The following is a 230,686-nucleotide window of genomic DNA, read 5'->3' as shown; positions in this document are numbered from 1 at the left end:
CTTGATCGTAAAATGTTTTACCCTATCGCACGGTTTAAAATCATATTTTGTTCGGGATGCTTTTTCGAGTCGGAAAGCAAGTCAAAAAAAGGCTTATTTTCAGCCTTTGACAATTCTTGAAATTGAGGCCGTTCATAAAAACAAAGGCACTTTAGAAAATTTTAAAGAGATAAAAATCAGCTCAGCTTTTCATTCCATACACTCCGATATTTATAAGAGCACCATGGTGATGTTCATTTCAGAAATGCTCCACCATTCCATTCACGAAGAGGAAGAAAACGAGCCCCTTTTTACTTTCCTAGAAACCGCATTACACTGGTTAGACAACCACGATGAAATAGCTAATTTCCATCTAATTTTATTATTGGAAACCACCAAATATCTCGGTTTTTACCCTGATACTTCGGATATGGATATGGCTTTTTTTGAAATGACCGAAGGTATTTTCACACCTTTTCACGCCATTAGTTCCCTCACGGAACATGAAAGTAATTTGTTTAAAAAACTGATTGATTTAAAATTCGATAATAGTCAAAAAATCTTTCATGTCATAGAACGCCAAATCCTTCTAAAAATACTGATTGATTACTACAGTTTCCATTTAGACGGCTTTAAAAAACCAAAATCACTCGATGTTTTAAAAGAGGTTTTCTCCTAAAATCGTGGGCGTGCCCCTGCGTAAAAACTCCGGGTCAGGCTGTGCGCTGTATCTTTTATTCCGTAAACTCCATAAAAGGATGCCGCTTCCATCCTTCACGCAAAACACATGATAAACGATACAAAAACAAAAACCTTGTAGCTCATTTTGTACTATTTGTTTGTATATTAGCAATGAAATAATTCCGTTTGCAAGTTAAAGCAACTTGTTTTGGATTTAAAATATGAAGTAGAGTTGCGTGAATTAAAGAGTTTGGCGCAAGTTTACAATCAAAATATTGCAGAATTATCTAATCTTGAAAATCAGTACCGGTGAGGTAAAAAATAAGTATCCTTTTTATGAAATTATTTCTAAAATTTTTATTGTTCTCAACATTATTATTTTCAATAAATATTAATGCACAAAAAGAGCAAAAATATAATTGGGTAGGAACATTTTCAAAAGTTTATAATTTAAAAGATTCTGTTAAAACTGTATATTGTAAATTCAATAAGCCAAAAGAAACCTGGTCTAAGCGAGAGAGAGCAAATGTTATTATATCTAATGGTATAAGTGTTAGTTCTTTTGTAGAAGTAGATAAACACAATAGGCTGAAGGCAGAAATAACCAGTATCCCAGGTAATAATTATTTTACTCAAATTGATTATAGCAGAGCAGATGAGTATATATATAATGACAAGGACTGTGCTGAAAAAAGCAAATTTAAAACAGCATTAAAATGGTATTACCCTGTAGCTAATTATAATTTATTAATGAAATTGAATCAAATTGAAGTTTCACATAAAGATGAAGTCCTTGAAGAAGATGGAAAAATATGGAGTGATTATTGTGCGAATATATATACATATATATATGATAAACTTGGTAGAATAGTTGAAGAGAAACAATATAATGTTGTTAGATTGGGCAAAGAAACGCTTCATAAAAAATATAAGAAAGAAGATCTATTTACACGTAAATTATTTACATACAATGATAAAGACCAAGTAATCAATCAGAAAATCATAGCCGGATTATATGGAAAAAAAATAGGGGCATATACCGATATGGGAACAGAGTCTCCTTTTTGTGAGGACTTGCAATTACAGTATGAATATGATTCATTGGGGCGTATAACACAAGTCACTATGTATGGTTGTGGAAAAATAGTAGATAAAGAAGAATACAGCTACCACCCAACCCAAGATTATGTAGAAACAGTAAAATATTATATTACTGGACCAGGAACAATATCTAATCCCACTACAAAATATTTAAAAACCTTTAACGAGCAAGGTGATATGATTAAAAAGGAATTTATCCTAGATGACCCAGAACAAGAATTACCAGTAAAAGAATACTATTATAGTTACGAGTATGACAGCCATAACAACTGGATAAAATGCAATATCTATATGGAAGGTACTCAGGAAGGAATTCCATCGCTGGTTGCAGAGCGCAAAATAGAATACTATAATTAAAGAGTGCAAAGAAAAGTAAGTAGGATTACCAACATCCTCTGCCTCAAACACGCTATAAGCAATTTGGACGATATGCTTAATTAAATCCAAACCTTTTGTTCTGCAGTAACGTAGGCGTTAATACTAAAAAAAAAGACACAATAAAGACACAAATTAACTTTATGAATATTGAGCTATTAAAATACCCTATAGGTAAGTTTGAGAAACCTACATTAATAACGAAAGACATTTTAAAAAAATGGATTTCTGATATTTCTACCTTTCCAGAGAGACTGTCAAGTGAAGTCATAAATTTAACTGACGAGCAACTCGATACTCCATACAGGCCTGATGGTTGGACAATTAGGCAAGTAGTTCATCACTGTGCTGACAGTCATATGAACAGTTTAATTCGCTTAAAACTTGCATTGACAGAGGATAAACCAACAATAAAACCATATTATGAAGATCGTTGGGCAGAACTGTTTGATAGCAAAAAGATGCAAATAGAACCGTCATTAAAAATGATTGAAGGTATTCACGAAAGATGGACCGTTTTATTAAACAATTTAGCAGAAAGTGACTATTCAAAAATATTTATTCATCCCGAACACGGAAAAGAGTTCAGGATAGACGAGAATATTGGGGTTTATGCGTGGCATTGCAACCACCATCTTACTCATATAACTGAAACAAAGGCACGAAACAATTGGAAATGAGTATAAAAAACATTGGATAGAAAGAAACCCGAAATGCTGTAGCTCGAGAACTTGATCCTTCATTGCCTCTTTACGAAGAAAAATAAATCATAAAAAAAATTAATAGTACCAAAATTGACAAATTCCAGTAACATATTTTCTGAAATACAACTTTTAAATAATTCCATATTTAAAGTTTGCGGAATACAACTTGAAAACCTAGAAATTGAAAAAGAAAGTCAAGAGTATTTCGCTCATAATTTTGAACTGAACAAACAAAGAGTGAAATTCAGAATGGCGAAAATCACGCCAACCAAAGCAGGGCAATTTGTGTCAATCTGGAAACGAAATCAAAAGGGCATAACGGAACCGCATAGTGTTGACGATGAATTCGAATTTTACTTCATTGCTACACGTCAAGCAGAAAGGTTTGGAGTTTTTATTTTCAACAAAACAGTTTTGAGCGAAAATAGAATTTTGACAAGCCCAAAAGGGAAAGGAAAACGTGGAATTAGAGTTTACCCAAATTGGAGCGTAACAGAAAATAAACAAGCGCAAAAAACTCAAAATTGGCAAACAAAATATTTCGTAGAAATTGGAAACAGTAATGAAATTGACTTAAACAAGCTAAAAAAGTTACTGAAAATAGAGTTAGAAAAAAACTAATTCAAAAAAAGCAAGGAACAGCTAACAGCTACAATTTCATTGCGTTCCCAGCAACAAAAGAATACTAGAACGATACCCGATAGCTTGTATTTATAATCCCGTGCCCACAAGTTTTATCAAATTTATAAAATCGAGCGCACTCATGATTCCGTTTTAACTCTGAAATTATCAAAATTGTTTGGGAAACCAGTCAATGATTTTTTTGAATTAGAAGCAGATGAATAAAAGTGTTTTTATCTTTTTTGTCAAAATGCAAGTAAATCGATTTTGGCTTAAAGCGTAACTTTCGACCTACGACTTTCAACTTTCAACTTTAATTTACTACTTTCGCATTTCGATTAAAGAAAAGGATAAAATGAGCACAAAATTTACTGAATACAAAGGACTTGACTTGCCAACAGTGGCGTCAGAAGTACTTGCTTTTTGGAAGAAAGAAACTATATTTGAAAAGAGTGTAACCACTCGCGAAGGCAATCAACCGTTCGTATTTTTTGAAGGTCCGCCTTCAGCAAATGGATTACCAGGAATTCACCACGTGATGGCGCGTGCTATTAAAGATATTTTTTGCCGTTATAAAACTCAAAAAGGATTCCAAGTAAAGCGCAAAGCCGGTTGGGATACGCACGGTTTACCTGTAGAATTAGGCACCGAGAAAGAACTTGGAATTACCAAAGAAGATATTGGAAAAACCATTTCTATTGAAGAATACAACGAAGCGTGTAAAAGAACAGTTATGCGCTACACGGATGTATGGAATGATTTGACCGAAAAAATGGGATATTGGGTTGATATGGAAGATCCGTATGTGACCTACAAACCAAAATACATGGAAACCGTTTGGTGGATTTTAAAGCAAATCTACAACAAGGATTTGATGTACAAAGGCTACACCATTCAGCCGTATTCCCCAAAAGCAGGAACAGGATTGTCCTCTCACGAGGTCAATCAGCCAGGAAGTTACCGTGATGTAACGGATACTACAGTTGTGGCACAATTTAAAGTTCTTGAAGAAAGCCTATCAGACTTGCAACGCATTTTTGAAATAGGGCACCTTTTTGAAGATACTTTTTTCCTAGCTTGGACTACTACACCTTGGACTTTACCAAGTAACACCGCGCTTACTGTGGGCCCGAAAATTGACTATGTTGTAGTAAGTACCTACAATCAATATACGTTTAAACCTGTCAATGTTATTTTAGCAAAAGCATTGGTAAACAAACAATTTGCTGGAAAATATACAGAAGTACAAGAGGAAAGTGAATTGTTGAACTACAAAGAAGACGATAAAAAAATCCCTTTCTTTATAACTGCAACGTGTAAAGGAGCTGATTTAGTCAACATTCAATACGAACAATTAATGCCATTGGTATTGCCGTATCAAAATGCTGAAAACGCTTTTAGAGTGATTTTAGGAGATTTTGTTACTACCGAAGATGGTACTGGAATTGTTCATACTTCGCCAACTTTTGGTGCTGATGATGCCAAAGTGGCCAAAGAAGCTACACCAGAAGTGCCGCCATTATTAGTGCTTGACGAAAACGGAATTCCGGTTCCATTAGTAGACTTGCAAGGACGTTTTGTACAAGGACTTGGTAGTTACTCAGGCAAGTATGTGAAAAACGAATATTACAACGAAGGTGAAGCTCCAGAGCGTTCTGTTGATGTAGAAATTGCGATTCAATTAAAGGAAGAAAACAAAGCGTTTAAAGTAGAGAAATACGTGCACAGTTACCCACATTGCTGGAGAACAGACAAGCCTATTTTATACTATCCTTTAGATTCTTGGTTTATCAAAATATCAGAAGTTAAAGACAGAATGTTTGATCTAAACGAAACCATCAACTGGAAGCCAAAAGCAACTGGTGAAGGTCGTTTTGGAAACTGGTTGAAAAACGCTAACGACTGGAATTTATCCCGCTCTAGATATTGGGGAATCCCATTGCCAATTTGGAGAACTGAGGATAAACTAGAGGAAGTTTTAATCGGTTCTGTTGAAGAATTGTACAACGAAATAGAAAAATCTATCGCTGCTGGTTTTCAAAAAGAAAATCCTTTTAAAGGGTTTGAAATTGGAAACATGAGCGAGGAAAACTACGATTTGATTGATTTACATAAAAATGTAGTTGATGAAATTACTTTGGTGTCGGCATCGGGTAAACCAATGACACGCGAAACCGACTTAATTGATGTTTGGTTCGATTCAGGTTCTATGCCGTATGCACAATGGCATTATCCTTTTGAAAATAAAGAAAAAATAGATCAAAACCAAGATTTTCCAGCTGATTTTATTGCTGAAGGTGTGGATCAAACCCGTGGATGGTTTTATACCTTGCACGCTATTGGTACTTTGGTTTTTGATAAAGTGGCCTATAAAAATGTAGTTTCAAACGGATTGGTTTTAGACAAAAACGGACAAAAAATGTCTAAACGTTTGGGCAATGCTGCAGACCCTTTTGAAACTTTAAAAGAGTACGGACCGGATGCTACGCGCTGGTACATGATCTCAAATGCTAATCCTTGGGACAACTTGAAGTTTGACTTGGAAGGAATTGCTGAGGTGCGAAGAAAATTCTTTGGGACTTTATACAATACTTATTCCTTCTTTAGTTTATACGCTAATATTGATGGTTTTACATATGCTGAAGCGGAGATTCCTGTACAAGAGAGACCAGAAATTGATCAATGGATTATATCGGAACTGAATACTTTAATCAAGGAAGTGGATGGTTTTTATGCCGATTATGAGCCTACTAAAGCAGCGAGAGCCATATCTGAATTTGTTCAGGAAAACTTGAGTAACTGGTACGTTCGTTTGTGCAGAAGACGTTTCTGGAAAGGGGAATATGCGCAGGATAAAATTGCTGCTTATCAAACATTATACACGTGTTTGTTAACGGTAAGTAAACTAGGTGCGGCTATTGCTCCATTTTTCATGGATAAACTTTACAGAGATTTAACGCAGGCAACACAATCTGAAACTTTCGAGAGTGTACATTTGGCGGAGTTTCCAAAATACGTTGAAAACTTTGTTAATAAGTCGTTAGAGAGTAAAATGCAGAAGGCACAAACCATTTCATCCTTAGTTTTATCACTACGTAAAAAGGAAATGATTAAGGTACGTCAACCTTTGCAAAAGGTAATGATTCCAGTACTTGACGATAATCAAAGAGCAGAAATTGAGGCCGTATCTGACCTTATAAAAGCAGAGGTAAACGTGAAGGAAATAGTACTTCTTGACGATGCATCAGGAGTTTTGGTGAAGCAAATTAAACCAAATTTTAAGGCACTTGGGCCTCGTTTTGGTAAAGATATGGGATTGATTTCCAAAGAGATACAGGGTTTTTCTAAAGAGCAAATTGCCCAGTTAGATAAAGAAGGAAGCTTGGATATTGTAATTGCAGGAAATTCCGTAACTTTAACCTTAGAAGATGTGGAGATTACTTCGCAAGATATTGAGGGCTGGTTAGTAGCAAATTCAAATGGAATTACTGTTGCACTTGACATTACAATATCAGACGAATTAAGACAAGAGGGGATTGCTAGAGAATTAGTAAACAGAATTCAAAACATCCGTAAAGATTCAGGATTTGAAGTAACGGATACGATTAAAGTACAATTAAAGCGAAATGGAATTTTAGAAGAGGCTATCTTGAAAAATGAAGCATACATAAAATCAGAAACATTAACGCACGATTTAGTTTTTGTAGATGATTTAAAAGAAGGTACAGAAATAGAATTTGACGAGATAAAAACAATGATATTAATTTCAAAATAAAATACGATGGTAGATGAAGCTACACGATACTCTGATGCTGATTTAGCAGAGTTCAAAGAGTTAATACTCAATAAAATTCAAAAAGCACAAGCTGATTTAGATTTAATCAAAAGTGCTTACATGAATGATTTAAACAACGGAACAGATGATACTTCGCCTACATTCAAAGCTTTTGAAGAAGGAAGCGAAACTATGTCTAAAGAAGCAAATTCACAATTGGCAATTCGTCAGGAGAAATTTATCCGAGATTTAAAAAACGCACTTTTCCGTGTTGAAAATAAGACTTATGGAGTTTGTAAAGTAACTGGTAAATTAATCGGGAAAGAAAGATTGAAAATTGTTCCTCATGCAACAATGAGTATTGAAGCAAAGAACTTGCAACGATAAACCTCTTGGTGAACAAGATTTAACGCTCCATTGGGAGCGTTTTTTTTGATTAAATTGTTATTTTTGCGCCATTAAAATTTATAAAATGTCATTACGAAAAGCGTATCTTCTTATTTTTATCTTATTGATTGTTGATCAGGCTTCTAAAATCTACATTAAAACTAATTTTGTTTTAGGGGAAGAAGTAAAAGTGTTCAATTGGTTCAAAATTCTATTCATTGAAAATGAAGGGATGGCTTGGGGAGTTCAAATTCCAGGAGCGTATGGAAAATTGTTTTTAACTCTTTTTAGAATTGGTGCTGTTGGTGGTATAGGCTATTGGTTGTGGGATTCTGTAAAAAAGAAGAGTTCAAATTATTTGATTGTCGCTATTTCTTTAATTCTTGTTGGTGCTTTCGGTAACATTATTGATTCTGTTTTTTACGGTGTAATTTTCAATGACAGTCAACAACAATTAGCTACTATGTTTTCGGATCAACCTTATGGAACTTGGTTTCATGGAAAAGTAGTAGACATGCTTTATTTCCCTTTTTGGCACGGAAATTTGCCTGATTGGTTGCCAATTTGGGGCGGAAAAGAATTTACTTTTTTCAACGCTATATTCAATGTTGCTGATATGGCCATTTCAACCGGAGTTGGAATCTTGATTTTTTTCAACAAAAAAGCATTTCATAACAGCTAAAAAAGGACTGTCATTAAGTACAATGATCTTATTTTAGGCTGGTAGTTGGAATGAAAAAATAAACTTTTAAGACCTTTAAGAAAATTAAGTTTTGAAAACTCTTAATTTGCTTAAAGGTCTTAGTAGTTTAGATATATTTGTAATCAGTTGTGGGTGTCACCACGTAATTCAAAGCAATATCATCTTCAAAAACACCTTCAATTGCTTCTTCAGGTTCAAAAAAAGACAGTCCAATCTTGATTACATCTGGTTTGCATTCAGAGAGAAATTTATCATAAAATCCTTTACCGTAGCCCACGCGATGCCCGTTTTTATCAAAAGCTAATAGCGGTACAAAAACAACATCAATTTTAGTTGAGGGAACTTCAATTCCATCCACAGGTTCTGGAATGTTATATTCGTTTTTCTTAATTTTAGTGTTGTCTGTCAGTAAAAAATGCGTCATTTTTCGAGTTTCAAAATCAGCTTTGGACACAATAATTTCCTTGTCTTTTCCTGATAATAAATGAAGAATGAATTCGGTATTTACCTCTTTTAGTTCCGTTATGGGTAAAAAAATATGGAAGTAGTTTTTCTCCCAAATAGCAAGTTTGATTATTTTATTGGCAACAGCCAAACTCATTTCCTCTATTTCATTTTCAGATAAAGAATTTCGTAAGGCTTTGTATTTTTGTCGTAACTCTGTTTTATTCATTTTAATAATTTATTCTCCTTCTTCGCCTGATGCATTCGATAAGTGGTAAATAGCGTCACCTTCGTAAACAATCGGGGAATGATTGGCATTGATAATATAACCGTCGTTTGGGGCTTTTACTTTTCGTTCAAACTTTCCGTAGGGATCAGTTATGGAGGCAAGAATGGTTCCTTTTTTTACAAATTTACCTATTGAATTATAATCATGTAATAAACCAGAACATTTGGCACGTATCCAGCCTGATTTTTCAATATAAATGGTGTTGGATTGTTGTTGTTCTGCTGTATGTTTTAAATCGAGCATGTCAAGATGTTTAAGCAGTCTCTTAGCTCCATTTAAACCTTCTTTAGCGATATCTTTATTAATATCTAATGATTTTCCGCCTTCAAAAAGTAGCATTTTTACATTCATTTTTTCACTGGAACTCCTAAACGAACCAGCAATGTTTCTAGAATATAAAGTGAATGGGGCGTTAAAAACATCGGCAAGAATTTTTAAATCAGCATTATTGTGTGCTATTCTAATTTGTGGTGCGTTAAAACGACTCGCTCCGCCAGCATGAAAATCAACAGCGTATTGCACAACAGGCATGATTTCGGTTAGAATGTGATAGGCAAATCGGCTGGCCAAAGAACCCGTTTTACTTCCGGGAAAAACACGGTTTAAATCCCTGCCATCAGGGAATTCTCTGGATTTATTAACAAATCCGTACACGTTAATAATAGGAATACAAATTATAGTACCTCTTTTAGGTTTGTTTATTTTTTCATGAATAAGTTGCCGTACAATTTCTACACCATTTATTTCGTCTCCATGAATTCCAGCAGAGAATAACACTACAGGACCTTCTAGTTTTGAACGTTTTACAATAACGGGAATGTTTAATTTAGTAGTAGTGTGCAGTCGGGCAATTTCAACATTTATTGTTTTGCTTTCGCCAGGATATATGCTTTCGCCAAAAAGCACAATAGGAATAGTATTGCTTTTTATCATAAGTTCTTGAAAATATAAAAATAAGCATAATAACGAATTACAACCAAGAATTAGGCTAAATATTTTGCAAGAAACAATTCGCTAGCATTGATTTGTATTTCGTAATTTTAGAAGTTAACTTTGTTACATGAATCCAACAGCTCTAGCCCTACAAATACAAACCTTACCAGACAATCCCGGCGTATACCAATATTACGACAAAGAGGGAAAAATTTTGTATGTAGGTAAAGCTAAAAATCTAAAGAAAAGAGTTTCTTCCTATTTTAATAAAATTCACGATACTGCTAAAACAAATGTTTTGGTAAAGAAGATTGTGACCATAAAACATATTGTGGTTCCTACAGAGACTGATGCGCTTTTGTTAGAAAATAACTTGATTAAAACGCTACAGCCACGGTATAATGTATTGCTTCGCGATGATAAAAGTTATCCGTGGTTGTGTATCAAGAAAGAACCTTTCTCGCGCATATTTGCTACGCGTAGGATGGTTAAGGATGGATCGGAATATTTTGGACCGTATACCAGTTTCAAAACAGTAAGTACAATTTTAGAACTCATCAAAGAATTGTACCCGCTGCGTACTTGTAATTATGATTTAAGTAAGAATAATATAGAGAGCGGAAAGTTTAAGGTATGTCTTGAGTATCATATTGGCAACTGTATGGGGCCATGTGAAGGTCATGAAACTATTGAAAACTACCAGAAACAAGTTGATGCCATTCGTGAAATACTCAAAGGAAACTTTAAGGAGAGCATGAAAGATTTCAAGCGGGTCATGACAAACTTAGCTGCCGAAATGCATTTTGAGGAGGCGCAAAAAATCAAAGAAAAAATAGAGGTTTTAGAAAATTATCAATCCCGTTCTACGGTGGTAAATCCTAAAATTACTAACATTGATGTTTTTTCCATTGTGTCTGATGAGGCGGCTGCCTATGTCAACTTTTTACAAATTTCGCACGGTTCTATCATTCGCTCCCACACCATGGAAATCAAGAAAAAATTAGATGAACCTGACGAAGAATTACTAGAACTTGCAATTATTGAATTGCGGGAGCGTTTTCAGTTACTATCTCGTGAAATAATTGTTCCGTTTCCAGTAGATCTGGGTGAAAACATAAAAATAACCGTTCCACAACTGGGAGACAAAAAGCAAATTTTAGATTTATCCATTCGTAACGCTAAGTTTTATAGAATAGAACAACTCAAACAATTACAAATTGTAGATCCAGATAGACACACCAATAGGATTATGGCACAAATGCAAAAAGATTTGCGCTTGCCCGTAGAACCTAGGCATATTGAGTGTTTTGATAACTCAAATATTCAAGGTACAAATCCAGTCTCGGCTTGTGTTGTTTTCAAAGATGGTAAACCTAGCAAAAAAGATTATCGCCATTTTAACATCAAAACTGTAGAAGGTCCGGATGATTTTGCCTCCATGACAGAGGTAGTTTACAGGCGCTATAAACGCCTATTGGATGAAAACCAACCTTTACCTAATTTAATTATTATTGATGGGGGAAAAGGGCAGTTGTCATCGGCCTTAAAAAGTATTGATGAGTTGGGATTACGAGGTAAAATAGCCATTATTGGGATTGCCAAAAGGCTGGAAGAGTTGTTTTATCCTGGTGATTTTATTCCGTTATACTTAGACAAAAAATCCGAAACGCTAAAAGTGATACAACAACTGCGTAACGAAGCCCACCGTTTTGGAATTACGCATCATAGAGACAAACGCAGTAAAGCAGCACTCAATTCATCTATAGAATCCATACCAGGCATTGGCGAAAAAACGATGTTATCCTTAATTCAACATTTTAAAAGTGTTAAAAGATTAAAATTAGCCTCAGAAAAAGAAATTTCAGACGTTGTAGGTAGTTCAAAAGCCAAAAAAATTACCGAATTTTACAACAATAAATAGTGTTTTTCTATGAGCCAATTCCAGCTATCCGTTTCAAGCGCTCCGCAAAAAAGCTTTTTTTCTAATAAAAGCAAAGGAGCTCCTGCGGTCGCTCTTTCCTTTTATGAAAAAATAGCTTTTTTTGCCTCTCGGCTTTTCACTACTATCTGGGGCTTTAAGCAAAGACCTGCAGGAGTACTTCCGGCAATACTCTTTTTTATAACTTCTTTTTTATTAGGATTGCAAACTACCGTTGCACAAGAGCAAAAAAATCCTAAAATAGGTTTGGTTTTAAGTGGAGGCGGTGCTAAAGGTTTTGCTCATATTGGAGTTTTAAAAGTGCTTGAAGAAGCAGGGGTTAAAATTGATTACATAGGCGGAACGAGCATGGGAGCTGTAATAGGGGGACTTTATGCAACAGGATATAATGCAAAGCAAATAGACTCTATTTTTCACACTACAAATTTTAACGAGTTATTAAACGATTTTATTCCTAGATCTTCAAAAAACTTTTACGAACGTGGAAATGATGAGTCCTATGCGCTAGTACTACCTTTTAATAAAATGAAAATAGGCATCCCCGAAGCTTTATCAAAAGGGATGTACAACTATAATTTATTGAGTAGAATTACAAGAAATGTAAGTACTATTAAAGATTTTTCAAAACTACCCATACCTTTTTTATGCATAGGAACAAATATAGAAACTGGTGAGCAAGTGGTTTTGAATAAGGGCAATCTTGCACAAGCTATGATAGCAAGCTCGGCCTTTCCGTCCTTATTTGCACCCGTAGAAATTGATGGAAAAATACTGGTAGATGGAGGTGTGGTTAATAATTATCCTATTGAGGAAGTGCGTAAAATGGGCGCAGATATTATAATTGGTGTTGATGTGCAAGACGGACTTCTTGATCGTAGTCAATTAAAAGATGCAACAAAAATTTTGGTGCAAATTACAAGTCTACAATCTATTGACCGTATCAAAAAAAACATTTTAAATACGGATATTTATATCAAACCAGATATTTCACAATACGGAGTTGTATCATTTGATAAAGGAAAAGAAATCATAAAAAAAGGAGAAGAGGCGGCATCACTCGTTTTAGATAAAATTAATGCCACTGTTAATCCAGCAAAACGCTTCACCAAACCAAGTCTTAGAATAATATCTGATAGCCTAAACATCCGAAATATAAATGCAGGTAAACTAGATAATTATACAAAGGAATACATTATTGGAAAACTCAGGTTTAAACCTGGAACCAAAACTACATTTACAGATTTGCTTAGGGGTATAAATAATATTAATGCCACGCAAAACTTCAGCGCTATTACATATTCGCTCGAAAAGAATAAAAACGAACTGGATTTAAACTTAAATCTAACCGAAAATCCAACTAAAACCTATCTGAAATTTGGCCTGCATTATGATGATTTATTCAAAAGCGGTGTTTTGATCAATCTAACTCGAAAAAAAGCAATTTTTAAAAATGACGTAGCTTCTTTTGACCTAGTTTTAGGAGATAATGTGCGTTACAGCTTAGATTATTATGTTGAAAATGGTTTTAATTTAAGTTTTGGATTCAAGTCTTTTTACAATCAATTTAGTAGAAATGTGTCTAATGAAATAAGCCCAATTACATCAAGCAATCCTAGTATCAATTCTATCAATGTCGATTTTACAGACTTGACAAATCAAGTTTATTTTCAATCCCTATTTGTTCAAAAATTTTTGATAGGTGGCGGTGTTGAATTGAAATATTTAAAAATAAAATCAGAAACACTGGCTAACGTAGATCCTACAATAGATAATAGTAATTACGTAAGTCTCTTTGGGTACTTAAAAGCCGATTCTTTTGACAATAAATATTTTCCTAAAAAAGGCTGGTATTTCTCGGGTGATATTCAAACCTATGTTGCTTCGTCAAACTATACAGGTGGTTTTCAACCTTATTCTATTGCCAAAGGAGATTTTGGGGTAGCAGCTTCTTTATTTAAAAATGCTACAGTAAAGTTCCAGACAGATGCTGGTTTCTCTTTTGGTCAACAAAGCGTTACTTTTTTCAATTTTATTTTAGGTGGCTATGGTTTCAATATGATAAATAATTTTAAATATTTATATGGGTATGATCATTTGAGTGTTGCTGGAAATAGTTACATCAAATCTACAGCTACTATTGATTATGAGTTTTTGAAAAAAAATCACCTTAATTTTTCGGCAAATTTTGCTAATATTGGCGACAGAATTTTTGAAACTGTCAATTGGATTTCTATTCCTAAATATTCAGGATACGCCTTAGGATATGGCATGGAAACAATCATAGGTCCTGTGGAAATCAAGTATACATGGTCTCCTGAGCTCTCTAAAGGTTTTACCTGGTTTAGCATAGGCTTTTTATTTTAAACTTAAATTAATTCAAAAATAATTACGATATTTGTCATAATGAAAGCAAATTGGACAGGTTTATTAGCGCATTTACAATTCCTAATCAAGAGAAATCCGGAGTAGCGAATCAATTTTTGATTTAGAAAAAAACCAAGCGTTACCGCTGTAATTAATTACAACTTTTTTAAACAAAAAATTATGCCACTATATCATAAACTAGGGACTTTCCCGCAAAAAAGACACGTACAATTCGAAAAACCGAATGGAGGTTTTTACTACGAACAATTGTTTGGAACCGAAGGTTTTCATGGTCATGCTTCCTTATCATACCATGTGCATCGCCCAACACAAGTTAAAGAAATTCTCAAATCATATTCGGTTGAGCCAAAAATTGCCATTGGTAAAAATATCAAATCGTTATTGCTAAAAGGTTTTGAGCTAAAACCCGAAGACGATTTTCTAGACAGCCGCAAAGCGTTATTAGTCAATAAAGACTGTACCATCGGTCTGGCAGCGCCCAAAAAATCTTTAACATCATATTTCTATAAAAATGCCGATGCCGATGAAATGATTTTCATCCACAAAGGAAAAGGGAAATTGCGTACAATGTTAGGGAATATTCCTTTTGAGTACGGGGATTATCTTATTATTCCGCGCGGAATTATATACCAAATTGAATTTGACACTGAAGACAACCGTTTGTTTTACGTAGAATCATTTGCTCCATTTTATACTCCAAAACGCTATAAAAACGAATCGGGTCAGCACTTAGAGCATTCTCCTTTTTGTGAGCGTGATTTTATTTTGCCAAGCGAACTAGAAACGCATGACGAAAAAGGAGATTTCCTTATCAAAATCAAAAAAGAAGGCATGGTGCATGAAGTGGTTTATGCCACACATCCTTTTGATGTTATCGGTTGGGACGGTTATAATTTCCCATACGGTTTTAGCATTCACAATTTCGAGCCCATTACAGGACGAGTACACCAACCGCCACCAGTACATCAAACTTTTGAAACTGCCACTTTTGTAGTATGCTCATTTGTACCTAGATTATACGATTACCATCCAAAATCAATTCCGGCACCTTACAATCATAGTAATATTGACAGTGATGAGGTCTTGTACTACGTAGATGGTGATTTTATGAGCCGCAACAACATAGAGCAAGGACACATAACACTGCACCCAAAAGGCATTCCGCACGGTCCAGCACCGGGAGCTATGGAGCGCAGTATTGGTCACACTGGAACCGAAGAGTTAGCCGTAATGGTAGATACTTTCCGACCGTTGATGGTTACAGAGGAGGCCATGGGTCTAGACGACGGTCAATATTATAAATCTTGGGTTGAATAAATAAGTTTTCATCTTGGGTTTCAGGAGCTATTTCCTGCTGTACGCTATATCTTTTTCTGATCTCGTTAAAAAAAACGAGACCAGAAAAAGGATGCCGCTTCCATCAGGGCTAGGAGTTCAACATTCAAAACCATTTTAATAAAACAACAAATAGATTCTTTTATTTGATAACATCTAAAGAAGAATTCAAAAACAAATAAATACCATGTCAAAAGAAGTAAAATCAGTAGAATACGGACTAGAAAAAATATTTGAAGGAGCACAAGATTTCTTGCCGCTTTTAGGAACAGATTACGTAGAGTTTTATGTAGGTAATGCAAAACAATCTGCTCATTATTACAAAACAGCTTTTGGATATCAATCATTAGCTTACGCTGGTTTAGAAACGGGTGTAAAAGACAGAACATCTTATGTATTAAAACAAGATAAAATCCGAATTGTTTTAACTACGCCATTAACGCAAGATTCACCTTTACATGATCATTTAAAAAAACATGGTGATGGTGTAAAAGTAGCGGCCCTATGGGTTGAAGATGCTACAAGTGCTTACGAAGAAACCATGAAACGTGGTGCGCGCTCTTTTATGGAGCCAACTATCGAAGAAGATGAGTTTGGTCAAGTAGTTCGCTCAGGGATTTATACTTACGGCGAAACGGTTCACATATTTGTAGAAAGAAAAAATTACAACGGGATTTTCTTGCCAGGATACAAAGAATGGAAATCAGATTATAACCCAGAACCAACAGGTCTTAAATACATAGATCACATGGTAGGAAATGTGGGTTGGAACGAAATGAATACTTGGGTAAAATTCTACGAAGAGGTAATGGGATTTGTGAACTTTCTTTCATTTGATGACAAACAAATCAATACCGAATATTCAGCTTTGATGAGTAAGGTAATGTCAAATGGAAACGGAAGAATTAAATTCCCTATCAACGAGCCTGCCGAAGGGAAAAAGAAATCACAAATTGAGGAGTATTTAGATTTTTATGGTGGGCCAGGAATACAACACATTGCCATTGCAACAGATGATATTATTAAAACAGTAAGTCAATTAAAAGCAAGAGGTGTAGAGTTTTTATCAGCTCCGCCACATACTTATTATGAAGCAATTCCAGAGCGTTTAGGTGCGCACATGGGTATGATGAAAGAAGATATCAACGAAATTGAAAAACTAGCCATCATGGTCGATGCTGATGAAGATGGGTATTTGTTGCAAATTTTCACTAAACCTGTTCAAGATAGGCCAACTTTGTTTTTTGAGATTATTCAACGTATGGGAGCCAAAGGTTTTGGTGCTGGAAACTTTAAAGCCTTGTTTGAGTCAATTGAAAGAGAACAGCAATTACGAGGAACGTTATAAAAGTTAATTATTTTTACATATTGTGAAAAAATAACCATTCAACGACCTATTTTTTATTAAATGTTGTGTTAAACTTTATTTTTTGTAAATATAACTGGATTTGTTAGCTACCTTTGCACTCGCAAAAAGGGAAGGGGTGGTTTCCTTCCTGATTTCATATAAATTTCATAGTTTATAGTTTTTTGGTTAGTTAATAGCATAAAAACTCAGTCATTATTTGACTGAGTTTTTTTGTTTTAATATATTTGGAATAAAAATTGTAATACAGGTATAAATTTATAAACTAAGAAATGAAAAAATTACTTGTACTCTGTATCATTGGTATCACCTTTGGTTTTTCCTCACCCCAAGAGGATGCCTACGCAGTAGGAGAGTTTTTTAAATTCAGAATTCACTACGGCATTGTTAATGCGGGTTATGCTACTCTTGAAGTAAAAGATGCTAATCTAAACAATAAAAAAACGTTTCATATTGTTGGGAAAGGCTACACTACAGGTATGTCACGATTTTTCTTTAAAGTAGATGATTTATACGAAAGCTATATTGATAAAGAAACAAGAAATCCCTATCAGTTTGTGAGAAAAATTGACGAAGGAGGATACACAAAAAATCAAGAAGGTTTTTTCAATCAATCCTCAAATAAAGTAGTTGTAAAAGATTACAAACATAAAACAGAAAAGGCACTTTACATTCCGAAAAATACTCAGGATATATTATCAACATTTTACTACCTTAGGAATCATCCTAATATTGATAAGTTAAATGTTGGTGAATCTATAGCTGTAGACATGTTTTTTGATGATGAAACCACAAAATTCAAGCTTAAATTTATAGGTCGTGAAAATATATCCACTAAATTTGGCGTTGTTTCCACTATGATATTTCGTCCATTAGTACAATCAGGACGTGTGTTTAAGGAGCAAGAAAGTGTTACGGTCTGGATATCAGACGACAACAATAAAGTGCCATTACGCATAAAAGCTAGTTTAGCTGTAGGATCTATAAAAGCAGATCTAGATGCTTATAAAGGGTTAAAAAGCCCATTTAAATTAAAAAAATAATGAGTAATACAGAGGTTTCTGAAACTATTTTAAAAGAAATTGAGCAAAAATATCAGGCTATTAATCAAAAAGTAGAAACCCAACTTGAAGGTTTGCTTTGGTCTAAACCTATAACCTATTGGGATTATATTCAAACAGATGCTTTGCTGGGCCTGCAAACACAGCGCACCACCCTTCCTGATGAAATGGTATTTATCATGTACCACCAAGTCAATGAATTAATCTTTAAAATGATTCTTTGGGAAATCAAGCAAATTGCATATCACCCGGCAATTGAGGCTGAATTTTTTACTGAAAGAGTCATGAGAATTAGCAGGTATTTTGACATGCTTACAACTTCTTTTAGCATTATGGGTGACGGTATGGAGGTGGATCAATACATGAAATTTAGAAATACATTAACTCCTGCCAGTGGTTTTCAAAGTGCGCAATATAGATTAATTGAGTTTTCATCTACTGATTTAATTAACCTTATTGACAATAGATTTAGAGGATCAATAGATAGAGATACGCCTTATGAGCATGCACTAGAACATTTGTATTGGCAAGCAGCAGGCAAGGATTATTACACGGGCAAAAAAACCTATTTGCTAGATGAATTCGAAAAGAAATACAAGAAAGAATTTCTGGCCTACATGGAGGAATACAATACGATTAATATTTGGCAAAAATTCAAACAGTTGCCAGAGTTAGATCAGCAAAATCCAGAGTTGATCAAAGCTATGAGACACTATGATTATACGGTTAATATAACCTGGGTGATGCAGCATTTAAACACGGCTAAGAAATATATTGATCAAAGTGGTCAAGGAGATGGTGAAGCAACTGGCGGAAGCGACTGGAAGAAATACATGCATCCTAAATACCAAAAGAGAATTTTTTTCCCAGAATTATGGAGCAGTCAAGAATTAGAGAACTGGGGAGTTGAGGTGTAAGTTGAACGTAAACACATAATTTGAAAAAAATATTCACAATAATTGCTGTACTAATATTAATAGTGTCATGCAAACAAGAGGAACTTAAAGTTGATAGCGCTAAGGATAAAGTCAAACCTAAAAAAAGTGAGTTTGGTTTTGTTTATGCTGATTTTAATGTGGTACAAGATACCATAGGTAATGGCGATACCTTTGGCACGCTGCTGGAGAGTCAAAATATTGGTAATCGACAAGTTTATGATATTATAGCAAAAGTTAAAGATAGTTTTAATGTCAAAACAATTCGGCTAAACAAGCCTTATACCATTCTTAGATCTAAAAATAAAACTAATGATCTTCAGGTTTTTATTTATCAACCTGATAATTTGAGTTATTATGTTGTAGATTTTAGAGATACTGCAATTGCGGTGTATAAAAAAGTAAAACCTATAACTATTAAAAGACGAACAATAGGTGGCGTCTTGAAAGAATCTTTATCAGAAACGTTAGGGAATGCTAAAATAGAAGGTGCTTTGGCTAGTAAAATCACTAAGATTTATGCGTACTCTATAGATTTTATGAAATTGAAAAAAGGGGATCGTTTTGCATTAACATTTACGGAAAGGTATATCAATGATTCTGTTTATGATGGAGTGGAGGAACTTGAGGCTTCTTTTTTTGAATACAAAGGAAAGTTTATTTATGCATTTCCTTTTGCACAAAATCCAGAATCAGGTAAAGTAGATTATTATGACGAACAGGGTAAGACATTAAAAAATTTCTTTCTCAAATCTCCAATAAAGTTTAGTAGAATATCTTCTCGTTTTTCATCGAGTAGATTTCATCCCGTTCAGCATCGCTGGAAAGCACATAAAGGTACGGACTATGCTGCGCCAAGGGGAACACCTATTACAACTACAGCAGGAGGAGTGGTTGAGCAAAGTGGTTATTCTGCTGGAAACGGAAACTTTGTAAAAGTCAAACACAATGGAACGTTTTCTACTCAGTACTTACATATGTCTAAAATTCTTGTGAGACGCGGACAAAGAGTTACTCAAGGACAAGTTATTGGCTTAGTTGGTAGCACTGGTCTTGCAACTGGTCCTCACGTATGTTATCGTTTTTGGAAAAATGGTGTTCAAGTGGATGCTTTAAGACTTAAATTGCCAACTGGCGAGCCCATGACTGGTGCAAATAAAAATAGGTTCTTACAACAAATAACTCCTTTGAAACAAGAACTGGATAGTATTGCAAATTTATAAGCAAACAGTACTTTATTTTAATAGTAGATAGAGAGTATCTGCTTTTAAAAATGAAAATACTTTACACTTCTATTTGTGAAACAATCGGGTTTTTAATCATTAAACTAATTTGAGTATTTTTACCCAAATTACATTACAACTAAAAAAATACATTTTAAATGGCTTTAGATACAATTAATCCAACAAATTCTAATTCTTGGAAAAAACTGGAATTGCACTTTCAAACTATGCAAAAGGCAACAATTCAAGATTTTTTCGAGTCAGATCCAACAAGAACTACAAAACTTAACATTCAATGGAATGATTTTTTAATAGATTACTCAAAAAATATTATTGATGAGGAAACAGTTCGGTTGTTAGTTGAATTAGCAAATGAAGTTGGACTTAAAGCTGCTATTGCTGATTATTTTGGTGGTACACTGATTAATAAAACCGAGAGTAGAGCCGTGCTTCATACTGCTTTACGTGCTGTTGAATCTGCAGTGGTCAATGTAGATGGTGTAAATGTAATGCCTGAAGTATATGAGGTAAAAAATAAAATAAAAGGATTTACAAACGAAGTTGTTTCTGGTATACGAACTGGTTTTACAGGAAAACCTTTTACAGATATCGTAAATATAGGAATAGGAGGATCAGATTTGGGACCAGCAATGGTAGTCGAGGCGCTTCAGTTTTATAAAAACCATCTTAACGTTCATTTTGTTTCAAACGTGGATGGTGATCACGTTCAAGAGATCCTAAAAAAATTAAATCCTGAGACAACGCTTTTTGTGATTGTTTCAAAAACATTTACCACGCAGGAAACTCTAACGAATTCAGAAACGATTAAAGATTGGTTTCTAAAATTAGCAAAACAAGAAGATGTTGCCAAGCATTTTGTTGCAGTTTCAACTAACCTTGAGAAAGTAACTTCTTTTGGTATAGATGCCAATAACGTTTTTCCAATGTGGGATTGGGTTGGCGGTCGTTTCTCTTTGTGGAGTGCAGTAGGTCTTACTATCAGCTTATCAATAGGGTATGATAATTTTAACAGTTTGTTGAAAGGCGCTAATGAAATGGACGAGCATTTTAAGACAGCTGATTTTGATAAAAACATGCCAATTATATTGGCGATGTTGAGCGTTTGGTATAATAATTTCTTTGGTGCTGAAAGTGAAGCTTTAATTCCTTACACCCAGTACTTGCAAAAATTTGCACCTTACTTGCAGCAGGGTACCATGGAAAGTAATGGTAAAAGTGTTGGTCGAGATGGAAAGCTGGTTAATTATCAAACAGGTACAATTATTTGGGGTGAACCAGGCACTAATGCGCAACATGCTTTTTTTCAGTTGATACATCAAGGGACAAAATTAATTCCAGCTGATTTCATAGGATTTGTTACTCCTTTATATGGAGATGCCAATCATCATGATAAGTTAATGTCCAATTTCTTTGCACAGACAGAAGCGCTGATGCATGGTAAATCAGCAACACAAGTTCAAAAAGAATTTGATTTTCAAGGAATACCAGCTGAGAAAGCAGCATTTCTATTGCCTTATAAAATTTTCTCAGGTAACAAACCTACAAATACAATTTTGATTCAAAAATTAACTCCGCATACTTTGGGTTCATTGATAGCTTTATATGAACACAAGATTTTTGTTCAAGGTGTTGTTTGGAACATATTTAGTTTTGATCAATGGGGTGTTGAACTCGGTAAGCAATTGGCAAATTCTATTTTAGCGGAGATTACCACAAAAGAGATTCAGAGTCACGATAGTTCTACCGCTTTTTTATTGAATCATTTTTTAAAAAGTAAATAATCTAACTAACCTTTAGCGAAATTAATAATTTTCAAAAAACGTTAAATCTTATCTATATCAATCGTATTTCTAATGCGTTGAATAGTAAGTTTTAACGTTTTTTTTATTTTAAAAAAAATTAAAAGAATGTGTGTAAATATTTCTATTTCTAAAAGATGGTTTTTTTTGATGAATAATTATAAATTTAGCATAATTGTTCGGTTTAATTTGTAATTTATCCTTTTTTTATTGAATTTGTTGATTTTTATTAATTTCTTATTTTGGCAAGTAAGGATTCTTAACATTGTGTTAACTTACTTAACTAAATTTGTTATAATTTTGCCAAATATTAATAAACTAATCAATATGAAAAAATTATTAAAAGCGTTTTTTGTGTTATCCGTTTTGTTGTTTACAGCAGCAAACAGTTATGCACAAGGTAACACTAATTCTTCTATTAGTGGTAGTGTATATGATAAGGATAAGTTAACCCTACCGGGAGCTTCAATTCTTGCGGTACATACACCATCTGGTACTCGCTATTCAGCATCTACAGATTACACGGGTAATTTTAGAATCTCAAACATGAGAGTTGGTGGTCCGTACAAAATTACAATTTCATTTGTAGGTTTCGCTAACTTTGAAGACAGTGATGTTTACTTGCAGTTAGGAGAAAACAAAACTTTTAAAATTAATTTAGCTGAAGAGTCAAATCAATTAAAAGAAGTTATTGTAAGAGCTTCAAGAGATAATACTTTTAATTCTCAAAGAACAGGTGCACAAACGGTTATTAACTCTGATAAGATTAAAGCATTGCCATCTTTGTCAAGAAATATTTCTGACTTTGCTAGGTTGACGCCACAAGCGCAATTAAGAGGAGATGACGTTTTATCTATTGGTGGACAAAACAACAGATTCAATGCAATTTATATTGATGGAGCTGTTAGTAATGACGTTTTTGGTTTAGCTGCAAATGGTACTAATGGTGGTCAAACTGGAGTAAGTCCAATTTCTGTTGATGCTATTGAGCAATTTCAAGTGAGTGTTGCTCCTTATGATGTTAAATTATCAGGATTTGCTGGTGGTGCTATTAGTGCGATTACACGTTCTGGAACAAATAACTTTGAAGGATCTGCTTATTTCTTTAACCGTGATGAGTCCATTTCTGGAAAAACACCTCCTTCATTAGCGGGTACAGGCGGAAGACAAAAGCTAGGTGATTTCTCTGCTTTAACTTATGGAGTTCGTGCAGGTGGTGCAGTAATTAAAGATAAATTGTTTTACTTTATCAACTATGAAAGACAAGACAATGAAACTCCTCAGCCATTTGAGTTGTCTACTTATACAGGTTTGTCAGGAGCTAGATTAGGAGAGTTAAGAACCAAATTAGCTACTTATGGTTATGATCCAGGAAATTTCAATAATAATGTTCGTACTTTGGTTAGTGATAAGTTGATTGGAAAGATTGACTGGAATATCAATGATGATCACAAGTTGTCATTTAAACATAGTTATGTAAAGGCGAATCAGTATTCACCAAATCGTTCATCTGCTACAACGATAAGTTTTGATAACGGAAGTCAATTGTTCAATTCTGTTACTAATTCAAGTTCATTTGAATTAAATTCTAGATTTGGAAACAAGTTTTCTAATAACTTAGTAGTAGCGTATACTAACGTTGCTGACGATAGAGACGCCGCTGGAAATCCATTTCCATCTGTTCAAATTAATGATGGACCAAACAGAAATATTTTCTTTGGAGCAGAGGGTTTTTCAACTGCCAATTTATTAGATCAAAAGACATTGACTATTACAGATAATTTTGAAATTAATACAGGTATCAGTAAAATTACATTAGGTACTCATAATGAGTTTTCTCAATCAAAGAATGTATTTTTTGGTAACAACTTTGGATCATACAGATTTTCAACTTTAGATGATTTTTTATTAGACAGAAGACCAAATAGATTTCAATTAAATTATTCATTAATTGGTGGTGACGGTGACGAATCTTTAGGAGCTGCTGAATTTGGAACTAAACAATTCGGTTTCTATGCCCAAAACGAAATGAGATTATCTGATAATTTCAAATTATCTTATGGAGTAAGAGTTGATATCCCAGTTTGGGAAGATGGTTTAGGTAATGCTGACTTTAATAATAGAACAATACCGTTATTGCAAGCAGCTGGTAAAAATTTACAAGGTGCAGTTGTAGGTGAGCGTATCAATACAACAGCTCATATTGCTCCACGTCTTGGTTTTAACTATGATTTAAATGGTAAAAAATCTACTCAAATTCGTGGTGGTGCAGGTATCTTTACTTCAAGATTACCTCTAGTTTGGCCAGGTGGAACTTACAATAATAATGGTGTTACTCAAGGTGCTATATCTATTGAAAACACGCAAACGCAACCAAGACCTGCACCGGTATTTAATCCTAACCCTACAGTAGCTGCTCAAATTGCTGGTACTCCTACGTCTAACCCAAGACCTGGTACAGGAGGTAGAGGTGGTAACGTAGATTTATTTGCTAAAGATTTTAAATTACCGCAAGTATTCAAAGCAAGTTTTGCTGTAGATCAAAAATTACCTTTAGGTTTTGTTGTTACATCTGAAATTACATATAATGATAACATCAGTGCTGTTACCTACGAAAACTTAAATATTAGAGCTGCGTCTAGTAATTTAACAGGAGTTGACCAAAGACCTCGTTATAATGGAAGTTTGAATAGAGTTGATAATTCTTATTTAGGTATTTATTTAGGATCTAATACAAGTGAAGGTAAAGCATATAACATGTCTTTTACTTTAGCAAAAAATTTCAAATCTGATTTTATTGATGGTAATATCTCAGGTACATATTCTTACGGAAAATCTACTGTTATAATGGATGCTACATCATCTCAAAATAGTTCTCAGTGGAATAATACTGAAACAGTAAATGGTGCAAACTCATTGACATTGTCAAGATCTGATTTTGATCCAGGAAGAAGAATTGTATCTAATGGTAGTGCTACCTTAAAATGGAATAAGTTTACAAAAACAAGACTTAGTTTCTTCTATGAAGGTGCACAAGGAACTCCTATTAGTTATGTGTATTTTGACAATGGTCGTTTATTGCAAGATACTTTTTCTAACTCTGCATTAATTTACATACCTGCAAAGCAATCTGATATTGTTTTAGTTAGCACAACTGCAAACCCTTTAACGCCGCAGCAACAGTGGGAAGCTTTAAGTGCTTTTATTGAAGGAAATGAATATTTACGTGAGAGAAAAGGTCAATACGCAGAGCGTAATGGAGATCGTCTAAAAACGAGTCATGTAGTTGATTTCAAGTTTGCACAAGAGTTTACATTTAATGTAGGTAAAAAGAAACATACGATAGAATTAACAGCTGATATTTTTAACTTTACGAATTTATTGAATAAAAATTGGGGTAAAAGATACTTTGCAGCAAATGATCAGGTTCAATTGTTAACTCAAGTTGGATTTGGAACAGGTGCAAATGTAAATACACCAACATTTAACTATAATCCTGCTACAGGTAATTTAATTAACCAAGTTGATGACGTTGGTTTAAACTCATCAAGATGGCAAATGCAAACTGGTGTTCGTTACACGTTTAACTAGTTTACTTTTAAATAAATCAACCCTCATTTCTTATGAAATGGGGGTTTTTTTATGTCTTTTTTTATTATATTTGTTAAAACAAAAACAAAATTTATGTACAATTTTATTCAAAAATTTCATTCTGGTTGGGCGTATCTGGCACTTTTAATTCTAGTTGTTGCAGTTGTAAACGCTGCAATAGGATTCTTTTCTAAAAAAGAATTTACTGCAAAAGATCGTAAAATATCCTTATTTGCTTTAATTGCAATTCACATTCAATTACTAGTAGGTATTATTTTGTATTTCGTTTCGTCAAATGGAATACAAATGATAAAAGCAGTTGGAATGGGTGGCCTTACAACAGAAAGTAGATTATTAGCATTGGAGCACCCTTTGATCAATATTATTGCCATTGTTCTTATTACAATAGGTTGGTCTAAACATAAAAAATTAGTTTCAAGCGAGTCTAAATTTAAAACATTTTCTATTTTTTACGGTATTGGTTTACTTCTTATTTTAAGTAGAATACCATGGAAATTATGGTTGTAAAAACCTGTAAAAGCTCTAGAAATAGAGCTTTTTTTATCTAGGTATGGTTTTTGCAATTTTTGTTCAACTAATATACATTACATGAAAAAATCAATTACGCTATTTATATTTTTAGCAATAGTAAGTATTGCTGTCTGTCAAACTGCTGTTGTTTCTAAACAAAATGCAGCAGGTTCAAAAAGTGTTGCTGTTAAGACAGCAGCTAATAAGGGAATTACTGAAAAGGATACCATAAAAAAAGATAAGGTCATCACTGACGTACAAGAAAAAAAAGCAGATTCTTTAATTGCTATTTTGGGAACTTTTAAGGTATATAAAAAGGAGGCGCATGCTTCTTATTATGCTGATAAGTTTAATGGTAAGAAAACTTCTAGTGGTAGACGATTTGATAATGCTAAGCTTACTGCAGCTCATAAAAAATTACCTTTTGGCACTAAGGTTAGAGTAACCAATGAAAAAAACGGAAAATCTGTAATTGTTGAAGTTATAGACCGTGGTCCCTTTGTTAGATCACGAGAAATTGATTTAACCAAACGTGCTTTTATGGAAATCGCTTCTAATAAAGGTAGTGGTGGAATGCTTGTTACACTTGAAGTATTAAACAATTAATTACCATTCCTTAAAAGGTAAGATACTTAAGTTAGAGTTATAGTAGCGTTGTTCTCCTGTGACTTCATCTCCAAGCCAATTGGGTTTGTCAAATTTTTCGTTCTCAGAACTCAATTCGATTTCTGCAATGATAAGCCCTTCATTATCTCCATGAAATTCATCTACTTCATACGTGTGATTGCCGTATTTTATTTCATGTCGTGTTTTTTCGATAGCTCCTTTTTCACATAATTTAAATAATTCTACAGCTTCATTTAAAGGGATTTCTTTTTCCCATTCATATCTCGAAGTTCCAGATTCGTTAGAAATTCCTTTTATGGTAAGATATCCTTTTTCATTTTTCATTCTTACTCGTACCGTACGTTCAGGATTTGAACTTAAATATCCTTGAGATACAATGCTTTTCGTGTGAATTTCTTCTTTGAAGGATTGATTTTTTACAATAAATTTTCTTTCAATTTCAATCATAGCATTTTTGTTATTAGCAATTCAAATGTATCGTTTTTTATTTGAACTTCTTATTCTCGATATAGAATTGTACTTTTCTTTATTTCTAAATTAGTTTTTATCGGATGTGGTATTGATTTTTGTTATCAAAGAAATCCTCATTCTATTTTTTGAATTGTAAATTTACATAAATTCTTATTCATGAAATTTTTTTCAAAAACTAAAGGTAAGCCAACGTTCGAAACCACTTTCAGAAATTTTTTTGATAATGCCTCTAGCGGTTTTATTTCTAATGTTTCTTATGAACTCTTGGTGGGTTTGGTAAGTATCCTAAGGCCTTCAAGAAAAGACGTAAACAAAACAGTTGATTTGCAGGAATTGATTTCTTTTTTAGAACAAAATCAATCTCTTTGTGAACAATTCTCCTTGTATTTGAAATTAGTTTTAAAGGATTTAAAGTTCAATTCGGTACTTTCGGACGCAGCCATATTGCAAGATGTAGATTTTATTTTCGAATTAAAGAAACGTATTGTAGCTAAGTTTCTACCCTTTCAACCAGAAAAAGACAGTTTAGAGTTTGTCTTGAACCAAATATTTTATTTGCCAACAGATGGAGATTGGATTAGTACTATTCCGATCATTCAGTTAGAGTATTTATTCAATTTATTAGAATTAGAAACTATTTATGACTCAGGACCCGCTAATTTTGCCTTGTCTGAGGTGATGATGTCCATGCATGTCATAACCCAGCGGGTTAGCGGTCGTGCCATGGAAAGGGAAGTGATCAAGATGGTTCCTGAATATGAGCAATTACAAAGTCCTTTTTCTGCTTTTGAAAAAGAATTATTTTTGATTGAGGATCGAATATTAGAATTAAAAGAACATTTTATCACTCCTGATGATTTGTCTTATCAACAACTTTTAGTCTTGCATAAACAATGTTTGGATTTTGTCAATAAGGCGTTTCACAATAGTAGTAAGTTTGGGATATCGTTGCGGGTGAACCAAAATTTATTAAAAATAAAACAACAGTTAGAGCGTTTAGAATTTCTAATTTCCTTGATAGTTGTTTCGGATGTAAATGGAACTACAACAAACACAATACGACTTGGTATACAATTAATTCAGTTTAACTGTTATAAGAGTAATATCCGAAAATTTATTGCCGAGAGTACACAGCTTTTATCGTATGAAATCACTCAGCATACGGCTAAAACAGGTGAGCACTACATAACCGAAACCCGAAAAGAATATTTTAAGATGTTGCGGACTGCAATAGGAGGTGGTTTTATAGTAGGAATATTGTGTTTGATTAAAATTGCGCTTTCAAAAGTAGAAACTAGTCTTTTTGGTCATGCTTTTTTGTATAGTATGAATTATGCATTTGGATTTATCTTAATTTACGTTTTGGGATTTACATTAGCCACAAAGCAACCGGCAATGACAGCATCAGCATTAATAAAGGCTTTAGAGGATGGTGCTTCCAAAAAAGGAAAAGAAATAGAAAAATATACAGCTTTTTCCATTTTATTTGCTCGTGTTTTTCGTTCTCAATTTATAGCCTTTGTTGGAAACGTTCTTATGGCGTTTCCGGTTTCGTTATTTGGTATTTGGATCATAGATTATTATTTTAATTATAATATTGCTGGATCAAAATGGGAAAACTTAGTTCAAGATTTAAGTCCAATACATTCTTTAGCGATCCTGCATGCCGCTATAGCGGGTGTTTTCTTATTTTTATCGGGTATTATTACAGGTAGTGTTGCAAATAGGGACAAGCACAATCAGGTTTATTATAGAATTGCTGAGAATCCTTTTTTGAAACGTAATTTAGGGATCAAGAAGACTTTGGCATTATCAAAATTATATGAAAAACGCTGGGCTGGTATTATTTCAAATTTTTGGTTTGGTATTTTCATGGGTAGCACAGCTTCATTTGGTTTGTTTGTAGGGTTGAATTTAGATATTAGACACATTACCTTTGCTAGTGGGAATCTTGCTTTAGCGTTATATGGATCTAACTATCAAGTAAGTCAAAATATGCTATTTTGGGGTGTTTTTGGTATTGGAATTATAGGATTAATCAATTTCCTGGTCAGTTTTAGTCTTTCTTTAGGTCTTGCTTTTCGTTCTAGAGGAATGTCTTGGTTTGAATTGAGGCATATAGCAAACTCTATATGGAGGCATTTTAAAACTAAACCTTTGAGTTTCTTTTTCCCAACGGAGAGTAAAAATAAAACAGCCGTTATTGAAAACTATTTACAAATAGATAATGACAAGGATAATAGTCATAAAAAAGTTTAAGTAATTGAATAATCCACAACTTAGATGCAAGAAGAAGTGTCAAATAGAAAAATTATCCATGTAGATATGGATGCTTTTTATGCATCTGTAGAACAAATGGATAATCCTGCCTTAAGAGGAAAACCTATTGCTGTTGGTGGTTCTGAGGTGCGTGGTGTTGTATCCGCAGCAAGCTATGAAGCTAGGAAGTTTGGCGTTAAAAGTGCTATGAGTGGTATTGTAGCTAAGAAAAACTGTCCTGATCTTATATTTGTTAAACCACGTTTTGATCGGTACAAAGAGATTTCAAAACAAATCCAGAAAATCTTTTACGATTATACAGATCTTGTTGAGCCATTATCCCTAGATGAAGCCTACCTTGATGTAACCCAAAACAAAAAGGGAAATCCGAGTGCAACCTTATTAGCGCAAGAAATTAGAGCCCGAATTTATAATGAAGTAGGACTTACCGCTTCTGCAGGGATATCAATTAATAAATTTGTTGCAAAAGTTGCTAGTGATTATAACAAACCAAATGGCCAAAAAACAGTTAATCCTTATGAAGTAATTTCTTTTCTTGAGGCTTTACCTATTAGGAAATTTTATGGAGTTGGTAAGGTTACTACTGAGAAAATGTATCAACTAGGTATCTTTACTGGACTAGAGCTAAGAGACAAATCAGTAGCCTTTTTAGAAAAACATTTTGGTAAAATGGGTAGCTACTATCATGATGTAGTTAGAGGAATACATAATAGCACTGTAAAAAGTTCCCGAATAGCAAAGTCCGTGGCAGCAGAGCATACCTTTGATATCAATCTATCATCAGAAATTTTTATGATAGAAAAACTAGAAATGATTGCATCCTCATTAGAAAAAAGATTGAAAAGACACAACGTTTCTGGTAAAACGGTGACTTTAAAAATAAAGTACAGTGATTTTACACAACAAACAAGAAGCAAAACGTTACCTTATTTTATATCTGATAAATCTCTTATTTTAGAAATTGTTAAAGAGTTATTGTATCAAGAACGGCTTAAAGATTCGGTACGGCTATTGGGGATTTCAATCAATAACTTAAACACTGATGAGAAAAAGTTTGTTGTTGTTCAATTAAAATTTGAATTCTAGCCTCTTATTTGTAGTTGAACAATGGTTAAAGTTGGTAAAATAATATTTTTTTATTATAAATAAATATACTTTTGACCAATAATGTAAACACCATGAGTAATTTATCACAATACGACGCCGCATTTTCAAGATTTTACAACTGCATGCGAATCAAAACTTTGCCGCTGTATTCTTTTGATTTCCATCATGAATATACTAAGGTGCTGCAAAATACCTTTATAGATACCGCTAGAATAAAAGATTTAGCTACACGTAATAAATGGAAAGATACAAACTGGGATTTGCAATCTATTTTAAGGGATGATGTTGTTATTGTTACCGATGCTAATCTCAAAATTGTTTTTGCTTCACATAATCTTGTAAAAATGAATGGTTATGTTGAGGAGGAAGTCCTTGGTCAAAGCCCAAAAATGTTTCAAGGTGAAGTTACTAATAAAATTACATCAAGTAAAATTAAGAAAGCGATAGAGGCTAAAGAACCTTTTGAGAACGTAGTAATGAATTATAAAAAAAATGGGGAAGTATATGCCTGTTTAATTAAAGGATATCCCTTATTTAATAGCAAAGGAGAGTTAAGCCATTACATAGCCTTTGAAAGAGCAGCATAAAAAAAACCTTTCCAAGATAAAATGGAAAGGTTTTTTGTGGGAATTTTTATTTAGTCTCTACTGTTCAATTTACTGAGCAATCTAAGAAATTCAATATAGAGCCATACTAGGGTTACCATTAAACCCATTGCGCCGTACCATTCCATGTACTTTGGCATTCTCTCTTGAACTCCTTTTTCAATTCTATCAAAATCTAAAAATAAATTTAAGGCAGCTATTACTATTACAAATACGCTAATTCCTATACTAATCCAAGAATTACCATGGTGTACAGGAACAAAGCTAGTAAACATTGACAGTAACCAAGAAATTAAATAGTACGTTCCTATAGCTAGTGTTGCAGCAATAACTACAGATTTGAATTGTTCATTAACTTGTACAATTTTGTACTTATACAGACCCAGGCAAATCATAAATGTTACAAAAGTAGCACCAACAGCCTGAAGCACAATGCCAGGATACAAAGCTTCAAAAATTGCGGATACTGCACCAATAAATAAACCCTCAAAAATGGCATAACCAGGAGCAAGATAGGGAGAGTATTGAGGTTTGAAAGCGGCTATAAGCACAAGTACTAAGCCTACTACGGCTCCACCAATAGCTGGAACAAGTGGATTCATTCCGTTAAAAGTAAGCCACCAGATTACCGTAGCCGATCCGATTAGAATCATAAACAATAGTAAGCTCTTGTTTATTGTGCCAGAAATGGTCATTTCATCATTGTAGTCAATGATTGTTGCTTGATTTATCTCTTCACTTTTTGAAACAGCAGTTGAAAATCTTTTACTATTTAAAAACGGATTATTTGAATTCAAACTCATAATTTTTGTGTTTTATTTACCTTCAAATATAATTGTATTTCCTGTAAATTCATACTTATGATTTCGGTTTTTTAGCAAAAAAAACCATCCACATAAGATATGGGATGGTTTAGCTAGGCTGTAATTAGTGTTATTCTATTTCAGATACTCTCAGGGTGTTTACCATTCCTTTATCTTTGATAGGCATTGCTGCTAGATTGATAAGGAAATCTCCTTTTTGAACAAAGCCTTTTTGTTTCACAATCTCGTTTACATCTGTTACCGTATCATCGGTACTTACATCTTTAGTGTACATGAATGATTTTACACCCCACAATAAATTAAGCTGAGTAAGGATTCTTTCATTCGATGTAAAAACTAAAATGTGTGCATTAGGTCTCCAAGCCGAAATTTGAAAAGCAGTATAACCACTATTTGTCAACGTACAAATAGCTTTTGCTTTAATCACATTAGCCATGGTAGCAGCATGATGGCAAATAGTTTTTGTAATAAAACGTTTTGTTTTAATTTGAGGGGTATTTTGTGGAACTTGAATTAGCGGAGAATCTTCAACTGCTTCAATAATTTGAGTCATTTTTTGAATAACTTGAACAGGGTAGTTACCCGTTGCTGTTTCCCCAGAGAGCATTACCGCATCTGCGCCGTCCATTACAGAGTTTGCAACATCATTTACTTCTGCACGCGTAGGAGTCAAGCTAGTAATCATAGTCTCCATCATTTGGGTAGCTACAATTACTGGAATTCGAGCTGTTTTTGCTCTACGGATTAATTCTTTTTGAACTAAAGGTACTTCGTGAGCTGGTAATTCTACTCCTAAATCTCCACGAGCTACCATAAGTGCATCACAATAGGCTACAATTTTATCAATATTCTCTAGTGCTTCAGGCATTTCGATTTTTGCAACAATAGGAATTTTATAATCAGAGTGCTCTGCTATTAATTCTTGTAGATCTTGTAAATCTCGTGGTGTTTTTACAAACGATAATGCAATCCAATCTACATTTTGTCCGATGGCAAAAATAGCATCTTCAATATCTTTCTCAGTCATAGCTGGAAGAGAGATTTTTGTATTAGGTAAGTTTACCCCTTTTTTAGATTTAAGTTCCCCACCTTGTATAACTTTTGCAACTACTTCAGATATTTTGTCAGTCTCAACAATTTCAAAAATAAGTTTTCCATCATCAAGTAATATTCTTTCTCCAGGATTTACATCATTTGGAAAGTTTTTATACTTCATAAATACTTTTTTAGCCGTACCCAAGATGTCTTCGGCTGTAGTAAAAGTAATTAAGTCACCGTCATGAACAACTACGCCTTCTTCCATAACACCTACGCGCAATTTAGGACCTTGCAAATCACCAAGGATTGCTGTTGTATATCCAAACTCTTTGTTTAACCCGCGAATAATATTTATTTTTTGCTTTACATCTTCGTAGTCTGCATGCGAAAAATTTACTCGAAACACATTGACTCCTGCATCAATCATGTCCTTGATGGTTTCTCTTGTACTACATGCTGGCCCTAGTGTAGCTACAATTTTAGTTTTTTTGTTTGTAAGCATTTGTATTAAAAAATTAAATTGTTTTTAGATTTTATTTTAGTTGTCTCTACGCTGTACACCGCAGAAACGTTATTTATGGTATTTAATAGTGTTTTTATTTCGTTTAAATTCAAGGTGTCATCTGTATTTTCAATTTTAAAAAAGTAGTCTACTTTTTTAAACTCAGGTAATAAAAATACTTTTGTAGCTACATCCATCTTGATATCAGAAAATAAATTTTGAGAAAATTCTTTTTGTTTCTCTTGTAGCACTTCATTCTTATTTTGGATTAAATCCCAAGAAATTTCATTTTCAGGACCTTCATAGAAAAATCTTGAAAAATTTGTTTCTCCCTCTTTAATCTTAATTTGAATTTCATTGCTACATTTACTCAAATTGATTGGTAATTTTTGATTGATAAAATAAGCCAATCGATAATCTTCTAATGAGGTATGTATAGCAATAAGATGATAGTCTATTGCATCAAATTCACCTAAATTAAGTTTAAGATTTGCCATTTCATCAAAAAATAAGATGTAAATATAGCATTTCTATTGAAGTGTATAGTCTTCTAAATAAGATGTTTTTGTTAATTTATGAACGAAAACGATATAGTTTTATAGAAAATTGTATTATTTTCTGTCCATTTTTTCTTGAAATGCAAAATAAGCGCGTTGGGATGCTTTTTCTTCTGCTTTCTTTTTAGAGGTAGCCCTTGCTTTTGCAATGACTTTGTCGTCAATACTAAGTTTAACACCAAAAAAGCGTTGACCATCAATAGAGTTGTCATCAAAAATATCGTAATGAAATATTTTTTTCTCTTTTTGGCACCATTCAATTACTAAACTTTTATAACTGATAACTTTTCCTTCTAAGCGAGCAATATCTACATAAGGAGTGATTACTCTGTTTCTAATGAATTTTTCACAAAACTCGTAGCCTCTATCTAGGTAAATGGCACCTACTAGAGATTCAAAAATATTGCCATGAATATTTTCTCCAAAATGTTGAACAGGAACTTTACTTTCAATAAATTGAATTAAATTTAAGTCTTTGCCAAGCTCGTTTAAATGTTCCCTACTTACTATTTTAGATCGCATTTTGGTAAGGTATCCTTCGTCACCTGCTGGTGCTTCATTAAATAAATGAGCAGCAATAACCGCGCTTAACATAGCGTCTCCTAAAAATTCTAAGCGTTCATAATTGATGGGATTGCCAGATAAATCAAGTCTATTAGATGATCTATGAGTGAAAGCTTTGGTGTAAAATTCTAGATTTAAGGGAGGAAATCCTAGGATTTTCTGGATAGAATCAAAAAAAATCCCGTCAGTAGCCGAACGGGATTTTTTAAATATTTTTCTAATTATATTCATACAATTAGATATCTAATTTTTTTACCAAAACGCATGCATTGTGGCCTCCAAAACCAAATGTATTGCTCATCACTACATTCATATCTCTTTTTTGAGCTTTATTAAATGTAAAGTTCAATTTTGAATCAATGTTTTCATCATCTGTAAAATGATTGATAGTAGGAGGTACTAAGCCATGTTTTAATGAAAGTATAGCAGATATAGTTTCTACAGCACCAGCAGCACCCAGTAAGTGACCTGTCATTGATTTTGTAGAATTTAAATTCATGCTATACGCATGTTCTCCAAAAACATGAAGAATTGCTTTTGACTCTGCCATATCACCAAGTGGAGTAGATGTTCCGTGCATGTTTACACCATCTACATCGGTAGGTTTTAATCCAGCATCTCTAAGGCAGTTAAGCATTACATTTTTAGCACCAAGTCCTTCTGGATGTGGAGCTGTAATGTGGTAAGCATCTGCAGACATACCGCCGCCACCTATTTCGCAATAAATGGTTGCGCCACGAGCAACAGCATGTTCATATTCTTCAAGAACCAAGGCACCTGCTCCTTCTCCTAGAACAAAACCATCTCTGTCTTTGTCCATTGGTCTTGAGGCCGATTTTGGATCGTCATTTCTTGTTGATAGTGCGTGCATAGCATTAAAACCTCCCATACCAGCAATTGTTACCGCAGCTTCAGAGCCACCTGTAACCATAGCATCGGCATGGCCAAGTCTAATATAATTGAAAGCATCTATAATGGCATTTGTAGAAGAAGCACATGCAGAAACAGTTGTAAAGTTAGGTCCTCTAAAACCATATTTAATGGAGATATGTCCACCTGCAATATCAGCAATCATTTTTGGGATAAAGAAAGGATTAAATTTTGGCGTCCCGTCTCCTGAAGCATAATTAAGAACTTCAATTTGAAAAGTCTCTAATCCGCCAATTCCTGATCCCCAAATAACGCCCACGCGGTCTTTGTCAATTTTCTCCATATCAAAACCAGCGTCTAATACTGCTTCTTCAGATGCAACCATGGCATATTGAGCGTATCGATCCATTTTACGGGCTTCTTTACGGTCAATGAAATTTTCAACATTAAAGTTTTTAACCTCGCATGCAAAGTGAGTTCTAAATTTAGAGGCATCAAAGTAAGTGATAGGTGCAGCTCCGCTAACGCCATTAATCAAACCGTCCCAATACTCTTGTACAGTATTTCCAATAGGGGTAAGAGCGCCTAATCCTGTTACTACAACTCTTCTTAATTCCATAAATTCTTTGTTATGTTATCTTTAAACAAATAAAACCCACGCTGATACTGTATAAAATACTACAAAATAGCTATGGGTAATACAATAATATCTTTTGGATTGAAGTTCAATCTTAATTTTAATATTTAAAAAAATAATAACACCCGTTCACATGAATGCAAGCGGGTGTTTGATTTATTATTTTTTAGCTTCCTCGATGTAAGAGATTGCTTGACCTACAGTAGCGATGTTTTCTGCTTGATCGTCTGGAATTTGGATATCAAATTCTTTTTCGAATTCCATAATAAGCTCAACAGTGTCTAATGAGTCAGCTCCTAAATCATTAGTGAAGCTTGCTTCTGTTACAACTTCGTTTTCGTCAACGCCTAATTTGTCTACGATAATCGCTTTTACTCTTGATGCAATGTCTGACATAATCTTTAATTTTAGAATTTAATTTGTTGGCAAAAATAAAAAACTTTATTTTAAAACAACTATTTAGTTAATAAATGTGACATCTAATTTATGAAATATATTTTGACAAAGGTGTCACAATGTTATTTATTTTCAATTATTATGCTTTTTTTTGTGGCTTCAAATAGAATGTAATTATGAAAAAAATCGTGATTTTTGCCTCCGGATCGGGTACAAATGCTGAAAATATTATCCAATATTTCAAAAAAACAAGCTCAGCAGCTGTTGTTGCAGTTTTTACAAATAATCCTAAAGCAGGTGTGATTACGAGAGTTCAAAAATACAATTTACCAATAGAGATTTTTACCAAAACACAATTATTTGAAAACGAAGTACTACAAAAAGTTCAGGCTCTTCAACCAGATTTGATTGTTTTAGCTGGTTTTTTACTCCAATTCCCTTCAAATATTATTAATGTCTACCCTAATAAAATCATAAACATTCATCCTGCATTATTACCTAAATATGGTGGAAAAGGAATGTATGGGATGCATGTACATCAAGCAGTTCTTGATAATAAGGAATTAGAAACGGGAATCACGATACACTATGTGGATGAGAATTATGATGAAGGCGCTATAATTGCACAGCAAAGTGTTGCATTATCAGCAGTAGATACTGTTGCAACAATAGCCGAAAAGATACATGAACTAGAGCAAGAGTTTTTCCCAATTATTATAGAGCGTATTTTAAACCAAAGTATATAATTGTAATGGGACACGATGTACATATATATACAGATGGTGCTGCCAAGGGAAACCCAGGAAATGGAGGGTATGGTGTAGTCATGGAATGGGTAGGGAAACCATATAAAAGAGAATTTTATGAAGGGTTCCGTAGGACGACCAATAATAGAATGGAATTATTAGCAGTAATTGTTGGACTTGAGAAGTTAAAAAATCCTAATACCAAAGTTTTAGTAGTTTCGGATTCTAAATATGTAGTAGATTCTGTAGAAAAAAAATGGGTTTTAGGCTGGGAAAAAAAAGGTTTCGTTGACAGAAAAAATGCCGATTTGTGGAAACGGTTTTTACTAGTATACCGCAAACACAAAGTCGATTTTAAATGGATTAAAGGACATAATAATCATGTTCAAAATGAAAGGTGTGATGAATTAGCCGTTATGGCATCCATGCAAAAACAACTTTCTGTGGATGCTTTTTATGAAAAAGAAGAAGCTAAATTGTTGTAATTATTTAAAAGATTCTTTTCTTTTTCGAATGTAATTGATACCTAAATAACAATCTGAACTTAAATCATAGCCGTTTTTGAATAAAATGTATGCTATAGTTGAGTATTCTCCTTCTTTTATAATTTCGCGTTTGATAGCTAATCTTTTTGAAGCTGTTGTCTTTGAATACTTTCTTAAAAACATCTCAATACCTATGCGGTTGAAATCTTTTTCAATATTTGGGTTAACTTTAAAGCTTTCTAAATAAGTTCTTTTGTTATGTACTTTACTGTCTAAAACATAATCTTGATTCAATACAGCATTTAAAAATTTTGAAAAAGAATCAAATTTTAAATAGTAATGGTTTTTATAGAGAAATAATAATTCACTAACGCTGCTTAAAAGTATTTCTTTATCATTAGCCTTAACATATAGGTCAATTTGATATGTAATAGGCGGAGGTGCTTTTACAAGAGTGTCGTTAATCTCGCTAAGTTCACTAAAATTTCTAATAATTTCTTTAGAAAAGTTTGGCTTCTTGCTTTCACATGAGATCAGCAAACAAATTGAAACAAAGAAACTTAATTTTATTTTCATTTTATAAAATTATTGATAAACAAATCTAGTTAAAAAAGGAAGACAGATTTAGGACAATTTATCAAAATAAAAGTTTTAGATACTCCATTTACAAACCTTTTAAAAATAGAAATAAAGACAATATTTTAAGTAAACTTTGAGATTTAAAAGCTTTGCAACTTTACAACTTATAAACTATCTTTGCCCCTTAATTTGAAACGTATATAATGAATAAATTATTGATTGTTGGAACAGTAGCTTTTGACGCAATTGAAACTCCATTTGGGAAAACGGACAAAATTTTAGGTGGTGCAGGAACATATATTGGTTTGTCTGCTTCTTTTTTTAATGTGCAATCAGCCATTGTTTCTGTAGTTGGAGATGATTTTCCTCAAGAATATTTAGATTTATTAACTTCAAGAAATATTGATATCTCTGGACTAGAAGTAGTACAAGGTGGTAAAACATTCTTCTGGAGTGGTCGTTACCACAATGACTTAAACTCAAGAGATACACTAGATACGCAATTAAATGTTTTGGCTGATTTTCAACCAAAAGTACCACAAGATTATAAAAATGCTGAGATTGTAATGCTAGGGAACTTACATCCATTAGTACAAAGCAGTGTTTTAGATCAAATGGAAACTCAACCTAAATTAGTAGTGCTAGACACGATGAATTTTTGGATGGATTGTGCATTACCTGAATTGTTAGACGTAATCAAACGCGTTGATGTAATCACTATCAATGATGAAGAGGCTAGACAACTTTCTGGAGAATATTCTCTTGTTAAGGCTGCTGCCAAAATTCACACCATGGGTCCTAAATATGTGGTAATTAAAAAAGGAGAGCATGGCGCACTTCTTTTTCATGATAAGGAAGTTTTCTTTGCTCCAGCATTACCATTAGAAGAAGTGTTTGACCCAACAGGGGCAGGAGATACTTTTGCAGGAGGATTTGCAGGTTACTTGACTCAAAGCGAAAACATCTCTTTTGAGAATATGAAAAACGCTATCATTCAAGGTTCTAACTTAGCTTCTTTTTGTGTAGAAAAATTTGGTACCGAGAGAATGCTTACTTTAGAAAAAGCTGAAGTAGTGTCTCGATTAAAACAATTCAAATCGCTAACACAATTTGACATAGAATTATAATATCTTAAAACCTCGGAAACGGGGTTTTTTTGTTTAAAAACGGTAGTCTAAAATCTTAATTATTACCGTGTTAAAAGTAAAAATTACCTACTATTTTTTTTAGAAAAACACAACAACACAACAAATTACACTACAATGAGCGATGCTTTACAACATGAATGTGGAATAGCTTTAATACGATTATTAAAACCGCTTGAATATTACAAAGAGAAATATGGAACCGCATTTTACGGAATCCAAAAAATGTATCTTTTGATGGAAAAGCAACACAATCGCGGTCAAGATGGTGCTGGTTTTGCAAGTATTAAACTAGATGTAGAACCTGGTGAACGGTACATCAGTCGTGTACGATCAAATCATGCACAGCCTATACAAGATGTCTTTGCACAAATAAACGACAGAATAAACGAAGAAATGGCAGCACACCCTGAGTATGCTGATGATGTGGCTTTACAAAAACAAAAGTTACCGTACCTTGGTGAATTGTTCTTGGGACATGTGCGTTATGGAACTTTTGGTAAAAATAGTATCGAAAGTGTTCACCCATTTTTACGTCAGAATAACTGGATGCACCGTAACTTGATCTTAGCAGGAAACTTTAATATGACAAATGTTAAAGAGCTTTTTCAAAATTTAATAGATCTAGGACAGCATCCAAAAGAAATGGCTGATACTGTGACCGTAATGGAAAAAATAGGTCATTTTTTAGATAATGCAGTTACAGATTTGTACCAAGATTGCAAAAACGAAGGATTGAGTAAGAGAGAGGCATCACCTGTAATTGCGGAACGATTAGATGTAGCTAAGATTTTAGCACGCGCAGCTAAAAATCTAGATGGAGGATACGCCATGGCTGGACTTTTAGGTCACGGTGATTCTTTTGTATTTAGAGATCCTGCCGGTATTAGACCTGCATATTTTTATCAAGATGATGAAATTGTGGTAGTAGCATCAGAACGGCCAGTGATTCAGACCGTGTTTAATGTTCCTTTTGAATCGGTGCAAGAAATCGAGCCAGGAAATGCATTGATCATCAAAAAAAATGGTACTATTTCGATGAAAGAAATTTTACCGCCAACAGTTAAAAAAGCTTGTTCTTTTGAGCGTATTTATTTTTCAAGAGGTAGTGATGCCGAAATTTATCAAGAAAGAAAAACTCTAGGAAGATTAATCTTGCCAGCAGTTTTAAAATCTATAGATGAGGATACTGACAATACCGTTTTCTCTTATATACCTAATACTGCTGAAACCTCATTTTACGGATTAGTTGAGGCCGCTCAAGATTTCTTAAATCAAAGGAAAAATAATTTCATCCTAGAAAATAGAAATACCTTAACTAAGGAAACGCTACAGGAATTGCTTTCGGTTAAAATACGTACTGAGAAAGTAGCTATAAAGGATGCAAAATTAAGAACTTTTATTACTGAGGATAGCAGTAGGGATGACTTAGTTGCCCACGTTTATGATGTAACGTATGGTGTAATTAAGCCAACTGATAATTTAGTTATTATTGATGATAGTATTGTAAGAGGGACTACTCTTAAAATGAGTATTATCAAAATGATGGATCGTTTGAATCCAAAACGAATTGTAATTGTCTCATCGGCTCCGCAAATTCGTTATCCTGATTGTTACGGTATTGATATGGCAAAACTAGAGGGATTAGTGGCATTTAGAGCTGCTCTTGAATTGCTTAAAGAAAGAAATTTGTATCATATTGTAGATGAGGTCTATGCTAAATGTAAAGCGCAAGAAAATTATAAAGACAATGATGTTGTGAATTATGTAACGGCTGTTTATGCTCCTTTTGAAGCTCAAGAGATTTCAGATAAAATTGCTGAAATGTTAAGTTCACCGGAAATTAAAGCCGAAGTGAAAATTATTTTTCAAACCGTTGAAGATTTACATACTGCTTGTCCTAAAAATTTGGGGGATTGGTACTTTACTGGAGATTATCCAACTCCAGGAGGAAATAGGGTGGTGAACCGCGCTTTTATGAACTTTTATGAAGGTAAAGACGCACGAGCATATTAAAAACAAGACTAAAAGAGGTTTTAATCGATTTTATGAGTTGTTCGTCTAATTTATTTGACGAAATAATATAAAATATATATATTTATATCACCATAATATTAGTAGGTTAAATTTATGGTAGATTTGGGGCAAAAAGGGTGGAAGAAATTCCACCTTTTTTATTGGAATAAAGTCAGGAAAGAAGAAAGAGCAGAGAATATAGAGAAAAGACGAGCAAATTAGGTTATTTGGCTCGTCTTTTTCTGTTAGAATAAAATTTTGAAAATAGAAAGTTAATTTTGAGAATAAAAAAAATAGACAAACAACCTTTCAGTCATTTGTCTATTCTCTATGTTTTTTATTCTATTCTCTATGTTTTTTATTCTATTCTCTTAAAAGATTATTTCTCTAAAGCATATCTTCTTGAAACTTCAGTCCAGTTGATTACGTTGAAAAATGCTTCAATATAATCAGGTCTTCTGTTTTGGTAGTTTAAGTAGTAAGCATGCTCCCAAACGTCCATAGCCAAAATAGGTGTTCCGCCACAACCTACTCCTGGCATTAATGGATTATCTTGATTTGGCGTACCGCAAACCTCAAGTTTACCTCCTTTTTGTACACAAAGCCATGCCCATCCAGAACCAAATTGTGTAGCACCCGCTTTGCTAAAACTAGCTTTGAACTCTTCAAAAGTTCCAAAAGCACTTTCTATAGCAGCAAGTAAATCACCAGTAGGTAAACCGCCACCATTAGGCGTCATTACGGTCCAAAATAAGTTATGGTTGTAAAATCCACCACCGTTGTTGCGTACAGCAGCGTTTTTTAAATCTAGATTGATCAAGATATTTTCAATGGTTTTACCTTCCATATCAGTACCTGCAATAGCTGCATTTAGATTGGTTGTGTAAGCATTGTGGTGCTTAGAATGGTGGATTTCCATTGTACGAGCATCAATATGTGGTTCTAATGCATCGTATGCATAAGGTAATTGTGGTAATTCAAAAGCCATGATATAATTGTTTTATAAGTGAATTAATATATTATTCAAATTTAAACATTAAAGTTTGGAAACGGAAATTCTATTTCGTTATAATTTCATTAAATTATCCTATTGCTCGGGATATTGAGGTATAAGTAATTTGTATATCAACTGATTGCGTGCTTTGTCTTAGACGTAGCACTCCTAAATAAGCCAAAAATTTATACCAATTATATAACGCTCAGTAGTCTTATATATTCAATTTTGAAGTAGAAAAAGAGTGTCCAAGTATATTATTTTGTAGTTTTAAAGTTTTTAAACGTGATTTGTTGTGAAGAAAATCTTATTTGCTGTACTTGCTTTATGTTTTTTAGTTTCTTGTAATTCACACAAAGAACCTGAGATTGCATTTTATTATTGGAAAACAGTATTTAAATTATCTCCTGGAGAAAGGGAGGTTTTAAAAGAAAATGACGTTAAGAAAATCTATATTCGGTATTTTGATGTTGATATTGATAAAAATAACCAACCCTTTCCGCTTGCACCCATACATTTTAAAGAAAAAATAAATGCTTTATCTGTGGTACCTGTTGTTTACATTAAGAATAAGGTGATGCTTAATCAGTCCCTTGATGTAGCGCTTTTAGCAAGAAAAATTTTTGATTTTGTAAATAAAATTAATGCTACTAACCAAATTTCATGTCAAGAAATCCAAATTGATTGTGACTGGACTCTGGAGAGTAAAGATAAATACATGAAATTTATTGAAGTTTTTAAATCCATTTCTAGAAAAAAACTTTCGGCTACAATACGTCTCCACCAAATAAAGTATTTTAATAAAGCCAAGATTCCGGCTGTAGATTGTGGCGTTTTAATGTATTACAATATGGGTAAAATAGCCCCAGATTCCTTAAATTCTATTTATGATCGTAAAATAGCCAGCAAATATCTACCTAGTTTAGAAAAGTATCCATTAAAATTAAACCTTGCTTTGCCTATTTATTCTTGGGCTGTTCATATTAGAGATCAAAAAGTCATTGGCTTAAAGCCTAAAATAGATTACAAAAGCTTAGAAAAAGACACTAATTTTACTGCTAAAATGAATTTGTTTTTTGTGGCTAACAATTCAAATTATAAGGGAGGGACGTTTTATAAGCGCAATGATGTATTGAAAATAGAACGTGTCACCGCACAACAAATTAAAGACATGAGTGCTGATTTAGAATCACACATGAATACGTATCCCGAAGAAATAATTTTTTATGATCTTGACGAAATAAACCTATCTCATTATGAAAAAAACATTTTTAAACAAGCTGTGGCTCGTTTTTAGTGCCATTACATTATCCGTATATTCTATAATTTATGCTTGCGGAGGTGGTGATGATTGGGGCTGGTTTTTTGATTCTAATTTTGCTCCCGAAACATTTGTAGATGCTTCTTATACACCACTTTTTTTATCAACTGACGTTTTTTATGAACGTGGTTTTGATACAGAACATAGTATGCGGTTTAATGATGAAATTGTTTCAGACTGGAGTTTGTACCTCAAAGGGAGCGTAAATCCAGATCAGGTTAAATTTTTTCTCATAGATTCCAGTGCTGTTGATGTAAAAGAACTTTTTACTTTTTTTAGTTCTAAAAAAACAAATAAAAGTGTTCAAAAATGGTCAAGCAAACTTAAATTGAATGATCAAAAAACAAAAGACTTTATTACTTTTTTGCATTATGCTAAAGCTATTGAAGTTGCCTCTGTTACTTATGATTATTGGAGTTATGACAAGCTCAATACAGTTATTCCTATTGATGCCAAATGGGTCTTAGCATTAGAAAAAAAATACAATACAAGCACCGATTCATTCCTAAAAAACAGATATTGGTTTCAATTAATGAAAGCCTATTTTTATATTGACGATCAAAAAAGTGCATTTTCTTTTTTTGAGAAAACTAAAGATGTTGTGCCAAAAAATACGCTTTACTACAGATCACTTTCGTACCTAGCGGGCATGAATTATCGCAATAAAAATTATGCCGAATCTAATTATTTGTACAGTCAAGTTTTTGATCATTGTCCTCGTTTGCGTATTGTATCAGCATACTGTTTTCATCCTCAAGAGCAACTTGATTGGACCGAGTCTTTAAAAATGGCTAAAAATAATCAAGAGAAAGCAGCCCTTTGGGCTATTCAAGGCTACTATGGTGATGAAGAAAAAGCCATTGAGACCATTTATAATCTAAAGCCAGACAGTGAACATCTGGGTTTTTTATTAACTAGATTAATCAACAATCAAGAGAATAAAATTGATAAATCATTTAAAAATAGTACGGTAGCACAGTTTAAAAAAAGAACACAGGACAGTGTTTCTCCTAGCGCATTAAATCTAGTAGTAAAAATTGCTAAATCTGGTAAAACAAAACAGCCTCATTTGTGGCATTTAGCTGCAGGATATCTTGAAACTTTAAATGGAAACTTTAATAATGCATCATCAAATTTTGATAAGGCCGAAAAAACGATGCCCAAAACCAAATTAGCGGTAAGTCAACTCCGCCTGTTGCGTTTTGTTACTAATTTAAGCAAAATAGAGGTCATTACTGATAAAAATTACAACACCATTTTGAGTGATTTAAAGTGGTTGTATTTTGAATTGGATAAAGAAAAAATAGAATACTTGCGCTATCAAAATGCAAGAGAATGGAGTAAAAATTACTTATCAACAGTCTTTAAATCTCAAAAAAACGCTATAATGGCTGAATTGTTTTTAAAAAAGGATACGTTTTATGACTCTCCAGCAAACGTAACTGAAATGAAAACGTTTTTGCTTAAAAAAAATAAATCGCCTCTGGAAGAGGTAGCTGTAAAACATTATGATTACAACCTCATGGATATTAACGCTTATGAAGCAGTTGTGTGCACTTATGACGATAAGATTGTGCAAGCCTTAAATGTCATGAAACAATCTGGAGAGATACAAAACAGTGTATTGTTAGGAAATCCTTTTAATGGGTCTATCAAGGATTGTCATGATTGTGATCATGCAGCATATCAAAAAAAGAAATATACCTTACTAGATTTTCTAAACACTATGAAAATCATGCAAGACAACATCAACAGTAAGCAAGATGTTTATACTAATGCGTTATTAGTTGCAAATGGATTTTACAATATTACACACTATGGTAATGCGAGGTTGTTTTATGAAAGTGAAATTGTAGGATTTGGTTCTAGTCCTTATTTTTTTAGGGATAAAGTCAAAGCAATGATTACAAACTGTAATCAGGCAAAAAAGTATTATCAAATAGCATTTACAGCGGCTAAAACCCAAGAGCAAAAAGCAAAATGTCAATACATGCTGGCTAAATGTGAGCGAAACGAATTTTACAATCAAAAATACAATGCTAACTCAAACTGGTGGCAAGTAGAGAGCGATAACGTTAATTTTAAAGCATGGGATGGCTTTCAAAAATTAAAAAAGGAATACGCAAACACACAATATTACAAAGATGTAATTGCCGAATGTGGATTTTTTAATACCTATGTAAACCAATAATGTACCTTTTTAAGATTGTGCCATAGCCATACAAACAATACTTATCTTTGCTCCAGGGATTTTCAATAAAGCTCTAGAACATGCCTCAAGTGTGGCTCCAGTTGTAATTACATCATCTACAATAAGAAAATGTTTGTTGTGATCTTTTTCATCAAATACAACATCAAAAACGCTTTCTATTCCCTCAGTACGTCCTAGTAGATTTTTCTTTGATTGTGTTTTTGAGTATATATTTCTGTGTAAAATAGTATCGTTGTAACTAATTTTTAAGTTTGATGAAAGTGCTTTCCCAAAAGTAGTAACTTGATTATAACCTCTTTCTCGAAGCTTCTTTGGGTGTAAAGGAACCGGAATTATGGCATCTACATCTTGTAGAGCTTCAACTTTTTTTAATTCATGAGCATACCAATCCCCAATAAGTGTTCCTACTTTTTCATGACCCTTGTATTTCAAGTTGTGAATGACTTGCTGGACAATTCCTTTTTTTCTAAAATAAAATAAAGCTGATGCATGAATTACAGGAATTCGTCCATAGAATTTCTTGAACGCTTCATTGTTTTCCATCAAATGATGATTGGTCAAGGGAATGTTGTGTCTGCAAAGGGTACAAATCACTAATTCATTGGCAACCAAAAAAGAATTGCACCCTGAACAAACTTTTGGAAAAAAGAGATTTATAAAGCTTTCAAACATAGAATCAGGTATTTATTGATAAAAATAAACAAATCAATGCTCCATTGATACATAATTTTCTTTTTTTTATGTTCACTTTTTATATTTTTGCAATACTATGGCAAAACAAGAAGATTTATTTAAGAATGTAGTTTCGCATGCAAAAGAGTACGGATTTATTTTTCCGTCAAGCGAAATTTACGATGGTTTAAGTGCAGTCTATGATTATGCACAAAACGGAGTGGAATTAAAAAAGAACATTCGCGAGTACTGGTGGAAAGCAATGGTGCAAATGAACGAAAATATTGTAGGCCTTGATGCTGCAATATTGATGCATCCTACCACCTGGAAAGCCTCAGGTCACGTTGATGCCTTTAACGATCCTTTGATTGATAATAAAGATTCTAAACGTAGATACAGAGCCGATGTTTTAATAGAGGATTATGCCGAAAAATTAAATGTAAAGGCAAAAAAAGAAATCGAAAAAGCAAAAGTTCGTTTTGGAGATGCTTTCAATGAGCAAGAATTCATTACAACTAATGCGAGAGTGGTTGAATATCTAGCCAAAGAGAGAGAAATTCTAGAAAGAATGGGTCGCTCATTAGGCAATGGTGACCTTGAGGATGTAAAAGCTTTGATAGAAGAATTAGAAATTGCTTGTCCAGAATCTGGTTCGCGTAATTGGACCGAAGTGCGTCAATTCAACTTGATGTTTGGTACTAAATTAGGAGCCTCAGCAGATACGGCAATGGATTTATACTTGCGTCCAGAAACTGCTCAAGGTATTTTTGTAAACTTCTTAAATGTGCAAAAATCTGGACGAATGAAAGTTCCTTTTGGAATTGCACAAACCGGTAAAGCGTTTAGAAACGAAATCGTAGCGAGACAATTCATCTTTCGTATGCGTGAGTTTGAACAAATGGAGATGCAATTTTTTGTGCGTCCAGGCGAAGAAATGAAGCATTATGAGTTTTGGAAAGAAGCCCGACTAAAATGGCATTTATCTCTAGGTTTAGGGAAAGAAAGATACCGCTTTCACGATCACGAAAAACTAGCACATTACGCTAATGCTGCTGCTGATATAGAATTTGATTTCCCTTTTGGATTCAAAGAATTAGAAGGAATTCACTCTAGAACTGATTTCGATTTGAAAGCACACGAGCAATTTTCAGGTAGAAAATTACAGTATTTTGATGCTGAATTGAACCAGAATTATGTGCCTTATGTGGTAGAAACCTCAGTTGGTTTAGACAGAATGTTCTTGGCGGTTTTTGCTACTTCCTTAAAAGAAGAAACGCTTGAAGATGGATCTACTAGAACAGTGTTGAAATTACCTTCAGTACTTGCTCCAACTAAAGCAGCTATTTTACCATTAGTTAAAAAAGACGGATTGCCAGAAATCGCTAGGCAAATTATTGACGATTTGAAATGGGATTTCAGTGTATCGTATGATGAAAAAGATGCGGTAGGAAGACGTTATAGAAGGCAAGATGCCTTAGGAACGCCTTTCTGTATCACTGTAGATCATCAAACCATTGAAGATCAAACAGTAACCATACGTCATAGAGATACTATGAAACAAGATCGTGTGGCTATTGCGGATTTAAAAGCCATTATTGAAAATGAAGTTTCAATGAAAAACTGGTTGATGAAAATGTAATACAGATAGATAATTATAGTATAAAAAAAGCTTCTCAATTGAGAAGCTTTTTTGCTTAGAAACGGTAACCTAGTGTTATACCACCACGCGGAACAACCTCTGGGCTATTGGTACTTAGTAAATTTCGACCTATTCCCGCATTGATTTCAAAGACAAATCCACGTTTGTGCACCCACTTTGACCCAAGTCCAAAACCAAGAGCAAAATCAGTATAGCGATCTTCATCAATATTAGTTAAATTTCCATTATTGTCGTAATAGTACATTTTATTACTAATACCAGTACTTATCATACTAAAACCTTCTACAAAAAATCCAGCAGCTGGTTTTTTTCCAAAATAAGCACGGTAGTAAGGAGTGAAGATAAAATTGCTATCAAATTCATCTTCGGCAACAAAGAAAACGGTTGCTCCTACACCGCTATCCTCTGTAATAAGTCTCTCGTAAGTAATCTCTACGGCACCTAAAACTAGGAATAAGGCATTTCCTTTAATTTCATTTTTCTTGAAGGTTGGTACTTCTTTTTCTTGGCTAAACGCTATACAGCTGCAGAATACACATAGTAAAGTAGTTATTTTTCTCATGATTTTTTTTGATAAAAGTAAGATAAATTTTAATTAAAATCATTTTTACTACAAGAAATTTTTAATGCATTTGTGATCCTTTATTTAAAATATGAAATTGTTACTTGAACTTACATATTTAAAAACTGCCAAAAAAGTTATTAGGGTTTTTGGAGTTTAATTTGCTGTTTCTAACCAACATATTCATTCTGCAATTTAAGTACATTCAGTAGACAAGAAATGTATTGCCATAGTTTTTTAGATTCTAAAAGGGAATAATGTATATTTTTGTTGTTATTTTAATGGCCTAAAAACAGTGTTTTTTGTATTTGAAAAATGTGAAATAGTGAGGATTACAAAATTTAAGAACTACAATGCAATATAAATACATAATTATAGACGACGACCCAAAAAGTCTCTTGGAAACAAAAGCTGTTGCTGATGTTTTTCCAGTACTAAGTTTTGTAGGTTCCGCATGTAATGCCACAGATGGTCTGGATCTTATATTAGAGAATAAGCCGGATATTATTTTTATTGAGATAGATCCTGTAGATCGTACCTTAAATTTGGGTTTGCATTTTATAGACTGTCTTTATAAATATTTGAGTGTCATGCCCATTTTTGTAGTTACTACTCGTGATAAAAAACTAGCGTATGACTCTTTTCAATATGGTGTTAGGGAATATTTAATCAAACCAGTTGAGCCTTCTAATATTGTAAAATTTTTGTTGAGGTTGAACAAAAAAAATGAAAATGAAGGAATTATAAATGAGATTGCAACATTTCATCATCAACTGTTTCCTAAAGTAAGTTCAGTTCCTGAAGTTCAATCCTTGCGGTTGTGTATTAAATCCTATGGAGACTACCGTTACATTGATGCAAAAGACATCTGTTTCCTCAAAGCAGATAACAATTCTACAGACATTCATTTGAACAATGGGGAATTAATAACGGCTTTTAAAACTCTAAAATATTTTGAAACAGTTTTGTCTCAACCCTTCACGAGGATTCATAAAAGTTACATTGTAAACAGAAATTACATTTCTAGAATTCACAGTGGGAATGCTCTTTGCTACATAAAAAACTCCAACGCACGTATACCTTATTCTAAAATGTACAAAGCGAATGTTGACCAAATCATCACTGATTTTGCAAATGAGAATTATTTAGAAATATAAATTCCTAGACTTTACCCAAGTTTCATACCCGTACACTCGTACACAGACTTGTTCTACCATTAACCCATTTTTATTGATTGTTGTTTACTTTTTGTATAGTAGTTTTACCTCAAGATAAGCTGTTAATCAGCACTGTAAAGAGTTAAAATAATATAAACATAAAACCCCAAATCATGAAAAAATCAATTGCAACATTAGGATTATTCACGTTATTAATGGTACTAACTTCAGTAGAATTAAACGCACACATTACTCCATTAAGTAATAACAACGGACAAATTGAGATTTTGAATTTAAATACGATGAAGTTGGAACTTGGAGGAGAAGGTATGGTGGGTGGTAATAAAAAAGAGGATACTCCTCCTAAATCAGAACCTACTTTATTAGACAAAATATCTGATTGGTGGAATCGTCTATAATATTGTGAATTAGGTATCACTCTTGATAAAATAATATTTAAAATATGAAAAATACAATTATAACCGTTTTTTTAGTAGTCATAGTGATGGTGTTGACTTCCTTTACCTTTAAGGAAGAATCTGCTCCATTAATAGTAAAAGTATCTAAAGAGACTACTTTTAAAATTGAAAATGTAAATATGGATCTTATCGCAAATACTTCTGTAGGAGGGAATAAAAAGAATGATTAGTACTTTGTACTGTTAAAATCTATTAAAGCTGTCAAATTCATGACAGCTTTTTTTTTGACGATCATATAATTCCCTATTTTTGGTATTATAACTCATCGCCCATTGAAGCCTACTTTTTATATTATTCTTTTGTTTCTTATCTTGGGTGTGAGCTGCACTCAAAAAAAGACAGTTTCTAAAAATGAGGAGATACAAAAAGATAGTTTAGAGTTTTTTTTCTCGTTGGCTAATGATTTTGATTTATCTATAGATCAAAGACAGCAATACATACAAAAAGCCTCAACTATAGTTTACCTTCAAAATAATGATTCTGTTTACCGATCAAATTTATTTAAGATAGCAAATCGATATTATAACTTAGATCGTTTTGAGGACTATAAAAAAACAGTCAAACTCATTTTAAAAAAATCAAAACTGCAGCAGGATACTCGTAATGTTGCAAAAGGCAATGTCTATTTAGGGGATTATTACTTATTGAAAGAACGGGCTGATAGTGCCTTCTATTATTATAATGAAGCAGAAAACAAATATGTAGAATTAAACGATACCTATAATGTTGCGTTAACTATGCTTAATAAAGCCACTTTACAGTATACTGAGAGTGATTTTCTTGGAGCTGAAATGGCTATTTTTAAGGTTTTAAAAATTATAAAGAACAAGAATTTCAATGATATTTTATATAATTCATACAACCTTCTTGGACAAATTTATAACGAACTTGAGGATTATAATAATTCCATTGAATATCATAATAAGGCTTTGGGGAGTATAGATGATAATTTTATGAAATCATTTGCTCAACCCAAAGCAACCTCATTTAATAATATTGGAGCTGTCTATCAAAATAAAAAGGATTTTCGCAAATCTAAAAAGTATTTTGAAAAAGGTCTGTTAGAAAGAAATATAATAAAAGATAAGCCTGCATTATTTGCTATGCTGTTAAATAATTTAGCCTATACTAAATTTCAACTTAATGAGAAAGAGGGATTGCCTCAATTGTTTTTTCAATCTTTAAGGATAAGAGACAGTTTGCAAATTACTACAGGTATTATTGCAAGTAAAATTAATATTTCAGAGTATTTTTTGTCAAAAAAGGATACTCTAAAAGCTTTACAATTTGCTAAAGAAGCATTGTATTTATCTAAAAAAGCAAACAATTCTCGTAGTATATTAAATTCATTAAAGCAATTATCTTTAGTAGATCCTAAAAATACAGCATATTATAGTAAGGAATATATTGTAATTAGTGAAAGGAGACAAAAATCAGATCGAGCGATAGGGAATAAATTTTCAAGAATTGAATACGAAACGGAAGAAGTCATTGAAAAGAATGACTATTTAACCACTAAAAACAGGAATTTATTATACGGTTTGATTTCATTTGGAGTTGTTGCATTGTTGTTGTATCTTGTTTTAAATCAGAGAAATAGGAATAAGGTTTTACTCTACAAACAAAGGCAACAAAAAGCTAATGAAGATATTTACAATTTAATGATTTCGCAACAGAGTACCATAGACTTAGGTCGGGTTAAAGAAAAGAAAAGAGTAGCTCAAGAGTTGCACGATGGGGTTTTGGGTAGAATATTTGGTCTTAGGATAAACTTAGACACCTTGAACCAATTTGATGATTCAAATGCTATTAAAAAACGAAATGAATACTTAGTAGAACTGCGTAACATTGAGCAAGATTTGCGGGAAATATCACATGATTTAAGCAGAGAGAATAAAGAGTTGATCAATAATTTTGTAGTTATTTTACACAATCTTCTTGAAGAACAAAGAAAAACTTTTTCTACAAATTTACACGCAAGTATTGACAATGCTATTGATTGGGACGCTATAAGTAATTCTATCAAAATCAATATTTATAGAATTGTGCAAGAAAGTTTACAAAACATAAATAAATATGCACATGCTAATTCCATCCATGTGAAGTGTTTAAAAAATGAGGATCAACTAATTTTAGAAATTATTGATGATGGAATTGGTTTTAACACAATCAAAGCAAAAAAAGGAATAGGTTTGCAGAATATCAGGTCAAGAGCCTTAGATTGTAATGGGACAGCAATAATTAATTCTATAATTAGTAAAGGGACCCATATTATAATTACAATACATTTAGTATAAACATTCAATACTAGAAAAAATGACAATTGAAGCCCTAGCTAAAATTAAATTTAATAATAATATTTTAATCGTAGATGATCACCCTTTTATAATTGAAGGGTATAAGAATGCTATTACTCGTTACAAAACCGATGAATACACATTCATGATTGATCAAGCTAAAAACTGTGAAACAGCCTATGATATTATTACTAATCCAGAAACGGCTCCTTTTGATATTGCTTTCCTTGACATCAGTATGCCTCCTTTTGAAAGTAAAAATATTTTCTCAGGTGAGGATTTAGCTAAGTTACTCCAAACATACATGCCAAATTGTAAAATTATTTTACTAACTATGTATACTGAATTATTGAAAATCAAAACGATTGTTAAAACCATCAATCCAGCTGGTTTGATTGTAAAAAATGATCTTAATTTTGAAGTTTTGATTTTTGCAATTGACACGATTATCAACAATAAAAAATACTATAGTGATTCTATTATAAGTATGTTGGAATTAGTAGATGCAGATGCTGTTGAGATAGACGTTTTTGACAAACAAATATTATTTCATTTGTCTAAGGGAACAAAAAAAAGTGATTTTCCACAATACATCCCCTTATCAGCAGGTGCAATTGAGAGAAGAAAGAAAGATTTAATGTTACTCTTAAAAATTGAAAGCGGTTTAGATAAAGATTTGGTTCAAGAGGCTAAAGCCAAAGGTTTGTTATATTAATTATTTGGTGCCCATTTTATTTTGAATCAACATCAAAGGGCATTAGTATACAGCTATATAGAGATTCTTTTTATCAGATAAAAAATGCCCCAAAAAGTCTTGAACTTCTTGTGGCATTTTAAATAGGTTTTGTTTTTAAGACCAGTAGTTATTCACTTAAAGCATCCCATCCACGGGCTTTGAGTGTAATCTTGGTATTTGCACGGGTAATTAAATGAATGCCTTCACTTTCTTGAGTCATGTGACCAATAATTGTAAAGTTAGGATTGGCTTTTATTTTCTCAAAATCTTGAATCGAAATTGTAAATAACAATTCGTAATCTTCGCCGCCGTTAATGGCTACTGTTGTGCTATCAATATTAAATTCTTCGCAAACATTTATAAACTGTGGGTCAATAGGTAATTTATCTTCATATAAATTACAACCTACTTTTGATTGTTTGCAAATGTGCATGATCTCTGATGATAATCCATCTGATATATCAATCATTGCGGTAGGTTTTACTTCTAAGGCGTGCAATAAGGTGCGTACATCTTTTCGGGCTTCAGGCTTTAATTGACGTTCTATCAAATAAGTATAAGCGTCTAAGTCAGGTTGATTATTTGGATTCACTTGAAACACTTGTTTCTCTCTCTCTAGGACTTGTAAACCCATATAAGCAGCGCCAATATCACCTGTTACAACCAGTAAATCAGTTTCCTTAGCCCCATTTCTATATACGATTTCCTCTTCATTGGCTTCGCCAATAGCTGTAATACTTATGATCAATCCTTTTTGAGATGAGGTAGTATCTCCACCAATCACATCAACTTTGTATTCTGCAGCGGCATGTGTAATACCGTCAAATAATTCTTCAAGAGCTTCTAGTGGAAATCTGTTAGAAACCGCAACCGAAACGGTTATTTGAGTTGCCTTAGCATTCATGGCACAAATATCCGAAACATTGACTACAACAGCTTTATATCCTAAATGTTTTAAGGGCATGTAAGCCAAATCAAAATGCACTCCTTCAATTAACAAGTCAGTAGACACTACCACTTTTTTGTCCTTGAAGTCTAAAACAGCTGCGTCATCCCCAATTCCTTTTAGAGTAGAAGCTTGTGTAATTTCGAAGTTTTTTGTCAAGTGATCTATTAGTCCAAATTCTCCTAGTTGAGCAATGCTGGTGCGTTGTGGGTTTTTATCTTCTATCATGTAGCAAAGGTACAAAGGATTTTTGTTTGTCGCAAAGACTCAACGTTTCAAAGCATTTTTGAATTATCATAGATCAAAGGTTTTACAGTTTTTAAATTAGGTAAAAAGCTAAAAGGAACCCATTTTTTTTCCTTTATTATTGTGATGAGGTTCAGTAGTTTGCCATGTCGATAAGGATAAATTAGTAATAAAAATAAGAAATAATTGGTAACATTTTAGTAAATACGATACTAATCTGACTTAACTAAACCAATAAATCATGAAGTTAAAGATTAGTAACTTGAGCAAGACGTATAGCAATGGTGTAAAAGCATTGGATAATTTGAATTTAGAAATTGGAACAGGAATGTTCGGACTTTTGGGTCCTAATGGTGCGGGAAAATCTAGTTTAATGCGTACTATAGCTACTTTACAAAAACCGGATTCAGGTTCCATAGAATTTGATGGAATTAATGTTCTTGAAAATCAAATGGAATTGCGTAAAATTTTGGGATACTTACCTCAAGAATTTGGTGTTTATCCTAATATGTCTGCAGAAGATTTACTAGATTATTTTGCCCGATTAAAAGGAATTTCATCTCAAAAAGAGCGAACAGTAATTGTCAAACAAGTATTAGAAGTTACTAATTTGTATGACGTTAGAATGAAGAATGTAAATGGCTATTCAGGTGGTATGAAACAGCGTTTTGGTATTGCGCAATTGTTGTTAAATAATCCAAAGTTAATCATTGTTGATGAACCTACTGCTGGTTTAGATCCTGCGGAAAGACACCGTTTTTTAAACGTACTAAGAGAAATAGGTACAAATCATACCGTTATTTTTTCAACGCACATTGTTGATGATGTAAAAGAATTATGTAATGAAATGGCCATTCTAAATGGTGGAAAAATATTAAATCAAAGTACTCCTAAAGCTGCAACAGCTGAGCTTTCAGGTCAAATTTGGACCAAAATTATTGAAAGAGAAGCATTGGAACAAAACGAAAAAGACTTTAATGTAATTTCTTCTAATTACAACCAAGACAACACGCTAAACATTAGAGTGTATAGTCAGGAAAAGCCAAATGAAAGTTTTGTTCAGGCAGAACCACAATTAGAAGATGTATATTTTGTTGCACTAAAAAAAGACTTATAAAATGTTTGGAACCTTATTTACTTTTGAATTAAAAAGGTGGCTAAAAAATCCAACTTTTTATATATACGCCGGAATTTTCATGGCATTTTCTATGTTAATGATGGCTAGTAGTCTTGGAATTTTTGATAGTTTTAAAACTACTACGGCCTCTAACGCTATGGCAAATTCGCCTATAGCATTAAACAATATGTTAAACGCATTATCAGTTTTTATTTATTTTTTATTACCCTCCATTATAGGTGCGTCCGTTTATCGTGATTTTAAATATAACATGCATTCTATCTTGTTTTCGTATCCATTTAGCAAATGGGATTACTTAATGAGTAAGTTTTTCAGTTCCTTATTAGTTGTTATTTTAATCACGCTTTGCATTGGTTTAGGTGCTTTTTTAGCTTCATTTTTACCAGGAGTAAACCCACAGTTATTGGGTCCGCATAGTTTTATGGCCTATTTGCAAAGTTATTTGATATTTATAATCCCTAATTTAGCGTTTTTTGGTGTAATTGTTTTTTCAGTAGTAACAATTACCCGTAATATTTCGGTTGGTTTCATTACTGTTTTACTTCTTTTATTTGTGCAAGGTATTGTAAGTAGTTTTACAAAAGAAAATGAGAATCGATTTTTGGTTGCGCTTTTTGATCCTTTTGGTAGTGAAGCTTTAAGTTATTATACAAAGTATTGGACTGTTTACGAGAAAAACGAAAATTTACTGCCTTTTAAGGGAGCTATTATTTACAATAGGGCAATTTGGTTGACTGTTTCTATGGTAATTCTAGGTCTTATGTACCGCTATTTTTCATTTACTCAAACAGCATTAACACTAAGAAAAAGTAAAGATAATGAGCGTATTACGAAGAACAATTTTGGTGGAATTACTAAAGTCAACTTGCCTAAAGTAGGGTATGATTATTCAACCAAACAAAATTTGAAAACAGCTTGGAGTTTATCTCAAGTAGATTTTAAATTTATTGTGAAAAACTGGATATTTATCAGCATTGTGCTTGTAGGAATGCTTTTTATTTTAATTACAGCTTTGTCTTCGGGTGCATTTTTTGGAACAGAAACCTATCCGGTTACTTGGCAAATGCTCGAAATTCCGGGAAGTACTTTTGGGTTGTTTATCAATATTTTAACCTTTCTTTTTTCTGGGATTTTAATTCATCGTGCTACTACCACTAGAATGTTTCATTTAATAGATGTAACACCTACTCCTAACTGGGTTTTACTTTTGTCAAAGTTTATTGCCATTGTCAAAATGCAAATGGTATTACTTTTAGTAATTATGTTTTCGGGGATTTTGTTTCAGGTGTATAAAGGTTATTTTAATTTTGAAATAGGTCATTATCTATTTGAATTGTATGCCTTAAAATGGATCGAATATATAATTTGGGCATTAATGGCAGTTCTTATTCAAACATTAGTTAAAAACTATTTGTTAGGATTCTTTATCCTTTTACTTTTTTACATAGGATTAAGTTTTCTGCCAGCAATAGGGGTTGAACAACTAATTTATCAGTTTAATAGCGATACGGGTTATAGTTTTTCTGATATGAATGGTTACGGTCACAGATTGTCATCTTATTTTCTCTATAAAATATATTGGTTAGCACTTGGAATTATTTTCTTTGGTTTAGCATTACTTTTTTGGACTAGAGGTACGGTACAATCTTTTAAGGGTCGTTGGTCTGATTTTAAAATCAGATTTACAAAGCAAATTGCATTGCTACTGGTAGCGGCAACATTCGTTTTTTTAGGAATTGGTGGAGCGTTGTATTATCAAGATAATATTTTAAACGAAAATAAAAGCGGTAACGAACAGGAGCTAGAAATTGTAAATTGGGAAAAGAAATACAAAAAGTTCGAGAACAAAATTCAACCAAGAATTACAGATATTAAAATTGATATGGATTTGTTTCCAGAGGAACGCAATTTTGTTGCTAATGGGAAATACATTTTAAAAAATAAATCAACTCAAGTAATTGACTCTATTTTGGTGGATTATAAAGAAGGAACCCAAGTTAGTTTCAATGTCAAAAACAAGTTGGTTTCTAAGGATACACTTTATAATTTTAACATATATAAATTAGAGCAAGCACTGCAACCTGGTGACTCTATCCAAATGAGTTTTGTTGTAAAGAATAAGCCAAATACTTTCTTTAAAAATAACTCTCCTGTTTTATATAATGGAACGTTTATTAATAATGATATTTTTCCTTCTCTAGGATATTCAGCTTCAAGTGAATTGACAGATGATGATGTTCGAAAAAAATACGGGCTGAAACCAAAAGATAGAATGGCTAAACCAACAGATAGTATTGCTAGGAAAAACACTTATATCAGTTCTGATGCGGATTGGTTAACATTTGAAACCACAGTAAGTACCTCTGGAGATCAAACAGCTATAGCACCTGGTTATTTAAAAAAGAAATGGCAAAAAAACGGACGAAATTATTTCCATTATAAAATGGATAAAAAAATGCTTAATTTCTATGCTTTTAACTCTGCTCGATATGAGGTTAAACGAGACAAATGGAAAAATGTAAATATTGAAATATATTACCACAAAGGACACGAATACAACTTAAATCGAATGATTGCAGGTGTAAAGAAATCCCTAGAGTATTATACTAAAAATTTCAGTCCGTACCAGCACAAACAAGTTCGAATTATTGAATATCCTAAAACACAAGGTCAATTTGCACAATCATTTGCTAATACGATCCCTTACTCTGAAGCCATAGGTTTTATAGCTGATGTAAATGACGACAATCAAGACGCTGTTGATTATCCTTTTGCAGTTACATCACACGAGGTAGCACATCAGTGGTGGGCTCACCAAGTTATAGGTGGCAATGTTCAAGGGGCAACATTACTCTCTGAGAGTTTGTCAGAATACAGTTCATTAAAAGTTTTAGAACAAACATATGGAAAATCTAAAATGCGACGATTTTTAAAAGACGCACTAGATAAATATTTACAAGGACGAACTTTTGAAAGCAAAAAAGAACAACCTTTAATGTTTAACGAAAACCAACAATACATTCATTATGAGAAAGGATCATTGGTATTGTATGCCTTAAGTGATTATATTGGAGAACAGAAAATGAACAATACCTTAAAGAGTTATATAAGTAAGGTGGCTTTTCAAGACGCTCCCTATACCAACTCAATAGAATTAGTTAACGAATTGAAAAAAGCAACTCCAGATTCGTTACAATATGTTATTAATGATATGTTTGAGACAATAACTTTATACGATAACAGAATTAGTAATGTGACTTCTAAAAAAATGCCAAATGGCAAATTTCAAGTTACGATTCAGTTTGAAGTTTCAAAGTATAAAGCTGACAAGGAAGGAAAAAGAATCTTCACAGATCCTAAAGGAAAAACATTAAAGTTCACTAGGAAAGGCGACAAGTATCCTACAGAATCGTTTCCTTTACAAGACTATGTAGAAATTGGAATTTTTTCGGAGCAAACCATTAAAGGAAAAAAAACAGATAAAGAATTGTATCTAAAAAAATTAAAAATTAATACTATTGATAATACAGTGGTGTTGATGGTGAACGAAAAACCTACAGAAGTTGGCGTTGACCCTTATAATAAGTTGATCGATACAAATTCTGATGATAACAGAAGGAAATTGTAAAAAGAAAGCGAAGTCTATATAGATTTCGCTTTTTTTTGACTAAATTTATATTTCTTTCAACAATTTAATTACATGAAAACGAAACCCATTGTAACACTGACCATAAATCCTTCCTTAGATAAATCAACTCATTTTGCAGGACTTATCGCTGAGCAAAAAATTAGATGTGGAAAACCACGCTATGACGCTGGTGGTGGCGGAATCAATGTTTCGAAAGCCATTGCAAAACTTGGAGGTACGTCCAAATGCATTTTTACTTCTGGAGGTTCTTCTGGCGAATTGCTCGAAGAATTAATTACAAAAGAAGGTTTGCAATTTGAATTAATAAGAACTAAAAGCTGGACACGAGAAAATTTTATTGCTTTTGATTCAGAAACACAATCGCAATACCGTTTTGGTTTTCCAGGAAATGAGTTGTCTCCAGCTGAACAAGATGAAATTTTGCAAAAAGTAAAAACGTTGCAAACGGGTTACTTGGTAATAAGCGGAAGCTTAAATGAAGGATTAGCAACTGATTTTTACCAACAAATAGCCCAAATAGCTAAAGCCTCTAACATCAAAGTTATTGTAGATACATCTGGTGAACCACTGAAAAAAGTTTTAGAAACAGGAGTCTACTTGATAAAGCCCAACATTGGAGAATTAGCAAAGTTAATTGGTGTAGATCGATTAGAATTTCCAGAGGTTGAGAAAGCGGCCAAACAATTAATAGAAAATAAAAGTGCTGAAATTGTTGTAGTTTCACTAGGAGCTGATGGAGCCATTTTAGTAACTCAAGACGAAACTCATTTTGTTCAAGCACCAAAAGTAGAAAAGAAAAGTACCGTAGGAGCTGGTGACAGTATGGTGGGTGGTATGGTGTGGGCATTGTCTCAAAACAAAACTTTAAAAGAAGTGATACAAATGGGAGTTGCTTGTGGTTCTGCAGCAACTATGAACGAAGGAACTCAATTGTTTAAAACGGAAGATGTGATTCAATTGTTGGGTGAAATGTAAAAAAATAAAACCCAATAACTTTCGTTATTGGGTTTTATAAGAAATCAGTAGGATGGTGTTTTATAAATACTCCTTAATCTAATAGTACTAATTTATAGCTTACAAAAGTTGGTCGATTTTGCTCCATCATTTTTGTATAATAGGAATGTGAAATATAGATCTCTTATTTGATCAAAACACTACTTCTTTCAAAGTATACATTTATTTAAACAAACTAATGTTAGTGATGTAGGATATCCTAACGGTTGGATTACTTTCTTGTAACGTATTCGTATAATTCCAAATATTTTGATGGATGTAACTCAATTGAATTTGTTGGTTTTTATCAATATTATAGCCTAAACCTCCAATAATTCTATTTTGATTGAAGAAAGTTTTTCCAGCATTGGAACCCAAATTAAAAAAAGCTTCATCGCCCAGAATTCCGAACAATTTGACTTTATCTTCTTTTTTCGTTAAAGTATAATTCATCAAGAACATATATCGCAATCTGTTTCGGTAATCGTATTGATCAATTGAATAATCTGATCCGTTTTTAATTGGTATGCCTACAAATCTAAATTCATCTCTTAAACGATGTGTAAATTTGAATTTTCCTTTAGAATGCACAAACGTTCCTTGAATCCAAACATGATCTTCAGGAATGTCTGTTTTGTTTAAAGACGGACTTCCATATACATAGGTGTTGTAATGCGAATAACCAATACTACCATTGAATTTATTAGTAAACTGATAATCAAAAGAGGGTCTCACAAAATATTGTTGCTTTTCTGAAACCCCGTTGGCATATCGCATAGTGGCTTCTAGTGTAAACGATAACTTTTGGCTTAACATGTTTTTTCCAACATAATGAAACCAAACATCGTTATTACTTGTTTTTACTTGTGCGTTTGAACTATTTGGCAACAGAATTCCTAGTAGCCCAACGAGAGCTACTAAGAAATGTCTATATTTTTTCATTTGTTAATTTATAAAATTTAAATTTTTTCTAGACGATTTTGGATGAGCGGAGAAAGCAGTATGGTTTTCTAATCCTTTAATGGTTACTTTTCCTCCATTCGATTCATAATCATGAACAAAATGTTCTAAGTTTTCCATAACAGAATTGTCTACAAGCTTAGTGTTTTTCAAGTCGATAGTAACATTAAATCCGTATGGGATTTCTTCTAATTTTCTTTTAATTCCTAAAAAATTTGTAAAAATTGCAGCTTTACTAATCGTTACTAAATACTCATTTCCTTCGAAAGCGACTTCAGTTGGCGCTTTAAAAAATGATGAAATTGGAGTTCCGTGTAATAAGTGAATGATCATGTTTAAAACCATACCGGCAGCAATACCCACTAATAAATCTTCAAACAAAGTAAAGAAAATAGTCACTAAAAATATAGCTAATTGTTCTTTTCCTATTTCAAATGTATGAATGAATTCTTTTGGATGCGCTAATTTTATTCCAACCGTAACTAACATGGCTGCTAATGCGGCATTCGGAATCATTTCTAATAATGGGGAAGCGACTAATAAAAAGGCTAAAATGAAAAAACCATGGAAGAAATTCGCCCAACGTGTTTTTCCACCATTGTTCACATTTGAAGAACTACGTGCTACTTCAGCAATCATTGGTAAACCACCTAAAAAAGCAGCGAAAACATTTCCAATTCCAACCGCAATTAAATCTTTATTAGCGTTCGATTTTCTTTTGAAAGGATCAACTAAATCTATTGCTTTTACAGTTAATAAACTTTCTAAAGTTCCAACCAAAGCAAACATAATTACGAATTTGATAAAAGTTCCTGTTTGTGAAATTCCTTCAAAACTAGCATTGAAATTAATGTTATCTACTAAATTTCCAATTTTTACCAAAGAATAAGCCGGTTCTGTATGAGCGAAATCCATATATAATTCTGCAGGAATAGCGAATAATAAAACTACAAGTGGTGCTGGAAACATTTTGATATACTTGTTTTTGATATATGGCCAACCTAACATAATGGCTAAACTCACCACACCAATAATAGTAGCTTTATAGTCTAAATTCATAATGAAATTCGGAATGTTAGCTAATAATTCTAAAGGACCTTTTCCTTTTGCTAAGGTAGGATTGTCATTTAATAATACCGGAATTTGTTTCGCAATAATAATAATTCCAATGGCGGCTAACATACCATGAATGGCTGAAAGTGGAAAGAAATCGGCAAGTTTTCCTAGTTTTAAAACGCCAAATAAAATTTGAACAAAACCCGCAATTACCATGGCTCCTAAGGCTAATTTCCAACCTAAAATCGGGTCGCCTTTTCCAAATTCGGCAACTGCGCTAGCTACAATTACGATTAATCCAGCAGCTGGTCCTTTTATAGTTAATCGTGAACCTGAAATTAAACTGACTAATAAACCACCAATAATGGCAGTAATTAATCCCATAATTGGTGGAAATTCTGATGCTTTGGCAATTCCTAAACTTAAAGGAAGCGCTAATAAAAATACGATAAAACCAGATATGGCATCTGATGAGAAATTTTCTTTTAATCCCGCAATTCCGTCTGCAGGGATGAATTTTTTTATTTTTGAGTTCATAGAAATGAATGTGTTTTTATTTATAATTTAAATATTTACGAAAAGTCTATAATCTTTCGTCTGTAATCTTATTTCTTCTTATGATGATTTATAAGGTAATTCGTGATAGGTTTTGATGTGTGTTCCTAAGAAAAGTCTGGTGTAAATTCTAACGCCAGCAATTCCAGAAACCACAAAACTACTTGCCACTAAAAAAGCTAAAACTACTTGGTGACTTTCAATATGGCTAAACAATAAATCTTCGCCAATAAAAGTGGAAGTGATAGGAAAACCGGTAACGCCAAGTGCTGCTAATAAGAAAAAGAAAGCAAATTTTGGATGTTCATAAACGTGTCCAGAATGTTGACTTAATAAAATTCTTTTTTCCATTGTTTTTAATTTCAATAAAGCGATGTAACCAATAGTTCCCGCAATTACAATTCCTGTGATATAAAGGGATATTTCGTAATAGCTTACTTTTTCGTTAAACAAAATGGCTAACACAATCCAGAAATGATTAAAAACAATTAGTAGCCAAGCCACAAACGGACTTTTCCTTTCTGAAAAGGCTTTGAAAACGAATACCAATCCAATGGTAGCGAAAACTTCAGGTAAATAATTAGTCACGTAACTTGGAATGGAATTTTTGTAATACAAAGTGATGCTTCCTGCTAAATACGTGCTTAAAAACAAAAAGAATAATTTTCTTAGGTTTAAGAAATTTAATTTGTTACCAATTGTGTTTAATGGATTCCACAGGAAAATTCTAATGATTTTTTCCAAGTGAAATTCGTTTAAACTTAACACATATAAAGCATTTTCTATTTTTTTAGGAATGATACTTTTGCTTACTTGTTTAGGTACGAAATTGTAAAATTGTTCTCGGATTAAATAACTTACCACAGATGGTGAAACCAATAATTGATAGGTTCTTAAAAACGCATTTCCAGCTATATGAAATAAAGCTAATGTTTCGAATCCTAAAGCAATTTCAATAAATATCAATCCAATTTGAGAAATCGAACTATAAGCAATTTGACTTTTTACGGAGGATTGTACTCTAGCAATCAAAGTGGTAATGATACTTGTGGTAAATCCCATCACACCAATGGCAATTCGCATAGACGTTTGGTGTTCCCAAAAAGGCATGGTTCGTAACATTAAAAAAGCACCTAAATGCACCGAAAGTGAACCGTAAAAAATAGCACTTGATGGCGTAGGACCTTCCATAGCTCTTGGTAACCAAGAAGAAAAAGGTACTTGAGCAGATTTTACTGCTGCTGCACACGCCAAACATAAGGCAATAAATGAACCGATTAAGGTATGATTTTGCAAATGTTCGTTGACCAATTCGTAATTATGCAGTCGGATAAAAGTGATGTTTTCATGAAACAAATGATGACTGGCCCACATCGCTAAAATAATTCCCACATCACCAATTCTATAGATTGAAAATACTCGGAACGCATTTTTTACAGGTAAATAACGTTCTCTGTAAAAACCAATTAGTAAAAATGATGAAATTCCGATAATTTCCCAACCAATAAATAAGGTTTCAAAATTTCCTGATAAAATGGCTAAATTATATCCAAAAAAGAAGAATAAAACAGTAATAAAAAAACGTTTGTATCCTTTTTCTCGATGTAAATAATAGCGACTATATGTTGTTATCATTGAGGTTAATAAAGCACCAATGAATAAATAAACAGCTGTTACTTTGTCGAAATAAAAATCTATGAAGAAGTCGTAGTCATTTGTTTTGACTAAAGAAACTTCGAATAAATTTAAATCTTTGCTGCCGTTAATTATCCAATAGGAAATAAAAACGCATAGCACTAAAAACTGAACAAAAACGGTTGTAAATGCCGTCCAAGATAACCAAGACTCTTTCTTTTCAGGAATAAAAAAACTAATCAAAAATCCTACAATAGGAATGATGATAAATACTAATAAAAATTCATTTGTCATCATCTTATTTTAGTAGCGTTATGTTTAAATTTTCCGAACTCGTTATCGCATATTCCAAAGAATTATCGATAGTTTGTATGTTATAAAAAACGGGTTTATAAATTTCAAATTCACCATTCACAAAACGATATAGTTCTTTAGTTTCTGGATGTAAGGCAACCAAATTAACCCAATTATTGATAAACCATTCGTAAGTTGCGGGAACTTTTGTTATGGCATATTTTACAATTTCAGGAAAATGTTCTACTACAATTAATAATCGTAATGGATCGTGAACTTCAATCATTTGACTAGGTAAACCTGGTCGTAAATCGCCGTCAATTCCATTCGCAACGCCAATTAATCCCATTACATTATGAGGTAATTTGGAACCTGCGCCGAGTTTATGATTGTCGACTCTAGAAAAATAATATTCTAAATTAATTCCGCCACCAACTGGAGCTACGGCATTTAAAATTCCAGCTAAATAATCGCCTTTTGGATCTACTTCATAATCAAAAGAATTCATAAACGAACGTCTGTCTAGAAATACATGGTCCGAAACACTTCTTCTTCCAACAATACACATGGCATTTGTTGCATGATTTAATTCAGGTCGAGGTTCAAATAGTGAAACCGAACGATTTTTTATTTTCTCATGTACTTTTGAAATGCTTTCGTTAGAATTTATGGTATCAAATCGTCTAGAGCGTTCTTTGGCATTATTTGCTAAAGCGTCTGTGAATGTTTTGTTGTTTTCTTTATGTGAAAAAGTATTTATTACAGAAAGTAATTCTTCATCGTAAAAAACAATTTCATCTCTAGTTGTATCATGTAAAGCGGGTAAAAACTGAGTTTCAATTGGAATTAAAATGCCTCTTTCAGCCAAAATTTCACGAACTTTTACATGATTGGCTGCGAAGCTTAATACTTTCGCGTTCACACTACTTGGTCTTCCGCTACACGCACCGCAATCGTAACCCGCAAAATGGGTGTTGTTTACGCTTGTCGCGCCGTGGCCAACCACATACACAAGAGGTGCGAAGTTTTCCACTAAACCAATACTTTTTAAAATCCCTTCTACACGGTTTGCCATTTCTTCAACTGAAAAACCAACTTGTAAACCTTCAATAGTTTCCTTTGGGTTGGTGTTTTCAATAACTAATTGCGATTTCTTATTCAAATGTTTAAATGAAGAAGAAGTGGCTGGTGACATGCTCGGTTTAAAAATATTTAAAAACAATTTAAACGCTGAGGTATATCCTAAAGTTTGAGAAATAAGCCAGCCGAATACTAAAGAATGCGATTTCTTATGGTAATGATAATCTTTAGCGCTTTTCTTTTTTCTCGGTAATTCTTTAATTAAAAATTTTGGAGTCACAGGTGCTGGACATAATTTGGTAAAGAATTTTCCATTTATAGGTTGATAGAAAAATTCGAAATTAAAAAACGCAGCAGTTCCAAACGTTTTTGCATCAGGTTCTAAAGCTTCGATATGTCTACGCAATGAACATTCTCTGTCGTCCATACAAAAGAAAGCTTGAAATTTTGTAGTTTCTTTTGATGTTTTTACACTTGTTTTATGTTGTAAACCTGTTAAGGCTTGGTTGTAAAAGGTCCATTCAAAAGCTTCTTGCCAAATAGAAAGCACTTCAAAATATTCTGAATAGGCAGATTGAGAAAATAAATTTTCGGCATCAAAAGTGATTTTGGAGATTAAAGGTTCCCAATTTTCACCAAATTTTTTATCTAAAGCGTCAATTTCTAAAAGTAACTCGAAAGTAATAAGTTCTTTTAAAGTTATTTTTCTTTCATCTAAAAGTGAAGTGGGATTGCTTTCTAAAGTTGCAATCATACCGCTCCATCCAGGATGAGAAAATTGTTGATCAAAGAGATAATTTTCAAAATACAAACCTTCTCCAACTAAAATTTGAAGTAATTTATAAATGGAAGTGTCTTCTTTTAGTAATTTCTTAGCTCTTGCCGTTGAAAAAATACTAAAAACACCATTTTCGTCTAATTCTTTTATGGAGGCTAAAAACCCGTCTTTATGAACAGGAAATGTCCAAACAGAAATCCCTTGATCTAAATAACTACATAAGATTCTAAAAAGAATACCATGCGTGGATTTGTCTAAGTTTATGGCGTATTTTTCTTTCCAAAGACTTCTAAGTTTTCCAATCTTAGGATGAATGGATTCGTCGTAATTTTTATGTATAACATTTTCTTTCCAAGATAAAAAGTTGTCTTCTCCTTTTTTCTGATAAATAATTTTATCAAGAATTGCTGCATTTATTTGGTTGTTTTTTAGCTTGTTTCTAAAATCAGAAAGCGGTAAAAACGTTTTATAACCAAATATTTCAGATGATTCTTGCAAGGCAGTAAAGAAGTCTTTGTCCTGAAAAGCATGTAATGTGTTATGATGCATAAAGTCTTTCAACGGATTTTGTGCAGGTAGAAAATGCGAAAGTTTGTGAAGAGTTGCCTCCTCCACAAATCGCAATGAAGTTAAATTCATTATATTCTAAATTAAGTTAATAACAATGTGAATTTGCTTGTATAGAGCAAACAGTTATGAATATTGTATTAACTTAAATTAAGCTTCCAGTTACAGAAAAGATCGTATAAAGGAATACTTTTTTGTAGGATACAAAAAAGTGTTTTATTGTAGATTTTTTGATTTTTGGAATATGAAAATAAACCAAAATTAGAACTAACTCCAGTGAAACATTTTTCTAAATCATCACCAAATTCAACATCTTCTTCAATGTCAAAATTGATAAATTCAAAATCATTTTCAATTTCATTTAGAGCAGAAAACCCATAAGATTTTGCGTGCTCAACTTTATAATTCTTAAAATTATTACTGACTTCAGGTGTATTATTTCCATACGACAAATTCCCACATACAAAGTATGTGAGAATTGTGAATAGGAATAATGTTTTTTTAATCATTGTAATAATAAGTAGTAGTCAAGCAAAACTATTAAAAAAAATAATAAAAGCGTATGATTATATCTTTAATCATTCAATTTTAATACGGCCATGAATGCTTCTTGAGGGATTTCAACATTCCCTACCAATCGCATTCTCTTTTTACCTTTTTTCTGTTTTTCAAGAAGTTTACGTTTACGAGAAATATCTCCTCCGTAACATTTTGCTGTAACGTCTTTACGCAATGCTTTGATTGTTTCACGTGCAATGATTTTAGCACCAATGGCTGCTTGAATTGGAATGTCAAATTGCTGTCTCGGAATCAATTCGCGCAATTTTTCACACATTTTTTTACCAATGTTGTAGGCATTACTCTCGTGAATCAACGCAGACAAAGCATCTACAGATTGCGAGTTCAATAATACATCAAGTCTAACCAACTTAGATGTACGCATTCCTATTGGAGAGTAGTCAAATGAGGCATACCCTTTAGAAACCGTTTTCAATCTATCGTAAAAATCAAATACAATCTCTGCAAGTGGCATGTCAAAATTCAATTCAACACGCTCTGTTGTCAAGTAAGTTTGATTGGTAATTACACCACGTTTTTCAATACACAAACTCATTACGTTACCCACAAAATCAGCTTTAGTGATGATAGTTGCCTTGATAAAAGGCTCCTCTACACGGTCTAAACGTGAAGGTTCCGGTAAATCAGAAGGGTTGTTAATGATAAACGGTGTCTCCGGATCTTTTTTGGTATACGCCAAATACGAAACGTTAGGAACCGTAGTAATTACAGTCATGTCAAACTCGCGCTCCAATCGCTCTTGGATAATTTCCATGTGTAGCATTCCTAAGAATCCACATCGGAAACCAAAACCTAAAGCTGCTGAACTCTCAGGCAAAAATACAAGCGAAGCATCGTTCAATTGTAGTTTTTCCATCGAGGCACGCAAATCTTCGTAATCCTCTGTATCAACAGGATAAATACCTGCAAAAACCATCGGTTTTACATCCTCAAAACCCGTAATCATATTCGTTGTTGGCGTTTTTGCATCCGTAAGTGTATCACCTACTTTTACTTCTTTCGCCTCTTTAATTCCAGAAATTAAGTATCCAACATCACCTGCTGAAATCACTTGTTTTGGCACTTGATTGAGTTTCAAAGTACCTATTTCATCAGCAAAATATTCATTGCCAGTAGCCATGAATTTAATTTTTTGCCCTTTTTTAATTTCACCATTTACCACTCTAAAAATAACCTCAATACCTCTAAACGGGTTGTAATGAGAGTCAAAAATCAAAGCTTGCAAAGGCTCGTCAACATTTCCTTTTGGAGCAGGAATTTTTTCAATAATTGCTGCTAATATATTTTCGACACCAAAACCAGTTTTTCCAGAGGCGTGAATAATATCCTCTAGGTCGCAACCCAATAAGTCAATAATATCATCGCTCACCTCTTCAGGGTTGGCGCTTGGCAAATCTACTTTGTTCAAAACCGGAATGATTTCCAAGTCGTTTTCTAAAGCCAGATATAAATTTGAAATCGTTTGTGCCTGAATACTCTGCGCTGCATCCACAATCAAAAGCGCACCTTCGCAGGCAGCAATAGATCGAGAAACTTCATACGAAAAATCAACGTGTCCCGGAGTGTCAATCAAGTTCAAGATGTATTCCTCACCCTTGTAGGTGTACTCCATCTGAATGGCGTGACTTTTAATAGTAATACCACGTTCACGCTCCAAGTCCATATTGTCAAGCAATTGCGCCTTTTCTTCACGAGCAGTTACAGTTTGTGTAGCACCTAGTAAACGGTCTGCAAGCGTACTTTTCCCGTGATCAATATGTGCAATAATGCAAAAATTCCTTATGTGTTTCATTTTCAGTAAATATCAATAAATTTGCTTGTCAACTTGTGGGCGTGCCGGCAGAAAAAGCCGTCGGGCTATGCGCTTTATCTTTTGTTCCGTTAGCACTTCACAAAAGGATGCCGCTGCTATCCCTCACGCAAAACCCCACTAAGAGTCAATTAATTTGCAAATATAGGCTAAAAGTTTTTTATGAGAGATTCAACAATGCCTAATGTTACTGCAATTGAAATTTAATTTTTTAGCAATTCTCATTTGGGGTCTTTCTTATTGTATTTTTGCTCGTATTTACAAGAGCATCTTGCAGTTACATTTAAACTTTTATACCAACTATTTATGCCTACTTCACCACAAGATTCTATTACCATAAACGACACTTCTTATAACTTACAAGAGCTAGAAAAACTAGCTTGGAAGAAATTAGTCAACGGTTCAGTCAAGAAAAAAAACGGTTTCCGAACCATGTGCGTTGGTACCATAAATGAAAACAACACTGCCGCTTTGCGAATTGTAGTAAACAGAAAAGTAGATGAAATTCAAAAAATCATTTACTTTCACACGGACAATCGCTCCCGAAAATGTTATGATTTACAAAAAGACAATCGCATTTCACTCTTGTTTTACGATGCGCGCCAACGGGTTCAAATTGTTGTGAAAGCACACGCCACTTTACACACTAACGATGCCTTATCAAATGATCGTTGGAACGCAACTAGTCCGCAAGCTCGTCTAGGTTATATGACATTGGAACCACCCAATTCAAAATCAGACCATCCAACCTTGGGATACGAAGAACGTTTTTCGACCCTAAAGCCCACAGATATTGAAAGTGATTTGTTTCAAGAAAATTTCACGGTTGTCGCTTGTACCGTCTATGAACTTGAATTTTTATACATCGACTTTACTGGCAACAGAAAAGCTAATTTCTTTTACGAAAACAGTGTTTTACAAGATAGTTTTTGGGCAGTTCCTTAAACTTAAATATGCAATGACTCATATTTTATTGAACTTCGCTTTGTAATACGTAGTGTCTTTTTCAGAGAAAACGACCCTGCGGTTGTCTTCATTTTCAAATTCTAAACTGTCATTAACCACAAATTTTACTTCTGTAAATTTATAGCCGGTAACAAATGTGGTTGTTATTTGATAGGTGTTATTGGTAGCATTCAATTTCATTTCGGTAGCTTCACCCCAAGATAATGGTTTGTCTTTTCCACGAATGGCTACCTTTTTTACATTTTCTATTTCGGATGCATCCAAAGTAAAAACAACTGTTCTTTTATAGGTTTTTTGAACGCAATTTGTTAAAAATAAAGAAAGTACAAGTGCTAGAAATATACTTTTAGTTTTCATAATTAAGCTTTGTTTTTAGTTAGTAAATAATCAATTCCAAATCGGCCTGAACCTAGTATTAAAAAGAACATCGTAACCCAAAGAAATCCTATGGCAGCAAGGCAGTTCCACAATCCATTTTGTATTTGTTGCATAAATATGGCAACTAGCATGGTGCAAATTACTAAGAAAGAAGCAATACGGGTCTGAAATCCAAATAACAGTAGCAATCCGCCAACAGCTTCTGCAAAAGCGCCCATCCAAGCAAAAAAAGCTGGAGCAATGGCAAAAATCCCACCATAACTTGCCACATCACCGGGAAACCAAAAAGCGACTTCAAACAATCCTAAATTGGCATCAACAGGTGACCAAGGCATTCCAAATTTATCGGCTCCAAAGTTAAAAGCCAGCAAGTACCCACAAACAATTCGCGGAATAGTAATAAATAGATCTTGTGACCAATGTGGTAACAAAACAGGTTTAGTGATTTTGGTAAGTAGTTTCATAGTGTTGTATTTTTTGATTTTCTTATTGAAATTGATATTGAATTTTGATATTGCCATTGCCATTGAACTTTGAATTTTTATTAATTGACAATCAAATCGCCATTACCTGATTTTTTCGAATTACTATCAAATTGGGCTTTTCCTTTGTTTATAACATCACCGTTTCCAGTTAATTTTGCAGTAAGTTTTTCACTGACATTGGCAGTTATATTTCCGTTTCCAGTACTTTTTAAATCGGCTTTTTTAGCAACTAGATTCTCTGCGTTTACATCGCCATTTCCAGTTTTAATGATATCCAATTTGTCAATCGTTCCGCTAATTTTACTTTCGCCATTTCCGGTGTTTTCTAATCTAAAGTAACGACCCAAAACATTTTTAACGGTTAAATTACTGTTGCCAACGTTTTTGATGACACTTGCCTCTGGCATCGTGATTTTTATTTTTAGATTGGTATCTTCAACATACATTTTGTTATTTTGGTTTCCTTTGAATTGAATTTTTAGTTCTTTACCCGAACCGTTTTCTGAAAAACTCAGGAGACGTTCCAAATTGTCATCGATAGTTATAGCAATGCTCCAAGGTTTGCCAATCTCAACTTCAATAGTTCCATCTAAATCTTCAAAAGAAAGCTTGTCGAAATTTTTGTAGTCATAATTTTTGGTGATCGTTTTTCCTGTTCCTTGTAGTTGTGCGTGTGCAAAAGTTGAAGCGAAGACCAACGTTATTGCCAAGATTAATTTTTTCATAATTAGTTTTTTAGTGATTAATAACAGGGCAAAGTTGCGCCATAAATCAGCACCAATCGCTTCAAATTATGATTTGAGACTAACTAAGTAATGTTTTAAAGTATTGTAAATATTGAGGTTACAGGTTTTCTGTATATTCTTTTGGTGTTTTGGAGGTATTTTTCTTGAAAGCTCTATTAAAAGTAGCTTTCGAATTAAAACCGCAATCAAAAGCAATTCCTAGCAAGGTAGATTTCTTGTGTTCGCCATTTGACAAACTCATTTTAACCGCTTCAATTCTGAAATTATTGATGTAATCATTAAAGTTCATTTGAAAACCTTGATTGATCGTTTTGGAAATAACAGAGGCGTTGGTTTCTAATTTTTTTGCCAAATCAGTAAGTGTTAATTCGGGATTTTGATAGAGTTTTTCAGCCTGAATTAAGGTTTCTATTTTAGATTTCCAATGTTCCGTTTCGGGCGAAACAGTCTCTTCTACCGACTCATACTGAATGTCAATGCTCGTTTCCAAATTACCGGCACTGCTGTTGTCCAATAAAAGAATGGGACTTTTGTCAAAAAAAGACATTTTAAAGGGTATCGTAGCATTTGTAGGATTAGAATATCCCGTAATGGCAATGTAGTACATCACAATCGAGAAAGAAAGATAAAACCACCAACTGCCTTGATACGATTTCATTTCTGGTAAAAAGTATTCAACACCATCAAAAACGAGTGGTAAAAGCAACATCACTAAAAAAGCAATCAAATACGTTTGAATCCATTTAAACAAAACCGAATCGGCATAACTTACTACTTGAAATATCAGTCTTTTGTAAACATTGTAATATCGAATGCTCAAAATAAAGTATACAATCATCGAGAGTAAACCTAATTTTTGATACCATTCCTCGAAGTCTTTGTCCATTCCATTTTCGTAAAAATAATAGTCGCCAAAAATGAATTTGTCGTAAATCCAAATAGCAATAATGTAAATAAGATACAGCAATCCTGGCAGAATATGTATTGCCTCTTTTTTCGAAAATTTAAATGAGGGATTCAGTAAGCTTTGTGTGTAAAAAAAGATGATTGGACCTATCCATAAAAGGTGTTGAAAAGGAGTGTAAAATAAAATATCCCGATAGGGTTGATTGTCATACCAGCCCGCAAAACCAAGCATCCAAGGTGCAATATAGAGGCTACAAAGAAAAATGAAAAAACTCAGCCAATAATTCGATTTATTGTCGGTTTTAATAGCTTTTGCTAGTAACAAAACGCTGTATACAATTCCTTGTGTAAACGAAATAAGTAAAACGGAACTGTAAAAGCCAAATTGAAAAAGCATCTTGTAGTTTTCGTAAAAATAATTATTTTTTGTAAACCAATGTCAAAATTTTGCAAGTATGACTTCTGGTGTCTTAATCTCTTGATAGTTCCAAAATTATCGGTCTAATTTTTTTATCTTTGCAAAAAAATTAAAACACCTTGATTAAAATAGGCGACCATATTGTTTTACCGGATTTTCCCTTACTTCTTGCTCCAATGGAAGATGTGAGCGATCCGCCGTTTCGTAGATTGTGCAAAATGCATGGTGCTGATATGATGTACTCTGAATTTATCTCATCAGAAGGTTTGATTCGTGACGCCATCAAAAGCCGAATGAAATTGGATATTTTTGATTACGAGCGACCTGTGGGGATCCAGATTTTTGGTGGCGATGAAGAGGCAATGGCACTTTCGTCAAAAATAGTTTCTACTGTAAATCCAGATCTCATTGACATCAATTTTGGCTGCCCTGTCAAAAAAGTAGTCTGCAAAGGTGCCGGTGCTGGTGTTTTAAAAGATGTTGACTTAATGATTCGGTTAACCAAAGCCGTTATTGATAGTACTCATTTGCCAGTAACGGTGAAAACGCGTTTGGGTTGGGATGATAATTCTATCAATATTGATGAGGTTGCAGAACGTTTGCAAGACATTGGCGTTGCTGCATTGAGCATTCACGCTAGAACGCGTGCCCAAATGTACAAGGGCCACTCAGATTGGTCACACATTGCCCGTGTGAAAAACAATCCAAGAATTACGATGCCTATTTTCGGTAATGGCGATATTGATTCTCCAGAGAAAGCATTACAGTATAAAAATGAATACGGCATTGACGGAATCATGATTGGTCGCGCCGCTATTGGTTATCCTTGGATATTTGATGAAATCAAACATTACTTCAAAACAGGAGAACATTTAGCAAAACCTACCGTTATTGATCGTGTAGAAGCTGTGCGCAATCACCTTACTTGGGCCATGGACTGGAAAGGCGAACGATTAGGAATTGTTGAAACGCGTCCGCATTACACGAATTATTTCAAAGGAATCCATTCTTTTAAAACCCACAAACAAAAATTAGTTACTCTAGATCGTCCGGAAGAGTTATTTGCCGCTTTAGATGAAATTCAGGATGCTTATGCCGGTTATGAGGTAGTTTAAAATTCTATTCAAAAGTTAATGGCATTTTTTTATGCCAATTTTTAGTATATTTGATATAAAATATTGATTATGAGTGTTCAAACTGAAAAATCTTTTTTAATTGATTTACTTCAAAATATTAATGATGCTTCTATAATTCAGAAAGTAAAGAATTTTGTTTTGCACGAAATAGAACCAAATATTTTGACAGAAAACCAAAAGAAAGAATTAGATATAAGGATTTTAGAACGACAAGAAAACCCAGCATCTGGAGTAAATGCAATGGATTTTTTAGATTCTATCAAATCTAAATATGAGTTATAAAAATCTTGTTTTAAGCGCTAAAGCTTCTGTTGAGATTGAAAATGCTATCGCACATTATGCAATAGTAAACAAAACTTTAGCTATAAGACTTGAAAAAGAAATCCGTTCTGGATTCAAAGCTATTGTTGCAAATCCAGAAAGTTTTCAGTGTAGATATTTTGAAATCAGAATATTTTGGTTGAAAAAATTCCCATTCGGACTTTACTATATTTGTGATAATGGCCACATAAATATTTTGGCTTTTTGGCATACCAAAGAAGATATTTCTAGTAAATTGTCAAAAATAATATAGGTCTTATTCTAATAACCTTTTACTAACCCTACTACTCGCTATCAGTGACGCAATAAAACCCAGCGATACAATGGTTCCCATCACAATAAGAACATTTTCAAGAGAGAAAACAACGGGGTAGGCTAGTGTAGGAGTAATCATAATCAACTGGAAGTATTCTTGCAATAAAACAATAATAATCCCAATAGTTAATCCTGTAATTCCACCAAAAACACTCAATAAAGTACCTTGAAGTAAGAATATTTTGCGTAAGTCTTTTATTTCAGTACCCAGGTTATAAAGTGTTTTTAAATTTCCTTTTTTGTCCAAAATCATCATTATCAAAGCGCCAATTAAGTTAAAAAGTGCCACCACAATCACTAATGTAAAAATTAAATACACAGCAATATTCTCAGTGTTTAGCATTTTATAGAGAGCCTCGTTGAGTTGGGCTCGGTTTTTTACCGTGATTTTATGGCTAAAAATGGAGTTTAATTGGGATGTAATTGCCTTTTCATCGGCTGTTTTAGATACTTTAAATTCTATTCCCGAAACTTGATTGGGTTTGTATTCCAGTAATTCTTGGGCTAAACCCAAGTCAGCAAAAACATACTTTGAGTCTAAGTCATCGTTTATATTGTAGATGCCTACTGGTATTACATCGGTTTTATTAAAGGCTTGTTCAGGATTTTCAATGGCGCCTTTTCCTGGTTTTGGAACTAAAACTTCCAGTTGATTATTAAAATCCAACAATCCCATGGAGAATTTTTGAGCAATTCCGTAGCCTACAACTACTTGGTACGTATCTGGGCTAAGCCATTGCCCGTTAAAAAGTTTTTTATCAAGGGCATTTACTTTATTAAAATTGTGGTCCACTCCTTTAAGAGTAGCAACCTCTTGTTTGCCATCAAAAGTAAACAAAACCCGCTCTTCAATAATTTTAGAATAGGAAACGATGCCGTCAATTTTTTTAATCTGCTTTTCCTGACTTGGTAAAACAAAGAAAGATTTACCCAGAGTGCTGCCTATTTTTAAATCAGGATCTATATCATTTGCAAACGAAAGACTAAATACTTTAAGTCCGCTAAACACTGATAAAACCACAAACAAAGCCATGGCACCAACAATAATTCCCAAACTGGCAATCCGATTGATGATGTTAATAGCGTTGTTTTTGCTATTACTTTTGAGGTAACGTTTGGCTATATAAAGCGGAAAATTCAATGGTTATTGAAATCTACGTTTGTCTAATAAATCTCTGTTTTCAATAGGATTGTCTCGGTTAGCAAGAGCATTGTCTATTTTTTCAATATAATCTAAAGAGTCATCAATAAAGAAAACCAAATTTGGAACTTTTCTCAATTGTAATCGTACACGTTGAGACAAGTCATGCTTAATATTCTTAGAATTTGATTTTACAGCCTCCAGAATTTCATTTGCTTTTTCTTGAGGAAATACACTTAAATGCACCGTAGCTACTGATAAATCTGTAGTCACCGTAACCTTGGATACCGAAATGACTAAGTTTGCCAATCCGTTTTTTCTCACTTCACCTTGTAGAATGTCAACCAAATCTTTTTGGATCACCCCACCTATTTTTTTCTGTCTATTTGTTTCCATGCTGCAAAAATACTACTTTTAAGTTTTATCCCGAAGTTTCGGCGCAAATTTTAAAAAGTAACCTATTAATACACGTATTTTTAGGAGCTATTTCCTGCTGTTCACTATATCTTTTTATAAGGTGATGAAAAATCACCTCATAAAAAGGATGCCGTTTCCATCAGGGCTAGGAGATCCCGTGCAGTAATGCGCTATTTCTATAAAATGATAAGTAAAATTCAATATTTAAAAATATCAATTTGGAACCTAAAATAAATCCAGTTTCGGCTCCCTCACCTTTGGGAAGTCCCGACGCTTCGGTAGGGGAGGGGAAACCTTCTTTCTCTATATATGATGCTTCTGCAGGTTCTGGAAAAACCTACGCGTTAGTCAAAGAATACCTTAAGATTATTCTTGTTGCAACAAAAAACGATGCCTATCGCAACATTCTGGCCATTACGTTTACCAATAAAGCGGTACACGAAATGAAATCCCGAATCGTAGGCAGTTTATCTGAGTTTGCAAAGGAAGAACCCAACCAAAAGGCGGTAGACTTGATGCAGGATTTAGCTTCAGATACCAAACTGTCTATTATCCAAATCAAAACCAAATCACAGCAAATCATTAAGCACATTATTCACAATTATGCTGCCTTTGATATTTCTACCATTGATAAATTTACCCACAAAGTGATTCGGGCTTTTGCTCATGACCTGAATCTGCCCATGACTTTTGAAGTCACTTTGGATACCGAAAATTTATTAACAGAAGCTGTTGATGCCATTATTGCTCAAGCCGGAGAAGATGAAACATTAACAAAATTGTTAATTGATTTCACAATGGAAAAAACAGATGATGATAAGTCATGGGATATATCTCGGGAAATTCTTCAAACTGGGAAACTGGTCTTGAATGAAAACAACCGAAATGAAATCACCCATTTTCAAGATAAATCCATCACTGAATTTGTCGAAATCAAAAAAAAATTAGCCGAAACCTGTAAAATTCTTCAAAAAGAGAGCATCGTTTTAGCTGAAGAAGCGTTGGCAATAATTGATAAAAACGGAATTAATCTTAAATCCTTTTCGGCAGGACATTTCCCCAATCATTTAGTGGCCATTAAAGACGGAAAATACAATCCTAAAAATAAAACCTATCATGAATTTGATGATATAAAAATTAATAAAACAGCACAAGACAGAGCTGTAATAGAAAGTATCATTCCTAATTTACTTCAGCTTTTAGACAGTATTTATAAACTGCATGATAAAATAAATTTTTACAAAGCATTCTTAAAAAACATTACACCTTTATCATTATTGAATACAGTAAGTAATGAATTGGCCAAAATACAACAGGAGCAAAATGTCCTTTCAATTGCTGAGTTTAATGCCATCATTCACAGAGAAATTCAAAATCAGCCAGCGCCTTTTATATACGAGAGATTAGGAGAGCGCTACCGACATTTTTTCATAGATGAATTTCAAGATACGTCCGAAATGCAATGGCAAAATCTGATTCCGTTAATTGACAATGCACTTTCAGGTCAGGACGATTACGGTGTAAAAGGGACTTTGATGATAGTAGGAGATCCCAAGCAATCTATCTACCGCTGGCGAGGCGGAAAAGCAGAACAGTTTATTGAGCTAAGTAAGGATCAAAACCCGTTTAGCAATCCGGATAAAAGACTGGAACATTTAGACAAAAATTATCGTTCCTATTCCCAGATAATTGAGTTTAACAATGATTTTTTTAAGTTAATTTCAAATGAATTTGAGCACCCAGATTATAAAGATTTGTATGAAAACCACAGCTATCAAAAAACGAATGATAAAAAAGGAGGCTATGTAAACATTTCATTTATCCCAAAACCAGAAAAAGGAGAAGAGGAATATGATACAAATCTAGATGAGGAAAGCAAGAGCAAAATAGATTTATACGTTGAAGCCACTTTGAGTACCATTCAAAAAACGCTTCAACAAGGTTTTCAATACAAAGATATTGTGGTACTCACCAGAAAAAGAAGTCAAGGAATTGCCATTGCAAATTATTTAACAGAGCAAGGAGTTCCACTTTTGTCTTCAGAGACTTTGATGATTCAAAATGCCACCGAAGTACGATTGATTATTCATTTATTAAAATATTTAAAAAACAGTTCCGATTTAGAGTCTAAGGCAAATTTCCTTCAATACATAGCGCAAAACAGTCAAGATAAGTATCCTGTTCATGATTTTATTGCGCAAGGAATGGCTTTGCATAAAGAAATTGATTTTGAAAATTGGTTACTCGATTTTGATGTTTCACTTTCGTTTCAAAACATTCGAAAAAAATCATTGTATGAAGCGGTAGAAACTATAATTTCAAAGTTTCTCCAGCCATCTCTCTCCCATTCGGGGAGTCCCGAAGCTTCGGGAAGGGAGGGGAATGCCTATGTTCAGTATTTCTTAGACATTGTTCTGGAACGTGATATTCGCAATCAAGCAGGAATTTCAGATTTCTTGAATTTTTGGGATAAAAATGCAGAGAAATTCAGTATTCCTTCACCAGAGGGAACGAATGCCGTTCGAATAATGACCATTCATAAATCAAAAGGTTTGGAGTTTCCAGTTGTTATTTTTCCTTTTGCCGAGGAAGATTACAATAGAAAACCAAAGGACAAACTTTGGTTGAATGCTGAGGAGGAGGATTTTGGTTTGCCAAAAGTTTTAATTGACAATAGTAGTGCAGTGGAGGGATTTGGAGAAGCAGCGGCGGCAGTATACCATCAAAAGAAACAGGAAGAATTGCTAGATAATATTAATGTTTTGTATGTGGCTTTAACTCGTGCAGAGGAACAGCTGTATGTGATTTCAAATATGAATCTATCTAGTAAAGGCGAAATTCCTAAGAATAATATGTGTAGCTTTTTCATTAATTATTTAGATCATAAAATTGGTTTTGATGAGCAAAAATTAGAATATGAATTGGGTGAACCAGTAAAGTTGTCCTCGATAAAGCAACATGTTGATACTTCAAAAATTATTCCTGTTGTTTCAGAAATTTTGAATCCAAAGAACATTAAAATTGCACAACGCGAATCTATAATGTGGGGAACCCAGCAGCAAGAAGCCATTGAATATGGTAATTTGATTCATGAAATTTTATCCTTTGTAAAAACAAAAAAAGATGTTGATATAGCCATTACAAAAGCATTAGAAAATGGTTTAATAACATTTTTACAACAAGAAACGGTTTTGGCTACCATTCAAGAAATTGTGAACCATCCGGAATTAGAAGTTTGTTTTTCAGAGGGGAATGAGGTTTTAAATGAGCAAACCATCATTCAAAAACAAGGAAAATCTATAAAACCAGACCGTATGGTGATCACTCCAAATAAAGAAGTGCAATTGTTAGACTATAAAACAGGTACTCCTAATATAAAGTATCAACAACAATTAGAAGATTATCAATCGGCAATAGAGTTGATGGGTTATAAAGTGACAAAAAAAGCACTTATTTATATCGGAAAAGAAATCGAAGTAGTAAATTTGTAACTCAAAAATGAATAATTCGCAAAAAATAGAACTTTTAATAATTAGTTTATGTACGGAAAAATAAAAGAACATCTTCAAGCAGAATTGCAAACCATAGAAGATAACGGAATTTTTAAGAAAGAAAGAATAATTACCTCACCACAAGGTGCCGAAATTACAATAGCAACTGGAGAAACAGTACTTAATTTTTGTGCAAACAATTATCTAGGATTATCATCTCATCCAGAAGTAGTTCAGGCTGCAAAAGATGCACTTGATACACATGGTTTTGGGATGTCATCTGTTCGTTTTATTTGTGGTACACAAGACATACATAAAACATTAGAGAAAAAAATATCTGAATTTTACGGTTTAGAGGACACAATCTTATATGCAGCCGCATTTGATGCGAATGGTGGTGTTTTTGAGCCATTATTAGGTGAGCATGATGCCATAATTTCGGATAGTTTAAATCACGCTTCTATTATAGATGGTGTGCGTTTGTGTAAGGCAGCTCGTTACCGTTACGAGAACTCAAATATGGAGGATTTAGAACAGCAATTGATAAAAGCAACTGAGGCAGGAACCCGATTCAAGTTAATTGTAACTGATGGTGTTTTCTCTATGGACGGATTAGTGGCTCCATTAGATAAAATTTGTGATCTAGCGGATAAGTATGATGCTATGGTTATGGTAGATGAGTGCCATGCTGCAGGTTTTATTGGGGCAACCGGAAAAGGTACGCTCGAGGCAAAAGGTGTAATGGGTAGAGTAGATATTGTTACAGGAACTCTAGGGAAAGCCCTGGGTGGAGCTATGGGCGGATACACTACAGCAAAAAAAGAAATTATAGAAATCTTACGTCAGCGTTCAAGACCTTATTTGTTTTCTAATTCACTAGCGCCATCAATTGTAGGTGCTTCAATAAAGGTTTTTGAACTATTAGAAAAAGACACCACTTTGCGTGATAAACTGGAATGGAATACAAATTATTTCAAAAACGGAATGAAAAAAGCTGGTTTTGACATTATAGATGGTGATTCGGCAATTGTACCAGTAATGCTTTATGATGCAAAATTATCACAAACAATGGCTGATGAATTATTAAAGAAAGGTATATATGTGATAGGCTTCTTTTTTCCAGTTGTTCCTAAAGATAAAGCAAGAATTAGAGTGCAACTCTCTGCTGCACATACACAAGCGCATTTAGATAAAGCAATTCAGGCATTTGTAGAAGTAGGGACTATGTTAAATATTATATAATTCCCACATTAAGCACGTAAATCGATTTTTTTTAACATTTCGTTTTGTAGTTTAAAATTTACGTGCTACTTTTGTTCATAATTAACTAAATGTAATTAAAAAATTTAAGTATGAAACATCTTAACAAAATTTTTGTTGCTGCGATGATGGTGGTGGGATTTACATCTCAAGCACAAGATAGCAACAATCCTATTGCAATATCTTTCGGAGTAAATGCAATAGATACTAAAACTAGTGCAGGAGGAGGAAAAGGATGGGCTGATCGTCATTTCTCTCAACCATTTGCTGTAAAAGACAATTGGAATATTTTACCATCAGTATCGTACCTTAGTGTATCGAAATATGTTGGAGATAATTTCTCTGTAGGTCTTGCAGGATCTGTAAACAAAATTGACAAATACGTAAACTTTAATCCAGCTGCTCCAGGAAGAGATTCTCGTGGATATGTAGTAAACAATCCTGGAGATTTAATGTATTATGGAATTGATGCTACTATTAGATATAGCTTCATGAACATGATCAAGTCTAAAGTTATTGATCCTTCTCTTTCTGTAGGTGGTGGATACACTTTCCTAGGAGATAGTAGTTATGGAACTTTAAATCCTGGTGCAGGTTTAACATTCTGGTTCACTGAGAACGTAGGTGTTGAATTAGCAACAAGATACAAAAAATCTTTTGGAGATAGACAAGAAGCTAATGGCACGCCAGATGCTCCATCTCATTTCCAACATTCTGCTGGTATCATCTTCAAATTTGGAGGTAAAGATACTGACGGAGACGGAATCTTTGATAAAGATGATGCTTGTCCAGATGTTGCAGGTTTAAAGCAATTCAACGGATGTCCTGATACTGATGGAGACGGAATCCAAGATAGCGCTGACTCTTGTCCAGATGTTGCAGGTTTAGCATCTTTAAATGGATGTCCTGATGCTGATGGAGATGGAATCGCTGATAAAGATGATGCTTGTCCTAATGAAGCTGGTCCAGTTGCATTAAAAGGATGTCCTGATACTGACGGAGACGGAGTAGCAGATAAAAATGACAAATGTCCTACTGTAGCAGGTCCTAAAGATAACGCAGGTTGTCCTTGGCCAGATACTGACGGAGATGGTGTATTAGACAAAGATGACAAATGTCCTTCTGTAAAAGGAACTGTTGCTAACCAAGGTTGTCCTGAAGTTTCTGACGATGTGATGAAAACTTTAAATAACTATGGTAAAGTAATCTTATTTGATTCTGGTAAATCTACTTTCCAACAAGGTACTTATGCAGTATTGACATCAATTAAAGATATCTTGAATGAGTATCCAAATTCTAAATTCCAAATTGAAGGTCACACTGATAGCGATGGAAGTAATGAATTAAACCAATCTTTATCTGAAAACAGAGCTGCTGCAGTTAAAAACTATTTAGTTGAAAACGGTATCGCTACTGATAGATTAAGATCTACTGGTTTTGGTGAAACTAAACCAATTGCACCTAACAAAACTGCAAAAGGAAAAGCTGAAAACAGAAGAGTTGAGATTTCTTTGATTAAAGAATAATTTCCTCAAAATATTTATAGAAAACGCCTCGATTTATCGAGGCGTTTTTTTTATTTTTATAAAATGACAAATATTACCTTTTTAGATAAAATAGCTACAGTTTTAATTGAAAAACATGTAACTCGTTTTTCAGATACAATTGTAGTGTTACCTAATAAACGAGCTAAAATATTTCTTATTGAAGCTCTAAAACGTCAGGTGACTACAAATGTTTTTTCTCCAGAAATTATCAGTATTGAGGATTTTATTCAAGACATTGCAAGTATTCGTACTATTGATCCTATTGAGTTGTTATTTGAATTTTATGAAGTGTATTTATCTATAACTGATACAGCAAGTCAACAAACCTTTGAGTTATTTGCCAATTGGGCCAAAACCTTATTGCAAGATTTTAATGAAATTGATCGGTATTTATTAGATCCAACACATGTATTGTCCTATTTGAAAGATATTGAAGACATAAAAAAATGGGGAATCGAGGTGGAAAATAAAACGACTTTATTAGAAAAGTACATTGATTTTTGGAAATTATTACCCGTTTATTACCAAAGTCTGTACAGTCATTTGCTAAAAAAAGGAGTTGGTTATCAGGGATTAATTTATAGAGAAGCTGTTCATAATTTAATTCATTTTTCAGAAAGTGTTCAAGATAAAAAGTATCTTTTTGCGGGATTTAATGCATTAAATGCTGCCGAAGAAAAAATAATTCAACATCTAATTGCAAGTGAACAAGGTGAAATTTTTTGGGACGTAGATCAAAATTTTCTCAACGATCCGTATCATGATGCAGGACTTTTTGTGAGAAGATTTAAAGAAAACTGGAAACATTATAAGGTAAACCCTTTTGAATGGATAGTTGATGATTTTTCGCAAACCAAAAACATAAAGGTTATTGGCACACCCAAAACAATAGGTCAAGCAAAAATAGCAGGAAGTATAATTGAAAATGTCATCCTTGAATCTAATACGTTAGGAATTGATGATCATCTTGATAAAGTTGCAGTTGTATTAGGAGATGAAAATCTCTTGGTGCCACTTTTATATTCGTTGCCATCAACAGTTGGCGCTTTAAATATTACAATGGGTTATTCCAGCAAGAATAATCCGGCTCAAATCTTGATAAGTAAATTATTTAAAATGCATACCAATGCACTTTCAAGAAATGCTAAAAGCTATGTCTTATATTATAAAGATGTTTTGGATATTTTGACACATCCTTTAGTAGAACCGTATGCAAATACAAATGCACTGGTAAAAATTATCAATCAAAATAATTATACGTTTATCACGCATCATAAATTGATGGAGTTGCAAGTTGAGCCTAGTGAATTGTTTCTGTTATTATTTCAAAAATGGGAAAACGGATCGATTCCTGTTTTAGAAACAATTTCTAAATTATTGCAAACCATTAAAGAGAATTTAAGCAACGATAATGAGGAAGAAAAAATCACGAAGGCCTTTGTTTTTGCTATTTTTAAAGTGATCAATAAACTAATTAACTACTACTCTAAACACGAACATATTGATAAAATAGAAACGCTATATTCTATTTATAAGCAGGTTATTGATCTTGCCGAAGTGTCCTTTGAGGGAGAGCCATTAAATGGTTTGCAGATTATGGGAGTTCTTGAAAGTAGGGTTTTGGATTTTGATACGGTTATTGTCACCTCTATGAATGAAGGTAAATTCCCTGCAGGCAAATCTCAGAATTCCTTTATTCCTTATGATGTGAAAAGAGAGTTAGGTTTACCAACTTTCAAGGAGAAAGACGCCATTTATACCTATCATTTTTATCATTTGCTACAGCGTGCCAAGACCATTTATTTGCTGTATAATACAGATAATGAGGGATTAGATGCTGGTGAAAAGAGTCGATTTATTACGCAATTGGAAGTAGAAAAGCTAAACAATCACACGATTACTCATGAAATTTACAATGCAGTTTTACCCGATACGGCGTACCAACCTATTGTAATTCCTAGATCAGAAAGTGTGATGTTACGATTGAAAGAAATTGCAGAAAAAGGATTTTCACCCTCTGCTTTGACCAGTTATATCCGTAATCCTATTCAGTTTTATTTCCAAAAGATTTTACGCATTAGCGAAGTCGAAGAGGTGGAAGAAAATATTGCTTTGAATACGCTGGGAACCATTATTCATGAGACCCTGCGTGTTTTATACGAACCATTTATTAATAAATTTATTTCAGAAATTGATATTCAAAATTGTTTTAAGCAAATAGATGATGAGGTACTCAAGCAATTTAAAGTAGTATACAAGGAAGGCGAAATCAAAAAAGGACGAAATTTATTAGCCTTTGAAGTAGCCAAACGTAATGTTTCTAATTTCTTGAAAGTAGAATTAGAAAGCATCAAAAATGGTGATGCCATTAAAATTATTGCTTTGGAACAAACTTTTGAGCGCATTTTGCATCATCCTAATTTGCCTTTTCCAGTATTGATAAAAGGAAATGTGGACCGAATTGAAGAGCGCAATGGAAACATCCGAATCATCGATTATAAAACGGGGAAAGTGGACAAAGCTAATGTGACTTTGAAATCTTGGAACGGACTCATTGAAGATATTAAAAGTGATAAAATTATACAGGTGCTTGCCTACGCTTTTATGTATGAAACAGAAGCAAAAGGAAAAACTATCGAAGCAGGTATCATCTCTTTTAAAAATCTAAAAGCAGGTTTTTTACCTTTTAATTTTAAAGTAGATAAAACTATCAATAGTAGTATCACCGACGATATTTTGAGAAATTATCTGGAACAATTGGTACTTTTATTAAGTGAAATTTTGGATGTGAATACGCCTTTCAAAGAAAAAATAATTTAATTCATCGATTATCAAAAAACTATACAACAGTTTCGAGTTTTACAAAAGTACTTTAGCCATAAACATTGCTATAAGTGCTTTGGCAGGCGTTTTTGGAGGTTTTGAAACCTTTAAATATGTCCTTTTGTTTTTCGGTTTTTTCATTAGTCTTTTGATTAAAGAGGTGAATGCTAAAAACGAATACTTGTTTTATTACAACAACGGACTTTCAAAAATTCAGGTTATTGTTTATTCATTTCTGATTAATTTTTTCTTTTCGATGATCTTTATTCTTGTTGTGAATCTTATAACGAATTTCCTATGACAACAAGTATTTTAGAAGTAGATAGCGTACAAAAACAATACGACGGAAAAATCATCCTTTCGGATGTGTATTTGAAATGTGAAACGGGTACTGTTCTCGGGATTTTGGGTCGAAATGGTTCTGGTAAATCTACATTATTGAAGATTATTTTCGGAATAGAAGCAGCTGATTTTAAATTTGTTCGGGTTGGTGGAAAAGTGCTGTCAAAAACAAGTGAGCTGTTAAAAGAAATCAGCTATTTACCGCAGGATTCGTTTATTCCAAATTCTTTTTCCATTCATAAAACCATTCAATTGTGCATTGCCAAAGCGAAAGTAAAAGAATTTTGTGCAGATGCCATGATACAGTCTATGTTGGGTAAAAAAATCAAACATTTATCTGGTGGAGAATTGCGGTATTTAGAAATTAAATTAATCTTGAACAATGATTCAAAATTTGTACTGCTAGATGAGCCTTACAACGGCTTGTCACCCATTATGGTTGAAAACATAAATGCGTTAATCACAACAATGTCTGCTGTAAAAGGCATTTTGATCACCGATCATAATTATGAAAATGTGATTCAAATTTCTACCAAACTGGCATTAATGAAAGGTGGAAAAATGCATCATTTAAGAGATAAAAACGAACTCATCGAAAAAGGATATTTAAAATTTGGTATGCTCTAAATACTTTTACAAAAAGACAATAGAACAGCTAATAACTCGTCTTGATTTTCTATGTGGCTCATGTGTCCATCAGGAAAAGTGATAAGTTGAACCGCCGTGTTTTCTATTTGTTCTTTGGTTTCGTCATAATTCAAAACAGGATCTTTTTCTCCTAAAATTAAAAGTTTCGGAAAAGGCGTAAGGTGCAGCAAAACTTCTCGATCTTGCCTGATTTTCATGCCCTCTAGTGAGGCAACAATTCCTTGCAAGGGCGTTTGCAGTGCTTCTTTTTTGACGTTTTCGATCGTAGCAGCCAATCGGTCTCTGTTATTTTCACTGAATAAATTACCAATTGAAAGCGAAATGAAATTCACAAAAGATTGTTTCACGGCTTTGATGGCACGATCCCGATTCTTTTTGCGCTCTTCACTGTCGGCTCTTGTTGTTGAGTTGAGTAAAACCAATCCTTTGACAGTATCGGGATACAATTCAGCGAAAGCCAAAGCAACGTAACCTCCCATAGAATGCCCTACAAAAATAGCTTTACGAATCCGCAATTCTGATAAAACGGCATGAACCACATCGGCATTGTCCTCCATGGTGTGCACATATCCCAAACATTCTGTGGAACCATGACCTAATAAATCAATGCTAATAACACGATTTTTTTGTGTTAACTCAGGTATAAAATGATTCCACATTTTTTTATTTTCCAGAAAGCCGTGGAGTAAAACAATGGCTGTTCCTTTTCCTTCATCAGTACAGGAAATAGTGGTGTTTTTAAAGAGGATTTGTTTCAATTTTGTAATGTTTGTGCAAAGCTAAAGCTTTAATTTTTTTCAAAACATATAAGCCATTTAAGTTTTAGATTTTTTTGGGTGAATTTTGGTGATAGCCGGAATAAAAAAACAATTTAACTAAAATGTATTTGAACCATATAAGACATGTAAGTTCATATAAGTAACTATGAAAAGTGCTATAAAGTATTGTAAATGTTTATTTCATTCCCAACTATTCAATTGCTAGTTTGTCATTCCGACGGAGGAGGAATCTAAGCAAGTTAATCAGTAAAATAGAATATTAGCGGTGATTGTTGACGCCATTTTTTTTAACATAAAAGCCATTTAATTTTTTTTAAATTTATGTTTTTTTTTTTTTTTAACCATGAAAGGCATTTAAGGTGATATAAGCAAAAGCTTAAATGCCCTTAAATGCCTTATATGGTAAATCCTAAGATGTTATATTGTTATCATTACCTATGATTTATATGTTTATAAAAAAAGCTCCCATTTCTGAGAGCCTTGAGTTTTAAAATCTGTTATCGCCGTCTATTAATCGCCCTAAACCACCTAGTAAACTGCCTTCGTCACGGCTGCTTCCGCCTGCCCTTGGTGCCGATGCAATGATTCTATCGGCAAGGCGGCTGAAAGGTAAGGACTGAATATAAACTGTTCCTGGTCCACGTAGTGTAGCATAAAATAAACCTTCGCCACCAAAAAGAGAATTTTTGATTCCGCCTACAAACTCGATGTCATAATCTACATCTTTTGTAAATCCTACAATACAACCGGTATCGACTTTTAATACCTCGCCTGCGGCTAATTCTTTTTTTGCTAATGTTCCGCCGGTGTGTACAAAGGCCATTCCGTCGCCTTCAATTTTTTGCATGATGAAACCTTCTCCTCCAAACAAACCAGTTCCTAATTTTTTAGAGAATTCGATTCCTACTGATACGCCTTTGGCTGCACATAGGAAAGAATCTTTTTGGCAAATGAACTTACCGCCATATTGCATCAAATCGATTGGAATGATTTTTCCAGGATAAGGCGATGCAAATGAAACTTTACTTTTGGTATTGTTCTGGTTGATGAATGCGGTCATAAAAAGACTTTCTCCAGTAAGTACTCGTTTTCCGGCGCTTAAAAGTTTGCCGAACAATCCGTTTTCTTGTCCTGATCCGTCACCGAAAATGGTTTGCATTTGGATGTTGTTGTCCATCATCATAAAACTTCCAGCTTCGGCAACGACAACTTCTTGAGGATCTAGTTCGATCTCTACGTATTGCATTTCTTCGCCGTAAATGTGATAATCAATTTCGTGTGCTTGCATGATTTTTATGTTTTTTAGTTTTTTTCTAGTTAATATTTTAATTGTTGCTGATAGCAGTTTTTAGAATAAGTCTTTGACTGGTTTATAACGTTACAGCTTTAGAATTGTTTTAACATTTAGCTCTTTTGAAAACGGGTCGAACTTTTTAGCCCTGATGGCAGTGGCATCTCCCGCTTATAAAAAACAAGGCTTTTGTGCCGTAGTTTTTTAAGTGGGAATATAACGAACAGCAGGACAGGTAGTGGTTTTGAAAATTAGGTATACTGCTCCCCAAAAAAAAAGCAGCCTAGATTGCGCTAGACTGCTTGTTATGGATAAGAAAGATGTGTTATGCGTTCATGAGGTCTTCGATTTCTTCGACTTCGATAGGAATGTTGCGCATCATGTTGAAAGGTTCGCCGCTTTCTAGAACGATGATGTTGTCCTCAAGACGGATACCGAAACCTTCGGCGGGAATGTAAATTCCAGGCTCTACGGTAAATACCATATTGGCTTGCATTGGTTCGGTCAAAATACCGTAGTCGTGTGTGTCTAGTCCCATGTGGTGTGAAGTTCCGTGCATGAAATATTTTTTGTAAGCGGGCCAATCTGGGTTTTCGTTTTGCACATCGGCTTTGTCAATAAGTCCTAAACCTAGTAATTCTGAGGTCATTATTTTCCCGACTTCGATGTGGTATTGTTTCCAAAGTGTGCCAGTGGTTAACATTTTGGTAGCTTCGTTTTTTACACGAAGTACGGCGTTGTAAACTTCTTTTTGACGTGTAGAATAGCGACCAGAAACGGGGATAGTACGCGTCATGTCACTAGAATAATTAGCATATTCAGCAGCTACATCAAGCAAAATCAAGTCGCCTGCTTTGCATTGTTGGTTGTTTTCGATATAATGCAAAACATTGGCATTGTTACCCGATGCGATGATAGGCGTGTAGGCAAAACCACGAGAGCGGTTGCGGATGAATTCGTGAATCAATTCGGCTTCGATTTCGTATTCAGTAACATTAGGTTTTACAAAAGGTAATAATCGTCTAAAACCAAGTTCGGTGATGTTGCAGGCTTTTTGGATCAAGTCCAATTCTTCGCTTTCTTTTACAGAACGAAGGCGTTGTAGGATAGGGTTGCTTTTGGCAACGGCGTGCGCAGGATATTTTTCTTTCCACCATTTTATAAAACGTGCTTCGCGGGTTTCGGTCTCGACGGTAGCGCGGTAATGCTCGTTAGTGTTAATGTAAATGGTTTCGGCGTGTGTCATCATTTCGAACAACACTTTTTCAAAATCTTGTAACCAATACACGGTTTTGATTCCGGTTACTTCGTAAGCGCGTTCTTTGGTTAATTTTTCACCTTCCCAAATGGCAATGTGCTCGCTCGTTTCTTTCAAGAAAACCATCTCGCGTTGGTGTTCATAAGGTGCGTCAGGGAACAGTAGTAAAATACTTTCTTCTTGGTCTACACCACTCAAATAAAAGATGTCTCGGTGTTGTGCAAAAGGCAACGTACTATCAGCCGATACAGGGTAAATATCATTCGAATTAAAAACAGCTACACTTTTTGGCTTCATTTGAGCCATGAATTTGGCTCTGTTTTTTATAAATAAATTGCGGTCAATTTGATGGTATTTCATGAGTTGGGTTTTGTTTTTTATGGGTGTGAAATGTAATTGGAATGGCTTATTTATCTCATTAATTTAAAACAACTGAATGCTATTCTAGATTTTTTATTGATTATTCAAAAATAGTAACTTTGAGAGAAACAGGTGTTAATTAGAGTATAAAATTTTTTGGTCCGTTGATTTATCCTTAAATTTCGGCATCAAAATCCAACTCTATGAAAAAAGGAATACTCTTAGCTGCCTTTATTGCGCAAACCGTTGCCTCTGCACAAGTCTCTCCTGAGGCAGTTCAAAATAGTTTAGTAGCCAAAAAACAACTGCAAGAACAATCGCTTTTTAAAAACCTAAGTTTGCAAAATGTGGGTCCAACGGTTATGAGCGGACGTGTAGTTGATGTAGATGTAAATCCTGAAAATCCAACCGAATTTTATGTAGGGTATGCATCAGGCGGTTTGTGGTATAGCAATAATAACGGAATGAGTTTTGTACCGGTTATGGATGGTGCGCCTACGCAAAACGTGGGCGATATTGCAATAGATTGGAAAAACGGAACTATTTGGGTAGGAACTGGAGAGGTTAATTCTTCGCGCTCTTCCTATGCTGGAATTGGGATATTAAAATCAACGGATAAAGGAAAGACTTGGCAAAATATGGGTTTGCATGACACGCACCATATTAGTAGAATTTTGATTAATCCAGTAAATCCCGATGAAATTGTAGTAGGTGCGGTGGGACATTTGTATACTAAAAATGAAGAAAGAGGAATATATAAAACCACAGATGGGGGAAAAACATGGAGCAAGACACTTTTTGTAAACAACGAAACAGGAATTATTGATGTGGCTGTTTCGCCAAAAAATTTCAAAGTACAATATGCTGCTGCATGGACTAAAGACAGAAAAGCTTGGGATTTTAAAGGTAGTGGATCAGCATCAGGAATTTACAAAAGTGAAGACGCTGGAGCAACTTGGAAATTGTATTCTACAGCTGAAAGTGGTTTTCCTACAGGCGAAGGTGTGGGTAGAATTGGTTTAGCAGTTTATGATGATGCTACAGTTTATGCCGTTCTGGACAACCAATTTAAAAGACCTCTAGACACTAAAAAAAGCAATTCATTACCAGCAGCCTTTTCTGTTCCTGGAGATGAGTTTCTTAAATTACCCAATAAAAGCTTAAACTCTATTCTGAAAAACTATGGTTTAACCGAAAAATACAGAGCTGAAAACATCAAACATTGGGTTCAAAATGGGTATTTGCAACCAAGTGAAGCCGGAAAATTAGTTTTAGCATCCATTAATAGTTTGGCTGAAGCCGAGGTTATTGGTGCCGAAGTGTATAAATCTACAAATGGGGGAACAAGTTGGACAAAAACACACCAAAACTTCATTGACGATTTATTTTATTCTTATGGATATTACTTTGCAGCTATTTCGGTAGATCCGAGTAACGCAAATAAAATTTACTTATCTGGTGTACCGGTAATTAAGTCAGATGATGGTGGAAAAACGTTTACTAGCATTAGCGAAGAGAATGTACATGCTGATCATCATGTTGTCTGGGTTAATCCTAATAAATCTGGGCACTTAATTAATGGTAATGATGGTGGTTTGAACATTTCTTATGATGATGGGGCACACTGGTTCAAAGGCAATTCGCATAGTGTGAGTCAGTTTTATGCTGTAAATGTTGATGAGCAAGAACCATACAATATTTATGGAGGTATGCAGGATAATGGGGTATGGGTTGGACCAAGCAATTATCAATTTTCTTCGGAGTGGTTACAAACAGGAAAATATCCTTATGAAAATTTAATGGGAGGTGATGGAATGCAAACTCAAATTGACAAACGCAATCCTAATATTGTTTTTACAGGTTTTCAGTTTGGAAATTATTACCGTATAGATCGTGCCAATAACAAAAGAGAGTACATTTCTCCAAAGCCAAAGAAGGATGAGAAACCATTCCGTTTTAATTGGCAAACGCCTATTTTGCTTTCCTCACACAATCAAGATATATTGTACATGGGGTCGAACTTTTTGCACAGATCTATGAACCAAGGACAAACTTGGACTGCAATTTCACCAGATTTGACCCAAGGTGTTAAGGAAGGTAATGTTGCCTTTGGTACACTAGCCACGATTAGTGAGAGTACTTTGCAATTTGGGTTGTTATACACTGGGAGTGATGACGGACTAATTCAGGTGACGAAAGATGGAGGTGTGAGCTGGAATAAAATTTCAGAAAATCTGCCTCAAAATTTATGGGTAACTAGGGTGGCAGCATCAGCACATAAAAAAGAACGCGTTTATGCTACTTTAAATGGATACCGTAATGATGATTTTACAACTTATGTTTACCTATCCGATGATTACGGACAAACTTGGAGTAGTATAGCAAGTAATATTCCTGCAAGTCCAGTGAATGTAATTGCAGAAGATCCAAACAATGAGAATGTATTGTATTTAGGGACTGATAATGGACTATATGTTTCATTAAACAGAGGGAAGACTTGGGAAGATTTCTCCAATGGAATGCCTAATGTTGCGGTACATGATTTAGTCATTCATAAGAAAGCTAAAGATCTTGTAATAGGAACTCATGGGCGCTCTATTTACAAAGTTAATTTGGATCAAGTCCAAAATATAAATGACAAAGTTTTAGCTTCTACTATTCATATTTTTGAATTGAAAAAGATAAAAAAATCAAGAGAATGGGGTAATAGTTGGAGTGCTTGGGCTAAACCAACAGGTCCTAAAGCTGAAATTTGGTTTTACTCTAATGAAGATGCCGAAGTGGTGTTGCAAATTGAAAACAGCAATAAAGAAGTCCTTTTTTCTCAAAAAGTAATGGCCAAAAAAGGATTAAACAAGCAGGTTTATGATTTATCCGTTCCAAAGGAAATTGTTGAAAAAGCTTTGGCTAAAGACAAAAAAATGAAATGGGAAGCAGCTAAAAACGGAAAGTATTATTTACCCGTTTCTGTAAACAAAGTTAGCATTCAAAAAGCCAAAGAGAAAGTAGTGGCTGATCTAGAAATTTTTGAATCTAAATAATATCATTTCTCAAAAAACAAAAAACACGATTCCATATGAAATCGTGTTTTTTTATGTTCTTTAGATATTTAAAACTGTGCCGTTTCAGTAGAATCTTTCATGGCTGTAGTGCTTGATTTTCCGATTGTTACAGTATTTTGTACCGCATCAAAATAAGAAGTCCCTACAAATCCTTGGTGTTTTACCGCTTTGAAGCCGTGTTTTTGTAGAGCAAATTCTCTTTCTTGTAATTCAGAGTAGCCCGCCATTCCTCTTTCTTTGTAAGCTTTTGAAAGTTCAAACATACTTGTGTTTAAGGCATGAAACCCAGCCAATGTGATGAACTGAAATTTATAGCCCATAGCTGCTAGGTCTTCTCTAAAAGTTTCCATTTCAGCTACAGATAGTTTTGCAGCCCAGTTAAAAGATGGAGAGCAATTGTAAGCTAGCATTTTTCCTGGGAATTGTGCGTGAATAGCTTCTGCAAATTGTTTGGCGTATGCTAAATCAGGGTTACTAGTTTCCATCCAAATTAAATCAGCATACGGTGCGTAACTCAATCCACGGTCAATTCCTTGTTCAATTCCACAATTCACATAAAAAAAGCCTTCAGCAGTTTTTTCTCCTGTAATGAATTTTGCGTCTCTTGGGTCAATATCGCTTGTCAATAAATTAGCGGCATCAGCGTCAGTTCTAGCAACAACAAGCGTAGGCGTTCCCATAACATCAGCTGCTAAACGAGCTGCAATTAATTTATTGATAGCTTCTTGCGTAGGAACTAAAACTTTTCCGCCAAGGTGACCGCATTTTTTAGCAGAACTCAATTGGTCTTCAAAGTGAACACCTGCTGCTCCTGCTTCGATCATCGATTTCATTAATTCAAAAGCATTTAGATTTCCTCCAAAACCAGCTTCGGCATCAGCCACAATAGGAACTAGGTAGTCTTTTTTATCAGTAGTTCCGTTTACCACTTGTATTTGATCTGCTCTCAAGAGCGCATTGTTAATACGTTTTACTACAAGCGGAACACTATTGGCAGGGTATAATGATTGGTCAGGGTACATTTCGCCGGCTACATTTGCGTCGGCAGCTACTTGCCATCCGCTCAAGTATATAGCTTCAAGTCCAGCTTCTACTTCTTGAATAGCTTGGTTTCCTGTAAGTGCGCCAAGTCCAGCCACAAAATCTTGCGAATTAAGTTTGTTCCATAAAGTAGTAGCTCCAAGTCTTGCAACGCTGTGTTCTATTTGGTAAGAACCTTGTAATTTAACAACTTCTTCAGCAGTATACGGACGCTCAATGCCTTTCCATCTTGGGTTTGTAATCCAGTCTGCAACTAATTCTTGAATTCTTGTTTCGGTAGTTTTCATAGTGTTTGTATGGTTTAAATGGTGTTTAATATTTTATTGATATTTATTTTATTGCAATTGTTTTTTAAATGTATTTGTATCCTGGTAGGGTTAAAAAGTCTATGAAATTCTTGTTTACCACCAGTTGATCTAATAATTGTTCCGCTAGAATGTATTTTTGTTTCTCATGATTTTCATCTCCAACTAGTTTTTTTATTTTTTCAAATTCTTCCATGGCTAGTTTATGATAGTAATTGGTGTTTAGTTGTTTTCCGTTTTCTAGCGCAACTTTGTTTTGTAGCCATTGCCACAGTTGTGATCTAGAAATCTCCGCAGTTGCAGCATCTTCCATTAAATGATGCAAAGCTGCAGCGCCTTGGCCATTGAGCCATGAGGCAATGTATAAAACAGAAATACTGATGTTTTTTCGAACGCCTTCCTCTGTGATGGTTCCTTTTGGAGTTTCTAGTAAATCGCTTTCGGTTACGTGAACGTCCTCTCTTTTTACATCAATTTGGTTTTTGGCAGGCATATATTTGTCAAATACAGTCATGGCAAGCGGAACCAAATCAGGATGTGCTACCCAAGTACCGTCATGACCATTTTTAACTTCACGTTCTTTGTCGGCAATTACTTTGTTAAAAGCTATAGTGTTGGCTTCTTCGTTATTTTTTATAGGAATTTGTGCTGCCATTCCGCCTATAGCGTGTATGTTTCGTTTGTGACAACGTTGAATTACTAGTTGTGAATAAGCACTCATAAATGGAGCTGTCATGGTTACTTGATCCCTGTTTGGGACAATGAAATTAGCATTGTTTCGTAATTTTTTGATATATGAAAAGATGTAATCCCATCGGCCGCAATTCAAACCAACAATATGATCTTTCAGTTCATAAATAATTTCGTCCAATTGAAAACTGGCGGTTATAGTTTCGATTAAAACGGTTGCTTTGAAAGTTCCTTTTTTTACTCCTAAATACTCCTGCGTAAATAAGAAAACTTCGTTCCACCATCTAGCTTCAAGATAATGCTCTAGTTTTGGGATGTAAAAATAAGGTGCTGTACCATCTTCAATAAGTTTTTTATAGTTGTGAAAGGCATACAACCCAAAGTCAATTAGTGATCCAGAAGTTTGTACGCCGCCAATTAAAATATTCTTCTCAGGCAAATGCAATCCTCTGGGACGAACTAACAACACGGCAGTTTTTTCGTTTAAACTGTACTTTTTGTTTTTAATAGGATCCTCAAGAGTTATTGTTTTGTTCACGGCATCTTTCAGGTTTTGCTGCCCTGTCATAAGATTGCTCCATGTTGGGGAAGTGCTGTCTTCAAAATCAGCCATGAAAGTTTTGGCACCAGAATTCAGGGCATTGATTACCATTTTACGATCTACAGGCCCTGTTATTTCAACTCTTCTGTCTGCTAGATCATCTGGTGTAGTTGCTGCTTCCCAGTTGTTTTCTCTAATTTCTTTTGTTTCCAATGGAAAAGTAGGTAGTGCGCCTGCATCAAATAAATCTTGTTGTTTTATTCTGTTTTGTAATAACAACAAACGTTCATTATTGAAATTTTCATGAAGTAATGAAAGGAATGTTATTGCTTCATCGGTTAAAATTTCAGGATAACGCTCTGTAGTCTCTATTGAAAAATTTAACATATTGGTTGAATATATTTCTTTAATTTCTGTTTTTTGACCTGTTTCCATAACTAATTATCTTTTTTTGTTGTCAATATTATTTTTTAACACTGCAATGATACAAAAAGTTTTTAATAAAAAAAGCGAACGTACGCTAAAATGTAAAAATATTTTTTTTGGCGAAAATATTTTTTGTCTTATCTTTGAGATATGAACATAGAGAAAGATTATATCAAGCTTATTTTTGGGCTTAAACTCAAGCAAGCACGTACGGCTAAAAATTTGTCTTTATTTGGTTTAGCCAAAATCACAGCGCTCTCCAAATCGTATTTGAACGAAATTGAGAAAGGAAAGAAATATCCTAAAACCGATAAGATTATTTTACTGGCTGAAAAATTAGATGTTACTTATGATCACATGGTTTCGTTGAAACTGGATAATAATTTGGCACCTATTGGTGAAATACTAAAATCAGGAATTTTAAAAGAGATTCCGCTGGAGCTGTTTGGAATTCAAGAAGCTGATTTAATTGATATTATTGCCAATGCACCTGCTAAGGTCAATGCTTTTATAAGTACCATTATTGAAATTGCGCAACACTATAACCTTACCAGAGAAAGTTTTTTCTTGGCAGCGCTTCGTTCTTATCAAGAGGCGCACAATAATTATTTTGAAGATTTAGAGGAGAAAGTTCTTTTGTTTTGTAAAGCGTTTCATGTAGACTTAACCACTAATATTTCTATCACAGAGCTTAAGGCTATTCTTGTTGAAGAATATGGATATACCATACAAGAGTTGATTTTTACAGAGCACGAAGCTTTGGGTGATTTACGTTCCATTTTTGTACCCTCTAGTAAAACTTTGTTGCTATCAAACGATATTGATGAAGGACAAAAAGCGTTTATTTTAGCTAAAGAAATTGCATACAACTACATGGAAATCAAGGAGCGATTGTATACTTTTAGTTGGATAAAATTTGATAATTTTGACCAGGTGTTGAATAATTTTTACGCCTCTTATTTTGCTGGTGCTTTGCTGTTACCGCGTCAACATCTTATAGACGAGCTAAATGTATTCTTAGCTCTAGAAAATCCTAAACCACAACAAATGGTTCAGTTGATGAACCAGTTTAATGTATCTCCTGAGTCTTTTTACCAACGCTTGACTAATATTTTACCAAAAGATTTTAATCTCAAAAATTTGTTTTTCTTACGACTTTCGCACCAAAAAGGAACGGATACTTATCAGATAAAAAAGGAGTTACACATCACTAATCAGCAGGAGCCGCATGCTAATGAAATGAACGAGCATTACTGCCGGAGATGGGTTTCTATACGTACGATTGAAGAATCTATAAAGCAGGGAAAAAATCACTTTTTTGATGCCCAAATCTCTAGTTACGAAAACAGTAAAAATGAGTATCTCGTTTTCTCGTCAGCAACTCCAGATCCTTTTAAAACAGATTGTATCCGAAGTATTTCTGTTGGAATATTGATGACAGCAGGAATGAAGAAAAAGTTTAAGTTCATCGAAAATGAGTCGCTAAAAAAACAAATTGTAGGTGTTACTTGTGAAACGTGTGCCGTAAAAGATTGTTTAGAACGTGCTTCGCCTCCTATTCAATTGGAACAAAAAATTAGGAATGAAAACACCGAAGCTATTGTCCAGAAATACATGACGAAGTTTAGTTAAAAATAGAATTCAAAAGTAATTACATAATAAAAGACACAGATTTCGCCAATAGTACATTAAATTGATGAAATCTGTGTTTTTTATTAATTTAAGAGTATGTTACTCCACCCATTTATAATAACGAGCTCCCAGTAAGTTGGGTTTTTCGCTTTCAATACGATCTAAAACCCACTCGTTTTTTGGGCTACAAACACTTTGGTGTTGTTCTTTTTTATGGAGTTTTTCGTAAGTTTTAAAGTCAATTTCAAAACTCTTTTCGAGGGTTTCAAATAAGGCTACACGCTCCAGTGCTTCTTTCCATTCGGCTTGAATGGTTCCTTCAAATACTTTTGACTTCGAGCCACTTCCATACGCCAGAAAACCAAATACACTTCCGGAAATTTCTTTTTTCGTATTGTAAAAATGAGTTAATGTTGACAATAAGCCCATAAAAATAGAGCCTGTATAAAGATTTCCTATCAGCGACGAAGCTAGTTCGGCGGGCTGTAATTTTTTAGACACAAATTCTATGTAGGCTTCACTTTTGCTGATTTCTTTCAGTTTGTGTTGGTAAACAGTAGTTTCTTCTGTTCTTGATAAAGTGCTATTGGAGGCATCCAAAGCATAAATTTCACCTAGCATTCTGCGGCCTTGATATGCGTAAGGTAAGTGCATGACAATGCTGGTCCATGTGTCATAAACCGTTTGAGATGTTTTTTTTAATTTTTTGAACGAAAAATAAGCATCTCGGGTTCTATCCATGTAACATTGATTGGAATACTGACCGTCAAAAACAGGTTGATCTTTATGTATTTCTATTTCGCTTTCCAAATTATCAAACCAAGCTTCGTTTGTTTCATTTCCAGTTATGGCAGTTTTTGATAAAGTTCTGTAGGGTTTAAAAAAGTCAAAAACACCTTTGGTACTCGTTGCCCAGAAATCTCCAAAAGCGATAATTCTGGGGTTTGAAGTGATCAATAGGGCAACAGCTCCCGCACCTTGGGTGTATTCGCCGGTAGAGTTCAAATCGTATTTAGCAAAATCAGTCGTAACCACAATGGCTTTTTTAGTTGGGTTGAGTCGAACAAAATCAATACAATTTTGCATCGCATCTACTCCGCCAATGCAAGCAAAAGTAAAATCAACTACATCGCATTCTGACAAGGTGTTTTCGCCAAATTTTTGTTCCATCAATGAAATTAAGAACGAACTAATAGGTTTGGAGTTGTCTATACTGCTTTCCGTACCCACATAAATCCGGGCTATTTCACTGAGGTCAATGTTGTGGTTTAGGATTAACTTGGTCAAGGCATTGGCTCCAAAAACTACAACATCTTGATGAACATCTGGTAGAGTCATTTTAAGCAATCCGAGACCTTTTTCTAGTTTTTCAGGGTCAATATTTCTGGCTTTCGCCAAAGCTTTAATGGATAAATGTATGTTTGCAACATCAAAAGTGATGGCATCGATTCCGATCTTCATTTTAAATTATTTTGACTATAAAATTAGAAATAAGTGCGCTAATCTTTTTTTATTTTGTGTTTTTAAAACTGCCTTCGGTCTATTTTTAGTAAATTTAAATTTTTGATTTGAGCAAATTATTGATCTCGTAAAAAACACCAATCTTTTTAAGAATTATGTTTTTGTTTGATTCGTAAAGATTTTCAAATTCTTTGGTTTTGTCTAACGAAATTCTTCTTTTGTAGGGTTCTAGGTATTGATTTATATAGGTTTATTTGGTTTTGTGATGTAACACTTTAAAATGATTATAAATTATAGCGAAAAGGTTGTAGTTCATTTCTAATTGCCCTATTTTTGTATGATTTTTTAAATTAATACAACTAAATTCTTATGGCAAAATCTTCATTATTAAAGTCATCGATCGCAAAAAAAGTAGCTATGGCGCTTTCTGGACTTTTCTTAATTTTATTTTTAGCACAACATTTTTTTATAAACAGTACCTCGGTTTTTAGTCCTGATACTTTTAACTCTATTTCTCATTTTATGGGAAATAACCCGTTGGTGCAGTTTGTTATTCAACCTATTCTTATTATAGGTGTTATTTTTCACTTTATTATGGGTATCGTTTTAGATCTTCAAAACAAAAGTGCAAGGCCTATTAAATATGTAAAAAATAATGGTGCAGCTAGTTCATCATGGGCATCACGTAACATGATTATTTCTGGTTTAGTAGTATTGGCTTTTATGCTTTTACACTTTTACGATTTTTGGATTCCAGAAATGGTTTACAAGTATGTAGAGGTAAATCCACTTGATGAGACTCGTTATTTTGGTGAGTTGCAACATAAATTTGTTGATCCTATCCGTACTGCTATTTATTGTGTTTCATTTGTATTATTAGCATTACACTTGTGGCACGGTTTCAACTCTTCATTTCAATCTGTAGGGTTCAACAATAAATACTCTAGATCATTACACAAATTGGGATATGCTTTTGCAATTGTAGTTCCTGTAGGCTTTATTTTCATTGCATTATTTCATCATTTTAATCATTAATATTAAATTATAAATGGCTTTAGATTCAAAAATACCAAATGGTCCAATAGCGGACAAATGGACAAATTATAAAAATCACATCAATTTAGTTAACCCAGCTAACAAACGTAATATTGATATTATTGTTGTTGGAACGGGACTTGCAGGAGGATCTGCTGCTGCAACTTTAGCTGAATTAGGATATAACGTTAAAACTTTTTGCTTTCAAGATTCACCTCGTCGTGCACACTCTATTGCTGCACAAGGTGGTATCAACGCAGCAAAAAACTATCAAGGTGATGGTGACTCTACTTTCCGTTTGTTTTACGATACGGTAAAAGGAGGAGATTACCGCTCTAGAGAAGCAAACGTACATAGACTTGCAGAAGTTTCTGTAAATATTATTGACCAGTGTGTTATGCAAGGTGTGCCATTGGCACGTGAGTACGGTGGTTTGCTTGATAACCGTTCTTTTGGTGGAACATTAGTTGCTAGAACTTTTTATGCAAAAGGTCAAACAGGTCAACAATTATTATTAGGAGCTTATTCTGCTATGAACCGTCAAATAGGTCGTGGTAAGATAAAATCATACACACGTCACGAAATGCAAGATTTAGTTCTTGTTGATGGTAAAGCAAGAGGAATTATTGCTCGTAACTTGGTAACAGGTGAGCTAGAGCGTCACTCTGCACATGCAGTTGTAATTGCTTCTGGAGGTTACGGTAACGTATTTTTCTTGTCAACTTATGCCATGGGAAGTAACGCTACTGCTGCATGGAAAGTGCACAAAAAAGGAGCTTTCTTTGCTAACCCATGCTACACACAAATTCACCCAACTTGTATCCCAGTTTCTGGTGATCACCAGTCTAAATTGACTTTGATGTCTGAGTCATTACGTAATGATGGACGTATTTGGGTACCTGCAAAATTAGAAGATGCACAAGCTATTCGTGAAGGTAAATTGAAACCGACACAAATCGCCGAAGCTGACAGAGATTATTATTTAGAGCGTCGTTACCCAGCATTTGGTAACTTAGTGCCTAGAGATATCGCTTCGCGCGCAGCCAAAGAGAGATGTGATGCTGGTTTTGGTGTGAACAAAACTGGTGAAGCAGTTTACTTAGATTTTGCAGCAGCAATTGAGCGTTACGGTAAAGAACAAGCGTATGTTAAAGGTCTTGATGCCAATGACAAAGCGTTAGTAACAAAATTAGGAGCTGCTATTGTGGCTAATAAATACGGAAACTTATTCCAAATGTATGAGAAAATCGTTGATGAGGATCCATACACAACTCCAATGATGATTTATCCAGCAGTACACTATACTATGGGTGGTATTTGGGTTGATTATAACTTACAAACTACAATTCCTGGCTGTTTCAGTATTGGAGAAGCTAACTTCTCTGATCACGGAGCAAACCGTCTTGGAGCTTCGGCTTTAATGCAAGGTTTAGCTGATGGATACTTTGTATTGCCATACACAATAGGTGATTATTTAGCACCAGACATTAAAACAGGAAAAATTTCTACTGATTTACCTGAATTTGTTGAAGCTGAGAAAAATGTAAAAGCACGTATTGATCAGTTAATTAATAATAACGGTACGCATTCTGTTGATTATTTCCATAAGAAACTTGGAAAAATCATGTGGAACAAAGTGGGTATGGCGCGTAACGCAAAAGGATTAACTGAAGCAATCGAAGAAATTGCAGCTTTAAGAGAAGAGTTTTACAGAGATGTAAAAGTTCCTGGAGATGCATACAGTTTCAACCAAGAGCTTGATAAAGCTGGTCGTGTTGCTGATTTCTTAGAGTTAGGAGAGTTGTTTGCTAAAGATGCATTGCACCGTAACGAATCTTGTGGAGGTCACTTCCGTGAAGAATACCAATCTGAGGATGGTGAAGCACAACGAGACGATGAGAACTATGCTTATGTTGCAGCATGGGAATACATGGGTAAACCAAGTGAGGCTATACTTCATAAGGAACCTTTAGTCTATGACAATGTTAAACTAGTAACGCGTAGTTATAAATAGGAATCAGTCCGAGATAGAAATGATGGTAGTTCTACTTTTTATCTAAGACTTTCAAACGAAAGAAAATATGAAACTTACATTAAAAATATGGCGTCAAGCCAACGCCAAAGCAGAAGGTAAAATCGTAGAGTATCCATTAGATGGTATTGAAGAGGACATGTCTTTCCTTGAAATGCTAGATGTGCTTAACGAAGGCTTAATAGAGAAAGGAGATTTACCAGTTTCTTTTGATCACGACTGTCGTGAGGGAATTTGCGGTTCATGTTCTTTGTATATCAATGGTGAAGCACATGGTCCAGATAGACGTGTACCAACTTGTCAATTGCACATGAGAATGTTTAAAGATGGTGATACTATTTTTATCGAGCCATTCAGAGCCAAAGCTTTTCCAGTTATCAAAGATTTAGTTGTTGACAGAAGTGCTTTTGATAGAATTCAACATGCAGGAGGATTTGTATCAGTTAATACTTCAGGAAAACCAACAGATGCTAACGCTATTTTGATTCCTAAACACGATGCTGATAGAGCATTTGATGCTGCTACCTGTATTGGTTGCGGTGCATGTGTTGCAAGTTGTAAAAACTCATCAGCAATGTTGTTCGTTTCTGCAAAAGTATCACAGTATGCTTTATTACCACAAGGTAAAGTTGAGGCCGCTGATCGTGTAATGAACATGGTTGCTCAAATGGATGCTGAAGGTTTTGGTAACTGTACTAATACTGGAGCATGTGAAGTTGAATGTCCAAAAGGTATTTCACTTGAAAACATTGCCAGAATGAATAGAGAATATTTATCGGCTAGTTTAAAAGGATAATTAGTTAGTCTTAAAAATTAGATTCTTAGGACAAACAATTCATAATTATAAAAAACGCATTCAATCTCAAAGTTGAATGCGTTTTTTTTTTATTTTATTATAAATTTTTATCTAAATGTTAGGGTTAAAAAGTGTTCTAGTCTATCCATCCCCAGGGAGCAGCGGGTGTTGCTACTGTTTTTGTTAGATCAAATTTTACGGTAAACAATCTATCAGATCCTATGCGTCTTAAGTTATAGGTAAACGAGGTCTCATCAATTGTAATCCACCAGACATTAGTTGCGGCGTTCGGAATTAAATTTAATGTTTCTTGATCTGCTGGAAAAAATTGAATACCAGCATTACCTGAATTTGGATTAGTACCGCCGTATTCTGTTACTTTATCTTCAGTTCCATCTTCGTGTCTGTGATCGTGTTTAAGTTTAATTCTATCGTTTTCAAACGTTAAAACCCAAGTTCTTGATTTGTCTTCGCCAACAAAAAAAGGAATTTTAATGGTATTTTTGGTACAGCTTCTTACGTGCATTACTAGTTTTTTATCCCTAAAAGTATCATTCGAAGCACCTTCTTTAATTTCTCCTTCAAACGATTTTCCGCACTGTTTTTGTAGGTTTTCCCAAAATTGTTGTGCACCCGTTTTTTCTTGTGCTTGAAGAGCTAATTGACTTAATAGCACAATGGCAACTAATATTTTTTTCATGATTTTTTTCTTTTTGCTAATGTAAGGAAGTTACGGTACGTATAGAATTGTTATTTTTATAGAAAATTAGAAAAAAATGAAAATAGCCTTCATTCAAGCTCCGTTATCATGGGAAAACCCTTTGGAAAACCGTGTGTATTTCGAATCCAAAATCAATGAAATACAACTTGATGTACAAATAATAGTCTTGCCAGAGATGTTTACTAGTGGTTTTACCATGAATCCTGAACGTGTTGCTGAAGGTATGCAGGGTGAAACATTAACTTGGTTAAAACAACTTGCTTCCAATAGAAATTGTGCTTTTATGGGTAGTCTCGTGATCACAGAGGATGATCATTTTTTTAACAGGTTCGTTTTTGTTGCGCCTTCTGGAAAGGTAGAGTATTATGACAAGAAACATTTGTTTACATTGTCGGGTGAAAACATAGCCTATGTAGCAGGTAAAGAAAAGTGTATTATTGACTATTTAGGTTGGAAAATTTGTCCTTTAATCTGTTATGATTTGCGTTTTCCTGTTTTTTCCAGAAATACAGAGGATTATCACTTATTAGTTTATGTAGCTAGCTGGCCCAAAACAAGGGTAAATGCTTGGGATATTTTACTTCAGGCGCGAGCTGTTGAGAATATGTGTTATACTTTAGGAGTTAACAGATTAGGAACTGATGGAAATGGGTATGAATACGTAGGGCATTCTCAAGCCGTAGATTTTTTAGGTCATTATTTACAAGAACCTACCCAAATGGAAGGTTCTTTTGTCGTAAAATTAAATAAGGAAAAGTTAGTTGAAACGAGACAAAAACTAGGTTTTCTCAATGATCGAGACACATTTGAACTAAAAGATAACTAAGGTTATTTTTTGTTTGTTACTTTCTTTTTAATTTCGGGGGTGTACGGAATACTTAAATCAAAGAGTTGATTAACATCCCAATTGGCACGAACATCTATTTCTTTTGAAAAATAAATTACTTCTTCGGCTTGGAGTTTGTTCAGGAAATTACCCTGATCCCACTTGCCGTTTTTATTGGTGTCATAAGTGGCTCTAAGTGTATATTGTGCAGGTTCTATTAAATTGAAATTGACAGTGCTGTTTTCTGTAGTATATTCAGAGGCTAGTACATCACCTTTTGTATTGGTGAGCTCAATAAGTACAGGGAAGCTTTTTACTTTTTGAAGATTCACACTCAAATTTCCATAATCTGAGGTATTTCGGGTAGTGAATTTAAAGGTTAAGGTGTCATTCTTTTTTTCAAAAAAATCAGTAAAAGCTTCAGGTAAAACGGTTATTACGTAGTTTTCTGAAGGTTCTTTTTTAAAGTCAAAATACAAGCGTTGATTGTATACGTCATATTCTGTTTTAAACGGAATCGATTTTTTGTTTTTATCCAATAAAGTTATTTTTTCGTTTACAATATTAATTAATGGCGTACTAGCTTCAAGAGTAAACTGCTCTCTGAATTTCAAGTCGCCCATTTGTAAAGGAGTAATATTTAAAGTATCTTTTTTTTGATCCTTAATTTTAAAAGTAAAGTTGGTTTCATACTTGTCTTTTTTTACAAAAAGCTTTAAGGAATCTGTTTTTATAGGTTTATACCATATTTGTAGTGAATCCTTCTTTGGATATTTGGTAACCAAGTGATTTATTTCGGTAGTATTGTCTTTCAGTGTTAATTTAGGTAAATCCTTTATGTTGTTTAGTGTTCCTTCAAAACCCATTATAAGTTTATTTCCAGCAGCTTGTACTGGTTTAACAGCCTTAAATGGTAGCTTTTCTTTGAAGATCTCGAGTTCATAAAGCGTATCGTTTGGTACAGATATAAATTCTTTTACAAACCCAATCTTGTCTTTTTTAGGGTCAAATTTATTATTGTTATTGTAGTCCTTAAGCGCTACAAGTAAATATTTACCAGCTTTAAGGTTTTCTAATTTGAAAGTTTTCAAACTATCAAGAGTATTTGTAATGTATCTTGGGTTTTGTTTGTAAATTACAGAGTCATTAAATTTTTCGTTTACTTCATACAGCATAACCGAAACGAAAGATTCTACCTCTTTGTCAAGGGCGCTTTTTATGGTTCCTCCTAGTTGCAAAGAATCAATGGTTGCTCCTGTAGAGAACACGTATTTAAACTGGTTTAGTGGGTTCTCTTCGTTATTATCAGCAATACTTTGACCGAAGTTTAGGCTGTATGTTGTGTTAGGTTGTAAAGTATCTTTGAGCGTAATTGTTAACGTTTTTGTAGGCGTAGTAGGAAGAACAAGCGGTTCATTTTTCATGGGTGGAGAAATGATAAGTTGCTTATTTAAGTTTTTCAATTTGATATTTTCGTCAAACACCAATTGGATTTTGTTTCCTGTGAAATTAGTGCTGAAATTTTTAGGAAAACTAATCTTTAGCACTGGCGCAATAGTGTCTTTGAGTCCTCCAGTTATATTTCCTCTTTTTGCACAACTAGCAAGGAGTATTGCAATTAAAAAAATTGTGTATTTGAGATTGTTTTTCAACATGATAAATTCTGATTTCAGTTTGCAAAATAACGACTATAATTTATGCTTTCGAAATATTTTAAGGATTTATTATAAATAGTAAAGGAATAGAGTTAGTGATATTTTTGGTCTATGAATATAAATACTAATTTTACAGCATTGGTTGCTGAACCAAAGTATAGGATGTTTTAAAATAAAGATAAATTGATTCATGAGAAAAATAGAACACATAGGAATTGCTGTAAAAGATTTAGAGGTATCTAACTTGGTTTTTGAAAAACTGTTTGGAGCTCCCGCCTATAAATTTGAAGAAGTGTTGAGCGAAGGCGTTACTACTTCATTCTTTCAGAGCGGACCTAATAAGATTGAACTACTAGCTGCAACTCATCCGGATAGTCCAATAGCTAAGTTTTTAGAGAAAAAAGGCGAAGGGATTCATCATATTGCTTTTGATGTAGCAGATATTGAGTCAGAAATTACTCGATTAAAGCAAGAAGGCTTTGTGGTTCTTAATGAAACTCCAAAAAAAGGAGCTGATAACAAGTTAGTTGTGTTTTTACATCCTAAAAGTACTAATGGTGTTTTAATAGAATTGTGTCAAGAAATACAATAATTCGAATTTTTATAAAATGTAGGTTGTTAATAGTCAATACATTCGGTTTACGGTATAATTTTTTTTATAAAACACTAAAAAACTATGTCGAATTTATTTGTAGCAATTAAAAAATAGTAGTAATATTGCAACCTCATAACCGGTCCTATAGCTCAGCTGGTTAGAGCACCTGACTCATAATCAGGTGGTCCCTGGTTCGAGCCCAGGTGGGACCACAAAAAACCCCTCATATCTGTTGATATTGAGGGGTTTATTTTTTTTAGGGGAGTGAATTAGAAAGATGTTGTTGAATCTGTTTCGGGATCAAATCTGAAATTGGTTCGTTACATGTAAAATGTTTTTATTTGATTGTTGCTTTTTATGCACTTTTAAAAGAGATTGTCTAGCTGCAAAAGTTATAGATTTAGATTTAGCGTAATTCTTGTTTTAGTAAGAATTTGTTATAATAGTAAAAACTAGGCATGTTATTGATAAAAAACAAGTTATTGTAATTTAATTTCTTTTTTGTGTCGTTAATTTTTTTATTTTTGTAACGACATGAAACAACTTTCAAATAAATACCACCTTTCGTTTGTGTTGACTTTTGCTTTTGTAATTTTTGCAAATGCTCAAAGAACACCACCGCCACCACTAGGTGAGGATCAACCTGTATTTCCAGTTGATGACTATGTTTTTATAGCGGTTATAGTAGCAGCATTTTTAGGATATTATATCACGATACATCGTGTAAAAAAAGAAAACCTTTAGAATTACTAAAGGTTTTCTTTTTTTTGGGGATCTTATTTCATACCGTGAAGTCGGGATACATATTTACCAATAACATCAAATTCTAAATTTACTTTTGTGCCAATTGTAAAAGTGTTGAAGTTAGTATGCTCATAGGTGTATGGGATAATGGCAACACTAAATCTATCTTTTTGCGAATCTACTACGGTTAAACTAACGCCGTTTACGGTTATGGATCCTTTTTCGATTGTGATGTTATTTAGATTACTGTCGTATTCAAATGTGTATTTCCAGCTCCCGTTGGTTTCATCGGCTAGAATGCAGGTTCCTACTTGGTCAACGTGACCTTGCACAATATGTCCGTCAAGCCTATCGCCCAGTTTCATAGCGCGCTCTAGGTTTACAATATCATTTGTATTCCAGTGAGATAGGTTGGTTTTTTGTAAAGTTTCATCTATGGCAGTCACGGTATAGCGGTCATCTTGTATGGCTACAACTGTTAGGCATACACCGTTATGTGCTACGCTTTGGTCTATTTTAAGTTCGTTTGTAATAGAGGAGCTGATGGTAATATGCACATTAGAATTCTCTTTTTGTATTTCTTGGATGGTGCCAAGTGTTTCTATGATTCCTGTAAACATTTCTTGTTTTATTTTACTAAATTTGCAATTCAAAATTAGCAATAAATAACGGTAGTCATGGTGAAAAATGCAGAAAATATAATTGTAGGGATTTCTATAGGAGATTTAAACGGTATTGGAAGCGAGGTAGTTTTGAAAACATTTGAGGATTCTCGAATGTTAGAAATGTGTACTCCAGTTATTTTTGCAAATGTAAAAATGTTGTCTTTCGTTAAAAAAACATTTCACTCTACATCTGTATTGCACGGAATTGATAAATTAGACCAATTGGTCCATGGAAAAATCAATGTTTTAAATGTTTGGAAAGAAGGAGTTGAGTTGAATTTTGGTAAATCTGATGGCAAAGCAGGAGAGTATGCAATAAAGTCTTTTGTTGCGGCTACAAAGGCATTAAAGGAAGGTGGAGTTGACGTATTGGTAACGGCTCCTATTAATAAATCTAACATACAATCAGAAGAGTTTGCGTTTCCGGGACATACGGATTATTTGGATCAAGAATTAGAAGGAAATGCATTGATGTTGATGGTTCAAGATAATTTGAGGGTAGGTTTGCTTACAGATCATATTCCTTTAAGTGAAGTAGCAACACATTTAACCGAGGAGTTAATTGTTAGAAAGATTGAAACAATCAAGCAGTCTTTAATTCAAGATTTCAGTATAAACAAGCCTAAAATTGCAGTGTTGGGGTTGAATCCTCACTGTGGTGATGGTGGAGTAATAGGGAATGAGGAAAACTTAGTTTTGAATCCTGTTTTGAAAAAAATATTTGATAAAGGAACACTTGTTTTTGGGCCTTTTTCAGCAGATGGTTTTTTTGGAAGCAATCAATACGAAAAATACGACGCTATAATAGCAACCTATCATGATCAAGGATTGATACCTTTTAAAACATTGTCTTTTGGCAAAGGAGTAAATTATACAGCAGGTTTGTATAAAATTAGAACTTCGCCAGATCACGGGACTGCTTATGAAATTGCGGGTAAAGGTATTGCTGATTTCAATTCATTTAAAGAGGCGGTATATTTAGCTATTGATGTGTTTCATTCTAGAAATCAATATGCCGAAATCAGTAAAAAACCACTTAGAATAAAAGAAAAACAGTTGTGAACAAAAAAAAGTGAATAAGATTATTAGATTTGCAATAAATTTATATCTTTGCACTCCCGAAGTTTAGGGTCAAATTGTGGTTAAAATGAAGAACACGAAAGAATATTTGATACCTTTTATAGGTTTGAAGCTAGGGAAACATAATTTTGAATATCAAATTGATAATAAGTTCTTTGAAATCTTTGATTACAATGAATATCAAGATTCAAATATCAAAGTAAATGTAGTTTTAGATAAAAAAAGTACATTTCTAGAATTAAGTTTTAAACACAAAGGATATGTAAATGTTCCTTGTGACTTGACCAGTGAAGATTTTAACTTGACTGTAAAAGGAAAAATGAAACTTATAGTTCGTTTTGGTGAAGAATTTAACAATGATAATGAGGAGTTATTAATACTTCCTCACGGAGAGTTTGAGATAGATATAGCGCAATATATTTATGAAATGATTGTGTTATCAGTTCCTTTAAGACGGGTTCATCCTGGCGTAAAAGACGGTACTTTGCAAACAGAAGCTTTGCAAAAACTAAGTGAACTTGCTGTAAGCGAAGAGAAAGAAGAAATTAAAGAAGAAGAAAATATTGACCCGCGATGGGACAAATTAAAGCAACTATTAACGGATAAATAATATAGTAAAATGGCACATCCTAAGAGAAAAATCTCCAAAACAAGAAGAGATAAGAGAAGAACACATTATAAAGCTACTGTAGCACAAATTGCAACTTGTCCTATCACAGGAGAAGCACACTTATACCACAGAGCATACTGGCACGAAGGTAAAATGTATTACAGAGGGCAAGTTGTTATAGATAAATCTGTAGCTGTTGCTTAATACATTACGGTAAATGATATTCGAACTCTCACATCGTGAGAGTTTTTTTTGTTGATTATAATTAGAGCTAATTATAAGACAACACTTTCAGAAAAAAATGAAAATTTTTTTGTAATTTTCACGTCTTTTAAAAAATTTTCAAATGGAAACATTTGACTTGAAATAAATGCAACAATGAATACAATCACAGCCGCAATAACCGCTGTTGGTGCCTACGTACCTGATTTTGTGCTTTCGAACAAAGTATTAGAAACAATGGTTGATACCAATGACGAATGGATTACTTCACGTACAGGAATTAAAGAAAGAAGAATACTTAAGGATACCGATAAAGGGACCTCTTTTTTAGCTATAAAAGCTGCTCAAGATTTGATAGCAAAAGCTAATATTGATCCTCTTGAAATTGATATGGTGATATTAGCCTCAGCTACACCCGATATGCCTGTAGCCTCAACAGGAGTTTTTGTAGCCACGCAAATAGGAGCTACTAATGCTTTTGCTTATGATTTGCAAGCTGCTTGCTCTAGTTTTTTATATGGTATGTCAACCGCATCAGCTTACATAGCCTCAGGAAAATATAAAAAAGTACTGTTAATAGGTGCTGATAAAATGTCCTCAATTGTAGATTATACAGATAGAGCTACTTGTATCATTTTTGGTGATGGTGCTGGAGCGGTACTCTTTGAACCTAATTACGAAGGATTAGGGTTGCAAGATGAATATTTGCGTAGCGATGGAGTAGGTAGAGATTTCTTAAAGATAGATGCTGGTGGGTCTATAACCCCTACATCATTTGAAACAGTTAGAGATAAAAAACACAGTATTGTTCAGGATGGTAAAACTGTTTTTAAATATGCAGTAACTAATATGGCTGATGCTAGTGAATTGATACTAAAAAGAAATAATTTGACCAATACTGATGTTGATTGGTTGGTTCCTCATCAAGCAAATAAACGTATTATTGACGCAACAGCAAGTAGAATGGAACTTGAAGACTCTAAAGTACTTGTAAATATTGAGAAATATGGTAATACCACGTCAGCTACTTTACCCTTAGTTTTATATGACTTTGAGCACTTGTTAAAAAAAGGGGATAACATAATTTTAGCAGCATTTGGTGGTGGATTCACTTGGGGATCTATTTATTTAAAATGGGCTTACGATAAAAAATAAATTTAAACTAAAAACAAATAATCATGGATTTAAAAGAAATTCAAAATCTAATCAAGTTTGTAGCAAATTCAGGTGTTGCAGAAGTTAAATTAGAAATGGATGATGTGAAAATTACCATTAGAACCACTTTAGAAGGAAATGTAACTGAGACTACATATGTACAACAAATGCCAGCTCAGGCTGCAATTCCTCAGGCAGTAGCGCCTCAACAAATTGCTCCAGTTGCAGCAACTCCAGAAGCACCAGCTGTAGAGAACGCACATTATGTTACTATAAAGTCACCAATTATTGGTACTTTCTATAGAAAACCATCACCAGACAAACCAATGTTTGTTGAAGTAGGTAAATCAATTGGAAAAGGTGATGTTTTATGTGTAATTGAAGCCATGAAATTATTTAACGAAATTGAGTCTGAAGTTTCAGGTAAAATTGTTAAAATATTGGTAGACGATATGTCGCCAGTTGAGTTTGATCAACCGTTATTTTTAGTTGATCCATCATAAAGAAATTTTAAATTATAAAATTATTTTTGATATCGAATATTTCGAAAATCAATAGAACTTAGATTTAAAATTTACATTTAAAATTTCAAATAAGATGTTTAAAAAAATATTAATTGCAAATAGAGGTGAGATTGCATTGCGCGTTATTAGAACGTGTAAAGAAATGGGCATAAAAACAGTTGCAGTATACTCTACTGCTGATGCTGATAGTTTGCACGTTAAATTTGCTGACGAAGCGGTTTGTATAGGGCCTCCTCCAAGTAATTTATCTTACTTAAAAATGTCAAATATTATTGCAGCTGCCGAGATTACAAACGCAGATGCAATTCATCCAGGGTATGGTTTTTTATCTGAAAATTCAAAATTTTCAAAGATATGCCAAGAACACGGAATCAAATTCATTGGTGCTTCGCCAGAAATGATTGATAGAATGGGAGACAAAGCCTCTGCCAAAGCTACAATGATTGAAGCAGGTGTTCCATGTGTTCCAGGTTCAGTTGGAATTTTAGAATCGTATGAGCAAGCTTTAGGGTTAGCAAGAGAATTCGGATTTCCAGTTATGTTAAAAGCTACTGCCGGTGGTGGTGGAAAAGGAATGCGTGCTGTTTGGAAAGAAGAAGATTTATTGAAAGCGTGGGAAAGTGCTCGTCAAGAGTCGGCTGCAGCTTTTGGTAATGACGGAATGTATCTTGAAAAATTAATCGAGGAACCACGTCATATCGAAATTCAAGTTGTGGGTGATGCTTACGGTAAAGCCTGTCACTTATCTGAAAGAGATTGTTCTGTACAAAGACGTCATCAAAAACTTACTGAAGAAACTCCTTCACCTTTCATGACTGACGAATTGCGTCAAGCTATGGGTGCTGCAGCAGTAAAAGCTGCTGAGTTTATCAAGTATGAAGGTGCTGGAACAGTAGAATTCTTAGTAGATAAGCACCGCAACTTCTACTTTATGGAAATGAATACGCGTATTCAAGTAGAACATCCTATTACTGAACAAGTAATTGACTATGACTTGATACGAGAGCAAATCCTTGTTGCTGCAGGTGTGCCTATTTCTGGTAAAAACTATTTACCACAATTACACGCTATTGAGTGTCGTATTAATGCAGAAGATCCTTATAATGATTTTCGCCCTTCACCAGGAAAAATTACTACGTTGCACATGCCAGGCGGACATGGTGTACGCTTAGATACACACGTGTATTCTGGTTATACAATTCCTCCAAATTACGATTCTATGATTGCAAAACTTATTACTACTGCTCAATCTCGTGAAGAAGCAATTAGTAAAATGAGAAGAGCATTAGATGAATTTGTAATTGAAGGTATTAAAACAACTATCCCATTCCACAGACAATTGATGGATGATCCACGATACATTGCGGGAGATTATACTACTGCTTTTATGGATACTTTTAAAATGAACGATCCTGAATAAGAATCTGTTTAGATCACAATAAAAAATCCCGTCAAATATTTTTTTTGACGGGATTTTTTTTGTACTACTGTTACTATACTATTTAGACTTATAAAAGGAACTAAAGAAGTGGAATGCATTTTTTTATACCATACAAATTATTTAGTTCGGCTACTCTCATAATTTTTTAAAAAGAACCTTCCATCAGTGTAAGGTTCTTTTTGGTTATGGATTCAAATAAATCTAACCAACTGTGTATTTATTACACAGTTTTACATTATTTTTTCTCGTTTTACACAGTACAGACTTAAATGTAAAATTTGTAACTAGTTTAAAAATAGTTAATTATGATAATGGATAGTTGTGTTTTAAAATTGGTATGATTATTCTATTATCATTAGTATTAAAACTAATTATATAATCTTAAATATTACATCACATGAAAAAGTTAATCGTATCAGCAGCTATTGTTTTAGGAAGTTTATCAACTTTTGCAACACCAGTACAAAGCGCAAATAAAGAATTGCAAACAGTAAATGTGCAAGAGGAATACACAGAAGTTAAATTAGAAGAAGTTCCTGCTGCTATAAAAGAAGCATTAAAAAAAGCATATCCTGAAGCAGTTTTAGATAAGGCTTATGTTAATCCTAAAAAAGAGTATAAACTAGACATTACTATTGGGGACAAAAAAGGAAGTCTTTTTGCAGATGAATCAGGAAATTGGATTAAGAAATAAGATAAAGAAGTAAATACAACAACATTTAAAACAAATATCATGAAAAAGTTAATAGTATCAGCAGCAATTGTTTTGGGGAGTTTTTCAACTTTTGCAACACCAGTTCTAAATGCTAAAAAAGTATTGCAAACAGTAAATATGCAAGAGGAATACACAGAAATTAAACTAGAAGAAGTTCCTGAAGCCATAACAGAAGCATTAAAAAAAGCATATCCTGACGCAGTTTTAGATAAGGCCTATGTAAATGCTAATAAAGAGTACAAATTAGACATTACACAAGGAGACAAAAAAGGAAATTTATTTGCCGACGCAAACGGGAAATGGATTCAAAAGTAGTCTTTTGTGATGTATTGAAAATTACTGTTGGAGACCAGAACGCTACTGTATATGCGGATGTTAATGGCAACTGGATCAATAAATAATTAGGTAATTTTTATTTTTAAAAAAGAGAGATTGTTTTTAACAGTCTCTCTTTTTTTTGAAATAATTAGGACAATACTATATAAATAACTTTAATTTAGCAGTAAAGTTTAAAACACAATGGCTAAAATTTTGTTGATAGAGGATGATGTGCCTTTTTGTAAATTAGTAGAAAAATTCCTGGTTAAAAAATCTTTTGAAGTAGTTACTGCATTTTCAGCTGCTGAAGCGAGGATTATATTGAAAACTAATGAATTTGACCTCGTAATCACAGATGTACGACTACCAGATTTTGATGGAGTTTTACTTATGTCTGAAATAAAAGCAATCTTTCCTGACGTTCCCGTATTACTAATGACTGGATATGCCGATGTGAGTACGGCAGTTAAAGCAATAAAAAATGGCGCAGCAGATTATATTTCGAAACCTTTTAATCCGGAGGAAGTTCTGTTGGTAATTGCAAATGCATTGCGACAGGATGAAAATGTACAACCCACTAAAACCGAAAAGAGTCCTAAAAAAGTAAAACAACCTGTAGAGAAATCTAGTAGTACTTTTGTAAAAGGCATTTCAAAAGCTTCATTAAAGCTTGCAGAGTACATACAATTGGTAAGTCCCACTACAATGTCTGTATTAATCATTGGCGAAAGCGGAACTGGAAAAGAGGTGATTGCTAAAAGTATTCATGAAAATAGCGCCCGCAAAAACACCAATTTCATTGCTGTTGATTGTGGATCAATCCCAAAAGAGTTAGCAGCTAGTGAATTTTTTGGTCATGTAAAAGGTTCTTTCACAGGAGCTATTCAAGATAAAATTGGTTTTTTTGAAGCAGCAAATAATGGAACCATTTTTTTAGACGAAATAGGAAATCTTTCATACGAGAATCAAATACAGCTTTTACGAGCTTTACAAGAAAGAAAAATAAAACCTGTAGGAAGCAATAAAGAAATTGCTGTGGATATCCGAATTATTACAGCTACCAATGAAGACTTGAGGGAAGCGGTTAAGAAAGGAGATTTCCGAGAAGATTTGTACCATAGAATCAATGAGTTTTCTATTCATTCTCCTTCTTTAGTAGAACGAAATGAAGATTTAATGCTGTTTGCTGATTTTTTTCTTGAAAAAGCAAATCAAGAACTACAAAAAAATGTCATTGGATTTTCAGCAGAGGTCTTGAGTATTTTTCAAAATTACAGATGGCCAGGAAATCTAAGAGAATTACAAAATTGCATTAAGCGCGCTACGCTTTTAACAGCGGGAGATTTTGTAGAGAAAGAAGCATTACCAGCTGAATTTTTTCAAAGTACAGACAAGCTAAGTGATGATTTTTCGTTATCAGAAAACGAAAAAGAAGCTATTCTAGAAGCCTTGTCCAGAACAAATAACAATAAAACAGAAGCGGCTAAATTACTTAAAATCAATAGAAAAACATTGTATAATAAATTAAAGCTATACGATATCAGTTAATGCAGTTCCTTGTTTAAAAGTGCAAAAAGTACCGGTATTTTATCTTTTAAATCTAGTAGCAAAGCATGAAATTCTTCACTAGAAGTGTCTTTGTTTTCCAATTGGTCTAAAATAGTACTAATGTGTACTGCTTTGATTTGCTTAAACATGGGATTCATTTTATGAGCAATTTCGTTAATATCAAGACGGTTGTTTGTAAGTACCGCTTGTTCTAATAAGGTCATAGCTTCAAGTGTTCCAGACATGAAAGATTGCAAAATATCACTTAGACCTTGAGTATCATCGGGTAAAAAAGCTTTCAGTTCTTTTAATGAATACAGTTTCTCAGGAGTTTTGGTCTTTTTATTTTTTACTTTTTGGTTGGGAATTTCGCTATTATTATAAATTGCATGTATGGTATTAAGCAATATTTTTGGGGAATACGGTTTTCTTACCACTGTAATAAATCCAGCTTCTGTATAGTCGGCTAGACTCAAATCATTTCTACCAGTAACGGCAATAATAGGTTGCTTGTCATAATTGGTTTTTTGGGCATTTTGTAATTCTTTGATAAATAAAAATCCATCCATAACAGGCATTTGAATGTCGGTTATAATTAGGTCAAATGCGTGGTTTTCAATCCAGTTCAGTGTCTCAGTTGCTTTACCAAAAGGATATACGATAAAGTCATGTTGTTGCAATACTTCGGTAGTTAATTGCAATAGGTTGTGATCGTCGTCAATAAGAACCGCAATTCGTTTGCTTTGCAATTCGTTTGCTGGAGCAGATAAATGATCTAGCGTTGTCGTGTCATATTGCAACGGAATTTGAATTTCGAAGATACTTCCTTTACCTAATTCACTTTTTAAGTTTAAATCACCACCTAAAATACTAGCCATTTTTTTAGAGATGGTTAGGCCAAGGCCGGTTCCGCCATATTTTTTTTCAATTTGATCGTCTGCTTGTGTAAATTCTTCAAAAATTAATTCTTGATTTTTTGCCGCTATTCCTATTCCTGAATCTTCAATTAGGATTGTGATTATTTTGGACTTTCTGTTCGCTTTTGCGGTAATTTTAATAAAACCTTTTTCAGTAAACTTGAACGCATTCCCTACGATGTTTGATATTATTTGTCGCAATCTAAAAGGGTCTCCAATTATTCTTTGTTCTAAATCCGAATCAATATCCAGTAGCAATTCTATTGTTTTATGTGCGTAAACGGCTTGTATGCTGGTACTGATTTCTTTTATACTTTCAGGCAGTGAAAAAGAGATTTTCTCGATAGTAATTTTTCCAGCTTCAATTTGAGTGAAATCCAGCAAGTCTTGAACTAGTTTAGAAATATAGTCAGATGAACCCTTTATGTTTTTGGTAAAATGTAATTGTTTCGAGCTTAAGTCTGAGTTTCCTAATAACTCTGTGTACCCTACAATCGTGCTCAAAGGTGTTTTTAAATCATGACTCACCGTAGAAATCAGTTGTTCTCTGCTGGTTAGTAGTTTTTTTGCCTTGAGATTAGCAGTTTCTAATTGTTTTTTATAGGACTGTGTTTTTGAAAAATCATTTAAAATAAGAATTAAAAATAAGAGCGTCAATACCAGCCCAATAATAGCTGCACTCGTGACTATTTGATTGGTTTTTTGTAATGATTTTTCTCTTTCAGTAAAGTTTTTCGCTGTGTTCGCAATAATTTCTCTTTCAATTGTTTCAAGTACTTTACGCAATTGTTCAGAAATAGAAAGTCCGTTTTGAAGTAGTTTATTTTCCTCTAGGATCAGTAAATTTTTTTTATTTGCGGTCTCCGTTTTTACTTGATTTAAAAGCATTTTTGAAGTACTAATAATAGAGTCTGATTCTTTTTTGCTTAAAGTGTTGCTACTATCATCAGGGATATTTTGGTTTAAATAAGCAACATATTTTTTTAAAACATTGCGCTGATAATCTGCCATTTCCGCTGGATTTTTTACAAAATCTTCTAATTGTAGCTTCCGCATGGAAGACTCCATTTTTGTCAAATCGGTTATGGCACTGCTAACAGCGGTTTCATCTTCGGTTTTATTTTTTATGGCTTTTAACTGTAGAATGTTTTGGGTTTTTTTAGACAACAAAATCTGAACACTATTCAGCAATTGTACTTGGTCTGGCGTAGATACAGCAGTTTTCAAGGAGTCAATTGCAATAGTCAAGGTTCTGGTTTTAGCTACGTACTGCTTAAAATCAGTTTCTGAATCAGACTGAATGGCTATTCGAGCCAAACTTTCTGTTTTGTATAAGTCAGATAATACAGTACTTACTTTTAATACAGCATCATTTTTATCAGAAATACTTTTTTCAGGTCGAGTGAAACTTTTATTTTCGGAGTATAAAAACCACCCGACACTACCAAAGAGGAGTACCAACAGAAGGTAGCCTAGAAAAACTTTTATAGGGATGTAGCTTTTTTTTTGATCCATATTCAAAGTTAAAAATTACAAGATACTTTATAGTTAAGATAATCAAAATATTAAAAATCGTAACTCAAAAAAAACCTCACTGGGGGGTGAGGTTTTTTTACTTGTGCTATTATTTATAGGGTTTCTTTAAGCCATTTGAAAAATTCAGTTTGCCAAACTAAAGCATTTTGTGGTTTTAAAACCCAGTGATTTTCTTCGGGGAAGTATAGAAATCTACTTTTTAAACCGCGAAGTTGAGCCGCCTGAAAAGCTTCTTGTCCTTGTCCTATGGGTACACGAAAGTCTTTTCCACCTTGAATGATTAAAATTGGTTTGTTCCATTTTTCTACTAAATTCATCGGGTTGAATGTGGTGTATGTTTTTTGAGCAGTGGCATTGTTTTTCTCCCAATAAGCTCCACCAAAATCCCAATTGCTAAAGAAAACTTCTTCGGTTGTCCCAAACATGCTTTGAGTATTGTAGACCCCATCATGGGCGATAAATGTTTTGAAGCGGTTGTTGTGAATACCTGCTAAATAAAAAACAGAGTATCCACCATAGCTAGCTCCCACACATCCTAATCTAGTATTGTCTACGTAATTTTCTTTGGCCATAGCATCAATGGCTGATAGGTAATCATCCATAACCTGCCCGCCCCAGTCCTTACTGATTTCCTCATTCCAAGCCACTCCATGACCCGGCATGCCACGACGATTAGGAGCTACCACGATATATCCATTAGCTGCCATTAATTGTAAATTCCATCTGTAGGAGTAAAATTGGGTCAATGCAGATTGTGGTCCGCCTTGGCAATACAAGAGTGTCGGGTATTTTTTTGAAGCGTCAAAATTAGGAGGAAGTACCACCCAAACTAACATTTTTTTGCCATCTGTAGTGGTTACATATCGTTTTTCCGTTTTGCTTAGCGCCAAAGTGGAGTACGTAGCAGTATTAACATTCGATAGTTGTTTCCAAGTCTTTTTACTCAAATTATAAGAGTATATTTCTGAAGCATGATTCATATCGGTTCGTGTCACTAGAATGTTTTCACCAGTAAAACCAATAAGATCATTCACATCAAAATCACTTTCGGTTAGTTGACGAACTGTTATGGCAATGCGTGTTGCGCCAGGAAAATTCACTTCAAAAAGCTGTTTTGTCCCATCAATTGGGGCTACAAAATAAACTTTCTTTCCATCAGCACTCCACATATAATGATCTACTGTACCATCCCAATTTGCGGTAAGGTTTATCTTTATTCCTTTAAAAAGAACTACGATGTCATTTTTGTCTGCTTCATACCCATCGCGTTTCATTTGTAGCCATGTTAAATTCCCGCTTGGTGAAAACTGTGGAGTGGTATCATAACCTTGGTTTTCTTCGGTTATGTTTGTAGTTTTTTTTGTCTCTAGATTGTACTCAAAGATATTGGTGTTGGTAGAAATAGCATATTCAGTACCCGCTTTTTTCTTGCACACGAAATAAATATTTTTGCTGTCTGGAGACCAAATATAATCTTCGTCACCACCAAAAGGTTTTTGTGGACTATCAAAGTTTTCTCCTTCTTGGATGTCAATTCCTAGCGCACCATCTTTATTTTCTTTAAAAAAAACATGGTTGTATTTGCCTTCATTCCAAGTGTCCCAATGGCGGTAATTCAATCCATCGTAGATTTGCACGTCTGATTTTTGAAGTTCTGGATAAAAATCTTTTCCGTGCACTTTTTCAACCTTTACTTCTTCGTGGTACACCACGTATTTCCCATCTGGCGAAATATTTTTGTCTTTCAGAATGTCTTTTGTATCTTTAATTTCGGTAGGATTTCCACCATCTAAGGGAAGCGCATACATTTTTGATTCGGATTTATTGTCTGAAACAGAAGGCGTGCTGACTTTGTAAATCACATTTTTTCCATCTAAGGAGATTCCTAGCGGGGTTACTCGACCTAGTTTCCAGAGTAATTCTGGAGTCATTGTATTTTGTGCCATTGTGTTTAAACTGATCATTAGTAAGGATATAAAAAGTGTTTTTTTCATGAGTAAAATTGCTTTTTTAGGATGTTAAAAATAGCTCTTTTTTTCCTATTTTAGTCTTGTAGAGGAAGGTTTTTTAGCCCCGATAGCAGTGGAAATCCTTTCTAGTCTTACACGTTTTTCAGGTCTCTGAAATATGTGTAAGACTAGAAAGATTGCAACGTATAGCGGGATTAGCTCCTAAAAAGTATTATTTTTATAAAAAAAAAATCGAAATGGATTTGAGTTACTGGGAATTGAAAAACTGGTTTACTAATGTAGATTATACCATTGTAGGAAGTGGTATCGTGGGCTTGCATGCTGCTTTGCGCTTGCGCGAAAGATTTCCAGACAGCAAGATATTAGTTTTAGAAAAAGGTGTTTTGCCACAGGGAGCAAGCACTAAGAATGCTGGTTTTGCTTGTTTTGGTAGTCTTTCTGAGGTTATAGACGATTTAAGAACACACACAGAGGAAGAAGTTGTTCAATTGATACAGAAAAGATGGCAAGGACTGCAATTACTGAGAAACAAACTTGGAGATGCTGCCATTGATTTTAAACCTCATGGGGGTTATGAACTTTTTTTAGACGGAGACCAAGATGTTTTTCAGGACTGTTTGGGGAAACTTCCTTTTATCAATGAAATTTTAAAGTCTCTGTTTAAATCGAATGTTTTTGCAAAAGAAATAGATCGTTTTGGGTTTAAAGGAATTCATGAATACCTTATTTTTAATCCTTTTGAGGCTCAAATTGATACCGGAAAAATGATGCATGCTTTGCTCAAAGAGGCAATAGCAAAGAATATTTTAATCCTAAATACACAAACGGTTACCGATTTTCATGACACTGGAAACCAGGTTACTGTAGCGTTAGGTTCGTTTAGTTATAGTACTAAAAAATTGTTTTTTGCTACTAATGGTTTTGCTCAAAAATTAACGCAAAATGCGGTGCAACCAGCAAGAGCTCAGGTTGTTATTACAGAGCCTATTACTGATTTAGACATTAAGGGAACTTTTCATTTAGACCGAGGTTATTATTATTTCAGGAATATTGACAATAGGATTTTATTAGGTGGTGGCAGAAATCTAGATTTTGCAACAGAAAACACCACTGAATTTGGTCAGACAGAAATTGTGCAAAAAAAATTGGAACAACTCTTAAAAGAAGTAATTTTGCCAAATCATGATTTTAAAATAGCGCATAGCTGGAGCGGAATCATGGGAATAGGAACAAGTAAGAATCCCATTGTTTCGGCTCTTTCAGACAACGTGTATTGCGGTGTGCGTCTAGGAGGAATGGGTGTTGCAATAGGAAGTTTAATAGGTACAGAATTAGCAGATTTATTATAATGGGAACACGAATTACACCAAAAAAATCCAAACAACCCGTCAAAAAAAGCACAAGCTCTATTGGCAGTAAGATCAGTAGGTTTTTGCTCAAAGTATTGCTTTGGTTTTTTGGGCTATCTCTTTTTTTTGTGGTTTTTTTTAAGTTTGTCCCAGTGCCCTTTACGCCTTTGATGGTTATTAGAGTTTTTGAAAATAAAGTTGCTGGTAAAGAAGTTTTTTTCAGTCACGACTGGGAACCCATTGAGAATATTTCCATGAATTTACAAAAAGCAGTTATTGCTAGTGAGGATGGGACGTTCCTAACGCATAATGGTTTTGATTTTGTAGCTATGCAAAAAGCTTATAAAAGTAACGAGAGAGGTCGCCGTATAAAAGGGGGAAGCACCATATCCCAACAAACTGCAAAAAATGTTTTTTTATGGCAAGGCCGTAGTTATTTGCGAAAAGGTTTAGAAGCTTATTTCACAGTTTTGATTGAACTTATATGGGGCAAAGAACGCATTATGGAGGTTTACCTGAACAGTATTGAAATGGGTAATGGTGTTTACGGAGCGCAAGCGGCAGCTGAACACTGGTACCGAAAAGGAGCTTCAAGCATGACCCCGAAGCAAGCTGCTGGTATAGCTGCCATATTACCCAATCCTCGGAAATACTCAGCAACAAGTTCCTCAACATATATTAATAACCGAAAGGCTAAAATTGTTAGGATTATGAGGACTGTAGGTAAAGTCAATTATCCTAAGTAGATAGTAGAGGTTTAGTGTTTAGATTTATAAAAAAACCGTAATAGCTAGTTAGTAGTTATTACGGTTTTTTTGTGTTTTGAAATCAAAAAAACTTTAGTATTAAAGTGATATAAAATAAAAAAGCCTCACATTGCTGTAAGGCTTAATTGTACTGGTGGAGAATATCGGATTCGAACCGATCACCTCTTGCCTGCCAGGCAAGCGCTCTAGCCAAATGAGCTAATCCCCCAAGGTGTGCGCAAATATACTATAATAATCAGCCAAAAAACAAATTTTAAAGACAAATTCATTCTTACAAGGAGTTGGTGAATTCCGCATTACTTTTTTTAACTTTACCCAAAAAAAGTATGATTTCTGAAAACGCAAAGGGTTCCTTAGAGACCAGCATCAATAATAGAGTAGCAACGGTAACTTTTAGTCATCCCTCAAGTAACTCCTTTCCAAGAGAACTATTAAATCGCTTGACAGCTGAATTTAGTACATTAGACCAAAACCCAAACGTGTCTGTAATTGTGATTCAAAGTAGTGGTACTGGAGCGTTTTGTGCAGGTGCTTCTTTTGATGAGTTGCTTGCGGTACAAGATGAGGTTGCTGGTACACATTTTTTCTCTGGTTTTGCAAACTTGATAAATGCCATGCGCAACTGTTCTAAACTTATTATAGGCAGAGTGCATGGAAAAGCAGTAGGAGGTGGAGTAGGAATTGCATCGGCTTGTGATTACGTGATGGCTACGCAGCATGCCGCTATAAAATTATCAGAACTAGCCATAGGAATAGGGCCTTTTGTAATAGAACCTGCTGTAACCCGAAAAATAGGGAAAACAGCAATGTCCGAAATGACTCTTGCGGCACAGGAATGGAAGTCGGCTGAATGGGCCAAATCAAAAGGGCTCTATGCAGTAGTTTGTGACAGTACAGAGGAGCTGGATCTTGCGGTAAGTAATTTTAGCAACACTTTATCAAGTTATAACCCCGAGGCATTACTGGAAATGAAAAAAGTACTGTGGGAAGGAACACAAAATTGGGACACGCTTTTATTAGATCGTGCTGCTATTTCGGGGAAGTTGGTTTTGTCTGAATTTACTAAAAATGCTTTAGCACAGTTTAAAAAATAGAATGAAATAACGAGCTATTCAAATTCATGATTTAGTATCTCAATATAAAATAGCAAAACCCCCGAAAATTATTTTTTCGGGGGTTTTTATTGGGTTACAGTTTTAAAATCAACTCTATTTAAACTGTTTTTTGAGCCGTGTTTTTAGAATATTTATATCCCGCAAAAATAGCCACTAGTGCCATTGGCAAAAGGTAATCATCTATAGGTGCTGCAGGAGCATCAGCTCCTTCTAGTCCGTCGGCTGTACCATCAGTGTCGCCAGGAGTTTGTGCTAGCATGGTAACACTAGAGAGTATAAAAAAAGCAACGATATAAAATTGTATTACTATGTTTTTCATGATTTAATTTTAAAATTTTAATTCTAGTACCTGTTTTTTATTGGCTACAGCCTAAAAAATAGCTTTTTTAGTTACAGTTTTATTGTCCTCTGAAGTAATTTGGATTAAAACAGCTTGTTTGCTTGCCGTAACGTTTTTGATACTTGCTGTATTTGCATTTACCTCTTTTTGTTCTGCAATTAAAACGCCTCTTATATCAAAAACGCGGATGTTTTTGATAGCATTTTTTCCTGTAGATACGTTTAATGTTCCGTTTTGATTGAAGACAATTACGCTATTTTCATCAAAGTTAGGAGTGTTGATATCTAAAGTTTGGTTGTTTTTGAAAGCAATTTCGAAACGGTTTTTAAAAGTTCCCGCTTCACTGGTAAATGTGTATGAACTTGTTTTAAGGTTTTGCTCTGTCCCTGCTTTTAGATCTTTAAGTACAATTTCTTGGTTGCCTAAAAATAAACCGTCTACCTTGTCTATAGCAATGGTAAAAGTACCTGCAAGTTCTGTTTTAAAACTTAAAGGAACAATGTCACTAGAATCAAATGGTAATCCTTTGGCTTGAATAACAAATTCTTCTCCTTTTAAAGAGCTAGTTAGAGCAGTTCCATTATCATTGATGTATCTTCCGTCTAATGTATTGTCAATTTCGCTAGTGGCGCCATCCATGTAAGCAACCATCATTTGGTTTACTGGTTCAGTACCTTTAGATAGATTCAACCAGATTCTGTTTTTATCTGTTGTAGCAGTTCTTAGTATTTGGTTTGCAGTATTGGCAGTACGCATTGTATTAGCAAATGCAACTGAATTTGAAGTTGTTTTTACAATAAATCCTTGTCCTACTTGAATGGTTCCGTTTGGCGTGATTCCTCCATTACCTGGTGTTCCAACAGCTCCTGCCATTGTATAAGTAGCGTAAGCAGTTCCTGTAGCAGCATTTGTTTTTCTCCAAAAATACAACGGTTCTGTAAGGTTATTAGCAGTGATAAAAGCATCAGCACTAATGGTAGATGGATAAGGATTTCCTACAGCATTAAAAGTTCCTGAAGTCAAACCAGAAACAGAGATGTTTCCATTGTTTGGAACCCCTCTAAAGATTCCGCTCCAAATAGTAGGAGTGGTAGGATGATCATTTGGAACACGAATTAAATACCCATTTCCTGATGCAAAATCAGTAGTAGCTGGAGCAGCCACTGGTACATAAATGTTTGTAGTTGGATTGTAAGTATAAAAACGATTGTCTAGCGTGTTAGGAGAAAAAGCTTTTAATTTTTGACCGCTTACTGGTGAAGACCATAAACTGTAATCTAAAAGCATTAGTGAAGCTCCGTTTCGGTTGATAGTTATAGCGCCAGTATTGGTATTGGTAGTCCCATTTTGGATAAGGTTTGCATTATTTTCGAGAACGAATGAAGATTCTGTACCGTTATTAAATAAATTATTTGCCACAGAAAGATTATTTCCTGATTTAACTGTTACTGTACTTCCAGAGTCAATGGTTAAATTACCAGCAAGACCTCTATTGCTGTTGATGTTGATGCTACTGCTGTTTAGAGTCACATTGTTTGGAATCCCAGCCCCAGCTGTAGTTGCATTCCCAGTCCATTCGTTTCCTACATTGGCACCGCCAATAACGCTATTGTATACTAGACTTGACGCAGCACCATAAGTAGGAGTAGCACCAGAAAGTAATCCAGTTGAATTTAATCGTAGTGTCCCATTGATAGAAGGTGTGCCTGAAAGTGTAAGTGTTCCGTTTGTTGCTAATGTAGCCCCAGCATTTACAGTAGTACTTCCTAACAATGTTTGAGATTGGTTAAAAGTAACTCCGTTTGTATTTGCTATGATTGCATTTGTATTTGCGGTAAAAGTAAGTGTTCCTGTGTTATTGATGGTTTGCGCTGTTGCACCATTAAATGTTAAAGATCCAGCTGCAGTTGCAGGACTAAAAGTCAATGTTTGCCCTGTAGCTATATTAATATTTCCTTTTATTGAAACTGCTGAGGTAAGATTTATGTTGAGAGCCCCTGTGGTTATTGTAAGGTTGTCTATTGATAAAGCCCCTGTTCCGGTAGAACTTTGACTAAATCCAGTTGCTGCAATTTCAAGGTTTGCATAGGTTCTTCCAGAAAAAGCAGGAGCTTGATTTGCAATTAATTTAAATAAACTTCCTGTTTGAAAAACTACTACTGATGCAGGTTGAGTTTTTTGAAAAGGGTTTGAACCAGCGGCCTGAATAAAAGTAGATCCACTTGCAAATATAACACTGTTGCTTGTTCCACTACCAAAAATGTTACCTGTACTATTTGTACTTTGCGTAAGTGTTGCACCATTTGTGAAAGTTAAACCACTTGCATCAGCAGCAGTTATGGTGTTTATAGTATTTGCTGTTGCGCTTGAAAATGTCATAGAACCGGCAACGATTCCAGTTGCTCCTGTGCCAATAGTAATAGTCAAAGGGAAAGCACCTCCTGTAATGGCCACGTTAAGTTGAGAACCGCTTTCAACAGAAAAATCTGCTCCGCTTAGACCGTTATTGATGGTTAGTATTTTTGCGGGTGTAGCTGATGTGTTTAAAGTTACATTAGTATTTGTCGCAACTGTAAGACCTCCTATAGTTTGTGTAGGTACATCAGTTACGGTAGTTGTAGCACCGTTATTGAAAACTAAAATATCATTTGCTGCTGGCATATCTCTGCTAGGGGACCAGTTTGCTGCAAGACCAAAAGAGGCACTACCTGTTTGGTTCCACGTGTAGGTAGTTTGTGCGTTAAGTGATGAACTCAGGCTCAAACCCAAAAAGGTGAGTAACACAAACAAAACATTGTTGAGTAAAGTTTTTTTCATAGAAAAAGTAATAAATAAGTGTTAGTTAGTTTCATTCAAATAATTAAAATAAGGATATGCATTCTTTAATCACAGAGCGCGTAATCTCATATTATTTACTTTTAAATATTTGAAGGCCAAATATATTACTAATAATATTGACAACGCAATCGGTATGTTAATTTATTGTAAATTTTAGTCGGATTTAACGTGCCATTTTACGGTATGGTTTTTTAAAACTTTTGGTTTTATTAGCATTCAAGTGGTTTGATGAACAAAGCTTTTACTACAAGTCAAAAAATCACTAAATTTGCCTCAAAATTAAACTCCGATGAGCAATATCAGAATTACAAAACAATTTAGTTTCGAGACCGGTCATGCCTTGTATGGCTACGATGGCAAATGTAAAAATGTTCATGGACATAGTTATAAATTGTCAGTAACGGTAATTGGTACGCCAATTACTGACCGTTCTAATGTAAAATTCGGAATGGTAATTGACTTTACGGATTTAAAGAAAATTGTAAAAGAAGAAATTGTAGATCAGTTTGATCACGCTACAGTTTTCAACGGTACTACACCACATATTGATTTGGCTAACGAACTTATCAACCGCGGGCATCACGTAATTTTGGTGGATTATCAACCCACAAGTGAGAACATGGTTATTGATTTTGCGCAACGCATCAGTAATAGACTTCCAGAAGGTATTGCGCTGTTTTCGTTAAAATTACAAGAGACCGAATCCTCTTTTGCAGAATGGTATGCCAGTGATAATGTAAAATCCATTTTGTAACTTCATGCAATTACCCAACAACAAAAAAATATATTTTGCGTCTGATCAACATTTTGGAGCTCCTACGCCTGACTTGAGTTATCCAAGAGAACAAAAGTTTGTAGCGTGGCTTGACGAAATTAAAAGTGATGCCGAAGCTCTTTTTTTATTAGGCGATTTATTTGATTTTTGGTTCGAATACAAAACAGTAGTTCCAAAAGGTTTCATCCGTGTTTTGGGTAAACTAGCAGAACTTCGTGATAGTGGCATTCCTATCTATTTCTTTGTGGGAAATCACGATTTGTGGATGGCCGATTATTTCCAGAAGGAATTGAACATTCCAGTTTTTCATGACAATCAAGAATACACTTTTGGAGACAAAACATTCCTTATTGGCCACGGAGACGGAAAAGGACCTGGCGATTTAGGGTACAAACGCATGAAAAAAGTGTTTACCAATCCGTTTTTCAAATGGCTTTTCAGATGGTTGCATCCGGATATTGGAGTGAAATTGGCACAATATTTATCGGTCAAAAACAAACTGATTTCCGGTGATGAAGATGTGACTTTTCTTGGCGAAGATAAAGAATGGCTTATTCTGTATTCCAAAAGAAAACTAGAAACCAAGCATTACAATTACCTTATTTTTGGTCACCGCCATTTACCGATGAAAGTTTCTGTTGGCGAAAATGCCGAGTATGTCAACTTAGGAGATTGGATTGTATATTTTACCTATGGCGTTTTTGATGGTGAAACTTTCGAAATTAAAAAGTACGATACAAAGTAGTCTTGAACGTTCAATTTGGCGTGTTTTTTAAAGTAGTTGATTTGTAACAAGAATTAGTGACTTGATACCAATTTTAATCCAATGATGGAGCTTATTAAGGTGGTGATGAAAAATATCCTCCAGAAATCAGCGGGTTCTTTGAATACAAAAATCCCAACAAGAACTGTTCCTACTGCGCCAATTCCTGTCCATACGGCATAAGCAGTTCCTATGGGTAATGTTTGAGAGGCTTTGTAGAGTAATAACATGCTTATAGATAAGCACACTAAAAACCCTATCAACCATATTGTTGCTGTAGCACCCGAACTTTCTTTGGCTTTGCCCAAACAGGTTGCAAAACCTATTTCAAAAAGACCTCCAATTACCAGTAAGACCCAATTCATAATTATTGCTTAACAATTAATACCGAAGGAACACCACTCAACCAAGTACTTCTTGAATCTACAAGTGCTTTCCAGCTCTCAAGGCTAATAAGCATTAAATCTTGCTGATCTAAGAAATCTTTTTTGATAATCTTATCGGTAATAACACTGATATTGTTCGGGAATTGTTGTTCTAGTGACTGGATGGCGCTATTCATCACAAAATTAGTAGTTAATCTTCCATTAACATCTAAGAGTATAATTTTGCAATTATTATTGTAAATTAATTTTTGAACATAGTCCATTAAAAAATAATCTTCAGAACTGAAAACCGGAATAAAAACTTGGTTTACTTGTTGTAGATCTTTATCAATAAGAATTCCAATCGGCATTTTGGTTTTGGAAATGATTTGTCTTGTTCTTTCATCAAATGGTGAATTTTCAAACAAGCCTTCTTTTCCTGTAAACTTATCTATTAAACGGTCAGGGTTAATGATTCTAGTGGTAAACCCAATCACTTTCCCAAGGATAGTACCTTCAAAAATAGATTTTCCTAAACCTATTAGCAATAAATCATAATCTCCTTGATTAGCAACATCAGCAATTTCAGTTTCAATATCTGTTGTAGCCTTGAAAACGGTAGTGATTTCTTGTTTTAGAATTTGAGATTCTTCAACCAAAGGGTGAAAACTGTTTTTTTCTTTGTCCTCTAGGTTGAAACTATGTACTTCGTCGCTTAGAGACAGGTGCATAACGGTAACGCTAGCGGTATTTTTTTGTTTTTTTACCAAACTATTTGCAATTCGAAGCAGTGATTTTCCTTTTTCATTGTTCCCAAAAGAGATTAGTATTTTAAACTTGGAATCATCTGATAGTTCAGCTTGTTCGGGACCATCTTTTGTGTCAAAAATATAATTAATAAGATCTAGTGCCGGTCCTGTCATAAATGTAGTTACGAGTGCCATTATAACCATCATTGTAAAAACTTCGGGTGTAAGTACTTTTAGTTCAAGACCTATATTCAATACAATTAACTCCATCAATCCTCGGGTGTTCATCAAGGCTCCTATTGTAAAACTATCGCGCCAACTTTGACCCACAAATTTGGCTGCTAGTGCGCTTCCAAAAAACTTACCTACAACGGCTACAAGAATTATGAAACCCGTTATTTTCCATAAATAAGGATCGTTTAAAAGACCAATTTCAGTTTTTAATCCAGTAAAAACAAAGAATAGTGGTAAGAGTAAAATTAGTGCAACATCTTCTACTTTTTCTATAAATATGGTTCTAAATTTAGGAACATCAGGCATAATAGCTCCTGCCATAAAAGCGCCAAAAAGAGCATGGATTCCAATCACTTCAGTTGCATATGAGGATACAATTAAGACCAAAAAAAAGATAGCTACAACCGGTTTTACAATACTGTCTTTAGTTCCATATAAATCTCCAATTCTCTTTAAGAAAGGTTTTACGATATAGATCATTGCTGCAACATATAGTACTGCAAGCATGATAATGTATAGTGAACTAACAAATGTTCCCGCTTTTACAATTGCAATTACTACTGCTAAAATACACCAAGCAGTAATATCATCTGCTGCTGCGCAAGTAATTACAATAGCGCCTAATTTTGTCTTGTGTATGCCTCTTTCTTGGACAATACGTGCTAGTACTGGAAAAGCAGTGATGCTTAGTGCAATACCCATGAACAAACTAAAAGATAAAAACTTAACGCCTTCTGGAGCAAATTGATTGTACACAAAATAGGCAAGCCCTATGCCCAGTGTAAACGGAATAATAATACTAGCGTGACTGATTACAATGGCTTCGTTAGCTTTGTTTTTTAAGACTTTTAAATCCAGCTCCATACCTATTACAAACATAAAAAGGATCAGTCCTATTTGGCTTAAAAATTTTAAATTTCCTAGTGAAGCTACTGGAAACAATGCAGCAGATACTTCAGGGAAATACAAACCCAATAAAGAGGGTCCCAAAACAATACCAGCAATAATTTCTCCTATTACTGAGGGCTGACCAATTTTTTTGAAAATCCATCCAAATATACGTGCAACCAGAATGATAGTTATGATTTGCGCTAATAATATGGCTAATGGATCCTGAAAATTATGAAGCATAGAGGCTATGAAATCTCCCCAAGATCCCTTATCACTAATAGGGGATACAATTGTTTCATTTGCTTCGAGCGTTTTTCCTTTATTGATAATGAGATACATCAAAAAGAGAAACACGCCAGTCACAACCAAATAAAAAATTGAGTTTTTATATTTTTTCATAGTGTTGTGGATACAAATTATTTTTTTAATTATGACAAAGATGGTAAAACCAAATGTATAAATTTTACAGTTTAAAATTAATTAATTGTAAATATAAAAAACAACCCTTAAAATCCAGTAAACACAAGAAAAACTTTTGATTATAACTCACGATTTGTAGTCGATTTAATTACCTTTGCGCCCAATAAATAGGAAATATGATCAAGTGGTTTAGTTTGGGATTTTGGGAGTTAATTGCTCGTATTGTCCTTAGGAATAGAATTTTAATGCTGTCTATTATTGTGGCAATAACAGCACTTTTAGCTTTACAATGGAAAAATATTCATTTTACTTTTACCGAGGCAAATTTATTGCCTAATGACAATATTGTCAATATAGAATATGATGCTTTTTTAAATAAATTTGGAGAAGAAGGAAATCTTGTCATCATTGGTGTTAAAGATGATGCTATATTCACCCCAAAGGCATTCGCGTCTTGGTCTAGAATGATGAATTCTTTAAAAAATGATGCCGCTGTAGATCTTGTGGTATCTCTTAATGATTTAAAAAAGCTTCAAAAAAATGACTCCCTAGAAACCTTTGAACTGGTTCCTTTTATTGATCAAAATAAAACTTTAGATCCTGCCTATTTGCAAACCATAAAGAAGGAACTTATCAATGATATGCCTTTCTATGAGGGTTTGCTATTTAATAAAAGATCAGGAAGTATTCGTTCTGCGGTGTACATGGACAAGAAAATTGTAAACACAGCTGCTAGAAAAGATTTTATCTTAGAGAAACTAGTCCCTGCAGTCGAAGTTTTTGAGAAAGAAACCGGAATTGATTTACGAGTTTCGGGAATGCCATACATCAGGACCTTGAATGCAAAGACCATTACTGATGAAATTAGCATTTTTATAGGTACTTCTTTACTGGTAACTTCATTGCTTTTCTTTTTCTTTTTTAGAAGTTTTAGAGCCACCTTAATATCTATGATTATTGTAATTATTGGTGTGATGTGGTCTTTTGGGTTTTTAGGATTGTTGAATTATGAAATTACGGTTTTAACGGCTTTAGTTCCCTCTTTAATCATCGTAATTGGAATCCCGAATTGCATTTTCTTGACCAATAAGTACCATCAAGAATATAAAATTCACCATAATAAGGCTAAAGCGTTACAACGTGTTACTACAAAGGTAGGAATGGCAACTTTAATGACTAATCTTACCACAGCCATAGGCTTTGCTACCTTTATTGCTTCAAACAATCAATTGTTGTTAGAGTTTGGAGTGGTAACATCTATCAATATTATGGCGCTTTTCTTTTTGTGCATCATTGTAATCCCTATTTTTCATAGTTTTATTCCAGCACCTAAGGAGCGTCACATTGAGCACTTGGATCGCAACTATGTTAAAGTTTTCATGGATTGGATTTTAAGAAATGTAAAATACAATCGATTTTCAATCTATGTAGTAGCTGTATCGTTATTAGTAGTGAGCATTATAGGGATATATGAAATGCGAATTTCGGGAAGTTTAATTGAGGACATGCCTAAAAAAGAAGCCTTTTTTGAGGATATTGTTTTCTTCGAAAAAGAGTTTGACGGAGTGATGCCGCTTGAAATTATGATTGATACCAAGCGCAAAAAAGGAGTGATGAAATTGTCTACCCTGAAGCGAATGGAGGAACTTGAGGAAGCCATTGATGAGATTCCAGAATTGTCTAAGCCTATTTCGATTGTCAATCTGGTTAAGTATTCTAAGCAAGCGTATTACAACGGAAATCCCGATTATTATGAATTGCCTAGCTCACAGGAACAATCTTTTATTTTATCTTATGCTAAAAATTCGACTAAAAATTCGAAAGATAATGTGATGAAAAGCTATGTGGATGCAACCGGTCAATATGCCCGAATTACTACTTTCATGCGCGATGAAAGTGGCGATAAGATTGCTAAAATAGAAGCGGAAATTCGGAAGAAAGCGGACAAGATTTTCCCAGCCAATCAATATAAAGTAACCATTACAGGAAAAGCTTTGGTTTTCCAAAAAGGGACTGGTTACCTGCTAGATAATTTACTTTCGTCGCTGGCATTTGCTTTTTTGTTAACGGCACTTTTAATTGCATTTATGTTCCGTTCGTTCAAGATGGTTTTGGTTTCTATTATTCCAAATTTACTTCCGTTGATGCTTACCGCTGGATTGATGGGTTTTCTGGATATACCATTAAAACCGTCAACGATATTGGTTTTTGGAATTGCATTTGGACTTTCGGTGGATGATACCGTCCGATTCTTATCGCAATATCGAGAGGAATTAAAGAAAAATAACTGGAAGATTCGTAAATCCGTTTATGCCACTTTTACGGATGCGGGCCTGAGTATGTTCTATACTTCTATTGTATTGTTCTTTGGTTTTTCGGTATTTATGTTGTCTAGTTTTGGAGGTACTATTGCACTAGGCGGATTAATTTCCTTGACATTATTGTTCGGGATGCTATCTAATTTAATGTTACTACCTGCATTGGTGCTCACCTTAAATAAAACATTGGCAAATGAACAAGATTTTATTGAACCTAAAATTGACATCATTGAACCTAGTGATGCTGAAATTGACGAATTAGAACAAAAAAAATAAATTAAATCAGTATTTGAATTTTACTTGATGCTTTACGATCTTGGTTTTGCAAGGCCACGATCGTACAGTACAATACTGCCTGCAACAGATACGTTTAAGCTTTTCTCTGATTTGAATTTAACTAAATGATGGCATTTGGCGATAGCAGCCTTAGAGAGTCCGTTATCCTCAGCTCCTAATAAATAAACACAGCGTCTAGGGTGTTCAAATGTTTCTAAATCGGTAGCGCGTTCATCAAGTTCCACGCCTACTAAGCGAGCGCCTTTGGGTAAGTTGTTGTAGAAATCCTCAAAATTTTCATAATGAAAATACGGTAAAGATTTTACGGCATTGTGCGTATCACAAGCCTGCTTGGCATATCGATTTCCTATGGTGAAAATATAACTTGCACCCAAGTTTTGTGCGGTGCGCCACAATACACCAAGATTTTCGGGTGTTTTACCGTTTTGGATGCCAATGCCGAAATACTCTGTTACAAAATTGTCGTTCATGCTGCAAAAGTACAAAGTGTTGTGCGGATAGCCAAGTTTTTAAACAGCTTCAAAAAGAAGATACTTCGAATTATTAATCTAAAATATCTCCTGAAACTAGCTCCCTAGCCCCGATAGAAATGGAAATCCTTATTGTTTTTGCTTGCGAAAAACAATAAGATTGTAATGAATAGCGGGAAATAGCTCCTGATTACCCAAATTGTTACAAGGACTTTTCAAACAAATCATTTATATTTGCAGTTCAGTCACGAGACAATTTTTAAAATCAACAATTCACATAAAATGAGACATACAAAAGTTAAAGACTTACTAAACAGTACAACGACACTTCATGAAGTAAATGCAAAAGGATGGGTGAGAACTTTTAGAAACAATCAATTTATCGCGTTGAATGATGGTTCAACAATCAATAATATTCAATGTGTGGTGGATTTTGAAAATACGCCAGACGAAACTTTAAAACGTGTTACAACCGGAGCTGCAGTATCTGTAACGGGAACTTTGGTAGAAAGTAAAGGAGCAGGTCAAAAATTTGAAATTCAGGTTACAAAATTGGAAATTTTAGGAGACTCTGATCCGGAGAAATTTCCAATGCAGCCTAAAAAGCACTCACTAGAATTCTTGCGTGAAAATGCGCATTTGCGTGTGCGTACGAATGCTTTTGGTGCTATTATGAGAGTTCGTTCGGTACTGTCTTATGCCGTTCACAGCTATTTTCAAGAGAAAGGTTTTGTATATGTGAATACGCCTATCATCACAGGATCTGATGCTGAAGGTGCTGGTGAGATGTTTAAAGTAACTGCTTTGCCATTTGACGGAACGCCAAGAACTGAGGATGGAAAAGTGAATTACAAAGAAGATTTTTTTGGAAAAGAGACCAATCTTACGGTTTCGGGACAATTAGAAGGAGAAACTTTTGCGATGGCTTTGGGTCAGATTTATACTTTTGGACCAACATTTAGAGCTGAAAACTCAAATACTTCGCGTCACCTTGCGGAATTTTGGATGATTGAGCCAGAGGTGGCGTTCAATGATTTGAATGACAACATGGACTTGGCTGAAGATTTCATTCAGTACGTGATAAAATACACAATGGACAAATGTCCGGAGGATTTGAAATTCTTAGAAGGTCGTTTGTTAGAAGAAGAAAAATCAAAACCACAAGCTGAGCGCAGTGAAATGGCTTTGCTAGAAAAATTGAACTTTGTTTTAGAGAACAATTTCAAGCGCGTTTCGTACACAGAAGCTATTGATATTTTAAGAGATTCTACACCAAACAAAAAGAAAAAATTCAACTATATCATCAACGAATGGGGTGCTGATTTACAAAGTGAGCATGAGCGTTACTTGGTTGAAAAACACTTTAAATGTCCGGTAATATTGTTTGATTATCCAGCCAATATCAAAGCATTTTACATGCGTTTGAACGAAGATGGAAAAACAGTTCGCGCTATGGATATCTTGTTCCCTGGAATTGGAGAAATCGTAGGTGGATCACAAAGAGAAGAACGTTTTGATGTTTTAGTCGAAAAAATGAAAGCCTTAGGAATTGACGAAGAAGAATTATGGTGGTACTTAGACACTCGTAGATTCGGCTCGGCAGTTCACTCTGGTTTTGGACTTGGGTTTGAAAGATTGGTCTTGTTTGTAACCGGAATGACCAACATTCGTGATGTAATTCCTTTCCCAAGAACACCAATGAATGCTGAATTCTAAAAAAAGTTTCAAGTTCAAGGTTTGAAGTTTCAAGTGCAACAACCTGAAACTTTAAACCTGAAACAAAAACAATAAAATATAAAATGCTAAAGCAATTCTTAAATTTAAAATTATCACAAAAATTATCTCCACAGCAAATCCAGCTGATGAAGTTAATACAATTGCCTACGCAAGCTTTTGAACAACGTTTACTGGAAGAAATGAACGAGAATCCGGCACTGGAATCCGGAAAGGAAGAAGATGATTACGAGAAGGACGAGTTTGAAAACGAAGATTACGATGATTATGATGATGCCGAATCAGAACGAATTGACGCTGAGGATATCAATATAGATGAGTATTTAAGCAACGACGAAACACCTGATTATAAAACTCAGGCAAATAATTATAGCGATGATGATGACGAGCGAGAAACACCTTTTGCAGCGCCAGTAAGTTTTCATCAAGATTTAATCAATCAGTTGAACACCTTTATCTTGAATGATGAAGAGCGCGAAATTGCTGAATTTCTAGTAGGTAGTATTGATGATATGGGTTACATCCGTCGTAGCATTCCAGACATGGTTGATGATATGGCATTCACCCAAGGCATTTACACTGATGAAAAAATGGTGCAAAAAATGCTTCATGTAATTCACGAATTGGAACCAGCAGGTGTGGGTGCACAAGATTTGCAAGAATGTTTACTGCTACAACTCAAGCACAAAACACCAACGGAATCGGTTGATTTGGCTATCGACATTATCGAAAATCAATTTGATGCTTTTACTAAAAAACATTACGATAAACTGCTTCAAAAGTACGGCGTATCGAATGAACAGTTGAAAAAAGCCATTCATGAAATTGAGAAACTAAATCCAAAACCAGGCAGTTCATTTACCGGAAACAATAAAGTAACCGAAAATGTAGTTCCTGATTTTGCTATTAGAATTATAGATGGCGAATTGGAATTGACTTTAAACGGTCGTAACGCACCATCGCTGCACGTTTCCAAGGATTATCAGGAAATGATGCAAACCTATAAAGATTCTCGTGATAAATCAGCGCAGCAAAAAGATGCAGTGCAGTTTATTAAGCAGAAACTGGATTCGGCTAAATGGTTTATTGATGCCATCCGTCAGCGTCAGGAAACTTTATTTGTTACCATGAATGCGATTATGCATTACCAAGAAGAATTTTTCCTTGATGGCGATGAGACCAAGTTGAAACCGATGATCTTAAAAGATATTGCTGATATGGTAGGTCTTGATATTTCTACCATTTCACGTGTAGCCAATAGTAAATACGTAGAAACGCCCTATGGCACTAAATTGATCAAAGAATTCTTCTCAGAAGCCATGAAAAATGATCAAGGTGAAGACGTTTCGACATTGGAAATTAAGAAAATTTTACAAAACACCATTGAAGAAGAAGATAAGAAAAAACCACTTCCAGACGATCAACTGGCCGAAATTCTAAAAGAAAAAGGGTATCCAATTGCAAGAAGAACGATTGCAAAATACAGAGAGCAACTCGATATTCCTGTAGCGAGAATGAGGAAGAAGATGTAGAATTTTGGTTTAGTTGCTTTGATAAATTTCACTTTTCGTGATGTAATAAAGGAGTTTGTATTTTTAGTAACATTGAAAAAAAGAAGTATCATGATAACGGACATAAACCAGTTAGACTTAAATAAAACGTATTCCTATGCAGATTATTTAACTTGGCAGTTTCAAGAAAAACTAGAATTGATAAAAGGAAAGATATTTAAGATGAGTCCAGCACCAAGTACTACTCATCAAAGAATATCTATGGAATTAGCAGGTATGCTTTATAATTTTTTCAAACCACATCCTTGCAATCTTTTCGCTGCTCCGTTTGATGTTCGCTTGGTCGATAAGAAGAAATCAAAATTAGATCAAGAAATTTATACCGTTGTACAACCTGATTTGTGTGTCATTTGTGATGATTCTAAAATTGACGAACGTGGTGCTATTGGTGCTCCTGATTTGGTTATAGAAATTCTTTCACCAGGGAATTCTAACAAAGAGATGAAATATAAATTTGATTTATATGAAGAAGCTGGAGTCCTTGAATATTGGATTGTAAACCCAGCGGACAAAACAGTTTTTATTTATGTATTAAAAGACAATGAATTTATAGGAATGCATCCGTTAATTGAAGAAGATACGATTAAGAGTAAATTATTTCCTGAATTGGATTTTAAATTAGAATCTATTTTTAACTAAAACAGAAACCCTTTCAAAATTTTGAAAGGGTTTGTTTTTTTTAACCTGGTATCAGTTCCCTCTCCCTCGGAGAGTCCCGAAACGTCAGGAAGGGAGAGGATTTTATTTTTTCTCTTGATCTTTCCGCATCGCATGATAATAAGCAGCGCGGCTCAATGGTTCGTATTCTTCGGTTTCGCCAAGCATAACCAGTTTGTCATTATCGGTTTTACGAAAACTGTAGTTGGCAAGATTTCCAGTTCTGGTGCATACCGCATGCACTTTCGTTACATACTCAGCAGTTGCCATTAAGGCAGGCATAGGTCCAAAGGGATTTCCTTTAAAATCCATGTCCAATCCTGCAACAATCACTCTGACTCCTTGATTAGCAAGATCATTACAAATCTTTACAATTTCATCATCAAAAAACTGTGCTTCGTCAATGCCCACAACATCACAGCCTTGTGCCAAAATTGCGATATTTGCTGCTGCAGGAACGGGTGTAGAGCGAATTTCATTGGCATCATGTGAAACTACCATTTCCTCGTCATAGCGCGTGTCTATTGATGGTTTGAAAATTTCTACTTTTTGCTTGGCAAACTGCGCTCTTTTCAAACGACGGATTAACTCTTCGGTTTTACCCGAAAACATGGAGCCACAAATGACTTCGATCCAACCAAATTGTTCTTTGTGATTTACTGTATTTTCGAGAAACATTTTGTTTTTTTCTGACTTAAAAAATGAATAGTTTTTATTACTTTGTAATAGAATTTTAGACTTAAAAATTTTATACTTTTACGTCGTTTCAAAAGTATACAATTTATATCAAATCCGAGATTCGGGAACACTTATTTCAAAAAAATAAAAGTATCAGATTTCTAGAAATGGGTTTTGAAACAATTCAACAAAGCGCCCAAACAAATTACAAAACAATAAAAATTACCTAAAACGCTATAATGTCAACAGTTATGAAAAAGAAATTGGAAGCTGATTTAATCAGTATTGCACACCGAATATTACAGCTAAAAAATAAATCTGACATCAATGAATTGTATTTTGAGACTCAAAAGCTGTATGAAAAACTGACGGTTTTGAGATTTGTTGAAGAGCATTTTGGGGATGTAAAACCAACTATTGGACTTGCTGCAATGACAGACCAAGTAGTTGAAGTTTTTGAAAAACTAAATACACCTATTGATAATGAAATCGTTGCAATTGATAACGAAAATACAAGTATTGTTGAACCTACAGAAGATCTAGTTCCTGAGCCAAAAGTAAATCAAGAGGTTCCAGAAGAAGTGACACCGTTAGAAGAAACGACACCAGTATTAGAAGAACCAGAGCAAGAGCTTGCAGCTGAGGAACAAGTTGTAGAAGTAGCTCCCGAAGAAACGAATACGGATTTAGAGGAAGAAATTATTGAAGAAATTCCAGAACTAGAGACTTCAACCGATTTAGAAATAGAAGTAGAGCAGCCAGTCATTGAAGCTGAATTTAAACCAGCATTTGAACTTTCACATGAGATAGAAACGGTTGAGGAAACACCTAAAAAAGTAAATCCGGAACCTGTTCAAATTTCTTTTGAGGATTTATTAGGAGGTGATTACCATGATACGCTTTTTGTAAAAAAACAAGCAGTTGAAACTACTCCAGCAATAGAGCATCTTGAAATAGAAGAGGAAGTTGCTCTTGAATCTGACACAACGCCAGAGCCAGTTGCAGAAAGCACAAATGAAATACCAGTTGCAAAAGCGGTTTCATTAAACGATAAATTGGCCAAAGGAATAAACATCGATTTAAATGATCGTTTGGCATTTATCAAACATCTTTTTGGGAACAGTAGCGAAGATTACAACAGAGTTTTAAGTCAGTTAAATTCCTTTAATTCTTTTTATGAAACTCGCGATTTCGTTCAAGAAATGGTGAAACCGGATTATAACAATTGGGAAGGGAAACAAGATTATGAAGACCGTTTTATGGATATCATCGAAAAGAAATTCTTGTAAATCCAGCTCCTTTTTGAGCAATCAATTTGAACAATTACAAGCAATTGCTTGTATGCAACCTCTATGACCATGTCAAAATTATATATCGTTCCTACACCCATTGGCAATCTCGAAGACATGACTTTTCGAGCCATTCGAATATTAAAAGAAGTCGACTTGATTCTTGCCGAAGATACGCGTACGAGCGGCAAATTGTTGAAGCATTTTGAAATTGGCACGCACATGTACAGCCATCACATGCACAACGAACACAAAACCGTTGAGAACCTTATTTCAAGATTAAAAGCGGGTGAAAACATCGCTTTGATTTCTGATGCGGGAACGCCAGCCATATCTGATCCTGGTTTTCTTTTGACGCGTGCTTGCATAGAAAACGGTGTTGAAGTCGAATGTTTACCTGGAGCTACGGCGTTTGTACCCGCTTTAGTAAACAGTGGTTTGCCCAATGATAAATTTATTTTTGAAGGTTTTATGCCTGATAAAAAAGGGCGTCAAACCCGTTATTTGGCTTTAGCCGAAGAAACTAGAACGATGATTTTATATGTCTCACCACACAAGTTGGTAAAAACTCTAGTGGAGTTTGGTACTTATTTTGGCGAAGACCGTCAAATTTGTGTTTCCAGAGAATTATCAAAATTACATGAAGAAAATGTGCGAGGTACTGTAAAAGAGGTTGCAGCGCATTTTGATAAAACAGCACCAAGAGGGGAAATCGTGGTTGTTGTTGCAGGTAAGCCTGTTACAAAAGAACCTAAAAAAAGTAAATTTTCAGGAGAGGAGTTACATGAGTAAGGATAAAGTAATCATCATTGGTGCTGGTTTGTGTGGCTTGTACACTGCTTTTTTACTACAGCAAAAAGGATTTGAAGTTTTAGTTTTTGAGGCGAATGATCGAATAGGGGGACGCATAAAAACGGTCACTGCTTCAACTGGAGTCACCATCGAAATGGGTGCGACTTGGTTTGGAAACCAACACCGCAATCTCTTAGCATTAGTTCACGAATTCAATATTCCCTACTTCAGACAGCATACTCAAGGTATTTCCCTATTTGAAACGATGTCCTTTGTACCACCACAAAAATTTGAAATCTCAGAGGCTGAAGAACCTTCGTTCCGAATAGAAGGCGGAACCAAGGTATTGATAGAGCAACTCATCAGTAAAGTTAGCATCGAGCACATAAAAACAAAAACTAAAGTCACCTCAATCAAAGAGCAAGGCAATCAATTGGTTGTGACAGATACCAATGGGAACAGCTACTCTGCTGATAAAGTTATCAGTACCGTTCCGCCTAATTTAGGGATTAACACTATAACTTTTGAACCCCGTTTACCCGATAATTTAGTTCAAGTAGCCCACAAAACGCATACGTGGATGGGCGAAAGTATTAAATTTGCGGTAGCTTACACAACTCCTTTTTGGAGGGTGAAAAATTACTCAGGAACGCTATTCAGCCAAGCAAGTATTATTCAGGAAATGTATGACCATACTTCCTTTGATCATTCCGGTTTTGCTTTGAAAGGATTTTTAAATGCGGGAACGTCTGTACTTTCTAGAGAGGAGCGCCAAGATAAAGTAATCACCCAATTGACAACTTTTTTTGGTCCTGAAGCAGCAAACTATGTTTCCTATCATGAAAAGGTATGGAGAGAAGAATCTCTAACATTTCATCCTTACGACCAACTTGTTTTAGCACATCAAAACAACGGCCACATGGTTTTTCAAAAACCACTTTTGAACGGAAAACTATATCTATCCGGTTCAGAAACCGCTTTGCAACATCCAGGTTATATGGATGGCGCGGTAGCTGCCGCAAAAACTATCTCATCTCAATTTTAATATTTTTGATTATGACAATCACCACTTTTTTAGAAAAATTAAATACAACGCCAGAATCAATCGCATTTGCAGATACCATTGCAGTTATTGAGCAGCATTATGATTTTGAACCCACTGCGTTTGAGAATGGGACTCAACACAATGCTGCTGGTGAAAACTCAGGTTCTTGTAAAATATTTGCTTTTGCAGAAATGCAGGGACTAACTCCAGAAGCAACTTTAGCTTGCTTTGGCGCTTACTATTTTGAAGATGTTTTAGGAAATCCTGACGGGACTGATCATCAAAACATTCGCAATTTTATGAAAACGGGCTGGGACGGTATCGCTTTTTACGGCAGTGCTTTAACGTTGAAATAAAACAGCTAAACTACACTTTCGATACTACTTCATATCGAAATTTCAAATTTATAATTAAACATCAATATGCGTTGGACTCTTAAACCAAATCCACCTGAGGAGACTGTGAAACATTTGGCGAAAGCCTTAAATGTAGAAGACTTTGTGGCGACTTTATTAGTGCAACGTGGCATCACCACTTTTGAGGAAGCTAGAGCTTTTTTTCGTCCAAGTTTAGACAATTTACACGATCCGTTTTTGATGAAAGACATGGATAAAGCAGTGTCTCGTATTGAAACAGCGATTAAAAATGGTGAAAACATTCTGGTTTTTGGTGATTATGACGTAGATGGCACTACTGCTGTTTCGCTAGTATCCTCATATTTAAAAACGTATTATCCAAATGTGGCTACTTATATTCCTGATCGCTATGATGAGGGTTACGGGGTGTCATTTAAAGGTATTGATTTTGCTGATGACAATGAATTTACCTTAATTATTGCATTAGATTGTGGTATTAAATCCATAGATCATGTCAATTATGCTAAGGCAAAAAATATTGATTTTATTATTTGTGATCACCACAGACCAGGTGATTCTTTGCCTGATGCAGTTGCAATTTTGGATCCAAAGCGTGACGATTGTACCTATCCGTATGACGAGTTGTGTGGTTGCGGAATAGGTTTTAAACTTATTCAAGCTTTAGGCAGTAACCGAGAGCAAAGTATTTCTGATTTGATTCCGTACTTGGATCTAGTAGCAGCAGCTATTGCGGCCGATATTGTTCCTATGACTGGTGAAAATAGAGTCTTGGCACACTTTGGCTTACAGGTTATCAACAGTGATCCTAGACCAGGAATTAAAGCAATTATTCACCAAATAAAAAAACAAACATTGGACATTACCGATGTAGTTTTTATCATTGCACCCAGAATTAACGCCGCAGGTCGCATAAAACATGGCAACCACGCTGTGGAATTGTTAACCGAATTTGATTTTGAACAAGCACAACAATTTGCCTCTGAAATTGAAGCCTACAATGTGGAACGTAAGGATTTAGACAAATTAATCACTAAGGAAGCACTGCAACAAATAGAGAATAACGGGGAGAAAGAACGTTTTACGTCGGTTGTTTTTCAAGAAGATTGGCATAAAGGTGTGATTGGAATCGTTGCCTCTCGATTGATCGAAACCTATTATCGTCCGACACTTGTTTTTACTAAAAGTGGCGATAAGTATGCTGCTTCGGCTCGGTCTGTTAAAGGATTTGATGTATACAATGCACTTGAATCTTGTGCTGAACATTTGGAACAATTTGGAGGTCACATGTATGCAGCAGGCATGACATTACTTCCAGAAAAATATCAGGAATTTAAAGATGCTTTCGAAGAAGAAGTTAAAAATACGATTCATCCTGATTTGTTGACACCAGAAATTGCTGTTGATGCCGAAATTAATTTTACGGATATTACGCCAAAACTTATTCGAATACTGAAACAATTTGAACCTTTTGGGCCACAAAATATGACTCCCATTTTCCTAACTCAAAACATCAAAGATACGGGCTATGGAAAAACAATGGGACAAGAAGACGATCATCTAAAACTTTTTGTAAAACAATCCCGAAGCTTCGGAACCGAAGGTTTGGCAGCCATTGGGTTTAATTTAGGTAACAAAATTGAACTGACTGCACATCAAAAACCTTTTCAAGCCGTGTATTGTATCGATGAAAATGAGTGGAACGGCAAAGTAAGTTTGCAATTGCGTCTAAGAGACATTAAAGCACAAAATTAGAATCGATGAAACAAAATGATCCGTACTCCGCATTACGCTATAGAGAATTTAATATTTTTTTAGTACTCCGTTTTGCGATGGTTTTTGGCTGGTCGATGCAGTTTATCGTCATAGAATGGGAAGTTTATAGTTTGACTAAAAGTCCCTTATCATTGGGTATAATAGGTTTGATGGAGGTTATTCCAGCAGTAGGAATGGCCTTATTTGCGGGTCATATTGTAGATCAAAAGGAGAAAAAAGGATTGCTGTTTAAATGTATATTGGGTTTTGCAATCATCAGTTTGGGGTTATTTTTATTGACGTGGCCTCCTTTTATAAAAGATTTTGCAACCCAAACTATTTTATATTCTATCTACTTTTGTGTGTTCTTAGGTGGATTAGTTCGTGCTTTTCTGGGACCAACCATATTCTCTCTTTTGGCCTTAATTGTTCCAAAAAAAGTGTACCCAAATGCGGCTACGTGGAGCAGTTCCGTTTGGCAAATTAGTTCGGTTTTAGGACCTGCAGTAGCGGGCTTCTCAATCAATTGGATTGGCGTTCATTGGTCTATGTGTATTGTTTTAGGCTGCTCGCTTTTTGCGTTACTGGCTTTGTCTCAAATTGGAACCAAACCTATTTTGAATCCAAAAATTGGTGAGCCTGTTATGGAAAGTTTAAAAGAAGGAGTCAAATTTGTTTTCAACAATAAGACCATTCTAGGTGCTTTGTCGCTGGATATGATTGCAGTCCTTTTTGGTGGTGCTGTAGCTCTTTTACCAATTTTTGCGCAGGATATTTTAAAAGTAGGACCGCAGGGATTTGGTGTTTTGAGAGCTGCTCCCGCTGTTGGCGCTTTTTTAATGCTGATTATCTCAGCATACATTCCTTTTACAAAAAATGCGGGAATGAAATTATTGGTAGCCATTTTTGCGTTTGGAATTTGTATCATTGTTTTTGGACTATCCTCTATTTTTTGGTTGTCCGTTGCCGCGTTATTTTTAAGTGGTGTTTTTGATGGATTTTCGGTGGTGATACGTCAAACCATTCTCCAACTGAAAACTCCTGATCACATGCGCGGTCGTGTAGCGGCTGTAAATTCAATTTTTGTAGGTTCATCAAACGAATTAGGCGCTTTTGAAAGTGGCTTAACTGCGAAACTGATGGGAACTGTAAGCGCAGTGGTCTTTGGCGGAAGCATGACTTTAATTACTGTTCTTTTCACAGGTATTGTATCGCCAACATTTAGAAAATTAGACCTGCAACAAGATGTTGAAGATCATGAAAAGAGCGAAGAATAATTTTTTGAAATGAGTAACTCCTAGTCATTATTTAAAAGACGATTCCCATTATCATTCTCAAACTATTTTATTTTTTTTTAGCTTTTATTATTTAGAATAAATATAAATAATGCGTATTTTTGTGTCAAACAGAATACAGATGCAAGAAATAAAACAGATCTATCGTAATAATTTAGGCAGCGCTTTTTACTGGAAAAAAGACAATGCAGTTCTATGGGACAAAGTTCAACTGATTTTTAGAGAAACGGGATTTTATTTTACCCCACAAGAATTGCAGCTTTTTAAGTGCTGTATTGACGAGAGTTACCTCCAAAATAACTGTTGCGCCTCTTGTGAACTAAAAAACAAATGCCATAAGTTTTTGTTGAAAACACCTTGTTCTCAAATTGATTTGGCCGTTTCTATGGAGGAATTAAATGCTGTTAAAGATTTGGTTGAAGGAACTTTGTTTAAAATAAAGTTAGAATATTATCTTTTTGGAGAAGGAATGAATTGAAGTTTGTTAATTAATTTCAATACTACTTTTAAACAAAACTGAAGTAGTTCTATTGCAATGAAGCACTCCTTTTACAATTGTAACGTCATAAAATCTAAGTCAACTGTGGTATTATAGTTTTTCATTATAAATTAGAACTTTATCAGATGGTATTGCGTAACATGAGGATGAAATTGTAGTCTAATAAAGAAACCAACTTAAACCTTATAATTATGATTTTAACAACAACTAATTCTGTAGAAGATTACAAAATATTAGAGTATAACGGCATAGTGTCTGGAACAGCCATCAACATGCAAAAAATGGGTCTAACTTTTAGCATGCAAAAATATTATGACGGAATCAGTGAAAGTATAGCAGAAGTAAGAGAGAAGGCATTTGCCAACCTAAAAATAAATGCCGAAAAAATGAACGCTAATGCAGTGGTAGGAATTCAAGTGGATGTGGAGCTCAAAAGCGGAGAAGGATTAATCACTGTAATGATAACGGGAACAGCAGTGAGTGTTGTGAAAAGATAGGTAGCCGTGAATTCTTTTTTTCTAAACTAGTTTAGCATTAAATTAATCTAACTGCTAGTTTATAAATACTACAAAACCGCCTCGTTTTGAACAAGGCGGTTTTGTAGTATTTACAAATCAGGTTTAAACCTTCATAATTTCGGCTTCTTTTACAACTAGAAGTTCTAGCTCTACCAAGTCTCATGACTTCGTAAATATTTATACGATTTTTGATACTTAAGCATACTAAATTCTCTTGACTTTTTCTAAAATGTATTGTAAAATCAAGAGATTTATTTTTCAATTCATAAGCTCTAGGCTAAGTGAAAAAACGCTACAAAATAACCAAACGTCTTTTTTGTAGCGTTTTATAGCAGTAATAAAGTAAATCATTGTAAAGATATCTATTATAAAAGTTTAGGTTCTTTTATTGCATTTATTTTTTTAATGGTTTTTTATCGGCAAGGAACGAGGTTTTGCTAACGTAATACGATAGGTTATTTGCTCTTGAGATTGCATAGGTTTCTGTGAAAAACGATTTACAGCGATACATATCATTATTCCGACACTGGACAAACATTCATAGAATTAACTTCATATAACATAACATTCCCTTTTTTCTTCTCAGTAAAATCAATAATGTAAAACACTTTCAATTGCGTAAACAACTGACATATAATGTCATTCTGTTCATATTTTTTTAAAAAATTTATTCCAATTATATGTTCTTTATTTTTTTTAAAAAATGCTTTATTAACTATCCTCACTTCAGAAATTATATTTGCCTCTTTTTTTTCCCAATTTTTAAACTCTGGGTGTTGAAAGTAAAGCCCGAACTTTCCTGGTAAAACAAAATTGTAAGCTCTCTCATCAAAATTATTTGGTTTAATTCTAGTATCAATAGAGTATTTTCTTTCGTTGATTTTTCCTTTGAATTCAATATAAATAGTGTCGGACTCTTTGATAGAATTATAGTTTTGGCTGAACAGTTTTATGGAAAAAAGCAGCAATAGTAACAAGTATTTTTTCATGTTATTATGATTTAGTTTTTAAACCAATATTTTCCGCTCGTAAACATAATCTAGATTGCTTGATGCTTTAATTTTTCAATGCTAGCTTAAATCAAGGTAAATTTTCATCCATAACAGGCATCACGAGCGTGACGCGCGTGCGCTATGGGAGCAAGTTTATTTTGCAGTCAATGTTTTAGTTTAATAACAAGAACACTGTTTTTACTCTCCCATCATGTATGAACTTGATATTGATACTTCATAAATAGGAATTTGTCCATTTTTCTCCTCGGATCTGTCAATTATGTATATTACTTTACATTTTTCAAACGCTTGATAATAGCTCTTGAAAACGCCATATTTTTTAAAGAAATCCACTGAGATAGTCTTTTTTTTATTTCTCCTTAAGTATGCTTTTTCAACCAATCTATAATCTGATTTAATACCCATCTCTCTTCTTTTAGAGGAGGGATAATCACTTACCCAAAATTGTAAATATTCATCCTTGTTTTTTTCTTTAAATTGTATAATATACCATCTTTTAAACCCCGGATTATCTTTAGGTAGAACGGTCTTAATTTGCATAGCGCTTTCTTTGAACTCTACGTATGCTGTATCTAAGTTTTTGATTGAAGAGATGTTTTGGCAATATATATTACTTGTTATAAATAACAGTATTAGGTATAAATTTTTCATATTTTTATCTGTCTAATTCTGATTTTCCGGCGGTTATATATTGATTTAAGAGCGAACGTGCAGCACTGTTTTTAGGAAAATCCTCTTTAAAACAGTTAGCTTCGTCTAATCCGCTTAAGCTTATGTATTTATAAAATTCTATCCATCTAAAAGGGGTAGATGTTAATGGATTAGAAGTTGGATACATTGTATACGTTTCCAAGATATTTCTTTTTTGTTCGGTCGTTACCAAATCTCTTATTTCTCCTAGAACTTTTTGAATTGTAGGTATCATTTTATCGTACATGAAATTGTGTTGAGCGCCAGTGCTAGGCCTTGTGGCTTTCAATACCTCTGCAAATTCCATGTTTTCTATATCTGGTACTTTATCGCCGCCAGCATTTGGAAAAAAATATGGAATTTATCAGAGGAATCATTCCATGACGATTAATGGAGGATTGACCTCTGTTAATTTTATTTTATTTTTTTTATAATTCTCCTGATCAATAATATAATATACTTTTTTACTTTCTGAAAAATCAATAAACGAAATTCCCTTTTCAGCAAGTCTTTTCAAAAAATCAAAATCTATGATTTCATTTTTGTATTTGACTAAGAAAGATTTATTTACGAATTTATCTTTTGCAGGTTTCCATATTTTAGTGAAAGCATTTGTATTACTGTAATGATAAACTCCCTTTTTATTTTTTCCGAAAAAAATATCATCTCCATTAAAAAAATAGTATCCGCTGTTTTCATTATTGTTATTACAAATTTTCACTTGATTTTTGTCTGCTTTAAATAGGATATATACCGTATCTTGTTTTCGGATTGCCTCAATTTCTTGTCCATGTAAAAGATTTACAAATAAATAAAAGATTATCAATGTGACTTTCATAATTAATTTTTTAGATGTTTGTGGCCAAAAGCGGTATACTCAAGAAGTAATTCAAATTGATCTGTTTTAGCAGGAAAGCTTAATTTAAATGCTTCTGTATCTTGCAGACCATTTAAACTTAGATAATAGAAATAATCATCCCATTTCCAAAGTGTTGTGCTTTTGGGGTTAGTATAAAAATTAGGTTGTAGCCTGATAGATTCTACAGTTGCTCTTATAATTGTATATATAACGGAATTTTATATTCCCATCAGGCACTTGCCAAAGGATAAATGTTTAATAACTTACTCCATTACATAAACTAAAGAATTAACCTCGGTTAATTTAATCTTATTTTTTCTGAAATCTGCCATGTCAATGATGTAGTAAATTTGAGGTTTGGACCACTCCCCGAATTCTTCCATGTTTTTTTCTAATTTCTTGAAAAAATTAATATCAATAATTTCTTTCTTATGCTTTTTTAAAAAAGACTTCTTTTCATATCGGTCATTAGCAGGTCTATATACTCTGTTAATATCTTTATCGTATGTAAAAATTCCTAAAGTGTCTTTTTGTAGAAAAAATCCCTTCAAAAAATAATATCCTTGACAAGTGATACATTCATTTTCAAAATATTTTGTTTGATTTTTGTCTGCTTTAAATAGGATATATACAGTATCTAGTTTTCTGACTTCTGCAATTTCTTGCGCTTGTAATACATTTACAAATAAATAAAAGATTATTAATGTGACTTTCATAATTAATTTTTAAGGTGTTTGTGGCCAAAAGCGGTATACTCAAGAAGTAATTCAAATTGATCTGTTTTAGCAGGAAAGCTTATTTTAAATGCTTCTGTATCTTGCAGACCATTTAAACTTAGATAATAGAAATAATCATCCCATTTCCAAAGTGTTGTGCTTTTTGGGTTAGTATAAAAATTAGGTTGTAGCCTTATAGACTCTACAGTTGCTCTTGTCGTACTAGAAGTAACTGCATCTCTAATTTCAGCAAGAATTTTTTGGATAGTTGGCACCATATTTTTGTACATAAAATCGTGTTGAGCGCCAGTGCCAGGCCTTGTGGCCTTCAATACCTCTGCAAATGTCATGTTTTCTATACCTGGAATACTACTGCCGCCAGCATCTGGATATTTGCCTTTGATTGCTAAATAAGCATGTATACACTCGTGTAATATGGTTTTAGCAATTTCAATATTTGTCATTGGTCTTAATCCCGTTGAGGTTAATATTTGTTTGTTAATTTGAATCAGAGTTGGTCTGCCTTCAAGTACTGGAGGCGTTGTGAATCCATCAATTTTTCTTACGCTAGTATCAAGATTTTCAATGATTTCAAATTTCACATTAAATCGTTTGTTGTTATTATCAAATAAATTTAAAAATAAGTTTTTAAATGCGGGGGAATCCGTTAAAGCTTTATATATTTTATTAAACTTTTTATCCTCTTCAGTAACATCTTTTATTGATGATCTATCAATATTAAATGGTGAATTGAAAGAAGATTCGAGATCTATATTTAATGATGGATTAAGAAGGATTTCGGATATTATCTCTGTTGCTAATACAATTTCATTAGGATTATCATTTAAAAATTTCATTGCTAAATTTGCGAATTTTAAACTTTTAGCGGACCACTGATCATTTATAACACTGTTAAGAATTATATTGTAAAGATCTCGATTTTGATCAGCCCATGTTTTTAACTCCCCTAAATTATTATAAAAAATTTGAGAAAAGAAAGCATCGTAACTTTCGTCATATATTATAGAACCTTCTATTCCAATATCTAATCTTGGATCAATAGGAGCAGTTGTAATGGTAAACGGATTATCATCATGTTCAAGACCATCTCCGGAACCAGGAAATGTTATGCCGTTAGAATAATTCCAACCCCATGTACTACCATAATCTCCTCCTCCTCCTATTTCAGTTTCAAAGCAAACGGTGTTACTTACATCCCTGTAAACTTTTGTGCATCTTTCTCCTGCAATGTGGTCTTTGCCACCTTGATTACAAACAGAATAACTAACGGATATACAGGTTTGATTATCTAAGCGCATCGAATTTTTTATTTTTTTTCCAGCCTCTTGATTAAGGGGTACTAGTTGTTTGTCAGCGATTAATGAAAAGGAATTGTGCTCTTGATTTATTTCAAAACTTTTAGGATAATACCTGATTATATTTGCAGAATATTGATTTTTTGAATTTATTTGAATCACTAAATTTTCAAAATAGTTAACTTTTTCACCATTTCTTTTAATCAACATGGTATATGATATCAAAGAATCTGTTTTGGAAACAACAGCATTTTTTTCTGGAATGAAAAACTCATTAGTGGATTTAAGTTTGTAATCATTTTTATTAACAAGGAAATTTTCGAATGACCTGTTATTGAATTTTTTAGAAAAAATAGCTTTGAAAACGTTGTCAGTATTTAATTCTGCAATTGGAATTTCATAAATAACGTTATTAGCTCCTTTTATTGTGTCATAATTATCATAATTATCCTTGCTGCAACTACTACATAAAATCAGGCTTATCAACAGTACCCTCAAAAAGGCATAGTGGCTGATCAAATTTTTGTACATTTTCAATTTTGTTTGTTTCAAAATGTTTAATCTAAAGTTAGTTTTAATTTCTTTACCAATGTTAAAAAATTAAAGGTAAATCATATTGTGTGATGTTTACTTTAAAATCTTATAAAGGTATTTTTCAAAATTAAAATATTAGTTTCATTTCATTTTACGGTTTTTATGTTAAAATTTTACGGTTTTTTGCTTTTAAGTTCATTTTTTATAAGTTAAATCTTAAAAACAATAAAAGTGGTTATTTATATATAGCTTTATTTTAAAAAATATTGCGTCCTTATATAGTACAAAATATAGTATAAAAAAACCGCCTTGTTTGAACAAAGCGGTTTTTATAATATTTGTAAGAAAGGTTTATACTTTCATGATCTCGGCTTCTTTAACTACTAGAAGTTCTAGCTCTACCAAGTCTCATGACTTCGTAAATATTTATACGATTTTTGATACTTAAGCATACTAAAAGTCTCCTGACTTTTTCTAAAAAAGTATTCTAAAATCTACAGATTTACTTTTCAATTCATAAGCTCTAGGCTAATTTAAAAAAACGCTACAAAATAAACAAAAGGCTATTTTGTAGTGTTTTACTACTGTAATAAAGTAAATAATAGTAAATGTGCCACTGGAAAGGTCTAGAGTACTTTATCATATTTACGTTTTTTAATAGCTTTTAATTTCACAAAGTTATATGATTTTGCTAGACTGGTTTAACTTATATTCCTTTCAAGTAGTTTACCTTGCTTAGTTAAGTTCTATTTTTAAGCTCGTTTAATTTCAATTGATAATATTCTGTTTTTATATTAACATACTTTTTTATTTTAATAAATAGTATTACAATAATATAAGTCAGAATTATTGTAATTAAAGTTGGTATGAAACTTATTGCTACATCTAAAAAAATTTCCATATTTATTTGTTTTTAATATTTTGTACTGAAGTAGGTCCTATTTTTCCTGACTTTTTGTCCACCAATATCTCAATTAATTTTCTTTGTTTTATCCCAAATTCTAAATCACCCAATTTAATACCAACATTTATATACACCCAGCTCGTGCGCGTCACGCTCGTGAATATAATCCATATTATAACATACTTTAATTTTTAAACACTATTTAAAACCAAAATTAGATCAATCCATAAATGGCATCACGAGCGGTACGCTCGCGCGAGGGTTGTGGCATTTGAAAAACTTATTTTTTTAAAAATATACAGACTTCATTTTCTGAAATGTTTAGTTTGTAATCAATAAATTTCTCACGTGATTCGTCTGGAAAATAGCTGAATTTGTCATCGATTATGTTATATTTTTGCTTGACTGTTACAGTTGATAAATTTAATGACATCCTATGCTGATCGATTTTAAAAAGCAAAGCAAATAAAATGTCTTTGTCTGGTATGTTTTTTATAGTATCATAAGGAAGGTCCAAAATATAAAATTCAGTATATTCTAATTTATTTTTTTTTGTGCAATCAATAATAGTTTGTTGAATTTGTTTAAGATTACTATCGGAACAAGTCATAAGTTTAAAGTACTTTGTGTGACTAGTTGATCCGAAGCTAACATGTGTGTAATTATAGTTCTGATTATTAAATTTTATGGAATCTCTTTTTATATAATCTTGGGAATAGATAGAAAAAGAAAACATAAATATAAGAATATGCACTAGGCCTTTCAGTTTGTTCTTGAGAATACAAATATCGTTATTGCATCTGCTAAAAAAATTTGTAGTTAATTTAATATCCATAAGTCTATTCTTTGTATTGGTAAATTAAAAAAGCAATCAAATACACATGTGCCGAAACCTGCAATATTGGTAAATAGAAGATCGGCATGGCCAGAAGCCCCTTTTTTATCGTAATCTTCAGTAGTTATCATGGAATATATACCGCGTATGTTTTTTAATTTATTTGGAAAATCTTCACCGTTTTGTCCTCCATCAGCTGCGTTATAAGAAAGGTGTTTGTCATTTATAGGTGTGTTTCCTATTCCAGTATTTGTGCCAAAGGTTTTACGCATCCAAGCATTAAGTTCTTTGGCATTTAGGAAAAAGAATTTACCAGAAAACTCGTCACTGCCTTCAAGTGTAATACCTGGCAAATTTGGAATAACAATATCGGACCTGACAAGAGCTATAGAAACTTTTAAAGCACAAGTGTTTTCTGTTCCATCTTTGTCTTTTAATCTTGCTTCAAGGACTTTACCACCAACTAGTGTATAAATATTATCAGCTCCTTTCATAAGAGTACCATCAGCAAAACGAGCCATATTATTTACATAATTATTGTAACTTGGTAAACTCTGTTGCTGAAATGTCAAGTTAGGATTCTCCCAAAAAGCTGCGTCATACTCGCCATCTTGTCCTTCTGGTGTTCCCATAAACCAGTTTTCGAATTGCTCCCACGTTACCTCAGAGTTATCATTTAAAAATTTTATTGCAAAATTAGCGAATTTTAAACTTTTAGCGGACCACTGATCATTTATAACATTGTTAAGAATTATATTGTAAAGATCTCGATTTTGATCAGCCCATGTTTTTAACTCCCCTAAATTATTATAAAAAATTTGAGAAAAGAAAGCATCGTAACTTTCGTCATATATTATAGAACCTTCTATTCCAATATCTAATCTTGGATCAATAGGGGCAGTTGTAATTGTAAATGGATTATCACCATGTTCAAGACCATCTCCGGAACCGGGAAATGTTATACCGTTAGAATAATTCCAACCCCATATACCACCATAATCTCCTCCTCCTGTTTCAGTTTCAAAGCAAACGGTGTTACTTACATCCCTGTAAATTTTTGTGCAGTTTTCTCCTGCAATGTGGTCTTTGCCACCTTGATTACAAACAGAATAACTAACGGATATACAGGTTTGATTATCTGAGCGCATCGAATTTTTTATTTTTTTTCCAGCCTCTTGATTAAGGGGTACTAGTTGTTTGTCAGCGATTAATGAAAAGGAGTTGTGATCTTTATTTATTTCAAAACTTTTAGGATAATACCTTATTATATTTGCAGAATATTGGTTTTTTGAATTTATTTGAATCACTAAATTTTCAAAATAATTAACTTTTTCACTATTTCTTTTAATCAACATGGTATATGATATCAAAGAATCTGTTTTGGAAACAACAGCATTTTTTTCTGGAATGAAAAACTCATTAGTGGATTTAAGTTTGTAATCATTTTTATTAACAAGGAAATTTTCGAATGACCTGTTATTGAATTTTTTAGAAAAAATAGCTTTGAAAACGTTGTCAGTATTTAATTCTGCAATTGGAATTTCATAAATAACGTTATTAGCTCCTTTTATTGTGTCATAATTATCATAATTATCCTTGCTGCAACTACTACATAAAATCAGGCTTATCAACAGTACCCTCAAAAAGGCATAGTGGCTGATCAAATTTTTGTATCTCTCGATTCGCTTTGTTTGTTTGTTTGTTTGTTTGTTTGTTTGTTTTCATATTTTTTAGTTAGTTTTCATTGTATAAAAATAAGAAATAGTACACAAGCTACAATACCCACTTTTGGTGATATTTAACCATAAAAAAAACCGCCTTATCAATAAACAAGGCGGTTTTAAAATATTAGTAAGAAAGGTTTACACCTTCATAATTTCGGCTTCTTTTACCACTAAAAGTTCATCAATTTTTTTGATAAAACTGTTGGTTAAGTTTTGAACCTCTTCTTCGGCACTTTTACAAATGTCTTCTGAGGTGCCATCTTTTTCTAATTTTTTGATTTCGGTATTGGCATCTTTACGTGCATTACGAATTCCTATTTTTGCATCCTCGGCCTCTGATTTTGCTTGTTTGGCTAAATCTCTACGACGATCTTCTGTTAAGGGAGGAACGCTAATAATTACTACATCCCCATTATTCATTGGGTTAAACCCAAGATTAGCAATCATAATTGCTTTTTCAATAGGGTGTAACATGTTTTTTTCAAACGGTTGTAACGTGATGGTTCTAGCATCAGGAACACTGATTTTTGATACTTGAGATAATGGTGTTGCTGATCCGTAATAATCCACAAAAACACTTCCTAACATAGCAGGAGATGCTTTTCCGGCACGAATGTTTAAGAATTCTTTTTCTAAATGAGCAATAGATCCTATCATGGATTCTTGTGTACTATCTAATATAAAATCAATTTCTTCAGTCATAATTTCAGTTTTCAGTTTTCAGTCTCAGTACAGTTTTGCCATTGTAGCAGTTGTTCCTTATGACTGTTTATTATATATTAACTACGGTTCCTATATTGTCTCCTTCGCAAATTTTGAGCAAGTTCCCTACTTTGTTCATGTCAAAAACTACAATAGGCAATTTATTTTCTTGACTTAGTGTAAAAGCCGTTGTGTCCATTACATTCAATCCTTTTTTCAACACATCTTCAAAAGAAATAAAATCAAATTTTATTGCCGAAGCATTTTTTTCTGGATCACAATCATAAACACCATCAACACGAGTTCCTTTTAGGATGACATCAGCATTGATTTCAATTCCTCTTAGAACAGCTGCAGTATCTGTTGTGAAATACGGGTTTCCTGTTCCAGCTCCAAAAATTACAATTCTTCCTTTTTCAAGGTGTCTGTCGGCTCTTCTCTTAATGTAAGGCTCTGCAATAGATTCCATTTTTAAGGCTGTTTGCAAACGGGTTTTCATTCCTTTTTCTTCAAGAGCGCCTTGTAAGGCCATTCCGTTTATTACCGTTGCAAGCATTCCCATGTAATCTCCTTGTACTCTGTCCATTCCTGCACTGGCACCAGCTACTCCTCTAAAAATGTTTCCACCACCTATTACAATGGCAATTTCTACTCCTTTGTTATGAATTTGCTTGATTTCGTCAGCATATTCAGCAAGTCTTTTTGGGTCAATTCCGTATTGTAAGTCGCCCATTAAAGCTTCCCCACTTAATTTCAGTAGAATTCTTTTGTATTTCATGTGTGTGTTGCGTTGATTGGTGCAAATATAGAATTTTCTTTTTTTTTAATATAATCTTGATTGTAATTTATAAACTAAGTTTTTCAAAGGATTTTTTTGCAGCTTGGTAGCCAATATTAAATACTTGGTCCATCTTAATTTTACTAGTTTCAAAGGTGCTGTAAAGACATAAATCCTTAGGTTCAATTACCCAATCACACATATTAAATTTATGAATGTTTGAGTTAGCCGAAAGAATGTCAAAGGCGCGTGTAGTTACTGCTTTGATAGAACGTAAATCCTTAGCTTCAATTTTTTGAATGGGACTCACATAAATTCCAATAATGGTTTCACATTGTCCTTGTAAAACATCTGTAGGGAAATGGTTGAGAATGCCGCCATCACTGTAAATATTACCATCAATTTCATATGGGGATAAAATACCAGGAAATGCTGATGAGGCTAATATGGCATCTACAATCTTTGTACTCGGTCCAAAAATTTTGAGTTTGCCTCGTACCATATCTGTGGCTGTAATTTGTACTGGAATTTTCATATCACCTAATGTGGCATCTTTAAAAATAGATTCAAAATAAACTCTAAACGACTCTGAGTCTATCAATCCCGCTTTTTTAAAAGTTAAGTGTTTCCAATGGAAAAGGTAAATAGATTTAAAAAACTCTAAAATTTCTTCGGGGGTTTTACCCCAAGCATAAAGAGCGCCTACAATAGAGCCCGCACTAGTACCTGCTATTTGGCTGGGTTTTATATCTTGCTCTTCTAGAAATTTAATCACGCCTGCATGCGCTAAACCTTTTGAACCTCCTCCAGAAAGAACAAGTCCTATTGATTTTGTTTTAAGATCCATATTCACTATTTGTGCTAAAATTACTCTTTTTTAGCTACAAGAGAATGACATATATCAATTTATACCATCATTTTTTGTGGTAGCTTTGTAAAAATAAATTATATATCATGAAAATCCCTGTAGCTAAAGCCTTGTTTAACAGTCTTTCTTATGCCGAATATAGAAAAAAGATTACCGATTTATTATTAGAAAAAAAGTCTACTGGACTCACGCAGTCTATTGATTTAACACATTATAGCGAACTTAATGAGACTCGAATGAAACGCCTTGATAAAACCATTGTACTTACTGAAAGGACCATTCAAGAGCTACAAGCATTACAAGAGGAGTACATTTGGTTAGTGATCTCTGAGGGTTGGTGTGGTGATGCTGCTCAACTTTTACCCATATATCATAAAATGGCCGAAGCAACGGACAAGATTGATTTAAAAATTGTACTTAGAGATGAAAACCTAGAGTTTATGGATTGTTTCTTAACAAATAAAGCACGTTCCATACCAATTCTAGTAATTATCAAAAAAGAAACGGGTGGAGTTTTAGGACATTGGGGACCAAGACCACAAGCAGCAACCAACTTAGTTTTAGAGTACAAAAAAGAGTTTGGCGTAATTGATGAAACCCTAAAAACAAATTTACAACTCTGGTACCACCACGATAAGGGACTATCTACTCAAAATGAATTGATAAATTTAATGCGCGAACTGGATAAAAGTATTTTTTAGTTTAATGAAATCAACGTGTAGCGGGCTACATTAAACGGTTTTAAAATTTTTTTATTTTTTTTATTTTTAAATCAAAAAATAATCGTAACTTGCTCATTGCTAACCAAGTCTACTTTTTAGTTTGCTTTTTTTATAGGTGTTTGTATGTTGTCTAACAATAAAAAACATTATTATGAAAAAATTATTAGAAAGGGTTTATGATTACCTATCTTTTGCACTTTTTGGTGGAAAACATTTGCCTAATTATTAACTAATGACTGTGACCTTTAGTATAAGTTAGTTTAAAACTATAGGTCTTGAAAATGAAAACACATGATAAAACAAATAGTGTATTTATCATGTGTTTTTTTTATTGTAAATAGCTTTGCTATCTAAAACGTTATCAAGGATAGTCCTAAACTAATGCTCCCAGTTTCTTTTTGATCTTTAAAAGCAATGTCATAATGGCTCATTTCTATAAATAGAACTAAATCATCATCATTTTGAATTCCTAAGCTTATTTTTTTGTAAGTACCATTTAATGCTCCTCTTCCAAGAGCAGTACCTTTTCCTAGCCCAAGTTGTAATGCAATACGAGTTTCATCACTAATTTTTGGACTCAATCTAAGATTAGCAAAAACGGGTACTAGAACAATTTTTTCTGACCATGTCCAGTCTATTCCAGAGTGTATTCCTAGTGCTATCCATTTCTTAGGTTCTAAACCAATGCCTATTTTACTGTTAATACCATCTGGCAGAAACCAGCTATTATTAGATTGTTGATTGTTGTTTTGCGATCCATTGTTTTGATTGCCTTTAATGGGTATGGAAACATCAAATTGAATGAAGGAACGTGTTTTGTTTTGGGAAAAAGCAAAAAAAGGAAACAATAATAAAATAATGAATAGCCTCATTTAAGGGATGTTTGAGGTAAGACTTTCTTCAAAATCAAGAACGTTAATGCCGTTTTTCACATCATAATCGCCTATTTTTGTGCGTCTTAAAACCGTTAAGTGAGAGCCAGATTGCATGGCTTTTCCAAAATCAAACGCTAAAGAACGAATATAAGTTCCCTTGCTACAAACTACTCTAAAATCTATTTCAGGAAGGGCAATTCGAGTAATTTCAAACTCGTGTATGGTAGTTTTACGGCTTGCAATTTCAATGCTTTCTCCGGCACGTGCATGCTCATATAAGCGTACACCATCTTTTTTTATTGCCGAAAAAATAGGAGGTACTTGATCAATTTCGCCAAGAAATTGTTTTACTGTTTCGTGAATTAATTCTTCGTTGACATGTGCAGTAGGGAAGGTTTGGTCAATTTCTGTTTCTAAATCATAGGATGGCGTTGTGGCCCCTATGTAAAAAGTTCCTGTGTATTCTTTGGCTTGACCTTGAAGTTCTGTAATTCGTTTGGTGAATTTTCCGGTACAAACTAATAATAAACCACTTGCTAATGGATCTAAGGTTCCGGCATGGCCAATTTTGAATTTTTTTGGCAAACCTACTTTATTAATCAAAGCATATTTAAGCTTATTTACCGCTTGAAAAGAAGTAAAATGCAAAGGTTTGTCAATCAATAAAATTTGACCTTCTAGGTATTCATCAGCTGTTTTCAATAGAAATTATTTTAAATACGAAAAGTAAATTAATAAAAACACACCCACAATAATACGGTACCAGCCCCATGGCTTAAATCCATATTTTTTTATGATTTCAATAAAAAACTTTATGGCAATTACAGCAACAATAAAGGCTACCACATTACCAATTAAGAAGAGCTGAATGTTTTGATCTGATTTCAAAATGAGTTCGTAGCCTTTCATTTGTGAACTTTCATACGTTTTTAAAAACACAGAATAACAGGTCACTGCCATCATAGTAGGAACCGCTAGAAAAAAAGAAAATTCTGCAGCAGCATGACGGGATAAACCTTGCTGCATTCCACCTATAATTGATGCGGCAGATCTGCTAGTTCCTGGCATCATTGCCAAGCATTGCCAGAAACCTATGGTTACTGCTTTTTTTATAGAAATATCCTCTTCTTTTAAAACCGTTGGGTTTTGAAAACGACTGTCAATAAATAGTAAAACAACACCGCCTAAAATAAGAACAATCGCAATTGGTATAGGATTTCCAAGAACTGCTTCTATTTTATCATCAAATAGTTTCCCCAAGACAAGCGCAGGTATTACGGCGCAAATAAGTTTGAGGTAAAAACTAACTTTAGAAAAATCAAAGAATTTTTTCCAATACAATGCTACTACAGCCAATATGGCTCCAAATTGTATAGAAACTTGAAACAGTTTCACAAAATCGTCTTCTTGTATGCCAAAATAAGAACTCAAAAAAACCATATGCGCGGTAGATGATACCGGAAGATATTCAGTCAATCCCTCAATAATAGCTATCAAAAAAGCTTGTAATGTATTCATTTATGCTTTTTTTGGATTTTTTAAAATAGCGTAAATGGTTATCCCAAAACCTATTAAAACGGTTGTTGGCGCTAGTCTAATTCTTCTAAAATTGAATACTTCTTCATTAAAAACTGTTGGATCTTCACTTCCTCCACCTGACATAAGGATAAAGCCTAAAGCAATAACTCCAAGTCCAATTAATAGAATTTTGTAGTTTACTTTCTCAAACAAAAATTCATTTTTTTTATCTTTATCTTCCATTTGTAAATGCTGTTGTTTTTTTAGTTAAATCTGTACCTGAGGACTGCGACTGAATACCGCGACTGAATTCTGAATACTAATAAAGATCGTCAGTTCTTAAATTTAAAAATCGTTGTGTAGCAAAATAAGTACTCAACCAAGTAATTAAAACTCCAAAGCCTAATACCGCTACTAGTACCAGTGCAATAAGCCCTTTGTCTTCTAGAATTCCTAAGTTAGGAAAACTGGTTTCTACATAAATCAAAACACCTATCAAAGCCAGTACAGCAAGTGCCGCACCTATGATACCCAGTTTAATACTGCGCATTACAAATGGTTTACGGATGAAAGATTTTGTTGCACCCACCATTTGCATCGTTTTAATTATGAAGCGGTTCGAATGTATGGATAAACGCAAAGAGCTGTTAATTAATAAAACGGCAATAACAGCAAGAAAACTACTTACTATCAAGATCCACATACTTACTTTTTTGATATTGTCATTCACTAAATTAACAAGTTGCTTGTCATATACAATGTCAGATATCATAGCATTTTTCCTAAGACCAGATTCTATTTTTGCGATGCTGTCTTTTACTACATAATCTCCTTTTAAATGAATATCATAGGAGTTTTGTAATGGATTTTCGCCTAAGAAAGTCATAAAATCTTCACCTATAATATCAGTATGTTCTTTTGCAGCGGCTTCCTTAGTTACATATTTATACGTTTTTACAAAAGGGCTCCCTTTTAATTGCGTGCCAAATTGTTTTACAATAGTATCATTAGCTTCATTCTTAAAGAAGACAGTCATAGCAATGTTTTCTTTAAAATCATTGGCTAATTTTTTTGAATTAATGATAAATAATCCTAAGATTCCTAGCAGAAATAAGACTAAAAATACACTTAATACTACTGAAAAATAAGAGGAAATTAAACGGCGTTTTTGAAAATTATCAAATGAAGAACTCATAGTTTATTGAAATTATTGGGTAAAAATAATAAAGAAATTCTTTATTTAAAGTTAATAACGCTCAAAGTTTTAACTTTCGTACAATAAACGTAAATTTGGCACCTAAAAATAGTCATCGCAATAAAACTTAGAACCTTTGTTACTCAGTTGCTCAGAACCTTATAAAAATGACTTGAGTTTACGAGAGCATGACTCCATTTAAACAAAAATAAAAAATAGGAATGACTTGAGTTTACGAGAGCATGACTCAATTAAAAAACAATAAAAAAAGGAATGAAATACAATCCCAACGAAATTGATGCCAAATGGCAAAAATACTGGCAAGAAAACCAAACATTCAAAGCCGAAAACAACGCTGATAAGCCTAAATATTACGTTCTTGACATGTTTCCTTATCCATCTGGAGCGGGCTTACACGTAGGGCATCCGCTAGGGTATATTGCCTCTGATGTGTTTGCTAGATATAAAAGACACCAAGGTTTTAATGTATTGCATCCTATGGGTTACGACAGTTTTGGGTTGCCTGCTGAGCAATACGCTATTCAAACGGGTCAGCGTCCAGAAGATACTACTCGTGTGAACATTGACGGTGGTGTGGATAAAGAAGGAAACCAAATTGCGGGTTACAGAAAGCAATTAGACAAAATAGGATTCTCTTTTGATTGGAGTCGCGAAGTGCGTACTTCAAATCCTGATTATTACAAGCATACACAATGGATTTTCATTCAATTGTTCAACTCTTGGTACAATAAAAACAGCGATAAAGCGGAGGATATTTCAACCCTAATTGCCTTGTTTGAAAAAGAAGGAAATACAACTGTCAATGCAGTTTGCGATGAAAATATAGATCTTTTTTCAGCCGAAGAATGGAGCGCTTTCGCAAAAGATACTCAGGAGAAAATCCTTTTGCAATACCGATTGACGTATTTAGCGGAGACAGAAGTTAACTGGTGTCCGGGATTAGGAACGGTTTTGGCCAACGATGAAATTGTAAACGGAGTTTCGGAACGTGGTGGATTTACAGTAGTTCGCAAGAAAATGACCCAGTGGAGCATGCGTATTTCAGCTTATGCAGAACGTTTGTTGCAAGGTCTAAATGATATCGACTGGAGCGAAAGTATTAAAGAAAGTCAAAGAAACTGGATTGGGAAATCAGTTGGAGCAATGGTTAAATTTAAAGTCGAAAGTCAAAAGTCGAAAGTCGAAAGTGAAAAGCAAATTTCAGACTTAGAACTAGGGACTAAGGACTCTTTCATTGAAGTATTCACAACAAGACCCGATACTATCTTCGGGGTGACTTTTATGACTTTGGCACCAGAGCATCCTTTGGTTCAGGAGATTACTACTGCCGAACAAAAAGCAGAAGTAGAGGCCTATATCGAAAAAACCTCAAAACGTTCTGAGCGTGAGCGTATGGCTGATGTGAAAACCATTTCAGGAGTGTTTACAGGAGCTTTTGCAGAACATCCGTTTACAAAAGAACCAATTCCAGTTTGGATTGGTGATTACGTTTTGGCGGGATACGGAACAGGTGCAGTTATGGCGGTTCCTTGTGGCGATGAGAGAGATTATGCTTTTGCGAATTTCTTCAAAGGGCAAAACGGAATGCCGGCTATTAAAAACATCTTTGATCAAGACATTTCTGAGGCAGCTTATGGCGCCAAAGAAGGGTTTCAATTAGTCGATTCTGATTTTTTAAATGGATTAGATTATAAAAAAGGAACTCAAAAAGTAATTGCCGAATTAGAAAAAATAAACCAAGGAAAAGGGAAAATCAATTACCGTTTGCGTGATGCAGTTTTCTCTCGCCAGCGTTATTGGGGTGAGCCTTTCCCAGTTTATTATGTAAATGGCTTGCCGCAAATGATTGATGCGCAACATTTGCCTATCATTTTACCCGAAGTTGAGAAATATTTACCCACCGAAGACGGCTTGCCGCCTTTAGGAAACGCTGCAGTTTGGGCTTGGGACAGTGTGAACAACAAAGTGGTCGAAACGAGTTTGGTTGATGATGCAACTATTTTTCCTCTTGAATTGAACACCATGCCAGGTTGGGCAGGAAGTTCATACTATTGGATGCGTTATATGGATGCGCACAACGAAACCGAATTTGCAAGCCAAGAAGCTCTAGCCTATTGGGAAAGCGTAGATTTATACATAGGCGGAAGCGAACACGCAACCGGTCACTTGTTGTACTCTCGTTTTTGGAACAAATTCCTAAAAGACAAAGGTTTCGCACCTACCGAAGAACCGTTCAAAAAATTGATCAATCAAGGAATGATTTTGGGAACGAGTGCGTTTGTTTATAGAGTTGTGCCAAGTATTTTTAATTACATGGGACACAGGACTTCTTTGCCTCAGAGATTAAGAGAAAAAACGTATCTGATAAGTTTTGAAATATTTAAAAACTTTGATGTGATTGATGAAGGAGTTGTTCCTAGTGTAAAAAATAAAGATTTACATAAAATAATCGAGAATTTTGTTCGTGAAAATATATCTGATGATGAGCTTGATGTGATTAAAAGGTTATTTAACCTTGATTCTATTGATCGAAACTTAATTGAAATTGATGAGCTTTTACCGTATAGTAAAATTAATGTTGATATTGCTTTGGTAGACCCTAAAACTGATGTTTTGGATTTGCAAAGATTTTTTTCAGATTATAGATATTTTCATTTTGTAAATTCAGATGTTATTTATGAAAACAACAAATATATCGTTGGCCGCGAGGTTGAAAAAATGTCGAAATCTAAATACAATGTGGTGACTCCAGATGCTATTTGCTCAGAATACGGTGCGGATACCTTGCGATTGTATGAAATGTTTTTAGGGCCACTAGAGCAAGCGAAGCCTTGGAATAGTGCAGGTATTTCGGGAGTTTTTGGTTTCTTGAAAAAACTATGGCGTTTGTATTTCGATGAAAATGGTATGATTGTGACCAATGAAGCACCAACGAAAGACAACTTAAAATCATTGCATAAAACCATCAAGAAAGTAGCTGAGGATATTGAAGGATTCTCTTTTAACACTTCGGTATCGCAATTTATGATTTGTGTAAACGAATTGTCTACTCAAAACTGTCATTCTCGTGCCATCTTAGAACCATTAGCAATTGTGATTTCGCCTTACGCGCCGCACATTGCAGAAGAATTATGGTCGTTACTAGGTCATGAAGGTTCGATAGCAGCAGTTCCTTTCCCAGTTTTTGATCCAAAACATTTGGTTGAAAGTGAGAAAGAATACCCAGTTTCTTTCAACGGAAAAATGCGTTTTACCTTAGTTTTACCTTTGGATTTAACCGCAGCGCAAATCGAGGAAATCATAATGAAAGACGAAAGAACCATCAAGCAATTAGATGGTAAAACACCAAACAAGGTGATAATTGTTCCAGGTAAAATAATTAACTTGGTAGGATAGTCTATAAATTTCAATATTTAAAATTCCATATTCCAAATTCCAAATTCACAATTGGGTTTGGAATTTTTTTTTTTTTTTTTTTTTTTTTTGAATTTTATTTAACGGATGCCAATTTGACATTAACAAAAAATGGTGCAGAATTTGCTATTTCTTTAGTAACTTTAATAAAAATAAAAAAACTAAAAATATGGGAATGGGTTATTTAATTCTAGCTGGAGCATTAATGCTTTTTAGCTGGTTAGTTAGTTCAAGACTTAAAAGCAAATTTGAACACTACTCAAAATTGCATTTGCAAAACGGAATGACAGGTGCCGAAATTGCAGAGAAAATGCTAGCCGATAACGGAATCAGAGATGTAAGAGTGATTTCAACTCCAGGGCGTTTGACAGATCACTACAATCCTGCTGATAAAACGGTAAATTTAAGTGAAGCTGTTTACAACCAGCGCAATGCCGCTGCTGCTGCCGTAGCCGCTCATGAGTGTGGACACGCAGTGCAACATGCAGTGGGGTATGAGTGGCTTACCATGAGATCTAAACTTGTTCCTGTTGTAAACGTAGCCTCTAGTTATATGCAATGGATTTTACTGGCTGGAATCTTAATGATCAAGACTTTTCCGGGTTTGTTATTAGTGGGAATTATTATTTTTGCGGCAACAACTTTATTTTCAATTGTTACTTTGCCAGTAGAATATGATGCTAGTAATCGTGCTTTGGCTTGGTTAGAAAATAAAAGAATGCTTACACCTCAAGAACAGGCCGGAGCGAAAGATTCTTTAAAATGGGCAGCTAGAACGTATGTAGTAGCAGCATTAGGCTCTATAGCAACTTTGTTTTATTACATCTCGATTTATATGGGAGGAAGAAGAGACTAATTCTTCAACTTTCATATAACTACTTATCAAATCCAAATTCCAGTTTTAATGGAGTTTGGATTTTTTTATAGCTCACATTTTACCTCTCACATTTCACTTTCCTCAAAGTTGAATTTGTCTATCAATTTGCTGGTCTAGTGAAATAAACGTTTCAGTTCTAGAAACGCCTTCAATAGCTTGAATTTTGGTATTGAGTAGCTGCATCAAATGTTCGTTATCGCGACAGATAATTTTAATTAAAATAGACCAGTTTCCAGTGGTGTAATGGCATTCTAGAACTTCTGGAATTTTCTTTAAATCCTTAACGGCTTCTGCATTTCGGGCTGCTTTGTCTAGATAAATACCCACAAATGCCATAGTGTTATAGCCTAGAATTTTGCTATTGACTGTAAATTTAGATCCAGATATAACGCCAGATTGTTCTAATTTTCGCAAACGCTGGTGAATGGCAGCTCCTGAAATTCCTATTTTATTCGCAATTTGTAGAATAGGTTTTCTAGCATCTTCCATGAGGTCACGTAGAATTTCTTTATCGATTCCGTCAATTTCTACGACTAAGGAATTTATTTTCATAGCTTATAAATTTAAACAAGATGATGGTATTTGGTTGATTTTGAAAACCAAATTTACAACAAATACTATTATGAGCAATGTTGATTAAAGAAATGTAATGGGTAATGTAGTGATATAAAAAAAGCCATTCGGATTGCGAATGGCTTTAATGTGTATGTTGTAAAAAAATTATTTTCCTTTATTAGCCTCTGTGATGTACTTCTCTAAAGCCATAGTCATAGAAGGTGTTGCTGGAGTTGGAGCCAAAATATCTACTCTTAAACCATGATCTAGTGCTTCTTTTTGTGTTGTACTTCCAAAAACCGCTATGCGTGTATTGTTTTGCTCAAAATCAGGGAAATTCATAAACAATGATTTTATCCCGGTAGGACTAAAGAAAGCCAATACATCATAATACACATCAGCAAGGTCAGATAAGTCACTCATTACAGTTTTGTAAAAAACGGCAGGAGTCCAATCAACCTTTAAAGCATTTAGCGTTATTGGTGCATCAGCATTTAATTGATCCGAAGCCGGTAATAAGAATTTTTCGTCTTTGTACTTTTTGATTAATGGGGATAAATCAGCAAAGTCTTTTGGCCCAACATAAATTTTACGCTTTCTGTAAACAACGTATTTTTGAAGGTAAAAAGCAATAGCTTCAGATTGACAAAAATACTTTAAACCCTCTGGAACTTTATAGCGCATTTCATCAGCTACTCTAAAAAAATGATCAACCGCATTTTTACTCGTTAAAATAATTGCCGTGTAATGGTTAAGATCGATTTTCTGTAGTCGAATTTCTTTGGCATTTACTCCTTCTACGTGAATAAAAGGTCTGAAATCAATTTTTACTTTGTGTTTTTGTTGAAGTTCAAAGTAAGGAGAATTTTCCACTTTAGGCTCGGGTTGTGACACCAAAATTGTTTTCACTTTCATATTTAACGTTTTCTAAGCAACCCCTTTTGTAAACCAATAATACATAAAATAATAGGGTGCTATTTCAAAGGCGCAAAGATATAAAATAAAATAAAACAACTTACCGAATATTATATTTTGATAATTTTTTATTGAAATCAAATAAGTTAGTATATTGGCTATCAATATTGTAGCAATTACAGCTAGGGGGAAATTTCTTGAAATTGTATCGTAATAGAATAAAATAATGTTAATAGGAAGTATTAAGAGTCCTATGTAGGTTCGGTAAGTAACTTTTTGAAGGTTAAATTGCTCCATGAATTCCTCTATATTGAAAGATGTAGCAATGATTTTTTCAATAAGATATTTCGATAATATAAAAAATATCAAAAAAGTCACAATTTGGATGTATAAAATCCAATCTGTTTTTGATGCATAACCAAACTGGCTTAACGCAATCTGGATAAAAAAAGCAAACGAAATTATTTGTACAAAAAATAGTGCAACAGTAAAACTACTCATTAAATGACTGCTGTCACGGTATATTTTAATGTATTTATTAGAAAATATAAGATTAGCAAACTCACCAAATCTATTTTCAAATACAGATTTAGTGATTGCTATTATAGCAAATGAAAGAACAAATAGTGCTGTAGCCCAATCTTTGTTCTCAATGATTCTTGGATGAAGTACGGTTTCAATCATAGCCTTGCAAAATTACTAATTTTTATATCATTCTTTTTATTATAATTTTATTAAGGTTGAAATGGCATAAAATGGTTACTTTTGCACTGAATTTAGTTGAAAAAAATGAACGATTGTATAGTTATAATCCCTACCTATAACGAAATTGAAAACATTGAAAGCATCATAAGAGTTGTGCTATCACAACACAAGCTTTTTCATGTTTTAATAATTGATGACAACTCTCCAGATCATACTGCGGACAAAGTAGTGCTTCTCCAAAAAGAATTTGAAGGCCGTTTATTTCTTGAAAAAAGAGAAAAAAAGTCAGGCCTAGGTACTGCGTATGTACACGGTTTTAAATGGGCATTGCGTCATCAATACGAATTTATTTTTGAAATGGATGCTGATTTCTCTCATGACCCAAAAGACTTAGAAAAACTCTACAACGCTTGTCATTTTGGCGATGCTGATTTAGCAATTGGATCTCGCTATGTAACTGGTGTAAATGTGGTAAACTGGCCATTGAGTAGGGTATTATTGTCTTATTTTGCATCCGTTTATGTGCGTATGATTACAGGAATGAAAATTCATGATGCTACAGCTGGTTTTGTTTGCTACAAGCGAAAAGTACTTGAGGAAATCAATTTAGATAAAATTCGATTCGTGGGCTACGCTTTTCAAATAGAAATGAAATACCGTACCTATTGCAAAAAATTTGAGATTGTTGAGGTTCCTATTATCTTTACTGACCGAACAAAAGGTCAGTCTAAGATGAGTAATTCCATCATTGTTGAAGCCGTATTTGGTGTAATTGCTTTGAGATTTAAAAAAATGATTAACACATTATAGAACAGTAATATGAACAAGATTTTAATTAAGAACGCCAAAATTGTAAATGAAGGGGTAGTTTTTGAAGGGGATGTGTTAATTGAAAACGAAATCATTGTTGAAATAGCCGAAAGTATTAGCGCTAAATCTTCTGATTGTAAAATTATTGATGCCGAAGGGAATTTTTTAATTCCTGGAGCAATTGATGATCAAGTGCATTTTAGAGAACCAGGTCTTACGCACAAAGGCGATATAGAATCAGAGTCGCGAGCAGCTGTAGCAGGCGGAATCACCACTTATATAGAGCAGCCTAATACAGTACCTAATGCGGTAACGCAAGAAATATTAGAACAAAAATATGTATTGGCTTCCCAAAAATCATTTGCCAATTATTCTTTTATGATGGGAGCTACAAATGATAATTTAGAAGAAGTTTTAAAAACTAATCCTAAAAATGTTGCTGGAATCAAGATCTTTTTAGGGTCTTCAACCGGAAACATGTTAGTAGATAATGAAGCTACACTCGAAAAAATATTTTCAAGTACTTCCATGTTAATTGCCGTACACTGCGAAGACGAGACTACAATACGCAATAATTTAGCTCAGTATAAAGAATTGTATGGAGAAGATATACCAGTATCAGCCCATCACTTAATCCGAAGTGAAGAAGCGTGTTACATTTCCTCTTCAAAAGCAGTGGCTCTTGCCAAAAAAACAGGTGCTAGATTGCATATTTTTCATCTTTCTACGGCAAAAGAAATGGAATTGTTTACCAATAAAATTCCGTTAGAAGACAAGAAAATTACTGCCGAAGTTTGTATTCATCATTTATGGTTTACCAATGATGATTATGCTACAAAAGGAAACTTGATTAAATGGAACCCAGCTGTAAAAACAGCTCAAGACCGTAAAGTGTTGTGGGAAGCTTTGCTTGACGATAGAATTGATGTGATTGCAACAGATCATGCACCACATACACTAGAGGAAAAACAAAAATCATATCTGGATGCACCATCAGGAGGGCCATTAGTACAACACGCAGTAGTAGCCATGTTTGAAGCTCACCATCAAGGTAAAATTAGCGTGGAGAAAATTGTTGAAAAAATGTGTCATAATCCAGCTAAGATTTTCAAAATCCACAAAAGAGGCTTCATTAAAGTAGGTTATTATGCTGATTTAGTTATTGTTAATGCAGGTTTGCCATGGAGTGTTAAAAAAGAAAATATTTTGGCTAAATGTGGTTGGTCTCCTTTTGAAGGGTTTACATTTAAATCCAGAATTACACATACTTTTGTTAATGGACAATTGGTTTACAATGCATTCAAGGTAAAGGACATTCGCGCTGGAAAACGTTTAGAATTTGAAAGATAATTATCATGATTAAACACTGTATCTCCGTAATATTTTTTCTTCTTTTATTGAGTTGTAAAGACCATAATGGCATTCCTGAACCTGAAAAGCTCATAGAGAAAGATGTTATGGTAGATATCATGTATGAGTTGTCAGTTTTAGAAGCCATAAAATACCAAAACCCGGCCTCTTTAGATTCTTTTAAAATCAATGCAAGTGCTTTTATTTTTAAAAAGTATAAGGTTGATAGTATCCAGTATATAAAAAACACCAAGTACTACGCTGCTGATGATGAGGTCTACAAAACTATGTATGAGAAAGTAATAAAGCGTTTAGAAGCGAATGTTAAAAAAGCTGATTCCTTAGCTATTATTGATAAAAAGAAAGCTAAGGCTAAAAAAAATAAAATTAAGCCAGTTGCTACCACAAAGTCGGATACAGTAAATTAAACTTTTTTCACCGGTTTAATAATCGATTTTAAATAGGGTTTTACAGCTGTAAAATTAAAATTGAGTTGCTGTTTAATTTTATGGTTTGAATAGGTATTTTGGGTGTAGGTTGCCTTTGCAGTAATCTTAGACAACCTTCTTTTGGTTCTAAAAACAACAGATGATATCCAATCTAAACGCCATAAAAGTTCCATTAAAAAAGGGCTCGCATGTGTGTTGGGTCTTTGTACATGCAATGCATCTGCCATAGTATTAAGGACATCTTGAAAAGTAATATTTTCAGCAATAACAATAAAACGTTCGTTTTTTATAGTGCTTTGCATCAATGCTACAACAATTTTTACAACATCTGTAACGGCAACAAAGCCAGACGTTCCTTTTGTATAATATTTTAGTCCTTTTTTTACTTGAGTTAATAATTGACCACTTCCTTGTTCCCAATCTTTGTGATCTAGTACAGGTCCCAGAATAACTCCCGGATTAATAATGATAACATCTAAGCCTTCTTGGTGACCGCGCCACACTTCCATTTCGGCACCATATTTAGAAATGGCATAATCACTATGATTTTGTTCTGGATTCCACTCTGTTTCTTCTGAAATGTATTTTTCGTGGGGTAATAAATCACCAAGTGTTGCTATTGAACTTATAAAGCACAATTTTTCTATACCGTAAGCAATACAAAAGTTTACCACGTTTGCGGTTCCTTCAATGTTTATTTTTCTAAGTTTATTTTCATCCGCAGGGTCAAAGGATATTAAGGCGGCACAATGGTAAACGGTTTTAATATTTTGAAAGGCAATTTCTAAAGACGGAACATCAGTAATATCTGCAGGAACCCATTCTATTTGCTGGAAGAGTTTTTCTTTTTTGTAAAATGCAAATACAGATTTTGTTTTTTCTATTGATGCGTTATTTCTACAAATGGCACGTACTTTTTCAATCCCGATATTTTGGGATTCAATAATATGTAGCAATAGATGTGCGCCTACTAAACCAGTTCCTCCTGTGACTAAAATCATATTGTAAAAGTAGTAAAATCAATGCCAAGGACAATGCCATTTTTCAGCCAAATTAGAGATCTGAATGTGATTTTTGAAACTATTTTTTGTGTTTAAATTAGAAATTAGTGTTGAAATTGCCATTGCCATTGAAATTCTTATCTTTGTAATCACCAAGCCATGTTGGCTGAACCGAAGAAAGTAAATTGATTAATAAAGATGAAGAATTTTATTGAAGAAGTAACTTGGAGAGGAATGCTCCACGATGTTATGCCGGGCACAGAAGAACATTTGATGGAACAAATGCGCGTGGCATATGTGGGAATTGACCCAACTGCCGATTCATTGCATATAGGACATTTAGTAGGTGTAATGTTATTGAAACATTTTCAACTTGCAGGACACAAACCTCTTGCATTAGTAGGTGGTGCAACAGGAATGATTGGTGATCCATCTGGTAAATCTAATGAAAGAAATTTATTAGACGAAGCTACTTTGCGTCACAATCAAGAAGCCATAAAAGGACAATTGGCTCGTTTTCTAGATTTTACTTCGGCTGCGCCAAATGCTGCTGAACTAGTAAATAATTACGACTGGATGAAGAATTTTTCTTTTCTAGATTTTATTCGTGATGTAGGGAAACATATCACTGTTAATTATATGATGGCAAAGGATTCTGTGAAAAAACGTTTGTCTTCAGAAGCTGCTGAAGGAATGTCGTTCACGGAGTTTACGTACCAATTGGTTCAAGGATATGACTTCTTGCATTTGTACAGAGAAAAGAGTTGTACGTTGCAAATGGGAGGAAGTGACCAGTGGGGAAATATCACTACGGGAACCGAATTAGTGCGAAGAATTGCTAGCGGAAAAGCTTATGCATTAACCTGTCCATTGATTACTAAAGCAGATGGAACCAAGTTTGGAAAATCTGAAGGAGGTAATATTTGGTTGGATTCAGTTAGAACTTCTCCATATAAATTTTACCAATATTGGTTGAATACCTCAGATGTGGATGCTGAGAAATACATCAAAATTTTTACTTTTTTATCGAAAGAAGAAATTGAAGATTTAACCGTAAAACACAGAGAGGCGCCACACATGCGTTTGTTACAAAAACGTTTGGCCGAAGAAATTACCGTGATGGTACATTCAGCAGATGATTTAGAAAATGCTATTAAAGCATCGAATATTTTGTTCGGAAATTCAACTTCAGATGATTTAAAACAATTGGATCAAGCAACATTCTTAGATGTTTTTGACGGAGTCCCTCAGGCAGAAATCAGCAGAAACGAAATCGAAGCGGGAATCAATATTGTTGACGTTTTAAACGAAAAAACAGGATTTCTAAAATCGAATGGTGAAGCAAGACGAGCTTTAACAGCTAATTCTATTTCTGTAAACCGTGAAAAAGTTACTGAAGAATTTGTGCTTTCTAGCAAAGACTTAATCAACAATCAATTTGTATTGTTGCAAAGCGGAAAGAAAAATTATTTTGTAGTGAGAGTTGTTTAAGGAGATAAACAAATTATTCTCTATTCTAATTATAAAAAATTCCCAATAACTCAAAGAGTTGTTGGGAATTTTTATGTGGTTTAATCTCTAAAATTGATTTCTACTTTGTTAGTATATATCCATCCAGTAATGATTGTTGGGTCATTAAGTATGATTTTTAAATCCTCTGGGAGCAGAGTTGAGGTTAATTCTTCTTTATTGAGATACAAAAACAAATCAAGATAATGAGTGGTTTTTTGATCTAAAAAATATTCATTGTCTTCAAATTTGTGATACCGGTTTTTATCCCAAGACAATGTTGCAGAAAAGTTTTTTGTTTCATTAGGTTGAAACGTAACAATACTTTCTATGATTTTTTTACTGGTTTTAATTGTTAATTCTTGTTGCTGTTTCAGTAAATAATCAGCTAAACCTTTGCGATTATTTTCTAGGTCTTGCATTATTTTTTTTAATACCGCATCACTTTTTTTAGAATCGAATACAGTATTCGTTTCTATCATTTTTTTTTCTTGAAACAGCCTGTACGAGGGAATCCAAGACGAATAGTTGTACATGTTAGATCGTAGCTCTTTAGTATTTAAAACTAATGAAATAAGACTTTTTGCTTTGTTTTTGATGTGGTAATGTACCGTAAAGATTCGTTCGCTAGTAGATGTATCGTGATGTGTTATAGAATCTATTTGAACTTCTATATCGGTGTTTTGCGCATTGGTACATAAACCAACGAGTAAAAAAAATGTCAAGAATATAGTTCGCATGCTCGCAATAAGTAATAAAGATTAAAGAACCATCAAGTTACACCCACGAATATCTGAATTATCAAAACGTCCCAATACTTCAAAAGAGTTGTTGGGATTTTTTTTGCCCAAATCCTGAGTAGCGATAAACGAACAAGAATTAATGTTAGCCAAATCAATCACGTTGATTCCACCTGTTTTACCGTCTGGAATATAAGTCAAAGCATCTTCTGTATCGCGAACCAGTATTTGCATCCAAGCAGGGCACTCAAACACACCATTTCCCAAGGAGTAGGCTTGTGATAGTAATTCGGTCATACCATATTCTGAATGTATGGCTGAAACGCCAAAACCTTCACAGAGTTGATCGTGCAGTTCTTCCCGAATCATTTCCTTTCTTCGTCCTTTCATACCACCGGTTTCCATGATGATGGTAGAGCCCCCTAACCCCCAAAGAGGGAATGAAATAGATTTTGAATATTCTATCAAATCTAATAGTGCAAAAGTAACACCAATCAGAATTACATTTTGACCAGCTTTCTCTAAAGTGATAAGTTGCGTAATCAACTCATCATGATTGTTGAGGTAAAAACCGCTTTCAGGATGATTGGAAAGTTCAATTAAATCCTTGACCATGTAAATTAAGGATGAGCCTTCTCTTTCCAGATAGGAGGGAAGCAAAGCTAAAACAACATAATCTTCAATGTTGCCATAAAATTCTGAAAATCCTTTGCGGTAGCTTTCTTCATACAATGTAACATCAGTAACAAGATGTTTGCTGGTGATCATTCCTGTTGTTCCACTGCTGGTAAAGGTTTCTTGAATTTCATGGGTATTAGAAATTACTTCATGACTCTTGAAAAATTGTATAGGCAAAAACGGAATTTGTTGTATAGATTTTACTTTGTGAGGATCTGTTTTAAGAAAATTACAAAACTCATGATAAACTTTGTTGTTTTCGTATTGGTAACGAAAAACTTTTAAAGCAATTTTTTCAAATTGTTTTTGACTAGAAATAGTAAATATATCAGTGGTTGTGATCAAGAATTTTTTTTGCAAAAGTATGAAAAATTTAAAAAGGTCGTTTGTTTATCTGTCTTTAGAAAACGTATGCTGTTTGGTATTAAAAAAAAAGCTCCAAAAAATGGAGCTGTAATTTTATATTTCGAATGAATTACCGAATTATTAATTTTCTAGTGGCAGAACTTTCTTTTTCGTTAATTTTTATAATGTATACTCCAGAAGACAAATTAGACACATTCAGTTCTTTAGAGCTTAGCACCGTTTGTAAAACTTTTTTACCAAGTACATCAAAAATTATGATTTCTTTATCAAGGTCATTCTTAGTGGTAATGTAAACTTTACCATTACTCACAGGATTTGGGTACAAACTCAATCCCTCAATAGTAGAGGCAGTTTCTTGCAATTTTGGTTGCTGTTTATTGTCTTGCGCATAAGTGCTTGCAGAGAATAAAAAGACCAATAAAATCAGGGTATAAAAGTAGTTTTTTGCCATTCTTACTAATTTGATTTGTAAATATACAAAATATATTTCAAATAGTGTACCAAAAAAAATGCCTTTCGTTATGAAAGGCATTTTGAATTAGTTTAAGAGGTGATTATTTGATCAAGCTTACTCCATCAACAATTGCCCATGCTCCTGCAGTTAAAGTAGCGCCAGTAGATGTAGTACTTGTTGTGTAGTTTCCTGTAGGGAAAGCAACTGTAAAAGTAGTTCCTACCCCAGCGAACTGAGAAGTGCCATCATTGATTTTTACATTTAATAATTTGATTTTACCACCGGTAACTTGGTTATCAAATGTTGCTTTATCTTGTATTCTCACTGCGGTAGAATTAGCAGTAGTATATCCTGAGATAACTACATTTGAGTATTCACCATTTCCGTCTTTTTTGAATTGGATCGCATCGTATTCAGCAGCTGAAGATCCTCCTTCAGTTACAGTACCTGCAGCTCTAGTTAATGTGATGTTGCTTACTTTTGGTCCAAAAGCATTGTTTACAGATTTTGCTTCAATTTCCATTCCGTAGTTTCCAGTTGCAACTTGGTAAGCCAACCAGTTTGTATTTGCATCACCTCTCCAGCCATCTTGCCAGTCAAAAGAATCATCAAAGTTACCGTATGAAATTAAGTTTTTAGCACTTACAGTTCCACCGTAAAATTCAAAACCATCATCAGCACCTTTGTAAGCTACTAAGTTTTCTAGCACAGTTCCTGAACCAACTGAATAGAATGAGAATCCGTTCATTTCACTAGTGTTGTCAGTTAATTTTTTTCCAGCATATTCTACTCTTACATATTTCAAAGAACCACCATTGTGAGCAGTGTTTGTTCCACCGTAAGCTAAGTTGTTTCCGTCTTCAGAAGTAGCAGTTGTTACACCATTTGCACCTACAATTGGAGCGTCTCCAAACATGATGATTCCTCCCCAAGATCCAGGAGTTTTAGAAGTTTCTGTAAATACAACTGGTAATGCAGAAGTTCCGTTTAAGAATAATTTACCACCATTTTCTACTAAAAGAGCATCAGCCGTTCCGTCAGCAATACTAGCAGTAATTGTAGAACCCGCCTCTATTGTTAAAGAACCTCCACTTTTAATTTTTACAGTTCCTTGTATAGTGTAGTTTCCTAATGGATATGTTTTTGCAGTAGTAATGTCTCCAGTTATAGTTCCAGTAGGTATTGGTTGTGTAGTGATTTCTTCATTATCCGATGAACAACTACCTAAAGACAAAGCTACGATTGATAAGCTTAATACTAATTTTTTCATTTTTTTTATTATTTTGTTGTTGTGATTATTTGATACAAATGTAGCGACGACATTGGATAAGAAAGTTAACGTAACATTATAATACTATTGCCAAAATTTGAACATTATGTAAATTTTATGTAAAGCCATTTTTTTAATTTGAGGAATTTGTATTCAAAAAAAAACTGCCTTAAAAGGCAGTTTTGAATTAAAATGTATAAGATAGATTTAGAGAAATTCCCCTACCTCTTTTAAAGCTCTCTAACAACAATGAATTTTCGTTGATAGTAAATCGGTTTTCTTTACCCAATTCCATTTTATACAATGGATTTAGTAAATTATCTACAGCAAATTTAGCATCAATATTTTTAGTTATTTTACTTGTCCAAACAAAATCTAATTTATGAAATGGCTTTTCGTAAATGTTATCCATTCCTGCAGAACCTACTGCAAAAATTCGTGGGCCATACACTCCATAAACTAAAGACATTGAGTTTTTCATAATTTCATTGAATTCAAAGTCATATTTTAAATCCGAATTGATAATCCACTCAGAAGCTCCTTGCAATTTACGGCTTGGATTGTTCTCTAATGATGTGTTACCAAAGTTAACTTTTACATCGGTCTTCATTAATGATGTATTCAATCCAAATGAAAAATTAGCTAGTGTTCGAGACAATCTGTTTAATTGTAATAGCATTTCAATTTCTGCTCCATATAATAAAGCTTCTTTAGAGTTTTGGTAAGTCATTAATTGACCACTACCTCCTGCTCCTGCAATGAATATTCTTTCTATTGGGTTTTGAATTTGTTTACCAAATAAACCAACAGCAAACAATTCAGTGCTTTTTGGGAACAATTCATATTTTGCATCAAAATTGTAATTGTCGCTATTTTTTAAATTTGGATTACCTAAAAGAGATTTTCCATCTGGACTTATATATTGAAGTGGCAATAACTCCATTGTAACTGGTCTAGTGATGGTTTTAGAACCATTAAAACGCAAATTACTATTTTCAGTAAGCTCATATTTAGCATTAACAACTGGTAAGAAATCCAATTTTTGATCATTAATGTTTTTGTATGGACCATTTATTATTTGACCTATAGATCTGAATTTGATTGTTCTATCTGAATTTTCTAAACGAACACCTGCATTAACTTCTAATTTTTCACCAAAATTATGTAAGTAATTAACATACCCAGCATTTACAATTTGGTTTAATTTTACTTTGTAATCTGCATTTGATTCCTCACGAACTGAAATAATACCGTTATTAATATCATCAACTATGAAAGAGTTAATGCTATTAACAGGAGCGGTGTAGTTTTTGTTTACAGAGCGTAATCCTGAGAAAATACGATATGTTGATCTCAAGTCATTTTCGAAAACATTATACCCTACTGTTAAACGATTTGATTTCCCGTTTTCTTTCTCATCAAATTTAAGATTGTATTCTGCCAAACCAGAGAAATAGTAATTTCCTTTGATGTCTAAGTATTGTCTGTTCAAATGATTTCCACCATAAGAGGTGTTTATTTCAGTTGGAGATACTTTCTCACCAATTATAAATTTACGATCAGGTTGTTCATAACCAGTTCTCACAAATGACCCGCCTAATTTCAAAGTGTGTTTTTCGTCAGAAGTAAGTTTTACATTTCCTAACAATTGAGTGTTAATGTAATCAGATTGGTCAAATTGGTTTGTACGAATCAAAATGTTTGGGTTGCTCGCTTGATTGTTAGTGTAACCTAATTGATCGATTATTCTGCTATCTGTTGAACGCAAGTAGAAAGAGTTTAAACCAATGTCAAAACGTTTTGCTTTATAGTTGATCGCTGCCAAAGCCGATGCATTAGTTTGATAACTATAACTTTCTTTTTGTAAATTATTGTCATAATCACCTGCGCCAAGAATAAAAGTGCGGTCAACTCCTTTACGTACCACATATTTATTATCTCCATTGATAGAGAAGGTGTAATTAATTTTGTTGCCATTATCTAGATTGAATTTTTCAGAATGGATAAATCCGAAACTAGTATTCAAAGGACTAGAAGTTTCATCAACGTTCCAAGTATTTTTTTTGTAAGTTGCATTGTACTCATCTGGAGTAAGTTTTTTACCTGATGGTACACTGCCAAATGCTGAACTCAATTGACGATCTTTTCCATTTAATCCAAAATAACCTTGAGAGTTGTTTGCTTCACTGTGAATCAAAAAGTCAGAACCGTTGTTTTCAGTAGTAAATCCAGCGCCTATAGAAACTTTAGTAATACTTTTAGCCTGAACGGTTTCTATATTTACAGTTGCGCCAGCAAAATCTCCAGAAATGTTTGGATTAAATGTTTTGTAAACATTTAAAACCCCTACGATATCTGTTGGGAATAAATCTAATGGGATGATTTTAGTAAAGGGGCTGTTAGACGGAGCTTGTAATTCGTTAATCAATAAATTATTGTAACGATCTTCCAAACCTCTTACGAATAAACCTCTAGATTCTACTTTTGTAATTCCGGTGATTTTTGTTAAACCTTCTTCTACGTCACTTACTCCCTTACGAGCCATTTCCTGCGCCCCAATACTTTGTTTGAATACAATAGCTTTTTTTTGATCTAAAAGTATTGCTGTTTCTTTTTCTCTGTTTACGGTAGATTTTACAATAACATCCTCAAGTTTGTAACTTCCAGAACCTAGGGCTTTATTGATTGTTACTGTTTGATCTGCAACTACTGTTACAGGAACTTCTATGGATTCATAACCCACAAAACTTAGTTGTAAGGTGTAGCTTCCAGGTTGGATTTTTATGGTATATTTACCATCTACGTCGGTATTGGTTCCTATTGTTGTTCCTTTGATGAGAACATTAGCAAATGGTAACGATTGATTATTAGCATCTTTGTCTGTTAACGTTCCAGTAATGGTACCTTTACTTTGTGAGTAAGAGATTGCTGTAAGTAATAACGTGAGAAATAATAACTTGAATTTCATTTTGTTTAAATTTTTTGCAAAGTAACGGTCATAACGCAAAACTTGAGTTACTCATTTGTTAACCTTATGTTGTGTTTATGTTTGCAAAATTCATCTAATATTAAATTATAGTTAACAGCTTTCGTATGCTGGTTTTATGTTTACATTTACATCTCAAAAATAATTTTTGAACCCTTATGAAGAAAAAAAACACCAAGATTCTACTGGTTGATGACGAACCAGATATTATCGAGATTGTAGGATACAACCTCTCACAAGAGGGGTATCAAATTGTTACAGCTACAAATGGTAAAGAGGCTATTGCTGTGGCCAAAAAAGAAATTCCAGATTTAATTATCATGGATGTGATGATGCCAGAAATGGATGGAATGGAAGCTTGCGAAAACATTAGAAAAATACCTGAATTAAATAATGTATTAATTACTTTCTTGACTGCGCGTAGCGAAGATTACTCTCAAGTTGCTGGTTTTGATGCAGGAGCTGATGACTATATTAACAAACCGATTAAGCCAAAGTTGCTTGTAAGTAAGGTAAAGGCATTGTTAAGAAGGTTAAAAGAACAAGAAGTTAATAGCGAAACGCTAAACGTGGGCGGTATTGAAATTAACAGAGAGGAATACAAAATTGTAAAGGATAATATTGAAATTGCTTTGCCAAGAAAAGAATTTGAATTGTTTTACCTTCTTGCCTCAAAACCGGGCAAGGTTTTTAAAAGAGATGAAATTCTTGATAAAGTATGGGGTAACGAGGTAGTAGTAGGGGGAAGAACTATAGATGTTCATATTAGAAAACTACGCGAAAAAATAGGTGAAGATTTGTTTAAAACCATTAAAGGTGTTGGATATAAGTTTGAGGTGTAAATGACAATCAATTTTAAAAAAACATACCGTTTTGCTGTAAAATCAGCGCTGTACATTACTTTATTTTCTACTATTTTAGTTAGTTTTTTGACTCATCTTTTCTTTAGATTTTCAGTACAATTCATATTGCTTTTTGCTTTTTCAATTGCTACTTTTTCTTTTTTGGTAATACAATATAGAGTAGAACGTTTTATTTACAAGAAAGTAAAGAAAATATATGATGATGTTTCTTTATTAGAGTCTAGTACTTTTAGAAACCAGCCTATAACCACAGACATGGCTACGCTCACGCGTGAGGTTAAAAAGTTTGCAACAGATAAAAAATTAGAAATAGAAACTTTGAAAGTTCGTGAAGAGTATCGAAGAGAATTTTTAGGGAACGTTTCTCATGAGTTAAAAACTCCTTTATTTACTGTACAAGGGTACTTATCTACCTTGTTAGATGGTGCCATGAATGATAAAACAATTAGAAAGAAATATCTAGAGCGTGCCGAGAAAGGGGTAGAAAGATTAATCTATATCGTACAGGATCTTGACATGATTTCAAAACTAGAAATAGGAGATTTGAATCTTGAAATGGGAGAATTTGACATTGTAAAACTGGTTCAAAATGTTTTTGATTTGCTGGAAATGAAAGCATCCAAAAAAGATATTTTACTTATGTTTGATATGCGCTATAATAGACCCATAATGGTTTATGGTGATCAAGACAAAATTCAGCAAGTTGTCATGAATCTTGTGGTGAATTCTATAAAATACGGTAAAATAAAGGGTTCAACTGAAGTAAGTATTGAAGATTTAACGGATGAAAAAGTGATTGTAAGGGTCACAGATAACGGTGAAGGAATCGAGAAGAAAAATATCCCGAGACTTTTTGAACGTTTTTATAGAGTGGATAAAAGTGGTGCAAGAACCGAAGGTGGATCTGGCCTAGGTTTGTCTATAGTAAAACACATTATAGAGGCACATGAAGAGAGAATCTATGTTGATAGTACCTATGGAGTGGGATCTGAATTTTCATTTACAATTGAAAAGGCTAAAGCTAAATAGATATATGATGTTCAATAGATAAAGAAAACCGACACTTGTGTCGGTTTTTTTGGTTAACGTATAAATTACGGGTTAAAAATTTCAAATAAAGTTGCCCATTCTATTCTAGATTCAGACCTTGGTAATCCTTTGTAATCATGGACCATTTCTAAATCACTAATTTTAAAATTATCCTGAGTCGCATAAGGGACAAGTCCTTCTTTCATTAATTTTTTTGCTAAATATTCTTGCTCATATTGACCGGGTGTAGGAATAAAAAAAGCTTTTTTACGAAGCACCGCTAAGTCCATTATGGTAGTGTAACCAGATCTACAAAGTACTATTTCACTTTCGTTAAAAACGTTTTCAAGTTCTACAGAATTCATGAAATTAAAGTAGGTAACATTATCTTTTATAACTTTAGTTTGTTGTGGGGCAATATTTCCTTCAATAAAAATGGCTTTACCTTGATAATTTAAAATTTCTTTTTTCAAATAGTTTTCTAATAATCCTCGTTGCGGTTCTGGACCTGAGAGAATAATTAATAAATCATATTTTTTGGGAACCAGTTTTTTTTGTAAGCGGCTTATGGGGCCTATGTATTTTATTTTTGGATTAAGAACCTCAAGATGACCTAAATTTCCCGTAAGGTTTATTGTTCCTTCATAATCTGGTACCCAGCATTGCTTATATTTATTAAAGATGTATTGGTGAATTTTACTGGTTATCCAAGTCGTATTTCCAGTTAAAACATTTAATTGATGTGTGATATAAACTGATGGTACTTTTTTATCAAAAACTCCAAGGCGATTATCCGATAGTATACCATCAATTTGATATTGTTCAATCCAGCCCCGAACAATTTTTCTTTCGGTACGGATTGCTTTTAATGTCTTGAAACTATTTTGAATTAATTTCCACTTGAAATTCTTCCCTTTTTTTGCATATTCAATTTCGTACGATGGCAGCTCTAACGTTTTCAAATCCGGAAATTCTTTTCTAAGTAATGCTAGAGCAACTCCATCAGATGCTATTATGGGAGTAAAATTGTTTTCCATTAATGCCTTTATGATCGGAATACATCTAGTGGCGTGTCCTAAACCCCAATTAAGCGGTGCAATTAAGATAGTTTTAGTGCTGTTATTGTTATTCATTTCAAAATTGTATCAAATGTTTTGTAAGTGTAAGATACATTGAAACACTTCTTTTTTGTATTTGTAAAACATTACCAAACTATTAAATTAAGGTAATACGCTATATTTAGCTTTAAAACGCATCATCAAAATCATTTTAAAAATGGAGATTAGCAAATTTAAAACGTTTACTAAAAGCAAAAGCTATCCCAAGAGATAGCTTTTTTTATATAGTTTTACTATTACTTATTCTTGTATATAAGTTTTATTTCCGTTAGAATTGATGTAGTATTTACCACCTCTAGGACCAGTATATACTTTTTTACCATTGTATTCGCCAGTTACTTTGTCAGCTACTTTTGGTGCTTTTTCAGTGGTTTCTTTTACTTTTTTAGCAGTAGCAACTTTTTCTTTAGTAGCATCAGCTTTGGCTTTAGCCTTTGTAACTTTTTCTTTTACTGCTTCTGTTTTTTCTTTGGTAACGTCAGCTTTGGCTTTAGTCTTTGTAACTTTCTCTTTTACCGCTTCTGTTTTTTCTTTAGTGGCATCAGCTTTGGTTTTAGCCTTTGTAGCTTTCTCTTTTACTGCTTCCGTTTTTTCTTTAGCAGCATCAGCTTTGGCTTTAGCCTTTGTAGCTTTCTCTTTTACTGCTTCTGTTTTTTCTTTGCTTGCAGCGGCTTTTTCTTTAGCTTTAGTAGCTTTTTCCTTAGCAGCTTCCTTTTTTTCTTTGGCTGCTTCTGCTTTAGCTTTCGCTTTACTTGCTTTTTCTGTAGCTGCTTTTGTTGCTTTTTTCTCAGTTGCTGTTTCTTGTGCGTAAGTACTTAAAGAGAAAATAAAAGCCATACACAACATTAATAACTTTTTCATAGGGGTTTTGTTTTTTGTTTAATAATATAAAAATAGCGAAAAAAATGTTTTAAAATCAATTCGTAATTCAATATCGTATAATTGCTTAAAAATAGGCTCTTAGTTGAACGTTTCCAGTGTGTATGGCATTGCTTTTTTCACTTTTTCGGCCTTGATAATTGATGTTTATGTCTAAAAACTGAGTAATATTTTTTTGCAAAAGCAATCTCCATGTTAAGTTTTGTCCCGTTTGTAGTCCCTCAAGCATTTGAAATCCTACTGCAGAAAGTTCGTTTCCTATAAATTTATTTTGATATAAAGATAATTCTCCATTCATTGTTATTTTTTTTGCTCCAGCAAATGAAAAGGATGTCCCAAATCTACTTTGAGTGAGCGTTTCCTGCGCGCCGATTGTATTTTCTTTTTTTTGCAATTCATAAAATAATTCCCAACTGGTATTTTTTGAAAATAAGTAACTAATTTTTGGTGTCCATTGGTAACCCGAAAGATTGAAGTTTTTTTCTGGGAAATTTTCAGATTTTAAAGCAGATTGTATTGTTTTTGTAAAAACACCAAAAAGCCAATTTTTTTGGTATAAATGATTGTATTGCAACTGATGTGAATAGTTTGAAACTTCCTGTGAGCCAATGGATGATAGGTTTGTAGTTTTACTTTCTAGATAGGAATAGGTAACGGAATGTTTTTGTTTACCTCTGTTGTAAAACAAACTATTTCTAAAATTATAGTTTAAACCCAAAACATTTTTAGTAGCATTAGAAAACGGATTTAATTCAAAATTTGCACCATCGTTTTTCACTTTTCGATCTAATAAAAAGGTAGTTTGGTTGTAAAAATTAGAGAGGAATTTTCTAAATCCTTTATTATTTTGCCATATTGTAGGGTTCCACGTAATGGATTGAGAAAATTTATTTTGATGGGTTTTTATAAAAATGCGGTTAGGTAAAAACACTCTTATAAACTGTGCTTGATCAACAAAAGGCGCCACTTCAAATTCCTGTAGCTCTTGAATACCATTGTTATTGTAATCGTTCCAGGTGTAAACTCCTTGTCCTGCCGCAACCTCTAAGTAGGTGAATTCTTGTTGCGGAATCGTACCAGAATTAGTCTCAAATACAGTGTTGCTTACCAATAATTGTTTCAAAAACCGATCTGTGTAAATAATCCTTGAGTTGAGTGTAGATTCTTTTTTTTGTGTATTTGTTTCAAAGTCTAACACTCTATATTGAGATACAATTGACAAGTCACTTTTTGCGGTTTGAATTAGTTTTGTTTTTAGTGCAAAGGTTTGAGAGGTATTTACTCTTTGAATCAAGTTGTTTTGTAAACTGTCATTGCTACGCTTTAAATAGCCTAGCTCTACAAAAACTTTAGTACTATCACCGCGACCAGCAAAAAAGCCGTATTCTTTAAATTTTTGGCTCAAGGCCGAAAACTGGAGCGTATTAGTGTCTTTTTCCTTATTGTCTTCTGTTCGAAGGGTTGTGCCTATCCAGTTTTTTTTGTGATCATAACGCATTTGGAATTGATTTCTAAAAAATTCAGATTGCGATTTGTTCGACTCACTTTTAAGAAAACTTCCCCTATTTTTAAAACTCCATTTTTTTAGTTGGAAAGCACCATTTACAACATGTTTTCCTCCTGAAAAACTATCTGAAAAATCTAGTTTCTCGTATTGGTACACCAAAAAGCCTTTTTTTGAAGTCAGTTTTTTAGGATTTAAATTTAGTTTCACACCGCTAACTAGTAAACTTTGATTTCCAGTTCCATTAGTTCCAATATTCCAGTCTCTATCAAATTCAATATTGTAAATGCGCTCCACAGATTTAAAATTGCGCTGTATAAATTGATAGTTTGCAAAAACATCCATTTGCCATTTTTTTGAAAAAAGACGTTGCTGTCCATTTAATTTTCCTGCAATTCCTTTGTTGTCATTGTCTTGAAGTGAAGAAAATAAATTTTTATCAGTATTACTTACCCCCATTTCTGCTGCTATCATTGTTTTATCACTAGGGTTGTATTCACTTATGAATGTAGCTACTTGCGTTTTTGTGGGAGCAACAAGTTGAATAGTAGCTTCGTAATTACCTTGTGGGATTCCGTTTATTGGGGCTACATATTCAAACACACGGGTGATGGTGGCGGTATTTGCAACTATATAATTTCCGTTATTTGGGCCAACTTGTGTAAAACGGACATTAAATAATTCTTGCTGATCCTTATTTGAATATTCAAAGAAAGTTACTCCATTTGCAATTACTTTTTTATAGAGTACTTTATTTTCATCAAAGCTATCAACATACTCAGATGGTGCTATCATCAATTGAGGATTGTCACCTGCCTGAGTCAAAATTTGTGCTTGTTCTTGAGTAAGGTTTTGTTGTAAGGGTTGGTTTTTCAAATCATTCTCAGAGTACAAATAGCCTTTTAAACGCCATTTTTTATTCTCGTGTGTTGCCCTTGCATAGGTTACAAATCGGGTGTAGTTTTGATCAGAGTATTGGTATTCAATAGCAATTCTCATTTCAGAGGTTATGGTAAACAAGGGTGTAAATACAATCTCTCCCGCATTGTAATCAATGGTGTAGTCATTATTCTCACCTCGTTTTAATAAAGTGCCATTTACATATACGCGCTCCGATCCAGAAACTACTAGTACATATAACTCTCCGTTTTGTCCTTTTAATTTATAAGGACCTTGGTTGCCTTCTTGTCCTACGATATCACTTTTTGCATATTGTCCTCTTACTAATGCTGCTGATGCAAAGAGATCGGTTTTGTAATTTTTATTTCCAAACTGGATTTTTGTAGAAAGTCCTTGCACTTTTTTATTAAAGTTTAGGAATTGGGTGTTTTTGTTTTCCAAGAAAATATCACCCGCTCTAATGTTCCAATCTTTGCTATACAGCTCCATGAAAACATTATCAAACTGATCTAATTTTTGAGAATACCCACCGTCTTGAAGCGGAATATTACTATCTTGAATGGAGGCTCTCAAGCTTACTTTGTCGGATATTTTGCCTGTTATTTGTAAGTCAAGGTTCGATCCAAATACTGCATTTTGATTGTTCCCTATGGTAATTCCTCGGGTGATACTTCCAGAGGTATTTAGTCCATCAAAAGGAACTGTTTTGTTATTGTTTTTTTTATCTATGGTGTATAAGGTTCCCTGTAACGCCGTATTGCTCACAATTTTATTCGAATCAAAAACTTGGTATACCTTAGTGAGTATCTCGGGAAATTTTAAATACTGCACGGTCAAGGAATCCCGCTCTATTAGCAAAGGGGATTTCAATAGTAAAATTCCTTTTGTGAAATTAATTTCAAAAAAAGTGCTGTCTATTTTTTTACCATTGGCGTCAAGCAGTTTAAAAAAGTGCGGGTTAAGACTTTCTTTTTCAATATAAAGAGTATCCTGAGTTCTAGCTATTTTTTTTGTTTTGTACAAGGAGTTGATTTCCTGCGCCTGTAGACCAGAAAAGAAAATCAAAAGAAAGAGAAACAAGATTTTTTTTAGCATAAATACTATAACTCACAGGAATCAAAAGTAGTATTTATAATTTGATAATAAGTATCCAAAAAACGGGTAGTATGTAGTGGTATTATCCTGCTACTCCTAAATAAAAAGGGAAGTAACTGCATGTTATACTGCACCCCAAAGTTTAGACAAATTTATAATTAATTTTGATAATAATGAGCTCGATATTGTATCGGGCTCATTCCTTTTAAATTGAGTTTTATTCTTTCATTATTGTAATATTTGATATATTGTATAATTTCAGTTTTTAAGTGGTTTATGTCTCTAAATTTCATAATATAAAACAGTTCTGATTTTAATATTCCAAAGAAGTTTTCAATAATTGCATTATCCAAACAGTTTCCTTTTCTAGACATACTTTGTACTAATCCTTTTTCTTTCAATAGTGTTTGATATTGTTTCATTTGATATTGCCAGCCCTGATCTGAGTGCAGTATTAGATTGGTATTATTAGGTATTCGTTTAAAAGACTTTTTAAGCATGTTGGTTATTTGATTAAAATTAGGTCTTTCAGATAATTCGTAACTTATTATTTCTCCATTATATAAATCAATAATAGGTGATAGATATAATTTGTTGCCTGAAACATTAAACTCTGTTACATCAGTTGCCCATTTTTCATAGGGATTTGCTGCTTTAAAATTGCGTTGTAAAATATTTGGAGTTATTTTTCCTTGTTCGCCTTTGTAGGATTTGTATTTTTTAACTCGTATTAAACTTTTCAATCCTAAACTTTTCATCAATCGTAATACTGTTTTGTGATTAATTATAATTCCCTTTTGTCTGATTACTAAAGTAATACGACGATAACCCAATCTGCCTTTATGGTGATTGTAAATCTGCTTAATCAATTCTTTAATATCCTTGTATTTGTCAACTAATTGACTTCTTTTTTCATAGTAATAATAACTACTTCTGACCATTTTCATACAATTGAGTAGAACCTCTAAATCGTATTTATGCCTTAATTCCATTATGGTTTGAGCCTTTTGTTTTGCTTGGCTTGTTCGGCTTGAACTAAGGCATTGAACTTTTTTAAAATTTCGTTCTCTGCTCGTAAATATTCAAGTTCTTTTAGAAGTTCTTCTTCTCTGGTTAATGGTTTATCTGTTTTTCGTTGCTTTCTCTTAAAATTCATAGTTACAGGTCTGCCTTTAGGTTTATCTTGTAAACCTGCTGCTCCTTCAATTTCGTATTTTCTTTGCCAACTTGTTATAGTTGACTCTCTTGGAATATTAAAAGTTAAACAAGCTTTACTCAAAGATATTGACTTATTTTCAATAGCTCGTAGTACTTTCAGTTTAAAGTTTATACTATAGTTTTTGTTTTTCTGTCTTGGTAAAAGACCCTCATTTCCAAATTCAATATAAAACTTAATCCAGCGATCAAGATTAGAACTTGATATACCATTTTCATAGGCTACCGAATAAACCGAACGATGTTTTCTTAGAACTTCTGCCACACAGCGAAGTTTAAATTCATAATTGTACTTGACTTTTCTTTCCATAAAAATGCCCCCAAATAGCGTCTAACTTTTTGGGGGCAGTTCATGTTATTTCCCTTTTTTTCTATTCTTAAACTTCTTTTGTAACCACTTGCATGGTCTCGCGGCTTACTTGTTTGAGTAAAACAATTTTGTTTTCTTCAACTGTTTTTGCAGCATTGTCATTAAAATGTCTAATGGTGTACAAGGTTACATTTTGCTCGTAATCTACTTTGAATTTTTTTGATAAAATGGCATTGAGCGCATTAAAATTATCAAATTTATCTTCAACACATACAGAGAAACTGATGGCCGAGTTTTGGATTAAATTTACTTTTATTTTGAATTGATGAAACAACGCAAAAATCTCACTGATGTTTTCTTCCATAATAAAAGAGAAATCTATAGAGGAGAGCGAAATTAATAATTGGTTTCTTTTTACAATAAAACAAGGTAAATAGGGCTCTAGATCCACTCCTTTTGAAACACTAGTCCCTTTTAGTAATGGGTTAATAAATGATTTTACAAATAAAGGAATTTCCTTTTTCTGTAAAGGTTGTAACGTTTTTGGGTGAATGACAGTAGCGCCATAAAACGCAAGTTCAATAGCTTCTCGATATGAAATCTGGTTTAATAAACTAGCATTCTCAAAATACCTTGGGTCAGCATTCATAACCCCAGGTACGTCTTTCCAGATGGTTACGCTTTCAGCATTTAGGCAATAGGCAAAAATGGCAGCAGTATAATCAGATCCTTCACGACCTAGTGTTGTTGTAAAATTATTGGGGTCAGAACCTAAGAAACCTTGTGTAATATTCAGGATTTGTCGTTTTACATTTTTGGCAATATTAGCTTGTGTCAAGTCCCAGTCTACTTCAGCATCTCGATACGTAGCATCAGTTTTTACAAAATTACGAACATCGAGCCATTGTGTTTGAATGCCCATAAAATTCATGAAATGACTCAGAATAGTGGTTGATATCAATTCGCCAAAGCTTACAATCTGGTCGTAAACAAAATTGTAATTAGGAGATTTATTGTGTGCCAAAAAATATTCTAAATCACTAAATTGTGCATTTACGGCAGCAAATACTTCGTTTTTTTCATCTTCAAACAAATCGATCAAGATTTGATTGTGGTATTTTTTTACTTCTTGAACGGATGAATTTAATTCAGTTGATTTGTCAAAATAATTTTTTATGACAAGTTCCAATGCATTAGTAGTTTTGCCCATTGCAGACACGACTAATAATACATCCTCATAACCCACTGTTTGTAAAACGCTGTACACGTTTTTGATTCCTGCCGCATCTTTTACTGATGCACCTCCAAATTTGAATACTCTCATATTTTCTTAAATCACAATTTTTAAATTCTAAATTGAAATCAGAATTCTATTTATCTTTAATTTTTTAATTCCCTATTTGTGTCTCTGAATTTGAATATTTTATTTCAATTTGTCAGATACAAATTGGTGTATACCTATTTCATCCATTTGTACTACATGCCAATCTCGCAATACTTTGGCTCCTGATTTTTCGTAAAAATCAATTGCTGGTGTATTCCAGTCCAGAACATTCCATTCTACTCTTCGCACTTGGTCTTTCTTACCTTGCTTTAAAATTTCAGAATATAAGGCATAACCTAATCCCGTTCCTCGCATGCTTTCCTTTACCACTAAATCCTCTAAGTGAATGATTTTGCCTTTCCAAGTTGAATACCGGTAGTACCACAAGGCGATACCTACAATTTCCTTTTCTGAAGTACTTTCTGGCGAGTCTGAATCAATCTCTGCAACAAAAACATAAAACAGCGGCACAGCTCCAAAACCATCTCGTACTAAATCTTCAACGGTAATAAGGACTGCATCTGGTTCTTTTTCAAACAATGCTAGTTCTTTGATTAAACCTAAAACGGAAGGCATATCTGCCGGAGTACCTTTTCTTATTATCATGGCGTAGTTGTATCTATTAATTATTGGATTATTTAATGGATATTTTTCTATTTCTTGTTTTTAAAATCTTACAAAGATTCCATTGTGTTATTTTAATTAAATTGCTTGAAATCACAATTAAATTAGCTTTAAAACTAAAAAAAATATAGTTTATTTAGCAAATATACAATAGTGGTAAACTAAGTTCATATTATTGAAATCATTTTCACAAAAAAAACGATATTTGTGACTTCAAAATAACTACAACGATTTCGAAATGGAAGAACGCAACAAGACTTTAGGAGAATTTATTATAGAGAATCAAAATGCTTTTCAATATTCGTCTGGTGAATTATCCCGAATTATTAACTCAATTAGGCTTGCCGCCAAAGTAGTAAACTATAAGGTAAACAAAGCCGGATTAGTTGATATTGTGGGTGCTGCAGGCGAGCAAAATATACAAGGAGAAGACCAACAAAAACTGGATGTTTATGCCAATGACGTTTTTATTCAAACCTTAATTAACCGTGAAATTGTATGCGGTATTGCCTCTGAAGAGAACGATGAATTCATCACTGTTGAAGGTAGTGATAACAGCCACAACAATAAATATGTGGTATTGATGGATCCTCTTGATGGCTCTTCAAATATTGATGTAAACGTATCTGTGGGGACTATATTCTCAGTGTACAGAAGAATTACGCCAATAGGAACTCCAGTTACAATGGAGGATTTCTTGCAACCAGGAATCAATCAAGTAGCCGCAGGATATGTAATTTATGGAACATCAACCATGCTAGTGTACACAACGGGTCATGGTGTAAATGGGTTTACATTGAATCCTGCTATTGGGACTTTCTATTTGTCACACCCTAATATGAAGTTTGCAAAAGACGGTCATATTTACTCTATCAATGAAGGGAACTACATTCATTTTCCACAAGGGGTTAAAGATTATATCAAATACTGTCAGACTGAAGAGGAAGATAGACCTTATACTTCCAGATATATCGGTAGCTTAGTTTCGGATATTCATAGAAATATTATCAAAGGCGGAATTTATATCTACCCAACTAGTTCAAAAGCACCTAATGGTAAATTACGTTTATTATATGAATGTAATCCTATGGCGTTTATTGTGGAGCAAGCTGGAGGTAAAGCTTCAGATGGTTTTGGAAGCATCATGGAGATTACTCCAACCGAATTGCATCAGCGTGTTCCTTTCTTTTGCGGAAGTTATAACATGGTTGAAAAAGCCGAAGAGTTCATGCATAAAGCAAAATTGAGCAAATACTAAAAAGCAAAAAGCTTCCAGGATTACTGGAAGCTTTTTTATTTAAATGCAAGTGCAATCTATTTGTGCATGTTTTGCATTTCCTCAAGGAAAGTGTCAGAGTCTACCTCTTTGTCAACAAGTTTTAAGGCTTTGTCAATGATGTAATTTACATTATCAGTATTGAACCCTAATGCTACACCTATTTTTCTCAACAAAACTTCTTGTTGATCTCCTAAATGATGATCAACGTGAACGATTCTGGCTAAATCATACAAACGCTCTAATCTTTGCTCGTGTAAATACGGTGGATTGATAGGGTAATTCAAAGGATTTTCTAAAATTTCCTCATACTCTACTGCTGATATTTCTAGGCGAAGTGCTAGTTTGTCTAAAAATGCTTTTTCTTCTGGTGAAAATTTCCCATCAGTAAGCGCTACGCGAACAATTGACGCAAAATGACCTTTGTTTCTTTGCTTAAATTCGCTATCAAATAAATCTGAAAATGACATAGTTGTTGTTTTTTATACTACAAAGATATATCTATTTTTAAATTAATAATTTTAATTTTTGTTTAATTTTTTTCAGATGCAAGAGTCAATTGCGCTTGTTTTTAGGTAAAAATGTAATCTAAAAATACGTTTATATAGCTTATTTAGTATCTGAAAGTGTTTTCATAAAGGCAACTAACGCTTTTTGCTCTGCCAAAGTCAAGTTGAGTTTGTCTGACGGTAAGGTTTGATTTTCTACAGTAATACCATTTCCTGCGCCACCACCTTCATTATAGAAAACAACAACTTCTTCTAACGATTTAAAAACACCATTATGCATGTACGGACCTGTTTGTGCAATGTTTCTTAGTGTAGGTGTTTTAAAGGCGTTTTTCAGTTGTGCCATTTTGTATTGTGTAAATCGCCCTAAGTCTTGATCTATGATTTTTCCGTTTTTAGTTTGAGGTGTTCCTATCACTTCTTGCTCTGTTTTTTTGTAAATAGGAGGGACTGTCCCATTAAACAATGGGATGAAATGACAAGTAGCACATTTTCCTTTTCCTGCAAAGAGATTAAATCCTAGTTTTTCCTCATCCGAAAAAGTATTTGAAGAGCCCGAAAAGTACTGATCAAACCTAGAGTTGAATTTATTTAAAGAACGAACGTAACTCGCAATTGCGTTTTGCAATTGCCATTCTTCTAGTTTAATAGTTTTAGGAAAAGCATTCTTAATCAATTTTTTATATCCAGTATTGCTTTGTATTCGAGTTAAATTGTCTTTTAAATCCCCATGCATTTCATCTTTGTTTTGAATGACATCTAAACTTTGTTTCTCTAAATCCGTTTGACGCATATCCCAAAATTGCGCATTTTGAAGTCCGGCGTAGGTTAATGTAGGTGTGTTTCTCAGTAGTTGACTTCCGTTTAATGACAAGTTGGTTTTTAGTCCGTCAGTAAAAGCCAATTCCGGATTGTGACATGTGGCGCAATTACGTCTTCCATCTTTGGAAAGGGACGAATCGTAAAATAATTTTTTGCCAAGATCAGCTTTTATTTTAGAATACGCATATTCTTTTGACGGAATAAAAGCGTTTACATTAAAGGTGTTTTTTTCAAAAAGCGATTTTGCATCTGGATTGATGGCATTTGTCTTCGCTACGTTTTTAATACTATTGTCTTTTTGAAATTGAACTAGCTTTTGAGATATTGGATTTAAATATTTTTTAATAAAGGAAGCGCGATCAAAGGAGTTGAAATTGGTACTCGCATCACAAAAGGTGTTTGCTTGGTCTATCAAATCAAAAAGTAGGACTTTTGTTTTTGAATTATTGGTATTTAATTTTTCAAGTACAATTTTTAAAGAAGATAAACTGGCCTTAGTTTCAGGGATGGATTGATTGGCAATTGGCGAATCGAAACCGGTGATGCCAAGTGTTAAGATTCGGTACACTTCCATTTTGCTGGCATCAATAACATAATCAGGGCTGATGGTAATTACGGATAAATGCTCTTTGACTTGCGCAATTAAACCTTTTAAAACGGCAATTTCTCTTTTTAAAGTACTGGAATTATTGGCAGAATATTGTGGGTAAATTAGTTCTTCAATGACTTGAAAACCACTTGGTGATAAGAACTTGTTTTCTTCTACTTCTAATTCATCAAGTGCTGGTCCGTTAATAAATCGTGCTGGGTCTGGCGTAAAATATTCGACAGCCCATTCTATTTTTTTATATGCAATGCGGCTTGTTACAAATGATTTTTGTAGTTGTTTTTGAGTTGGATTTTTGGCGGCTACTTTTTCAAAAGCAAGTAATTCTTGATTGAGTTCCTCTAAATTCGATAACAGTTCTTCTTGAATGGTCAAACTAGTGTATTGCTTTTGACAAGAAAAAAATAGGAGTAATAGAGGCAGCAGTTTTAATAGCGGTTTCATGTTGTGGATTGTCTTAAATACAAAAACAACCCAAAATTTTGGGCTGTTTTCATATCAATAGTTGAGGTAATTATCGTTGTACGTTTCGGATGATGATGGTTTGACCACCTTCTTTGTTTGTGTTTAATCCACTACCATCAGCATTTGAAAAAGCATCTTTTTGCCATGTATGTGGATGTATGTTTACGATAAATGTATTCGGAACACCAATTACATCTGAAATATCTTCCATTGCACCATATTCCCAACTTCCAAAACGCATTTCATTAGCTGGGTTGTAAGTTGTATTCCAGGCAGCATCAGTTCTTTTGTGATTCATTGTCAACCAAGGTTTGTTAACCTTAGATGCAATGTTGTATTGCCAGATATAAGAATCGTGTTTTGCAGCAGGATAGAATGAATCTCCATCTTCTTGTGTGTACACATAATTCTCAGTCACGGTAATGTTATCTGGATTGATAATTCCTGTTCCAGGAGTTGAGTCACCTTCAATTACCAATTCTAATTTTCCTTTTAATGGATTAGCATCGTCTAAAATAAGCTTGTAAACACGTCCCCACATGGTATAACCTGCAACTGGAGCATTTGCGCTAGCTTGTCCAGTAGCTGTAAAATACAATTCACGGTTGTTTTTTGCTGATCCTTTTCTGTAATCTACATCTTCAACTCTAGAAAAACGAATGGCTCCCAAGTTGTTTACAGTAGTATTGATTACTGCACCAGTTAAGTTTTTAGCATTTGGAATTTCTACAAAAGATACATCAAATGAGGTTCCTACATTCATGCTAGTCTCTACTTGGTTACCATCATTTCTTTTTAAGGCGTATAATTTTCCGTTGTTTAAATCTCCAACAGTTTCGCTCATGTACATGATAACTTGTCCTGCACTGGCGTGAGAGGTAGAGTAAGATTGATCTTCACCAATTACAATAACTGTTTTTCCAGGATAGGCTTGCTTGGTCAATGGTACTGCATTTTCCATACTCGCTTTTCCTAAAGCTGGTAAAACGCGGTCCGTTCTAGTTTTCATACTTGTAAGGCCTAATGGATCAATACCGTGTACCATACTTTCTTCACCACTTTCTCCAGCAGTCAAAAACAAAGGACCAAACCCGTGAATTGCTGGTACGGCAAGTGTAGCCGAGCACAAACGAGTCATCCCGCCCACTGCATCAACAATATAATCTCCTTTTACTGGCTTAAGAGTTTTGTCAAAATATACTCTGGATACAGATTTTAATATTTCGTGGTTGGTAATCATAATGTAACCATCACCTGCAGGATCTTTCATAAATCCAGCACCATCAGGTTGAGCACCGTAAATAAATCCTGGTGATTGTGTTAAGACATCTGAACTGCTTAATAATGAAGTGATTTGTAAGTTTTCGAATCCTTCTTTGGCTACAGCCAATGCAGGAACTGAAGAAACATTTGAAAAATTAATAGCTTTGTTTTCGCTAGGGGTTTCATTTTTGTCGTCTTGACACCCTACCGCTGCAGCTAACAAAAGCGATGATAATGCTATTTTTTTTAAATAATTCTGATTCATGATAATTGTGTTTAGTTCGTTTGAATGCAAAACTATCGCAAGAAACTGAATCTTAGTTTAGGTCAATATTGTTGATTTATCATTAAAATGTTACTCCAAGATTAACACATTGTAAACCTGTTAATTTAAAGTAAAGTTAAGATTATTTGCATGATTTGTAAGATTTATACATTCTAATAGCTGTCTTTTAAAATTGCGTTTTAAAGCATTGAGGATTTTATGCTTTTCTTTTTTTGTTGCCAAGTTATATTATAATGTAAGTAAGTGTTGTTGATCGTGCAGCAGTTATGAATGTTACTTTTTGAGCGTGTGCCAAATGACTTTATTCGAGTTGCTATATTCGTTTTTCAAGATATTGAACGTATTGTTTTCATTGAATTTATTAGATATTCTAGGGAAGGATTTTCAAAATTTATTGTAAGTTTACAACCCTTTTAGCAACTTAAATTAGTAGTAATGCAAGAATTTTGGATTTACTTTCAAATAGGTTTAAAACATGTTTTAGATATACATGCCTATGATCACGTTTTGTTTTTAATAGCCCTAACTATTCCTTATTCTTTCAAGGATTGGAAACGTGTAGCGCTATTAGTAACTTTATTTACAATTGGTCACACTATGGCGTTAATGTTATCTGTTTTTGGTATTGTAGCTATTAAAGTAAATGTTGTAGAGTTTATGATTCCAGTAACCATATTAATAACGGCTTCGTTTAATCTTTTTACAGCAGGTAAATCTGGTAAAAAAGAAAGTATCAACCTTGTGTTTTTTACAACTTTGTTTTTTGGGATTATCCACGGTTTAGGTTTTTCAAATTATTTTAAATCTATCTTGGGTGGAGATGCTGCTTCAAAAGTTTTACCTCTTGCTGAGTTTGCCTTGGGCATCGAAGCTGCTCAAATTATAGTTGTTTTTGTACTTCTAATTATTTCTTATTTGGTACAAACCGTTTTTAGATTTTCTAAAAGAGATTGGACCTTAGTCATGTCGGCTTTTGTCATAGGGGTTGTGATTCCGTTATTAGTTGAAAGTGAACTTTGGATACGATAAAATGAGCGAAAAAAAATTAAATAAATACGACAAAGCCTACTTACGAATTGCAAAAGAGTGGAGTTTATTATCTTATTGCAAGCGCAAACAAGTAGGAGCCATTATAGTTAGGGATCGAATGATTATTTCTGATGGGTACAATGGTACGCCAAGCGGTTTTGATAATTGCTGCGAAGATGAGGAAGGACTTACGCGCTGGGATGTATTGCACGCTGAGGCGAATGCGATTCTTAAAGTTGCACGTTCTACGCAATCTTGTGAGGGTGCTACGTTGTACATTACCCTTTCTCCATGTAAAGAATGCAGTAAGTTAATTCACCAGTCGGGTATAAAAAGAGTAGTGTATCACGCTGGATATAGAGATGATTCTGGAATACAATTTTTGATGAAAGCAGGTGTAGAGGTGGAGCACATACCTATAATGGAAGAATAAATGAAATTCAACACAAAATATTTGCCTCTTATTTTATTTGCCACACTAGCTTTTGGTGTGCTGCTGGGTGGCTTATTGAATTTTCCCAATGCCTCCCGTTTAATGGGCGATAATAATGCTAAAAACAAACTAAATAAACTCATAGATTTTATTGACAAAGAATATGTAGATGAAGTGAATACAGACTCTATTGTCAACCTTACTGTAGATAATATTCTCGCGCAGCTTGATCCACATTCTGTATACATTTCACCAAGTGACCAGCAAGAAGTAGTTGAAAGTATGCAAGGGAATTTTGTGGGTATTGGCGTTAATTTTTACATGTATAAAGATTCTGTTGCGGTTATAAAACCTGTTGAAAATGGCCCTTCGGCAAAAGCTGGAATTCAAGCAGGAGACAGAATTTTATACGCCGGAAAGACAAAGCTTTATGGTAGAAAACTCCCTTCTGATAGCTTGTTTTCTCAACTCAAAGGAACAGTTGGCTCTCAAGTAGAGCTTACTGTGTACAGAAAGACCACCAAGCAAAAACTAAAATTTAAAATAAAAAGAGATGTTATCCCGTTAAACAGTATTGATGTGGCTATGCTCATCAATGCCACTACAGGTTATATCAAAATAAATAGATTTTCAGAGACTACTTATGATGAGTTTATGAGAGGTTTAGGGAAACTAAAAAAACAAGGTGCAAAATCCTTAGTAATTGATGTGAGAGATAATGGAGGTGGTTATATGGAGGAAGCCATCGCTATCATAGATGAGTTACTGCCAGATAAGCAACTCATTGTTTTTACCAAAAACAAAAACGGAAAAGTGACCAAAACCTTTGCAACAGCAAACGGGCAATTCGAAACAGGAAAACTAACTATTCTTATCAACGAAAATAGTGCATCGGCCAGTGAAATTCTTGCTGGAGCCATTCAAGACAACGATAGAGGTCTTATTGTAGGCCGACGTTCTTTTGGTAAAGGATTGGTTCAACGAGAAATGCCTTTTGCTGACGGATCATCAGTGCGTCTTACCATAGCGCGCTACTACACACCTACAGGACGATCCATTCAAAAACCGTATGCTAAAGGCAAAGAAGCCTATTTTAAAGAGTCGGAAACCCGATTTGAAAATGGAGAGCTGTATGAAAAAGACAGTATTAAAGTTGCGGATACTCTAAAATATAAAACCAAGAAAGGACGAATAGTCTACGGCGGTGGTGGAATAGTTCCTGATGTTTTTGTTCCTATTGAGTTAGAGCACAGTAGCCAAAGTGCGGGTTATATATTGCAATCTGGTATTATGGGGAATTATGTTTTTGAGGATTTAGATTCTCATAACAAGGAGTTCAAAGGAATTGCATACACAGCGTTACAAGAAAAAATTAATACGTCTGATAATTATTTTAATAAATTTCAAAGATTCATTCTTGATAACGGTCTCGACATTCAGTTTTCTAAAAGTAAGTCGCTTGTAAAAAGATTTCTAACTGCAGAGTACGCAAGACAATTGTTTGGCGAGAACAAGTATTATGAAATTATTCTTAAAGAAGATTCTATGCTTAAAGAAGCATTGAAATTGAAATGATTCAAAAATCAATAAGTTTTAGATCGTATTACTCTAATTTTCTATCGAATGATACTTTTCCTTTTAAAGTATGCTTTAAGAAGTTTATTACTGAATTATTTTTTCTAATAAAAAAAGGATGCGCTAAAAGTCTAGCGCATCCTTAAATATATTTCAAAATTAACTATACTTTATTATGTTTTTGGATTTGATTTTTCTTCAATCTTTTTGGAAACTCTAAAAATAAGAAGAATCAATACAGCACATAATGAGGCTGCAATACCAATAAACGCAACAATGCTTTCTCCTTGAAAGGGGTTTTTAAAATCTAGTAATGTAACATTAAAGACGATTAAAGCTAGTGCCAAAAATACCAATATGTTAGTGAAAATTTTCATAAATGAGTTTGTTGTTTAAATCTTAGTGTACTGAAAAAGATAGAAGTAAATTCTATGTAACCAATTAAAATTAGGGTGTAAAATTATTAAATTTTATATTAAAGAAACAAACCTTTAACATTAGCAGCAAATAATTTAACAGCAATTGCTAATAATACTACTCCAAAAGTCTTTCGGATCACTCCAAGTCCGTTTTCGCCTAACATCTTTTCAATTTTAGAAGAAGATTTTAAAACGATGTATACTAAAATGATGTTCAAGAATATGGCTATGACAATATTAATAGTAAAAAATTGAGAACGTAAGGAAAGTAAGGTAGTCATGGTTCCAGCACCAGCAATAAGTGGAAAGGCTAGTGGAACAATAGATGCTGAACTCGCTTCTTCGTCACGATAAATACGAATGCCTAATATCATCTCTAAGGCTAGGAAAAAAAGAACAAATGAACCTGCAACTGCAAATGAATTCACATCGATACCAATTAAATTTAAAAGTTCTTCTCCTGCAAAAAGGAAAACAATCATAATGACTCCAGCTACGATGGAGGCTTTCTCAGATTCGATGTGGCCGTGTTTAGTACGGAGATCTACAATAATAGGTATAGATCCCACAATGTCAATTACGGCAAAAAGAACCATACTAACGGTAATTATTTCTCTGATGTCTAACTGCATAATGTTGGTTTTAATGGTACAAAAGTATTCATTTTTGATGGTTAGCGGGTTCAATCTTGTATTATTTTAAGGTCAAGTTAAAAATATTTTGATTTATAATGTAGAAGGCAAGCCTTCCGTTTTTGCTAAATTCTTTTTTTGATTTTCAGTGCTTCATTTTTAAATTTCTTTGAATACCTTTGCAGCATGTTTCAACTAGGAAAAACCATCGTCTCAGAAGACTTACTCGAAAAAGATTTTGTTTGTAATCTAACTGCCTGCAAGGGAGCTTGTTGTGTAGATGGTGACGCTGGTGCGCCATTAAGTGAGGAAGAAACAAAAATCCTAGAATCTATTTATCCAAAAGTAAAACCTTTTTTGCGCAAGCAAGGTATTGAGGCTATTGAAGCGCAGGGAACTTGGGTAACTGGAACAGATGGTGAACTGGAAACACCACTTATTGACAATAAAGATTGTGCTTATGTCATCTTTGACGGCAAAACTGCATTATGTGGGATTGAGCAAGCCTACAATCAAGGAATAATCGACTGGAAAAAACCCGTTTCTTGTCATTTATATCCAGTTCGGGTAAAAGATTTTACAGAGTTTGCAGCTGTAAATTATGATAAATGGGACATTTGTGATGCTGCCTGTTCACTAGGACAAGAGTTAGAGGTTCCAGTTTATAAGTTTGTCAAAGAAGCTTTGGTACGCAAGTTTGGTGAAGACTGGTATGCAGAACTAGAGACTGTTGCTCAAGAGCACTTAAACAATTCAAAATAGCACAAAACTACCCCACAATTTCAATTTCTTAAATCCTATATTTTACAGTGGCTAACGCCATTTTGTAAAATATAAACTATTGATTTTCAAATTTTTACAATTAAAGCTATAAACGAGAATTTTTCTTTTCGTTGTTAAAAACTAGGGCCGATTGTGAATAAGTTTGGCTTTTAAATCCAGCAATATTTCACAACCTTTGTACTCCCCAGATCGAATAGAATTTCGTTAAAATCACAACAAAATAAAACAATACAATGACACAAGTGGAACCTATTTTACAAGAAAACAAAAATCGCTTCGTAATTTTTCCTATCAAGCACCATGATATTTGGGAATGGTACAAGAAAATGGAAGCTAGTTTTTGGACTGCTGAAGAAATTGATTTATCGCAGGATTTAAATGACTGGAATAACAAACTTTCTGATGAAGAGCGTTATTTTGTGAAGCATATTTTAGCATTTTTTGCTGCTTCAGATGGGATTGTAAACGAAAATTTAGCAGAAAATTTTGTAAATGAGGTACAGTATGCTGAGGCAAAGTTTTTTTATGGCTTTCAAATCATGATGGAAAACATTCACAGCGAAACCTATTCGTTATTGATTGATACTTATGTGAAAGACGAAGCGGAGAAAGACGAGTTGTTCAATGCACTTGAAGTTTTTCCTGCTATTAAGAAAAAAGCAGACTGGGCTTTGAAATGGATTGAATCAGATTCGTTTGCGGAGCGTTTGATTGCTTTTGCAGCTGTTGAAGGAATCTTTTTCTCAGGAGCATTTTGTTCTATCTACTGGTTGAAAAAACGTGGCTTAATGCCAGGACTTACTTTTTCAAACGAATTGATTTCTCGTGACGAAGGAGTTCACTGTGATTTTGCGGTTCACTTGCACAACCACCACTTGGTTAACAAAGTACCAAAAGATAGAATTAGAGAAATTATTGTGGATGCTTTGAACATTGAAAGAGAGTTCATCACCGAGTCCTTGCCAGTATCTTTAATTGGAATGAATGCAGGATTGATGACACAGTATTTGGAGTTTGTTGCAGATCGTTTGTTAGTAGAATTAGGTTGTGACAGAGAATACAATACGGCTAATCCTTTTGATTTTATGGACATGATTTCATTGCAAGGAAAAACCAACTTCTTCGAGAAAAAAGTAGCTGAATACCAAAAAGCAGGTGTGATGAACACCGATGAAGAAGCACAAAAAATTACCTTCGACGCTGATTTTTAATCGGTTTTGAATATACCTACTACCTTCCTAGCCCCGATGGAAGGGAAAATCCTTTTTAGTCCTGATTTTTCTCAGGACTAAAAAGATTGGAATGACAGCGGGATAAGCTCCCGAAAATAAAGAAACTGAACTTTATTCTAAATCAGTAACCATCAATAGTAGTTGCTGCCACAAGAGTTGTGGTGGTTATGCTGCGAAATAATCAACAAATAACTTAAAACAGAGAAGGGATTTTCTGTTTTTTAAAACCACTTTGCGTATGTATGTAGTAAAAAGAGACGGGCACAAAGAGCCTGTAATGTTTGACAAAATCACTGATAGAATTAAAAAACTATGCTATGGTTTGAATGATTTAGTAGACGCTGTAAAAGTGGCGATGCGTGTTATTGAAGGACTTTATGATGGGGTTACTACCTCAGAATTGGATAATCTTGCGGCTGAAACAGCTGCCTCAATGACCATTGCACACCCGGATTATGCACAATTGGCTGCCCGTATTGCAATTTCGAATTTGCACAAGAACACTAAAAAATCGTTCTCAGAAACGATGAATGACATGTTCAATTATGTGAACCCTAGAAACGGTCAGTACGCTCCTTTGTTATCTGAGGAAGTACACAAAGTGATTATGGATAACGCTGAGTTTTTAGACTCACACATTATATACAATAGAGATTTCAACTACGATTATTTTGGTTTTAAAACGCTAGAAAGATCGTATTTGCTTAAAATAAACGGTAAAATTGTAGAGCGTCCGCAGCACATGTTGATGCGTGTATCTGTGGGGATTCACTTAGGTGATTTGAAATCGGTTATTGAAACGTACGACTTGATGTCGAAAAAATTCTTTACCCATGCTACGCCTACCTTATTTAATGCCGGTACGCCAAAACCTCAGATGTCAAGTTGTTTCCTATTGGCGATGCAAGATGACAGTATTGATGGGATTTACGATACGTTGAAACAAACAGCTAAAATCTCGCAATCAGCAGGAGGAATTGGATTATCAATTCACAACGTGAGAGCTACAGGATCGTATATTCGTGGAACAAACGGAACATCAAACGGAATTGTTCCGATGTTGCGTGTGTTCAATGATACGGCGCGTTATGTAGATCAAGGTGGTGGAAAACGTAAAGGAAGTTTTGCCATTTACATAGAAACTTGGCATGCTGATATCTTTGATTTCCTTGACTTGAAAAAGAATACAGGAAAAGAAGAAATGCGTGCAAGAGATTTGTTTTTTGCGATGTGGACTTCGGATTTATTCATGAAACGTGTGCAAGAAGATGGATTGTGGACTTTAATGTGTCCTAACGAATGTCCTGGCTTGTATGATGTGCATGGAGAAGAGTTTGAAAAAATGTACACTGATTATGAAAAAGCAGGTAAAGGTAGAAAAACCATCAAAGCGCATGAATTGTGGGAGAAAATCCTAGAGTCTCAAATTGAGACTGGAACACCTTACATGTTGTACAAAGATGCAGCCAACCGCAAATCGAACCAAAAAAATCTAGGTACTATTCGCTCGTCGAATTTGTGTACTGAGATTATGGAGTTTACTTCAAAAGATGAAATTGCTGTATGTAACTTGGCTTCGTTGTCATTGCCAATGTTTGTTGAAAACGGAGCGTTCAATCACGATTTGTTTTATACGGTAACTAAGCGTGTAACGCGCAACCTAAATAAAGTAATTGATAGAAATTATTATCCGGTTAAAGAAGGAGAAAACTCTAATAAACGCCACCGTCCAATTGGTCTTGGTGTGCAAGGACTTGCAGATGCATTTATCATGCTGCGTTTGCCGTTTACAAGTGACGAAGCTAAAAAACTGAATCAAGAAATTTTTGAAACCATGTACTTTGCAGCCGTAACAGCATCGATGGAAATGGCTAAAGAAGAAGGACCGTATTCAAGTTTTGCTGGATCGCCAATTTCACAAGGGGAATTCCAATACAATTTATGGGGATTAACCGATGCTGATTTATCAGGTCGTTGGGACTGGTCGTCGCTTCGCAAAGAAGTAATGGAGCACGGTGTTCGTAACTCTTTATTGGTGGCGCCAATGCCTACCGCATCTACTTCTCAAATTTTGGGGAACAACGAAGCATTCGAGCCGTACACTTCAAATATTTATACCAGACGTGTACTTTCGGGTGAGTTTATCGTGGTAAACAAACACTTGCTTCACGATCTTGTAGAGCGTGGCTTGTGGAACGAAAACTTGAAGCAAGAGTTAATGCGTAATAACGGATCGGTACAAGCGCTTGATATCCCTCAGGATTTGAAAGATCTTTACAAAACTGTTTGGGAAATGTCTATGAAGGATATCATTGACATGTCTCGCCAGCGCGGGTATTTTGTAGATCAGTCGCAATCGTTGAACTTGTTCATGCAAAATGCTAATTATGCTAAATTAACTTCCATGCACTTTTACGCTTGGCAATCAGGTCTTAAAACCGGAATGTATTATTTAAGAACAAAAGCTGCCGTTGATGCAATTAAATTTACATTAAACAACGATAAAAAAGCAGAGCCTATTGTTATTAAAGAACAACCCATTGCAATTCCGGTTGTAGCTGAACCTGTAGAAATGACAGCAGCTGAATACAGAGCCATGATCGAACTAGCCAAAAATGCTGGTCCAGAAGATTGTGAAATGTGTGGATCGTAAATAAAAAAAAGAGTATTTAATATTTATAAAAACAGCTATCATTTTTGGTAGCTGTTTTTTTTAGGAGCTATTTCCTGCTATTCGTTACAATCTTATACGCCGAACCCCGGCTTATAAGGATTTCCACTGCTATCAGGGCTACGAATTAAGCATCTTGAAAAGATATTTGCTAGTTTCAGTGATATGTATACTGAGTTGCACTAACTTGAGAGGGTTCGTTTTAGAGCCTTAAAGTGAGAATTTCGAAACACTCTCCCTAAATAGTGTAACTCTAGGAGGCGTATGTGGGTGTATCTTTGTATGTATTGAAGATGCAAATAACTGCAAGACTGCTACTTTACTCTACAATGTAGCAAACCACCCTTTAAAAAAACTACAATGGAAACTACAGCATTAACTATTTCGGCGGATTTATTAGCTTCTAAAACCAAGCGATTTTTTAACCTGCTCATTGATTTGTTTATTGTTTATTTGTTCACTATCGGAATTGGAGTACTCATTAACGGGATAGGAGTTATAACAGAGAATTATAAAGTAGCAGATTGGATTATCAATTTATCACCCACAGAAAACGCCTTGTTTGGGATGATAGTGATGTTTTTTTACTATTTCATTATGGAGTTTTATTTGTCTAGAACTTTTGGGAAATACTTCACTAAAACGCTAGTTGTAAAACCTAATGGCAGCAAACCAAACCTAAAAAGTATACTCATTAGAACCTTAGTACGATTCATTCCTATTGAGATAGTTTCCTTTTTAAACAACAATTCAAGAGGTTGGCATGATACATTATCAGTAAGCTATGTGGTCAATAAGCATGAATTTTTAGCAAAAGCGAGATTGTAAACGGCTAATCTTGTTTTTGGTTCCTATAAGCGGTCATTTTAGACCGCTTTTTTTGTTTCTGCTGGGTTCTTTTTCTTTATATTCGCTCCTTTAAAACTAGAAAATTAGATTAGCAATGATGAACTGGGAACAACTTTTATCACTTAAACGTCAAGGCGACAAAGGCAAACGATTGCGTGTAGAACAAGACGATACCCGTTTGGGTTTTGAAGTAGATTATGATCGAATCATTTTTTCTTCGGCGTTCAGAAGTTTACAAGATAAAACACAAGTTATTCCATTATCCAAAACTGATTTTGTGCATACCAGATTAACACATAGTCTGGAAGTATCCGTTGTTGGGCGTTCTTTGGGTCGTTTGGTAGGAAAAAAAATCATCGCAAAATACCCGCATTTAAAAGAAGTACACGGTTATCACATGAATGATTTTGGGGCAATTGTGGCTGCAGCTTCATTGGCGCATGATATTGGGAATCCGCCTTTTGGACATTCGGGTGAAAAAGCCATTGGAGAATATTTTTCGATAGGAAACGGACAAAAATACAAAGATCAACTTACTGCAAAAGAGTGGCAAGATTTAATAGATTTTGAAGGTAATGCTAATGGTTTTTCGGTACTTACAGCAAGCAGACCAGGAATAGAAGGAGGACTTCGGATTTCGTATGCTACTCTTGGTGCTTTTATGAAATATCCCAAAGAGAGTTTGCCTAAAAAACCAACCAAAAATATCGCTGATAAAAAATATGGTTTTTTTCAAACTGACAAAGCTTTTTTTCAAGAAGTAGCACATGACATGGGTTTGATTCCGAATAAATCCGGAGAAGATGTTGGTTTTGAACGCCATCCTTTGGCCTATCTCGTTGAAGCTGCTGATGATATTTGTTATACCATTATCGATTTTGAGGACGGAATGAATCTTGGTTTGGTTTCGGAGGATTTCGCATTAGAATACCTTATAAAATTAGTAAAAGACAGTATTGATACTTCCAAGTACAAAACACTTGAAACTAAAGAAGACCGAATAAGCTATTTGCGCGCATTAGCTATTGGCAGTTTAATCAGCGATGCCGTAAAAGTTTTTATTGAAAACGAAGAGCTCATTTTGCAAGGAAATTTTCCTTATGCCTTAATGGATAAAAGCAAGTACAAAGCTCAGATGGATGATATTATCAAGATCAGTGTCGAGAAAATCTATCAAAGTCGTGAAGTGATCGAAAAAGAAATTGTAGGCTATCAAATTATACAAACCTTATTGGATAAATTTATTACCGCATTTGATAATAATTATAATGGTGTAGCCTCTAATTATGATACCTTAATTTTAAAAATGTTGCCAGAAAAGCATCAATTAGAAAAAGACAATTTATACGGTCGTTTGTTGCATATTTGTCATTTTATTTCCTTGTTAACTGATGGTAATGCATTGTTGTTCTATAAAACAATAACCGCTGCTAAAAGTTAAAATTCAAAGAATAAAGGGTTTAATTGTTGAAATTTAAATTATAATATTTAGTTTTGCATTTATAACTAATTACGTGATTTTATGAAAAAAAATTTACTTTATTTAATATGTTTGGTGTCTTTTGTTGGTTTTTCACAATCAAACAACCAAATAATTCAAAATTACTTAAAAAATCCCGCCTCTCGAACAACTTTGTCTAATGCAGATTTTAATGACTGGGCCATTCAAAGTGAAGGAGGTACTACAACTTCTGGAATAGAGAATTGTTATGTGGTGCAGCGTTACAACGGAATTGAAATATTTCGTGCTGTTTCTAATTTTTCAATTAAAGACAAGCAAGTGATCGATGTTAAAAGTAGGATTGTTGAAAATGTAGCCAGAAAAGTTAATGCTACATCGCCTAAACTACAAGTTTCTGATGCACTAGACAAAGCTTATTTTCAATTGGGAATATTGGCTAAAGATAAAATCAACATTTTAGAAAGAACTTCTGTAAATAAGTATACTTTAAGCAATGGTATTGGGGTGTCAGAACCTGTTACAGCAAACTTAGTATACCATCAGGATAAAGTTGGAAACTTAAAGTTAGCTTGGGATTTTAATATTCATACAAGTACCCATGATCATTTATGGAGCGTTAGGATAGATGCATTAAATGGTAAATTATTAGAAAAAAATAATTTGGTTATTTCTTGTAATTTTCATAAAGAGTTAGTTTCTAAAACTGAATATAATACTATTTTGTCCAAAACGGAAAAATTACCATTGCAATTATATTCTCCTACGATACCTTCATTTTCAGGTGGTTCTTACAGGGTGATACCCTATAATATTGAAAGTCCAAGTCATGGAGCATTTCAATTGATTACAAATCCTGCGAACAACATTGCCTCGCCATTTGGATGGCATGACACTGATGGGGCAGTTGGTCCTGAATATACCATTACAAGGGGAAATAATGTTTGGGCCAAAGATGATGTTTCCGCTACAAATCAAGATACAGGTCTAAGTCCTGATGGAGGACCGTCTTTATTTTTTGATTTTCCATATGCTGGAACGAATATTAACGCTAATATTTACATTGATGCAGCTACCACTAATTTGTTTTACATGAATAACATCATGCATGACGTATGGTACCAATATGGATTTAATGAACCAAGTGGTAATTTTCAAGAAAGTAATTATGATCGTGGAGGCTCAGCAAGTGATTATGTAAATGCTGAGGCTCAGGACGGTTCATTGGCAACACCAATGAGTTTAAATAATGCAAATTTTTCTACTCCTGTTGATGGCACTAGACCTAGGATGCAAATGTTTTTATGGAATAGAGGTCCAGTTATAAAACCATTAATAGTAACTTCTCCTGAAAGTATTGCTGGAAGTTACATAGCAACTCAAAATTCTTTTAACCCTGGACGGGTTGCATTACCTGTTTTCCCTGAATTTTTGCAATCGGATTTAGTGTTATATTTAGATAACTCTGGTGGTACATCTCAAGCTTGTTCAGCCCCTTTAAATAGAAGTGCATTAAATGGAAAAATTGTAGTAGTTAAACGTGGAAATTGTAATTTTGCAGTAAAGGTCAAAGCAGCGCAAAATGCTGGCGCTATTGCTGTAATTGTTATCAATAATGATGATGCTGAAATTTCAATGTCAGGTGCAGATGATTCCATAACAATTCCGGCCATCAGTATAAGTAGTTCAAATGGGGATATATTATTGGCTGAGATGAGTACAGGAACAGTAAATGTAAAAATTCAATCCCAATCTGAGCCATTTGTAAATTCAGATGGTGATTTTGATAACGGCATTATTGCACACGAATATGGGCATGGTATTTCTACTCGATTGGCAGGAGGTAGAAATAATTCAAGTTGCCTTCAAAATAAAGATCAAATGGGCGAGGGTTGGTCTGACTGGTTTGCTTTAATGATGCAATTAAAGCCCGGGGATGTTGGTGCAGCTAATAGAGGGATTGGTACTTTTGTTTCTTCTCAACCCAATAATGGAGTGGGTATTAGAAGTTACCCTTATTCTACTGATAAAGATACCAACCCTATGACTTATACATCTACTAATTTCTTTCAGTCTGTAGATGCAAATGGAATTGAGCAAACTTCTGTTCATGGTGTAGGTTCAGTATGGGCTACAATGTTATGGGATTTAACGTGGGCTTACATCGCTAAATATGGCTATGATGACAATAAGTATTCTGGTACTGGAGGAAATAATAAGTTGATGCGTATCGTTTTAGATGGTATAAAGTTGCAACCTTGTAGTCCAACATTTGTAGATGCAAGAGATGCAATAATTGCTGCTGACCAAGCTCTGACAGGAGGTAAAGATTTTTGCATGATCTGGGAGGTATTTGCTGCCAGAGGATTAGGAGCTAATGCATCAGGAGGAGATAGAAATATTGGAAATGACCAAAGAGAAGATTTTACAGTTCCACCGGCGGGTGCTAATTGTACATTAAGTACATTAGATATTGAGGATGAAAATGTTATGCGAGTTTATCCTAATCCTTCTACCGGAAATGTCACAGTAAGAATCAATAATTATAATGGACAAGTTGATGTAAAGGTGGTCGATATCAATGGTAGATTAGTTTATACAGCTGATAAAGTTACTTTTAGTAATGAAAAATCATTCGATTTAACTCAATTAAGCGCCGGTATATATATGATTGATATTACTGGAGAAGGGTTAAAGTATGTTGAGAAAATAATAATAAATTAAAAGTAATTACTTGAATAAGAAGAAGTCCTGATAAAGATATCTTTATCAGGACTTTTTATTTAAAATGCATACTCAATTCCTACTCCAATAGCTTGTCTCAATTGTATTTTTGGTCCTTCGGTTACTTGATTGCCATCTATTTCTCTTTTTGATTTGATATCGTCGTCATAAATAACGTGAGCGCCAATATTTGCCTTTACATATTGATTTACTACGAGCTGTACTTGCAAGTCACATTCTACATCAATATTTCCAAAACGGTTGATATAATCAGAGTATAAGGTCAATCTGTTTTCTAAATTAACGTTCTTATAAATCTCTTTTTTATATTTATTGGTGACCAGAAAACCAAGTTCCATTTTATAGGTTTCACCTTCGGTAAGTAAGTTTCCATCTGCGTCATAGGTAGCTTTTACAACCCCAAAAGCACCTTGATTTGCTAGACGTTGGTCTAAGACTAGAGTAGTTTTAAAGGTAAACGGTGAAATGTACAGGTTTTTCTTTTTGTCAGGATCAATGTATTCAGCTCCTATTCCCATAAAGATATAGGCTGGAGCAAATGGTTTTGATATTGCTATTTCGGTATTAGGGTATGCAAATCCATTGGTAAACTGTGTATTAAAGTTGAATTTTGCTGAATGAAACCAGTTAGAAAGAGTGTCTTTTCTATAACCAAATGTGGAGTTTAATTGAATAGCATCCTCGGTTTTTCGTACTTCAATACCATCTTGTTTGTTTAAACCGTATCTAAATATTAATTCATTAGACCAATTGTAGTTATCTCGAGCATAATTTCGAAGAAATTTTCCTTTCAATAAACCGGATATAGAACTTGTTCCTCCAGCAGACCAGTTTACAAAGGCTACCTCTGAAATATCAAAACCTAAACTGTTTTTATTTGTCCAATATGAAAAAGGTAACAAATGTGTTTTGGTTCTTATACGTAAAGGAATTCGGGTCAACTTGTGTGTTTTAGTCAAAGTATTTACAGTCTGTAAAGCATTCACATAATTATTTTGAATGGTATCTTGTGCAAATCCACATAGTGGGATAGTAAGTATAAATAGGATTAAGTAAACTCTTGATTTCATGTAGAACATTGATAAAAATTAGTAACTCAAAAAAACTTTTTCTAGACTAGAAACGTCAATTTTGCAATATTGTTGTAACTCGTTTACAGTTCCGTGTTCTATAAATTCATCTGGAATTCCTAGAACAGTAATTTGTGATTGGTATTTATAAGAGACTGCAAACTCTGTGATGGCACTACCAAATCCTCCTTTTACGGTACCGTCCTCAAGGGTAATGATAGAGTCAAATTGACTGAAAATTTGGTGTAAACTTTTTTCGTCTAATGGTTTTACAAAAGGAAAATCATAGTGGGCAATAGTAGTGGTTTTTTTTATTTTGGCTAGAGCCAAAGTAACATTATTTCCAATAGTACCATTCGATAAAACAGCCACTTTTGAACCGGCTATAAGACAGCTGCTGGCACCAATGGCTATAGCATTATAATGACCCAGATATTTTTCTTTCCAGTTGTTTATTATACCCCGACCTCTAGGATACCGAATAGCAATCGGGTTTGCAAGTCCTAATTGCGCGGTATATAAAATATTTTGAAGTTCAATTTCGTTCCTCGGAGCATAAACAATTAGATTAGGAATGCAACGCAGGTACGCTATATCAAAAACACCGTGATGTGTAGCTCCATCTTCGCCAACCAATCCAGCTCTGTCCAGGCAAAAAATTACCGGAAGATTTTGCAAAGCCACATCATGAATGATTTGGTCATAAGCTCTTTGTAAAAATGTCGAGTAAATGTTGCAATAAACGATCATGCCTTGTGTTGCCATTCCGGCGGCTAAAGTCACAGCGTGTTGCTCTGCAATACCAACGTCAAAAGCACGTTCTGGAAACGCATCCATCATAAATTTCAACGAACTACCGGAGGGCATTGCAGGTGTTATTCCTATTATCTTTTCATTTTTTCGAGCCAAGTCTAAAACGGTCAAGCCAAAAACATCTTGGTATTTTGGAGGTAAATTATCTTCTTGTTTTGTTATGATTTCGCCCGTTGCGGCATCAAATTTTCCCGGAGCGTGGTACTTTACTTGATCCTCTTCGGCTTGTTGCAGGCCTTTTCCTTTGGTGGTAATTAAATGTAAAAATTTAGGACCTTTTATTTTTTGTAAACGCTTTAATTCTTTGATCACCGCAAAAACATCATGACCATCAATAGGCCCCGAATAATCAAAATTCAAGGACTTAATCATGTTGTTTTGCCTTGGATTTTTCCCTTCTTTGACCGCAGTGAGGTATTGTTTCAAAGCACCTACGCTTGGGTCAATCCCAATAGCGTTATCATTGAGAATTACGAGTAAATTAGCATCAGTAACTCCAGCGTGATTCAATCCTTCAAAAGCCATACCTGAGGCAATAGAAGCATCCCCAATAATAGCTATGTGTTGTTTGTTGAAATCGCCTTTCAAATTAGATACTATTGCCATTCCGAGTGCCGCCGAAATAGAAGTGGAAGAATGGCCTACGCCAAAGGTGTCGTAATTGCTTTCGCTTCTTTTTGGGAAACCAGAAATTCCTCCGAGTTGACGATTAGTATGAAAATTTTCTCTTCGGCCGGTCAGTATTTTATGGCCATAGGCTTGATGGCCCACATCCCAAATCAATAAATCATTTGGGGTGTCAAAAACATAATGCAAGGCAATTGTCAATTCAATAACACCAAGGCTTGCACCAAGATGACCTTCTTTTACGGCCACAATATCGATTATAAAATCACGTAATTCTTGTGCAACTTGAGGAAGTTGCGCTTCGTCAAGCAAGCGTAAATCGGTTGGGTTATTAATGTTTGAAAGTAAACTGTTTTTCATTGTTTTATAAAAAGCGAATTTACGATTTTGTTTTCTATTTTTGTGTTTAACTTAATTATTCCCCTTTTGGGGTTAGGGATCATATGATAAACCCATTCACCGACGAATATTTCATGAAAAAAGCTTTGCAGGAAGCAGAAATGGCTTTTGAAAAAGGCGAAATTCCTGTTGGTGCGCTAATTGTCATTGATAACAAAGTCATTGCTCGAAGTCATAATTTAACCGAATTACTTCATGATGTGACAGCTCATGCCGAAATGCAATCCATCACTGCTGCTGCAAATTATCTAGGTGGAAAATATTTAACTGGTTGCACGCTTTATGTAACACTCGAGCCTTGCCAGATGTGCGCTGGCGCTTTGTATTGGAGCCAAATTTCTAAAATTGTTTTTGGAGCTCGTGATGAACAACGCGGTTTTATCACTCTTGGAACAAAATTGCATCCTAAAACTTCTGTAGTGCAAGGAATCATGGCCAATGAAGCCGCTGATTTGATGAAACGATTTTTTGCTGAGAGAAGGAAGTAGACTATTCAAGATGTTCTTTAGCCCAGATAGCAGTGGAAATCCTTATGTGCCGGTGTTCGGCATATAAGATTGTAACGAATAGCTGGATTAGCTCCTAAAAAAGACCTTTAAAAAATAATTTCCTCTCAAAGAATTTTCTTCTTAAAATAATAAATTAATTATTCTACATTTACTACAATATTACGGTAACTATCTAGTTATTGTGTTACTTGTGAGATGTGCAATAATTTAATTTATAACCCATTAACTCTAGCAAAAAGTGAAAACAAAAGGATTAATTTACGTGTTATGTGTGTTTTTTTTGTTTCAAGCCTGTGGTAGAAAATCTGCCGCCGATTTTAATTCAGATTTCTCCTTATTCAAAGAGTTTATCGTCAGTTTTACGGGAGGAATTGTCTCTTCAGAATCGGATATTAGGGTAGTTTTGGCTTTTGATAAAAAAGAATGGAAAGTCAATGAGGTTTTAGATAACGATTTGTTCACCATTTCTCCAAGTGTAGACGGTAAAGTAATTGCGCTTTCAACCAATACGATTGCTTTTATTCCTGAAAAAAAGCTGGAATCAGGTATGGAATATCAAGTGACTTTGCATTTGGATCAACTGAATCCAAAGGTTGCTGAAAAAGATAAAACATTATCCAATTTTAACTTTACGGTAAAAACGATTAAGCAAGATTTTGTGGTCAATACGCTGGATTTGCAGTCCTACAGCCCAGAATACCAATACTTGAATGCGGTACTCAAAACAGCTGATAATATGGATTTGGAAACCGCTAAAAAATTGATTGAAGCGGAGCATAACGGAAGCGATTTGAAAATTGTTTTCGAAAAAACCACTGCAGTTGGAAAAGAATTCAAGTTCAGAATTGACAGCATTCAACGATTGGAATCTAAAAGTAATTTGGAGATAAAATACGACGGAAGTGATTTTGATATCGATCAAAAAGGGACTATCGATTTCCCGATCACGGCATTGAAAGAGTTTAAAGTAGTTAAGACAGAAATTCAAGAAGGAGATAATCAAACCTTGTCTATTAATTTTTCGGAACCCTTAGAAAAAGGACAAGATTTTAAAGGATTAGTCGCTATTCAAAATACCAATAATTTAAAATTTTCTGCACAAGGAAATGTATTGAAAGTTTATTTTAGTAATGAAGTACCCGTTCAACAACCAGTTGAAGTGGCTCCAGAGCCAGTGGAAGCGGTTGAATCAGTTGTAAATATTGATACTTCGGCTGTGGCTGTTGATAGTGCAGTGGTTGAAGAACCGGAAGAAGTTGCTTTTGTTGAGCCTGAACCAGTTGTGGATTTGCAAAAGCTTACCGGAGAACTCTTGTTAGAAGTTTTTCAGGGAATAGAAAGCGAATACGGTAGAAAGTTAAATGAAAATTACACCGAGAAAATATCCTTTGATGAAATAAAGCCAAGCGTTCGGTTTATCAAAAACGGAACAATTCTGCCAAGTTCTAATAACTTAAAACTCAATTTTGAAGCGGTAAACCTAAGTGCTGTTGATGTAAAAGTGTATAAGATTTACAAAAACAACATCATGCAATTTTTGCAATACAACGAGCTCAATGGCAGCCAAAACCTGAAAAGAGTGGCGCAGCCTATTGCCAAATCAACTCTGAATTTAAAAGAAAATACATTACTAAATCTAAGTAAGTGGAACACTTTTGCTCTCGATTTATCTAAAATTATTACTCCTGAACCAGGTGCGATTTATAGGGTAGAGTTTGTTTACAAGAAAAAATATTCTTTGTACAAATGCGAAACTGCTGATGAGGATACAACCGAAGAGGAAGAAGAGGTTGATGAGAATGATGTTAATTACAGCGGAAACTCTTATGATGATTATTACTACGATGATTACGAATGGAGAGAAAGTCAGGATCCTTGCTCGAGTTCTTATTTTTATAATGCCAAAATAGCAACTAATATTCTGGCTACTGATTTGGGTGTAATTGCAAAAAGAGGCGAAAACAAATCGTATTTGTTTGCCGTAAATAATATTGTCACCACGGAGCCAGTTACAAATGCAAGAGTAGATTTGTATACTTTTCAGCAGCAAAAAATAACTACAGGAACCACCAATAGCGATGGAATTGCGACTTTTCAGTTGGATAAATTTGCCTATTTTGCTATTGTAACGCAAGGCACGGAGTCTACTTATGTTAAATTAGACGACGGGAATTCATTGTCAGTGAGTAATTTTAATGTGTCTGGTGAGACTTTGCAAAAAGGACTTAAAGGATTCATTTATGGGGAACGAGGCGTTTGGCGTCCTGGAGATAATTTGTATCTGTCTTTTATTTTGAATAATGCTTCGAATAAAATTCCACTAGGACACCCTATCAAATTTAGACTAGCCGATCCAAATGGGAAAGTTACGTATCAAACGGTTCAAAAATCGAATGAATGGAATCATTATGCATTTACAGTTCCAACAGCAAATGATGCTCCTACAGGAAATTGGGAAGCAATGGTTAGCGTGGGTGGTGCGAAGTTTTATAAAAGTATCAAAATTGAAACGATTAAACCCAATCGTTTGAAAATCAAAAACACGTTCAAACGAGCTATACTTTCTTCGGCTTATCCAAACACTAGCAACCTGGAAGTGGCATGGCTTCATGGCGCTGTGGCCAAAAATTTGAATGTGGAAATGCAAGCCAAATTTTCGCAACAAATAACGACTTTCAAGAATTATGACAAGTATATTTTTGATGATTTGGTTCGAAAATTCAGCACCGAAGAAGTTACCGTTTTCTCAGGTAAATTAGATGCTAGTGGAAAAGCGAATGCTACGATTGACCCGAAAATACAAGGAGAAGCACCTGGAATGTTGAAAGCGTCGTTTATTACCAAAGTGTATGAAGAAGGCGGTGATTTTAGCACCGATGTTATAGCTACGACCTACTCGCCGTACCCTACTTATGTGGGGATTAAGTCACCTGAGCCTAACAAATACGGAATGCTAGAAACTCGAACCATGAACCAATTTGATGTGGTTACGGTCGATGAAAACGGAAGACCAAAGTCGGTTAAAAACCTGGAAGTAAAAGTTTACAAGGTAGAATGGCGCTGGTGGTGGGATGCATCTAGCGATAATTTATCGAATTATAACGCTGATAATGCAACGACTTCATACAAAACTTTTATAATCAACACCGATGCTAGCGGAAAAGGGAATGTCCGTTTTGCCTTGAGTGATGAAGAGTGGGGACGTTATATGATTCGGGTTTCTGATGCTGTTGGCGGACACGCAACGGCTTTGACGGTAAATATCGATTGGCCAACATGGTCTGGAAAAACTAGAAATACAGATGCTGCTACGGCGAATATGTTAGTGTTTTCTACGGATAAGGAGAAGTATGCAGTGGGTGAAAATGCTCAAATTTCGTTTCCATCTAGTGCAGGAGGACGAGCTTTTATCTCTATTGAAAATGGTTCAAAAGTAGTGCAGACTCTTTGGGCGAAGACCCAAAAAGGAGAAACCAAAGTTACTATTCCCATTACGGCTGCTATGGCTCCAAATGTGTATTTTAATATTACGCTTTTGCAACCACATGCTTCAACCAAAAATGATTCGCCAATCCGAATGTATGGAATTGTGCCCATTGAAGTGGTTGATAAAAACACCATTCTTGCTCCCAAATTAGTAATGCCTGATGTCTTGCGTCCGGAGCAATCATTCGCTATAAAAGTGAGCGAACAATCTGGAAAAGCAATGACCTACACCATTGCTATTGTTGATGAAGGATTATTGGATTTAACTCGTTTCAAAGCGCCAAATGCTTGGGATAGTTTCTATGTTCGTGAAGCTTTGGGTGTAAAAACATGGGATATTTATGATGATGTGATTGGAGCGTACGGCGGAAAAGTAAATCAGATTTTCAGTATTGGTGGTGACCAAGATCTGGGTGGTGGAAAAGCCAAAAAAGCCAATCGTTTCAAACCGGTTGTAATTTATATGGGACCTTTTAAATTAGAAAAAGGACAAACCAAAACCCATCAGGTAAAATTACCGAAGTACATTGGCTCCGTAAAAACAATGATCGTGGCTGGCGATGCAACTTCAAGTGCGTACGGAAGTGCCGAAAAAGCGACTCCGGTTCGCAGTCCTTTGATGGTTTTGGCTTCGTTGCCAAGAAAAATCTCTCCATCCGAGAAAGTGACAATTCCGGTGACTGTTTTTGCCATGGAAAAAAACATCAAAAATGTTACCGTTCAGATTAAAACGAACAACGGATTAAAAGTTATAGGCAGCGCCACTCAAAAATTGTCATTTGCTCAGCCTGACGAAAAAATGGCCTATTTCAATTTGGCCGTAGGTTCTGTCACCGGAATTGGGAAAGTGCAGATCGTCGCAACTTCGGGTAAGGAAAAATCAGTGTATGATGTAGAGATCGATATGACCAATCCGAATCCAGTGACCAATACATTTACTGATGTGATTTTGGAACCGAATAGTACTAAAACTATTTCGTGGAAAACATTTGGTGTTTCGGGAAGTAATAAGGCAAAACTGGAGGTTTCCTCAATGCCAACGATCAATTTAAACGGGCGATTACAATATCTGATTCAATATCCTCACGGTTGTGTCGAGCAAACGACTTCGTCAGTTTTTCCACAATTGTATTTAAATGATATTGTCGATTTGGATGCTACGCGTCAGCAATTAATTCAAAAAAATGTGACCGCTGGAATTACTCGTTTGGGAGGTTTTCAATTATCGAATGGGGGAATGGCATACTGGCAAGGAGGAACCGTCGCCGATGATTGGGGTACTTCGTATGCGGGACATTTTATGATTGAAGCAGAGAAAAAAGGGTATTTCTTGCCGATCAATTTCAAATCAAAATGGATTTCGTATCAACAAAAAGAAGCCAAACAATGGCGATTTATGCCGAGTTATGGAAATGATTTGGCACAATCGTATCGTTTATACACATTAGCGTTGGCAGGAGCTCCCGATTTGTCTTCGATGAACAGATTGCGTGAAACCAAAGGAATTTCGAACGAAAGTAAATTGCGTTTGGCTTCGGCGTATGTATTGGCAGGGCAAAAATCGGCAGGTTTATCGTTGTTGCTGAATACTTCAATTGATGACAATTCCAACTATAATTATTACTATTATGGTTCTGCTGATAGGAATCGTGCCATGGCTCTAGAAACTTTGTTATTGCTTGGGCAAAAGCAAAAAGCATTTGCAATGGCAACAAAATTAGCCAAAGACATGTCTAGCGACCAATGGATGAGTACGCAAACTACGGCGTATGGTTTGTATGCAATGGCAAAGTTTTCTGTGAGTAATGGTCCAAAAGGAATCGATGTCCAGTTCAGTAAAGACGGAAAAGCACAATCAATAAAAACAACAAAAACCATCGCAGACCGAAGTTTAGTAGTTAAAACGGGTTCGAATAGTGTGACTCTAAAAAACAATAGAAAGAATAGATTGTACGTTCGTGTGTTGAATACTGGAATTCTTCCAATTGGACAAGAAAAAGCGATTCAGAGTAATGTTTCGGCTTCAATTGTTTTCAAAAACCGAAAAGGAGGCGTTATCGATGTGTCTAAAATCAATCAAGGAACTGAGTTTGTTGCTGAGGTTACGGTTAAAAACCTAAAAAATGAACGTGTAGAAAATGTGGCGTTGTCACAAATTTTGCCTTCTGGTTTCGAGATTGTAAACACTCGTTTCACTGATTATGGAGACGCCACCAATAACGTAGCTGATTATATTGATATTCGCGATGATAGAACTAATTTCTATTTTGGATTGAAAGCTGGAGAAGTAAAAACGTTCAGAATATTGCTGAATGCCTCTTATTTAGGAACGTATTATTTGCCTGGATTGCAATGCGAAGCAATGTATGACAATACGTTTTTGGCAAGAACGAAAGGGTTTTGGGTACAAGTGGTGAAATAGTACTCAATAGCATTCAATGGCACGCAGATGACACGGATGCAACGGATTTTAAACAGATAGGAATAAGTTTTATGGCACATGTAAATCTGCGTAAATCTGCAAAATCTGCGTGAAAGTGCGGCACGAAGATTTTGCAGATTCACGCAGATAAAACAGTAACTATATGATGTTTTTAAAATCAGTAAAATACTTTGCCATTCTTACGGTTAAATAAAAATCACTTTGAAAAACAAACTCATAGCGTTCCTACAACGCATCATAAATTGGATAAAAAGAAATAAAATTAAATCATCAATAGCCTTTTTGCTGTTGGTGGTTTATTATTTTTCGTTGCCACGAACTTTGTTTCAAGAACCTTATTCTACGGTGATTGAAAGTAAAGAAGGCGAATTGCTTGGCGCCAAAATTGCTCTCGATGGACAATGGCGATTTCCTGCACAAGACAGCGTTCCTGATAAATTCAAGAAGTGTATCGTTTATTTTGAAGACGAATATTTCTATAAACACCCTGGTTTCAATCCTGTGGCGATGGTCAATGCTGTTCAGCAAAACAGGAAGGCAGGCAAAGTCGTTCGTGGAGGAAGTACGCTGACTCAACAAGTTATTCGCTTGTCCAGAAACGGAAAAGGGCGGACTTATTTTGAGAAAATAATCGAACTCATTCTCGCCACCCGATTAGAATTGGGCTATTCTAAAAACGAAATATTAGAATTGTATGCGGCTCACGCCCCTTTTGGCGGAAATGTGGTGGGTCTCGAAATGGCTTCTTGGCGGTATTTTGGCGTGCAATCCCATCAATTGTCGTGGGCCGAGAGTGCAACATTGGCCGTTTTACCCAATGCGCCTAGTTTGATTTATCCCGGGAAAAACCAAATCAAATTATTGAGTAAACGCAACCGACTTTTGTTGAAATTAAAGCAAGAAGGAGTCATTGATAAACAGACTTACGAGCTTTCAATAGACGAACCTTTGCCTCAAAAACCGTATGATTTGCCACAAATTGCACCTCATTTATTGCAAAGAGTAGCTAAGAATCAAGATGGAACTCGGGTGAAAACCACAGTAGAAATTGGGTTGCAGAACAGAGTTAATCAAATTGCAAAGTATTATTACAATCAATACAAGCAAAATGAAGTTCATAATTTGGCTATTTTGGTTATCGATGTGTCCAATAGAAAAGTGATGAGTTATGTGGGCAACTCGCCTACGGATGGCAATCATCAAAAAGATGTTGATATTATTGATGCGCCAAGAAGTACAGGAAGTATTCTGAAACCGTTTTTATACGCCGGTATGCTCGATGATGGTGAGTTACTGCCGAATACGCTAGTAGCTGATATCCCAACGCAGATTGCGGGCTATACGCCTCAGAATTTCAACCTCACATTTGATGGAGCCGTCCCTGCCCATCGTGCATTAGCGCGATCCTTGAACATTCCTTCTGTATTGATGTTACAGGATTTTGGAGTGAATAAATTTTACGAAGAATTACAGCGATTCAAGTTACGGGATATTTCAAAACCGCCTGATCATTACGGCTTGTCACTTATTTTGGGTGGTGCCGAAAGCAATTTATGGGATTTGTGCCGAACGTACGCCGGTTTATCTTCTACTTTGAATTATTTCAATAAAAATCAAGGAAACTACAGATCAAATGAATTTGCAGAACTGAATTACGATGATGATTTTCAAGTTAATTTTGGTGATGAAACCAAGCAAAAGAACATCTTGGGTGCAGGATCAATTTGGCTGACGTATAACGCAATGGAACAAGTCAATCGGCCCGAAGGTGACGAGGCTTGGAAATTTTATGACAGTTCACTCAAGATTGCTTGGAAAACGGGAACAAGTTTCGGGAATCGTGATGCCTGGGCGATAGGTACTAACGCGAAGTATGTGGTTGGTATTTGGGTAGGTAATGCAACAGGCGAGGGTAGACCAACCTTGACGGGAGTTACTAGCGCAGCACCGATTTTATTTGATGTTTTTAATTTATTGCCTAGACAACGATGGTTTGATATACCAATTAAGGATTTAGAAGAAGTTGAGGTGTGTAGTTTGAGTGGTTATTTGGCTAAGGATGGTTGTACCAAAATAAAACAACTGGTTTCGAAGAAAGGAAAAAACACTTCGATTTGTCCGTATCATAAAACGGTGCATCTGGATAAATCATTGCAATTTCAAGTGAACAGCAGTTGTGAAAACATAGAAAATATAGTGACCAAAAACTGGTTCATTTTGCCACCTGTGATGGCTTGGTATTACAAAAGTCAGCATATTGAATACTTGCCTTTGCCACCTTTTAGGAGTGATTGTATGGGAACACAAACGGCTACAATGGATTTTATTTATCCGAAAACGAATAGCAAAATCTATCTTACCAAGAATTTTAATAGCGAAGTTCAGCCTGTGATTTTAAAAGTAGCGCATTCGCAAAGAGATAGTAAACTTTTTTGGTATGTTGACCAAGTGTTTAAAGGCAGTACGAAAACCTTTCATGAAATGCCAATCTCGGCAACAACAGGGTTTCATTACATCACTGTGGTAGATGAATTTGGAAACGAAATTAGGAGGAAGATTGAGATTGTAAGAGAGTAGCTTTTAAATTCTGAATGTCATTTTATTAGAAAATTTTCTTTTGAAATTGATTTCCCTAGCCCAGATAGTAGTGAAAATCCTTATGTGCCAATCCCGAAACTTCGGGACGGCATATAAGATTGTAACGAATAGCTGGAAAAAGCTCCTAAAAAAAGAGCAAAAAAAAACTCCCCAATTTCTTGAGGAGTTTGTTTTATTCTATGACAGCATTTTCTTTTTTGTCATAAAAGTGATATTCTAGGTACGTGTAAGCATCACGAGGTATAATTTTCACCCATTTTTTGTGTTCAAGAAACCATCTTGAACGCAATGATGGAAAACCTTTGGTAAGGTATGCGGCCACAAACGGATGAACATTAAGAACAACTTGATTGTGGTTTTTTAATACTCTTTCTAGATCAAAAGATATTTTATCAATGATTTGAATTGGCGCTTCAATTTCGCCTTCTACATTGTTTGGATCTTCTTCTCTGGTCTTAATATTAACTTCTGGTCTTACTCTTTGACGTGTAATTTGAACTAATCCAAATTTGCTAGGAGGTAAGATTTTGTGCTTGGCTTTATCATCGCTCATTTCTTCTTTCAAGAAATCGAACAAGACTTTGCGATTTTCAGGATTAGACATATCGATAAAATCAACTACGATGATACCGCCCATATCTCGGAGACGCAATTGTCTAGCGATTTCGGCAGCAGCAATCATATTGACTTCCATAGCAGTATCTTCTTGGTTGGTGGCTTTGTTAGAACGGTTTCCGCTGTTTACGTCAATAACGTGCAACGCTTCGGTGTGTTCTATAATAAGGTAAGCCCCTTTACTCATGGAAACTGTTTTCCCAAATGAAGTCTTGATTTGTCGCTCTATGTTGTATTTCTCAAAAATAGGTGTGTCTTTTGATTGATAGAACTTTACAATTGATTGTTTGGATGGTGCAATTTCTTGCAAGTAATCCTTTGTTTGGTTGTACAACTCTTCATCATCTATTTGAATACCGCTAAAGGTATCGTTAAAAACGTCTCTTAGTATAGAGGAAGCTCTGTTGAGCTCGCCTAATACTTTTGAGGGATGATGAGCAGTTGGTAATTTTTTACACATTGCAGTCCATCTGCTAAGCAGGTTCTGCAAATCTTTTTCTAACTCGGCTGTATTTTTGCCTTCGGCTACTGTGCGAACAATAACACCAAATCCTTTTGGTTTGATGGATTGTACTAATCGTTTCAAGCGTTCTTTTTCTTTTTTGTCTTCTATTTTTTGTGAAATAGAAACGCGGTCAGAAAACGGAACCAAAACTATAAATCTTCCGGCAAGAGAAAGCTCAGCGCTTATTCTTGGTCCTTTTGTAGATATAGGTTCTTTGACGACTTGTACTAAAACAGATTGATTGGCATTCAAAACATCAGTAATGGTGCCATCTTTGTCTATTTCTTTTTCAAACTGAAAGTTTTTTAGGGAGAAATCTTTTATTTTACCTGCGCTTACAAGTTTTATGAATTTCAGTTGGGAAGATAAATTGGGACCTAAGTCATGATAGTGTAAAAAGGCATCTTTTTCAAAGCCTACGTTTACAAAAGCAGCGTTAAGTCCGGCAACTGGTTTCCTGATTTTAGCAATAAAAATATCACCTACTTGGAAATTGCTTTTTTCTTCTTCTTTGTGTAATTCAATTAGTTTTCCATCTTTTAATAAGGCAAAATCTACAGCTTCAGAACTAGATCTAATGATTAATTCTTTATTCATTTGTAAATTTTTATCCCAACAAAAAGCTTTTAGCTTTTAGCTTTTGGCTTTTAGCTTAATAAGTTGGCTAAAGGCTGACGGCTAACTGCTGACGGCTAAAGTAAGGATGGATTAAACAATATTTTAACAGGTATTGTACCCGGAGAAAAGAAGATTAGTCGAGAATAGATTAAAGAACATAGGCTTTTTGAGTCTATATTCTTTTTTCCATACTCTTTCATCTTTTTTCAATTTCAATGAACGTTTAAAAAGAAAAAAGTAGTTTAAAACTACTTTTTCTTCTTGTGACGGTTAGCTCTCGCTCTTTTTTTACGTTTGTGCGTTGCTACCTTATGTCTCTTTCTTTTTTTACCACTTGGCATGTCTTGTCGATTTTATGATTAATATTATTATTTTGCTTCGTTATTTGTTTTCACTCCTTCTACAAAAACTTTTGCAGGTTTGAATGCAGGAATGTTATGTGCAGGAATCTTAATAGTTGTATTTTTTGAGATATTTCTACCTGTTTTCTCAGCTCTAGTCTTCACTATAAAACTTCCAAAACCTCTTAAATATACATTGTCGCCAGTTTCTAATGAATTTTTAACTTCATTCATAAAGGTCTCTACAGTTGCTTGTACATCTCCTTTTTCAAGACCTAATTTTTCTGAAATTTTTGCTACGATATCTGCTTTCGTCATTTTCTTTCCTATTTATAATGTTGTACTATTTTTTTGAGTTTGCAAATATAGGAATTTAAAAAACAATAATTCAAGCTAATTCATTAAATTTTAATTACATAAACTTTTACTTTTGCTAACAAATAATTAAAACATGATTTTTTTATAAAACACTGATAGATTGGTATTTACAAAACAAACGTGATTTGCCATGGCGTCATACTACAAATCCATACGAGATTTGGCTCTCAGAAATCATGTTGCAACAAACACGTGTAGCTCAAGGAATGCCCTATTTTTTTGCTTTTACTACAGCATTTCCCACTGTTTTTGATTTGGCCGCTGCAAGTGAGGAACAAGTCTTAAAATTGTGGCAAGGATTAGGATATTATTCTAGAGCACGTAATTTGCACAAAACTGCCCAATACATAGCTACTGAACTGTCTGGTGTGTTTCCAGAAAATTATAATGAGCTTTTAAAGCTAAAAGGAGTAGGCACGTATACGGCGGCTGCAATTGCATCATTTGCCTATAACGAAGCGGTTCCTGTAGTTGATGGTAATGTTTTTCGGGTTTTGGCTCGTTATTTTGATGTGGAAACAGATATTGCGCAGGCTGCAGCCAAAAATGAATTTGCTGCCCTGGCTTTTGAACTGATGCCAAAAGATACACCCGCGCTTTTTAATCAAGCCATAATGGAGTTTGGTGCCTTGCAATGCGTGCCTAAAAGTCCTGATTGTGGTGTTTGTGTTTTTAACGATAGCTGCGCCGCTTTACAAAAAAAGAAAGTCGATCAATTGCCTGTAAAATCCAAAAAACTAAAAGTACGAAATCGCTACTTTAATTATTTAGTTTTTGAAGATGCTAACAGTAATGCTTTAGTTCAAAAACGTATTGATAAAGGAATTTGGCACAACCTATATGAGTTTCCAGTTTTAGAAACGGATAAAGAGGAAGGTTTTGATTGTGTGAATGAATATGTTCAAGAAGTATATGGCAAAGAGGAATCAAAACCTATTATATATGAGTACAACACAAAGAGTGTGTTACACAAATTATCCCACCAGCATTTATATATTAGGTTTTGGAAGGTTCAAGTAGAAGAAACTTTAGAAAACGCAATAGATATTAAAACTTTGCGAAATTTTCCGTTCCCAATTGTTATTCATAATTTTATTGAAACTAGTATGAAAGTTGACTAAAACGGGATTAATTTTTAATTTTTTGATTGACTATAAGGAGATTAAAAAATTAAAAATAAAGAAAAAATAAAGAAAAAACTTGCGTAATTCATTTTTTTTTTTTTTTTGATTTGTTACTAGGTATACCATTATAAATTAATCATTAACTAAAAAATTAAAAATGAAAAAATCAATTTTATTATTTGCTTTTTTATTCGTTTCTTTATTTGCAAGTGCAAATGAGATTCAATCGAAATCTATCATTGTTGAAACAACTAGAGATACAAAATCAAAAGAGATGTCTTTAACGGAAGAGGACAAAACTGTATTTTTCGACTTAACCTATTGCGTAACTAGAAAAAGTTATTTATTTGTAGAATCGTTTATGGGAATGGACGGTCAAGTGTATGAAAGATATGAGGTTGTAACTACAACTACATGCTATACAATTAAAGACTAATAATAATTAATAGTTTAATAAAAAGCAAGTTGTATACACTTTTGTACAACTTGCTTTTAAAAATTAATTTATGAAGCTAAAATTTGTATTACTATTTATAATGAGTTCTATTGGGATTTACTCACAAACAGTACTCGTAAAATATTCTGAAAGAAGAATAGTATCTCAGGAAAGACTCTCTGCAATGACTGATTTTTTAAAAAAGCAAGCTCTTGAAACCTATTATTACACCCTTGAATATAATAATGGAATTTCCTTGTACAAAAATAACTTAGAAACTAAAAATGTAGATATAAAAGAGACAGTAGTTATAGAAAACACAACAGGTAGAGAAGAAACATCATATAAAATTGGAAACAAGTTAATCGAAAAATGGTATTACAAAGATTTCATTAAAAATGAGTTGTTATTCCAAATATACAATGGTAAAGATTTTTACGGTAATGACAAACTACAAGAGTGGAATTGGCAAATTACCAATGAAACTAGAGAAATAAATGGATTTAAATGTAAAAAGGCTACATCTAATTCCTTTGGTTATGATTTTACAGCCTGGTTTACCGAGGACATTGCAGTAAACGCTGGCCCTGATAAATTTGATGGACTCCCGGGTCTGATATTGTATTTAGGTACACCTTACTATGAATATGTAGCTACCACGGTAAAAATTGATAAAAATCCAATAGTTATTAAAAATCCAGTTCTACCTAATGAAACGGTTACTATGGCACAAGTTGAAAGTTATGTAAGAGATAAAATAAGTAAACTAAAACCAAGTTCTACAACTACTGTAAATGGCAGTACAACCACTACTAAATCGTCTATTATTATCAAATAGGTCAACCTATATATGAGATTTATCTTTTTTTTATTTACACTTTCGTTTTTTCATTCTCATGGCCAAAATCTTATAAAAGGAACCGTAAAAGATTCATTACAAAATCCAGTTTCACTTGTTAATGTTAGGCTCTATAATAAGAAAGATAATTCGCTTATCGTCTTTAAGCAGTCTAATACTGTAGGGCAGTTTGAACTTACTTGTCCTGATATCCAAGAGAAAAATTTTATTCTTAAAGCTAGTTGCGTCGGGTTTGTTCCCTACTTCGTTGAATTAAACTTCGATATCACAACATCACCTTTAATACATAATATTACACTTAAAAATGAAATTATAGTTATGAAAGAAGTGGTAATAAAAGCAGACTTTGCAGACGTTACCGAGAAAAACGACACTATTTCTTATAATCTAAAAAAACTTTTAAACGGATCTGAACAAAAATTAAAAGATGTTTTAAAAAAACTTCCAGGCATCAGTATTGATGACAACGGCAAAATAAAATTTAGAGGAAGAAAAATTGATGATTTATTAATTGAAGGGGATGAACTTTATGGAGACCAGCATCAGTTAGCGACTGATAACATTAAATCTGAAATGATTGAAAAAATTGAACTTCTAAAAGACTTCAAGAATCTAGCAGCTATAGAAGGTTTTAATAATCAAAATAGAACCGCACTTAATATTAGGATAAAAGAGTCGTATAAAAATACTTTTAAGGGTGATATTGATCTTGAATACGGCTTTAAAAAACGGTACAGAGGACATAATAATCTTTATAATTTTGCGAGTAAAGCTAAACTCAATCTTATTTCTGAGATTAATAATACCAATACGGTAGCATTTACAGTGAACGATTATCTAGAGCTTAAAAGAGGAATAAGTGATGAAATTATTGCCGAGACCAACTCAAATTCTATGACGGTAGACGAAAACGTTCCTACATTTTTATTCGCTTCTGATGATGTAAATACAAAAGATATTAAATTTTATTCTTTCAATTTTAGTGATAAATTGTCAAAGAAAAGTAAAGTTTCGGGTTTTTCTATACTAAATAACATAAAGCAAACTGAATTTTTACGATCGAAGCAAATTTTTTTTTCAGAAGAAGAAATTGTAATTGATAAAAATTCGAATTTGGAAGGTGGATTATTATTCAATAGCAATAAGATTCAATTTGAATCAAAACCAAATGCTAAAAATTATTTCAATTACATACTATCTTTAAATCATAATAGAGAAAATCAAAACGGGAATATTAAAAATAGGTTCTCAGGCTTTCAAACCAACTTTGATGAAGATAAAGTGAACTCTGGTTTTAATCTAGGGCAATTATTTACACATAAAATAAAACTGAATAAGAACTATCTCTTTGAATATTCATTATTTACTAATCTCACTACTTTCAAAAAAAATCTAAACCTACAATCAAATGAAGCTTTTTTAAACCTTAACTTTAATAACAGCTATAGTATAGTACAAACATCTAGTGGTAACACTAACTCTCTTGGTGTATCATCAAAACTTACCATACTGAATTCTCTTGGGACATTTGTCTTTAATGCTGGATCTTCTGCAAACAGCGAATCTTTTAATAATACACTTGGTGAAATTAACAGTGCCTATGACTCTAGGATAAGTTTTGTGAAAAATAGTAATTATACTAGCGTAAATTTCAGTAAAAAAAAGACCCATAATTTTAATTACTCTTTGGGTTTTAGACTTGAACAAGTCATGTTTGAGTACGATTTTAAAAAAGATACAAATCTAAATTTCCTACCCAGCGCAGCTATCTCATATGAATTTTCAAAAAAAGCGAACTTAAGTTTAAGTTACAAAAGAGATTTTTCAAATGTTACTATTGATAAAATTATCCCAGAAATGTATATTGAAGATTATAGAACCATCACAAGAAGAGGAAATCTCTTTTATAATGCCTATTTGCCTAAAAACACCTTAAGTTTAAATGGTGCTTATAACGATTATCAACAAAATTTCACTTCCTTTTTTGGGCTTGTTTACACCAATAAATTACAGGAAGTTGGATTTAATACTTCAAATACAAATTTGGTTAGTTCTAAACAATTTGATATGATTTATTTGGATGATTCTTCATATTTATTTTTTATAATTGAAAAAAAAATAAAAAGTATTCCGTGGTCAACTAGATTTGAAATGTTGCAATCGTACTCAAAAAGAGAGTCTTATATCGATGATATTAGTACAGATTTTAAAACTACTCAAAACAAAGCTGACTTAGAGTTTGTTTCTTATTTTAAATCTAATGATTTTAATATTAATTTTGGATTAGTATACACTATCAACAACTCAGTAAATACTTCTAGTAATAATAAAAATAGTTTAAGTACAACTACAACTTATTTACAAATAAATGGTTTAATTTTTAATGATAAATTTAATTGGAAATTAACGGCAAAGCACATTCAATTCTCTTCAAGTAGCTCCCTACAAAAAAATATTTTTGAGTGCAATCCTAGTTTGCAATATCAATTAAAAAACTGGAATTTCACCCTAAAAGGTATTAATGTTCTAAATATCAGAGAAAATAATGTGCGTTTAAGAGTTAATAATCAAAATTCTTTTTTTGAAGAGACCCTGTTTAGTTCCCTTTCAGGTTTTGTAAACTGTGGTGTTTCTTTTTCGTTTTAGTACATTTCCGTTCCCAATTGTTATTCATAATTTTATTGAAAAAGAATTGTTTTAAACCGTTTCCAAAAAAAATGTACCTTTGATAAATACCACAAATCACAATGAACGGAACATTAAATAAGGTCATGCTTATAGGCTATCTTGGTGATGCCATCAAGATGCACTACTTTGAGGGAGGCAATTGCATAGGCAGGTTTCAGCTGGCTACTAATGAAGTCTACATCAATAAAACTACCAATGAAAAAATAACTTCTACAGAATGGCACAATCTTGTAGTGCGCAACAAAGCCGCTGAACTTTGTGAAAAATACCTTTCTAAGGGAGACAAAATATATGTTGAAGGCAGAATTAAATCACGACAATGGCAGGCAGAAGACGGAAGTACAAAGCAAACCATGGAAATTCAAGTGACTGAATTCACTTTTCTTACTACAAAAAAAGAAAGTGAAAACAATAAATCTACAGCTGCGGGTGATGATTCAAAAAACACTAATTTTGAACCCGAAAATAAGTCGCTACCTATTAATGATTTGCCTTTTTGAGAAAATAAAATAGGAGAGTTTCTTTTAAATAAAATTCGATAATGATTTTAAAAAAAATAAAAATAAGCATCACTTTAATACTATTGGTTATAGTTTTATTCAGTTGTAAAGAGGAGTTATTACCAAAACCAGCAGGCTTTTTACGATTGGATTACCCAGAGGCTACTTATGTGAATTTTGCTAATGAATGTCCTTTTGGGTTTGAGATGAACTCGGAAGC

191 protein-coding genes and 2 tRNA genes (2 of these 193 cut by a window edge) are annotated in these 230,686 nt (G+C 34.1%); 108 read left to right on the top strand and 85 right to left on the bottom strand.

The genetic code is table 11. The annotated features are described in order from the left end of the window. The 7 genes from recO to LQ189_RS14350 form a co-directional block, all read left to right on the top strand. Positions 1-658, top strand: the 3' portion of a protein-coding gene (recO, locus tag LQ189_RS14380) for a DNA repair protein RecO (protein ID WP_230158075.1). The gene continues 56 nt to the left of window position 1, outside the view; 658 of the gene's 714 nt are visible here — the last part of the coding sequence; its start codon lies off the left edge, out of view; the stop codon is at positions 656-658. A gap of 338 nt (positions 659-996) precedes the next feature. After that, entirely contained in the window at positions 997-2,118 is a 1,122-nt protein-coding gene (locus tag LQ189_RS14375; protein ID WP_230158074.1) for a hypothetical protein, read from the top strand. Between the two features lie 161 nt (positions 2,119-2,279). Then, positions 2,280-2,816, top strand: a complete 537-nt coding sequence (locus LQ189_RS14370) for a YfiT family bacillithiol transferase (protein WP_230158073.1) — start codon at positions 2,280-2,282, stop codon at positions 2,814-2,816. Between the two features lie 114 nt (positions 2,817-2,930). Next, a complete protein-coding gene (locus tag LQ189_RS14365; protein WP_230158072.1) occupies positions 2,931-3,461 on the top strand; it encodes a MepB family protein in 531 nt (176 codons plus the stop codon). Between the two features lie 355 nt (positions 3,462-3,816). Beyond that, positions 3,817-7,236, top strand: coding sequence for an isoleucine--tRNA ligase (gene ileS, locus LQ189_RS14360; RefSeq protein ID WP_230158071.1), 3,420 nt, complete (start codon positions 3,817-3,819; stop codon positions 7,234-7,236). 6 nt (positions 7,237-7,242) lie between these two features. Further along, the gene (locus LQ189_RS14355) at positions 7,243-7,623 is read left to right on the top strand and encodes a TraR/DksA C4-type zinc finger protein (RefSeq protein WP_086453962.1); all 381 of its coding nucleotides are present in this window, start codon (positions 7,243-7,245) and stop codon (positions 7,621-7,623) included. 85 nt (positions 7,624-7,708) lie between these two features. Then, entirely contained in the window at positions 7,709-8,305 is a 597-nt protein-coding gene (locus LQ189_RS14350; protein ID WP_086453963.1) for a lipoprotein signal peptidase, read from the top strand. Positions 8,306-8,432: 127 nt separating this feature from the next. Here the strand turns inward: LQ189_RS14350 and LQ189_RS14345 are convergent, their stop codons facing one another. After that, on the bottom strand, positions 8,433-8,999 hold the full coding sequence (locus LQ189_RS14345) for a 5-formyltetrahydrofolate cyclo-ligase (RefSeq protein WP_230158070.1): 567 nt from the start codon (positions 8,997-8,999) through the stop codon (positions 8,433-8,435). 9 nt (positions 9,000-9,008) lie between these two features. Next, on the bottom strand, positions 9,009-9,992 hold the full coding sequence (locus LQ189_RS14340) for a succinylglutamate desuccinylase/aspartoacylase family protein (RefSeq protein ID WP_230158068.1): 984 nt from the start codon (positions 9,990-9,992) through the stop codon (positions 9,009-9,011). A gap of 127 nt (positions 9,993-10,119) precedes the next feature. Here LQ189_RS14340 and uvrC point away from each other — a divergent pair, with 127 nt between their 5' ends. The 11 genes from uvrC to LQ189_RS14285 all read left to right on the top strand — a co-directional run bounded on the left by uvrC (position 10,120) and on the right by LQ189_RS14285 (position 26,784). Beyond that, on the top strand, positions 10,120-11,913 hold the full coding sequence (uvrC, locus tag LQ189_RS14335; RefSeq protein ID WP_230158067.1) for an excinuclease ABC subunit UvrC: 1,794 nt from the start codon (positions 10,120-10,122) through the stop codon (positions 11,911-11,913). Between the two features lie 9 nt (positions 11,914-11,922). After that, positions 11,923-14,295 (top strand): patatin-like phospholipase family protein, encoded by a 2,373-nt coding sequence (locus LQ189_RS14330; RefSeq protein WP_230158066.1) that lies wholly within the window; start codon positions 11,923-11,925, stop codon positions 14,293-14,295. A gap of 180 nt (positions 14,296-14,475) precedes the next feature. Then, the gene (locus LQ189_RS14325; RefSeq protein ID WP_230158065.1) at positions 14,476-15,633 is read left to right on the top strand and encodes a homogentisate 1,2-dioxygenase; all 1,158 of its coding nucleotides are present in this window, start codon (positions 14,476-14,478) and stop codon (positions 15,631-15,633) included. Between the two features lie 205 nt (positions 15,634-15,838). Then, positions 15,839-16,999: a 4-hydroxyphenylpyruvate dioxygenase gene (hppD, locus tag LQ189_RS14320; protein WP_086453969.1), complete on the top strand. Its 1,161-nt coding sequence runs from the start codon at positions 15,839-15,841 to the stop codon at positions 16,997-16,999. A gap of 290 nt (positions 17,000-17,289) precedes the next feature. Beyond that, a complete protein-coding gene (locus LQ189_RS14315) occupies positions 17,290-18,060 on the top strand; it encodes a DUF3108 domain-containing protein (protein ID WP_086453970.1) in 771 nt (256 codons plus the stop codon). After that, positions 18,060-18,995 (top strand): tryptophan 2,3-dioxygenase family protein, encoded by a 936-nt coding sequence (locus LQ189_RS14310; RefSeq protein WP_230158064.1) that lies wholly within the window; start codon positions 18,060-18,062, stop codon positions 18,993-18,995. Before LQ189_RS14315 ends, LQ189_RS14310 begins: the two co-directional genes overlap by 1 nt. Before the next feature lie 20 nt (positions 18,996-19,015). Beyond that, on the top strand, positions 19,016-20,236 hold the full coding sequence (locus tag LQ189_RS14305) for a peptidoglycan DD-metalloendopeptidase family protein (RefSeq protein ID WP_230158063.1): 1,221 nt from the start codon (positions 19,016-19,018) through the stop codon (positions 20,234-20,236). 158 nt (positions 20,237-20,394) lie between these two features. Then, positions 20,395-22,038, top strand: a complete 1,644-nt coding sequence (gene pgi / locus LQ189_RS14300; RefSeq protein ID WP_230158062.1) for a glucose-6-phosphate isomerase — start codon at positions 20,395-20,397, stop codon at positions 22,036-22,038. A 345-nt stretch (positions 22,039-22,383) separates the two neighbouring features. Next, positions 22,384-25,647: a carboxypeptidase regulatory-like domain-containing protein gene (locus LQ189_RS14295; RefSeq protein WP_230158061.1), complete on the top strand. Its 3,264-nt coding sequence runs from the start codon at positions 22,384-22,386 to the stop codon at positions 25,645-25,647. A 93-nt stretch (positions 25,648-25,740) separates the two neighbouring features. After that, on the top strand, positions 25,741-26,175 hold the full coding sequence (locus tag LQ189_RS14290) for a hypothetical protein (RefSeq protein WP_230158052.1): 435 nt from the start codon (positions 25,741-25,743) through the stop codon (positions 26,173-26,175). 81 nt (positions 26,176-26,256) lie between these two features. Further along, entirely contained in the window at positions 26,257-26,784 is a 528-nt protein-coding gene (locus LQ189_RS14285; RefSeq protein WP_230158050.1) for a septal ring lytic transglycosylase RlpA family protein, read from the top strand. Here LQ189_RS14285 and LQ189_RS14280 read toward each other — a convergent pair whose 3' ends face one another. Then, complete coding sequence (locus LQ189_RS14280; protein WP_230158048.1) at positions 26,785-27,252, bottom strand: CYTH domain-containing protein; 468 nt, start codon at positions 27,250-27,252, stop codon at positions 26,785-26,787. It abuts the gene before it with no gap. 180 nt (positions 27,253-27,432) lie between these two features. On the opposite strand from LQ189_RS14280, the gene LQ189_RS14275 reads away from it, so the two are divergent. The 3 genes from LQ189_RS14275 to LQ189_RS14265 all read left to right on the top strand — a co-directional run bounded on the left by LQ189_RS14275 (position 27,433) and on the right by LQ189_RS14265 (position 31,250). Then, a complete protein-coding gene (locus LQ189_RS14275) occupies positions 27,433-29,535 on the top strand; it encodes a site-specific recombinase (RefSeq protein WP_230158046.1) in 2,103 nt (700 codons plus the stop codon). 24 nt (positions 29,536-29,559) lie between these two features. Next, the gene (gene dinB / locus LQ189_RS14270; RefSeq protein WP_230158044.1) at positions 29,560-30,642 is read left to right on the top strand and encodes a DNA polymerase IV; all 1,083 of its coding nucleotides are present in this window, start codon (positions 29,560-29,562) and stop codon (positions 30,640-30,642) included. 92 nt (positions 30,643-30,734) lie between these two features. Next, on the top strand, positions 30,735-31,250 hold the full coding sequence (locus LQ189_RS14265) for a PAS domain-containing protein (protein ID WP_230158036.1): 516 nt from the start codon (positions 30,735-30,737) through the stop codon (positions 31,248-31,250). Positions 31,251-31,300: 50 nt separating this feature from the next. Here the strand turns inward: LQ189_RS14265 and LQ189_RS14260 are convergent, their stop codons facing one another. From LQ189_RS14260 to LQ189_RS14235, 6 genes are all read right to left on the bottom strand, one after another. Next, complete coding sequence (locus LQ189_RS14260) at positions 31,301-32,071, bottom strand: Bax inhibitor-1/YccA family protein (protein ID WP_230158035.1); 771 nt, start codon at positions 32,069-32,071, stop codon at positions 31,301-31,303. A 130-nt stretch (positions 32,072-32,201) separates the two neighbouring features. Beyond that, complete coding sequence (gene pyk, locus LQ189_RS14255; protein ID WP_086454981.1) at positions 32,202-33,632, bottom strand: pyruvate kinase; 1,431 nt, start codon at positions 33,630-33,632, stop codon at positions 32,202-32,204. Positions 33,633-33,637: 5 nt separating this feature from the next. Beyond that, positions 33,638-34,129 carry an IPExxxVDY family protein gene (locus LQ189_RS14250; protein WP_230158034.1) on the bottom strand — a complete coding sequence of 164 codons (492 nt, stop codon included), beginning with the start codon at positions 34,127-34,129 and terminating at the stop codon, positions 33,638-33,640. A 114-nt stretch (positions 34,130-34,243) separates the two neighbouring features. Continuing rightward, positions 34,244-34,984, bottom strand: a complete 741-nt coding sequence (gene rnc / locus LQ189_RS14245) for a ribonuclease III (protein ID WP_086455434.1) — start codon at positions 34,982-34,984, stop codon at positions 34,244-34,246. A 4-nt stretch (positions 34,985-34,988) separates the two neighbouring features. Then, positions 34,989-36,242 (bottom strand): beta-ketoacyl-ACP synthase II, encoded by a 1,254-nt coding sequence (gene fabF, locus LQ189_RS14240; RefSeq protein WP_086455433.1) that lies wholly within the window; start codon positions 36,240-36,242, stop codon positions 34,989-34,991. A 177-nt stretch (positions 36,243-36,419) separates the two neighbouring features. Further along, on the bottom strand, positions 36,420-36,656 hold the full coding sequence (locus LQ189_RS14235; protein WP_007137004.1) for an acyl carrier protein: 237 nt from the start codon (positions 36,654-36,656) through the stop codon (positions 36,420-36,422). Between the two features lie 176 nt (positions 36,657-36,832). On the opposite strand from LQ189_RS14235, the gene purN reads away from it, so the two are divergent. Both purN and rnhA read left to right on the top strand, forming a co-directional pair. Then, positions 36,833-37,402, top strand: coding sequence for a phosphoribosylglycinamide formyltransferase (gene purN / locus LQ189_RS14230; RefSeq protein ID WP_230158033.1), 570 nt, complete (start codon positions 36,833-36,835; stop codon positions 37,400-37,402). A gap of 5 nt (positions 37,403-37,407) precedes the next feature. Next, positions 37,408-37,887, top strand: a complete 480-nt coding sequence (gene rnhA / locus LQ189_RS14225; protein WP_230158032.1) for a ribonuclease HI — start codon at positions 37,408-37,410, stop codon at positions 37,885-37,887. On the opposite strand, the gene LQ189_RS14220 is transcribed toward rnhA, so the two are convergent. Next, entirely contained in the window at positions 37,888-38,463 is a 576-nt protein-coding gene (locus tag LQ189_RS14220; protein ID WP_230158031.1) for a hypothetical protein, read from the bottom strand. 206 nt (positions 38,464-38,669) lie between these two features. Between LQ189_RS14220 and LQ189_RS14215 the strand changes: the two genes are divergently transcribed. Both LQ189_RS14215 and LQ189_RS14210 read left to right on the top strand, forming a co-directional pair. Further along, the gene (locus LQ189_RS14215; RefSeq protein WP_086454298.1) at positions 38,670-39,593 is read left to right on the top strand and encodes a PfkB family carbohydrate kinase; all 924 of its coding nucleotides are present in this window, start codon (positions 38,670-38,672) and stop codon (positions 39,591-39,593) included. A gap of 135 nt (positions 39,594-39,728) precedes the next feature. Further along, complete coding sequence (locus tag LQ189_RS14210) at positions 39,729-41,627, top strand: amidophosphoribosyltransferase (RefSeq protein ID WP_086454297.1); 1,899 nt, start codon at positions 39,729-39,731, stop codon at positions 41,625-41,627. Positions 41,628-42,006: 379 nt separating this feature from the next. Here LQ189_RS14210 and LQ189_RS14205 read toward each other — a convergent pair whose 3' ends face one another. After that, positions 42,007-42,615, bottom strand: coding sequence for a superoxide dismutase (locus LQ189_RS14205; RefSeq protein ID WP_086454296.1), 609 nt, complete (start codon positions 42,613-42,615; stop codon positions 42,007-42,009). Between the two features lie 301 nt (positions 42,616-42,916). Here LQ189_RS14205 and LQ189_RS14200 point away from each other — a divergent pair, with 301 nt between their 5' ends. Both LQ189_RS14200 and LQ189_RS14195 read left to right on the top strand, forming a co-directional pair. Beyond that, positions 42,917-43,918, top strand: a complete 1,002-nt coding sequence (locus LQ189_RS14200) for a hypothetical protein (protein ID WP_230158030.1) — start codon at positions 42,917-42,919, stop codon at positions 43,916-43,918. Continuing rightward, entirely contained in the window at positions 43,878-46,133 is a 2,256-nt protein-coding gene (locus LQ189_RS14195) for a hypothetical protein (protein WP_086454294.1), read from the top strand. Before LQ189_RS14200 ends, LQ189_RS14195 begins: the two co-directional genes overlap by 41 nt. A 9-nt stretch (positions 46,134-46,142) precedes the next feature. Here the strand turns inward: LQ189_RS14195 and LQ189_RS14190 are convergent, their stop codons facing one another. Further along, positions 46,143-46,826 carry a ComF family protein gene (locus LQ189_RS14190; RefSeq protein WP_086454293.1) on the bottom strand — a complete coding sequence of 228 codons (684 nt, stop codon included), beginning with the start codon at positions 46,824-46,826 and terminating at the stop codon, positions 46,143-46,145. A 97-nt stretch (positions 46,827-46,923) separates the two neighbouring features. Between LQ189_RS14190 and LQ189_RS14185 the strand changes: the two genes are divergently transcribed. Further along, entirely contained in the window at positions 46,924-48,465 is a 1,542-nt protein-coding gene (locus tag LQ189_RS14185) for a glycine--tRNA ligase (protein ID WP_230158029.1), read from the top strand. 55 nt (positions 48,466-48,520) lie between these two features. Here LQ189_RS14185 and LQ189_RS14180 read toward each other — a convergent pair whose 3' ends face one another. Beyond that, positions 48,521-49,048, bottom strand: a complete 528-nt coding sequence (locus LQ189_RS14180) for a DUF3575 domain-containing protein (RefSeq protein ID WP_221918020.1) — start codon at positions 49,046-49,048, stop codon at positions 48,521-48,523. A 353-nt stretch (positions 49,049-49,401) separates the two neighbouring features. On the opposite strand from LQ189_RS14180, the gene LQ189_RS14175 reads away from it, so the two are divergent. The 5 genes from LQ189_RS14175 to LQ189_RS14155 all read left to right on the top strand — a co-directional run bounded on the left by LQ189_RS14175 (position 49,402) and on the right by LQ189_RS14155 (position 53,696). Further along, positions 49,402-50,205 (top strand): LytTR family DNA-binding domain-containing protein, encoded by an 804-nt coding sequence (locus LQ189_RS14175; protein WP_230158028.1) that lies wholly within the window; start codon positions 49,402-49,404, stop codon positions 50,203-50,205. Positions 50,206-50,378: 173 nt separating this feature from the next. Continuing rightward, entirely contained in the window at positions 50,379-50,624 is a 246-nt protein-coding gene (locus LQ189_RS14170) for a hypothetical protein (protein ID WP_230158027.1), read from the top strand. A gap of 44 nt (positions 50,625-50,668) precedes the next feature. Further along, positions 50,669-50,854, top strand: coding sequence for a hypothetical protein (locus tag LQ189_RS14165; RefSeq protein ID WP_086455176.1), 186 nt, complete (start codon positions 50,669-50,671; stop codon positions 50,852-50,854). Positions 50,855-50,956: 102 nt separating this feature from the next. Then, positions 50,957-52,981, top strand: a complete 2,025-nt coding sequence (locus LQ189_RS14160; RefSeq protein ID WP_230158026.1) for an ATP-binding protein — start codon at positions 50,957-50,959, stop codon at positions 52,979-52,981. A 19-nt stretch (positions 52,982-53,000) separates the two neighbouring features. Next, positions 53,001-53,696, top strand: coding sequence for a response regulator (locus LQ189_RS14155; RefSeq protein WP_230158025.1), 696 nt, complete (start codon positions 53,001-53,003; stop codon positions 53,694-53,696). Positions 53,697-53,844: 148 nt separating this feature from the next. On the opposite strand, the gene thiL is transcribed toward LQ189_RS14155, so the two are convergent. Continuing rightward, positions 53,845-54,891 (bottom strand): thiamine-phosphate kinase, encoded by a 1,047-nt coding sequence (gene thiL, locus LQ189_RS14150; RefSeq protein ID WP_230158023.1) that lies wholly within the window; start codon positions 54,889-54,891, stop codon positions 53,845-53,847. A 259-nt stretch (positions 54,892-55,150) separates the two neighbouring features. Here thiL and LQ189_RS14145 point away from each other — a divergent pair, with 259 nt between their 5' ends. The 3 genes from LQ189_RS14145 to LQ189_RS14135 all read left to right on the top strand — a co-directional run bounded on the left by LQ189_RS14145 (position 55,151) and on the right by LQ189_RS14135 (position 60,671). Beyond that, positions 55,151-56,026 (top strand): ABC transporter ATP-binding protein, encoded by an 876-nt coding sequence (locus tag LQ189_RS14145; protein ID WP_086455109.1) that lies wholly within the window; start codon positions 55,151-55,153, stop codon positions 56,024-56,026. Position 56,027: 1 nt separating this feature from the next. Further along, a complete protein-coding gene (locus LQ189_RS14140; protein ID WP_230158021.1) occupies positions 56,028-59,675 on the top strand; it encodes a M1 family aminopeptidase in 3,648 nt (1,215 codons plus the stop codon). A 72-nt stretch (positions 59,676-59,747) separates the two neighbouring features. Next, complete coding sequence (locus LQ189_RS14135) at positions 59,748-60,671, top strand: 1-phosphofructokinase family hexose kinase (RefSeq protein WP_230158019.1); 924 nt, start codon at positions 59,748-59,750, stop codon at positions 60,669-60,671. 201 nt (positions 60,672-60,872) lie between these two features. Here LQ189_RS14135 and LQ189_RS14130 read toward each other — a convergent pair whose 3' ends face one another. The 6 genes from LQ189_RS14130 to lepA form a co-directional block, all read right to left on the bottom strand. After that, positions 60,873-61,631 carry a DUF2490 domain-containing protein gene (locus LQ189_RS14130; protein WP_230158017.1) on the bottom strand — a complete coding sequence of 253 codons (759 nt, stop codon included), beginning with the start codon at positions 61,629-61,631 and terminating at the stop codon, positions 60,873-60,875. A 3-nt stretch (positions 61,632-61,634) separates the two neighbouring features. Beyond that, positions 61,635-63,242 carry a SulP family inorganic anion transporter gene (locus tag LQ189_RS14125; protein WP_230158016.1) on the bottom strand — a complete coding sequence of 536 codons (1,608 nt, stop codon included), beginning with the start codon at positions 63,240-63,242 and terminating at the stop codon, positions 61,635-61,637. A gap of 78 nt (positions 63,243-63,320) precedes the next feature. Further along, positions 63,321-65,189 (bottom strand): proton-conducting transporter membrane subunit, encoded by a 1,869-nt coding sequence (locus LQ189_RS14120; protein ID WP_230158014.1) that lies wholly within the window; start codon positions 65,187-65,189, stop codon positions 63,321-63,323. A gap of 4 nt (positions 65,190-65,193) precedes the next feature. Then, entirely contained in the window at positions 65,194-67,686 is a 2,493-nt protein-coding gene (locus LQ189_RS14115; protein ID WP_230158012.1) for a YbcC family protein, read from the bottom strand. 68 nt (positions 67,687-67,754) lie between these two features. Further along, a complete protein-coding gene (locus LQ189_RS14110) occupies positions 67,755-68,123 on the bottom strand; it encodes a hypothetical protein (protein WP_230158010.1) in 369 nt (122 codons plus the stop codon). Positions 68,124-68,188: 65 nt separating this feature from the next. Continuing rightward, positions 68,189-69,985, bottom strand: coding sequence for a translation elongation factor 4 (lepA, locus tag LQ189_RS14105; RefSeq protein WP_230158008.1), 1,797 nt, complete (start codon positions 69,983-69,985; stop codon positions 68,189-68,191). A gap of 324 nt (positions 69,986-70,309) precedes the next feature. Between lepA and LQ189_RS14100 the strand changes: the two genes are divergently transcribed. Beyond that, positions 70,310-70,948: a pyridoxamine 5'-phosphate oxidase family protein gene (locus tag LQ189_RS14100; protein WP_230158004.1), complete on the top strand. Its 639-nt coding sequence runs from the start codon at positions 70,310-70,312 to the stop codon at positions 70,946-70,948. A gap of 18 nt (positions 70,949-70,966) precedes the next feature. Here LQ189_RS14100 and LQ189_RS14095 read toward each other — a convergent pair whose 3' ends face one another. The 4 genes from LQ189_RS14095 to LQ189_RS14080 all read right to left on the bottom strand — a co-directional run bounded on the left by LQ189_RS14095 (position 70,967) and on the right by LQ189_RS14080 (position 73,881). Next, positions 70,967-71,326, bottom strand: coding sequence for a hypothetical protein (locus LQ189_RS14095; RefSeq protein ID WP_230158003.1), 360 nt, complete (start codon positions 71,324-71,326; stop codon positions 70,967-70,969). Between the two features lie 2 nt (positions 71,327-71,328). After that, positions 71,329-71,811: a DoxX family protein gene (locus tag LQ189_RS14090; protein WP_230158002.1), complete on the bottom strand. Its 483-nt coding sequence runs from the start codon at positions 71,809-71,811 to the stop codon at positions 71,329-71,331. A gap of 80 nt (positions 71,812-71,891) precedes the next feature. After that, a complete protein-coding gene (locus LQ189_RS14085; protein ID WP_230158001.1) occupies positions 71,892-72,557 on the bottom strand; it encodes a GIN domain-containing protein in 666 nt (221 codons plus the stop codon). A 118-nt stretch (positions 72,558-72,675) separates the two neighbouring features. Further along, a complete protein-coding gene (locus LQ189_RS14080; RefSeq protein ID WP_230158000.1) occupies positions 72,676-73,881 on the bottom strand; it encodes an AraC family transcriptional regulator in 1,206 nt (401 codons plus the stop codon). A 140-nt stretch (positions 73,882-74,021) separates the two neighbouring features. Between LQ189_RS14080 and dusB the strand changes: the two genes are divergently transcribed. The 3 genes from dusB (at position 74,022) to LQ189_RS14065 (ending at position 75,612) form a co-directional block, all read left to right on the top strand. After that, on the top strand, positions 74,022-75,017 hold the full coding sequence (dusB, locus tag LQ189_RS14075) for a tRNA dihydrouridine synthase DusB (protein WP_144890531.1): 996 nt from the start codon (positions 74,022-74,024) through the stop codon (positions 75,015-75,017). 69 nt (positions 75,018-75,086) lie between these two features. After that, the gene (locus LQ189_RS14070; protein WP_230157999.1) at positions 75,087-75,320 is read left to right on the top strand and encodes a hypothetical protein; all 234 of its coding nucleotides are present in this window, start codon (positions 75,087-75,089) and stop codon (positions 75,318-75,320) included. Further along, the gene (locus LQ189_RS14065) at positions 75,310-75,612 is read left to right on the top strand and encodes a type II toxin-antitoxin system RelE/ParE family toxin (RefSeq protein WP_230157996.1); all 303 of its coding nucleotides are present in this window, start codon (positions 75,310-75,312) and stop codon (positions 75,610-75,612) included. Before LQ189_RS14070 ends, LQ189_RS14065 begins: the two co-directional genes overlap by 11 nt. Positions 75,613-75,615: 3 nt before the next feature. Here the strand turns inward: LQ189_RS14065 and LQ189_RS14060 are convergent, their stop codons facing one another. Further along, positions 75,616-76,815, bottom strand: coding sequence for an FtsX-like permease family protein (locus LQ189_RS14060; RefSeq protein ID WP_230157995.1), 1,200 nt, complete (start codon positions 76,813-76,815; stop codon positions 75,616-75,618). Positions 76,816-76,818: 3 nt separating this feature from the next. Beyond that, positions 76,819-77,211 carry a 30S ribosome-binding factor RbfA gene (gene rbfA, locus LQ189_RS14055; RefSeq protein ID WP_086453295.1) on the bottom strand — a complete coding sequence of 131 codons (393 nt, stop codon included), beginning with the start codon at positions 77,209-77,211 and terminating at the stop codon, positions 76,819-76,821. A gap of 278 nt (positions 77,212-77,489) precedes the next feature. On the opposite strand from rbfA, the gene LQ189_RS14050 reads away from it, so the two are divergent. The 5 genes from LQ189_RS14050 to LQ189_RS14030 all read left to right on the top strand — a co-directional run bounded on the left by LQ189_RS14050 (position 77,490) and on the right by LQ189_RS14030 (position 87,322). Continuing rightward, positions 77,490-80,723 carry an exodeoxyribonuclease V subunit beta gene (locus LQ189_RS14050; RefSeq protein ID WP_230158688.1) on the top strand — a complete coding sequence of 1,078 codons (3,234 nt, stop codon included), beginning with the start codon at positions 77,490-77,492 and terminating at the stop codon, positions 80,721-80,723. Positions 80,724-80,771: 48 nt separating this feature from the next. Further along, entirely contained in the window at positions 80,772-81,965 is a 1,194-nt protein-coding gene (gene kbl, locus LQ189_RS14045) for a glycine C-acetyltransferase (RefSeq protein ID WP_230157993.1), read from the top strand. 110 nt (positions 81,966-82,075) lie between these two features. Next, entirely contained in the window at positions 82,076-83,509 is a 1,434-nt protein-coding gene (locus tag LQ189_RS14040; RefSeq protein ID WP_230157992.1) for an OmpA family protein, read from the top strand. A 63-nt stretch (positions 83,510-83,572) separates the two neighbouring features. Then, positions 83,573-86,350 carry a PD-(D/E)XK nuclease family protein gene (locus LQ189_RS14035; protein WP_230157991.1) on the top strand — a complete coding sequence of 926 codons (2,778 nt, stop codon included), beginning with the start codon at positions 83,573-83,575 and terminating at the stop codon, positions 86,348-86,350. A 300-nt stretch (positions 86,351-86,650) separates the two neighbouring features. Further along, positions 86,651-87,322, top strand: coding sequence for an ATP-binding cassette domain-containing protein (locus LQ189_RS14030; RefSeq protein WP_230157990.1), 672 nt, complete (start codon positions 86,651-86,653; stop codon positions 87,320-87,322). Here the strand turns inward: LQ189_RS14030 and LQ189_RS14025 are convergent. The 3 genes from LQ189_RS14025 to LQ189_RS14015 all read right to left on the bottom strand — a co-directional run bounded on the left by LQ189_RS14025 (position 87,319) and on the right by LQ189_RS14015 (position 91,031). Continuing rightward, the gene (locus LQ189_RS14025) at positions 87,319-88,101 is read right to left on the bottom strand and encodes an alpha/beta fold hydrolase (protein ID WP_230157988.1); all 783 of its coding nucleotides are present in this window, start codon (positions 88,099-88,101) and stop codon (positions 87,319-87,321) included. The two genes, LQ189_RS14030 and LQ189_RS14025, sit on opposite strands and share 4 nt — an antisense overlap. A 508-nt stretch (positions 88,102-88,609) precedes the next feature. Beyond that, a complete protein-coding gene (locus LQ189_RS14020; RefSeq protein ID WP_086453288.1) occupies positions 88,610-89,410 on the bottom strand; it encodes a TIGR00266 family protein in 801 nt (266 codons plus the stop codon). Between the two features lie 328 nt (positions 89,411-89,738). Continuing rightward, positions 89,739-91,031, bottom strand: coding sequence for an aminopeptidase P family protein (locus LQ189_RS14015; RefSeq protein WP_230157986.1), 1,293 nt, complete (start codon positions 91,029-91,031; stop codon positions 89,739-89,741). A 203-nt stretch (positions 91,032-91,234) separates the two neighbouring features. Between LQ189_RS14015 and LQ189_RS14010 the strand changes: the two genes are divergently transcribed. Then, positions 91,235-94,072 (top strand): sialidase family protein, encoded by a 2,838-nt coding sequence (locus tag LQ189_RS14010; protein WP_230157984.1) that lies wholly within the window; start codon positions 91,235-91,237, stop codon positions 94,070-94,072. A gap of 68 nt (positions 94,073-94,140) precedes the next feature. Here LQ189_RS14010 and aceA read toward each other — a convergent pair whose 3' ends face one another. Both aceA and aceB read right to left on the bottom strand, forming a co-directional pair. Beyond that, the gene (gene aceA / locus LQ189_RS14005) at positions 94,141-95,421 is read right to left on the bottom strand and encodes an isocitrate lyase (RefSeq protein ID WP_182649742.1); all 1,281 of its coding nucleotides are present in this window, start codon (positions 95,419-95,421) and stop codon (positions 94,141-94,143) included. A 64-nt stretch (positions 95,422-95,485) separates the two neighbouring features. Next, positions 95,486-97,105: a malate synthase A gene (gene aceB / locus LQ189_RS14000; protein ID WP_370634871.1), complete on the bottom strand. Its 1,620-nt coding sequence runs from the start codon at positions 97,103-97,105 to the stop codon at positions 95,486-95,488. Between the two features lie 141 nt (positions 97,106-97,246). Between aceB and LQ189_RS13995 the strand changes: the two genes are divergently transcribed. Beyond that, positions 97,247-98,728 carry a helix-turn-helix domain-containing protein gene (locus LQ189_RS13995; protein ID WP_230157982.1) on the top strand — a complete coding sequence of 494 codons (1,482 nt, stop codon included), beginning with the start codon at positions 97,247-97,249 and terminating at the stop codon, positions 98,726-98,728. Positions 98,729-98,827: 99 nt separating this feature from the next. Here LQ189_RS13995 and LQ189_RS13990 read toward each other — a convergent pair whose 3' ends face one another. Further along, positions 98,828-100,189: a hydroxymethylglutaryl-CoA synthase family protein gene (locus LQ189_RS13990; RefSeq protein ID WP_230157980.1), complete on the bottom strand. Its 1,362-nt coding sequence runs from the start codon at positions 100,187-100,189 to the stop codon at positions 98,828-98,830. Between the two features lie 369 nt (positions 100,190-100,558). Between LQ189_RS13990 and LQ189_RS13985 the strand changes: the two genes are divergently transcribed. The 3 genes from LQ189_RS13985 (at position 100,559) to LQ189_RS13975 (ending at position 104,052) form a co-directional block, all read left to right on the top strand. Next, positions 100,559-101,224, top strand: coding sequence for a succinate dehydrogenase cytochrome b subunit (locus LQ189_RS13985; RefSeq protein ID WP_230157978.1), 666 nt, complete (start codon positions 100,559-100,561; stop codon positions 101,222-101,224). A gap of 13 nt (positions 101,225-101,237) precedes the next feature. Then, positions 101,238-103,238: a fumarate reductase/succinate dehydrogenase flavoprotein subunit gene (locus LQ189_RS13980; RefSeq protein WP_230157976.1), complete on the top strand. Its 2,001-nt coding sequence runs from the start codon at positions 101,238-101,240 to the stop codon at positions 103,236-103,238. A 67-nt stretch (positions 103,239-103,305) separates the two neighbouring features. Then, entirely contained in the window at positions 103,306-104,052 is a 747-nt protein-coding gene (locus LQ189_RS13975; protein ID WP_086453870.1) for a succinate dehydrogenase/fumarate reductase iron-sulfur subunit, read from the top strand. 136 nt (positions 104,053-104,188) lie between these two features. Here the strand turns inward: LQ189_RS13975 and LQ189_RS13970 are convergent, their stop codons facing one another. Further along, positions 104,189-104,752, bottom strand: coding sequence for a hypothetical protein (locus tag LQ189_RS13970; RefSeq protein ID WP_230157975.1), 564 nt, complete (start codon positions 104,750-104,752; stop codon positions 104,189-104,191). Positions 104,753-104,828: 76 nt separating this feature from the next. On the opposite strand from LQ189_RS13970, the gene LQ189_RS13965 reads away from it, so the two are divergent. After that, the gene (locus LQ189_RS13965) at positions 104,829-105,599 is read left to right on the top strand and encodes a nitrilase family protein (protein WP_230157973.1); all 771 of its coding nucleotides are present in this window, start codon (positions 104,829-104,831) and stop codon (positions 105,597-105,599) included. A gap of 2 nt (positions 105,600-105,601) precedes the next feature. On the opposite strand, the gene LQ189_RS13960 is transcribed toward LQ189_RS13965, so the two are convergent. Then, complete coding sequence (locus LQ189_RS13960; RefSeq protein ID WP_230157971.1) at positions 105,602-107,254, bottom strand: Ig-like domain-containing protein; 1,653 nt, start codon at positions 107,252-107,254, stop codon at positions 105,602-105,604. A 190-nt stretch (positions 107,255-107,444) separates the two neighbouring features. On the opposite strand from LQ189_RS13960, the gene mce reads away from it, so the two are divergent. The 3 genes from mce (at position 107,445) to LQ189_RS13945 (ending at position 108,593) form a co-directional block, all read left to right on the top strand. Then, positions 107,445-107,846 (top strand): methylmalonyl-CoA epimerase, encoded by a 402-nt coding sequence (gene mce, locus LQ189_RS13955; protein WP_086453866.1) that lies wholly within the window; start codon positions 107,445-107,447, stop codon positions 107,844-107,846. A 141-nt stretch (positions 107,847-107,987) separates the two neighbouring features. Next, positions 107,988-108,061 (top strand) — tRNA-Ile (locus LQ189_RS13950). A gap of 322 nt (positions 108,062-108,383) precedes the next feature. Then, on the top strand, positions 108,384-108,593 hold the full coding sequence (locus LQ189_RS13945; RefSeq protein WP_230157970.1) for a hypothetical protein: 210 nt from the start codon (positions 108,384-108,386) through the stop codon (positions 108,591-108,593). A 32-nt stretch (positions 108,594-108,625) separates the two neighbouring features. Here the strand turns inward: LQ189_RS13945 and LQ189_RS13940 are convergent, their stop codons facing one another. Then, positions 108,626-109,213 (bottom strand): riboflavin synthase, encoded by a 588-nt coding sequence (locus tag LQ189_RS13940; protein ID WP_230157969.1) that lies wholly within the window; start codon positions 109,211-109,213, stop codon positions 108,626-108,628. A gap of 57 nt (positions 109,214-109,270) precedes the next feature. Between LQ189_RS13940 and pdxA the strand changes: the two genes are divergently transcribed. The 9 genes from pdxA to LQ189_RS13895 all read left to right on the top strand — a co-directional run bounded on the left by pdxA (position 109,271) and on the right by LQ189_RS13895 (position 116,871). After that, positions 109,271-110,320 (top strand): 4-hydroxythreonine-4-phosphate dehydrogenase PdxA, encoded by a 1,050-nt coding sequence (gene pdxA, locus LQ189_RS13935; protein ID WP_230157968.1) that lies wholly within the window; start codon positions 109,271-109,273, stop codon positions 110,318-110,320. An 85-nt stretch (positions 110,321-110,405) separates the two neighbouring features. Next, positions 110,406-110,948 (top strand): DUF177 domain-containing protein, encoded by a 543-nt coding sequence (locus LQ189_RS13930; protein WP_144894147.1) that lies wholly within the window; start codon positions 110,406-110,408, stop codon positions 110,946-110,948. Between the two features lie 9 nt (positions 110,949-110,957). Next, the gene (rpmF, locus tag LQ189_RS13925; RefSeq protein ID WP_007137315.1) at positions 110,958-111,152 is read left to right on the top strand and encodes a 50S ribosomal protein L32; all 195 of its coding nucleotides are present in this window, start codon (positions 110,958-110,960) and stop codon (positions 111,150-111,152) included. 174 nt (positions 111,153-111,326) lie between these two features. Beyond that, positions 111,327-112,325: a beta-ketoacyl-ACP synthase III gene (locus LQ189_RS13920; RefSeq protein WP_230157967.1), complete on the top strand. Its 999-nt coding sequence runs from the start codon at positions 111,327-111,329 to the stop codon at positions 112,323-112,325. Between the two features lie 23 nt (positions 112,326-112,348). Further along, a complete protein-coding gene (accB, locus tag LQ189_RS13915) occupies positions 112,349-112,828 on the top strand; it encodes an acetyl-CoA carboxylase biotin carboxyl carrier protein (protein WP_086455151.1) in 480 nt (159 codons plus the stop codon). Positions 112,829-112,922: 94 nt separating this feature from the next. Beyond that, entirely contained in the window at positions 112,923-114,269 is a 1,347-nt protein-coding gene (accC, locus tag LQ189_RS13910) for an acetyl-CoA carboxylase biotin carboxylase subunit (protein ID WP_230157966.1), read from the top strand. A gap of 418 nt (positions 114,270-114,687) precedes the next feature. Then, on the top strand, positions 114,688-114,984 hold the full coding sequence (locus tag LQ189_RS13905) for a hypothetical protein (protein WP_230157965.1): 297 nt from the start codon (positions 114,688-114,690) through the stop codon (positions 114,982-114,984). Positions 114,985-115,023: 39 nt separating this feature from the next. Further along, the gene (locus LQ189_RS13900; protein ID WP_230157963.1) at positions 115,024-115,320 is read left to right on the top strand and encodes a hypothetical protein; all 297 of its coding nucleotides are present in this window, start codon (positions 115,024-115,026) and stop codon (positions 115,318-115,320) included. A 204-nt stretch (positions 115,321-115,524) separates the two neighbouring features. Then, positions 115,525-116,871, top strand: a complete 1,347-nt coding sequence (locus tag LQ189_RS13895) for a sigma-54 dependent transcriptional regulator (protein WP_230157956.1) — start codon at positions 115,525-115,527, stop codon at positions 116,869-116,871. On the opposite strand, the gene LQ189_RS13890 is transcribed toward LQ189_RS13895, so the two are convergent. Then, positions 116,868-119,303: an ATP-binding protein gene (locus tag LQ189_RS13890; protein ID WP_230157951.1), complete on the bottom strand. Its 2,436-nt coding sequence runs from the start codon at positions 119,301-119,303 to the stop codon at positions 116,868-116,870. The genes LQ189_RS13895 and LQ189_RS13890 overlap by 4 nt on opposite strands. A gap of 113 nt (positions 119,304-119,416) precedes the next feature. Beyond that, positions 119,417-121,318, bottom strand: coding sequence for a S9 family peptidase (locus tag LQ189_RS13885; protein WP_230157948.1), 1,902 nt, complete (start codon positions 121,316-121,318; stop codon positions 119,417-119,419). 212 nt (positions 121,319-121,530) lie between these two features. On the opposite strand from LQ189_RS13885, the gene LQ189_RS13880 reads away from it, so the two are divergent. Then, entirely contained in the window at positions 121,531-122,643 is a 1,113-nt protein-coding gene (locus LQ189_RS13880) for an FAD-binding oxidoreductase (protein WP_230157946.1), read from the top strand. Further along, positions 122,643-123,389, top strand: coding sequence for a monofunctional biosynthetic peptidoglycan transglycosylase (mtgA, locus tag LQ189_RS13875; RefSeq protein ID WP_230157944.1), 747 nt, complete (start codon positions 122,643-122,645; stop codon positions 123,387-123,389). Before LQ189_RS13880 ends, mtgA begins: the two co-directional genes overlap by 1 nt. Before the next feature lie 152 nt (positions 123,390-123,541). Here the strand turns inward: mtgA and LQ189_RS13870 are convergent. After that, positions 123,542-123,618 (bottom strand) — tRNA-Ala (locus LQ189_RS13870). Between the two features lie 118 nt (positions 123,619-123,736). Here LQ189_RS13870 and LQ189_RS13865 point away from each other — a divergent pair. Next, positions 123,737-124,504 (top strand): enoyl-CoA hydratase/isomerase family protein, encoded by a 768-nt coding sequence (locus LQ189_RS13865; RefSeq protein WP_230157942.1) that lies wholly within the window; start codon positions 123,737-123,739, stop codon positions 124,502-124,504. 118 nt (positions 124,505-124,622) lie between these two features. Here the strand turns inward: LQ189_RS13865 and LQ189_RS13860 are convergent, their stop codons facing one another. Together LQ189_RS13860 and LQ189_RS13855 are read right to left on the bottom strand one after the other, a co-directional pair. After that, positions 124,623-124,844, bottom strand: coding sequence for a hypothetical protein (locus LQ189_RS13860; protein ID WP_086454671.1), 222 nt, complete (start codon positions 124,842-124,844; stop codon positions 124,623-124,625). A gap of 51 nt (positions 124,845-124,895) precedes the next feature. Further along, positions 124,896-127,682, bottom strand: a complete 2,787-nt coding sequence (locus tag LQ189_RS13855; RefSeq protein ID WP_230157940.1) for a T9SS sorting signal type C domain-containing protein — start codon at positions 127,680-127,682, stop codon at positions 124,896-124,898. Positions 127,683-127,992: 310 nt separating this feature from the next. On the opposite strand from LQ189_RS13855, the gene LQ189_RS13850 reads away from it, so the two are divergent. After that, positions 127,993-128,457 (top strand): 6-carboxytetrahydropterin synthase, encoded by a 465-nt coding sequence (locus LQ189_RS13850; protein WP_086455008.1) that lies wholly within the window; start codon positions 127,993-127,995, stop codon positions 128,455-128,457. 4 nt (positions 128,458-128,461) lie between these two features. After that, positions 128,462-129,223 carry a UDP-2,3-diacylglucosamine diphosphatase gene (locus tag LQ189_RS13845; protein ID WP_230157936.1) on the top strand — a complete coding sequence of 254 codons (762 nt, stop codon included), beginning with the start codon at positions 128,462-128,464 and terminating at the stop codon, positions 129,221-129,223. A 53-nt stretch (positions 129,224-129,276) separates the two neighbouring features. Here the strand turns inward: LQ189_RS13845 and LQ189_RS13840 are convergent, their stop codons facing one another. Beyond that, entirely contained in the window at positions 129,277-129,606 is a 330-nt protein-coding gene (locus LQ189_RS13840; protein WP_086455006.1) for a multidrug efflux SMR transporter, read from the bottom strand. A 2-nt stretch (positions 129,607-129,608) separates the two neighbouring features. Continuing rightward, positions 129,609-131,879 (bottom strand): cation:proton antiporter, encoded by a 2,271-nt coding sequence (locus LQ189_RS13835; protein WP_230157934.1) that lies wholly within the window; start codon positions 131,877-131,879, stop codon positions 129,609-129,611. Between the two features lie 197 nt (positions 131,880-132,076). Between LQ189_RS13835 and LQ189_RS13830 the strand changes: the two genes are divergently transcribed. After that, positions 132,077-134,494, top strand: a complete 2,418-nt coding sequence (locus LQ189_RS13830) for an RND family transporter (RefSeq protein WP_230157933.1) — start codon at positions 132,077-132,079, stop codon at positions 134,492-134,494. A 32-nt stretch (positions 134,495-134,526) separates the two neighbouring features. Here the strand turns inward: LQ189_RS13830 and LQ189_RS13825 are convergent, their stop codons facing one another. After that, complete coding sequence (locus tag LQ189_RS13825) at positions 134,527-134,985, bottom strand: RNA methyltransferase (protein ID WP_086454513.1); 459 nt, start codon at positions 134,983-134,985, stop codon at positions 134,527-134,529. Positions 134,986-135,267: 282 nt separating this feature from the next. Between LQ189_RS13825 and asnS the strand changes: the two genes are divergently transcribed. The 3 genes from asnS (at position 135,268) to LQ189_RS13810 (ending at position 138,929) form a co-directional block, all read left to right on the top strand. After that, positions 135,268-136,701 (top strand): asparagine--tRNA ligase, encoded by a 1,434-nt coding sequence (gene asnS / locus LQ189_RS13820; RefSeq protein ID WP_230157931.1) that lies wholly within the window; start codon positions 135,268-135,270, stop codon positions 136,699-136,701. An 83-nt stretch (positions 136,702-136,784) separates the two neighbouring features. Further along, the gene (gene rpoN / locus LQ189_RS13815) at positions 136,785-138,251 is read left to right on the top strand and encodes an RNA polymerase factor sigma-54 (RefSeq protein WP_230157929.1); all 1,467 of its coding nucleotides are present in this window, start codon (positions 136,785-136,787) and stop codon (positions 138,249-138,251) included. Between the two features lie 90 nt (positions 138,252-138,341). After that, entirely contained in the window at positions 138,342-138,929 is a 588-nt protein-coding gene (locus LQ189_RS13810; protein ID WP_230157927.1) for a Uma2 family endonuclease, read from the top strand. Positions 138,930-139,031: 102 nt separating this feature from the next. On the opposite strand, the gene LQ189_RS13805 is transcribed toward LQ189_RS13810, so the two are convergent. Continuing rightward, positions 139,032-139,625 carry a thymidine kinase gene (locus LQ189_RS13805; RefSeq protein WP_086454518.1) on the bottom strand — a complete coding sequence of 198 codons (594 nt, stop codon included), beginning with the start codon at positions 139,623-139,625 and terminating at the stop codon, positions 139,032-139,034. A gap of 251 nt (positions 139,626-139,876) precedes the next feature. On the opposite strand from LQ189_RS13805, the gene LQ189_RS13800 reads away from it, so the two are divergent. The 8 genes from LQ189_RS13800 to LQ189_RS13765 all read left to right on the top strand — a co-directional run bounded on the left by LQ189_RS13800 (position 139,877) and on the right by LQ189_RS13765 (position 147,171). Further along, a complete protein-coding gene (locus LQ189_RS13800; protein ID WP_230157925.1) occupies positions 139,877-140,914 on the top strand; it encodes a hypothetical protein in 1,038 nt (345 codons plus the stop codon). Between the two features lie 69 nt (positions 140,915-140,983). After that, on the top strand, positions 140,984-141,706 hold the full coding sequence (gene rsmI, locus LQ189_RS13795) for a 16S rRNA (cytidine(1402)-2'-O)-methyltransferase (RefSeq protein WP_086454766.1): 723 nt from the start codon (positions 140,984-140,986) through the stop codon (positions 141,704-141,706). Next, positions 141,699-142,751: an NAD(P)/FAD-dependent oxidoreductase gene (locus tag LQ189_RS13790; protein ID WP_230157923.1), complete on the top strand. Its 1,053-nt coding sequence runs from the start codon at positions 141,699-141,701 to the stop codon at positions 142,749-142,751. Before rsmI ends, LQ189_RS13790 begins: the two co-directional genes overlap by 8 nt. An 11-nt stretch (positions 142,752-142,762) precedes the next feature. Next, the gene (locus tag LQ189_RS13785; protein ID WP_221917955.1) at positions 142,763-143,107 is read left to right on the top strand and encodes a HopJ type III effector protein; all 345 of its coding nucleotides are present in this window, start codon (positions 142,763-142,765) and stop codon (positions 143,105-143,107) included. 66 nt (positions 143,108-143,173) lie between these two features. Beyond that, positions 143,174-144,880: a single-stranded-DNA-specific exonuclease RecJ gene (gene recJ / locus LQ189_RS13780; RefSeq protein ID WP_230157921.1), complete on the top strand. Its 1,707-nt coding sequence runs from the start codon at positions 143,174-143,176 to the stop codon at positions 144,878-144,880. 5 nt (positions 144,881-144,885) lie between these two features. Next, entirely contained in the window at positions 144,886-146,157 is a 1,272-nt protein-coding gene (locus LQ189_RS13775; RefSeq protein ID WP_230157918.1) for an MFS transporter, read from the top strand. 139 nt (positions 146,158-146,296) lie between these two features. Then, positions 146,297-146,653, top strand: coding sequence for a hypothetical protein (locus LQ189_RS13770; protein WP_230157916.1), 357 nt, complete (start codon positions 146,297-146,299; stop codon positions 146,651-146,653). A gap of 212 nt (positions 146,654-146,865) precedes the next feature. Next, on the top strand, positions 146,866-147,171 hold the full coding sequence (locus LQ189_RS13765; RefSeq protein WP_086454760.1) for a YbjQ family protein: 306 nt from the start codon (positions 146,866-146,868) through the stop codon (positions 147,169-147,171). A 536-nt stretch (positions 147,172-147,707) separates the two neighbouring features. Here LQ189_RS13765 and LQ189_RS13760 read toward each other — a convergent pair. From LQ189_RS13760 to LQ189_RS13710, 11 genes are all read right to left on the bottom strand, one after another. Continuing rightward, complete coding sequence (locus tag LQ189_RS13760) at positions 147,708-148,181, bottom strand: hypothetical protein (RefSeq protein ID WP_230157915.1); 474 nt, start codon at positions 148,179-148,181, stop codon at positions 147,708-147,710. A gap of 201 nt (positions 148,182-148,382) precedes the next feature. Further along, complete coding sequence (locus tag LQ189_RS13755) at positions 148,383-148,856, bottom strand: hypothetical protein (RefSeq protein WP_230157913.1); 474 nt, start codon at positions 148,854-148,856, stop codon at positions 148,383-148,385. Positions 148,857-148,860: 4 nt separating this feature from the next. Next, on the bottom strand, positions 148,861-149,202 hold the full coding sequence (locus tag LQ189_RS13750) for a hypothetical protein (protein WP_230157911.1): 342 nt from the start codon (positions 149,200-149,202) through the stop codon (positions 148,861-148,863). A 66-nt stretch (positions 149,203-149,268) separates the two neighbouring features. Next, positions 149,269-149,733 (bottom strand): hypothetical protein, encoded by a 465-nt coding sequence (locus tag LQ189_RS13745; RefSeq protein ID WP_230157910.1) that lies wholly within the window; start codon positions 149,731-149,733, stop codon positions 149,269-149,271. Positions 149,734-150,017: 284 nt separating this feature from the next. Continuing rightward, a complete protein-coding gene (locus tag LQ189_RS13740; RefSeq protein WP_230157907.1) occupies positions 150,018-150,470 on the bottom strand; it encodes a hypothetical protein in 453 nt (150 codons plus the stop codon). Between the two features lie 2 nt (positions 150,471-150,472). After that, positions 150,473-152,317 (bottom strand): hypothetical protein, encoded by a 1,845-nt coding sequence (locus LQ189_RS13735; protein ID WP_230157905.1) that lies wholly within the window; start codon positions 152,315-152,317, stop codon positions 150,473-150,475. A gap of 1,187 nt (positions 152,318-153,504) precedes the next feature. Then, positions 153,505-153,834 (bottom strand): hypothetical protein, encoded by a 330-nt coding sequence (locus LQ189_RS13730; RefSeq protein WP_230157903.1) that lies wholly within the window; start codon positions 153,832-153,834, stop codon positions 153,505-153,507. A gap of 209 nt (positions 153,835-154,043) precedes the next feature. After that, a complete protein-coding gene (locus LQ189_RS13725; RefSeq protein ID WP_230157901.1) occupies positions 154,044-155,723 on the bottom strand; it encodes a T6SS effector amidase Tae4 family protein in 1,680 nt (559 codons plus the stop codon). Positions 155,724-155,921: 198 nt separating this feature from the next. Continuing rightward, a complete protein-coding gene (gene frr / locus LQ189_RS13720) occupies positions 155,922-156,485 on the bottom strand; it encodes a ribosome recycling factor (protein ID WP_086453836.1) in 564 nt (187 codons plus the stop codon). 70 nt (positions 156,486-156,555) lie between these two features. Continuing rightward, positions 156,556-157,263 (bottom strand): UMP kinase, encoded by a 708-nt coding sequence (pyrH, locus tag LQ189_RS13715; RefSeq protein WP_144894209.1) that lies wholly within the window; start codon positions 157,261-157,263, stop codon positions 156,556-156,558. 67 nt (positions 157,264-157,330) lie between these two features. Further along, positions 157,331-158,110, bottom strand: a complete 780-nt coding sequence (locus LQ189_RS13710) for a patatin-like phospholipase family protein (RefSeq protein ID WP_230157899.1) — start codon at positions 158,108-158,110, stop codon at positions 157,331-157,333. A gap of 107 nt (positions 158,111-158,217) precedes the next feature. On the opposite strand from LQ189_RS13710, the gene LQ189_RS13705 reads away from it, so the two are divergent. Further along, complete coding sequence (locus LQ189_RS13705; protein ID WP_230157897.1) at positions 158,218-158,832, top strand: thioredoxin family protein; 615 nt, start codon at positions 158,218-158,220, stop codon at positions 158,830-158,832. 371 nt (positions 158,833-159,203) lie between these two features. Here LQ189_RS13705 and LQ189_RS13700 read toward each other — a convergent pair whose 3' ends face one another. The 5 genes from LQ189_RS13700 to LQ189_RS13680 all read right to left on the bottom strand — a co-directional run bounded on the left by LQ189_RS13700 (position 159,204) and on the right by LQ189_RS13680 (position 162,441). Next, complete coding sequence (locus LQ189_RS13700; RefSeq protein WP_230157895.1) at positions 159,204-159,725, bottom strand: hypothetical protein; 522 nt, start codon at positions 159,723-159,725, stop codon at positions 159,204-159,206. Continuing rightward, positions 159,726-160,430, bottom strand: a complete 705-nt coding sequence (gene truB, locus LQ189_RS13695; protein WP_230157893.1) for a tRNA pseudouridine(55) synthase TruB — start codon at positions 160,428-160,430, stop codon at positions 159,726-159,728. It lies immediately after the preceding gene. Between the two features lie 6 nt (positions 160,431-160,436). After that, positions 160,437-161,246 (bottom strand): undecaprenyl-diphosphate phosphatase, encoded by an 810-nt coding sequence (locus tag LQ189_RS13690; protein WP_230157892.1) that lies wholly within the window; start codon positions 161,244-161,246, stop codon positions 160,437-160,439. Beyond that, positions 161,247-161,489 carry a DUF3098 domain-containing protein gene (locus LQ189_RS13685; protein ID WP_221917943.1) on the bottom strand — a complete coding sequence of 81 codons (243 nt, stop codon included), beginning with the start codon at positions 161,487-161,489 and terminating at the stop codon, positions 161,247-161,249. It lies immediately after the preceding gene. Positions 161,490-161,565: 76 nt separating this feature from the next. After that, the gene (locus LQ189_RS13680; RefSeq protein ID WP_230157891.1) at positions 161,566-162,441 is read right to left on the bottom strand and encodes an ABC transporter permease; all 876 of its coding nucleotides are present in this window, start codon (positions 162,439-162,441) and stop codon (positions 161,566-161,568) included. Between the two features lie 273 nt (positions 162,442-162,714). On the opposite strand from LQ189_RS13680, the gene LQ189_RS13675 reads away from it, so the two are divergent. Together LQ189_RS13675 and LQ189_RS13670 are read left to right on the top strand one after the other, a co-directional pair. After that, complete coding sequence (locus LQ189_RS13675) at positions 162,715-165,858, top strand: leucine--tRNA ligase (protein ID WP_230157890.1); 3,144 nt, start codon at positions 162,715-162,717, stop codon at positions 165,856-165,858. A 187-nt stretch (positions 165,859-166,045) separates the two neighbouring features. Next, positions 166,046-166,732 (top strand): zinc metallopeptidase, encoded by a 687-nt coding sequence (locus tag LQ189_RS13670; RefSeq protein WP_230157889.1) that lies wholly within the window; start codon positions 166,046-166,048, stop codon positions 166,730-166,732. Positions 166,733-166,834: 102 nt separating this feature from the next. On the opposite strand, the gene LQ189_RS13665 is transcribed toward LQ189_RS13670, so the two are convergent. The 3 genes from LQ189_RS13665 to LQ189_RS13655 form a co-directional block, all read right to left on the bottom strand. Continuing rightward, positions 166,835-167,305, bottom strand: coding sequence for an Lrp/AsnC family transcriptional regulator (locus LQ189_RS13665; protein WP_086453846.1), 471 nt, complete (start codon positions 167,303-167,305; stop codon positions 166,835-166,837). Between the two features lie 168 nt (positions 167,306-167,473). Further along, the gene (locus tag LQ189_RS13660; protein ID WP_086453847.1) at positions 167,474-168,223 is read right to left on the bottom strand and encodes a uroporphyrinogen-III synthase; all 750 of its coding nucleotides are present in this window, start codon (positions 168,221-168,223) and stop codon (positions 167,474-167,476) included. A gap of 12 nt (positions 168,224-168,235) precedes the next feature. Beyond that, positions 168,236-168,907, bottom strand: coding sequence for a DUF4271 domain-containing protein (locus LQ189_RS13655; protein WP_230157887.1), 672 nt, complete (start codon positions 168,905-168,907; stop codon positions 168,236-168,238). Between the two features lie 105 nt (positions 168,908-169,012). Here LQ189_RS13655 and LQ189_RS13650 point away from each other — a divergent pair, with 105 nt between their 5' ends. From LQ189_RS13650 to LQ189_RS13640, 3 genes are read left to right on the top strand one after another with little or no spacing between them, the layout of a single operon-like run. After that, the gene (locus LQ189_RS13650; RefSeq protein WP_230157886.1) at positions 169,013-169,738 is read left to right on the top strand and encodes a polyprenol monophosphomannose synthase; all 726 of its coding nucleotides are present in this window, start codon (positions 169,013-169,015) and stop codon (positions 169,736-169,738) included. 9 nt (positions 169,739-169,747) lie between these two features. Continuing rightward, the gene (locus tag LQ189_RS13645) at positions 169,748-171,088 is read left to right on the top strand and encodes a dihydroorotase (protein WP_230157883.1); all 1,341 of its coding nucleotides are present in this window, start codon (positions 169,748-169,750) and stop codon (positions 171,086-171,088) included. Between the two features lie 5 nt (positions 171,089-171,093). After that, positions 171,094-171,516, top strand: coding sequence for a DUF4296 domain-containing protein (locus LQ189_RS13640; RefSeq protein ID WP_230157882.1), 423 nt, complete (start codon positions 171,094-171,096; stop codon positions 171,514-171,516). Here the strand turns inward: LQ189_RS13640 and LQ189_RS13635 are convergent. Beyond that, on the bottom strand, positions 171,513-172,538 hold the full coding sequence (locus tag LQ189_RS13635; protein ID WP_230157880.1) for an NAD-dependent epimerase/dehydratase family protein: 1,026 nt from the start codon (positions 172,536-172,538) through the stop codon (positions 171,513-171,515). The genes LQ189_RS13640 and LQ189_RS13635 overlap by 4 nt on opposite strands. Before the next feature lie 198 nt (positions 172,539-172,736). On the opposite strand from LQ189_RS13635, the gene tyrS reads away from it, so the two are divergent. Beyond that, a complete protein-coding gene (tyrS, locus tag LQ189_RS13630) occupies positions 172,737-174,029 on the top strand; it encodes a tyrosine--tRNA ligase (protein WP_230157878.1) in 1,293 nt (430 codons plus the stop codon). 80 nt (positions 174,030-174,109) lie between these two features. On the opposite strand, the gene LQ189_RS13625 is transcribed toward tyrS, so the two are convergent. The 5 genes from LQ189_RS13625 to LQ189_RS13605 form a co-directional block, all read right to left on the bottom strand. After that, positions 174,110-174,772 (bottom strand): hypothetical protein, encoded by a 663-nt coding sequence (locus LQ189_RS13625; protein ID WP_140344600.1) that lies wholly within the window; start codon positions 174,770-174,772, stop codon positions 174,110-174,112. A gap of 36 nt (positions 174,773-174,808) precedes the next feature. Next, the gene (locus LQ189_RS13620; RefSeq protein ID WP_230158684.1) at positions 174,809-175,810 is read right to left on the bottom strand and encodes an acyl transferase; all 1,002 of its coding nucleotides are present in this window, start codon (positions 175,808-175,810) and stop codon (positions 174,809-174,811) included. 130 nt (positions 175,811-175,940) lie between these two features. Continuing rightward, positions 175,941-176,282 (bottom strand): T9SS type A sorting domain-containing protein, encoded by a 342-nt coding sequence (locus LQ189_RS13615; RefSeq protein ID WP_230157876.1) that lies wholly within the window; start codon positions 176,280-176,282, stop codon positions 175,941-175,943. 103 nt (positions 176,283-176,385) lie between these two features. Continuing rightward, positions 176,386-177,555, bottom strand: coding sequence for a hypothetical protein (locus LQ189_RS13610; protein WP_086455488.1), 1,170 nt, complete (start codon positions 177,553-177,555; stop codon positions 176,386-176,388). Between the two features lie 187 nt (positions 177,556-177,742). Continuing rightward, on the bottom strand, positions 177,743-180,523 hold the full coding sequence (locus tag LQ189_RS13605; RefSeq protein WP_230157874.1) for a TonB-dependent receptor: 2,781 nt from the start codon (positions 180,521-180,523) through the stop codon (positions 177,743-177,745). A 176-nt stretch (positions 180,524-180,699) separates the two neighbouring features. Between LQ189_RS13605 and LQ189_RS13600 the strand changes: the two genes are divergently transcribed. Both LQ189_RS13600 and LQ189_RS13595 read left to right on the top strand, forming a co-directional pair. Further along, on the top strand, positions 180,700-181,383 hold the full coding sequence (locus tag LQ189_RS13600) for a response regulator transcription factor (protein ID WP_086452859.1): 684 nt from the start codon (positions 180,700-180,702) through the stop codon (positions 181,381-181,383). Further along, positions 181,384-182,433, top strand: a complete 1,050-nt coding sequence (locus tag LQ189_RS13595; protein WP_230157872.1) for a cell wall metabolism sensor histidine kinase WalK — start codon at positions 181,384-181,386, stop codon at positions 182,431-182,433. It abuts the gene before it with no gap. A 65-nt stretch (positions 182,434-182,498) separates the two neighbouring features. On the opposite strand, the gene LQ189_RS13590 is transcribed toward LQ189_RS13595, so the two are convergent. The 7 genes from LQ189_RS13590 to LQ189_RS13560 all read right to left on the bottom strand — a co-directional run bounded on the left by LQ189_RS13590 (position 182,499) and on the right by LQ189_RS13560 (position 191,384). Further along, a complete protein-coding gene (locus tag LQ189_RS13590) occupies positions 182,499-183,566 on the bottom strand; it encodes a glycosyltransferase (protein ID WP_230157871.1) in 1,068 nt (355 codons plus the stop codon). A gap of 225 nt (positions 183,567-183,791) precedes the next feature. Then, the gene (locus LQ189_RS13585; protein ID WP_230157869.1) at positions 183,792-184,412 is read right to left on the bottom strand and encodes a hypothetical protein; all 621 of its coding nucleotides are present in this window, start codon (positions 184,410-184,412) and stop codon (positions 183,792-183,794) included. Positions 184,413-184,497: 85 nt separating this feature from the next. Next, positions 184,498-187,929: a hypothetical protein gene (locus LQ189_RS13580; RefSeq protein WP_230157867.1), complete on the bottom strand. Its 3,432-nt coding sequence runs from the start codon at positions 187,927-187,929 to the stop codon at positions 184,498-184,500. 158 nt (positions 187,930-188,087) lie between these two features. Next, on the bottom strand, positions 188,088-189,011 hold the full coding sequence (locus LQ189_RS13575; RefSeq protein ID WP_230158597.1) for an IS3 family transposase: 924 nt from the start codon (positions 189,009-189,011) through the stop codon (positions 188,088-188,090). After that, positions 188,921-189,454, bottom strand: coding sequence for a helix-turn-helix domain-containing protein (locus LQ189_RS13570; RefSeq protein WP_255667772.1), 534 nt, complete (start codon positions 189,452-189,454; stop codon positions 188,921-188,923). The genes LQ189_RS13575 and LQ189_RS13570 overlap by 91 nt, the downstream gene beginning before the upstream one ends. A gap of 67 nt (positions 189,455-189,521) precedes the next feature. Continuing rightward, entirely contained in the window at positions 189,522-190,778 is a 1,257-nt protein-coding gene (locus LQ189_RS13565) for an aspartate kinase (protein WP_230157864.1), read from the bottom strand. A 99-nt stretch (positions 190,779-190,877) separates the two neighbouring features. Next, positions 190,878-191,384 (bottom strand): GNAT family N-acetyltransferase, encoded by a 507-nt coding sequence (locus LQ189_RS13560; protein WP_230157862.1) that lies wholly within the window; start codon positions 191,382-191,384, stop codon positions 190,878-190,880. Positions 191,385-191,640: 256 nt separating this feature from the next. On the opposite strand from LQ189_RS13560, the gene fbp reads away from it, so the two are divergent. After that, positions 191,641-192,660, top strand: a complete 1,020-nt coding sequence (gene fbp / locus LQ189_RS13555) for a class 1 fructose-bisphosphatase (RefSeq protein ID WP_230157861.1) — start codon at positions 191,641-191,643, stop codon at positions 192,658-192,660. Between the two features lie 56 nt (positions 192,661-192,716). Here fbp and LQ189_RS13550 read toward each other — a convergent pair whose 3' ends face one another. The 3 genes from LQ189_RS13550 to LQ189_RS13540 all read right to left on the bottom strand — a co-directional run bounded on the left by LQ189_RS13550 (position 192,717) and on the right by LQ189_RS13540 (position 196,609). Further along, on the bottom strand, positions 192,717-193,148 hold the full coding sequence (locus LQ189_RS13550; protein ID WP_086452867.1) for a TerB family tellurite resistance protein: 432 nt from the start codon (positions 193,146-193,148) through the stop codon (positions 192,717-192,719). 139 nt (positions 193,149-193,287) lie between these two features. After that, positions 193,288-195,060: a cytochrome-c peroxidase gene (locus LQ189_RS13545; protein WP_230157859.1), complete on the bottom strand. Its 1,773-nt coding sequence runs from the start codon at positions 195,058-195,060 to the stop codon at positions 193,288-193,290. A gap of 70 nt (positions 195,061-195,130) precedes the next feature. Next, complete coding sequence (locus LQ189_RS13540) at positions 195,131-196,609, bottom strand: PhoX family protein (protein WP_230157858.1); 1,479 nt, start codon at positions 196,607-196,609, stop codon at positions 195,131-195,133. A gap of 456 nt (positions 196,610-197,065) precedes the next feature. Here LQ189_RS13540 and LQ189_RS13535 point away from each other — a divergent pair, with 456 nt between their 5' ends. From LQ189_RS13535 to LQ189_RS13525, 3 genes are read left to right on the top strand one after another with little or no spacing between them, the layout of a single operon-like run. Next, complete coding sequence (locus LQ189_RS13535) at positions 197,066-197,659, top strand: HupE/UreJ family protein (protein ID WP_230157857.1); 594 nt, start codon at positions 197,066-197,068, stop codon at positions 197,657-197,659. Position 197,660: 1 nt separating this feature from the next. Continuing rightward, positions 197,661-198,092, top strand: a complete 432-nt coding sequence (locus LQ189_RS13530) for a dCMP deaminase family protein (protein WP_086452871.1) — start codon at positions 197,661-197,663, stop codon at positions 198,090-198,092. Beyond that, positions 198,093-199,667, top strand: coding sequence for a S41 family peptidase (locus LQ189_RS13525; RefSeq protein WP_230157856.1), 1,575 nt, complete (start codon positions 198,093-198,095; stop codon positions 199,665-199,667). A 173-nt stretch (positions 199,668-199,840) separates the two neighbouring features. Here LQ189_RS13525 and LQ189_RS13520 read toward each other — a convergent pair whose 3' ends face one another. Both LQ189_RS13520 and LQ189_RS13515 read right to left on the bottom strand, forming a co-directional pair. After that, on the bottom strand, positions 199,841-200,044 hold the full coding sequence (locus tag LQ189_RS13520) for a hypothetical protein (RefSeq protein WP_086452873.1): 204 nt from the start codon (positions 200,042-200,044) through the stop codon (positions 199,841-199,843). A 98-nt stretch (positions 200,045-200,142) separates the two neighbouring features. Next, positions 200,143-200,718 carry a MarC family protein gene (locus tag LQ189_RS13515; RefSeq protein ID WP_370634867.1) on the bottom strand — a complete coding sequence of 192 codons (576 nt, stop codon included), beginning with the start codon at positions 200,716-200,718 and terminating at the stop codon, positions 200,143-200,145. A 186-nt stretch (positions 200,719-200,904) separates the two neighbouring features. Here LQ189_RS13515 and LQ189_RS13510 point away from each other — a divergent pair, with 186 nt between their 5' ends. The 6 genes from LQ189_RS13510 (at position 200,905) to LQ189_RS13485 (ending at position 210,436) form a co-directional block, all read left to right on the top strand. Beyond that, positions 200,905-201,480: a DUF3109 family protein gene (locus LQ189_RS13510; protein ID WP_086452875.1), complete on the top strand. Its 576-nt coding sequence runs from the start codon at positions 200,905-200,907 to the stop codon at positions 201,478-201,480. Positions 201,481-201,734: 254 nt separating this feature from the next. Next, positions 201,735-202,712: a ribonucleotide-diphosphate reductase subunit beta gene (locus LQ189_RS13505; protein WP_144889710.1), complete on the top strand. Its 978-nt coding sequence runs from the start codon at positions 201,735-201,737 to the stop codon at positions 202,710-202,712. A gap of 259 nt (positions 202,713-202,971) precedes the next feature. After that, a complete protein-coding gene (locus tag LQ189_RS13500) occupies positions 202,972-205,386 on the top strand; it encodes a ribonucleoside-diphosphate reductase subunit alpha (RefSeq protein ID WP_230157855.1) in 2,415 nt (804 codons plus the stop codon). Between the two features lie 378 nt (positions 205,387-205,764). Continuing rightward, on the top strand, positions 205,765-206,232 hold the full coding sequence (locus LQ189_RS13495; protein WP_230157854.1) for an RDD family protein: 468 nt from the start codon (positions 205,765-205,767) through the stop codon (positions 206,230-206,232). Between the two features lie 118 nt (positions 206,233-206,350). Beyond that, entirely contained in the window at positions 206,351-207,694 is a 1,344-nt protein-coding gene (gene dgt / locus LQ189_RS13490; RefSeq protein ID WP_230158680.1) for a dGTP triphosphohydrolase, read from the top strand. Between the two features lie 81 nt (positions 207,695-207,775). Beyond that, positions 207,776-210,436 carry a T9SS-dependent M36 family metallopeptidase gene (locus LQ189_RS13485; protein WP_230157853.1) on the top strand — a complete coding sequence of 887 codons (2,661 nt, stop codon included), beginning with the start codon at positions 207,776-207,778 and terminating at the stop codon, positions 210,434-210,436. Positions 210,437-210,495: 59 nt separating this feature from the next. On the opposite strand, the gene LQ189_RS13480 is transcribed toward LQ189_RS13485, so the two are convergent. Both LQ189_RS13480 and LQ189_RS13475 read right to left on the bottom strand, forming a co-directional pair. Then, positions 210,496-211,527, bottom strand: coding sequence for a DUF3078 domain-containing protein (locus LQ189_RS13480; protein ID WP_230157851.1), 1,032 nt, complete (start codon positions 211,525-211,527; stop codon positions 210,496-210,498). 18 nt (positions 211,528-211,545) lie between these two features. Next, the gene (locus LQ189_RS13475; protein WP_230157848.1) at positions 211,546-213,327 is read right to left on the bottom strand and encodes a 1-deoxy-D-xylulose-5-phosphate synthase; all 1,782 of its coding nucleotides are present in this window, start codon (positions 213,325-213,327) and stop codon (positions 211,546-211,548) included. Between the two features lie 83 nt (positions 213,328-213,410). Here LQ189_RS13475 and LQ189_RS13470 point away from each other — a divergent pair, with 83 nt between their 5' ends. From LQ189_RS13470 to pbpC, 3 genes are all read left to right on the top strand, one after another. Then, positions 213,411-213,854, top strand: coding sequence for a nucleoside deaminase (locus tag LQ189_RS13470; protein WP_086452883.1), 444 nt, complete (start codon positions 213,411-213,413; stop codon positions 213,852-213,854). A 259-nt stretch (positions 213,855-214,113) separates the two neighbouring features. After that, positions 214,114-219,783, top strand: a complete 5,670-nt coding sequence (locus tag LQ189_RS13465) for an alpha-2-macroglobulin (RefSeq protein ID WP_230157847.1) — start codon at positions 214,114-214,116, stop codon at positions 219,781-219,783. A 222-nt stretch (positions 219,784-220,005) separates the two neighbouring features. Further along, positions 220,006-222,381 carry a penicillin-binding protein 1C gene (gene pbpC / locus LQ189_RS13460; protein ID WP_230157845.1) on the top strand — a complete coding sequence of 792 codons (2,376 nt, stop codon included), beginning with the start codon at positions 220,006-220,008 and terminating at the stop codon, positions 222,379-222,381. A gap of 193 nt (positions 222,382-222,574) precedes the next feature. Here the strand turns inward: pbpC and LQ189_RS13455 are convergent, their stop codons facing one another. Together LQ189_RS13455 and LQ189_RS13450 are read right to left on the bottom strand one after the other, a co-directional pair. Beyond that, complete coding sequence (locus tag LQ189_RS13455) at positions 222,575-224,119, bottom strand: ribonuclease E/G (protein WP_230157843.1); 1,545 nt, start codon at positions 224,117-224,119, stop codon at positions 222,575-222,577. Positions 224,120-224,508: 389 nt separating this feature from the next. Further along, positions 224,509-224,799, bottom strand: a complete 291-nt coding sequence (locus LQ189_RS13450) for an HU family DNA-binding protein (RefSeq protein WP_066080765.1) — start codon at positions 224,797-224,799, stop codon at positions 224,509-224,511. A gap of 185 nt (positions 224,800-224,984) precedes the next feature. Between LQ189_RS13450 and mutY the strand changes: the two genes are divergently transcribed. The 6 genes from mutY to gldD all read left to right on the top strand — a co-directional run. After that, on the top strand, positions 224,985-225,980 hold the full coding sequence (mutY, locus tag LQ189_RS13445) for an A/G-specific adenine glycosylase (RefSeq protein ID WP_230157842.1): 996 nt from the start codon (positions 224,985-224,987) through the stop codon (positions 225,978-225,980). Between the two features lie 160 nt (positions 225,981-226,140). Next, a complete protein-coding gene (locus tag LQ189_RS13440) occupies positions 226,141-226,419 on the top strand; it encodes a hypothetical protein (RefSeq protein ID WP_086453636.1) in 279 nt (92 codons plus the stop codon). 70 nt (positions 226,420-226,489) lie between these two features. Beyond that, positions 226,490-227,257, top strand: coding sequence for a GLPGLI family protein (locus LQ189_RS13435; RefSeq protein ID WP_230157841.1), 768 nt, complete (start codon positions 226,490-226,492; stop codon positions 227,255-227,257). A 12-nt stretch (positions 227,258-227,269) separates the two neighbouring features. Beyond that, positions 227,270-229,924: a hypothetical protein gene (locus tag LQ189_RS13430; RefSeq protein ID WP_230157839.1), complete on the top strand. Its 2,655-nt coding sequence runs from the start codon at positions 227,270-227,272 to the stop codon at positions 229,922-229,924. 101 nt (positions 229,925-230,025) lie between these two features. Continuing rightward, positions 230,026-230,466 carry a single-stranded DNA-binding protein gene (locus LQ189_RS13425; RefSeq protein ID WP_086453633.1) on the top strand — a complete coding sequence of 147 codons (441 nt, stop codon included), beginning with the start codon at positions 230,026-230,028 and terminating at the stop codon, positions 230,464-230,466. Between the two features lie 44 nt (positions 230,467-230,510). Next, positions 230,511-230,686, top strand: the start of a protein-coding gene (gene gldD / locus LQ189_RS13420) for a gliding motility lipoprotein GldD (protein WP_086453638.1). 388 nt of this gene lie beyond the right edge of the window; 176 of the gene's 564 nt are visible here — the first part of the coding sequence; its start codon is at positions 230,511-230,513; its stop codon lies off the right edge, out of view.

The organism is Flavobacterium sp. CECT 9288, assembly GCF_918731615.1.
Taxonomy (GTDB): Bacteria; Bacteroidota; Bacteroidia; order Flavobacteriales; family Flavobacteriaceae; genus Flavobacterium.
The sequence above is the reverse complement of the archived record's forward strand: the minus strand, read 5'-3'. Positions and strand labels throughout refer to the sequence as shown.

Excerpts from the sequence above, each read along its gene's own strand:
- LQ189_RS14375 (WP_230158074.1), top strand. The coding sequence starts at position 997 with ATGAAATTATTTCTAAAATTTTTATTGTTCTCAACATTATTATTTTCA.
- LQ189_RS14370 (WP_230158073.1), top strand. The coding sequence starts at position 2,280 with ATGAATATTGAGCTATTAAAATACCCTATAGGTAAGTTTGAGAAACCT.
- ileS (WP_230158071.1), top strand. The coding sequence starts at position 3,817 with ATGAGCACAAAATTTACTGAATACAAAGGACTTGACTTGCCAACAGTG.
- LQ189_RS14355 (WP_086453962.1), top strand. The coding sequence starts at position 7,243 with ATGGTAGATGAAGCTACACGATACTCTGATGCTGATTTAGCAGAGTTC.
- LQ189_RS14350 (WP_086453963.1), top strand. The coding sequence starts at position 7,709 with ATGTCATTACGAAAAGCGTATCTTCTTATTTTTATCTTATTGATTGTT.
- LQ189_RS14345 (WP_230158070.1), bottom strand. The coding sequence starts at position 8,999 with ATGAATAAAACAGAGTTACGACAAAAATACAAAGCCTTACGAAATTCT.
- LQ189_RS14340 (WP_230158068.1), bottom strand. The coding sequence starts at position 9,992 with ATGATAAAAAGCAATACTATTCCTATTGTGCTTTTTGGCGAAAGCATA.
- uvrC (WP_230158067.1), top strand. The coding sequence starts at position 10,120 with ATGAATCCAACAGCTCTAGCCCTACAAATACAAACCTTACCAGACAAT.
- LQ189_RS14330 (WP_230158066.1), top strand. The coding sequence starts at position 11,923 with ATGAGCCAATTCCAGCTATCCGTTTCAAGCGCTCCGCAAAAAAGCTTT.
- LQ189_RS14325 (WP_230158065.1), top strand. The coding sequence starts at position 14,476 with ATGCCACTATATCATAAACTAGGGACTTTCCCGCAAAAAAGACACGTA.
- hppD (WP_086453969.1), top strand. The coding sequence starts at position 15,839 with ATGTCAAAAGAAGTAAAATCAGTAGAATACGGACTAGAAAAAATATTT.
- LQ189_RS14315 (WP_086453970.1), top strand. The coding sequence starts at position 17,290 with ATGAAAAAATTACTTGTACTCTGTATCATTGGTATCACCTTTGGTTTT.
- LQ189_RS14310 (WP_230158064.1), top strand. The coding sequence starts at position 18,060 with ATGAGTAATACAGAGGTTTCTGAAACTATTTTAAAAGAAATTGAGCAA.
- pgi (WP_230158062.1), top strand. The coding sequence starts at position 20,395 with ATGGCTTTAGATACAATTAATCCAACAAATTCTAATTCTTGGAAAAAA.
- LQ189_RS14295 (WP_230158061.1), top strand. The coding sequence starts at position 22,384 with ATGAAAAAATTATTAAAAGCGTTTTTTGTGTTATCCGTTTTGTTGTTT.
- LQ189_RS14290 (WP_230158052.1), top strand. The coding sequence starts at position 25,741 with ATGTACAATTTTATTCAAAAATTTCATTCTGGTTGGGCGTATCTGGCA.
- LQ189_RS14285 (WP_230158050.1), top strand. The coding sequence starts at position 26,257 with ATGAAAAAATCAATTACGCTATTTATATTTTTAGCAATAGTAAGTATT.
- LQ189_RS14280 (WP_230158048.1), bottom strand. The coding sequence starts at position 27,252 with ATGATTGAAATTGAAAGAAAATTTATTGTAAAAAATCAATCCTTCAAA.
- LQ189_RS14275 (WP_230158046.1), top strand. The coding sequence starts at position 27,433 with ATGAAATTTTTTTCAAAAACTAAAGGTAAGCCAACGTTCGAAACCACT.
- dinB (WP_230158044.1), top strand. The coding sequence starts at position 29,560 with ATGCAAGAAGAAGTGTCAAATAGAAAAATTATCCATGTAGATATGGAT.
- LQ189_RS14265 (WP_230158036.1), top strand. The coding sequence starts at position 30,735 with ATGAGTAATTTATCACAATACGACGCCGCATTTTCAAGATTTTACAAC.
- LQ189_RS14260 (WP_230158035.1), bottom strand. The coding sequence starts at position 32,071 with ATGAGTTTGAATTCAAATAATCCGTTTTTAAATAGTAAAAGATTTTCA.
- pyk (WP_086454981.1), bottom strand. The coding sequence starts at position 33,632 with ATGCTTACAAACAAAAAAACTAAAATTGTAGCTACACTAGGGCCAGCA.
- LQ189_RS14250 (WP_230158034.1), bottom strand. The coding sequence starts at position 34,129 with ATGGCAAATCTTAAACTTAATTTAGGTGAATTTGATGCAATAGACTAT.
- rnc (WP_086455434.1), bottom strand. The coding sequence starts at position 34,984 with ATGAATATAATTAGAAAAATATTTAAAAAATCCCGTTCGGCTACTGAC.
- fabF (WP_086455433.1), bottom strand. The coding sequence starts at position 36,242 with ATGGAATTAAGAAGAGTTGTAGTAACAGGATTAGGCGCTCTTACCCCT.
- LQ189_RS14235 (WP_007137004.1), bottom strand. The coding sequence starts at position 36,656 with ATGTCAGACATTGCATCAAGAGTAAAAGCGATTATCGTAGACAAATTA.
- purN (WP_230158033.1), top strand. The coding sequence starts at position 36,833 with ATGAAAAAAATCGTGATTTTTGCCTCCGGATCGGGTACAAATGCTGAA.
- rnhA (WP_230158032.1), top strand. The coding sequence starts at position 37,408 with ATGGGACACGATGTACATATATATACAGATGGTGCTGCCAAGGGAAAC.
- LQ189_RS14220 (WP_230158031.1), bottom strand. The coding sequence starts at position 38,463 with ATGAAAATAAAATTAAGTTTCTTTGTTTCAATTTGTTTGCTGATCTCA.
- LQ189_RS14215 (WP_086454298.1), top strand. The coding sequence starts at position 38,670 with ATGAATAAATTATTGATTGTTGGAACAGTAGCTTTTGACGCAATTGAA.
- LQ189_RS14210 (WP_086454297.1), top strand. The coding sequence starts at position 39,729 with ATGAGCGATGCTTTACAACATGAATGTGGAATAGCTTTAATACGATTA.
- LQ189_RS14205 (WP_086454296.1), bottom strand. The coding sequence starts at position 42,615 with ATGGCTTTTGAATTACCACAATTACCTTATGCATACGATGCATTAGAA.
- LQ189_RS14195 (WP_086454294.1), top strand. The coding sequence starts at position 43,878 with ATGAAAAAAACATTTTTAAACAAGCTGTGGCTCGTTTTTAGTGCCATT.
- LQ189_RS14190 (WP_086454293.1), bottom strand. The coding sequence starts at position 46,826 with ATGTTTGAAAGCTTTATAAATCTCTTTTTTCCAAAAGTTTGTTCAGGG.
- LQ189_RS14185 (WP_230158029.1), top strand. The coding sequence starts at position 46,924 with ATGGCAAAACAAGAAGATTTATTTAAGAATGTAGTTTCGCATGCAAAA.
- LQ189_RS14180 (WP_221918020.1), bottom strand. The coding sequence starts at position 49,048 with ATGAGAAAAATAACTACTTTACTATGTGTATTCTGCAGCTGTATAGCG.
- LQ189_RS14175 (WP_230158028.1), top strand. The coding sequence starts at position 49,402 with ATGCAATATAAATACATAATTATAGACGACGACCCAAAAAGTCTCTTG.
- LQ189_RS14170 (WP_230158027.1), top strand. The coding sequence starts at position 50,379 with ATGAAAAAATCAATTGCAACATTAGGATTATTCACGTTATTAATGGTA.
- LQ189_RS14165 (WP_086455176.1), top strand. The coding sequence starts at position 50,669 with ATGAAAAATACAATTATAACCGTTTTTTTAGTAGTCATAGTGATGGTG.
- LQ189_RS14155 (WP_230158025.1), top strand. The coding sequence starts at position 53,001 with ATGACAATTGAAGCCCTAGCTAAAATTAAATTTAATAATAATATTTTA.
- thiL (WP_230158023.1), bottom strand. The coding sequence starts at position 54,891 with ATGATAGAAGATAAAAACCCACAACGCACCAGCATTGCTCAACTAGGA.
- LQ189_RS14145 (WP_086455109.1), top strand. The coding sequence starts at position 55,151 with ATGAAGTTAAAGATTAGTAACTTGAGCAAGACGTATAGCAATGGTGTA.
- LQ189_RS14140 (WP_230158021.1), top strand. The coding sequence starts at position 56,028 with ATGTTTGGAACCTTATTTACTTTTGAATTAAAAAGGTGGCTAAAAAAT.
- LQ189_RS14135 (WP_230158019.1), top strand. The coding sequence starts at position 59,748 with ATGAAAACGAAACCCATTGTAACACTGACCATAAATCCTTCCTTAGAT.
- LQ189_RS14130 (WP_230158017.1), bottom strand. The coding sequence starts at position 61,631 with ATGAAAAAATATAGACATTTCTTAGTAGCTCTCGTTGGGCTACTAGGA.
- LQ189_RS14125 (WP_230158016.1), bottom strand. The coding sequence starts at position 63,242 with ATGAACTCAAAAATAAAAAAATTCATCCCTGCAGACGGAATTGCGGGA.
- LQ189_RS14120 (WP_230158014.1), bottom strand. The coding sequence starts at position 65,189 with ATGACAAATGAATTTTTATTAGTATTTATCATCATTCCTATTGTAGGA.
- LQ189_RS14115 (WP_230158012.1), bottom strand. The coding sequence starts at position 67,686 with ATGAATTTAACTTCATTGCGATTTGTGGAGGAGGCAACTCTTCACAAA.
- LQ189_RS14110 (WP_230158010.1), bottom strand. The coding sequence starts at position 68,123 with ATGATTAAAAAAACATTATTCCTATTCACAATTCTCACATACTTTGTA.
- lepA (WP_230158008.1), bottom strand. The coding sequence starts at position 69,985 with ATGAAACACATAAGGAATTTTTGCATTATTGCACATATTGATCACGGG.
- LQ189_RS14100 (WP_230158004.1), top strand. The coding sequence starts at position 70,310 with ATGCCTACTTCACCACAAGATTCTATTACCATAAACGACACTTCTTAT.
- LQ189_RS14095 (WP_230158003.1), bottom strand. The coding sequence starts at position 71,326 with ATGAAAACTAAAAGTATATTTCTAGCACTTGTACTTTCTTTATTTTTA.
- LQ189_RS14090 (WP_230158002.1), bottom strand. The coding sequence starts at position 71,811 with ATGAAACTACTTACCAAAATCACTAAACCTGTTTTGTTACCACATTGG.
- LQ189_RS14085 (WP_230158001.1), bottom strand. The coding sequence starts at position 72,557 with ATGAAAAAATTAATCTTGGCAATAACGTTGGTCTTCGCTTCAACTTTT.
- LQ189_RS14080 (WP_230158000.1), bottom strand. The coding sequence starts at position 73,881 with ATGCTTTTTCAATTTGGCTTTTACAGTTCCGTTTTACTTATTTCGTTT.
- LQ189_RS14070 (WP_230157999.1), top strand. The coding sequence starts at position 75,087 with ATGAGTGTTCAAACTGAAAAATCTTTTTTAATTGATTTACTTCAAAAT.
- LQ189_RS14065 (WP_230157996.1), top strand. The coding sequence starts at position 75,310 with ATGAGTTATAAAAATCTTGTTTTAAGCGCTAAAGCTTCTGTTGAGATT.
- rbfA (WP_086453295.1), bottom strand. The coding sequence starts at position 77,211 with ATGGAAACAAATAGACAGAAAAAAATAGGTGGGGTGATCCAAAAAGAT.
- kbl (WP_230157993.1), top strand. The coding sequence starts at position 80,772 with ATGTACGGAAAAATAAAAGAACATCTTCAAGCAGAATTGCAAACCATA.
- LQ189_RS14040 (WP_230157992.1), top strand. The coding sequence starts at position 82,076 with ATGAAACATCTTAACAAAATTTTTGTTGCTGCGATGATGGTGGTGGGA.
- LQ189_RS14035 (WP_230157991.1), top strand. The coding sequence starts at position 83,573 with ATGACAAATATTACCTTTTTAGATAAAATAGCTACAGTTTTAATTGAA.
- LQ189_RS14030 (WP_230157990.1), top strand. The coding sequence starts at position 86,651 with ATGACAACAAGTATTTTAGAAGTAGATAGCGTACAAAAACAATACGAC.
- LQ189_RS14020 (WP_086453288.1), bottom strand. The coding sequence starts at position 89,410 with ATGCAAGCACACGAAATTGATTATCACATTTACGGCGAAGAAATGCAA.
- LQ189_RS14015 (WP_230157986.1), bottom strand. The coding sequence starts at position 91,031 with ATGAAATACCATCAAATTGACCGCAATTTATTTATAAAAAACAGAGCC.
- LQ189_RS14010 (WP_230157984.1), top strand. The coding sequence starts at position 91,235 with ATGAAAAAAGGAATACTCTTAGCTGCCTTTATTGCGCAAACCGTTGCC.
- aceA (WP_182649742.1), bottom strand. The coding sequence starts at position 95,421 with ATGAAAACTACCGAAACAAGAATTCAAGAATTAGTTGCAGACTGGATT.
- aceB (WP_370634871.1), bottom strand. The coding sequence starts at position 97,105 with ATGGAAACAGGTCAAAAAACAGAAATTAAAGAAATATATTCAACCAAT.
- LQ189_RS13995 (WP_230157982.1), top strand. The coding sequence starts at position 97,247 with ATGAACATAGAGAAAGATTATATCAAGCTTATTTTTGGGCTTAAACTC.
- LQ189_RS13990 (WP_230157980.1), bottom strand. The coding sequence starts at position 100,189 with ATGAAGATCGGAATCGATGCCATCACTTTTGATGTTGCAAACATACAT.
- LQ189_RS13985 (WP_230157978.1), top strand. The coding sequence starts at position 100,559 with ATGGCAAAATCTTCATTATTAAAGTCATCGATCGCAAAAAAAGTAGCT.
- LQ189_RS13980 (WP_230157976.1), top strand. The coding sequence starts at position 101,238 with ATGGCTTTAGATTCAAAAATACCAAATGGTCCAATAGCGGACAAATGG.
- LQ189_RS13975 (WP_086453870.1), top strand. The coding sequence starts at position 103,306 with ATGAAACTTACATTAAAAATATGGCGTCAAGCCAACGCCAAAGCAGAA.
- LQ189_RS13970 (WP_230157975.1), bottom strand. The coding sequence starts at position 104,752 with ATGAAAAAAATATTAGTTGCCATTGTGCTATTAAGTCAATTAGCTCTT.
- LQ189_RS13965 (WP_230157973.1), top strand. The coding sequence starts at position 104,829 with ATGAAAATAGCCTTCATTCAAGCTCCGTTATCATGGGAAAACCCTTTG.
- LQ189_RS13960 (WP_230157971.1), bottom strand. The coding sequence starts at position 107,254 with ATGTTGAAAAACAATCTCAAATACACAATTTTTTTAATTGCAATACTC.
- mce (WP_086453866.1), top strand. The coding sequence starts at position 107,445 with ATGAGAAAAATAGAACACATAGGAATTGCTGTAAAAGATTTAGAGGTA.
- LQ189_RS13945 (WP_230157970.1), top strand. The coding sequence starts at position 108,384 with ATGAAACAACTTTCAAATAAATACCACCTTTCGTTTGTGTTGACTTTT.
- LQ189_RS13940 (WP_230157969.1), bottom strand. The coding sequence starts at position 109,213 with ATGTTTACAGGAATCATAGAAACACTTGGCACCATCCAAGAAATACAA.
- pdxA (WP_230157968.1), top strand. The coding sequence starts at position 109,271 with ATGGTGAAAAATGCAGAAAATATAATTGTAGGGATTTCTATAGGAGAT.
- LQ189_RS13930 (WP_144894147.1), top strand. The coding sequence starts at position 110,406 with ATGAAGAACACGAAAGAATATTTGATACCTTTTATAGGTTTGAAGCTA.
- rpmF (WP_007137315.1), top strand. The coding sequence starts at position 110,958 with ATGGCACATCCTAAGAGAAAAATCTCCAAAACAAGAAGAGATAAGAGA.
- LQ189_RS13920 (WP_230157967.1), top strand. The coding sequence starts at position 111,327 with ATGAATACAATCACAGCCGCAATAACCGCTGTTGGTGCCTACGTACCT.
- accB (WP_086455151.1), top strand. The coding sequence starts at position 112,349 with ATGGATTTAAAAGAAATTCAAAATCTAATCAAGTTTGTAGCAAATTCA.
- accC (WP_230157966.1), top strand. The coding sequence starts at position 112,923 with ATGTTTAAAAAAATATTAATTGCAAATAGAGGTGAGATTGCATTGCGC.
- LQ189_RS13905 (WP_230157965.1), top strand. The coding sequence starts at position 114,688 with ATGAAAAAGTTAATCGTATCAGCAGCTATTGTTTTAGGAAGTTTATCA.
- LQ189_RS13900 (WP_230157963.1), top strand. The coding sequence starts at position 115,024 with ATGAAAAAGTTAATAGTATCAGCAGCAATTGTTTTGGGGAGTTTTTCA.
- LQ189_RS13895 (WP_230157956.1), top strand. The coding sequence starts at position 115,525 with ATGGCTAAAATTTTGTTGATAGAGGATGATGTGCCTTTTTGTAAATTA.
- LQ189_RS13890 (WP_230157951.1), bottom strand. The coding sequence starts at position 119,303 with ATGGATCAAAAAAAAAGCTACATCCCTATAAAAGTTTTTCTAGGCTAC.
- LQ189_RS13885 (WP_230157948.1), bottom strand. The coding sequence starts at position 121,318 with ATGAAAAAAACACTTTTTATATCCTTACTAATGATCAGTTTAAACACA.
- LQ189_RS13880 (WP_230157946.1), top strand. The coding sequence starts at position 121,531 with ATGGATTTGAGTTACTGGGAATTGAAAAACTGGTTTACTAATGTAGAT.
- mtgA (WP_230157944.1), top strand. The coding sequence starts at position 122,643 with ATGGGAACACGAATTACACCAAAAAAATCCAAACAACCCGTCAAAAAA.
- LQ189_RS13865 (WP_230157942.1), top strand. The coding sequence starts at position 123,737 with ATGATTTCTGAAAACGCAAAGGGTTCCTTAGAGACCAGCATCAATAAT.
- LQ189_RS13860 (WP_086454671.1), bottom strand. The coding sequence starts at position 124,844 with ATGAAAAACATAGTAATACAATTTTATATCGTTGCTTTTTTTATACTC.
- LQ189_RS13855 (WP_230157940.1), bottom strand. The coding sequence starts at position 127,682 with ATGAAAAAAACTTTACTCAACAATGTTTTGTTTGTGTTACTCACCTTT.
- LQ189_RS13850 (WP_086455008.1), top strand. The coding sequence starts at position 127,993 with ATGAGCAATATCAGAATTACAAAACAATTTAGTTTCGAGACCGGTCAT.
- LQ189_RS13845 (WP_230157936.1), top strand. The coding sequence starts at position 128,462 with ATGCAATTACCCAACAACAAAAAAATATATTTTGCGTCTGATCAACAT.
- LQ189_RS13840 (WP_086455006.1), bottom strand. The coding sequence starts at position 129,606 with ATGAATTGGGTCTTACTGGTAATTGGAGGTCTTTTTGAAATAGGTTTT.
- LQ189_RS13835 (WP_230157934.1), bottom strand. The coding sequence starts at position 131,879 with ATGAAAAAATATAAAAACTCAATTTTTTATTTGGTTGTGACTGGCGTG.
- LQ189_RS13830 (WP_230157933.1), top strand. The coding sequence starts at position 132,077 with ATGATCAAGTGGTTTAGTTTGGGATTTTGGGAGTTAATTGCTCGTATT.
- LQ189_RS13825 (WP_086454513.1), bottom strand. The coding sequence starts at position 134,985 with ATGAACGACAATTTTGTAACAGAGTATTTCGGCATTGGCATCCAAAAC.
- asnS (WP_230157931.1), top strand. The coding sequence starts at position 135,268 with ATGAGACATACAAAAGTTAAAGACTTACTAAACAGTACAACGACACTT.
- rpoN (WP_230157929.1), top strand. The coding sequence starts at position 136,785 with ATGCTAAAGCAATTCTTAAATTTAAAATTATCACAAAAATTATCTCCA.
- LQ189_RS13810 (WP_230157927.1), top strand. The coding sequence starts at position 138,342 with ATGATAACGGACATAAACCAGTTAGACTTAAATAAAACGTATTCCTAT.
- LQ189_RS13805 (WP_086454518.1), bottom strand. The coding sequence starts at position 139,625 with ATGTTTCTCGAAAATACAGTAAATCACAAAGAACAATTTGGTTGGATC.
- LQ189_RS13800 (WP_230157925.1), top strand. The coding sequence starts at position 139,877 with ATGAAAAAGAAATTGGAAGCTGATTTAATCAGTATTGCACACCGAATA.
- rsmI (WP_086454766.1), top strand. The coding sequence starts at position 140,984 with ATGTCAAAATTATATATCGTTCCTACACCCATTGGCAATCTCGAAGAC.
- LQ189_RS13790 (WP_230157923.1), top strand. The coding sequence starts at position 141,699 with ATGAGTAAGGATAAAGTAATCATCATTGGTGCTGGTTTGTGTGGCTTG.
- LQ189_RS13785 (WP_221917955.1), top strand. The coding sequence starts at position 142,763 with ATGACAATCACCACTTTTTTAGAAAAATTAAATACAACGCCAGAATCA.
- recJ (WP_230157921.1), top strand. The coding sequence starts at position 143,174 with ATGCGTTGGACTCTTAAACCAAATCCACCTGAGGAGACTGTGAAACAT.
- LQ189_RS13775 (WP_230157918.1), top strand. The coding sequence starts at position 144,886 with ATGAAACAAAATGATCCGTACTCCGCATTACGCTATAGAGAATTTAAT.
- LQ189_RS13770 (WP_230157916.1), top strand. The coding sequence starts at position 146,297 with ATGCAAGAAATAAAACAGATCTATCGTAATAATTTAGGCAGCGCTTTT.
- LQ189_RS13765 (WP_086454760.1), top strand. The coding sequence starts at position 146,866 with ATGATTTTAACAACAACTAATTCTGTAGAAGATTACAAAATATTAGAG.
- LQ189_RS13760 (WP_230157915.1), bottom strand. The coding sequence starts at position 148,181 with ATGAAAAAATACTTGTTACTATTGCTGCTTTTTTCCATAAAACTGTTC.
- LQ189_RS13755 (WP_230157913.1), bottom strand. The coding sequence starts at position 148,856 with ATGAAAAATTTATACCTAATACTGTTATTTATAACAAGTAATATATAT.
- LQ189_RS13750 (WP_230157911.1), bottom strand. The coding sequence starts at position 149,202 with ATGGAATTTGCAGAGGTATTGAAAGCCACAAGGCCTAGCACTGGCGCT.
- LQ189_RS13745 (WP_230157910.1), bottom strand. The coding sequence starts at position 149,733 with ATGAAAGTCACATTGATAATCTTTTATTTATTTGTAAATCTTTTACAT.
- LQ189_RS13740 (WP_230157907.1), bottom strand. The coding sequence starts at position 150,470 with ATGAAAGTCACATTAATAATCTTTTATTTATTTGTAAATGTATTACAA.
- LQ189_RS13735 (WP_230157905.1), bottom strand. The coding sequence starts at position 152,317 with ATGTACAAAAATTTGATCAGCCACTATGCCTTTTTGAGGGTACTGTTG.
- LQ189_RS13730 (WP_230157903.1), bottom strand. The coding sequence starts at position 153,834 with ATGACTTGTTCCGATAGTAATCTTAAACAAATTCAACAAACTATTATT.
- frr (WP_086453836.1), bottom strand. The coding sequence starts at position 156,485 with ATGACTGAAGAAATTGATTTTATATTAGATAGTACACAAGAATCCATG.
- pyrH (WP_144894209.1), bottom strand. The coding sequence starts at position 157,263 with ATGAAATACAAAAGAATTCTACTGAAATTAAGTGGGGAAGCTTTAATG.
- LQ189_RS13710 (WP_230157899.1), bottom strand. The coding sequence starts at position 158,110 with ATGGATCTTAAAACAAAATCAATAGGACTTGTTCTTTCTGGAGGAGGT.
- LQ189_RS13705 (WP_230157897.1), top strand. The coding sequence starts at position 158,218 with ATGAAAATCCCTGTAGCTAAAGCCTTGTTTAACAGTCTTTCTTATGCC.
- LQ189_RS13700 (WP_230157895.1), bottom strand. The coding sequence starts at position 159,725 with ATGAGGCTATTCATTATTTTATTATTGTTTCCTTTTTTTGCTTTTTCC.
- LQ189_RS13690 (WP_230157892.1), bottom strand. The coding sequence starts at position 161,246 with ATGAATACATTACAAGCTTTTTTGATAGCTATTATTGAGGGATTGACT.
- LQ189_RS13685 (WP_221917943.1), bottom strand. The coding sequence starts at position 161,489 with ATGGAAGATAAAGATAAAAAAAATGAATTTTTGTTTGAGAAAGTAAAC.
- LQ189_RS13680 (WP_230157891.1), bottom strand. The coding sequence starts at position 162,441 with ATGAGTTCTTCATTTGATAATTTTCAAAAACGCCGTTTAATTTCCTCT.
- LQ189_RS13675 (WP_230157890.1), top strand. The coding sequence starts at position 162,715 with ATGAAATACAATCCCAACGAAATTGATGCCAAATGGCAAAAATACTGG.
- LQ189_RS13670 (WP_230157889.1), top strand. The coding sequence starts at position 166,046 with ATGGGAATGGGTTATTTAATTCTAGCTGGAGCATTAATGCTTTTTAGC.
- LQ189_RS13665 (WP_086453846.1), bottom strand. The coding sequence starts at position 167,305 with ATGAAAATAAATTCCTTAGTCGTAGAAATTGACGGAATCGATAAAGAA.
- LQ189_RS13660 (WP_086453847.1), bottom strand. The coding sequence starts at position 168,223 with ATGAAAGTGAAAACAATTTTGGTGTCACAACCCGAGCCTAAAGTGGAA.
- LQ189_RS13655 (WP_230157887.1), bottom strand. The coding sequence starts at position 168,907 with ATGATTGAAACCGTACTTCATCCAAGAATCATTGAGAACAAAGATTGG.
- LQ189_RS13650 (WP_230157886.1), top strand. The coding sequence starts at position 169,013 with ATGAACGATTGTATAGTTATAATCCCTACCTATAACGAAATTGAAAAC.
- LQ189_RS13645 (WP_230157883.1), top strand. The coding sequence starts at position 169,748 with ATGAACAAGATTTTAATTAAGAACGCCAAAATTGTAAATGAAGGGGTA.
- LQ189_RS13640 (WP_230157882.1), top strand. The coding sequence starts at position 171,094 with ATGATTAAACACTGTATCTCCGTAATATTTTTTCTTCTTTTATTGAGT.
- LQ189_RS13635 (WP_230157880.1), bottom strand. The coding sequence starts at position 172,538 with ATGATTTTAGTCACAGGAGGAACTGGTTTAGTAGGCGCACATCTATTG.
- tyrS (WP_230157878.1), top strand. The coding sequence starts at position 172,737 with ATGAAGAATTTTATTGAAGAAGTAACTTGGAGAGGAATGCTCCACGAT.
- LQ189_RS13615 (WP_230157876.1), bottom strand. The coding sequence starts at position 176,282 with ATGGCAAAAAACTACTTTTATACCCTGATTTTATTGGTCTTTTTATTC.
- LQ189_RS13610 (WP_086455488.1), bottom strand. The coding sequence starts at position 177,555 with ATGAAAAAATTAGTATTAAGCTTATCAATCGTAGCTTTGTCTTTAGGT.
- LQ189_RS13605 (WP_230157874.1), bottom strand. The coding sequence starts at position 180,523 with ATGAAATTCAAGTTATTATTTCTCACGTTATTACTTACAGCAATCTCT.
- LQ189_RS13600 (WP_086452859.1), top strand. The coding sequence starts at position 180,700 with ATGAAGAAAAAAAACACCAAGATTCTACTGGTTGATGACGAACCAGAT.
- LQ189_RS13595 (WP_230157872.1), top strand. The coding sequence starts at position 181,384 with ATGACAATCAATTTTAAAAAAACATACCGTTTTGCTGTAAAATCAGCG.
- LQ189_RS13590 (WP_230157871.1), bottom strand. The coding sequence starts at position 183,566 with ATGAATAACAATAACAGCACTAAAACTATCTTAATTGCACCGCTTAAT.
- LQ189_RS13585 (WP_230157869.1), bottom strand. The coding sequence starts at position 184,412 with ATGAAAAAGTTATTAATGTTGTGTATGGCTTTTATTTTCTCTTTAAGT.
- LQ189_RS13580 (WP_230157867.1), bottom strand. The coding sequence starts at position 187,929 with ATGCTAAAAAAAATCTTGTTTCTCTTTCTTTTGATTTTCTTTTCTGGT.
- LQ189_RS13570 (WP_255667772.1), bottom strand. The coding sequence starts at position 189,454 with ATGGAAAGAAAAGTCAAGTACAATTATGAATTTAAACTTCGCTGTGTG.
- LQ189_RS13565 (WP_230157864.1), bottom strand. The coding sequence starts at position 190,778 with ATGAGAGTATTCAAATTTGGAGGTGCATCAGTAAAAGATGCGGCAGGA.
- LQ189_RS13560 (WP_230157862.1), bottom strand. The coding sequence starts at position 191,384 with ATGATAATAAGAAAAGGTACTCCGGCAGATATGCCTTCCGTTTTAGGT.
- fbp (WP_230157861.1), top strand. The coding sequence starts at position 191,641 with ATGGAAGAACGCAACAAGACTTTAGGAGAATTTATTATAGAGAATCAA.
- LQ189_RS13550 (WP_086452867.1), bottom strand. The coding sequence starts at position 193,148 with ATGTCATTTTCAGATTTATTTGATAGCGAATTTAAGCAAAGAAACAAA.
- LQ189_RS13545 (WP_230157859.1), bottom strand. The coding sequence starts at position 195,060 with ATGAAACCGCTATTAAAACTGCTGCCTCTATTACTCCTATTTTTTTCT.
- LQ189_RS13540 (WP_230157858.1), bottom strand. The coding sequence starts at position 196,609 with ATGAATCAGAATTATTTAAAAAAAATAGCATTATCATCGCTTTTGTTA.
- LQ189_RS13535 (WP_230157857.1), top strand. The coding sequence starts at position 197,066 with ATGCAAGAATTTTGGATTTACTTTCAAATAGGTTTAAAACATGTTTTA.
- LQ189_RS13530 (WP_086452871.1), top strand. The coding sequence starts at position 197,661 with ATGAGCGAAAAAAAATTAAATAAATACGACAAAGCCTACTTACGAATT.
- LQ189_RS13525 (WP_230157856.1), top strand. The coding sequence starts at position 198,093 with ATGAAATTCAACACAAAATATTTGCCTCTTATTTTATTTGCCACACTA.
- LQ189_RS13520 (WP_086452873.1), bottom strand. The coding sequence starts at position 200,044 with ATGAAAATTTTCACTAACATATTGGTATTTTTGGCACTAGCTTTAATC.
- LQ189_RS13515 (WP_370634867.1), bottom strand. The coding sequence starts at position 200,718 with ATGCAGTTAGACATCAGAGAAATAATTACCGTTAGTATGGTTCTTTTT.
- LQ189_RS13510 (WP_086452875.1), top strand. The coding sequence starts at position 200,905 with ATGTTTCAACTAGGAAAAACCATCGTCTCAGAAGACTTACTCGAAAAA.
- LQ189_RS13505 (WP_144889710.1), top strand. The coding sequence starts at position 201,735 with ATGACACAAGTGGAACCTATTTTACAAGAAAACAAAAATCGCTTCGTA.
- LQ189_RS13500 (WP_230157855.1), top strand. The coding sequence starts at position 202,972 with ATGTATGTAGTAAAAAGAGACGGGCACAAAGAGCCTGTAATGTTTGAC.
- LQ189_RS13495 (WP_230157854.1), top strand. The coding sequence starts at position 205,765 with ATGGAAACTACAGCATTAACTATTTCGGCGGATTTATTAGCTTCTAAA.
- dgt (WP_230158680.1), top strand. The coding sequence starts at position 206,351 with ATGAACTGGGAACAACTTTTATCACTTAAACGTCAAGGCGACAAAGGC.
- LQ189_RS13485 (WP_230157853.1), top strand. The coding sequence starts at position 207,776 with ATGAAAAAAAATTTACTTTATTTAATATGTTTGGTGTCTTTTGTTGGT.
- LQ189_RS13480 (WP_230157851.1), bottom strand. The coding sequence starts at position 211,527 with ATGAAATCAAGAGTTTACTTAATCCTATTTATACTTACTATCCCACTA.
- LQ189_RS13475 (WP_230157848.1), bottom strand. The coding sequence starts at position 213,327 with ATGAAAAACAGTTTACTTTCAAACATTAATAACCCAACCGATTTACGC.
- LQ189_RS13470 (WP_086452883.1), top strand. The coding sequence starts at position 213,411 with ATGATAAACCCATTCACCGACGAATATTTCATGAAAAAAGCTTTGCAG.
- LQ189_RS13455 (WP_230157843.1), bottom strand. The coding sequence starts at position 224,119 with ATGAATAAAGAATTAATCATTAGATCTAGTTCTGAAGCTGTAGATTTT.
- LQ189_RS13450 (WP_066080765.1), bottom strand. The coding sequence starts at position 224,799 with ATGACGAAAGCAGATATCGTAGCAAAAATTTCAGAAAAATTAGGTCTT.
- LQ189_RS13440 (WP_086453636.1), top strand. The coding sequence starts at position 226,141 with ATGAAAAAATCAATTTTATTATTTGCTTTTTTATTCGTTTCTTTATTT.
- LQ189_RS13435 (WP_230157841.1), top strand. The coding sequence starts at position 226,490 with ATGAAGCTAAAATTTGTATTACTATTTATAATGAGTTCTATTGGGATT.
- LQ189_RS13430 (WP_230157839.1), top strand. The coding sequence starts at position 227,270 with ATGAGATTTATCTTTTTTTTATTTACACTTTCGTTTTTTCATTCTCAT.
- LQ189_RS13425 (WP_086453633.1), top strand. The coding sequence starts at position 230,026 with ATGAACGGAACATTAAATAAGGTCATGCTTATAGGCTATCTTGGTGAT.